This is a genomic window from Paenibacillus durus ATCC 35681, assembly GCF_000993825.1.
GTDB classification, from domain to species: Bacteria; Bacillota; Bacilli; order Paenibacillales; family Paenibacillaceae; genus Paenibacillus_AQ; species Paenibacillus_AQ durus_B.
Genome location: NZ_CP011114.1, coordinates 2709343 through 2940028 on the forward strand (window position 1 = coordinate 2709343; position 230686 = coordinate 2940028).

Annotated in this window: 216 protein-coding genes, 1 tRNA gene, 3 pseudogenes, 1 riboswitch and 1 other annotated feature (1 of these 222 cut by a window edge); of the genes and pseudogenes, 35 read left to right on the top strand and 185 right to left on the bottom strand. The window is 51.4% G+C overall.

The features are described from left to right. Positions 1 to 185: 185 nt before the first annotated feature. From VK70_RS12415 to VK70_RS12440, 7 genes and pseudogenes are all read right to left on the bottom strand, one after another. Positions 186 to 368, bottom strand: a pseudogene (locus tag VK70_RS12415) (DUF255 domain-containing protein); the annotation flags it as partial. Between the two features lie 198 nt (positions 369 to 566). Then, positions 567 to 833 (bottom strand): SDR family NAD(P)-dependent oxidoreductase, encoded by a 267-nt coding sequence (locus VK70_RS26495; RefSeq protein WP_411431703.1) that lies wholly within the window; start codon positions 831 to 833, stop codon positions 567 to 569. Between the two features lie 85 nt (positions 834 to 918). Then, on the bottom strand, positions 919 to 1056 hold the full coding sequence (locus VK70_RS28315; RefSeq protein WP_155986971.1) for a hypothetical protein: 138 nt from the start codon (positions 1054 to 1056) through the stop codon (positions 919 to 921). 88 nt (positions 1057 to 1144) lie between these two features. Beyond that, the gene (locus VK70_RS12425) at positions 1145 to 3439 is read right to left on the bottom strand and encodes a glycoside hydrolase family 3 C-terminal domain-containing protein (RefSeq protein WP_233277816.1); all 2295 of its coding nucleotides are present in this window, start codon (positions 3437 to 3439) and stop codon (positions 1145 to 1147) included. Positions 3440 to 3502: 63 nt separating this feature from the next. Next, complete coding sequence (locus VK70_RS12430; RefSeq protein ID WP_025698924.1) at positions 3503 to 4795, bottom strand: ABC transporter substrate-binding protein; 1293 nt, start codon at positions 4793 to 4795, stop codon at positions 3503 to 3505. 27 nt (positions 4796 to 4822) lie between these two features. Then, positions 4823 to 5650 carry a carbohydrate ABC transporter permease gene (locus VK70_RS12435; RefSeq protein ID WP_025698926.1) on the bottom strand — a complete coding sequence of 276 codons (828 nt, stop codon included), beginning with the start codon at positions 5648 to 5650 and terminating at the stop codon, positions 4823 to 4825. Beyond that, the gene (locus VK70_RS12440) at positions 5647 to 6534 is read right to left on the bottom strand and encodes a carbohydrate ABC transporter permease (RefSeq protein ID WP_025335421.1); all 888 of its coding nucleotides are present in this window, start codon (positions 6532 to 6534) and stop codon (positions 5647 to 5649) included. Before VK70_RS12440 ends, VK70_RS12435 begins: the two co-directional genes overlap by 4 nt. Before the next feature lie 165 nt (positions 6535 to 6699). Here VK70_RS12440 and VK70_RS12445 point away from each other — a divergent pair, with 165 nt between their 5' ends. After that, positions 6700 to 7572, top strand: coding sequence for an AraC family transcriptional regulator (locus VK70_RS12445; RefSeq protein WP_025698930.1), 873 nt, complete (start codon positions 6700 to 6702; stop codon positions 7570 to 7572). 386 nt (positions 7573 to 7958) lie between these two features. Here the strand turns inward: VK70_RS12445 and VK70_RS26500 are convergent, their stop codons facing one another. Next, complete coding sequence (locus tag VK70_RS26500; protein ID WP_025698931.1) at positions 7959 to 8834, bottom strand: alpha/beta fold hydrolase; 876 nt, start codon at positions 8832 to 8834, stop codon at positions 7959 to 7961. Between the two features lie 156 nt (positions 8835 to 8990). Here VK70_RS26500 and VK70_RS12455 point away from each other — a divergent pair, with 156 nt between their 5' ends. Further along, entirely contained in the window at positions 8991 to 9815 is an 825-nt protein-coding gene (locus tag VK70_RS12455) for a lipase family protein (protein ID WP_411431696.1), read from the top strand. 287 nt (positions 9816 to 10102) lie between these two features. Next, positions 10103 to 11371: an alkaline phosphatase gene (locus VK70_RS12460; protein ID WP_025698935.1), complete on the top strand. Its 1269-nt coding sequence runs from the start codon at positions 10103 to 10105 to the stop codon at positions 11369 to 11371. Positions 11372 to 12019: 648 nt separating this feature from the next. Here VK70_RS12460 and VK70_RS12465 read toward each other — a convergent pair. The 10 genes from VK70_RS12465 to VK70_RS12505 all read right to left on the bottom strand — a co-directional run bounded on the left by VK70_RS12465 (position 12020) and on the right by VK70_RS12505 (position 22091). Then, positions 12020 to 13405 (bottom strand): contractile injection system protein, VgrG/Pvc8 family, encoded by a 1386-nt coding sequence (locus VK70_RS12465; RefSeq protein WP_025698937.1) that lies wholly within the window; start codon positions 13403 to 13405, stop codon positions 12020 to 12022. A gap of 42 nt (positions 13406 to 13447) precedes the next feature. After that, entirely contained in the window at positions 13448 to 14149 is a 702-nt protein-coding gene (locus VK70_RS12470) for a hypothetical protein (protein WP_051505189.1), read from the bottom strand. 33 nt (positions 14150 to 14182) lie between these two features. Continuing rightward, positions 14183 to 15547, bottom strand: coding sequence for a hypothetical protein (locus VK70_RS12475; protein ID WP_025698940.1), 1365 nt, complete (start codon positions 15545 to 15547; stop codon positions 14183 to 14185). Between the two features lie 74 nt (positions 15548 to 15621). After that, positions 15622 to 15789 carry a hypothetical protein gene (locus VK70_RS28320; RefSeq protein ID WP_155986972.1) on the bottom strand — a complete coding sequence of 56 codons (168 nt, stop codon included), beginning with the start codon at positions 15787 to 15789 and terminating at the stop codon, positions 15622 to 15624. A 37-nt stretch (positions 15790 to 15826) separates the two neighbouring features. Then, on the bottom strand, positions 15827 to 16879 hold the full coding sequence (locus VK70_RS12480; protein ID WP_144415227.1) for a TolB-like translocation protein: 1053 nt from the start codon (positions 16877 to 16879) through the stop codon (positions 15827 to 15829). Positions 16880 to 16888: 9 nt separating this feature from the next. Then, entirely contained in the window at positions 16889 to 19612 is a 2724-nt protein-coding gene (locus VK70_RS12485; protein WP_025698943.1) for an NlpC/P60 family protein, read from the bottom strand. A gap of 32 nt (positions 19613 to 19644) precedes the next feature. Then, on the bottom strand, positions 19645 to 20022 hold the full coding sequence (locus tag VK70_RS12490) for a DUF4280 domain-containing protein (RefSeq protein ID WP_025698944.1): 378 nt from the start codon (positions 20020 to 20022) through the stop codon (positions 19645 to 19647). Between the two features lie 39 nt (positions 20023 to 20061). Continuing rightward, the gene (locus VK70_RS12495) at positions 20062 to 20580 is read right to left on the bottom strand and encodes a hypothetical protein (protein ID WP_051505192.1); all 519 of its coding nucleotides are present in this window, start codon (positions 20578 to 20580) and stop codon (positions 20062 to 20064) included. 25 nt (positions 20581 to 20605) lie between these two features. After that, on the bottom strand, positions 20606 to 21229 hold the full coding sequence (locus VK70_RS12500) for a hypothetical protein (RefSeq protein ID WP_025698948.1): 624 nt from the start codon (positions 21227 to 21229) through the stop codon (positions 20606 to 20608). Between the two features lie 319 nt (positions 21230 to 21548). After that, the gene (locus VK70_RS12505) at positions 21549 to 22091 is read right to left on the bottom strand and encodes a helix-turn-helix domain-containing protein (RefSeq protein ID WP_201778755.1); all 543 of its coding nucleotides are present in this window, start codon (positions 22089 to 22091) and stop codon (positions 21549 to 21551) included. Positions 22092 to 22260: 169 nt separating this feature from the next. Between VK70_RS12505 and VK70_RS12510 the strand changes: the two genes are divergently transcribed. Then, positions 22261 to 23154: a DMT family transporter gene (locus VK70_RS12510; protein ID WP_025698951.1), complete on the top strand. Its 894-nt coding sequence runs from the start codon at positions 22261 to 22263 to the stop codon at positions 23152 to 23154. On the opposite strand, the gene VK70_RS28325 is transcribed toward VK70_RS12510, so the two are convergent. Continuing rightward, positions 23151 to 23327: a hypothetical protein gene (locus VK70_RS28325; RefSeq protein WP_155986974.1), complete on the bottom strand. Its 177-nt coding sequence runs from the start codon at positions 23325 to 23327 to the stop codon at positions 23151 to 23153. The genes VK70_RS12510 and VK70_RS28325 overlap by 4 nt on opposite strands. 116 nt (positions 23328 to 23443) lie before the next feature. Between VK70_RS28325 and VK70_RS12515 the strand changes: the two genes are divergently transcribed. Further along, positions 23444 to 23665, top strand: a complete 222-nt coding sequence (locus tag VK70_RS12515) for a cysteine-rich CWC family protein (protein ID WP_025698952.1) — start codon at positions 23444 to 23446, stop codon at positions 23663 to 23665. A gap of 200 nt (positions 23666 to 23865) precedes the next feature. Here the strand turns inward: VK70_RS12515 and VK70_RS12520 are convergent, their stop codons facing one another. From VK70_RS12520 to VK70_RS12545, 6 genes are all read right to left on the bottom strand, one after another. After that, a complete protein-coding gene (locus VK70_RS12520; RefSeq protein ID WP_025698953.1) occupies positions 23866 to 24990 on the bottom strand; it encodes a hypothetical protein in 1125 nt (374 codons plus the stop codon). Positions 24991 to 25138: 148 nt separating this feature from the next. Further along, complete coding sequence (locus VK70_RS12525; RefSeq protein ID WP_025698954.1) at positions 25139 to 26107, bottom strand: Gfo/Idh/MocA family protein; 969 nt, start codon at positions 26105 to 26107, stop codon at positions 25139 to 25141. Further along, on the bottom strand, positions 26104 to 27537 hold the full coding sequence (locus VK70_RS12530; protein ID WP_046723337.1) for a PTS fructose transporter subunit IIC: 1434 nt from the start codon (positions 27535 to 27537) through the stop codon (positions 26104 to 26106). The genes VK70_RS12525 and VK70_RS12530 overlap by 4 nt, the downstream gene beginning before the upstream one ends. 365 nt (positions 27538 to 27902) lie before the next feature. Beyond that, on the bottom strand, positions 27903 to 28586 hold the full coding sequence (gene rpiA, locus VK70_RS12535) for a ribose 5-phosphate isomerase A (RefSeq protein WP_025694452.1): 684 nt from the start codon (positions 28584 to 28586) through the stop codon (positions 27903 to 27905). An 11-nt stretch (positions 28587 to 28597) separates the two neighbouring features. After that, a complete protein-coding gene (locus VK70_RS12540) occupies positions 28598 to 29551 on the bottom strand; it encodes a sugar-binding transcriptional regulator (RefSeq protein ID WP_025694453.1) in 954 nt (317 codons plus the stop codon). Positions 29552 to 29630: 79 nt separating this feature from the next. Next, positions 29631 to 30719, bottom strand: coding sequence for a GIY-YIG nuclease family protein (locus tag VK70_RS12545; RefSeq protein ID WP_025694454.1), 1089 nt, complete (start codon positions 30717 to 30719; stop codon positions 29631 to 29633). A 228-nt stretch (positions 30720 to 30947) separates the two neighbouring features. Here VK70_RS12545 and VK70_RS12550 point away from each other — a divergent pair, with 228 nt between their 5' ends. After that, a complete protein-coding gene (locus tag VK70_RS12550; RefSeq protein ID WP_025694455.1) occupies positions 30948 to 31769 on the top strand; it encodes a nitroreductase family protein in 822 nt (273 codons plus the stop codon). A 146-nt stretch (positions 31770 to 31915) separates the two neighbouring features. On the opposite strand, the pseudogene VK70_RS12555 reads toward VK70_RS12550, so the two are convergent. The 3 genes and pseudogenes from VK70_RS12555 to VK70_RS12570 form a co-directional block, all read right to left on the bottom strand. Next, a pseudogene (locus tag VK70_RS12555) lies at positions 31916 to 32494 on the bottom strand (MBL fold metallo-hydrolase); the annotation flags it as partial. A 15-nt stretch (positions 32495 to 32509) separates the two neighbouring features. Further along, positions 32510 to 33273, bottom strand: a protein-coding gene (locus VK70_RS27880; RefSeq protein ID WP_144415228.1) for an IS5 family transposase whose coding sequence is annotated in 2 segments (ribosomal slippage) — positions 32510 to 32937 and positions 32937 to 33273 — 765 coding nt in all. Because the reading frame shifts where the segments join, the coding sequence is not laid out codon by codon here. Positions 33274 to 33294: 21 nt separating this feature from the next. After that, positions 33295 to 33903, bottom strand: coding sequence for a transposase (locus VK70_RS12570; protein ID WP_025694459.1), 609 nt, complete (start codon positions 33901 to 33903; stop codon positions 33295 to 33297). A 571-nt stretch (positions 33904 to 34474) separates the two neighbouring features. On the opposite strand from VK70_RS12570, the gene VK70_RS12575 reads away from it, so the two are divergent. Beyond that, positions 34475 to 35284 carry a hypothetical protein gene (locus VK70_RS12575; protein WP_025694460.1) on the top strand — a complete coding sequence of 270 codons (810 nt, stop codon included), beginning with the start codon at positions 34475 to 34477 and terminating at the stop codon, positions 35282 to 35284. 69 nt (positions 35285 to 35353) lie between these two features. Continuing rightward, entirely contained in the window at positions 35354 to 35863 is a 510-nt protein-coding gene (locus VK70_RS27885; RefSeq protein WP_155986872.1) for a hypothetical protein, read from the top strand. A gap of 483 nt (positions 35864 to 36346) precedes the next feature. On the opposite strand, the gene VK70_RS12580 is transcribed toward VK70_RS27885, so the two are convergent. From VK70_RS12580 to VK70_RS12600, 5 genes are all read right to left on the bottom strand, one after another. Beyond that, a complete protein-coding gene (locus VK70_RS12580) occupies positions 36347 to 37819 on the bottom strand; it encodes an amino acid permease (RefSeq protein ID WP_046723339.1) in 1473 nt (490 codons plus the stop codon). A 225-nt stretch (positions 37820 to 38044) separates the two neighbouring features. Continuing rightward, entirely contained in the window at positions 38045 to 39541 is a 1497-nt protein-coding gene (locus tag VK70_RS12585; protein WP_025695083.1) for a DHA2 family efflux MFS transporter permease subunit, read from the bottom strand. 31 nt (positions 39542 to 39572) lie between these two features. Beyond that, a complete protein-coding gene (locus tag VK70_RS12590) occupies positions 39573 to 40202 on the bottom strand; it encodes a TetR/AcrR family transcriptional regulator (RefSeq protein WP_025695084.1) in 630 nt (209 codons plus the stop codon). A gap of 182 nt (positions 40203 to 40384) precedes the next feature. Beyond that, positions 40385 to 45817 (bottom strand): diguanylate cyclase, encoded by a 5433-nt coding sequence (locus VK70_RS12595; protein WP_025695085.1) that lies wholly within the window; start codon positions 45815 to 45817, stop codon positions 40385 to 40387. A gap of 28 nt (positions 45818 to 45845) precedes the next feature. Continuing rightward, positions 45846 to 46919, bottom strand: a complete 1074-nt coding sequence (locus tag VK70_RS12600; protein WP_025695086.1) for a hypothetical protein — start codon at positions 46917 to 46919, stop codon at positions 45846 to 45848. A gap of 280 nt (positions 46920 to 47199) precedes the next feature. Here VK70_RS12600 and VK70_RS12605 point away from each other — a divergent pair, with 280 nt between their 5' ends. Then, complete coding sequence (locus tag VK70_RS12605; RefSeq protein ID WP_025695087.1) at positions 47200 to 47640, top strand: Lrp/AsnC family transcriptional regulator; 441 nt, start codon at positions 47200 to 47202, stop codon at positions 47638 to 47640. A gap of 13 nt (positions 47641 to 47653) precedes the next feature. After that, positions 47654 to 48286: a LysE family translocator gene (locus VK70_RS12610; protein ID WP_025695088.1), complete on the top strand. Its 633-nt coding sequence runs from the start codon at positions 47654 to 47656 to the stop codon at positions 48284 to 48286. Here VK70_RS12610 and VK70_RS12615 read toward each other — a convergent pair. After that, on the bottom strand, positions 48261 to 48587 hold the full coding sequence (locus tag VK70_RS12615; RefSeq protein ID WP_025695089.1) for a YnfA family protein: 327 nt from the start codon (positions 48585 to 48587) through the stop codon (positions 48261 to 48263). The genes VK70_RS12610 and VK70_RS12615 overlap by 26 nt on opposite strands. A gap of 292 nt (positions 48588 to 48879) precedes the next feature. Between VK70_RS12615 and VK70_RS12620 the strand changes: the two genes are divergently transcribed. Together VK70_RS12620 and VK70_RS12625 are read left to right on the top strand one after the other, a co-directional pair. After that, the gene (locus VK70_RS12620) at positions 48880 to 49149 is read left to right on the top strand and encodes an ACT domain-containing protein (RefSeq protein ID WP_025695090.1); all 270 of its coding nucleotides are present in this window, start codon (positions 48880 to 48882) and stop codon (positions 49147 to 49149) included. A gap of 58 nt (positions 49150 to 49207) precedes the next feature. Further along, a complete protein-coding gene (locus VK70_RS12625; protein WP_046723341.1) occupies positions 49208 to 50566 on the top strand; it encodes a PFL family protein in 1359 nt (452 codons plus the stop codon). 267 nt (positions 50567 to 50833) lie between these two features. Here the strand turns inward: VK70_RS12625 and VK70_RS12630 are convergent, their stop codons facing one another. Beyond that, positions 50834 to 51493 (bottom strand): NifB/NifX family molybdenum-iron cluster-binding protein, encoded by a 660-nt coding sequence (locus VK70_RS12630; protein WP_025694559.1) that lies wholly within the window; start codon positions 51491 to 51493, stop codon positions 50834 to 50836. A gap of 477 nt (positions 51494 to 51970) precedes the next feature. On the opposite strand from VK70_RS12630, the gene VK70_RS12635 reads away from it, so the two are divergent. The 5 genes from VK70_RS12635 (at position 51971) to VK70_RS12655 (ending at position 56934) form a co-directional block, all read left to right on the top strand. Next, positions 51971 to 53050 (top strand): ABC transporter permease, encoded by a 1080-nt coding sequence (locus VK70_RS12635; protein WP_052756004.1) that lies wholly within the window; start codon positions 51971 to 51973, stop codon positions 53048 to 53050. Between the two features lie 39 nt (positions 53051 to 53089). Then, positions 53090 to 53848, top strand: a complete 759-nt coding sequence (locus VK70_RS12640; RefSeq protein WP_025694180.1) for an ABC transporter permease — start codon at positions 53090 to 53092, stop codon at positions 53846 to 53848. Positions 53849 to 54132: 284 nt separating this feature from the next. Further along, positions 54133 to 55218, top strand: coding sequence for an ABC transporter substrate-binding protein (locus VK70_RS12645; protein ID WP_025694181.1), 1086 nt, complete (start codon positions 54133 to 54135; stop codon positions 55216 to 55218). 107 nt (positions 55219 to 55325) lie between these two features. After that, a complete protein-coding gene (locus VK70_RS12650; protein WP_025694182.1) occupies positions 55326 to 56117 on the top strand; it encodes an ABC transporter permease in 792 nt (263 codons plus the stop codon). A gap of 40 nt (positions 56118 to 56157) precedes the next feature. Then, complete coding sequence (locus VK70_RS12655; protein ID WP_025694183.1) at positions 56158 to 56934, top strand: ABC transporter permease; 777 nt, start codon at positions 56158 to 56160, stop codon at positions 56932 to 56934. Between the two features lie 179 nt (positions 56935 to 57113). Here VK70_RS12655 and VK70_RS12660 read toward each other — a convergent pair whose 3' ends face one another. The 7 genes from VK70_RS12660 to VK70_RS12690 all read right to left on the bottom strand — a co-directional run bounded on the left by VK70_RS12660 (position 57114) and on the right by VK70_RS12690 (position 65722). Then, positions 57114 to 58079, bottom strand: a complete 966-nt coding sequence (locus tag VK70_RS12660) for an ABC transporter ATP-binding protein (protein WP_025694184.1) — start codon at positions 58077 to 58079, stop codon at positions 57114 to 57116. Continuing rightward, on the bottom strand, positions 58072 to 59055 hold the full coding sequence (locus tag VK70_RS12665; protein ID WP_025694185.1) for an ABC transporter ATP-binding protein: 984 nt from the start codon (positions 59053 to 59055) through the stop codon (positions 58072 to 58074). Before VK70_RS12665 ends, VK70_RS12660 begins: the two co-directional genes overlap by 8 nt. A 14-nt stretch (positions 59056 to 59069) precedes the next feature. Further along, positions 59070 to 59993: an oligopeptide ABC transporter permease gene (opp4C, locus tag VK70_RS12670; protein ID WP_025694186.1), complete on the bottom strand. Its 924-nt coding sequence runs from the start codon at positions 59991 to 59993 to the stop codon at positions 59070 to 59072. 12 nt (positions 59994 to 60005) lie between these two features. Further along, positions 60006 to 60959, bottom strand: coding sequence for an ABC transporter permease (locus VK70_RS12675; protein ID WP_046723343.1), 954 nt, complete (start codon positions 60957 to 60959; stop codon positions 60006 to 60008). Positions 60960 to 61028: 69 nt separating this feature from the next. Continuing rightward, on the bottom strand, positions 61029 to 62786 hold the full coding sequence (locus VK70_RS12680; protein WP_025694188.1) for an ABC transporter substrate-binding protein: 1758 nt from the start codon (positions 62784 to 62786) through the stop codon (positions 61029 to 61031). A 219-nt stretch (positions 62787 to 63005) separates the two neighbouring features. Further along, positions 63006 to 63908 (bottom strand): ArsR/SmtB family transcription factor, encoded by a 903-nt coding sequence (locus VK70_RS12685; RefSeq protein WP_025694189.1) that lies wholly within the window; start codon positions 63906 to 63908, stop codon positions 63006 to 63008. 350 nt (positions 63909 to 64258) lie between these two features. After that, entirely contained in the window at positions 64259 to 65722 is a 1464-nt protein-coding gene (locus tag VK70_RS12690) for an MFS transporter (protein WP_025694190.1), read from the bottom strand. Positions 65723 to 65902: 180 nt separating this feature from the next. On the opposite strand from VK70_RS12690, the gene VK70_RS12695 reads away from it, so the two are divergent. Continuing rightward, positions 65903 to 66319 (top strand): MarR family winged helix-turn-helix transcriptional regulator, encoded by a 417-nt coding sequence (locus tag VK70_RS12695; protein ID WP_025694191.1) that lies wholly within the window; start codon positions 65903 to 65905, stop codon positions 66317 to 66319. Positions 66320 to 66458: 139 nt separating this feature from the next. After that, the gene (locus tag VK70_RS12700; RefSeq protein ID WP_025694192.1) at positions 66459 to 66932 is read left to right on the top strand and encodes a YbaK/EbsC family protein; all 474 of its coding nucleotides are present in this window, start codon (positions 66459 to 66461) and stop codon (positions 66930 to 66932) included. A 12-nt stretch (positions 66933 to 66944) separates the two neighbouring features. Here VK70_RS12700 and VK70_RS12705 read toward each other — a convergent pair whose 3' ends face one another. The 4 genes from VK70_RS12705 to VK70_RS12720 all read right to left on the bottom strand — a co-directional run bounded on the left by VK70_RS12705 (position 66945) and on the right by VK70_RS12720 (position 70543). Then, positions 66945 to 68480 (bottom strand): MDR family MFS transporter, encoded by a 1536-nt coding sequence (locus VK70_RS12705; protein WP_025694193.1) that lies wholly within the window; start codon positions 68478 to 68480, stop codon positions 66945 to 66947. Between the two features lie 63 nt (positions 68481 to 68543). Further along, positions 68544 to 69215: a hypothetical protein gene (locus VK70_RS12710; RefSeq protein WP_025694194.1), complete on the bottom strand. Its 672-nt coding sequence runs from the start codon at positions 69213 to 69215 to the stop codon at positions 68544 to 68546. Beyond that, positions 69208 to 69909 (bottom strand): hypothetical protein, encoded by a 702-nt coding sequence (locus VK70_RS12715; protein WP_025694195.1) that lies wholly within the window; start codon positions 69907 to 69909, stop codon positions 69208 to 69210. Before VK70_RS12715 ends, VK70_RS12710 begins: the two co-directional genes overlap by 8 nt. A gap of 1 nt (position 69910) precedes the next feature. After that, positions 69911 to 70543 carry a YhbD family protein gene (locus tag VK70_RS12720; RefSeq protein ID WP_025694196.1) on the bottom strand — a complete coding sequence of 211 codons (633 nt, stop codon included), beginning with the start codon at positions 70541 to 70543 and terminating at the stop codon, positions 69911 to 69913. A gap of 161 nt (positions 70544 to 70704) precedes the next feature. Here VK70_RS12720 and VK70_RS12725 point away from each other — a divergent pair, with 161 nt between their 5' ends. Further along, positions 70705 to 71463: a DeoR/GlpR family DNA-binding transcription regulator gene (locus VK70_RS12725; protein WP_025694197.1), complete on the top strand. Its 759-nt coding sequence runs from the start codon at positions 70705 to 70707 to the stop codon at positions 71461 to 71463. Positions 71464 to 71568: 105 nt separating this feature from the next. Here VK70_RS12725 and VK70_RS12730 read toward each other — a convergent pair whose 3' ends face one another. After that, positions 71569 to 72180: a 50S ribosomal protein L25 gene (locus VK70_RS12730; protein WP_025694198.1), complete on the bottom strand. Its 612-nt coding sequence runs from the start codon at positions 72178 to 72180 to the stop codon at positions 71569 to 71571. 258 nt (positions 72181 to 72438) lie between these two features. On the opposite strand from VK70_RS12730, the gene VK70_RS12735 reads away from it, so the two are divergent. Further along, positions 72439 to 72732, top strand: a complete 294-nt coding sequence (locus tag VK70_RS12735) for a GNAT family N-acetyltransferase (RefSeq protein ID WP_025694199.1) — start codon at positions 72439 to 72441, stop codon at positions 72730 to 72732. 70 nt (positions 72733 to 72802) lie between these two features. Continuing rightward, entirely contained in the window at positions 72803 to 73660 is an 858-nt protein-coding gene (locus VK70_RS12740) for a GNAT family N-acetyltransferase (protein WP_025694200.1), read from the top strand. Positions 73661 to 73775: 115 nt separating this feature from the next. Here the strand turns inward: VK70_RS12740 and VK70_RS12745 are convergent, their stop codons facing one another. Together VK70_RS12745 and VK70_RS12750 are read right to left on the bottom strand one after the other, a co-directional pair. Beyond that, complete coding sequence (locus VK70_RS12745; RefSeq protein ID WP_025694201.1) at positions 73776 to 74534, bottom strand: hypothetical protein; 759 nt, start codon at positions 74532 to 74534, stop codon at positions 73776 to 73778. A gap of 1 nt (position 74535) precedes the next feature. Then, entirely contained in the window at positions 74536 to 74988 is a 453-nt protein-coding gene (locus VK70_RS12750; RefSeq protein WP_025694202.1) for a flavodoxin, read from the bottom strand. Positions 74989 to 75310: 322 nt separating this feature from the next. On the opposite strand from VK70_RS12750, the gene VK70_RS12755 reads away from it, so the two are divergent. Together VK70_RS12755 and VK70_RS12760 are read left to right on the top strand one after the other, a co-directional pair. Next, entirely contained in the window at positions 75311 to 76174 is an 864-nt protein-coding gene (locus VK70_RS12755; protein WP_025694203.1) for a class I SAM-dependent methyltransferase, read from the top strand. Between the two features lie 4 nt (positions 76175 to 76178). Continuing rightward, positions 76179 to 76922 (top strand): RluA family pseudouridine synthase, encoded by a 744-nt coding sequence (locus VK70_RS12760; RefSeq protein ID WP_025694204.1) that lies wholly within the window; start codon positions 76179 to 76181, stop codon positions 76920 to 76922. 138 nt (positions 76923 to 77060) lie between these two features. On the opposite strand, the gene VK70_RS12765 is transcribed toward VK70_RS12760, so the two are convergent. The 6 genes from VK70_RS12765 to VK70_RS12795 all read right to left on the bottom strand — a co-directional run bounded on the left by VK70_RS12765 (position 77061) and on the right by VK70_RS12795 (position 85363). After that, entirely contained in the window at positions 77061 to 77501 is a 441-nt protein-coding gene (locus VK70_RS12765) for a MarR family winged helix-turn-helix transcriptional regulator (protein WP_025694205.1), read from the bottom strand. Positions 77502 to 77723: 222 nt separating this feature from the next. Beyond that, positions 77724 to 80165 carry a DNA gyrase subunit A gene (gene gyrA / locus VK70_RS12775; protein WP_025694206.1) on the bottom strand — a complete coding sequence of 814 codons (2442 nt, stop codon included), beginning with the start codon at positions 80163 to 80165 and terminating at the stop codon, positions 77724 to 77726. Between the two features lie 230 nt (positions 80166 to 80395). Beyond that, positions 80396 to 82378, bottom strand: a complete 1983-nt coding sequence (parE, locus tag VK70_RS12780; protein WP_025694207.1) for a DNA topoisomerase IV subunit B — start codon at positions 82376 to 82378, stop codon at positions 80396 to 80398. Positions 82379 to 82443: 65 nt separating this feature from the next. After that, positions 82444 to 83433, bottom strand: coding sequence for a DUF2705 family protein (locus VK70_RS12785; protein ID WP_025694208.1), 990 nt, complete (start codon positions 83431 to 83433; stop codon positions 82444 to 82446). Then, positions 83426 to 84409 carry an ABC transporter ATP-binding protein gene (locus VK70_RS12790; RefSeq protein ID WP_025694209.1) on the bottom strand — a complete coding sequence of 328 codons (984 nt, stop codon included), beginning with the start codon at positions 84407 to 84409 and terminating at the stop codon, positions 83426 to 83428. Before VK70_RS12790 ends, VK70_RS12785 begins: the two co-directional genes overlap by 8 nt. A gap of 18 nt (positions 84410 to 84427) precedes the next feature. Continuing rightward, positions 84428 to 85363, bottom strand: a complete 936-nt coding sequence (locus VK70_RS12795; protein ID WP_025694210.1) for a GDSL-type esterase/lipase family protein — start codon at positions 85361 to 85363, stop codon at positions 84428 to 84430. 188 nt (positions 85364 to 85551) lie between these two features. Here VK70_RS12795 and VK70_RS12800 point away from each other — a divergent pair. Beyond that, a tRNA-Lys gene (locus VK70_RS12800) sits at positions 85552 to 85624 on the top strand. Between the two features lie 119 nt (positions 85625 to 85743). Here the strand turns inward: VK70_RS12800 and VK70_RS27215 are convergent. The 12 genes from VK70_RS27215 to VK70_RS12860 form a co-directional block, all read right to left on the bottom strand. Then, entirely contained in the window at positions 85744 to 86499 is a 756-nt protein-coding gene (locus VK70_RS27215; protein ID WP_025694211.1) for a CAP domain-containing protein, read from the bottom strand. Between the two features lie 199 nt (positions 86500 to 86698). After that, on the bottom strand, positions 86699 to 88651 hold the full coding sequence (locus tag VK70_RS12810; RefSeq protein ID WP_025694212.1) for a WG repeat-containing protein: 1953 nt from the start codon (positions 88649 to 88651) through the stop codon (positions 86699 to 86701). A 185-nt stretch (positions 88652 to 88836) separates the two neighbouring features. Then, entirely contained in the window at positions 88837 to 89844 is a 1008-nt protein-coding gene (mglC, locus tag VK70_RS12815; RefSeq protein ID WP_046723345.1) for a galactose/methyl galactoside ABC transporter permease MglC, read from the bottom strand. A gap of 30 nt (positions 89845 to 89874) precedes the next feature. Beyond that, positions 89875 to 91386, bottom strand: a complete 1512-nt coding sequence (locus VK70_RS12820; protein WP_025694214.1) for a sugar ABC transporter ATP-binding protein — start codon at positions 91384 to 91386, stop codon at positions 89875 to 89877. Positions 91387 to 91527: 141 nt separating this feature from the next. Further along, on the bottom strand, positions 91528 to 92604 hold the full coding sequence (locus VK70_RS12825) for a galactose ABC transporter substrate-binding protein (protein ID WP_025694215.1): 1077 nt from the start codon (positions 92602 to 92604) through the stop codon (positions 91528 to 91530). 295 nt (positions 92605 to 92899) lie between these two features. Next, entirely contained in the window at positions 92900 to 93274 is a 375-nt protein-coding gene (locus VK70_RS12830) for a NifB/NifX family molybdenum-iron cluster-binding protein (protein WP_025694216.1), read from the bottom strand. Positions 93275 to 93403: 129 nt separating this feature from the next. Continuing rightward, positions 93404 to 94426: a substrate-binding domain-containing protein gene (locus VK70_RS12835; protein ID WP_025694217.1), complete on the bottom strand. Its 1023-nt coding sequence runs from the start codon at positions 94424 to 94426 to the stop codon at positions 93404 to 93406. Next, positions 94423 to 96249 carry a sensor histidine kinase gene (locus VK70_RS12840; protein ID WP_025694218.1) on the bottom strand — a complete coding sequence of 609 codons (1827 nt, stop codon included), beginning with the start codon at positions 96247 to 96249 and terminating at the stop codon, positions 94423 to 94425. The genes VK70_RS12835 and VK70_RS12840 overlap by 4 nt, the downstream gene beginning before the upstream one ends. Positions 96250 to 96252: 3 nt before the next feature. Continuing rightward, on the bottom strand, positions 96253 to 97896 hold the full coding sequence (locus VK70_RS12845) for a response regulator transcription factor (RefSeq protein WP_025694219.1): 1644 nt from the start codon (positions 97894 to 97896) through the stop codon (positions 96253 to 96255). Positions 97897 to 98109: 213 nt separating this feature from the next. Next, the gene (locus tag VK70_RS12850; protein WP_025694220.1) at positions 98110 to 98571 is read right to left on the bottom strand and encodes a GNAT family N-acetyltransferase; all 462 of its coding nucleotides are present in this window, start codon (positions 98569 to 98571) and stop codon (positions 98110 to 98112) included. Then, the gene (purT, locus tag VK70_RS12855) at positions 98561 to 99757 is read right to left on the bottom strand and encodes a formate-dependent phosphoribosylglycinamide formyltransferase (RefSeq protein WP_025694221.1); all 1197 of its coding nucleotides are present in this window, start codon (positions 99755 to 99757) and stop codon (positions 98561 to 98563) included. The genes VK70_RS12850 and purT overlap by 11 nt, the downstream gene beginning before the upstream one ends. Positions 99758 to 99904: 147 nt before the next feature. Continuing rightward, positions 99905 to 103582 carry a dynamin family protein gene (locus VK70_RS12860; protein WP_052756005.1) on the bottom strand — a complete coding sequence of 1226 codons (3678 nt, stop codon included), beginning with the start codon at positions 103580 to 103582 and terminating at the stop codon, positions 99905 to 99907. 200 nt (positions 103583 to 103782) lie between these two features. Between VK70_RS12860 and VK70_RS28330 the strand changes: the two genes are divergently transcribed. Further along, complete coding sequence (locus VK70_RS28330) at positions 103783 to 103923, top strand: hypothetical protein (RefSeq protein ID WP_155986947.1); 141 nt, start codon at positions 103783 to 103785, stop codon at positions 103921 to 103923. Here the strand turns inward: VK70_RS28330 and VK70_RS12865 are convergent. From VK70_RS12865 to VK70_RS12910, 10 genes are all read right to left on the bottom strand, one after another. Continuing rightward, positions 103913 to 105913: a methyl-accepting chemotaxis protein gene (locus tag VK70_RS12865; RefSeq protein WP_025697546.1), complete on the bottom strand. Its 2001-nt coding sequence runs from the start codon at positions 105911 to 105913 to the stop codon at positions 103913 to 103915. The two genes, VK70_RS28330 and VK70_RS12865, sit on opposite strands and share 11 nt — an antisense overlap. Positions 105914 to 106301: 388 nt before the next feature. Further along, the gene (locus VK70_RS12870) at positions 106302 to 106568 is read right to left on the bottom strand and encodes a hypothetical protein (RefSeq protein WP_025697548.1); all 267 of its coding nucleotides are present in this window, start codon (positions 106566 to 106568) and stop codon (positions 106302 to 106304) included. A gap of 49 nt (positions 106569 to 106617) precedes the next feature. After that, positions 106618 to 107283 carry an endonuclease III gene (gene nth, locus VK70_RS12875; RefSeq protein ID WP_025697550.1) on the bottom strand — a complete coding sequence of 222 codons (666 nt, stop codon included), beginning with the start codon at positions 107281 to 107283 and terminating at the stop codon, positions 106618 to 106620. A gap of 205 nt (positions 107284 to 107488) precedes the next feature. After that, positions 107489 to 110242 (bottom strand): S-layer homology domain-containing protein, encoded by a 2754-nt coding sequence (locus VK70_RS12880; protein ID WP_046723346.1) that lies wholly within the window; start codon positions 110240 to 110242, stop codon positions 107489 to 107491. 84 nt (positions 110243 to 110326) lie between these two features. Next, positions 110327 to 110992 (bottom strand): GerMN domain-containing protein, encoded by a 666-nt coding sequence (locus VK70_RS12885; RefSeq protein WP_025699816.1) that lies wholly within the window; start codon positions 110990 to 110992, stop codon positions 110327 to 110329. Positions 110993 to 111129: 137 nt separating this feature from the next. Beyond that, the gene (locus VK70_RS12890; protein ID WP_025699818.1) at positions 111130 to 112635 is read right to left on the bottom strand and encodes an N-acetylmuramoyl-L-alanine amidase family protein; all 1506 of its coding nucleotides are present in this window, start codon (positions 112633 to 112635) and stop codon (positions 111130 to 111132) included. 166 nt (positions 112636 to 112801) lie between these two features. Continuing rightward, positions 112802 to 114355 carry an N-acetylmuramoyl-L-alanine amidase gene (locus VK70_RS12895; protein ID WP_036642852.1) on the bottom strand — a complete coding sequence of 518 codons (1554 nt, stop codon included), beginning with the start codon at positions 114353 to 114355 and terminating at the stop codon, positions 112802 to 112804. A 211-nt stretch (positions 114356 to 114566) separates the two neighbouring features. Then, positions 114567 to 115169, bottom strand: coding sequence for a 3-isopropylmalate dehydratase small subunit (gene leuD, locus VK70_RS12900; RefSeq protein ID WP_025699820.1), 603 nt, complete (start codon positions 115167 to 115169; stop codon positions 114567 to 114569). 30 nt (positions 115170 to 115199) lie between these two features. After that, positions 115200 to 116624 (bottom strand): 3-isopropylmalate dehydratase large subunit, encoded by a 1425-nt coding sequence (gene leuC, locus VK70_RS12905; protein WP_025699821.1) that lies wholly within the window; start codon positions 116622 to 116624, stop codon positions 115200 to 115202. Between the two features lie 156 nt (positions 116625 to 116780). After that, complete coding sequence (locus VK70_RS12910) at positions 116781 to 117416, bottom strand: flavodoxin family protein (RefSeq protein ID WP_025699823.1); 636 nt, start codon at positions 117414 to 117416, stop codon at positions 116781 to 116783. A 203-nt stretch (positions 117417 to 117619) separates the two neighbouring features. Here VK70_RS12910 and VK70_RS12915 point away from each other — a divergent pair, with 203 nt between their 5' ends. Further along, the gene (locus VK70_RS12915; protein ID WP_025699825.1) at positions 117620 to 118531 is read left to right on the top strand and encodes a LysR family transcriptional regulator; all 912 of its coding nucleotides are present in this window, start codon (positions 117620 to 117622) and stop codon (positions 118529 to 118531) included. Between the two features lie 97 nt (positions 118532 to 118628). Here VK70_RS12915 and VK70_RS12920 read toward each other — a convergent pair whose 3' ends face one another. Next, positions 118629 to 118826, bottom strand: a complete 198-nt coding sequence (locus VK70_RS12920) for a hypothetical protein (RefSeq protein ID WP_025699826.1) — start codon at positions 118824 to 118826, stop codon at positions 118629 to 118631. 418 nt (positions 118827 to 119244) lie between these two features. On the opposite strand from VK70_RS12920, the gene proB reads away from it, so the two are divergent. From proB to proC, 3 genes are all read left to right on the top strand, one after another. After that, the gene (gene proB / locus VK70_RS12925; RefSeq protein WP_025699828.1) at positions 119245 to 120351 is read left to right on the top strand and encodes a glutamate 5-kinase; all 1107 of its coding nucleotides are present in this window, start codon (positions 119245 to 119247) and stop codon (positions 120349 to 120351) included. A gap of 67 nt (positions 120352 to 120418) precedes the next feature. Continuing rightward, positions 120419 to 121666, top strand: coding sequence for a glutamate-5-semialdehyde dehydrogenase (locus tag VK70_RS12930; RefSeq protein ID WP_046723348.1), 1248 nt, complete (start codon positions 120419 to 120421; stop codon positions 121664 to 121666). A 30-nt stretch (positions 121667 to 121696) separates the two neighbouring features. Further along, positions 121697 to 122581, top strand: a complete 885-nt coding sequence (proC, locus tag VK70_RS12935) for a pyrroline-5-carboxylate reductase (protein WP_025699021.1) — start codon at positions 121697 to 121699, stop codon at positions 122579 to 122581. A 124-nt stretch (positions 122582 to 122705) separates the two neighbouring features. On the opposite strand, the gene VK70_RS12940 is transcribed toward proC, so the two are convergent. From VK70_RS12940 to VK70_RS13065, 26 genes are all read right to left on the bottom strand, one after another. Next, on the bottom strand, positions 122706 to 123422 hold the full coding sequence (locus VK70_RS12940) for a hypothetical protein (protein WP_052756006.1): 717 nt from the start codon (positions 123420 to 123422) through the stop codon (positions 122706 to 122708). Next, on the bottom strand, positions 123419 to 124528 hold the full coding sequence (locus tag VK70_RS12945) for a membrane protein (protein ID WP_025695638.1): 1110 nt from the start codon (positions 124526 to 124528) through the stop codon (positions 123419 to 123421). Before VK70_RS12945 ends, VK70_RS12940 begins: the two co-directional genes overlap by 4 nt. 13 nt (positions 124529 to 124541) lie before the next feature. Continuing rightward, positions 124542 to 125030: a hypothetical protein gene (locus VK70_RS12950; protein WP_046723351.1), complete on the bottom strand. Its 489-nt coding sequence runs from the start codon at positions 125028 to 125030 to the stop codon at positions 124542 to 124544. Then, positions 125027 to 125560, bottom strand: coding sequence for an RNA polymerase sigma factor (locus VK70_RS12955; protein ID WP_233277684.1), 534 nt, complete (start codon positions 125558 to 125560; stop codon positions 125027 to 125029). Before VK70_RS12955 ends, VK70_RS12950 begins: the two co-directional genes overlap by 4 nt. Before the next feature lie 193 nt (positions 125561 to 125753). Further along, a complete protein-coding gene (locus VK70_RS12960) occupies positions 125754 to 126479 on the bottom strand; it encodes a DnaD domain protein (protein WP_046723353.1) in 726 nt (241 codons plus the stop codon). A gap of 16 nt (positions 126480 to 126495) precedes the next feature. After that, positions 126496 to 127791: an asparagine--tRNA ligase gene (gene asnS / locus VK70_RS12965; RefSeq protein WP_046723355.1), complete on the bottom strand. Its 1296-nt coding sequence runs from the start codon at positions 127789 to 127791 to the stop codon at positions 126496 to 126498. Positions 127792 to 127902: 111 nt separating this feature from the next. Then, positions 127903 to 129108 carry an acetate kinase gene (locus tag VK70_RS12970; RefSeq protein WP_025698290.1) on the bottom strand — a complete coding sequence of 402 codons (1206 nt, stop codon included), beginning with the start codon at positions 129106 to 129108 and terminating at the stop codon, positions 127903 to 127905. Further along, the gene (locus VK70_RS12975) at positions 129105 to 129977 is read right to left on the bottom strand and encodes a 3-hydroxyacyl-CoA dehydrogenase family protein (protein WP_025698291.1); all 873 of its coding nucleotides are present in this window, start codon (positions 129975 to 129977) and stop codon (positions 129105 to 129107) included. Before VK70_RS12975 ends, VK70_RS12970 begins: the two co-directional genes overlap by 4 nt. Before the next feature lie 133 nt (positions 129978 to 130110). Continuing rightward, the gene (locus tag VK70_RS12980; protein ID WP_046723357.1) at positions 130111 to 131613 is read right to left on the bottom strand and encodes an AAA family ATPase; all 1503 of its coding nucleotides are present in this window, start codon (positions 131611 to 131613) and stop codon (positions 130111 to 130113) included. Then, on the bottom strand, positions 131606 to 132139 hold the full coding sequence (locus VK70_RS12985) for a hypothetical protein (RefSeq protein ID WP_025695966.1): 534 nt from the start codon (positions 132137 to 132139) through the stop codon (positions 131606 to 131608). Before VK70_RS12985 ends, VK70_RS12980 begins: the two co-directional genes overlap by 8 nt. Positions 132140 to 132390: 251 nt before the next feature. Continuing rightward, positions 132391 to 132909, bottom strand: a complete 519-nt coding sequence (locus VK70_RS12990) for a cell wall elongation regulator TseB-like domain-containing protein (RefSeq protein WP_025695967.1) — start codon at positions 132907 to 132909, stop codon at positions 132391 to 132393. Positions 132910 to 133017: 108 nt separating this feature from the next. Further along, positions 133018 to 134316, bottom strand: coding sequence for an amidohydrolase (locus VK70_RS12995; RefSeq protein ID WP_025695968.1), 1299 nt, complete (start codon positions 134314 to 134316; stop codon positions 133018 to 133020). A gap of 4 nt (positions 134317 to 134320) precedes the next feature. Next, on the bottom strand, positions 134321 to 134956 hold the full coding sequence (locus tag VK70_RS13000; protein WP_036640914.1) for a redox-sensing transcriptional repressor Rex: 636 nt from the start codon (positions 134954 to 134956) through the stop codon (positions 134321 to 134323). A gap of 375 nt (positions 134957 to 135331) precedes the next feature. Next, positions 135332 to 138187, bottom strand: a complete 2856-nt coding sequence (gene dinG, locus VK70_RS13005; protein ID WP_025695969.1) for an ATP-dependent DNA helicase DinG — start codon at positions 138185 to 138187, stop codon at positions 135332 to 135334. Positions 138188 to 138306: 119 nt separating this feature from the next. Further along, positions 138307 to 138951, bottom strand: coding sequence for a tetratricopeptide repeat protein (locus tag VK70_RS13010; RefSeq protein WP_025695970.1), 645 nt, complete (start codon positions 138949 to 138951; stop codon positions 138307 to 138309). Positions 138952 to 139069: 118 nt separating this feature from the next. Further along, positions 139070 to 139453, bottom strand: coding sequence for an aspartate 1-decarboxylase (gene panD / locus VK70_RS13015; protein ID WP_025695971.1), 384 nt, complete (start codon positions 139451 to 139453; stop codon positions 139070 to 139072). Then, positions 139446 to 140336, bottom strand: coding sequence for a pantoate--beta-alanine ligase (gene panC / locus VK70_RS13020; protein WP_025695972.1), 891 nt, complete (start codon positions 140334 to 140336; stop codon positions 139446 to 139448). The genes panD and panC overlap by 8 nt, the downstream gene beginning before the upstream one ends. Continuing rightward, the gene (gene panB, locus VK70_RS13025; protein WP_025695973.1) at positions 140336 to 141205 is read right to left on the bottom strand and encodes a 3-methyl-2-oxobutanoate hydroxymethyltransferase; all 870 of its coding nucleotides are present in this window, start codon (positions 141203 to 141205) and stop codon (positions 140336 to 140338) included. The genes panC and panB overlap by 1 nt, the downstream gene beginning before the upstream one ends. A gap of 311 nt (positions 141206 to 141516) precedes the next feature. Further along, a complete protein-coding gene (locus tag VK70_RS13030; RefSeq protein WP_025695974.1) occupies positions 141517 to 142314 on the bottom strand; it encodes a biotin--[acetyl-CoA-carboxylase] ligase in 798 nt (265 codons plus the stop codon). Then, entirely contained in the window at positions 142304 to 143584 is a 1281-nt protein-coding gene (locus tag VK70_RS13035) for a CCA tRNA nucleotidyltransferase (RefSeq protein WP_046723359.1), read from the bottom strand. The genes VK70_RS13030 and VK70_RS13035 overlap by 11 nt, the downstream gene beginning before the upstream one ends. Before the next feature lie 18 nt (positions 143585 to 143602). After that, positions 143603 to 144754, bottom strand: a complete 1152-nt coding sequence (gene bshA, locus VK70_RS13040) for an N-acetyl-alpha-D-glucosaminyl L-malate synthase BshA (RefSeq protein ID WP_025697823.1) — start codon at positions 144752 to 144754, stop codon at positions 143603 to 143605. 76 nt (positions 144755 to 144830) lie between these two features. Next, positions 144831 to 145526, bottom strand: coding sequence for a bacillithiol biosynthesis deacetylase BshB1 (gene bshB1 / locus VK70_RS13045; RefSeq protein WP_046723361.1), 696 nt, complete (start codon positions 145524 to 145526; stop codon positions 144831 to 144833). Next, entirely contained in the window at positions 145523 to 145942 is a 420-nt protein-coding gene (gene mgsA / locus VK70_RS13050; protein WP_025697819.1) for a methylglyoxal synthase, read from the bottom strand. Before mgsA ends, bshB1 begins: the two co-directional genes overlap by 4 nt. A gap of 15 nt (positions 145943 to 145957) precedes the next feature. Further along, a complete protein-coding gene (dapB, locus tag VK70_RS13055) occupies positions 145958 to 146761 on the bottom strand; it encodes a 4-hydroxy-tetrahydrodipicolinate reductase (RefSeq protein WP_025697817.1) in 804 nt (267 codons plus the stop codon). A gap of 35 nt (positions 146762 to 146796) precedes the next feature. Further along, complete coding sequence (locus tag VK70_RS13060; protein ID WP_025697815.1) at positions 146797 to 147318, bottom strand: tetratricopeptide repeat protein; 522 nt, start codon at positions 147316 to 147318, stop codon at positions 146797 to 146799. 43 nt (positions 147319 to 147361) lie between these two features. Then, positions 147362 to 147691 carry a nucleotide pyrophosphohydrolase gene (locus VK70_RS13065; protein ID WP_025697814.1) on the bottom strand — a complete coding sequence of 110 codons (330 nt, stop codon included), beginning with the start codon at positions 147689 to 147691 and terminating at the stop codon, positions 147362 to 147364. Positions 147692 to 147865: 174 nt separating this feature from the next. Here VK70_RS13065 and VK70_RS13070 point away from each other — a divergent pair, with 174 nt between their 5' ends. Continuing rightward, positions 147866 to 148735, top strand: coding sequence for a YitT family protein (locus VK70_RS13070; protein WP_046723363.1), 870 nt, complete (start codon positions 147866 to 147868; stop codon positions 148733 to 148735). A gap of 87 nt (positions 148736 to 148822) precedes the next feature. Here the strand turns inward: VK70_RS13070 and VK70_RS13075 are convergent, their stop codons facing one another. The 53 genes and pseudogenes from VK70_RS13075 to VK70_RS13335 form a co-directional block, all read right to left on the bottom strand. Further along, a complete protein-coding gene (locus VK70_RS13075) occupies positions 148823 to 149713 on the bottom strand; it encodes a sporulation protein YpjB (protein WP_036641576.1) in 891 nt (296 codons plus the stop codon). A 55-nt stretch (positions 149714 to 149768) separates the two neighbouring features. Then, the gene (locus VK70_RS13080; protein ID WP_046723364.1) at positions 149769 to 150413 is read right to left on the bottom strand and encodes a DUF1405 domain-containing protein; all 645 of its coding nucleotides are present in this window, start codon (positions 150411 to 150413) and stop codon (positions 149769 to 149771) included. Positions 150414 to 150486: 73 nt separating this feature from the next. Beyond that, a complete protein-coding gene (locus tag VK70_RS13085; protein ID WP_025699011.1) occupies positions 150487 to 151362 on the bottom strand; it encodes a menaquinol-cytochrome c reductase cytochrome b/c subunit in 876 nt (291 codons plus the stop codon). Positions 151363 to 151394: 32 nt separating this feature from the next. Continuing rightward, entirely contained in the window at positions 151395 to 152066 is a 672-nt protein-coding gene (qcrB, locus tag VK70_RS13090; protein ID WP_025692687.1) for a menaquinol-cytochrome c reductase cytochrome b subunit, read from the bottom strand. A 6-nt stretch (positions 152067 to 152072) separates the two neighbouring features. Beyond that, positions 152073 to 152624 (bottom strand): QcrA and Rieske domain-containing protein, encoded by a 552-nt coding sequence (locus VK70_RS13095; RefSeq protein ID WP_025699009.1) that lies wholly within the window; start codon positions 152622 to 152624, stop codon positions 152073 to 152075. 157 nt (positions 152625 to 152781) lie between these two features. After that, the gene (locus VK70_RS13100; RefSeq protein ID WP_025699007.1) at positions 152782 to 153222 is read right to left on the bottom strand and encodes a DUF2487 family protein; all 441 of its coding nucleotides are present in this window, start codon (positions 153220 to 153222) and stop codon (positions 152782 to 152784) included. Positions 153223 to 153300: 78 nt separating this feature from the next. Continuing rightward, a complete protein-coding gene (locus VK70_RS13105; protein ID WP_025699005.1) occupies positions 153301 to 153480 on the bottom strand; it encodes an IDEAL domain-containing protein in 180 nt (59 codons plus the stop codon). A 19-nt stretch (positions 153481 to 153499) separates the two neighbouring features. Then, a pseudogene (locus tag VK70_RS13110) lies at positions 153500 to 153748 on the bottom strand (gamma carbonic anhydrase family protein); the annotation flags it as partial. Continuing rightward, positions 153748 to 154836, bottom strand: coding sequence for a hypothetical protein (locus tag VK70_RS13115; RefSeq protein WP_025699001.1), 1089 nt, complete (start codon positions 154834 to 154836; stop codon positions 153748 to 153750). The pseudogene VK70_RS13110 and the gene VK70_RS13115, both read right to left, overlap by 1 nt. A gap of 91 nt (positions 154837 to 154927) precedes the next feature. Continuing rightward, positions 154928 to 155515, bottom strand: coding sequence for a histidine phosphatase family protein (locus tag VK70_RS13120; protein ID WP_046723367.1), 588 nt, complete (start codon positions 155513 to 155515; stop codon positions 154928 to 154930). Positions 155516 to 155638: 123 nt separating this feature from the next. Then, positions 155639 to 156232 (bottom strand): zf-HC2 domain-containing protein, encoded by a 594-nt coding sequence (locus tag VK70_RS13125; RefSeq protein ID WP_046723369.1) that lies wholly within the window; start codon positions 156230 to 156232, stop codon positions 155639 to 155641. Further along, on the bottom strand, positions 156229 to 156825 hold the full coding sequence (locus VK70_RS13130) for an RNA polymerase sigma factor (protein WP_025693623.1): 597 nt from the start codon (positions 156823 to 156825) through the stop codon (positions 156229 to 156231). The genes VK70_RS13125 and VK70_RS13130 overlap by 4 nt, the downstream gene beginning before the upstream one ends. 759 nt (positions 156826 to 157584) lie before the next feature. After that, positions 157585 to 158679 carry a prephenate dehydrogenase gene (locus VK70_RS13135; protein WP_025693622.1) on the bottom strand — a complete coding sequence of 365 codons (1095 nt, stop codon included), beginning with the start codon at positions 158677 to 158679 and terminating at the stop codon, positions 157585 to 157587. Positions 158680 to 158724: 45 nt separating this feature from the next. Next, complete coding sequence (hisC, locus tag VK70_RS13140) at positions 158725 to 159822, bottom strand: histidinol-phosphate transaminase (RefSeq protein WP_025693621.1); 1098 nt, start codon at positions 159820 to 159822, stop codon at positions 158725 to 158727. Between the two features lie 146 nt (positions 159823 to 159968). After that, positions 159969 to 160790 carry a tryptophan synthase subunit alpha gene (trpA, locus tag VK70_RS13145; protein ID WP_025693620.1) on the bottom strand — a complete coding sequence of 274 codons (822 nt, stop codon included), beginning with the start codon at positions 160788 to 160790 and terminating at the stop codon, positions 159969 to 159971. Next, on the bottom strand, positions 160787 to 161986 hold the full coding sequence (gene trpB / locus VK70_RS13150) for a tryptophan synthase subunit beta (RefSeq protein ID WP_025693619.1): 1200 nt from the start codon (positions 161984 to 161986) through the stop codon (positions 160787 to 160789). Before trpB ends, trpA begins: the two co-directional genes overlap by 4 nt. Then, positions 161983 to 162657, bottom strand: a complete 675-nt coding sequence (locus tag VK70_RS13155; protein ID WP_025693618.1) for a phosphoribosylanthranilate isomerase — start codon at positions 162655 to 162657, stop codon at positions 161983 to 161985. Before VK70_RS13155 ends, trpB begins: the two co-directional genes overlap by 4 nt. Next, positions 162650 to 163480, bottom strand: a complete 831-nt coding sequence (trpC, locus tag VK70_RS13160) for an indole-3-glycerol phosphate synthase TrpC (protein ID WP_025693617.1) — start codon at positions 163478 to 163480, stop codon at positions 162650 to 162652. Before trpC ends, VK70_RS13155 begins: the two co-directional genes overlap by 8 nt. Continuing rightward, positions 163467 to 164516: an anthranilate phosphoribosyltransferase gene (gene trpD, locus VK70_RS13165; protein WP_046723371.1), complete on the bottom strand. Its 1050-nt coding sequence runs from the start codon at positions 164514 to 164516 to the stop codon at positions 163467 to 163469. Before trpD ends, trpC begins: the two co-directional genes overlap by 14 nt. A 65-nt stretch (positions 164517 to 164581) precedes the next feature. Further along, positions 164582 to 166135 (bottom strand): anthranilate synthase component I, encoded by a 1554-nt coding sequence (trpE, locus tag VK70_RS13170; RefSeq protein ID WP_046723374.1) that lies wholly within the window; start codon positions 166133 to 166135, stop codon positions 164582 to 164584. A 575-nt stretch (positions 166136 to 166710) separates the two neighbouring features. Beyond that, positions 166711 to 167082 (bottom strand): chorismate mutase, encoded by a 372-nt coding sequence (aroH, locus tag VK70_RS13175; protein ID WP_025693737.1) that lies wholly within the window; start codon positions 167080 to 167082, stop codon positions 166711 to 166713. Further along, positions 167076 to 168179 (bottom strand): 3-dehydroquinate synthase, encoded by a 1104-nt coding sequence (aroB, locus tag VK70_RS13180; protein ID WP_025693736.1) that lies wholly within the window; start codon positions 168177 to 168179, stop codon positions 167076 to 167078. The genes aroH and aroB overlap by 7 nt, the downstream gene beginning before the upstream one ends. A 1-nt stretch (position 168180) precedes the next feature. Beyond that, positions 168181 to 169350, bottom strand: a complete 1170-nt coding sequence (gene aroC, locus VK70_RS13185) for a chorismate synthase (protein WP_025693735.1) — start codon at positions 169348 to 169350, stop codon at positions 168181 to 168183. Positions 169351 to 169665: 315 nt separating this feature from the next. Next, positions 169666 to 169827: a hypothetical protein gene (locus tag VK70_RS28550; protein ID WP_169733325.1), complete on the bottom strand. Its 162-nt coding sequence runs from the start codon at positions 169825 to 169827 to the stop codon at positions 169666 to 169668. 100 nt (positions 169828 to 169927) lie between these two features. Then, complete coding sequence (locus VK70_RS13195) at positions 169928 to 170725, bottom strand: CheR family methyltransferase (protein WP_025693733.1); 798 nt, start codon at positions 170723 to 170725, stop codon at positions 169928 to 169930. Positions 170726 to 170757: 32 nt separating this feature from the next. Next, positions 170758 to 171201 carry a nucleoside-diphosphate kinase gene (gene ndk, locus VK70_RS13200; RefSeq protein ID WP_025693732.1) on the bottom strand — a complete coding sequence of 148 codons (444 nt, stop codon included), beginning with the start codon at positions 171199 to 171201 and terminating at the stop codon, positions 170758 to 170760. A gap of 102 nt (positions 171202 to 171303) precedes the next feature. Beyond that, on the bottom strand, positions 171304 to 172272 hold the full coding sequence (locus VK70_RS13205) for a polyprenyl synthetase family protein (protein ID WP_025693731.1): 969 nt from the start codon (positions 172270 to 172272) through the stop codon (positions 171304 to 171306). Next, positions 172269 to 173126, bottom strand: a complete 858-nt coding sequence (locus tag VK70_RS13210) for a menaquinone biosynthetic enzyme MqnA/MqnD family protein (RefSeq protein WP_025693730.1) — start codon at positions 173124 to 173126, stop codon at positions 172269 to 172271. Before VK70_RS13210 ends, VK70_RS13205 begins: the two co-directional genes overlap by 4 nt. Position 173127: 1 nt before the next feature. Then, complete coding sequence (locus tag VK70_RS13215; protein ID WP_025693729.1) at positions 173128 to 173730, bottom strand: UbiX family flavin prenyltransferase; 603 nt, start codon at positions 173728 to 173730, stop codon at positions 173128 to 173130. After that, positions 173727 to 174602, bottom strand: a complete 876-nt coding sequence (locus tag VK70_RS13220) for a UbiA-like polyprenyltransferase (protein ID WP_025693728.1) — start codon at positions 174600 to 174602, stop codon at positions 173727 to 173729. The genes VK70_RS13215 and VK70_RS13220 overlap by 4 nt, the downstream gene beginning before the upstream one ends. Beyond that, positions 174595 to 175341: a demethylmenaquinone methyltransferase gene (locus tag VK70_RS13225; protein WP_025693727.1), complete on the bottom strand. Its 747-nt coding sequence runs from the start codon at positions 175339 to 175341 to the stop codon at positions 174595 to 174597. Before VK70_RS13225 ends, VK70_RS13220 begins: the two co-directional genes overlap by 8 nt. Positions 175342 to 175349: 8 nt before the next feature. Further along, positions 175350 to 176216: a heptaprenyl diphosphate synthase component 1 gene (locus tag VK70_RS13230; RefSeq protein ID WP_046723376.1), complete on the bottom strand. Its 867-nt coding sequence runs from the start codon at positions 176214 to 176216 to the stop codon at positions 175350 to 175352. 134 nt (positions 176217 to 176350) lie between these two features. Beyond that, entirely contained in the window at positions 176351 to 176905 is a 555-nt protein-coding gene (locus VK70_RS13235) for a hypothetical protein (protein WP_025700617.1), read from the bottom strand. Between the two features lie 111 nt (positions 176906 to 177016). Further along, entirely contained in the window at positions 177017 to 177265 is a 249-nt protein-coding gene (gene mtrB / locus VK70_RS13240) for a trp RNA-binding attenuation protein MtrB (protein ID WP_025700614.1), read from the bottom strand. A 111-nt stretch (positions 177266 to 177376) separates the two neighbouring features. Next, entirely contained in the window at positions 177377 to 177649 is a 273-nt protein-coding gene (locus VK70_RS13245) for an HU family DNA-binding protein (RefSeq protein WP_025691450.1), read from the bottom strand. 272 nt (positions 177650 to 177921) lie between these two features. Beyond that, a complete protein-coding gene (gene spoIVA, locus VK70_RS13250; RefSeq protein ID WP_025700613.1) occupies positions 177922 to 179400 on the bottom strand; it encodes a stage IV sporulation protein A in 1479 nt (492 codons plus the stop codon). Positions 179401 to 179846: 446 nt separating this feature from the next. Beyond that, on the bottom strand, positions 179847 to 180641 hold the full coding sequence (locus VK70_RS13255) for a DUF3939 domain-containing protein (protein ID WP_025700612.1): 795 nt from the start codon (positions 180639 to 180641) through the stop codon (positions 179847 to 179849). Between the two features lie 2 nt (positions 180642 to 180643). Beyond that, complete coding sequence (locus tag VK70_RS13260) at positions 180644 to 181012, bottom strand: 2Fe-2S iron-sulfur cluster-binding protein (protein WP_025700610.1); 369 nt, start codon at positions 181010 to 181012, stop codon at positions 180644 to 180646. 46 nt (positions 181013 to 181058) lie between these two features. After that, the gene (locus tag VK70_RS13265) at positions 181059 to 181676 is read right to left on the bottom strand and encodes a hypothetical protein (RefSeq protein WP_025700608.1); all 618 of its coding nucleotides are present in this window, start codon (positions 181674 to 181676) and stop codon (positions 181059 to 181061) included. Positions 181677 to 181852: 176 nt separating this feature from the next. Then, positions 181853 to 182032 (bottom strand): DUF2768 family protein, encoded by a 180-nt coding sequence (locus VK70_RS13270; RefSeq protein WP_025700606.1) that lies wholly within the window; start codon positions 182030 to 182032, stop codon positions 181853 to 181855. A 108-nt stretch (positions 182033 to 182140) separates the two neighbouring features. Further along, positions 182141 to 182416, bottom strand: coding sequence for a stage VI sporulation protein F (locus VK70_RS13275; protein WP_025700604.1), 276 nt, complete (start codon positions 182414 to 182416; stop codon positions 182141 to 182143). Between the two features lie 78 nt (positions 182417 to 182494). Next, positions 182495 to 183535 (bottom strand): NAD(P)H-dependent glycerol-3-phosphate dehydrogenase, encoded by a 1041-nt coding sequence (locus VK70_RS13280; protein ID WP_046723378.1) that lies wholly within the window; start codon positions 183533 to 183535, stop codon positions 182495 to 182497. Further along, positions 183528 to 184145 carry a glycerol-3-phosphate 1-O-acyltransferase PlsY gene (plsY, locus tag VK70_RS13285; RefSeq protein WP_025700374.1) on the bottom strand — a complete coding sequence of 206 codons (618 nt, stop codon included), beginning with the start codon at positions 184143 to 184145 and terminating at the stop codon, positions 183528 to 183530. Before plsY ends, VK70_RS13280 begins: the two co-directional genes overlap by 8 nt. 12 nt (positions 184146 to 184157) lie before the next feature. Next, on the bottom strand, positions 184158 to 185480 hold the full coding sequence (gene der / locus VK70_RS13290; protein WP_046723379.1) for a ribosome biogenesis GTPase Der: 1323 nt from the start codon (positions 185478 to 185480) through the stop codon (positions 184158 to 184160). A 143-nt stretch (positions 185481 to 185623) separates the two neighbouring features. Further along, positions 185624 to 186904, bottom strand: coding sequence for a 30S ribosomal protein S1 (rpsA, locus tag VK70_RS13295; RefSeq protein WP_025688015.1), 1281 nt, complete (start codon positions 186902 to 186904; stop codon positions 185624 to 185626). Positions 186905 to 187043: 139 nt separating this feature from the next. Further along, positions 187044 to 187631 (bottom strand): lysophospholipid acyltransferase family protein, encoded by a 588-nt coding sequence (locus tag VK70_RS13300; RefSeq protein WP_025699723.1) that lies wholly within the window; start codon positions 187629 to 187631, stop codon positions 187044 to 187046. Next, positions 187631 to 188338 carry a (d)CMP kinase gene (cmk, locus tag VK70_RS13305; RefSeq protein WP_025699721.1) on the bottom strand — a complete coding sequence of 236 codons (708 nt, stop codon included), beginning with the start codon at positions 188336 to 188338 and terminating at the stop codon, positions 187631 to 187633. Before cmk ends, VK70_RS13300 begins: the two co-directional genes overlap by 1 nt. Positions 188339 to 188613: 275 nt before the next feature. After that, on the bottom strand, positions 188614 to 189267 hold the full coding sequence (locus VK70_RS13310; RefSeq protein WP_025699720.1) for a flagellar brake protein: 654 nt from the start codon (positions 189265 to 189267) through the stop codon (positions 188614 to 188616). A gap of 204 nt (positions 189268 to 189471) precedes the next feature. Continuing rightward, entirely contained in the window at positions 189472 to 190827 is a 1356-nt protein-coding gene (gene ypeB / locus VK70_RS13315) for a germination protein YpeB (protein WP_025699718.1), read from the bottom strand. A gap of 129 nt (positions 190828 to 190956) precedes the next feature. After that, on the bottom strand, positions 190957 to 191103 hold the full coding sequence (locus VK70_RS28555) for a hypothetical protein (protein WP_169733348.1): 147 nt from the start codon (positions 191101 to 191103) through the stop codon (positions 190957 to 190959). Positions 191104 to 191174: 71 nt separating this feature from the next. Then, on the bottom strand, positions 191175 to 191870 hold the full coding sequence (prsW, locus tag VK70_RS13325; RefSeq protein WP_025699716.1) for a glutamic-type intramembrane protease PrsW: 696 nt from the start codon (positions 191868 to 191870) through the stop codon (positions 191175 to 191177). 124 nt (positions 191871 to 191994) lie between these two features. Then, positions 191995 to 192606, bottom strand: a complete 612-nt coding sequence (locus tag VK70_RS13330) for a genetic competence negative regulator (RefSeq protein WP_025691205.1) — start codon at positions 192604 to 192606, stop codon at positions 191995 to 191997. Positions 192607 to 192857: 251 nt separating this feature from the next. Then, the gene (locus VK70_RS13335) at positions 192858 to 193208 is read right to left on the bottom strand and encodes a hypothetical protein (RefSeq protein WP_025699714.1); all 351 of its coding nucleotides are present in this window, start codon (positions 193206 to 193208) and stop codon (positions 192858 to 192860) included. A gap of 94 nt (positions 193209 to 193302) precedes the next feature. On the opposite strand from VK70_RS13335, the gene VK70_RS13340 reads away from it, so the two are divergent. Then, complete coding sequence (locus tag VK70_RS13340) at positions 193303 to 194241, top strand: polysaccharide deacetylase family protein (protein ID WP_025699713.1); 939 nt, start codon at positions 193303 to 193305, stop codon at positions 194239 to 194241. A 98-nt stretch (positions 194242 to 194339) separates the two neighbouring features. Here the strand turns inward: VK70_RS13340 and VK70_RS13345 are convergent, their stop codons facing one another. Further along, positions 194340 to 194750: a hypothetical protein gene (locus VK70_RS13345; protein WP_025699711.1), complete on the bottom strand. Its 411-nt coding sequence runs from the start codon at positions 194748 to 194750 to the stop codon at positions 194340 to 194342. Then, complete coding sequence (locus tag VK70_RS13350) at positions 194747 to 195340, bottom strand: CPBP family intramembrane glutamic endopeptidase (RefSeq protein ID WP_025699709.1); 594 nt, start codon at positions 195338 to 195340, stop codon at positions 194747 to 194749. Before VK70_RS13350 ends, VK70_RS13345 begins: the two co-directional genes overlap by 4 nt. Positions 195341 to 195422: 82 nt before the next feature. Between VK70_RS13350 and VK70_RS13355 the strand changes: the two genes are divergently transcribed. Then, entirely contained in the window at positions 195423 to 196325 is a 903-nt protein-coding gene (locus VK70_RS13355; protein ID WP_025699707.1) for a hypothetical protein, read from the top strand. 90 nt (positions 196326 to 196415) lie between these two features. Next, positions 196416 to 196643, top strand: a binding site (T-box leader). 250 nt (positions 196644 to 196893) lie between these two features. Next, positions 196894 to 198486, top strand: coding sequence for a phosphoglycerate dehydrogenase (serA, locus tag VK70_RS13360; RefSeq protein WP_025699705.1), 1593 nt, complete (start codon positions 196894 to 196896; stop codon positions 198484 to 198486). Positions 198487 to 198560: 74 nt separating this feature from the next. On the opposite strand, the gene VK70_RS13365 is transcribed toward serA, so the two are convergent. The 26 genes from VK70_RS13365 to VK70_RS13485 all read right to left on the bottom strand — a co-directional run bounded on the left by VK70_RS13365 (position 198561) and on the right by VK70_RS13485 (position 230145). After that, the gene (locus VK70_RS13365) at positions 198561 to 199001 is read right to left on the bottom strand and encodes an SDR family oxidoreductase (protein WP_025699704.1); all 441 of its coding nucleotides are present in this window, start codon (positions 198999 to 199001) and stop codon (positions 198561 to 198563) included. A 43-nt stretch (positions 199002 to 199044) separates the two neighbouring features. After that, on the bottom strand, positions 199045 to 200544 hold the full coding sequence (glpK, locus tag VK70_RS13370; RefSeq protein ID WP_025699702.1) for a glycerol kinase GlpK: 1500 nt from the start codon (positions 200542 to 200544) through the stop codon (positions 199045 to 199047). Between the two features lie 190 nt (positions 200545 to 200734). After that, a complete protein-coding gene (locus VK70_RS13375; protein ID WP_025699700.1) occupies positions 200735 to 202174 on the bottom strand; it encodes an ATP-binding protein in 1440 nt (479 codons plus the stop codon). Beyond that, positions 202175 to 202891, bottom strand: a complete 717-nt coding sequence (locus tag VK70_RS13380) for a response regulator transcription factor (RefSeq protein ID WP_025689300.1) — start codon at positions 202889 to 202891, stop codon at positions 202175 to 202177. A gap of 73 nt (positions 202892 to 202964) precedes the next feature. Beyond that, positions 202965 to 204227: a cytochrome c biogenesis protein CcsA gene (ccsA, locus tag VK70_RS13385; RefSeq protein ID WP_025699698.1), complete on the bottom strand. Its 1263-nt coding sequence runs from the start codon at positions 204225 to 204227 to the stop codon at positions 202965 to 202967. Continuing rightward, entirely contained in the window at positions 204224 to 205909 is a 1686-nt protein-coding gene (resB, locus tag VK70_RS13390) for a cytochrome c biogenesis protein ResB (RefSeq protein WP_025699697.1), read from the bottom strand. Before resB ends, ccsA begins: the two co-directional genes overlap by 4 nt. Next, positions 205906 to 206430, bottom strand: coding sequence for a redoxin domain-containing protein (locus tag VK70_RS13395; RefSeq protein WP_025699695.1), 525 nt, complete (start codon positions 206428 to 206430; stop codon positions 205906 to 205908). The genes resB and VK70_RS13395 overlap by 4 nt, the downstream gene beginning before the upstream one ends. 119 nt (positions 206431 to 206549) lie before the next feature. Further along, a complete protein-coding gene (locus VK70_RS13400) occupies positions 206550 to 207308 on the bottom strand; it encodes a pseudouridine synthase (protein WP_025699693.1) in 759 nt (252 codons plus the stop codon). Between the two features lie 20 nt (positions 207309 to 207328). Next, positions 207329 to 207673: an N-acetylmuramoyl-L-alanine amidase gene (locus tag VK70_RS13405; protein ID WP_025699691.1), complete on the bottom strand. Its 345-nt coding sequence runs from the start codon at positions 207671 to 207673 to the stop codon at positions 207329 to 207331. A 132-nt stretch (positions 207674 to 207805) separates the two neighbouring features. After that, positions 207806 to 208294 (bottom strand): spore maturation protein, encoded by a 489-nt coding sequence (locus VK70_RS13410; protein ID WP_046724258.1) that lies wholly within the window; start codon positions 208292 to 208294, stop codon positions 207806 to 207808. Between the two features lie 51 nt (positions 208295 to 208345). Continuing rightward, positions 208346 to 209008, bottom strand: a complete 663-nt coding sequence (locus VK70_RS13415) for a nucleoside recognition domain-containing protein (protein WP_046723385.1) — start codon at positions 209006 to 209008, stop codon at positions 208346 to 208348. Beyond that, positions 209001 to 210215 carry a D-alanyl-D-alanine carboxypeptidase family protein gene (locus VK70_RS13420; RefSeq protein WP_025696986.1) on the bottom strand — a complete coding sequence of 405 codons (1215 nt, stop codon included), beginning with the start codon at positions 210213 to 210215 and terminating at the stop codon, positions 209001 to 209003. Before VK70_RS13420 ends, VK70_RS13415 begins: the two co-directional genes overlap by 8 nt. A gap of 196 nt (positions 210216 to 210411) precedes the next feature. Further along, complete coding sequence (gene ytfJ, locus VK70_RS13425) at positions 210412 to 210900, bottom strand: GerW family sporulation protein (protein WP_025696984.1); 489 nt, start codon at positions 210898 to 210900, stop codon at positions 210412 to 210414. 89 nt (positions 210901 to 210989) lie between these two features. After that, positions 210990 to 211703, bottom strand: a complete 714-nt coding sequence (locus VK70_RS13430; RefSeq protein ID WP_025696982.1) for a DUF2953 domain-containing protein — start codon at positions 211701 to 211703, stop codon at positions 210990 to 210992. 118 nt (positions 211704 to 211821) lie between these two features. Further along, positions 211822 to 212427, bottom strand: a complete 606-nt coding sequence (gene scpB, locus VK70_RS13435) for an SMC-Scp complex subunit ScpB (RefSeq protein WP_025696988.1) — start codon at positions 212425 to 212427, stop codon at positions 211822 to 211824. Further along, positions 212396 to 213187 (bottom strand): segregation and condensation protein A, encoded by a 792-nt coding sequence (locus VK70_RS13440; protein ID WP_025696980.1) that lies wholly within the window; start codon positions 213185 to 213187, stop codon positions 212396 to 212398. The genes scpB and VK70_RS13440 overlap by 32 nt, the downstream gene beginning before the upstream one ends. Positions 213188 to 213449: 262 nt before the next feature. Continuing rightward, entirely contained in the window at positions 213450 to 213914 is a 465-nt protein-coding gene (ribH, locus tag VK70_RS13445) for a 6,7-dimethyl-8-ribityllumazine synthase (RefSeq protein ID WP_025696978.1), read from the bottom strand. Positions 213915 to 213988: 74 nt separating this feature from the next. Beyond that, entirely contained in the window at positions 213989 to 215242 is a 1254-nt protein-coding gene (locus VK70_RS13450; RefSeq protein WP_025696976.1) for a bifunctional 3,4-dihydroxy-2-butanone-4-phosphate synthase/GTP cyclohydrolase II, read from the bottom strand. A gap of 38 nt (positions 215243 to 215280) precedes the next feature. Then, positions 215281 to 215958 (bottom strand): riboflavin synthase, encoded by a 678-nt coding sequence (locus VK70_RS13455; RefSeq protein ID WP_025696973.1) that lies wholly within the window; start codon positions 215956 to 215958, stop codon positions 215281 to 215283. Between the two features lie 17 nt (positions 215959 to 215975). Next, on the bottom strand, positions 215976 to 217079 hold the full coding sequence (gene ribD / locus VK70_RS13460) for a bifunctional diaminohydroxyphosphoribosylaminopyrimidine deaminase/5-amino-6-(5-phosphoribosylamino)uracil reductase RibD (RefSeq protein WP_046723387.1): 1104 nt from the start codon (positions 217077 to 217079) through the stop codon (positions 215976 to 215978). 218 nt (positions 217080 to 217297) lie between these two features. Beyond that, positions 217298 to 217465: riboswitch (FMN riboswitch) on the bottom strand. A gap of 170 nt (positions 217466 to 217635) precedes the next feature. Then, on the bottom strand, positions 217636 to 217791 hold the full coding sequence (locus VK70_RS27220; RefSeq protein ID WP_081754875.1) for a helix-turn-helix domain-containing protein: 156 nt from the start codon (positions 217789 to 217791) through the stop codon (positions 217636 to 217638). 462 nt (positions 217792 to 218253) lie between these two features. Continuing rightward, the gene (locus tag VK70_RS13465) at positions 218254 to 218658 is read right to left on the bottom strand and encodes a RidA family protein (RefSeq protein ID WP_025695914.1); all 405 of its coding nucleotides are present in this window, start codon (positions 218656 to 218658) and stop codon (positions 218254 to 218256) included. After that, a complete protein-coding gene (locus VK70_RS13470; protein ID WP_025695913.1) occupies positions 218645 to 219865 on the bottom strand; it encodes an MFS transporter in 1221 nt (406 codons plus the stop codon). The genes VK70_RS13465 and VK70_RS13470 overlap by 14 nt, the downstream gene beginning before the upstream one ends. Beyond that, entirely contained in the window at positions 219862 to 220746 is an 885-nt protein-coding gene (locus VK70_RS13475; protein WP_081754874.1) for an alpha/beta fold hydrolase, read from the bottom strand. The genes VK70_RS13470 and VK70_RS13475 overlap by 4 nt, the downstream gene beginning before the upstream one ends. Before the next feature lie 4 nt (positions 220747 to 220750). After that, positions 220751 to 226960 (bottom strand): non-ribosomal peptide synthetase, encoded by a 6210-nt coding sequence (locus tag VK70_RS13480; protein WP_025695911.1) that lies wholly within the window; start codon positions 226958 to 226960, stop codon positions 220751 to 220753. Further along, a complete protein-coding gene (locus tag VK70_RS13485; RefSeq protein WP_025695910.1) occupies positions 226960 to 230145 on the bottom strand; it encodes a non-ribosomal peptide synthetase in 3186 nt (1061 codons plus the stop codon). The genes VK70_RS13480 and VK70_RS13485 overlap by 1 nt, the downstream gene beginning before the upstream one ends. A gap of 536 nt (positions 230146 to 230681) precedes the next feature. Here VK70_RS13485 and VK70_RS13490 point away from each other — a divergent pair. Continuing rightward, positions 230682 to 230686 carry the start of a tyrosine-type recombinase/integrase gene (locus VK70_RS13490; protein WP_233277686.1) on the top strand. Its footprint extends 322 nt past the window's final position, so 5 of the gene's 327 nt are visible here — the first part of the coding sequence; the start codon lies at positions 230682 to 230684; its stop codon lies beyond the right edge, outside the window.

A 230686-nucleotide genomic window follows, 5' to 3' on the forward strand; every position in this document is an offset into this window, starting at 1 on the left:
TCATGAATTATTTGATTGCATATTTCATCCTTGTTTCCTTCATATTACAAGAAAAATATACTTATTGCAAATAATTATTAAATAGCAGAATATAACGGTTTCTAATTCCATTCTTATTTATAAAAAAATCCTCGAACAATCCTAATATCAGAAACATATTAATTATTATTTTTACGAGCACCTCACCAGTGACAGGTGGAATAGCCGATCGATACGAATACGAGCTTGTTCTCCGTTTTGGCCTTCTCGAAAGCTTCCTTGCCCCAAGGTATCCAATCCACCGGATTGTGCGTGTGCTGGAGCAGATAAGGGCTCTTCTCATGGATTAGCAGGTTGGTGTATTTTGGAGATGCGGTTTCTTCATTCATGGGAACAGCCCCCTTTGATTTTTTTTGATAATTATAATATACAAGCCGGACTTGCCGCCGAAGGAAATGTGGAGATTTGTGTTCAATATGATGAGCTGCGGATAGTAGAAGGATTTCCATTTTCCTAAATAACCCATATATTCCATAAAATTATGGGTGTGTTCGCAAAACCCTCGAATGCGGCATTAACCACTTCGATCAGTTCCATTCGTTAAGACTGTCCGAGCCGGATGTGGCGTGAAAGGAGCTTTGGGTCTCACCGGGACACAGAGCCAGAACCTGTACTCCATTGCCGTGATTTTCCTCCCATAACGCTTCGGTAAAAGACAGCACATAAGCCTTCGCCGCTCTATAGACAGCCATGAAAGGTACCGGTTGAAAGGCGGTCATGGAAGCGACATTGATAATCAGCCCGCTTTTCCGCCGGAGCATAGGACCCATGAACCGATGTATCAGGTCTGTCAGAGCGGTGGCATTAAGCTAGATTTCCTGGGGGATACGCGACACTGTAATCTGATCAAACGTTCCCAACGTTCCCGAGCCGGCATTATTAAATGAGGATAACTACGGTTAAGCCGAGACTTGCCGCCGTTTCCGCCAGTTTTCGGGGAGCCAAGACTTGAGTCAAATCGGCCGGGATGGACACAGCCCTGATGAAATAGGCAATTTGTAATTCAAGCGATTTCACTGTGATTCTCCACTCCTGCGGACAACGCGAATAGCAGGACTCACGAAAGAGCCCTGCTGTCTGGTATGCATCAAACGAATTAGGATTGCTACTGTGCCTTCTCTAAAGCATCATTTATTCTGGTAACTACTTCCTCCATTTTCTCATAAGTAATCGTTCCCCCCGAATTCATATCCATAAATGTCTGAATGCCCCAGAACGACCATTTTAACAATTCATCCAGATTTTCATTTGCCTGCTCTTGATTAATCAAGCCGTTTTCTATCAAAAACTGATAAAAGATTTGTTTGGCCGTCGCATTCTCTAGCAGTTCTGTAAATCCGCTGTCCGTCCTGATCTTTGAGACATATTGCCGGGAATTTTCCACCTGAACCGCCTTCGTAAGGCGGATGTCTCGGCTGGAGGCGCCGATCCGGACGATGAATTCCGCAGTGTCTGCAACCCATTGGCCGAACTCCGGGTTATAGTAAGAGAAGTCACGTTCTTCTAACACAAATTCAACTGTTTTCGTCTCTCCGGAATGGAGCGCCACTTTCGCGAAGCCCTTTAATTCTTGAACCGGACGAGGGAGCTTTGATTTCGGCTGTGAAAGATACAATTGTATAATTTCTTTCCCGTAGACATCACCAGTATTTGTAATATCTACAGTTACTTTTAAAGTTTCGGGCAGCTTAACCGATGATGACGATACGGTAAGCTTGCTATACGTGAATTGCGTATATGAAAGGCCGTGCCCAAACGGAAACCGCGGAGCGATTTCTTTTTTGTCGTAATAGCGGTAACCCACATAGATTCCTTCACTGTAGTACAGATCCTTTTCATTGCCGGGGAAGCTCAGATACGCAGGGGTATTGTTTAATTTCTCCGGAATGGTGGCAGACAGTTTGCCGGAAGGATTCACCAAGCCGAAGAGGATATTGGCAAGTGCCGCTCCCATGCCTTCCCCGCCAAACCAGGTCTCCAGCACAACGCTAGCCTGATCGGTCCAAGGCATCGAAACCGACTCTCCGTTAGCCAGAATCAGAACCGAGTTTCGATTTACGGCACAGACCGTTTCAATCAATTGTTCATGACCCGATTCGATATTCATATCCTTCCGGTTGTAATCATCACTTTCTTCGGGCATAAAGGCTCCGGCGAAAATCAAAACAACATCCGCTTCGCGGGCCAGAAGCCCGGCCTCCTGCAACAAAGCCTGATTTGTAGAGCCGTCGCTGTTATATCCGGGAGCATAAGCAACCTCGATTGTACCTTGGCACAGGCTGCGTATGCTATCCAGCGGTATATCCACCAGCTGCGCATTCACGACGGCGCAACCTGTTCCTTGATATATCGGTTCAACCGCCAATTTGCCGACGACCGCAATTTTCTTGATTTTCTCAGAGGATAGTGGCAGTAATTGCCGCCCGTTTTTCAATAAAACAATGGATTCCTCTGCGGCTCGCTGTGCGATCCGGTGATGCTGAACAAAATCGAACTCGGCCTTTGGTTCCGCTTTTTCCGTCAGACTGAATACAAGCTGTAGAATATGCTTCACCCGGCGGTTAAGCCACTCTTCGGCGATGTCGCCTTTTTGAACGGCCTCTTCCAAAAATCTTGACGAGCTTAAGGAAAGCGGCATTTGCAAATCAAGCCCCGCCAAGGTGGCTTCCACCACATTTTTGACCGCCCCCCAGTCACTGATCACCGCTCCGGCGAACCCCCATTCCTCACGCAAAATCTGATTGAGCAGCAAGGGATCTTCGCTGGCTTGAACCCCGTTAATTTTGTTGTACGCACTCATGACGGTAGTGGGCTTGGCCTGATTAACGACCCGTTCAAAGGCCGCTAAATAGATCTCCCGCAGAGCTCTTTCCTCTACAATAGCATCCACCCGTGTTCGTTTGGTATCCGAATTATGGCAGGCAAAATGCTTGAGAGAAGTGCCGACCCCTTGACTCTGCACACCCATAACCATGGCTGCGGCCATGTCCCCTGTTAAGTAGGGGTCTTCCGAATAGTATTCAAAGTTGCGGGCCGTTAAAGGATGCCGGCGAATGTTCATTCCAGGGCCCAACAGTAGATGGATTCCCAGGCGACGGCACTCCTTGGCAATCGCTTGGCCGATCTCATAGATCAGCTCTTTATTCCATGAGCAGGCAACCGTTGATGCCGAGGGAAAGCAGGTAGCCTTGTGGGTATTACTGATCGCCTCTTCACTATCAAATCGGCTGCTAATGGACTCATAAAAGGGTTGCGATCGGGTGATTTCGGAATCCTTCTGAAATCGGACGCCGCTTGAACCGTCACTCATAAGAATGGAAGGAATGCCCAGGTGTTTAAAAGCTTTGGTCTTCCATGAATTTTCACCGGTACATAACGCCACTTTCTCGTGTAAGGTCATATCACTTATAAGCCTGTCCAAATCTTTGTGCATAGTTAACCCCATTTCCAGCATTTTTGGTCTTTATTCAGTCAGACGATCCCATTCGTTTTGTAATTCCTGTAGGAAACCGTCCTTATCTACTTGACCGGCTACAAATCTCTGTACGGCTTCCCCAAAAGCCTGATCAGCACCATCCGGGTAGTAGGAATTGTACGATCCATATACCTTTCCTTCCTTTAAGTAGCGGGAAAGGTCTGCTCCCAAATCACCAATCGCTTCATTATCCGCTGAAAAGGAAGAGAATCCCGGTATAATCTGCATGTCCTTGGTCATATGGATTTGTCCTTCCGGCGTAGTGACAAGCCAGTTAAAGAAGTCCTTTACTTCTTCTTTCACATCAGAATCCTTATTGATGGCCCAATAACCACTAACGCCCGCATACAGTTTGTCATTCTCTTCCGGATTGTCGTTCACCGGGAGAGGCATTAACCCTGTTTCGAGGCTCGCATTTCCATTATCGATAGTCGGCTGGAGCCAGTTTCCTCCGAGCGTCATAGCTATCTCGCCATTCACCAATTGGGTAGTCTGATTATTAAAGCTGGTGCTCAGCCCGTTCTTTCCGTTGGCAAAATCATATTGAATAAAATCCGCCACTTCCTTAAAAATTTCATTTCCAACAAATGTAGCGGTTCCGTCATATAACCCTTTAATAAAAGCCAGCGGATCCTTCTGACGGGCAATCCCCATATTAACCAGGAAATTACCAGCCTGATACCAATCCATATATGCCCCTACTAAGGGTTGTATTCCGGCTGATTTCAGCGATTCGACATCCTGTTTCAATTCGGTTAATGTTACGGGAACCTTGGATATCCCCGCTTGCTGAAAGAGCTTTTTGTTATAGACATATCCATATCCTTCCACAGACACCGGCAGGCCGTATACTTTTCCATCATCTCCGGTAATGCCTTCCTTCGCCAGGGGAATCATATCTTTAGTCCAGGGCTGATCCGTCAAGTCCTCCAGTTGGGACTGCCAGAGTTTCAAAACCTGATTCCCATTTACTGTAAAGACATCGGGCAGTTCTCCGGAAGCCAACTTGGTCTTGAGACCCGTGCTGAAATTGTCGCTAACAGACTCAATCGAAAATTGAATGTCCGGGTGAAGGGCAGTGTACGCTTCTGCTGTCTTTTTCAATGCCTTGTCAATCTCAATTTTGTTCTGATAAATGTATATCGTCTTGGTTTTAGCGCTTTCCGAAGAACCCGTTTGCGAATTTTGTCCTTCGCCCGCTTGTCCGCCGCATGCCGTCAAAGCCAGCACTCCTGCTAACGACACGCACAACATTGTGACTCTCCCTTTTGTTCTCTTCATCCTATCTCCTCCTAAATTTTTTTTAGCTCAACCTTTTACAGCGCCCGCCATTACGCCTCCGACAATTTTCTTTTGCAGAAGGATAAAAATAACAATTATAGGAAGCATGCTCATGGTTAGAGCAGGCAAAGCTATGTCCCAACGGCTGTTATACATGCCGAACAAGCGGTTAATCGCCAGTTGAACGGTACTAAGTTTCTGATTGTTCAGCAGAATCAGTGGAATGATAAAATCATTCCAAACCCAGAACATATCCATCACAAATACACTGAATACGACCGGTGAAAGTAGAGGAAACACAATTCTTACAAATACCTGAATCACACCGCATCCATCAATCCGGGCAGCCTCCTCCAATTCATAAGGAAGAGTCTTGACTCCACTGCGGATCATAAAAAAAGCGAAAGCGAGTCCAATCCCCCAATAGGCCAGCACTGCTCCCGGAATTGTATTGTTTAAATGCAAGAACTTCATGACTTGGACAAGAGGAATCATAATTGTCGCGAAGGGAATCAACATGGATAGCAGGATGGCACTGCTAAAGATTCGGGAATAGACAGTCGGATACCGCTCCGCCCAGTAAGCCGTCATCGTTGCCAGAATAATGACACCACATACAGCGGAAAAGGACACTATGGCTGTGTTCTTCATAATGTTAGGGATGTTCACTTCTTCCCAAGCCTTTGCATAATTATCGAAGCTCCACTCGTCTGGAAACCGAAGCGGAAAGGCGATAATTTCGTTAAGCGGCTTAAAGGAGTTCATGACCATGATCCATAAAGGGGCCACAAAGATGAGCACCCCCGCGAGCACAACCATAAACGTGATCAACATGGAAACGGGGTTCTTTTTCATAAGATTTGACTCTCCTTCCTTTTGCTCATGTACAATTGAACCGAGGTGATCGCTAAAATAATGACAAAGAACACTAGCGCCTCCGCGGTGGCTAATCCGTACTTATTGTTGGCAAAGGCATCATTATAGATATTTAAGGCCATAGATGTAGTTGAGCCGTAGGGCCCTCCTTTTGTCAGAGAAACATTAGTCTCAAACATCTTGAGCGCACTTGAAATCGTCCAGAACAGGGAGACTGTAATGTACGGAACACACAAGGGCAGTTTGATCCGGAGAAACGTATTTAGGGGTCTGGAACCGTCAACCTTCGCGGATTCAATCAGCTCCGAAGAAATTCCGCTCAAAGCGGCGATCATGATGACCATCACATAACCCGCATTTTGCCAAACATTGACAATGACTAACGCGGCGAATGCCGTCTTCTCTGTTCCGAGCCATTGCTGGGTAAAGAAGCCCAAATTCAGCTTGTCACCGATCGCCGGAAAACCGGCAATAAAAATAAACTGCCAAATAAAACCAAGGATTAATCCTCCCATCGTTTGCGGCAAATAAAAGGCGGCCCGGAATGGGTTCCGAAGAGGCAGCCTGGCTGTCAATGCTACAGCCAAAAGTATGCCGAGCAGATTGATGAGCAGTACACTGACCGCAGTAATACGGAGAGTGAACCAGAAAGCATCCAAAAACTTCGCTTTCCCCGAGAATATATTGTTGAAATTGTTGAGTCCCACAAACTTAATTTCATTGGAAATTCCATTCCAATTGGAGAACGAGTAAATAATACTTATAGCAAATGGAATAACAACGACGGCAAGAAAAACTAACGTGGAAGGTCCCAGAAACAGAAGATTACCCCATAACATGTTATATTTCTTTTTTTTCTTCAAATTCTTGTCCCCCAATTTTCGAATTCCTTATTTATAATGTCAGAATTTATAACACATTCTTTACTTGTTACTTTAAATTATATAAAATTAAAAATAAATTTCTTCGCTTTTTTTGACTGATTTATAGCGAAAAATTGATATTTGTGTCAGGGGGATGATCAATTTATGAATTATAGCCACGAAAGTATTATGGTTCCCGAAGGATTTTTGGCATGGATATACTTGCATTCGGAAAACCAAGTCACCTTGGTGGAAGATCATTGGCACCGCAGTCTGGAGTTAACTTTAATGCTTGAAGGCGAGAGCTTATATAACATAAATGGAAACGAAATCCTTGTTCGCGAGAATGAATTAGTTTTGATTAACAGCGGAGAAATTCACAGTTGTCAAATTGATTGGTCCAAGCCCTATGAGGCTTTAACGATTATTTTTCCTTTTGATCTGCTGAAACAATCCAATCCAAGCGTTGAAAAATTTTTCTTCACCTTGGACAATGATTCGCCCAACTATACACAATTGGTCTCAATATTTAGAGAAACCTACCACCTTTTCAAAAAACGAGCCTCCAATCCGCATTACCAACTAAAATTAAATAGTGCGTTTTATGATATTTTGTATCTTCTCATGACCAGCTTCATTACTGAAAAAAAACTGTCCTTGTCTGTAAAATCCCAAAAGTACTGGAATAGATGCCAAATGATTATCGAATATGTAGACGAACATTATAAAGAGCAGCTTACCTTAACCTCATTGTCCAGGGAGTTTGGGATATCCAAAGAGCATCTGGCAAGAACATTTAAAGAATATATGGGAACAACTTTTAAAAAGCATCTCACCCGTATCCGTCTGTTTTACGCTTATCAGTTACTTATCTATACCGATTACTCCCTCCTGGAAATCGCTATGAAAGAAGGCTTTACCGACAGCCGCTCCTTTATCAATAGTTTCAAAGAAATATATGGGATCACTCCGCAAAAATACAGAAAAACACTGGTAAATCATCACATCATCCGGCATAAAAAATACGATTTGACGTAAGTTGTCCGTGACTGCAAATTCGTTCTCTCGCGTTTTGAAAAACAAATAGAAGCCCCCGCCATAAACAGGAGCTTCAAGTTCGGCCAATCCGGGGAAAGATGAATTTACAGATATAATCATGCTCCTCTTGTGTAGAGGCATTGGCAACCCCAAGGTGCTTGATATATAGCGGCAATACCGGAGCAATCTGACTCATGCCCACACCTGTCACAAACATCCCGAATCAGCATACGATTAAATTTTTTTCCAAACCGGCATAAAAATAAGCCTTCCTTCCGCTAAGCTTAGGCTGCTGTCATGAATGATCAGCAATAATAGCTTAACTTGCAGGATGGCTTTGCACCATGCATGAATTTAAATTCCATGGACATTTTTGCTGTAAAATTCTAGATTTGTTTACTTATAAATCTTTTGGCTACTTCTCCTGCTGTAATCGGAAGTTGCATCCAGACATAGGCATGGATAGAGTTTTCTATACACTCAATTTCGTATACATCTAATAGACTAGTGAATGTATGAAGACTACTTCTAATTTTCTCATCCGCCCACTCTTCTTTGCTGGGAAGAAATAAAACAGGACATTGTATCTTCTTGTAGTATTGCTCAAACTTCACATCCCAGTATTTTTGAACATACTCTGTTCTAACACGGTTTAAATAACAATATGTAAAATTACCATTTTGCATCTGTTGTAGATTGTTTTCAAGGAAGGCTAAGAAATATTCATTCCATAATCCTTGCTCTGTTAATTTTGCTCGTTCTTCCTCGGTATACTCTTCTTTCGTTTTAAATATGCGTTCCTTCCTTTCAGTTAGTTGAACCCTAAGGTCTTCTTTTCTCCGTTCAATTTCTTCCTCAGTACCATTAAATAACCCGTGTTCTCCAAACTCATTATATAAAGCACCCTCACATATAAGGGATAGGACGAGCTCCGGATGTGACGCAGCTAAACTCAGACCAACCTCAGCCCCCATTGAACTACCTACGATGTGGCATTGATCTACGTTTAGTCGCTGCAGCAATAAATAAATATCATTCGCCATATCATCAATGTGATATCCTGTTTCGGGCTTGTCTGATTGGCCATGTCCTCGAAAATCAGGAGCAATGATGCCGTATTCCTTTTCAAATTGCGGTATGATTCCTTCCCACATGTTCAAATTCCCGCCACTAAAGTGAAGAAATAAAACAACTGCCTTATAATCTAGCGAATACCTTACATTAATCCCTATATGATCTAGTTCTATCATTTCTTCTACCATTTTCTTTGCCTCCAGTGATATTGTACATTCCCTATTCATTTTATAACATTTTGCGATAGAGACTAAGAAGATAAATTCCTAAAATTGGATGATTCGTTTCATCTGTAAGCACCGATTTTGTGTTCTTATCATAAATAAGGAGGAAAGAAGGGCGGGATGCAGATGGCTAATAATAACGATTATGAACAGCGGGCGATCTTTCTGTCTGCAATCTGCGGACAGACCTATGCCCAATTTACAAATACGGACGGCTCGTTTGTCATTCCCTTGAATTATTCGGTTAGTCATACCATCCAAGCGAAATCCATTAACAATGTATGGGAGCGCTTTGGGTTTATTATCGAATCTCCGCAAGAGATTATTGTCGCCTTTCGGGGAACGAGCCAGGCGTCCGATTGGCTCTCTGACATCATCGCCTCGCAAAAGAGGTTCAAATATGTTAAGGAGGACTGCCTTACCCATCGTGGTTTCACAGACATCTATTCCTCAGCCCGTGGTGGCATTATTTCCGCACTTACCCGGTTGTCGCCTGACAAAACGTTATACATTACCGGACACAGCCTCGGTGCGGCGCTCGCGACATTATGTGCGATGGATATTGCCGTCAACACGGCTCATTCCTCACCCAACCTGTATACCTTCGGCTCTCCCCGTGTAGGTGATCCGGCATTTGCGAAAGCTTTTACAAAGTATGTAAGGAACAGCTACCGTATTGCCAATCTCTTTGACGTCGTAACCTATGCACCACCATCCGTCTACAAGCTGCCCAAGCAGGAAAAAAAGTACTACTACAGTCATGTCCAGACCTTCCGATCGCTATCTTTCCAGAATGGAGGCATTGGCCTCAATCACATCATCGGCAGCTATTTCGCAGAGCTCTCCCGGCTTCAGCCGCAATTCACCCAATTGTTATGTGTAACGAACCCAGGGTTCTGTCCAGTTGCGGAAGTGAAACCACAAAAACCAACAAAGACTGTTTAGGAAAAAATCGATAAATAGACTATAGGCCCATTCATATGCTTCTCTCATCGTATCGAATTGCATCGTTTCGGTGTACCATTTCATAGCTTGATCGTTCCCATCAAAGGTCTTAGTTTTTAGATAATTATATGCCCGCTCGGGATGCCGCCGAAAAAATATGGAGATTTCCGCTCAATCGTTCATTCCAGGCGATGGAATACATTAACATTTGATAAACACTGCGAAAACATTCTCCTAATTTATCTGCTCTACGATAAGATTGAAAAGTTTATATTAGGAGGAGAATTATGAAATCACGGAAAAAGTACGGATTTAAAACTATCATTGCCGGAACTGCGGCAACCGCCCTATTGCTTTCGGGTGCCTACGCTGTACAAGCTCCTAAACAGGCAGATGCCGCTTCCTCACGAACGAAAAATGTCATTCTGTTTGTTGGTGATGGAATGGGAACAGCCCAACGTGATGCGATCCGGCTTGCGACTGTAGGCGAAAAAGGCAAGCTGGCCATGGATTCCATGCCATACGTAGGATTAATTCATACAAGCTCCACCACCCCGGTAACGGATTCGGCCGCTTCGGCCACGGCATATGCCATCGGAGAAAAGACTTATAATGGCGCAATCGGAATGAATGCCGACAAAAAATCGGTACAAACGATTATGGAATACGCCAAAGGCGCCGGAAAATCCACCGGAGTGGTTACAACCAGCCAAGTTACGGACGCTACTGGCGCTGCCTTCGGCGCACACGTAGAAAACCGTTCCAAACAGAGCGACATCGCCTTGCAGTTTTTGACCCAAAGTAAAGTTGATGTCATTCTCGGCGGCGGCGAGGATTTCTGGTATCCGGCAGGAAATCCCGGCAAATTCAAAGATGAGCCCGCCGAAGATCCTTCGGAGAAAAGCAAAGGGACTCAAGGCAACCTTGTCGATAAAGCCAAACAATTAGGCTACACCTATGTATCGAACAAAGCCGATCTGCAAAAAGCAAAAAGCGGTAAACTTCTCGGACTGTTCGCAAATGAGGAAATGTTCCAGCAAAAGCCTGAAGGCGAAGGGGATATTTATAACCCGGTAGTCTCTCTGCCAGAGATGACTAAAAAAGCGATAGATACACTCGCTGCCAATAAAAAAGGCTTTTTCCTGATGGTGGAAGAAGAAGGTACGGACGAATTTGCCCACGAAAACAATGCGAAAATGACAATTAAAGCAGGCCAGGAGCTGGATAAATCCGTTCAAGTGGCCAAAGATTTTGCCAAGAAAAACCCGGATACGCTTGTCCTTGTGCTTGCCGACCATGAAACGGGCGGGTTCTCCATTGAAGAAGTTGACGCCAAGGACGAGTCGGGCGACGGCATTTCCAAAGAAGATGGTCCTTTCGCCATTGCGAACTCCAAGCTTAACTTCGTAGTTGACTGGACCACCTCAGGTCATACGGCAGTTGACGTTCCCGTAACTGCAATGGGCCGGAACGCTGAACTGTTCACTGGAGTCTATGAAAATACCGAAATATACCACAAGCTCATGCAGTCCTTGGGACTTAAAGAAAAAAAGTAATGCAATTAGGATGAAGCCTATCCCCTTGCGGTGGAGAATGAAACAAATTGCCGCAAGGATGGGCTTAGGCATTGTGTGAGGGGATGCATTACGGGCAGTCAGAATATCTGGCTGCCTTTTTTAATTGAGGTGATTTTTCACTGGTTCACGGGAGTGTCTTATGAGTAATAGGTACGTGAATCATTAAAACGCCAGCTATACCCAATAGATGAGAAAATAGGCTTATTTCTCATCTCGTAGACCAAATGTTTCGTTGCCAGTACCTTGGTTGGCTCGCCCTCCTATTTTCTCCTATATAGATAGGATAAGATAGAATACTATGATATTATGGGTCAAGGTACTAAGAACGATGGGCAATACGAACTGAACTCTTTTTCGAATAGCAAAGGGTGTCCCTAGCCATTAATGGCTTATGGGCAGCCCTCTTCATGTCCTACTCTTTCAAGTTATCCTTCTGAATCCCGACTAGACTCGGACGATTTTAAAATGTTAACAATAATGAATGGATATTCGCCATTACTAATCTTTCTTTTCCACTCCTCTATTATCTCTTCCTTGGTTGGTGGCTTTTCATTTACAATAGCTCCTGTTGTGACCTTAATCGCTCTCACTCTTCTTTCTAAATCATTTATTGTTTGGCGGAAGCTATTAGTGCATATTTATACTGGCACCGCTTAGCTTAATATTTCCATCCATCTCTAGCACACTTGTCTTGCATTTGAGACCTATGGCGTTTTTAGCCGTGATCTGTACCGTATTTCCTGCTCTAAGATCAAGATTTCCGTCTGCTTTAACTCGGATATCTTTTTTGCTTCGCAGCTCAATTCCATGGTCGTCCAGCAATCGAATGACCACTTCATCGTCGTTACCGGTAATAAGGATTTCGTTCTTTTCAAAGATTACAGCTTTACGGTATTTGGTCATGAAGATTTTTACAGAAGGATCTTTAATCAGATCGCCTCCCTTCGATCTTCTCCGAATAGAATGGGTTACGATAGCGTCCTTTTCCTCATGGGTTGGAAAATAGATGTCTACAAAGTCAAATAACTCCGGCATACAGTACCAGCCTGTATTGCCCTCTGAAGTATAGAATGTAGCATATGGAAAGGCACAAGTATCAGGAACAGCAGGCTTAACCTTATCCATTTCATAAAAGAATACCTTCACATGGTCTTGTTCAAGACCGATTACTTTGGACTTTAAGGTCATCCCCCGAATTTGTTCATTTAATATTAAATCCTGTTTCATTCCGTCATCAGTTGCAAGAAGGTATTCATGCCACAAAGAGCCATGACGAATGGCGGCAACACTTTGAAGAACTTTTAGCAAGAGCCCATTGAACTTAACCTCGTCTCCAATATTCAGCGCGGCTTCATTCGTTCCTGTTGTTTGTACTTTATAGAACAAGATGGAAGCGTTAGATCGATTGGTAGTACGGGTCATGGAATAATTAAACTCCTGTAGTTCCCCTCTTTGAGCGCCGTCTGGCAGGCCAAAATAAAATTGAACATGATCCCCAACCGGATTAGGTGCTAATCCCCAACCAAAACGGGATGCCATGCGTTTGAGAAATTCCCAATCTGTCTCTTTATATTGCACCGTAAACGAACCAAGAGTCTGTTCCTTTAATTGACTTATTAAATCTGACTGGGGATACTGCTCCATAATTAGCTTAAGAATAGTTTGGTATTTCATTTTAGTATTTTGAAAGGAACGACTGTGAGGGGTTTGATCCATTTTGCTTGTAAAGGATTTAGCTTCAGCAAACAAATGGGCTACGTTCGCCACATATCTAATTCGGATGTTAGAAACTAAGCCTTTGAACAAAATCACCTTTTGACCATTATCATTTTGAAAAGAAACCGTTAGTTTGGCATTAACATTCATTTGATTGATATACTTCTCATCTGTATCACCAGATAATATACCAGTAATACGTAATTTCGCATGGTCATTCAACTTCTGTATGATTTTGATTTTGGGATTTATAATTTGAAGATTTGTATTATTGTAACTTATTATTGGATAGCCCATATTTCCAATCCTCTCCTGCGCTTTGATTTAGGTAAAATCGAACTATTCTAGCCCATCAGACTCCTCATTCAAATCCGGCTGGTTACGGTATATGATCAAAATATTAAATATCCTGTCTTTTCCATCATCCAACATAATTTTGAGCTTTAATTTATCTTTCGAGTAGATCAGAATATTATCTTTCATACTGTCTGGTTTTCCATATAACTGTAATACTTTTTCAAGGGTATCGCCGACTTTTATACCACGTTGAGTTCTAAACTTGGGTGACTGTAGACTAACCGCCTCTAAGAAACTTGCTCCATCAACCAACTCCTGATCTTCCATCTCAATCTTTGATAAAATAATAAATCGAATTTCTGGATCATCGTAATCCGGGTAACTCAAATTCCATCTCCTAAAATATCCATTTCCGCTGATATATCCTTTATTGCTATCTTCATAACCTTTGCCATATCCTAATTTTGAAATCATATTTTTAACGTCGGTTTCTTGGTTAATGAGCATGGATCTGTACGATATTGAGAAGTCATTCTCCTGAAAGGGTTCTGGCGCTTTTGGCGTATTTATGTTCTCCTTATAATCCCTTTGACTTTTCATAGAAGAATCAGAACTTCCGCCATGGTCTTGGCTGAGTTTACTTAACGTTAGTTTCTGGTTATCAGTATTGCTAGCGTTAAGATTGGTGCAAGCAGTCTGAGTTGATAAAAGTAACAAACTAAAGATTAGTACTAGCCTATACAAAAGCTTCACCTTCTTCATTAAAAATAGGATTATTCACAGATCACCAACAACTGTCCATTTGTCATTTTCATCCCCATTAGAATCTTGTCCATTTTGTGATGCCTTAAATGTCGCAGACTTAAGTTTAATGCCTTCTGATTGTGCAATCTCTATAACCGTACTTTTACTAACCCCCTTTAAGTACTGCTCGTAGCTATCAGAAGATCCATTACTAATCCGATCATAAATATTTTTCACACTAGAATACCAAGTACCATCACCAGCATACACATTACTATCTATTTTTTTTGAATTCATGCGAATAATGGGTGTTTTCCAATTAGTGTATTTATATATGTCTCCTTCTCCACTAATCCCCTCCAGATTGTTATTTTTACTTACAGCAAGTCTGAACTCTTGACCATAATATATATAACCTAATATTTTTCCAAATATTAGATTGTTAGCCTTCATTAAATCTTTGGCATAGTCTGTTTCAACACCATTTTGGCCATCTGCTGCTTTATTTGTACTACTTGTGTTGAAACTCCCAGTACCTTCATGAATGATTACGGCTAGTAGAAACCTTGGATCAATTTGAATACCATAGGCTTTGTCTATTGCTTTCGTCGCTTCCCAAAGCTCATGGACCTTTTTTTGATCCCATTTGACTCTTGTGAATCGACTCAATCTCTTATTTAAATATTTTTCTACCTCAGTATTCCCATTGAGGTTATACTCAGGGGGAATCCACTTACCGCTCTGTGGGTTTACATTTGGTTTAGCCGGCTCAGGAGTTGGAACAGTGAACTTGGGCTTGTCAGATACCTTAGCGGTTTTTTGCTTACTTCTTATCTCCTCCGCTTCCTGACTGTATTTCTTCATCGCAGCTTTTACTGCCTCAGGATTGTTGCGCATGTCCTTACCGTCTACGATTCCATGATCATGAGCAGCATACCATTTTGCCGTTAAATCATTCAGCTTTTCGGCATCAGAAGGAGAGGTCTTGGCTATATTCTGAATTTGAGCCAACTTGTCTCGAATCGCTTTACCTGCTTCCTCAGCTGCCTTTTTTTGTTTGATATTGCCGCTTGCATTGGCCTCCATCCATCGTACCGTTTGTTTTTGCATTTGCTCCTGAGCCCACTTTGGCATGGTTGCCATTTCCCGCAATTTGCTTCGAAGCCCTTCCGCCAGTTTCTGTGCTTGTCGCATTCCAACTTGATCCCCGTTTGCATTGGCAATATACCAGGCTTCCTTATACTTGCGGAACCACTCTTGAGCCCAGGCGGGGTAATTCAATTTTATTTGTTTTTGCTCTTTAACTAAATCAAAGGCACGTGCTTTTCTACGTGCATTTGCTGCAGTCAGAGCCTTCATCATAGGAGTAGCCCCAAATGTGGGTTCTTTCCAGTTCATATTATTGCTCCTTCTTAAAACGCACTCATTTTCCGACTTTCTATTGAAGACTCTCCTTCCCTATCTAAGTTTGGTTACAGAGCCTTCAACTCAGATACACAAGTATTCTGATATTTTGTTCCGGATTCAACCTCAAGTATTTTGATTTTGATAAAAGAGGTTTCAACAGGTTCATCAAAAATCGTCCGGGAATCATTGTATTCCAGCTCCATCGTACTGCCGTCCGAAAATTCCAACTCCATTCCCGGAACTCCAAAGTAGAAGAAGTATTAATATCTTTTACTTTTTACGATTACTATATTTCATGTAATCTAGACCTGTGTCTAACCATTGTAAAGGTGTGATCCAACTGCCCGTACCTTCTAAGGTTCGGGATATATCTCTTTTCTCCCCACTTTTTGTATCAATCATGTAAGTTTTTATTTCATCAGAATCGCCATAGATCAATTTGGTGTGGTCTGGAGATAGCACAGAAGAATATAAGTATGTACCTAACCATTTATTGTCCTCATTAACTATTTTGAGTGAGTACATGTCTCCCTGATATTTTTTACTATTTTTAGCAACTGTATAAATCAATTGATTTTCTTGATCCCATGTATTCACAAATGCTATTTTTGTGTCGGTAAGTAAACGTTTCTTCTCCTGTTTAAAAAGGTCAATCAATATAATTCCTTTCTGATCATCCGTAAAGGTGAACTTTGAGCCATCCGGGGAAAATTGCCCCGAATAGAGGCCTTCAATAGTAATATTATTCTCTTCTATCGTTTGATCATTTGACAAATCGTATAGATAAATATGTTTGTTCAATTCATATAAATACTTATTTAGATCTGGTGAAACCAACGGGTAATAAGCATCCTTTGGCAACTCAAATTCATTTTCTTTTTCACCTGAGTCTAAATTATAAATTTGAATAACCGACTGGTGATCTTCATGACTATCTCTAAGAATCGCTATTCTACTACCATCTTCTGTTATTTTTCTTACATCTATTTGTGAATCCCTATATTTAATCCGCTCTTCCTTAGTTTGCATTGCATCAATCATGTCATCGACTCGGATGAAGGTTTTTCCCGACGGGTCGTCTAAATTAACTAAAAACTGTACATACTCATCTAAACCTTCTTCTCCAGCCAGAAGCCAGCTATGTTGTTTTTGTTCACTAATAGATTTTTCTTCATTTTCCTTTTTTGTTTGAAGTGGGGTTTCTTCTACATGTCTGGTTTGCTGGGGAGAGCGAGCGGTTGACTGCCCAATACTGGAATTACAAGCTGATAAACCTATTATTAAAATAGTTAGTAGTACTGGTTTCAGAAATTTCATCATCATAAGGCTCCTCTATTTATTCTTTATTGAACCGTCATCCTGAATTATTCGTCTAACCGCGCTAACAAAATGATACATAGGCTTACCGTTCACCCATGTTGCAGACAACGGATTAACTCGCACGTTATGCTTCATATCTTTTTTATTTATATTATCAGGATTCTGGTTATTCCCGGATTCATGGATAACCTCTCCATTACCTATATAGATTCCAACGTGATCGGGTAAACCATCATCATTTTTATTGTCTGCTCCCCAGTTGAATAATATTAAGTCACCGGGCTTTAATGTGCTATAATCTCCACCAGATCTCAAACTGTTATATTCAATTCCCTCTCCTCGGTAAATTTGAACTTTCGTAGTTTGCCCTATATTTATGTCAAGCACTGTTAAGTAAACAGAAGAAGTAAAATCAGAACAGTCCATATATTTAGGCGGGTTATTCACATCCAACTTCATCGTTGTAACACGCGTATCCATGCAATACGGTATTCTCCCTTCAAATTTTTTAGCCAATTCCACTATGGCATTTCGTTTCTCCGTAGCAGAGCTGCTGGAAGGAGCAGGCGCCGGTTGTTCTTGAACAGGGCTATTACTCTTGGAAGGACTTGTATCCTGCTTAGGCGGAACTGCTGTCGGTTTTTCTGAATTCTTCGGCCATGGCAAGACGCCATTGGCTACTTGATGAAGATAGACCTCAAGCACATCCCGGCTATAGCCTTTGTTTGTTAATCCGTATTTACTAGAAAAGTCATATAGTGCTTTATTGAGAGCCGCATCCCAATCACCCGATGCAAGAAGCTTGTACGAAAAGCTGTCCGGGTATTTTTTAGCCAGTTTATTCAGGTTTTCTCTAGCCAACTGGTTATTCACACCATATTTACTTCGTATAGCTGCTGCTTCCTCCACCATGGAACTGAGATCGGCCACCGTTAGCTTATGAACTGCATCAGCATATTGCTGAGATAGTTCCTCAAGCCGGTTAGCATCCTGATAAGACGTTGACGAGTACTCTCGAATTAATTCGTTAATCTTCAGGTTATTTCTCAGTTTGTTCGCCAAACCATGAATTTTATCTTGCTGAGCTTTATTATTGGCTGCATGCGCCTCCCACCATGCTGCAGTGTACTCATGCATCTGTGCCCGAGCCCAAGAAGGCATTGCATCAATTTCAGCTAATTGTCCTCGCAGCTGCTTGGATTTAGCCGCAGCTTCTTTACATCCCTGTGTATCTCCTGCTGCCTTTGCCTTATAGTATTGAGTCTTATATTCAAGCAGCAAATTCTGTGCCCATTGCGGATAGTTTTTCCCATTCAATTCCTTTACCAAGGAGTCATACGCTTTGAGTTCAGCATCCGGAACTTGATCCGACATCAGATTTGAGGACTTAATGTGTAACGAACCATTTGCTCTTATGTAGCTTGTCTTGCTAGCAAGATTTAGTTCACTAGCCGCTGAAAGTTGTACTTTATTACCATGCAGCACTAAATCCTCTTCGGCGTGAATGGTCATGTCGTGATGGCTATACACGTGAATCCCGGTCGACGGATTCAAGCGAATTATAAGTTTATCTTCTTGAGTAGATATGGCCGCTTCATGGTCATTAAATCTCGCAATCTTCCCTGACTTAGTGTGAAATAGCTTCCGGTCCGGCTTGCTGATCTCGTCTCCCTTATGGTCTCCCTTTCGAAGGGATTGGATTACATAAGCTTCTTGCTCTTCAAAAGAAGGAAAATACAAATGTACTGTATCGCTCAGTTCAGGCATACAGTGCCATCCGATCTCATGGCCGGTATACAGTGTTGGATATGGGAACCAGCAATTATTCTCTGAGGGGCGAATTTGATCAATCTTTAAATGCAGCCTTACAGATTCACCTTGCACATCGATGATCTTTCCTTCAATGGAGACCCCCGATAGATGATTGTTATAGATTGTTGGACGGGGAATGCCTGTTTCCGCAACAAGGATATAGTCAAACTTTAATATCCCCTCTTTTATCCGAGCCGTAATTTGTTCAATGGACCAATGATTATCTTGAAAGACCACGATATCACCAAGACTAAAACGTTGAGTATCCTCCACTTCGATGTATGTATGCTTCGGTGCAGCACTGGATTTTTGTATAGAGTAGTTAATGCTGTTCAATTCTCCCATAACTTGATCCTTTGAAGTGCCTAACCACAACCTTGGGTACCCGGAATGAACTTCTGCAATTAACCCGCTCTGAAAACGGGAAGCCATCCTAACAAGAAACTCCCAGTCACTCTCTTGGTACTGAAGGGTGAATTCGCCGAGGGTTTTGTCAGCATCAATCAAATTAATAAAATCTCCGCTTGAATAAGCATCAATAACTTCGCGGAACAAATTGTAATACGTCAAGTTCTTATTTGAAAATGAGCGGCTTTTTAGTTTTTGGTCCATCAAACATGTAAGCGAAGACGCTTCTACCTTCATATAGTAGACGCTATTTTTACATTGAATTTTTATGCTGGTAACTATCCCCTTGAAGAGTGCTTGATGTTCGGTTATCTCATATACTTCAATGAGATCATTATCATAAACCAGTCCATTGTATTTATCTTGGGCCTCATCTGGGATGATTGCGGTTAAATAGACCTTACCGTGACTATTTATCCTCTGCTCCATTCTAAAATGCAGAAGCTTTACAATCTCAAATGGAGCATTTATTTTGATATTGCCATATGTTAAAGATGCCGGAGACAATAGCCCCATCAAGTTCCCCTCCTACTCTAGGTATGTTATCTCTATTCTTGTCCATCCGCTGTGAATGATATGTTTCCATGCCACATACAAATATTCGTTGAGCAGATCAAGAGGGCGGGTGACTGATTGACGTAGACATCGTTTTTACCATTCATCCAAGGTAGTGTAATTGACGGCTGACAGGGTTGAGGAATAAGCTGTTGATGGTTTCCTTTGTTCGCCTCAATCACGATCGGATTATATTTACTGCTACACATACCAAAAGAAGAAATATTTATATGTGCCTCAAAATCTCGTATATTCCCTTGCGCCTTCTGATTAATACGGATGTTCCTGCCGGCAGCCGTCTTAAATTCTCCGGGTTGGCTTCCATAACTGCATTGCATTACAGCTCCATCTACAACATAACTATGAGTCATTGTGAAATCTTTCCCTCTCTTTTATCATCATTCAATACCTCATCTGGACTGTTCTGTTTCAACTTGCTGCAGCCTAAACCCGCTCATGTTAAACTTCAACAAGCATTCAGCAACATCCAAATCCACAATCGTCTCTTGAGCCAGAGAACCTCTAACGTTACAAATCTTATAGGTTCGAATAGCTTCTCTATCAATTACCATCTTCTTCAAGATTCCATTCTTGTGCCACTCACTTTGTTGTGACAAACAATCCACTTGGTTAAGTTTTGGAACCCAATATAACTTCTGAGTCAACTGCCGTACATTGGCTAGAACGACCAACTTCCAGTTGATATTTGGTTGATAGATTTCAAAAATGTTCTTCAATTCATCTGAGACCATTGGAATTGGTCGGTCCATCCAATCCTTATATTCACAATCTCCGTCAACATATAAGGAAAATATACTCTCCTTTGGATTTTCAGACGCTTTAGCCCACTTTCTCAACTCATCGTGATTTAAAGTTTGTTTATCAAATGACTTCATTCGCTCATCTTGCGTTAATATGTAATACTCCATGATTTCCTCCAGCTGTTTTCTGGGTTTATATGACCAAATCTTGTATATCTCTATACTGGAGTTTGTCTTTTTTTCCAGGTTGTTCTTGATAAACAAGTTCGCTAATCCCTTTATATTCTCCGACCCTTATTTCAAATTTCTCAGCTCGCTGCAATGTTTTGAATTCCGGAAGTTCAAGTACATTAGGGATAGCATGTTTTGCAAGCTTTACAATATAATCATGAAACACGTCTGTACAACCCATTAGATAGTATTCAACATCCGGTTGAGTTATCAGATTCATATATGGTTTACGCTGTAATTCCAATGCTTGACCCAGCTCAGCCCAATAAGAAAAAGCCCACTCCACATTGTAATGGAACCGGCATGGATGAAGATCAAAAAACCAGTCTCGATCAAAGAGTTCAACAACGTAGTTATAATTTCGATCGAGTAAATATGTACGCCTCATCGAGTACGTTATGTAGCCGATTCTTTCCTTTCTCCGATCTAATGCCTGCTGACATATCTGGCGAAAGGAATCAATAAAAAGAAGTGAAAGTTCGTTCTTATGCTCCTCGTATAGAGCTTTCAGCCTATCACAATATGACCTAACTACGCCTGGAGAACGGGTTTTTAAAAAAAGATCCAAGGCTTCTGTTCTATTCATGAAATCCCTTCATTTCCAGTATATATTAAATGCTCTAAATTCTATTGATTTCATACTCCCATTTTGAAATACCTTATTTTACATAAATAGGAGCAGAAAGTTACTCAAGTCTTATTATTAGTTTTCATCAACACGAATATTTAGAGTCTCGTTTGAATTAAAAAAAGCGTCTAACCGAGACATTTCGGTTTAGACGCTTCATCTTTTTAGTTTCTTTAATCCTTCGGTGTAAAAAAACCTCCCACAGCAACAAAGCCGCAGGAGCTTCTATGAATCATAACTCTCTCCGGGAACCTCCCCTCACCACTGCCCGTCAGCATCATGAATAGTAAATAATATCCGTAAACTCAAGGAGAGTTTCTTGATTATTGGAAAAAGAGTGCGGGGAAGTACAGTCAAAGTAAATCGAATCGCCTTCTTTTAGCACATATTCTTGAGCGTTTACTCTCAGCGTCAATTCTCCCCGCAGCACCAAAATATACTCTTGTGTTTTGGGTGAATGGCCATCCGATTCTTTTGAAGCATGCGGCTCCATCTCCACTTTAAACAATTCAAAATCCCGAATCGGATTATTCGCATAGTAGCAATAGGAACGAAAGGAGTCATTATTCTCAGACTGCATTTTCGTATCGGATTTATGGATTACAACGGCGTGGTCAATGGCTTCATCGATCAATTTGGTATAGGGCACTTTCAATCCGCTGGCTATTTTCCAAATGGTATTGATGGTGGGACTTGACTCGCCTTTTTCTATTTGAGACAGCATCACTTTGCTTACACCGGATAATTCAGACAATTGACCCAGGCTTAGATTGCGTTCGAGTCTCAGATTTTTTAGATTCATGGAAATAACTTCATTCAAATTCATAATAACTCCTTCATGGTTTGACAGTTATAACTAACGATTGTACAATATATTTTACGAAACGGATACTAATTAAAGCAAGGGTTGCCCTATGCATCCAATCTTATACCGGGACGCTTCATTCTACGCAGAAAATATTGATTTTTTTAAGAGAGGATCACTATTTATGAGTCAAGCTAAAATCAGTTTCATCATTTCCATGCTGATATTCGGCAGTATAGGTTTGTTTGTGCGGAATATCCCATTTACCGCCAGTCAAATTGCGCTAGTGAGAGGTTTAGTCGGAAGTCTCTTGTTATTCGCTGCCAGCTTCGTCTTTACACAAAGGCTTTCATGGAAAAGAATCCGCCCTAATCTATGGCTATTAGTTGCATCCGGAATCGCACTCGGAATGAACTGGATTTTCTTATTTCAAGCCTACCATTACACGACGATTTCAAATGCGACGATATGCTATTATTTTGCGCCAATCTTTGTGATGTTCTTATCTCCGCTGATCCTTAAAGAACGCTTAAAGATGATCAATGTCCTGTGCATCCTGTCTGCAATGGCAGGGATGTTGTGTATCGCTGGAATCGGCGGCGGCGCGGCTGGCACAAATAATATTCTGGGAATCGGGTACGGTTTAACGGCAGCGGGTTTTTACGCTATTGTTGTTATGATCAATAAATTTTTAAAAAACATCTCTGGAATCGAGAGCTCCTTTATGCAGCTGTTAATTTCGGCCTTTTCTTTGTTTCCATATGTTCTGCTCAATGATGGATTTCAAATATCCACAGCTTCCGGCTCATCCATAGGACTGCTTATTGTTGTAGGGGTTATACATACGGGCGTTGCATACCTCATTTATTTTTCAGCTTTGCGAAAATTGAGCAGTCAAACCATTGCCGCTTTCAGTTATATCGACCCGATTTCAGCCATCCTAATGTCAAGTATTTTCCTGCATGAGAAAATGACTCTTTTGCAAATATTCGGAGGAATATTGATTTTGGGAGCTGCGTTTCTAAATGAAATGGCTGGGACAAAAAAAGAGCTTGAGCCGGTAAAAGAAAGTGTTTAATATTTCTTGGAGTTCTGCTGCTTATTGGAGTTAATTAGCATGTCAAGACGCGCGATGATCCTCTCGTCATTTTCCAGTCTTTTATTTAGTTTATAGTTGATCCCGCTGAACCCCGCGATTAGGATGATTAGTCCAATTATTGTGGATAGGATGAAAAAATTTTCGTTTGTCATGACAGCACCTCCGTCTTTCTCGTTTGAAGTTACTATATCTACTGTATTACGATTATACTGACGCCGGAAATCTTTTTGATAAATTTTATATCCTTAAAAAGGTGGTGTAATTCCAGATGACGGATCATGCCAAGCAAGCAGCGCAGTCTGCGGGAACCTGTCCTTTGTGCGGAAAAGCCAACGGCTGCGCGGGCGCGGCGGGCCGCTCCCATGAAGAGTGCTGGTGCATGAATGAGATTTTTCCACAGGAGATATTGAAGCGGATTCCAAAAGAGTATCTTGGCAAAGCTTGCATTTGCAAGGAGTGCCTGGAGGCGTTTAAGCGAGACGGCGGATAACGTACATCTGTACGGAGATGCTTGCAGTTGCGCTGAAAAAGAGGCGTGAATCGCCGGTAGCATTTCTGCCTATGATAAGTCCTGCGCCGCTTGTCCGCTTTCTCTCAATACTGACCCCTGGCATACCCGAGAATCGCCGCCGCCGCTCTTTCCCGCCGTTCCGGGTCTTCACTGTGAATATATCAATGTGGCCTCGGATATTATGAAAGAATCAAGCCTTTTGCGCGCAGTATTTCTTGCTTATGCTCCGGAATGCCCTGCAAATGCTCGCCCTGGGCAAAATCAACCTCTTCCCAATCAACAAAAATGACAAAATCATCGGTGACCGGTAAATATTCGGACCAATCCGATTCATTCAAGGAGTAGGCTACCTCTTGCCAGAATTTCATTCTTTCGGTATAACAATCCTCCCGGAGGCTCCAATGGACATAAAGCATATGAAGCTTAGTACGCAATTCTTCATTCTTAATGCCTGTCTGATAGTACATCGGATGTTCTCCGGCACTCCACAGAAAGTATTGGTTTTCGTTCTGTTCAAGTTGCACAACCCTCACCCGTTCAAAACCAGGCTGATAAATCGGATCGAGTGGGTTGTCTAAAGGATCACCATCCAAATAAATTGAAAAAAAACAGACCTGCTCTCCATTGATTTCTTCTGCGGTTGCTTTGAAAATGTTCTCTGTCTCCCTAATGACCTCCGCTTTTAATGTTTCACGAAGCGCTAATGCTGCTTGATTTGTCATATTGTTATAAACAAGCTGCTGTACGCCATTAAAAACTTGATGAAGCTCTCCATTTTCATCGTAATCCAAATATGTATTTTCCAAATGCTTGTATAGTTCTTTCCCAACATATTTAGGGTTATGGACTTGAATCAGTCGGTCGTCCTCATAGATATATTCCTCTACGTCATACCATGATTTCTCCAGCTCCAATCCGTGCCGCACAATGTATTCCACACAACGCTCGAATTTGCCCTGCTGTCCTGTAAATACCTTGATAGAATCTAAAATTCCGTTCACATATAGCCGCGTAATGATATGATCCTCGCCATAAGATGTGTACCCGTACCCATCAATCAGGTCATCACAAGCAGTTACACGCAGTTTATTATCCTGATCAAATCCGTAATAGATCCCTGTGTCCTCGTTAGTGACCTTCCCGCGTTGTTGAGTTTTACGCTCAAACCAGTAAGGAGACAGGTCATAACGTTTTTCTTCGACGAATTCAGTTCTAACCACGTTTTCTTCCGCATCTTTCTTATACCGCTCATAATTTTGCTGTGAATCCACACATAAATCCATGTAGTAATTTGAATCAATCAAGTTCCCAACCCTCTCTTCATATCATTTCTATTAATCAATAAACACAATAAGCAATATTATACTATAATGCGGAGAATTTTGAATAATTAAACAATCATCAAAAGACCGAACCCCGGCGGTATGCCGGAACTCGGTCTTTTGTGTGCGATTACTCGAATGGATATTTAATGCCCCATTGGTTACGGACATTGGTCATAAGAGCCATTACATCGTTGGACAGATGCAGCGTTGCAGTATTCTTTTTGTTTTGAATAAAATTCTGCATATCTTCGACTTCGTATTCCAGTGCTTTGGCCGTCTCCCCGGCTTCAATATGCTCCACTCTGCCGTCCGTATAGGTAATGGTGGCTTTATCCGCTCTTGGGAAGTTGTCCACCGTGATGAACCCAAGCTCTCCCGCGACGACACCGCGCTTCGGCATTTTGGCCCGCATGGTCAGTGAGATGACCGCCATCTCGTCCGCATCATTTTTCAGGATAATTCCAGACTGCTCATCCACCCCGGTTTCGAATGTTTTCACCGTCGTCAGAACTTCATGCGGCTGCTGGGACAGGAAGAAGCGGGTAAAGGACAGCGCATAGGTTCCGATATCGAGGAGCGCGCCCCCGGCCAGATCTTTGCTGAAAAAGCGGTTCTTCACATCGTATTCCTTGCAGCTTCCGAAGGATACCTGAATCATTTTCAGCTTGCCCAGCTGTCCCGAGTCCAGGATCTCCCGCAGTTTTTTGTATAAAGGCATATAATACAGCGTCATTGCTTCGGCAACGACCAGGTTCTTCTCCTCGGCCAATGCGATAATTTCGGTTAATTGCTCGCTGTTCACTGTAATCGCCTTTTCGCTGATCACATGCTTTCCATGCTTTAGGCTCTCCATAATAAACTTGTGGTGCAGATTGTGAGGGGTAGAGATGTAAACCACGTCGATCGCATCGTCTTTTAACATTTCCGAATAATCGCCGAAGGCTTTCTCGACTTGATTCTTATCGGCAAAAGCTTGCGCCTCTTCCTGGGATATTCCTGCTACGGCGTAGACACTTCCATTTACCGTTTTGATCGCTTTTACAAAATCCGATGCTGCCCAGCCCGGGCCGATGATGGCCCAATTCAACTTACTCATAATTTCAATTCCCCCTGAACGTTTTCGTATTGTACTTTTGAACCGCTAGTCTCACTTACATTCTTCTTGACAAAAGAAAGGATGCCCGCCGTAACGACTGTGCCTGCCAAAATGGCAATGATATAGGGCACCAGTTGGGTAACGACATTCGGAATCAACAGCACCCATACGCCGCCGTGCGGAACGGCAAGTCCGGCTCCAAACACCATCGACAGGCCGCCGGCTACTGCGGAACCGGCCATGATCGACGGGATGACCCGGAGAGGATCGGTCGCCGCAAACGGGATGGCGCCCTCGGTAATGAAGGATGCGCCCAAGGCCCAGCAGGCTTTCCCCGCTTCTTTTTCAGCAGCAGTATACTTTCTCTTCGCAAGCACGGTGGACAGCGCAATTCCAAGCGGCGGAACCATACCGGCTGCCATAACAGCCGCCATAATCGGCGAAGCGTGACCCGGTACGAGCGTGGAAGTGGCGAACGCATAGGCCGCCTTGTTGACCGGACCTCCCATGTCGAAGGCTTGCATCAATCCAAGAATAATTCCAAGTATTGCCGCATTTGTACCATTAAGCGAATTCAACCAATCGGCCAGTGCCTTGTTGACGAAGGCGACCGGCTCTCCAACAACGTAAACCATGAGCAGTCCCATAATGCCCGCAGACAGTAAAGGAATGATGAGGATGGGCATCAGGCCCTGCATCGTTTTGGGCAGCTTCAGATACTTCTTGATCGCGAGCACCAGATAACCTGCGGCAAAGCCGGCAAGCAGAGCGCCAAGGAAGCCCGACCCGTTCGTGCTGGCAAAATATCCGCCGATCATCCCGGGTACTAGAGCGGGCCTGTCGGCAATCGAGTAAGCGATATATGCGCCCAAGATCGGAATCATCAAGGCGAATGCCGATTTACCGGTTGTGAACAACGTCTCGCCGAATGAACCCGGATGATCGAAGACATAAATACCGCCGATGGCGAAGCCCAGTGCAATCAGCAGGCCGCCTGCCACCACAAAGGGAATCATGAAGGAAACGCCGGTCATCAGATGCTTGTAGATGCCGCTTCTTGATTCTTTTTCTTCCGCCTTGATTTGATTTACCTGCTCGGTCAGATCCACCTTGGCGGGAGCCTCCTCCGGCTTGGCGCTTAAAGCCCTGTTAATCAGCTCTTTAGGATCTCTAATGGCTTCCTTAACCGGAACTTCGATGATCGCCCTTCCGGCAAAACGGCTCTTATCCACCTTGGTATCGGCGGCAATGATGATTCCGTCCGCTTCCCGGAGATCCTGTTCCGTAATCACGTTCTCGGCGCCAACGGAGCCTTGGGTCTCTACTTTGATGTTATGACCCATTGCTTTGGCCGCCACTTGCAGTGCTTCCGCCGCCATATAGGTATGAGCTATACCGGTCGGACATGACGTAATGGCTACAAGCTTCATTATTGATCGTCCCCTTGCACTTTAATTAAGCGCTTACAAACTGATTATTAAATCATTCTTTTCCTGACTCCCCATCCCCGGCTAACCTACCACCACCTAATGATTCTGCACATTTGTGCATTGTATAATAATTTGTGCTTGCTTTCACAGTTTCAGTATAGCACCCGCTTTGGGTTTGTCAACATAAAATTTCGGCTGCATTTTGGCGGTCTATTCTAACGAAAAACGGCTCCACCATCCCATTCACAGGATAGTGAAGCCGCAGCAAAACTCCAATAAACCGCACCGTCGTATGCTGAAGGCTCCAGCGTCACGCGACCCGATTTATTGGACTTTTTTTAACGGATAAGATGATAAAGCAGGGCTTAATTCTTCGCTGCCGACACCAGACGGACGTCGGATTCACCGGCAATCAGCGCTTTCGTAGCCACATTGACAAATAAGGACGTATCAACCACCCCGCGAATTTGCTGCAGCTCGCTTTCAAGCTTGGCGATATCCCCCACCTGTTCAAAATGCACGTCCAGCAGCAGATTTCCGTTCTCCGTCACGGTAAACCCGTCCTTGGCGGCACTCGTCCGAATGGACGGCTTGCCCCCAAGCTCCGTAACTTTACGCTGCACGTAGGCCAAAGAATCCTCAAGGATCTCCAGAACGACGGGATGCTTAAAGGTCAGGCGATTCACAAACTTCGTATCGTCGACAAGCAGTATGTAGTCCTCCGCCATGGAAGCGATTAGCTTTTCTTTCGTATGGATGCCGCCGCCGCTCTTCAGCGCGTTCAAGCTTTCATCCACCTCGTCGCAGCCGTCAAAAGCTACAGATATTTGCTCCACCGCAGACGTATACAGCACCTCCAGCCCGTTCTGGATGCAGAGCAGTCTCGTCTTGACGGATGGCGTAACCACTTTGACCTCAAGATTGGCATCCTCTTTGATATATTGAATCAAGTAGGATATGGTGCTTCCTCCGCCCAAGCCGATAATCGTACCGCTCTTAATCAATTTGAGGGCTTCCCTAGCGCAGACTTTCTTGATATCGTCAGACATTGTTCTCCTCCTTAGACTGTACGTTCCAAAATAATCCGGGCCGTTTCTTCAGTAGTTACCAGAACGTTAACATATTTTCCGCGCAAAGCGCCAATAATGGCGTCCGCCTTCTCCTCCGACTCCGCGACTCCAATGGAATACTTCGTCTTGTGCAAATGGTCCAGCCCAATCGCAATTCTCCGCTCGGAGATGCTTGTAGATACAAGGTTTCCATCGATATCAAAAAATTGGGAACAAATATCCCCGACAATTTGGCCTCGTTCCAGCTCTTCAAACAGCTCGTTCCCGTAAAAAGAATTCCAAGTCGCGCTGCCCTTTATCTGTATGGAACCGATGCCAAAAATCGCAATGGTAACCTTCTCCCAAAGTTCCGAAATGTTCTGGAAATATTGCGACTCCACGATCTGATCCCGCGTTTCCTTAAGCTCCAGGATGGCAGGAACATCAATCAGGTAAGACGTTCCTTTGAACTTCTGCGCGGCTGCGTACACAAGGGTATTCACATGATATTGACTCTCCAGCTTGCCGGATGGTCCGCCAACCATGGGCACGAACACGGCGCCGGATTCGCGGGGCTCTTCCAGTTCATTAATGACCTCGGCCAGCGAGCTTCCCCAGGCTAATCCGACCACATCTTCATCACCGACAATCCGGCTGACCAGCTGTGCGCAAGCCTGGCCCATGACTTTCAGCTTGGACTTCGTATCGTCGCCTGTCACCGGAACTACGATTGCTTCCTTCAGACCGAAGCGCTCCACTAGCTGCCGCTCGATGCTGAAGGTTTCGCTGAGGCTATAGTTAATCGTGATCTTCACGATGCCTTTCTCGCGGATTTTCTTCAGCATGCGGCTTATGGTCGTCCGGTAAATCCCAAGCTCCTTGGAAATTTCGCTCTGCGTCATGTCGTTGTCATAATACATTTGGGCAACCTTCAGCATTAACCTGATCTCTTCATTATTATCCATGTAAACACCTCGTAGCTTTTGCACATTTGTTCATGTTGATATAAAATGTGCTAATGTGCAATTTGAGTATATGCTTTTTTCAAGTGGGAGTCAATGCGTTATTCAGATAAGTATGCAGTGCTTCGTCAATGTCCGGGTGGTCCCCGAATTCAAGCCATTCCTCCGGAATAAAGAGATATTGGCAGGTGCTGCCCTGGAGATAGCTGTAAATAATCTGGGCTTCATCAATTTCTTCACGGCTAATTTTGCTGGATTGAAGAGCGGAGTCGGTCCTGAAGCTGTTCATAATTAAGGATTTTATCCTGGCGTGCAGCGGCTCCATTCCAGACGGCCCGATTGTAAGCTTCTCCCTGTGAAGAATGACATTCCGCTTGACAAGAAAAAGCTTGATCGTATCCTCGCTTAAATATTCAAAGATGACGATATTCCGGTTCTCTTCGGTGAATCCGATCACTTTTTCCTTATTTAGAATGAAGTCTACGGACTCCATATAGTCCCTGTATTTCGCCGCCGTCTCAAAATCGTACTGCCCCGCCGCCTCCTGCATTCTTTGCTGCATTTCCTCGTACAGCCCCCGGTCACTGCCGCCCAGAAGAGCGATAAAGCGGTCTAAGATCCGGTTATATTCGTTAACAGCTTCCCCGCCCAGACACATGCCCAGACACAGCCCGAGAGAATGATTCAAGCAGGCGGAGCCGCTGAAGCGGGAATGCGTGCAGGCGATTTTATAGCATTCCTGAATCCCTTGTACCGCACGTTCCACCGAATTCCTGTTGGCTGTATAAGGTCCGAATACCACATGATCATCGTTTGCGTCAGGATTGTTGGTGATCTCTATTCGGCGCAGCCCGGCGCTGCTCTTTATAACAATATAGGTGTAGGCGAGCGGATTTTTCATCTTTTTATTGTACATGGGCTTCAATTCCTGAATTAACCTGCACTCCAGCATAAAAGCCTCGAATTCGGTATCTGTCACTCTGTGCTCCAGGTCCTTTATGTGGCCGACCAGCTGCTTTACCTTTTTGGGATGGGACCTCAAGTTATAGAAGTAGGATTGCACTCTTTTTTTGAGATTCTTGGATTTACCGACATAAATGATCCCGCCAAGCGAATCTTTCATCAGATAGACTCCCGGCGATGTGGGAAGGCTTGCAATTTTGTCCTTCATTTATGGAAAAAGCCTCCTTCCGCCGCTAGGTTCCTCGGCCATTCTACAAGACATAGACCCATTATAGCATGGCACAACGTTCCTAAATTCGTCCCAAAGAAAATCGAATCGGTTTTAGTTTAAATAGGGAGGAATCCAGATATTGACAGATCAAGAGGGTGTGATACGATATATTAGACCGATCAGTTTATTTTATAGCAATTATCCAAATATGAAGGAGTGAATCATGTGGGATTAATTACAGTAGATCAAGAAGAGTGCATACAATGTGAGATATGTGTGAAAGAATGTCCAACCCGTGCTTTAACTATGGGAGAGTATGGTCCCGAAGCCACTGCGCCGAAAGACTGTATTGCCTGCGGACATTGTGTCGCCGTATGCCCAAACGAAGCGATTGATCATTCATTAACGCCGCTGGCCGGACAGCTTCCAATCTCAGAGTTCAGCAAGTTTAGTGCAGAAGAAGCTGAGCGCTTCTTACGATCCCGCCGTTCTATACGCAGCTACAAGAAGACGGCCGTTCCACGGGAAAAGCTGCTGCAGCTTGTAGAGATTGCCCGCTTCGCGCCTACCGGCGGTAACACGCAGGGGATCTCCTATGTCATTGTTGAGGATAAAGAGACTTTGCGCAAAGCTTCGGAAATGACGATCCAAAAGCTGGAAAATGACCCCGTATTAGGCACGCGATATTCTTCCATCGTTAACGCATACCGTAACCAAGGAACGGATGTGATTCTGCGCGACGCTCCAAGCCTTATCCTCACAACCGCTGCTAAAGATTTCAAGAACGGCCGGGAAAATTCCATCTTCTCACTGACTTACCTCGAATTATTTGCCCCTTCTCTCGGCTTAGGCTCTTGTTGGGCGGGGGGACTCGAATTTTGCGCGCTTGCGGAAGATTCACCCATGCTAGAGTTGTTCCATATCCCCGAGGATAAAGTCATTACCGGAGCCGTGATGGTCGGGTATCCTATGTATCAATACAAAAGATTAGTGGACCGGAATCCGCTGGATGTTGCTTTTTTTAGTCCCGGGAAGGTAACGGTATAAAAAAATATGAGTGTTCAGGTTTGGTGGTGGAAAGGGATTATTATTCAACAAACGCCCCCGTATGTGTATGTGAATTTGGTGATGGATCGGCGTTTGTAGAAGCTGATTCGTTGTGTTCTTTCCTTGCGATTTCAGTCACAACTCAACTAATCACGGTACCGTAGCACGTATCTTTTATACAACTCGTCATGGTAAAGAAGATCTTGGCCATGAGAGGAACTGATGATTCTCGGTTTGATTTCATCTATAATAGCCCCGCTATCTATGTTCTCGTTCATATTTACAGTGAATTTTCTGATAGGTGGGTGTAACTCATCCGCACTCGTGATAGAGAGGTCTCCTGATAAAAGCACATTGCCTATTTCATGATGGTATACGACATGTCCAGGCGAGTGTCCAGGAGTCAGATAATATTGAATAGGCAGATGATTAAGTGTTTGCTCCGTTAACGGCTGCACAATGTTCTCTACACCTGTTTCTTCAAGAATGTCCTTGTTCGGATAGGGTGCTTCGCCATTAATATAAATGAGTTCTCTGCGATGTGCATAGATAGGAATGTTGAAGTGCTCTAGCCACTTTGCAGCACCTTGAATGTGATCACCATGACCATGGGTGAGCAAAATTGCTTTGGGGGTACCAATGGTTGTTGCGGTCTCCATTTGATTATGAACCAATTTCTCTACACCAGTATCGATGATATAAACGTCATTATTGTGTCTAATTAGGGCCTGTACGCAAACCTATTTGAGCCATAAACGAATAGAAAGCAGCGTCAAAAAAGCCATGAACATATTCGATGTTTTTTCATAGCGAGTGGCCAGGCGTCGATAGTTTTTGACTTTGTTGAAAAAGCATTCGATTAAGTGTCTCTCTTTATACGTTTCAGAATCTAACGAACGCTTTACCCGCCGATTACGTTTACTTGGGATCACCGGAGTGATCGCTCGGCTTTGTAAAAGCCCCAGAATGGCATTGGTATCGTAGGCGCGATCCGCTAACACTTCGCCCGGGCAGACGTCCAGTTCATGAAGAAGGCGATAGCCGGTGACCGAATCATGGTCTTGTCCTGGCGTCAATTCGAAACGCAGCGGATAGCCGAGCGCGTCCACCACTGCATGAATTTTGGTGGTTAATCCTCCGCGCGAACGTCCGATGGCTTGCTGGTCCTGCCCCCTTTTGCGCCCGCTCCATGTTGATGGACGCGGACGATGGTGGCATCTACCATGACTTGCTCCCAATCCGGTTCGATGGCGACATGCTTCAGTATTTCATCCCAAAGGTTTGCTTTTTGTAACCGCCAGAAAAAGCTGTAGGCTGAAGACCAAGGGCCATAGTAACTCGGTAAATCTCGCCATGGCGCTCCCGTTCGAGCCACCCATAGCACAGCATTAAGCATCTGGCGCCGATCCTTCGGCGGACGTCCTCCTTGTTTTTTTCGAGCCGGGGGCAACAAGGGTTCAAGTATATTCCATTCTTCATCTGTTAACTCGTATCTTCGTCTCATGTTCCTTATTTTACTGGATTTTTACGGGATGTACAGTTTGCGTACAGGCCCTAGCCAAATATTAACGGGCGCATTGACCTTGCGATAAAGTGTCATATTACTTTTAGCTCTGCTCACCCAATGAAAGCCAAGGCCTTCTATACCCAGATACAGATCCTTGGCCAAATACCAGCTGTCCATGGCTACCCAGCACTTTGCGGTACCGAGAAGATTGTCCTTCACTTGCTGTAGCAGATTGAGAGCTAAATGTAGTTTGGATGAAGGCTCTGATTCTCCGTTATCCTGTTTCCAAATGGCGTAAAGAAGCGGATACTGAAACCCATTGGCCTTGACCACATGGAGTACGACCCTATTCATGGCGTTTACATACACTTTGCTGCAATGATCCCACAAGCGGTAGATAAACGGCATGTTCTTGGCGTGATTATGTTCGACCAAGGTGTCCAAGGCAATGACATCATCATCCTTCAGCATCGTCTCCTCCTGCTCCTGCAGTTTGGCGACACGTTTAAGGTTAAACGCTTGCCATGCATAAGACGAGACCATAAAACGGCTGAAAACAGACTGTGTGATATTCTGTCCGCCAAACATCCGCTCGAGGAGGGAGTCTTTTTCATAAAACTGAATCATTTGCAAGCAAGCGGTGCAGCGGCTCAAAAGTCCGACGACAAACAGAAAAGCAAGTTTTCAGGTAGGGCATCCTCGAGTTTTCATAATTCCGCATTGTGTAAGAAGTAAAGAAAAGTCAAAACGATTCCACAAGGAAAGTAAGAGTGGTGCGCCTCCAAAAGCGCTGTAGGAAAGCTTCTTGTACTTAGGTTGATGAAGATCTGATATTTCGACCACCCGTTATATGGAAGATAGGTATAAAAGATAATACCTCCTTCGCGATTATTGGGGCATTCCAGAAAAGTCAAGGGATTTTTAGAGTTTTTCGGCACATTTCTGTTACGATTGTTAATTTACAACTTTTTACTCCAAGTGGGTAAGTCCAGTTTGTATATGATATGCGAACATTAGTTCTTTATTCAAGGCGGAGCGACACACATTTATTTCCTTTTTTCACATAATTCTCATCACAATGGCAACATTCGACATTTTTTTCTATATAAATATATAAAGAATGCTTATACAATATTTAGTAGATACTCCATAGCTGGCCAGCAAACGTATCAATTTATTTAAGAATGGGGAACTATAATTGAAAAAGTTTAAAATTCTTCCATTAGTGATATCATTATTGGTTATGCTACCTTCTCTTGCTTTTGCTCAAGAGAGTGCCATAACTGGATCAAACAAACAACTAAACCAACAAGAAATTAATGACTTGAGAAATGATGTTGGGTTTACTCAAGAAGATTTCGACAACGTGCCACCAGAAATAGCTAGAGAACTATTAAAACAAGGTGCTAAGAAACTCACTAATGGTAAAGTTGAAAAACATACTTTTAACGAAGGTGTTACTACTTCTAAGTTAGCTACTACTGAATCACTTAGTCCTTCGGATATTGCCCTTTACGGTAGTGCTTATTCTGTAACTAGTGATAAACCTGGTTACAAAAAAGTCTATTTATATGGTAGTTTTCAATGGGATAATGCTCCTTTTTGGATTCTTGTCGATAAAGTAAGCATTGGTTACCCAAGTACTAACAAATTCTTTTATGCTACAAAAAACGGACAAATTTTAGGTCATTATAACGAATTATGGTATAAAGATGCAAACACGGGGAATACCGTTTTCAATAACTCCACAACTCCGAGTGACGCAGATCCTGCTACAGGTGTAGCAGCTTCGTTCGATCTTGTGAATTCACAGCATCAAGGAGGCCACTTAAGTCAATATGTATATGTTAGTAGTAGCGAAACAGGAACCAGTAATTTATTAATAAGATATGGTCATAAAACTATTAGTGGTTCCCCATCGGTCGACATCTACCCAACATTTGGTTTAAGTGTTAGCCCTACAACAACAACAGAAACCGCTGACTATTGGCTTACTATTAATTGGTAACTTAAAAACTAATAATATGAAGTAAGTGTACACAAACGCACTTACTTCATAATTTATATGGGTGATAATGTGATAAAGAAAAAATACACTTTTATTATTATTTTAATCTTAGTATTATCAGTATCTGTAATTTCATTTAACTACTTTACACCATTAAATAAAACTATTAAGTCTGCAATTGAAAGGGACTCTAAATTCACAATAACTGACTATGTTAGTATCCCGTTGAAAAATAGAAATTTATATATCATTTTCAATACAGGGAATACACTATCTTCAGCAGAAGTTAAAAAGACACATTTTGGATACAAGTTGATAAAATTAAACGAAAGGACTTTAGAAGTTCCCACTACAAATAACCCTGACATAAATAGTAAAAAGTTTTATATTGATGTAACATCGAATATAGTTTATGGTTTGGAAGAGCAAAACGAAACAGTTACAATTAACAACATACCTACTTCTGAGGTACCGATAGAGAATAATTATAAATTTTTTCAATCATCTACTATGAAATTATGGTATATAATACCAATAAATACATTAACATCAATTAATGTGCACTTTAAGAACAATTAGGGATAAAAATTTTTAGTATATGAATCCTATCATCATTTTATTCTATTCTCATAGAATATTTCGCTTTGGTATTGTGTAAAAAATTTAAGTCTAATTTGGGAGAAATTTAATAAGAAAATACACGCCTGGACTAATACCTACGGGTTACTGTCTGCTTTGCAGAACCGAATTAAAAACTTCAAGGGCGACTAAAAATAAAAACATGCATAATGATCCAAGCGATAGTTCTTAAAACACCTTCGGATGTGGAGGCCACTGAGAAACTACCTGATTTAAAAAAAATCCAACAATTTAGGGGTCAACTATGATTCCCTGAACGCGAAACGAGCCTTAGGAGCGATTCTAGAGGCTCGTTTTTTTGAAGCTTTTTATAAAAGAGACCTTTTCAGTGGCCTCCGGATGTAAGGCTGGGGGGCTTGGGTTATTTGCGGCGCTTCCGGCATTGGCGAGGTCACGGCAGCGGTTCTTCCGCCTCTGCTCTTCTCATTTCTTCGTCTTCTGATCGGTCAGTTCTTCAGACATCTCCGCGTTGGCATAACCGGGAGACACAGGTCTGACGGGTGGCAGCTGGCGGGTCGGCTTCCGGAATTGAACCGGAGATGTTCGGCGAAGGCGGCCGACCGCATACAAGCCTGCAAACAACAGCACGAACATCATTCCAGCCGCAAGACCTCCCCCCTGGCCCGGGATCAGCGGCATGCTAACGATAATTGCGATCAGGCCCCCGATGGAGAGCCATGATGTATAGGGAAAGCCTCTCATACCATGCCCCTGTGTAAACGGACTGCCATGCCGCCTGCGGAGCCGGTAATGGCTGGCCATAATGACGACATAGACGAACAGCAGGGAGAAGCCGCCCGAGCTGACCAGAAATAAATAGATGCCATGCGGCAGCATCAATCCGAGACCGAGAGCGCCCAGCATGGCGCCTCCCGATACGAGAATACCGCGATACGGAATGTCCGAGCGGTCCCGCATCCAGATTGGCGTATGTCCTTCCTCGGCCAGTGAACGGAGCATACGGCCCAAGCCGAATACGGATGCAAGCATCGTGGATAAAATCGCCGTCACCAGCACGATGTTCATTACAGTTCCCGTCCACCCCAAACCATGCAGGGTAAGCGCCGATACGAACGGGCTGACCTCTTCGGACACAAGGGAACGGGGAATCAGCAGGAACAGAGCCGTTATGGCGGCTAAATAAAGACCCACCAGCAGGACAATTGTGAGCCGGATAGCCTTCGGTATCGTCACCGCCGGATTGCCCGTTTCGGACGCGGCGAGCCCGAGCACTTCAAATCCCGCATAGGTAAACATAACCATCAGCATGCTCCCTGCAATGCCACCGACCCCTCCCGGCATCCAGGGCTCGCCGTGCAGAACGCTGTATCCCGCTGCCGCTGCGCCGCCCTGCCCGGCTGCCGTACCGAACAGAGCGGTTCCGATTCCGGCAGCCAAGCCTACCGCAATTACGACAAAAGCAGCAATGGCCAGCAGCTTTATCACGGCAAGCCCGCTTTCGAGCTTGCTTAACCGTTCTGCTCCCAGTAAATTAAGCAGCGTAACAATAATAATAATAACCACCCCGAGAACAGGGAGTGAAAGCATGGGGAACCAATTCCGAAGCAATATCGAAGCCGCCGTCGCTTCGCTTGACATAGCCAGCACAAGCCCGGTCCAGTATACCCAGCCTATCGTAAAGCCGGTTCCCCGGCCAAAGGCTTGTTCAGCATAAGTGCGGAATGATCCGGACGCCGGATTCGCAACCGTCATTTCCGACAGCGCCGTTAAAATGAAATAGACCAGAATCCCGCCAATGACATAAGACACCAGCACAGAAGGTCCCGCCGCGCGGATCGCCACCGAGGAGCCCAGGAAAAACGAGCCGCCCACAACGGTTCCAAGCGCAAGCATGGTAAGCTGCCATACGGATAACCCCTTCTCTTCACGCTTCATAAGACGCCCTCCAACGATTGGTTTGACATCAGTATCTGCAAATATCGGAGAAATTACCCATGACAGTGCAGAACCTTCATCACATTTTGAATTTCGTCGGCGCATCGTCCGCTCCCATAAACAAAGCAAAAGAGATGCCCCGCAAGCGATTGTTTCGCTCACGGAGCATCCCTTAAGCAGCCTCACTGTATCCGGCTTCCGCCGGTTATGTCCCCTAGCCTGTTATCAATGGCCGGGCAAGAGCGCGGCATCTTCTTGCTGCACTTCGCCCTCATTGGATGAGCCCGTTTTAGGCTTGCGCAGAATCAGACTGATCACAACTCCAGCAGCGGCGATGCAGGCTGACAGGAAGAAGACATCGTCAAAGCCCATAACTGCCGCAACCAGCGGATTGCCGCCTTTGCCGGCTGCTGCCATATGCTCATTAACCTGAGTAGTCAAATATCCGGTCATTCCGGCAACAGCGAAAGATACGACAACCTGCTGCGCAGCCGTTGTCAATGGTGTAACGCGTCCTACGAGATGACGCGGCGCGGCGTTAAGCACATGCGTATTCACCGGCATCATCGTAAGACCCATACCAAGGCCCATGAGTCCAAGACAGACCATAATGCTCGGCAGACTTGTTTCGATTGTAATCTTCGAAAGCAGGAACAGCGCGGTCGAGATGATCGACAGCCCGACGAACGCCAGCGGTCTTGCGCCGATCTTATCGAACAGCCGACCGCCCAGCGGCATGCCGATTGCGGAGGCCAGCGCCTGCGGCAGAAGAATCAGACCGGTCTCAAGCGGGGTGAACGCACGCACATTCTGCAAATACAGCGGCACAAACAGCATGGAGCCGAACAAAGCCGCCTGGGTTACCCAGGACAGGAAGATGCCGCGGGTAAAGTCGGATGAGCCAAAGACACGCAGCTCAAGCAGCGGATTCTTTTGCCGCAGCTCCACAATAATGAACAAGAGCAGCGCGGCGGCGCCAACGGTAAGGCCGGTAATCGCCGGTGTCGTTGACCAGCCGGTTCCTCCGCCTTCATTGACACCATAAGCCAGCATCGAGAAGCCAATCGGAGCGAGAATGATGCCGAGCAGATCAAGATGCGGCGTCTCATGCCGCTCGGTATTCGGCAAATATTTGGCGCCCAGGATAACGGCAACGATGCCTATCGGCAGGTTGATCAGAAAGATCCAGTGCCAGCTCACATACTCAATGAGCCAACCGGAAAGGATCGGTCCCAGCGCCGGGGCAAGCAGCATCGGAATACCGAGCATGCCCATAATGGAACCTCTGCGCTCCGGAGGAGCCAGGCGGAACACCATAGCCATCCCGATCGGAGCGACCATCCCGCCGCCCAGGCCCTGAATGACCCGATAAATAATAAGCTGTAGGGGCGTCTGGGCTATTGAACACAGCACCGACCCAATAACGAACATGACAACCGTCCATACGAATATCCGCTTGGAGCCGAACCGATCGGTCATCCATCCGGCGAGCGGAATAACGGCAGACAAGGCAAGCGTATATCCCGTAATGGTCCATTGAATGGTCTTGAGATCCGCATTGAAATAGTCGGTAAGGTTCGGAATGGCGACATTGACCACCGTGCTGTCCAAAATAACCATAATCATGCCAACGATAATCGCCAGCAGAGGCGGAAGGATCGCTTTTAGCGAAAAAGAATCCGTTTCCGCTGCGGACGAAGCCGCCTGTTTCGTATGTTCCATGAATCTCCACTCTTTCTATATAAGTTTTCGGTTAAATCTGATACTTGTGAAAATAATGGTCGATCAAATGATCAACCTGAATTTCCACCGAGGGCAGATGCACGCCGGGCAAGCTCTCGTCATGGTCTTCCGGTTCCGCGCATGTGTACGCGACAATCGGCATTAATACTGCTCCGAACAGCTGAACCATCATCATCCTCAGCCGGTCTTCATCCTGCTCGCCTGTTGTCTCCCGCAAAACGGACAGCATTTTTTGCTGCTTCATTGTTTTGCTGTACTGGGAATATTTATGAAGTGAGCCCATGATGCTCGGGGTTTTATTCATCATGTGCTTGGCCAGTCCTGGATATTGCAGAAGATGGCTGGCATACTGCCCAAAGAACAGCTTCAGCCGTTCTTTGGGCGGCAGAGCGTCATCCTCAAGCGCATTGAACGCGGCATCAAAACGGGAAATCAGCGTACGGATCGCCTCAATCAGCAGATTGTCCTTGGACCGGTAATAGTAATTTACAAGCGCCAAATTCACCTCGGCCTTTGCGGCTATTCGGCGCAAGGTTACACATTCTACTCCTCCCTCGCATATCAAATCTACTGTGGCGTCAAGAATTTGCTGCTTCGTATCTTTATCTCCGAAAACCTCAGGATCTTGTTCCAGGGTCATGTAGAGCCATTTCTCCTTCCTGCGCCTATTTTACACAGCGATTTAAACGTTGTTTAATACATGGTTTAATATACCCTACACCAAAAGCGGCTGTCAATAGCGCCGCCCTTTCCGCCCGGGAACGACAAAGAAGCCAAAATCGGCGGCATAATGATGCGCCCCGGCTTCTTTCACTTTGTATCTCATCCGTGTTCTGCCTTATGCTCAAGCATGGTAACCCGGTTTCGGCCGTCGGCCTTGGACTGGTAAAGCGCGTCATCTGCCAGCTTGTAAATATCTTTCTCCGTCAGACCGTCTACCCTTACCGCCGCAACCCCCACCGACACGGTTAAGTAACCGAAGCCCGGGCTCATTTCATGCGGTATGTTTAATTCTTCAACGCTTCTCCTGATTTCTTCAGCATACTCGAAGGACTGCTCGGGAGTCAGTCCGGTAACGATAATCCCGAATTCCTCTCCTCCCAGCCGGAATACGAAATCACTGGCCTTGGCGGCCTGCTCTTTGATCGTTCCTCCAAGCCTGCGCAATACGTTATCGCCTTCATAGTGGCCGTACCTGTCGTTATACTTTTTGTAATAGTCAATATCAAGCATGATATAAGCCAGATACCCTTTTTCAACACCGGCTCTGCCCACTTCTCTATAAAAAATCGTATTGAAGTGCCGCCTATTATACAAGCCGGTCAATTCATCGGTAATGGATATCTTCTCGATCAACAGGATGTTCTTGTTCAATTCCTCGTTGTTCTGCTTCAGCTCTTTGGTTCTCTCGATTACCAGTTCTTCCAGATGCTCCTTATGCTTTCTCAGCTCTTCTTCCGCTTTTTTTCTCTCCGTAATATCCTTAACCGTTCCTTGAACCGCCGGCTTGTTCAAATAGTTAATGAAGATGGCTTTAAGAATCACATCAATCTCTTGTTTACCGTCCTTATGTACCAGTCTGCTTTCATACTCGCCCGGAGTATCTATCCCGTTAATTCTTTTCCCGTGCAAAGCCAATACCTCTTCCCTCTGCGCCGGAGCAATAAATTTATCAAAAGGCTGCTCAATCATCTCATCCATTTCATAACCAATCATTTGCGCCAAAGCCGTGTTAACAAATTTGCACTGCATGTCCTGAATAATGAATATTCCGTCCAGCATGTTGTTGACAAGCTCGCGGTACTTCTCCTCCGAGCGCTCCAGATCCGAATAAAGGCTGGCGTTCTCCAGCGAGAACACCATTTCTCTCGACAGCAGATTGATAATTCTCATTCGTTCTTTCGTGAACACGCCTGTTACCAGATTGTTCTCCAGATAAATGATGGCAATCGTCTTGTTATGATTGATCAGCGGCATGCACACGAGAGATTTAGGCTGGTGCTTAATAATATAGGGATCATTCATAAGCCCGGCTTCGGAAAAAGCATCCTGATAAATCAGCGTCTCCTTGCTTTCCTCCACATCATGGATAATGGAATATGGCAGATTGTAATCCTCTGAATGGTAATGCACCACAACGGTTATTTTGTCGTCTTCGGGCCTGTATTCTCCTTCTACCAGCAGATTCGCATTGGATCTCAATAGGATACAGCCTCTCTGGGCTCCTGCATTTTTAATGACAATTTCCATCAGCGCTTCCAGCAGATTATTCAGTTCGATTTCCTTGGAAATCGCCTGGGATGCAAGAAGAATGGAATTGAGGTCGATGCTCTCTGTGGAATCCGTGACCGATCTTCCCGCCAAGTATTCCCTTTTATATTTCACAATATCCTGATATTGCTCATTTATATGCTTGACCTTGGCTTTGGCTCCCCATACGGAATAGTAATATAAAGATTGTCTGAATAGATACGAGGCAAACTCTGTGAAATGTCTGCTGTTATAGAATTTGGCGGCCAGCTCATAGACAAGCGCTTTATATCTGACAACATTCCCTTTTTCACAGGCTGCTATGGCTAGATCGTAATATTTACCGGCCAGTTCGTTCTTGCCCGAGATTCTTGCCCATTCGGCCTTCATCAATCTCTCATGCAGCAGAAAATTCTCCGGACAATGGGCCGCCCACTTCTTCACCCTGCCGTACTCTTTGCGCATTCTTGCTCTTGCCTTTACCTTTCCGTAAGCGTTTAAGTCTTTATAGCAATAGGCCAGATTCAGGAATGTATACAAGGAGAACTCTTCCATGAAAGCGGAGCCGGCAAGGGTGCCAATAATACCGTACGCCTTGTCAATGTATGTAAGTGAGTCGCCATAGCTCTCAAAGGTGAACAGCAGCTTCATCTTGTAGATATAGTAGATAGCGATTCCGGAATAATACTTGGCTTCTTCAAGCTGCCGCACATAAGCCTCTTCGCTGAAGGTCTCGCTGTCTAACGAAAGAGGATTACTCCCTTCTCCCGCAAGATTAAGAAATTGCTGTCTCGCCAGCTTCGCCGTCGCCAGCGCTTCCTTATATTTCGTGTTCTCAATCATCGCGATATATCTTTTGCTTTCGTGAAGATTGGTGGCGATGTCCATCGTCGGGTTCCAAAGATTCACATAGAAGCATGCATGGGCTAGATACAGCAAATCCCCTGTTTTCAGGCTCGATTCAATCGATTTGCTGAACCAGTCATGCAGCGTATCCCAAGGCTCATTCCATGCGTGGCAAAAAAGCGTGTATAATACATGCGACGCGCCTCTCCACTTCAGATCATTGAACTTGTCATTGATTCTTATGCCCAGTCTGCCGAAATCGAAAGCCCCTTTGAGATCACCAAATCCGGACAGCAATATGGAATACCCGATAAACGCAATGGCCGATTCGGGACAATTTCCATATTTCAAGGTCAGCTCTGCTTTTTTCAGTACAATTAAGGCGAACAAATTGGCCTCTCCCGAGATAAACGCCGGGGGGAAGATATTGATCAATAGTCTCATGATGAGCTTAATCTTGTCATCCTTCATTTCGGGCTTGCCGAAAATCTCTTCGATCGTTAAGCCTCTGAGGCTTGCTTTGAGCTTTAGAAATTCCTTCAGCACCGACGCCAATCCGGGCTTGTCCGGTATTTTGATCCCTAATGCTCTGAGACCGCGCTTCCCGGATGCTATGGATTCCTTCATCATCCCGAGATAAGTGTAATGATTCGCCTGCATTTCATAGACCTGGGCAATGGCAAAGCTGTCGTTCGTCTGTTTCAGAAGAAATGCGCATGCCTTGTCAGCTTCTTCGGTACGATGGGTCAGATAACCGCATTCGGCATATAATCTATAAATTTCCGAGGTCTGCCGCTCATCGTTCTTCCAAGGGCTCTGCTGCAAAAGGGTAAAGGCTGCTTCGAGGAACGAAAATGCGGCGTCATAGCCAAAGGCCGCCTTCGCTTTTTTTGCGGCTTTCCGATTGAGCTGAATAACTTGATTGATTTCATCCTCTTCGCTGATAAATTCAATCCCTCTATTGATATGCGTTACAATATCTACGAGTGTTTCTTCCATTTCTCCTGAAGTAAGCTGCTGGAGCAGCAATCTTCCTATTTTCAGATGCAGCTTCTTGCTTGTTTCAACATCGATCATTTGGTAAAAAGACTGCTGAAGCCGGTCATGCTGAAATCTGAAATAGATGTCAATATCCCGGGCGGCGTCCCCCTTCTCCTCAAGGAGACTGGGCAGCATGGAATAATTCGTATCGGCCGGAATGATGATATCCTCATCCACGGCTGTGATCAGAGCCTTGACAATAACCTGCGCCTCGTCATCTGAGATCAGGGACAGCATTTTATAATCGAACTGATTCCCTATGGATGCGCATAGTCTCAGAACTCTCTGATCTTCCTCCGGCAGGACCTGCAGCTTCTTCATTAAGAACTCGACGACATTGTCGTTAATATTCAAATCGGAGATTTGGGCAAGCACCCACTTCCATACGCCTTCCACATCATCAAAAAAAATGAAGCCGTTCTTATACAGCTCATTTAAAACTTCGTTTAAAAAAAAGGAGTTTCCTTTTGTTCTCAAATAAATAATTTCCGCAAGTTCCTTTACCCTGCCAGGTTCGGTATTAAGCGTATCGGCAATAAAGCTCTCCACATCGCTTTGCGACAAGGAGCCTAAGGCGATTTTCCCCACTTCCCTGCTTTTTTCAATTTCAGCGATAGACGCAAACAGGGGATGGTTCTCCGGCGCCGCATGCGATCGGTACGAGCACACGATGAACAGTTTCCGCAAATGATTACTGAGCACCAGCTTCTCCATAAGCTGCAGGTTCGACAAATCCGCCCATTGAACATCATCCAGAAATAAGACCAAAGGTCTGTCATTATTGGTAATCCCCACGATAAAGTTAATGAAGGTCTGAAAGAACCGGTTGATTTCCTCGGCAGGATTCAAAGGCTCAATTTCCGGCTGAACGCCGATCAGCTTCTCAAGTCCCGGTATGATATTCGTGATCAGAATTCCATTGCCGCCTAGAGCAGTTCCAAGAGACTTCTTCAGGTTCTTCTTATATTCTTCATCAGGGCTGTCAAGCAGTTGATTGATCAATTTCCCAAAAGCCTGGATCATCGCACTGTATGGGATATTTTGGTTGTACTGATCGAACTTTCCTGACACAAACCATCCTTTTTCCTGGCTAATATATTGGTGAAGCTCATTTACCAGAGCGGTCTTGCCTACGCCTGCATCCCCAGTGATCAGCATGATTTGCGGGCTGCCTTTCAGGCTTGTTCTAAAAGCTTCTACCAGGCGACCCAGTTCCTCTTCCCTGCCGTAGATTTTCTGCGAAATCCGGAAGATGTTCCGTTTATCTTCTTGTGCCAGCTCAAAATCACCGGAACCTGCCAGACATTTCTGCAAATCGGCTTTAATGCCATAGGCGCTTCTGTACCTATCTTCCGGCGATTTCTCCAACAGCTTCATGATGACGGCGGATAGCGCCCGGGATACCCTGCCCCCGGTTAGCTGATAGGGCGAGACCGCTTCTTTCGCAATAATGGAGTAAATTTGATCCAATATGTCGGCTGACTCGAAGGGTCTAATGCCTGTAACCAGTTCATACAGCACAACGCCCAGTGAGTAGAAATCCGTCCGGTAATCAATGTTCCGGTTCATCCGGCCAGTCTGTTCCGGAGAGACATACAGCAGGCTTCCTTCCAGCACGCCGCTGTTTTGGAATTCCCGCTTTTCTTTCGGCAGCTTAACCGCCAGATCGAAATCGATGACCTGTACGACGTCTTTTTCCCGGTCCCATATAATATTGGAAGGTTTGATATCTTTGTGAATGACGTTGTGTTCATGGATGGCGCCAATGATGTCGACGATCTTGATAACTAGCCGCACAAGAGTGTCCTGATCCGGCTTGTCATCCTCCAAAATCTGTTTCAGCGAACGTCCCTGTATATCTTCCAGAACCATGATGAAAAAGCCGCTTTGCTCTTCCAGCTTAAGGGGTTTGATTACGCCTTCGACACATCCGCTCAATTCCCGGAGCATCTTGTATTCCTGCTTGAATCGCATGACCTCTTCATGCCCGGTAAATTCGGATTTCAGAACCTTTAAAATAACCGTACCCTGGGAGACAGTATCTCTGCATCTGTACACCGATTTTCTATCATTATCGGAGATCGTTTCTTGTATTAGATAATTCTCTATCACTGTCATGCCCAGTCCACCTTTTAAGCGTTATCCCCTACACTTCGAAATCGGCATCAAAGTCAAAAATATACGCTGCAATAAGCCATATTATCCAGCAGTTTACGCCAAAGAACAAATATCCGAAATACCCCAGGATGGGCATCTCCGAAAAAATATGTATTTTGTCAAGATAGGGAATGGAGTACTTCCAATAATTCGGATTGGTAGGCAAAGAATCATGAAACCATTCGCTTCCAAAATTCCAAAATTCCCAAAAGAAGCCATTAAACAGGGTAGCCAGGGCGATTAGGATGAGCGAAGACCAATTGCCATTTTTTATTGGAGTAAAAGGAGTCCAGTACCCTGTTAAAGCCATAGCCGCGGAAAGAAGAGGAACAAGTGCGACCCAAAGGACCCAGAACAGCACATAAGGATAGTACCCCATGCCAAAAGCCAACCCCAAGCCGAGAATATAGTATACGAGAAGAAATGTCCGGTTCACCGAAAATTTAGGGCCGCTCCGGTACCGGTTTCTGAACCCTTTGATCGTCTTCAGCAGCAAATACCATTCAAAAATGGCGGGCAGAACGGTAGTGTAAGATAAAGAAAACCAAAAGACGTTCCCGAAATTCGTAAAGACTTCATTGTTCGGATAATACCAGTTCTCGATGACAAAGAAATTTAGAAACTCAAAGGCAAACCAGCTGAAACAGGAGACGACGGCAAGCAGTTGCATGGTGTGCGGTTTCTTGGAGATGATGGAATTCCCGTTATTCCGCTTATACACGATGCCGTCCAGAATCAAAATAAAGGCCCACCATAACGGAACGAATGTATAGTATTCAAAGGAAATAAAGTAGTGAACGCGTCCCCACATGAACAACCAGCTTATTCCAAGCACAGGCAGGCTCCACCAGAACCATACGGGAAAAGGCGTCTTCTTATCGGGTCCGGGCCGACCATCCTCAGTCTTCTTGAAGCCGAATAGTCCAGGGAAGATCAGGAACAGAGCGATGAATATCGCTACCAATGAAGCCAAGGTAAAATACAGCAGATTGAAGCCCGGGTCCGCCTCAACTTTCTGAGCGGGAAAATCGCCATACCCTGGCGGAAGCCCCTTCCATTTCACCACACTTCCTATGTACGGCAAGATAAAAATCAAGCTGAAAGTAACTATAAGTATAAGCTTTTTTTGCCACTTTTTCACCAACATCACCTTTCTTATCGTACAGATGGCGAATACCTGTTGTCTTTATTAACGGCTTAACCGGGAGTGCTGTGAAGAGACTTAATAATTTTCATATAAGAATAAGAAATTCTTTATTTTTTATTGTTTTATGTAAAATCATTTACGATATTTAACGTCTCTCTTACAATCATCTTATATTAATGATGAGATGAGGATGACCATGGACGAGATCGACCGCAGTATTCTGGAAGCGCTGAAGGAGAACAGCCGGACGACCGTTTCCGATATCAGCAAAAGAGTGAAGCTCTCGATTCCCGCCGTTACGGAGAGAATCCGCAAAATGGACGAGTCCGGAATGATCGAAGAATACACCGTCAAGATCAACCGGGCCAAGGCAGGCTACAAGCTGCTGGCGTTCGTGCTGGTCGTCATCGACCGGACGGAGCAAATTCCCGCCTTCCGCGCATTTATATCAGACTGTGACGAGGTGCTGGAGTGCCACCATCTTGCAGGCGAATTTGACTACTTGCTGAAGGTGCTTGTGGAGGACACCGGAGAGCTGGAGAAATTTTTATCCGATAGGCTGAAGCGTGTGCCGGGAGTCATTAGAAGCAATACCATGATTTCCTTGTCTTCACTTAAAGAGAAGTGGAACAGATGAACGGGGGGAGCACATGATATTCAAGGGATTAAAATTGGGCCTTCTGCTTCAGCTTGCCGTGGGCCCGATTTGTTTGTTTATTTTTCAAGCCGCCTCGCTGCGCGGCTTCGCCGCCGCCGAAGCGGGAGTCGCCGGCGTAACGCTGGCTGACGCTCTGTTCATTCTCGCCGCGCTGCGGGGGGTTACCCTGCTTGTCGCCAAGCGGAAGCCCGGCAGCATTCTTTATATGCTCGGAGCGGGTACGCTTATGGTGTTCGGCCTTAATATGATCGCGGGAATATTCGGGTACAGCCTGCTCCCAGTCCTCCCAATTGCGGATGGCTCAGGCCAAGACGGCATGTTTGTCCGCGCTTTTCTGCTGACCGCATCCAATCCGCTGACCCTTCTCTTCTGGACCGGAATCTTTTCGGCAAAGATGGCTGAGCTAAAGCTGCGGAGCAGCGAGCTGACTTGGTACGGGCTGGGCTGCCTGCTGGCGACCGTTCTGTTTCTGACGGCGGTTGCGCTGCTGGGGCAACTGGCTCACCCTCTCGTTACGCCTGCGTTCGCTAAATGGCTGAACTTTCTGACCGGCATCCTGTTTCTCTTCTTCGCTCTCCGGCTCATCGTCAAATGGATCTTCAGGTCCGAGGCGCCCACAGCATGATGCTGACACCGGCCATACAGACCGCTGCGCCGATCCAATCGTACAGGTCGGGTGTCTTTTTGTCGACAAGCCATCCCCATAACACAGCCAGCACAATAAAGACACCGCCATAGGCCGCATACACGCGTCCAAAGCCGGGGAAGCGCTGGAAGGTTGGAATGATGCCGTACACGATAAGGATCAGCGCCCCGGCAATACCGAACCAGAGCGGCCTGGATTCCCGCAGCCACAGCCACACCAGGTAACCGCCGCCGATTTCCGCCAGTCCCGCCAAAATAAACAACAGTATAGATATTATCATTTGATCGCCCCTTCTTCCGGAGTTTGGAAATTCCGCAATTCAGTTTCCGCCGATTCCGGAACTCTTTCCTATTTTCTCTTTCTGAAATTTTGGTAATAGTATTCGAGTTATGTTCAGAAAATCCTCCATAATGTCACAATTGACGAGATATTGTCGGTTTTACTTCCCGGTTGCTGCAATCTGACATAAAACATTTGGTTGAAGCTTGCACCGCCTTTTGACATAATGAGTGAAATAAACAATTTACGCTCGTAATAGGGCGGATAGCTATGGAGACAAGGGGGAAGCAGCATTGAAAGGAATCATTACTGTACTCGGAAAAGACAAGGTGGGCATTATTGCCAAGGTATGCACGTATCTGGCGGAGAGAAATGTGAACATTCTGGATATTTCCCAGACGATAGTCCAAGATTACTTCAACATGATGATGATTGTCGATATTTCGCAAGCGGCGAAATCCACCGAGGTTCTGGTAGAAGAGCTGCAGCAGATCGGCGAGGAGATTGGCGTGGAAATCAAGCTGCAGCATGAGGATATTTTCAATATTATGCACCGTATTTAAGGCGCTATAGCCGATTCATACAGACTTTTTAATGATAAACGCAAGCGGGAGGGTTACCATGATTTCATTGGTGGAAGTACAAGAAACGAATAAAATGATCCGCGAAATGAACCTGGACGTGCGGACCATTACCATGGGCATCAGCCTGATGGATTGCGCGCATACGGATTTGAAAGTGTTTAACCAGAAGATCTATGACAAGATCACCAAATCCGCAGAGAAGCTGGTAAAGACCGGTGAAGATCTGGAAAAACAGTTCGGCGTTCCTATTGTCAATAAACGGATTTCGGTTACGCCTATCTCCATTGCGGCGGGCTCTCTGAATACGGACAGCTATGTTCCGGTTGCGGAAGCTTTGGACAAGGCGGCCAAGGAAGTTGGCGTCAACTTCATCGGCGGATTCTCCGCGCTTGTGCAGAAGGGCTGCACGACGGGCGACCGCAAGCTGATCGAGAGCATTCCCGAAGCGCTCGCCGTAACGGAAAGAGTATGCTCCTCCGTCAATGTCGGCTCGTCGCGCAGCGGCATCAACATGGACGCTGTCAAGCTGATGGGTGATATTATCCGTCAGACCGCAGAGCGTACGGCGGACCGCGACTCTATCGGCTGCGCGAAGCTGGTTGTATTCTGCAACGCCGTTGAGGACAACCCTTTCATGGCCGGCGCTTTCCACGGTGTAGGCGAACGGGAATGTGTCATTAACGTAGGCGTCAGCGGCCCCGGAGTTGTCAAACGGGCCTTGGAGGAAGTGAAAGGAAAGGATTTCGAGACGTTGTGCGAGACAATCAAGCGGACCGCTTTCAAGGTGACCCGTGTCGGTCAGCTCGTAGCCCAGGAAGCATCGAAGCGTCTCGGCGTGCCATTCGGCATTATCGACCTGTCGCTGGCGCCGACGCCGCTGATCGGGGATTCCATCGCGGAAATCTTCCAGGTAATGGGCCTTGAAGAGGCGGGAGCGCCCGGAACGACGGCGGCCCTCGCCATCCTCAACGACAATGTTAAGAAAGGCGGCGTCATGGCTTCCTCCTATGTTGGCGGACTTAGCGGCGCATTCATTCCCGTCAGCGAAGACCATGGCATGATTCAAGCCGTTCAGCGCGGAGCGCTGACGCTGGAGAAGCTTGAAGCGATGACCTGCGTCTGCTCGGTGGGACTTGATATGATCGCCATTCCGGGCGACACGTCCAAGGAGACAATCTCCGGCATCATCGCCGACGAAGCCGCGATCGGCATGGTCAACAACAAGACAACAGCCGTTCGTATCATCCCCGTGATTGGCAAGAGTGTCGGCGAAATGGTCGAATTCGGCGGTCTGCTCGGCTATGCTCCGATCATGCCTGTCAACTCCTTTAACTGCGCGGGCTTTATCGACCGGGGCGGCCGGATTCCCGCCCCGATCCACAGCTTCAAGAACTAAAGCCGGACCGCGAACCTGGCCCGGCTCAGGCGCTGCCGGCCGCTTGAGCGCCGCGCCGGAAGGCCACAAAGCCTCCGATCCATCGCTGATTGCTGCGATGGATCAGAGGCTTTTTTCGATTGGAGCGGGCTGACCTGGATGGCCCCCCTCCCTGATGCCAATTACCGGTTCCCGGCCTGACCGGAACGACATGACCAGCGATTGTTCGATGACTGGAACAGCCCGCTGCCGGTTAATCCACGAAGCCCGCTTTATATTCCTGGACCGTCACAGCTGCTGCGCAGCGGACGGGTAAACTCCAGGCGGGGAGCAGGAGATGGAGGTGAAGAAGCGGTGATATTTGGCGCACTGCTCCAGCAGCTTGCCGATCTCTCCCTTTCGCGCCAGCGTTGTCAGACCGGCGCGGGCCAGCCGCTCGGCCGGTCCGGGACCGATCGCGGCGCAGAGAACGATGGAGCAATCCTGCAGCAGCGCCACCGTCTCATCCAGAATCGCCTCCTTGTCAGATTCCCCGCATTCGGCCTTGCCGTTGCAATAAGCCTGAATCCGCCGAACCCCCAGCAGCTTCTGCTCTTGCCCGGACACCTCGTAGACAAGAAACTCGCGTGCATGTCCAAAATGTACATTCACCTGGCCCCCGCCGCGCGTCGCCACGGCGATGCGCATACTACCGCGCCCTACTTGCTCTTCCGCATTGGCTTCTCGCTGCTTGCGCTCCTCTGCCGTCCGGTCCAGCCGGATAAGCAGCTCCTCGCGTGCTGCCAGGTCGTATTCCCGGGCCTGCGTGTTCTCGGTCTTGACGCCAAGATCATCGCCAATCAGCCCTACCGAGTCGATATTGCATTTCGGCGCTACCGCCACATGCATGCGGGCAAAATAATGATGCGCCATCTCGTCGTAACAAGGATGCCGTGATTCGTTCGCCAACACGAAGACCACCTTTCAGTTAATTTGTCCAGCCTCGCCCGGATGACGATGCGGTAATTGCACCAAGCATTATTCTCTTAAAATAGACTTGAAACGAGCGGCAGTGCGTTCACCTCAAGCCTCCGGTAAAACCGGTTGGCTCTGGAATCCGCTAACCCGCTAAAGCGACAAAAGCCGGACAACTGCCGCTGCAGTCATCCGGCTTCCTTACATTCGGTCGGCCGTGTTCTTTATCCTATAATCCACATATGCTTAAGGTATTATAGAACGAGCCCCAGTTTCTGTCAACGGCGAAAGTAACAAATCCATGGAAAAGCAGCGGCGAGCGGCAGTGACTGATGAATGTTCTTGATTCCGTCAAATTCGGATTCTTATCCAGCCAGTAACTCTATTGACAAAAAATCGATGACAAATCTAAACTGTACAAAACTTATGAGAAAAATAGGATTTACTGAACGAACAGGGGGTTATACTTTCATGGCAACCAGGAGTATCCCGGTTTTGCTGCTCGTCTGCTTGCGTTTATCCGGCATCGCCCTGCTCTGTATTCTGTGGGAGGTTTTGCCGAGAAGCGGGCTGGTGAATCCGACTTTCTTCCCGCCGTTGTCCGCGGTGCTGCAGGAGATTGCGGCTCTTCTGCGGGACCAGCATCTCCTGGGCCATACGATAGCCACACTGTGGCGGGTGGTTGCAGGCATTGTGCTGGCAGCACTGGTAGCCGTGCCGGCAGGTGCGATTCTCGGGTACTGGCTACCCGGTCTGGCTGTAGGACTGAACCCGCTGTTCCGCATTCTGGCCCAGGTCAATCCCTTTTCGCTCATGACGGTATTTCTGCTGTTCTTCGGGATCGGGGAAAAGGCGAAGCTGATCATCGTCGCCTGGGTGGCGTTCTGGCCTCTGCTTCACCATGTCATTGGCGGTGTGCAAAATATAGATGCGGACCTGCTGAAAGCGGCGCGCAGTATGGGAACCTCTCCCTCACGACTATTCCTGCGGATCATATTGCCGGGGGCAGCTCCCTCTATTTTGCTGGGGGTCCGTACATCGATTATATTACTGTTGGCTATTCTGGTGGCCGGAGAAATGCTGGGAGGCTTGGCCGGTCTCGGCTGGCTGCTTCATTGGTCCAGCAATTATTACTCGTCTCCGTATGCCACGACGCCAATCTTTGCCGTTGGGCTATGTATTTCCCTGATTGGCGTCGCTCTGAGCGCCGTATTGCGCAAGCTGGAACGCGATCTGTTCTTCTGGAAGCCTCTTGAATCCGCATGGAGTGCAGCGCCCGCCCCCCGGACGCTGCGAAGCAGGCCAAACCGTATTTTTGCGGTTACCGTATTGTCCGCTATGCTGCTGCTTCTCGTGGCTGGCGGCGCGTCAACAAGCCGGCTGAGCAAAACTAACGGCAGCTTCTCGGGAGAGGGTGATGTGCCTCAGCCCTCCGCCAGCGGGCACAGCGGGCACATGTCTCATGAGCATTCGTCGCCTGCCGCCGGACATTCCGGTCATTCAGGCCATACTGCGCCATCCGCTTCACCGGTACAGTCCGGACATCCTTGACAGATCTGGCGATAATAAATTGTGTCGGGAGGAACGTAAGTGAATGTGTTAACCAAGCTTAGCAAGCGTTATACTGCCGTCATCGCCTTCCTCGTCCTGTGGGAAGCCAGTGTAAGGTTCGAATGGGTAGACCCCCAATTCATTCCTCCTCTCACTCAGGTGCTTCAGTTCATCGGCGAACAGGCGGTAACGGGAGCGCTGGCGCACCATTTGCTGATCAGCCTGGGGCGCGCCGCCGGAGGACTGGCCATCGCCCTGATTGCAGGTGTGCCGCTCGGAATAGCCCTGGCCGGCTGGCCCTACATGGTCCGTATAGCTATCGAACCGGTACTGGAGTGGCTCTCTCACATCAATCCGTTTGTTGTGTTTCACATCATCATCGTATTCATGGGAGCCGGAGAGCCCACGAAAGTCTCGATTATCACCTGGGCTTGCATTTGGCCGATTATGTTCAGCACATTGTCCGGGATGATCCATGCCGACGCAGACATTGTCAAAGCAGCGCGTTCATTTGGGCTAAACCGCCTTCGGCTAACGACGAAGGTCCTGCTTCCCTTGGCCTTCCCCTCCATCTTGACCGGGACACGTCTAGCTGCAGGCTATGCGCTGCTGTTTCTGATCGCGGCTGAAATGATGGGATCCACCTCCGGCCTGGGCTTCATGATTTATACGGCGCAAGCCAATTATCAGATTGTGCAGATGTTCGCCGGCGTTTTGATTATTGCGGTCCTGGCTATCGTGCTGGACGGAATCATGTCAGCGGCAGGCAAATGGCTGGGCCATCCCGCTATAAAATGACAATTCATATAAAGTGTTACAAATTTTCGAACTGGACGTTTTATGTAAATTCATGCGTTGACAATCATGAAAGTCATAGAATAAGCTTTAATCCATAAATCTCATATGATTTATCGGATTAAAGAGAGTTGACCAGTTAGCTGGAGACTAACGTTCTTCCCCTCGGGAAGTTCGCTTAGTCTCTTTTTTTATATTATACCAAGGCAGGTGATGAAGGGCTGAATAGTTGCATCTTTACATGTTAAAATTTAACTTAAATTAAAATTTTTAGGAGTGTGAGAAAAATGGCAGCTGGTAAAAAGAAATGGATTATTATATCCGTAGTCGCCGCTTTGGCGGTAGGAGGAATCGGCGTGGGCAGCTACTTGGGACAGACGAAGAAAGGAATCGGCATCCAAGGCGCCGCAGGGTTATCGACCTTAAAGAACACAGGGTTTGACCCGGCCAAATCCGGCAAAAAAGTGTACACCATCAAAACCGACACCAAGGTCAATTGCTCCTCCACACCATGGGTGATTGCCGAGAAAAAAGGCTTTTTCGCCGAGGAAGGGATCAATGTGGAATATACCGGCGAATTGACTCAAGCTCAAGTGCTTCCCTCCATCTTGAACGGAACGAATGATGTCTCCACCGCCCATGTTAACAATGTCGCCACTTATATCGCCGGCGGCGCCAAAATCAAGGGTGTTGCGATCGGCGGGGTCGAACCGACACCGGAGGTGGATGAAAAATACCATCACATGAAATTCTATGTCAGCCCCAAGCAGGGCGTTTCTTCCCTGGAAGAGCTAATCAAGAAGAAAAAAGGGGAGAAAATTACGATCAACGGCACCGTACCGAGCTGCACAACCTTCATCGCCACCAACGCATTCGACCATCTGGGCTTCAAACGTGATCAAATCAAATTTGTCACTTTCGAAAGCGACACGGCGGCCTTGCAGGCCAACCAGCAGGGCAATATTGACATCGTCGGCGTCCATCCACCCTTTTACAAGCTGGCAAAGGACTCCGGTCTGATCGAAATTTTCGACACGGCGGATACCGGACTCGGGGAAGCGGCAGGCACAACCTTCTACTACTTCACGGAACAATTTATCAAGGATAATCCCGAAGCAATCCAAGGCTTTGTCAAAGCGATGAAGAAAGCGCAGGCCTGGATCGTCAACCCGGCGCATGAGGAAGAAGCGATCAAGCTGACCGGCGACTATATCGGCCAACCGGTAAACGCCGTACACTACTACTACACTGGAAAAGGATTCCAGGACAAGCTGATCCAGCCTTGGATTGATGACCTTGTCGTATCCGGAGCCTTGAAGAAGAATCAGCTGCAGATCGACGACCTGATCACCACCCAGTTTGACCCTAGCTGAAATGCCATCAACGCAAAGGAATGAGGGAGAACCCGATTATGACTAAAAAACTGAGACAAAGACGGCTCTGCAGACGCAAGCCCTGAAGTAAGGAGGATGGAAACGCGATGAAATGGATCATTTCGGTTCATCGGAAATTGTTAAGCTTTTATCTTTTTTTCCTGGTGCTGATCGTTTGGGAGCTTGCGCCGAGGCTGGGACTCGTTAGCAACGTGTTTGTCCCGCCCTTCTCGCGGATCGTGGAGACCGGAATCGAACTGGGACTGACGAACATTTTTCTCTATGTTTCCATCAGCCTGAAAAGAGTGTTTGTCGGCTTTGTCCTGGCTACCGTTTTGGCCCTGCCGCTTGGCTTTATTCTGGCCGGAGCCATGCCGAAGCTGGCCGCATTCCTCCACCCTCTGACCAAATTTCTCTCCAGCATCCCGCCGTTTATTCTATTTCCGGTCTTCGTTATCATTATCGGAATCGGCGAGGGAGGCATCTATACGGTCATCTTCTGGTCGTCGTTCTGGCCGATATTGTTCACAACCATAGCCGGTATTCAGAATGTCGATCCGCTGCTGATCCGGTCGGCCAAATCCATGAATGCGGGCAAGCTGGTGATCTTCACAAAGGTGATCCTGCCCGGCGCTTCGCCGACATTGATCACCGGACTCCGTACCGGACTGACCATGAGCTTCTTCATGCTGATCGGTTCGGAGAGCATGGGCGCCGATTCCGGGATGGGCTGGATGATCCACAATGCCCAAAGCATGGGGTTTGTCGAGCGCATTTACCTTGGAGCCATTATGGTTGCAGGCGTCGGTCTGGCGCTCAATTATGTGCTTGAATACCTGGAGAGTGCAGTGCTGCATTGGCGGCAGGCTCCCGATTCAAGCAATAAAGCCGCAGCCTAGCCGGATCTTATCTTAAGCAAAGGAGGACGAGACGGGTTCCATGAATTCCACCGCAGTCAAGCTTAAAAAAATCGGCATCGGCAGCATCCCGATCCTGTTGTTCTTCATCTTCTGGGAGGGTGGCGCCCGAATCATTCCGAAGGGCGTCATCTCGCCTCCCAGCGATGCGATCGTCGCCATCATCCGCTCGGCATTCTCTGACGTGCTTCTGGAGCAGACGCTGATCAGCCTGTACCGAGTGCTGCTCGGGTTCTTGCTCTCGCTGATTATCGGTATTCCGCTCGGATTTTTGCTCGGTACCTTTTTTAGCTCGGCGGAAAAAGCGTTGCTGCCTTTCTTGCGCACCTGCGAGAAGCTGAACCCTTTCGCGATCATTCCGATTTTCATGATTTTCTTCGGAATCGGAACTTCGGAAAAGGTGGTCGTCATCTTCTGGTCGGCGCTCTGGCCCGTACTGTTTAATACGATGGCCGGAGCCAAGGATATCGATTACAACCTGCTGCGGGCGGCACGGTCCATGGGAGCTACGCGCAGAGAGCTGTTTGCCAAGGTCGTCCTGCCGTACACCGCACCCAATATTTTTATCGGTATTGAATTTGCCGCCCAGCTATCGTTCTTCATGATTATCGCATCTGAAGTAATCGGTGCCAGCACGGGACTCGGATGGTATTACATCAACTCTACCGCCCGCTATGATCTGCCGCTCATGTATGGTATCGTCCTATTCATCACCGTGCTGGGGATTATCATCAACCTGTTGTTCGCCAGACTGAAAAAGCGCTTTCTGGTATGGAAAGAAGCGTCACAGCTTCACTAAAGATCGGAGCTTTGTTTGATGAGGCCGCCGAGCATTTGCAAAGAGAAGTTCACAAGCCCGGAGTCCTCGGCTCCACCGGTCCTCATCCGTCAGTTCCCTCTATAAATGAACATAAAAAGAACAGACCGCTCCTTGCAGCAAGGGACGGTCTGTTCTTTTACTGTTAGCCATTATAGAACTCAAACCAAATGGCAAGCCACATAATGTCCCGCACCGGTGTCGCGGAAGAGCGGAATTTCCGCCTTACAGCGCTCCACGGCAAACGGGCAGCGGGTATGAAATTTACAGCCGGAGGGCGGATTGGCCGGGCTCGGAATATCGCCTTTCAGCACGATCCGCTCCCGCTTCAGCTTCGGGATCGGCACCGGCACAGCCGAGAGCAGCGCCTTGGTGTAGGGATGCAGCGGATGCGCAAACAGCTCGTCCCGCGCAGCGGTTTCCACCATCGAGCCCAAATACATCACGCCGATGCTGGAGCACAAATGCTCCACCACACTGAGGTCATGGGAGATGAACAGGTAGGCGAGGCCTTTGCTGCGCTGCAGCTTGCTGAACAGATTGATGATCTGGGCCTGAATGGAGACATCAAGCGCGGAAACCGGCTCGTCGGCGATAATCAGATCGGGATTCAGGATCAAGGCGCGGGCAATGCCGATCCGCTGCCGCTGTCCGCCGGAGAATTCATGCGGAAAGCGGTCGATATGATAAGCGGAGAGGCCGCAGGCTTCCAGCGTCTCCAGCACCCGTTCGCGCGCCTCCGCCTTTGTCGCCAGGCCGTGGTCCAGCAGCGCTTCGCCGATGGCGTCGCCGACCCGGACCCGGGGATTCAGCGCGCTGTACGGGTCCTGAAATATCAACTGCATCTTGGGCCGCAGCCGGCGCAGCTCCGCAAGGCCAAGGCTGTGCAGATCGATCCCCTTGAACTTCACTTCGCCGGCCGTTTTGCCCGTAAGGCTCAGAATCGTCCGGCCGACGGTGCTTTTGCCGCTCCCCGATTCGCCCACAAGACCGAAGGTTTCTCCGGGTTGAAGCGTAAAGCTGATATCATCCACGGCTTTTACCTGCCCCACCGAACGGCCAAACAGACCTTGGTTCACCGGAAAATATTTTTTCAGATGGCTTACTTCCAGCAGCGCTTCAGACATGGACTTCCGCCTCCTCATACAGCCAGCAAGCCGCCTTTTGCCCGCTGTCCACCGTCTTCAGAAGCGGCTCACGGCTGGCGCAGACCGGCATGCAGTGCGCGCAGCGGTCATGGAAGTAACAGGAATCCGTCAGGCCCAGCGGATTCGGCACCTGCCCGGGAATGGAATACAATTCTTCGGTCCGCTGGCCCATGACCGGCTTGGACTTCAGCAGTCCCTGGGTATACGGATGCTTGGGATTCATGAACAGCTCCATCACCTCTCCCTCTTCGACGACCTTCCCGGAATACATGACAATCACATAATCGGCCATTTCGGCCACGACGCCGAGATCATGTGTGATCAGCAGCAGCGACATTCCGGACTTGTCCTTGAACTCGCGCAGCATGTCGAGAATTTGCGCCTGGATGGTCACATCAAGCGCCGTCGTCGGCTCATCGGCAATGAGCAGCTTCGGTCCGCAGGAGATCGCGATGGCGATCATGATGCGCTGCAGCATACCTCCGCTGAGTTCGTGGGGATAGCTGTTAAAAATCTGCTCCGGCCGGGAAATGCCCACCTGCCGGATCAGTTCGATCGCCCGGGCCGCGGCTTCCTTCTTTTTCAATTTCAGATGGAGGGTCAGCGGCTCTACGATCTGCTCGCCGATCTTCAGCACCGGGTTCAGCGAAGACATTGGCTCTTGAAAGATCATGGCGATTTCATTTCCGCGAATGCTCCGTAGGGCATGTTTACTAAGCTGCAGCAAATCTTCGCCCAGAAAATCGATGCTGCCGCCTGCAACCTTTCCGCCGGGCTCCTCCACCAGTCCCATAACGGACATCGCGGTTACGCTTTTGCCGCAGCCGGATTCCCCGACGATACAAACGGTCTCGCCTTCGCGCACCCGGATGCTTACCCCGTCAACGGCTTTGACCGTCCCTTCTTCCGTATGGAACTCGGTACGGAGATTCTTGATATCTAGCAAAGGCTTCATCGGATGATAGCCACCTACCTCTTCTGTTTAGGATCGAGCACGTCCCGCAGGCCGTCGCCGAATATATTGATGGCAATGACCGTGGCAAAAATCGACACTCCCGGCGGGATCCACAACCACGGATGGCTCTGGAAATCAATCATATTGTTCGCCGCGTCGATCATATTCCCCCAGGTCGGCGTAGGCGGCATGACGCCCAGACCGAAAAAGCTGAGCACCGACTCGCTGAGGATCGACCCACCGATATTGAGCGTCGCCATGACGATCAGGAGCGGAACAATGTTCGGCAGCAGATGGCCTGCCAGTTTCCGGCGGTCGCGAAGTCCCAGCACCTCCGCTGCCTGCATGAATTCGCGCTCCCGCAGGCTGAGCATCTGTCCGCGTACCATCCGCGCCATACCCGGCCAGTTCACCGCGCTCAGCATCAGCATGACGAGGTACATCCGGTAATCCGTCGGCACCTTCCACTCCGACAGCAGGGCGCCAAAAATGAACAGGAGCGGAAGACTCGGTACCGTCATCAAGAGATCGGCGAGCCGCATAATGAGCTGGTCCGCAATCCCTCGGTAATAGCCCGAGACCGCCCCGAGCAATGCCCCGAGAACAACGGACAGCAGCATGGAAGCCAGCCCGACGGTCAGCGAGATGCGCCCGGCTTGCATCACGCGTGTCAGAATATCGCGGCCGAGCCCATCCGTACCCAGCCAATGCTTGAGACTCGGCGCTTTGTTCATCAGAGTCATATGGATTTTGTTGTCCGTATACGGCGAGAACATCGGTCCGATAAAGCAGAGTACAAACATAAAGACGACTACGGCAAAACCCGCCACCGCCAGCTTGTTATGCAGCAATCTGCGCAAGGACTGCCCAAGCAGAGAAGATTTACGCTCCCGAACGCGCGGACGTGTGACTTCCGTCAAACGGCTGTTGGCTGTCACAAATCTCCCTCCCTACAACCGGACCCGCGGATCGGCTACCCGGTAGAGCAGGTCCGAGAGCAACGTTCCGATCACGGTCAAAATGGCAAGCAGCATAGTAAAGCCCATCAGCAGCGGGTAATCCCGAAGCCCGAAGGACTTCATGTAGAGCTGGCCGACGCCGGGCCAGTTGAATATTTGCTCGATGATGATCGACCCACCGAACAGGGAAGGCAGCTCAAAGCCGACCAGTGTGATGGCGGGCAGGAGTGCGTTCTTCAAAGCGTGCTTGAACAGCACCCTCCGCTCATTCAGTCCCTTGGCCCGGGCTGTCCGGATATAATCCTGTCTCAGAACGTCGATCATATTGCTGCGGAAATAACGGGTTAACGAGCCCAGCCCCAGGAGAGTCATCACGATAACGGGCAGGGTCATATGTCTCAGCACTTCCTTGAAATAGACGATGCCGGTTGCATTGCTGCCGGTCGTAATCATCCCGCCTGGCGGCAGCCACTTCAAGTCGACGGCCAGAATCTTGATCAGAAACAGGCCGATAAAAAAGGACGGCAGTGACATCGCGGCGAAAATGGCGACCATCACCAGCGTATCAAACCAGGAATACTGCCGGTAGGCGGACACCACGCCGATGATCACGGCGATCAGCCAGGTCAGGAAAGTGGAGACGGCGGCCAGCAAAAAAGAATTCCAGATATAATCGTTAAACAGCTGCAGCACCGGCTTCTGCTGGGCCAGCGAATAGCCCAAATCCCCGTGCAGCGCATTCCCGAGCCAAATGCCGTAACGTTCGAGCACCGGCTTGTTGAGGCCGTATATCTCGCGCAGCTCCGCCTTGCGCTCCGCCGTCAGCTTGATGTTGCCGGTGATGAAATCGCCGGGCGTGTTGGCGTAGAGAATGAAGATCAGCAGCGAAGCGGTGAACAGGATAAGGATCATATACAGCAGTCTTTTGGTCAGATACGTACTCATGATCGGCTCCCTTTATGAATGTCCGTCCCCTGCCCTCCGGCGAACGAAAGACAAGGGACGGATTATGGATTATTTCAGCGTCCATTCGGGCAGACTGCCCGCAAGCCCTATGAAGGGGCTGACCGAAAGATTCTGGATGCGTCCGTTATAGGCGTATACCGTCTTTTTATAGTTGGTGAAGATGATCGGAAGCTCGTCGTTAAACAGTTGATACAGTTCCTTGTATACCGCCTTGCGCTGTTCGATATCGGTTGTGGCTAGGGCCTTATTGTACAGCTCCAGGAATTTCGGATTGTCATAGCCGGTGATTTCTCCGTCAAAGAACTGCATGAACCCGTCGGCAGGATCGGTCAGCATCGATGTGGAGAAGCTTGCCAGATCATAGTCTCCGCCCTCCACTTTCGAAACCAGCGCATTGAAATCGGCGAAAATTTCCGGTTGGAAATCAATGCCTATCGCCACAAAATTCTCTTTGGCCACCGGGATAAAAATGTCTGTGGTCTTGCTCTTGAAGCCTAGATAATGGATGCTGAGCTTCTTGCCGTCCTTTTCGCGGATTCCGTCCGCGCCAACCGTCCAGCCCGCTTCATCGAGCAGCTGCTTCGCTTTGTCCGGATCGAATTTATAAGAATTAATGCCTTCCTCCGTATACGCCCAGGAGATAGGCGAAGCCGGAATGTTGGCGACAGAGCCTGCGCCTTCCGCGGCATCCACATAGATGCTCTGGCGATCCAGCCCGTAGGCAATCGCTTGTCTGACCCGCTTGTCTTGAAGCTGCTCATGCTTCAGGTTCACCTGGATATAGCCGTACGTGCTTGGCGTGTAGGGAATAATGTTGACGAAGCCCAGCGCCTTCAGCTTCTCAATGTTCTCGTTTGTTGCGGGGAAGGAAGTATAGTCTACTTCTCCGGTCTCCAGAAACTGCCACGCGTCGCCTTGGGAGGTTTTGTAAATGAAATGCTCCGTCTTTGGCTTGCCTTTAAAATAGTTCTCGTTCGCGACGAGTCTTACTTCCTGACCCGGAATGAATTTCTCCAGCTTGTAAGGTCCGTCTCCCAGCGGCTTCTCGTGCAGCTTCTTGATGTATTCGAGATGGCCGAAGGTGTAGTCCTTGCCATAATAGGCCTTGGACAGCACATTGGAGCCGAGCGTGACCAGCGCCGTCGCATTCGGCTGCTCCAGCGTTACCGAAATGGTCTGGGGATCGATGACTTTGATGCCTTCGATTGTCTTGGTCTTGCCCTCCTTGTAAGCCTGCCCGCCCTTTACCTTCAGCGAAGGCAGCGGGGAGCCGCCGTCATAGCTCTTGTCATACTGGATCGTCCAGGTAAAGGCCACGTCGCCTGCGGTCAGCGGCGAACCGTCGCTGAATTTCAAGTCCTTCCGCAAGTGGAAGGTGTATGTAAGCTGATCCTGCGATACCTCCCAGCTCTCGGTGAGCTCCGGAACGGGCACCCCTTTGCCGTCTACCGTCACAAGCGACGCATACAGCAAGGAGGAGACATTGCCGTCATAACCGCTCTCCTGAAAATAAGGCGTAAATGCGCCGCTGGGATCGGTAAGTCCCACAATAATCGTATCGGTGCGGCTTTGAGCGGCTGCAGGCAGCTTGGACAGATCGGTTGCCGTATACGGCGCACTGAGCGCTCCCGCCAGAACAGGCACCGCCGAAGCGGTCGTTTCCGTGGCGGATGGAGCATCTGCGGACGCGGTCGCTGCTGTATTATTGCTGCCGGCGGCCGAATTCGTGCTGCCGTTTCCGCAAGCCGAGAGGAGCAATGAACCGACAATCAGTAATGAGGATAATAACAGCGTGCTTTTTCTCAAGAATATCATCTCTTTTCTCCACAAATTATTTTCTACAATTCCTACCCGCTAAGTATGATTAATAGCCGATAGTTCACATTATAGAAAGAGTTTTATGTTCTGTAAATAGAGAACACCAAAAAAATTCTCCATCAACGGAAACACAAATGTTTCCAAACACAAATAAAGCCAAAGCTCACAGAATGAAGTGGCCTTGGCTTTTTCCGCAAAATAACGGTTTCAACTTAAAAATTGCAGCAATTGCGTATTCATTTGACGAACGCCTTCCAGTCTCAGGCTGTATGAAGTGACATTCTCCCCTTCGATATAGGCGTGCAGCAGGCCGGCGCAGCGGAGGCTAAAAATATGGTCATGGACAATGCCTTTGGATATTCCCGCACTTCTGGCAATTTCCGAGAACGTTTTGCGCTCCGGTCCCAGCGACTTCAGTATTTTCAGCCGGCTTTTTTCGCTGAGACTTCGAAGTGCCTTGTACATGGATGGCGAGATGTCTTCGTCGTCAACCGCGATTCTTGCCGCATAGTGGCAAAGGGTCAGCGGACCGAAATTATAAATAATATTGACCGGCTGAAAATGAAACTGCGGAATCAGCACCAGCTTGCGCAGACTCTCACCCGGCATAAACACAAATCCGTTCGTTGTCTCATCCACAAAGTCCTTAATATCGGCTCCCGGGAGCTTCCGAATCCGTTCAGCTGCATGCTCCTTAAGCCTGGGGAGGATTAGCGGATTGCTGGTACTGAAATACTGCCGGTTCCATTCCGTGAGCACAAACAGCATCCTGCCGCGGAAAGTCTCCATCTGCGCTGGAAATACGCTGACATAACCGGAAAGGGTCTCGTACATTTCGCCGACCGATAAGCCTTCGAGCCATTCCAGTATGCCTTCGACGGTTGCTTTGTCCGGACAAAGATAGAGGAGCAGGTTCAACAGCTTCCAGTCATTGTCCAGCTCCACTTGTTCAAGAGCGGACAGCAGCTGAGGATTTAATCCGGCGGTGACTTCCGCGGTCCAGACGCTGCCCAGATCGATTTTCTTATTGGATTTCCTGCAAATAAACGTATGTATGCTGGCAATTAATTCATAGATCGGCTGAAACTCAACCCCAACTTCATAATCCACGGATATTCCTCCTGATGCGGCTTCTATTCATTGCAGCGTTAGTGTCTTAATCTTAGGGCATTTGTCGCATCCTGCGCAAGTTATTCGATATTCCCTCACTTTAAATGTCATTTGAATGTCAGGTGTTTGCAGTTAATCCGTCGCCCTCGCTTATAAAGCCTTATATTTGAACAAACGCCTCCATTCCATTCGCGATCAGCGATGGAACGGAGGCGTTCTTTTTTCCTAAACATACTGTATCTGTGCTCTGTGGATGCCTATTACCTGGGCTCCGTGCTTGACAGCATTAAGCCCATGACCGGATTCCCTCACCTTGGGCCCTTTAGGGTCATCCTCTGCCCTCTCCCGGTCTATGCCGCCTTACCTCTACACGAACCCGCCCTGGTGTGGACGAACCGCCAGCCCGTCAGCAGAGCCGCCGCCAGACTGATTGCCGCCGAAGTGGTAAACACGACATGCATTCCCGCCAGAAAAATATCCGGCCGGTCCGGGATCAAACCGGTGACCCGATAACCGGCTTTGCCGCTCATTACATTGAACAAGGTCGTGGTGGCGATGGTAATGCCGACAACCATACCGATATTGCGCACCAGCGAATTCACGCTGCCGGCCGAACCGAGCTGGGTGCGGGGCACCGTTGACATGACCAGGGAGTTATTCGGGGACTGAAACAGTCCGCTGCCGACCCCGAGCATCGCGATCCATACACCAACGAGCCAGACCGGACTCCCGTCATGAAGCTGAGCCAGTCCGAATTGGGCGATAACCATGACGACCAGTCCGGCAAACGTAAGAAATTCCGAGCCAATCTTGTCCGACAAAGCACCGCTGAGCGGAGCGATGACAACCATGCTTATCGGAAACAGCATCAGCAGAAAGCCCGCCGAAGACGGAGACAGGCCAAGCATGTTCTGCGTGTAGAACGGCGAAATAATGTTAAAGCAGAAGTTCGCGGCGAATACGAGAAACCCGCAAAGAATGCTGAGCGAGAACAGCGGATTCTTGAAAAGATTAAGCTGCAGCAGCGGCTCGGGCCTCCGCAGCTCCACTCGGAGAAAAGCGATAAAGGCAAGCGCTGCGGCAATTAACGTAAATATTATGCCGATACTCCCGTATCCATGCTGCTGTCCGAGCAGAAGGCCCGCAAACAGAGCAATAATGAAGCAGGCGAATAGCAGGCTTCCGGGAATGTCGACTCTGGCCTTTACCCGGATCAGATCTTTCGGGAGCACCTTCCAGCCAAGACCGATTGCAATCAAGCCGATCGGAACATTCACCCAGAAGATATACTCCCAGCCGAGATTGGCAACAATCATGCCGCCAAGGCTCGGACCGGCGATACTTCCGAGAGAAACAAAGGTGCCGATGAGCCCAAGCGCCTTCCCCCGCTCCGTTGCCGGAAAAATATCCGTCACAATGCCCTGGCTATTCGCCATGGTCATTGATGCGCCCATCGCCTGAATAACCCTTGCCGCCACCAGCACCGGCAGCGAGCCGCTCAGCCCGCACAGTAGGGAACCCAGGATGAAGACGACCGTGCCGATCTTGAATAATCTAATCTTGCCGGCGATATCTCCAAGTCTTCCAAAGAACAGAATCGCTGCGCAAATCGCCATCAGATAACCGGTGGTCACCCATTCGATCTGTGCGATCGGCAGATTCAGCTTCTCCGATAACACCGGCAGAGCGATATTCACAATGCTCCCGTCCAGGGTGGACATGAAAACAAACAGATTTAATACAATTAAAATCAGCCAGCGGCGGCCCTGTACGCCGGCATCCTCTTGATAAGTTCCCCGATTCATTGTGCTCATAAGCCACCTCTTTTTCGCATGCGCCGATTTAGTTGCGTACGCAACTATTCACAATTCAAAGTGTACTGCAACTTTGTTGCGCATGCAACTATTTTACGGTAAACTTTTTTATCATGATGAAAGCATACGAATATGAGCCCGCCAGTCCCGAAAGGAGTCCTTATGAAAGAACCCGCCCCCATAAAAAAAGAGCCGATCGGAAAGCTGATCTCCTATATTTACCGAACCCAACTGAAACGCATGTCCCGCTCGCTCGGTGAGTACGGAATCGGCGGCGGCGGGCAGTACAGCTTCCTTAAAGCGATTCTCATGTCTCCGGGAACAACGCAGGATCAGCTGACCGTAGACCTCAAATTCGACAAAGCGACCACCGCCCGCTCGGTCAAACAATTGGAAGCCGCTGGCTATATCGAACGCAAGGCAGACCCGGAGGACCGCCGGTCGCACCGGCTCTACCCTACTCAAAAAGCAGTGGAATTCCTGCCAGTGCTTCAGAGCCTTTTGGATGAATCCAACGCCAAGCTGACGCGCGATTTGACGAATGAAGAAGAGGATCAGCTGATCGCCCTGCTGCAAAAGCTAAATCTGGAAGAATAACAAAACGACGCTTCTTCGCATGAAGAGCGCCGTTTTGCCGATATGTGAAGCAAAAGTCCTTTGTCACCAGCCGAATTAACCGCTAAAATGAGTAAATATCGCAAAATCTTTATTTTTATGAGGAAAGGAACCCTTTATCATGTCTATCGAAAGTGTAAAAGCGCATTTCCGCGCCGTCGGAAGAGAGCAGCATATCATGGAATTTGAATCCTCCAGCGCTACTGTAGAGACAGCCGCAGAGACGATCGGCGTCATCCCCGCCCGTATAGCCAAAACGCTGTCCTTTTACAGCGAAAGCGAAGCCGCAATCCTGGTCGTGGCCGCCGGCGATACTAAGGTCGACAACAAAAAATTCCGGAGCCAGTTCGGATTCAAGCCGAAAATGCTGTCTCCGGAGGAAGTGCTGGAGCAGACCGGACATGCCGTCGGCGGCGTGTGCCCATTCGGACTGGCCAATGACCTCGAGGTCTATCTCGATATCTCCATGAAGCGCTTTGATACCCTCTTCCCCGCCTGCGGCAGCTCAAACTCCGCAATTGAATTAAACTGTACCGAGCTTGAGCAATACTCGGGCGGCAAGGCATGGGTCGATGTCTGCAAGAACTGGGAATAAGGGCTTGCCGGGTTAATGCCCGGCGGCCTTTTGTTCTTCTGCCGTGCCGACCATTTTGCTGCTCCCCATGAACAGCGAGGAGAGCAGAGCCAGCACCGCCGGGATAATAGCCCAGGCAAAGGTATCCGTGATGGAGGACGACAGCCCCGCCGTGATCTTATCCAAAATTTCCGGCGGAATCTTCGCTCGCGTATCCGGGGATAACAGCGTATGGGGGTCCGACATATTAAACGCCCCGCCCCCGCCCTGGGCGGCTCCCGAAGCGCCAAACAAATAGCTAAGCCGGTTCGCCAAATAATGGCTCTGGATGATGCCGAAGGTGGTAATGCCCACCGTCATGCCCAATGACCGGAGGAAATTAAGGGTTGCGCTTGCCGATCCGCGCTGCCGGGCGGACAGGCCGTCTATAGCTGCGTTGCTCAGAACCGAGAAAGACGCGCCGACCCCAAGGCCGATAAGGATCATATACAAAGTGACGATCAGCCGCGTCGAGTCCGGCGAGAGTGTGGAAGCAAGCCAGGTTCCGAGAGCCAGCAGCAGCAGGGTTGGAATCATGAGGCTGCGGTAGCTGAATTTAGTCATCAGGAAGCCTCCTGAGGTCGCCGTGATTACCGAACCCACCATCATCGGCAGAAGCACCAGGCCGGAATTGGTGGCCGAGCCTCCGAGCACGCCTTGGATAAAGATCGGGATATAGACCGACGCGACGATAAACGCCGCTCCGCTGAACAGGGCGGTCAGAATACTGAAGGCATACAACTGCCGGCGGAACAGCTTGAAAGAGATAATCGGCTCCTCCGCCTTCGTCTCCGCATAGAGAAATACTACCGCGAGCACCGCCGCCGCGCCGAACAAGCCGAGAATCAACGTAGAATTCCAGGCATATTCTTTACCGCCAAGCTCCAGCGCGAACATCAGGCAGATTACCGCGCCAAGCAGCGTACCCGCGCCAAGCCAGTCAATCGGCTGCTTGGAGTGCTCATGCGATTCCTTGTAAAAGAACGCAACCAGCACAAAAGCAACGACTCCGAGCGGCAGGTTGATGTAAAATATCCACTGCCAGGCGATATGGTCCGTGATGTATGCGCCGAGCAGCGGACCGAATATGCTGGACAGTCCGAATACAGCGCCAAATGCGCCGCCTAGCTTGCCCCGGGTTTCCAGCGGCACTGCGTCGAACATAATCGTGAAGGCAATCGGCACCAGCGCTCCGCCGCCAATCCCTTGCACTGCCCGGTAAATGGCCAGCTGCGTAATGCTGTCCGCCGTTCCGCACAGCGCGGACCCAGCCATAAACACCAAAAGGCCGAACACGAAAAATTTCTTGCGGCCGTACATATCCGACAATTTGCCGAAGATCGGCATGCCCGCCATCTCGGCGACGAGATAGGCTGAGGTGACCCAGACAAATTTGTCCATCCCGCCCAATTCCCCAACGATGTTCCCCATGGCCGTCGCCACAATCGTACTGTCCATGGATGCCATCAGAATGCCCAGTAAAAGCCCGGCAATGACCAGGCCCAGACGGTTATTTTTATGATCGCTCATTTAAGTCTCCACTTCCGTTTCTCTACTTGGTTATCCAGCTTACAATTTTACAATTTAACAATATTACAATTTAACCTGGCGCTGCACTTTCGCGTTAGGGTGTATCTCCAGAGATTCCCTGTACTCTACCGTTTTAATCTCGCAGCCAGGTCCGATAATGACGCTTCCGCCTCTTACGGTTTCGGCCGCCACATACTCAAGCTCCACGAAGTCCCCTTCAATCGTTCTCCCCTCGAAGCAGGCTTCCTGGTTCGGCTTGACCATCTTCATCAACAAAAAACCCTTGCTGCGCTTGATTCTGATCTTGCCTCCTCCGACATCTCCCGCCCGGCTCTTCCCGATCAGGCCGATATCCAACTGGTCCCCGCTCAGCAATCCGCCGATCTCCACCACGCCGGTAAGCCGGAATTCTCCCGCCTCGCAATCGTCCCTCACGCTGACGTGCCCTTCAAACGCAAACCGCTCCGCTCTGATTCCGGAATCCGCCGTCAGTTCTCCGCGCCCTTTTACGGACATGGCATCGATACGCCCCCGCACACCGCATTCGCCGGTCAGCTTGATTTCTTCCGCCTTCAGGCTGCCGTCAATTTCCGAATTCCCGGTCAAGCCGAACTTAACACAATCGACATCTCCCGAAAACCTGCACTCACCCGTAATACCCACATTTTGGAACGAACCTCCTGCGGATGACGTTGTGCCCATGATTTTGAGATTGCCGCGAGCCGTATCAGTCACCGGTCTTCACTTCCTTTCCAACGTGGGCTCCAGGGTGGACCGTTAATCCGGTTCGGTATTCCACCAGCCCGGCGGAACAGCCCTCGCCGATAATAACATGATTTCCTCTGATCACATCCGCATTTGTATATTCCAAGTCCAGATTATCTCCCTCGATGACCTTAGCGGAAAGCACCGGTTTCAGTTTCGGAATGATTCCGCCGAGCAGCCGGTTCCATAGACTCTGATCCCCCTGACGGACCTTCAGCGTCTCCACTCCGATCTCATGAGCCTGCCCTGCTCCTGCCAGCCGGACATCCATTCGCCCCGCGTTCAGCAGCCCCTCAATTGTGAATCCGCCCACACCTCTGAATTCCTCCAGCTCACAATCCCCTTTTGCGGTCATCAGTCCGTTCAGCACACAGCTCTCTCCTGCGATGCCGCCATCGACATGGAGGATGCCGTCCAATTTCATGGTATTCATCCGCAGAGGACCTTCAAGGTTCATTATACCATTGACTTCTATTTCTATGGTCTCCAGCTCGCCTTTCACCCGAATCTGACCGTTCGCCTTGAATAACCTCGCACTTAGCGAATCCATTACTTTCCCCACTCCGTCTATAAGGACTTTGTCGTAAGCTCCTCCCGCAGCGCTGCCGACTCCATTAAGGATAAGATCAGGCCGCTGTCCTATCCCCTTATCTTCCTCTGTCACCCTACGATAACCTCCCTTTCAACTGTTCAACCAAATCTCCGAGCGCCACTTTCGCAACGAGCCGGACGCCCTCATCGAAGAAGAGTTCCGCCGGCGACGGCGCAAGCAGAAATAAGGCAACGCCCATTTTCCGGACAAAATAAAGCTCGCAAGGCTTACCCGTCAGCGCGCCGGCATGCTTTTCCAGCGTTCGCAGCAGCAGCTTTCCTTCATCCAGACTCATGTCCCCTTTGGCAAGCAAAGTGTCCGCCGCATACAAATGCAGAAGCTGCCCGAAGGAATACAAGCCCTCCTTGCTCTGAACCGCCGCTCCATATGCAGACATCGCAATATCCGTAACAATGTTTCGTTCTATTATAGCCTCTTTGCTCAAGCGGATCTCGCTGTACCCTTCCGTGTCGGACAGTCTGCTGGCCAGTTCGTCAAGCGAAAGATCATCCTTCATATTTAGGATATTTCGAATCCGGGCTTGAATCAGCATTCTTGGAAAAAAGGTCTCCTGTCCAGTAAACGTGGATTTGCGGATAAACCATTCTTCCGGAATGAGCTGCTTACGCTTCCAGCGGTAAAGCTGGCCGTATGAAATTCCGGTAAGGTCCAGGAGCTCTTTTTTTGAGATTAAATCATCCTTCATTTTCTTCACCTCATAAACACACTGTAACATAACAATGTTACGATGTAAACGGACGATGGCTGTGAGCTCGTTATATATGGTTAACTATTGGTGTTTTGTTGGTATAATGTACTTAAAGGTAAAGGGCAGTAACATTAATCGAATACTAAGGATGGATCGACATGTTAAAGACCAAACGCATTAAGCAAATTCAGGATTATATCATTGAACACAACACTGTATCGCTCGACGAACTTGTTACTGTATTCGATGTTTCCAAAAATACAATTAGGCGGGATATCCAGGAACTGGTTGAAGGCGGGGAAGTTAAGAAGGTGTATGGCGGTGTATCCGCGGTAAATCCGCCTCTCATTTCCTTTAACGACAGAAAGTCGCGAAACCACAGCGAAAAACAGAGAATTGCCAAAACCGCAGCCGAGTATGTAACTGACGGGGATATTATCTACATTGATTCCGGAACAACCACTCTTGAGATGATTGAATATATTAAACATTTGAACCTGACCGTTATTACGAGCAATCTTGATGTCATCCTTGGTTCTCTGCCTTACGGCAATTTGAATGTCATTTCGACGGGCGGTGTTCTGGAGCGCAAGACAAAATCATTTGCCAGCATCAAAAATATGGACCTGCTGAAAGCGTACAATATAAATAAAGCCTTTATGGCTTCAACCGGCATCTCGCTTTCGAGCGGCGTAACCAATTCATCCCCGCTCGAAAGCGAAATCAAGCAGATCGTAGTCGAACGCAGCCAGGAAGTGTTCTTGCTTGTAGACCACAACAAATTTGGTAAGTATGCGCTCATGACCTACTGCAAACTGGAAGATATCGATTATTTGATTACCGACAGCCTGCCGGGGAGCGACTACCAGCAGTTTGCCCAGGAGAACAATATCAAGCTTGTTGCAGCTGATGAATAACAGACGGCAAGCCAAATATAAGCGCCTGATCACGCAAGAGCGCGTTCCCTCCAAAGCCGGAGAGGACGCGCTCTAATTGTTTATTTTTCAATTGCAAGCAGGCAATCAAGCTTTCGCTCCTTCGGCAGCCTCTTCCGCCGCCGGTTCCGCAGCCCCTTCTTCGGCCGCAGGCTCTGCCTGGACGGCTGGCGGCGCGATCTTAACGACCAGCGTTTCGGGGTCTGTCAGCACTTCCCATCCCGCATTCTTCGGCAGGTCTGAAACAAGCAGATGATCGCCGATTTCCAGATTGCTGACGTCCACTTCGAATACGGATTCCAGCTTGTCCGGCAGTGTGCGGATTTCCAGCTCATGCAGCTCGACCGTCTGCACTCCTCCGGCCTTAACCCCTTCAGGCGTTCCGGTAAAATGCAGGGCTACCTTGGTGTCCAGCTCGGCTTTCAAATCAATGACATGGAAGTCGATATGCAGCAGCTTTTTGGTCAAAGGCTCGCGCTGCACGCCCTGAATAATCACATCTTTGGTGCCGGATGCCGGCAGCTCCGCCTTCAAAATCGCACGCGGATTTTTGCTCAGAATACTGTCTATCGTTTTTGCATCCGCGCTAAGGGAAAGGGATTCAGAACCCGCACCGTAGATGACAACAGGCACCAGGCCCTGTCTCCGCTGCGCGGCAGGCTTCCCGGTTCTTTCCGTCAAACGTACTGCTTCACTCATTACCAATTCCTCCTAAGTATGGATTTAAAAACATAAGACCGATTAGATCTATACTCTAATCAGTCTCTTATTAACCCTATTGCTGTGTTGTGGAACCAGTATAGCACTCCAGAAAGCGGGAGTCAAAATTGCCTTTTTACCCAAAATAATCCAAATTTCGCGATTTTCTGCCTTTGGTCAATATTATTCGATACTAACTCGCTTTTTGTCCGGAGAGAGAGTAAAATAACGGTAATCCATGTAACAGGAGTGATGAATATGCGGCAAATTTCTTCAGAAGAAGGACGGTTTTACATCGCCGGAGATGGTGAAGACCTTGCTGAAATTACATACAAGCTGGACAATTCCAAGACAATGATCGTCGATCATACGTATGTATCGGAACAACTGCGGGGTCAGGGAGCAGGCGAACAGCTGGTCAAGGCGGTTGTAGAAAAAGCAAGAAATGAGGGACTATCTGTCCTCCCTCAATGCTCCTACGCCGCGCATCAATTCAAGAAGCATCCCGAGTACGGGGACGTGCTGAATGAGAACGGAAGCGGTCTGTCTTAAACAAACTGCCCGTTATTCGCAGCAAAATGTCCGCCCGGGCTGCGATTCCAATGATTAGGAGGAAACGGGTTTGGCGACACAGGAAATTTTACACGAAATAGAGGAATTACAGCGCCGCTGCGAAGAGTATGACGGCATATCGCTGAAGCTCAACTGGGACTCGCTGCGAAGCGAGCCGGGGGCCGGAGGCGCTCAGTGGCTCTACACTTACGAGGAGGGACTGCTGGCGGGATTTATCGGACTGTACAGCTTCGGCAGCGAAGTTGAAGTTTGCGGAATGGTGCGGCCCGGCTACCGCCGGCGCGGCATCTTCACCACCCTGTGGCAGCAGGCTTATAAACAGATCGTCCGCAAGAAGGCGAAGAGCATACTGCTCAACGCGCCTGCAGCTTCCAAATCCGCCGCAGGCTTTCTGAAGACCCTGCCGATCGAGTTCAATCATGCGGAATACCAGATGAAATGGGACTATGACAAGGCAGAGGAACGTTCGGCTTTCGAGAACAAGATTTTGCCTGATGACATGGTGATCCTTCGTCCCGCCCGCGCCGATGAGAAGAGACTGCTCGCCGTTCTCGACAGCATGGGCTTCAACACGACGCTGGAAGAAGCGGTAGAAATGTATGAAGAGCTGGATGGAGAAAGCAGCAATGAGCATATCATTATTGAGCTTGACGGGCAGCCCGTAGGCAAAATGCGGCTGTGGACAGAACATCACGAAACGTGGATCTACGCCTTCACCGTAGATGAGAAAATGCGGGGCCGGGGCATCGGGCGCAGCGCCCTTATTCAGACGATTCAACGGGAAAGACGCCTCGGCAACGGTATTTATCTGGAAGTCGCACTGGACAATCCGAATGCGCTCGGATTGTATGAGAGCTGCGGATTCGTCATAACCAATAAGCAGGATTACTATCGTTATATCGGCTAGACAAGTTAGATGACCACTAAGCGTGAAAGATCCGCCGGGAAACCGGCAGCATGAAGACCCTATGGTCCGGATACGGTCCATAGGGTCCTTGTGTGTCACAGCGCGGCAGCATGGGTCACATCAGGAGATGCCTTGACAAGCTGTTCTCAGCGGCTCTGCTTCGGCTTTCACCCTTTGACGCGCAGTCTGCGCATCCGCTGCTTCGCTCGCCATTCCATACGGCCAGCAGCCTTAAGTAATCGAGCGAGGCTTCCAGTGTATAGGCATTTCCGTCGTAGCGGCGCATCTCCCCCTCCATCAAATAATGGAGCTCCACACTCTCGGGCGGCGCGCCGAAAGTCTTGCGGCAGAACACGTTGGCCATATGTATAAATCCCCGGGCAACCTCCTCATTTCCGCATACCATGAACTTTTGCACATTCAGTCCGCCTCCTCTGCTGCGGGAGTGCCAGACCAATTGAAAGATGATGGACAGGTTCATTTGGAGTTCAGGTACAGGAACATACCACTGTTCATACAGCATGAACGGAACCTCTCCGGCATGGCAGCTGCTCACTAGACGGACCAGCGCATCGGATATCGTATTTTTAACCTCCCAGTAGTGCAACAGTGAAAGGAAGGACCGGGACTGCGGAGGCCATCTCCGCTCCAGAAGAAACTGAATAGGCGTCTGACTGCGAACCTCGGGCGTTAAGCTGTAATAGTCATTTAACGTATGACCGACCGCATACTGCACCTGCTGCCGCCACAAAGGCAGTTCTTTTCCGCCTCCGCTTGCCTCCGCCATATCCAGCAACGCACGCTCTGCGACATAATCGTGTAATTTACGAAGACGGGGGACCGGATTAGCGGCTGCGCCGCATGCCGCGCTCATCTTAAGATACCCCTACGCAGGCCATGGCAAAACGCTGTCCGAATTTGCGGCAATCCTCTTTCTCCATAGCAGTCGGCCCATATTCTATTTTCAGACTCGTCTGTACAACGACGGCGCCTCTTTCCTTCAGCTTTTCTTCAATCAGGTCAACCGCACCGCAATAGACGTCATACCCGGAGTCGCCGCTTCCGAATACGGCGGCCTTTCTGCCTGCTAAGTCTATTTCATCCAGCTCCTCATAGAAATCGAGGAATTCATCCGGCACTTCTCCGTCTCCCCAGGTGTAGGCTCCCAAGACCGCACCATCATAGGATGCGATATCGAAGGCGCTGCAGTCGGTGACCGATTTCATGATCGTCTCCCCTCCCGATTGGCGGATTCCCTCCGCGATCAGTTCCGCTATTTCCTCTGTATTGCCCGTCAGGCTGGCATATACCACTAATATTTTAGTCATGTTCCATATCCTCCCCTAAATGACAGAAAGCCGTTATTGAAAACACTGAAAGTATCCCTTCTCCAGCAGCGGTGCGGGATATAGACCTATTCTATTGATAATGATTATCAATGTCAATAAGGTTTTGCAGCTGAATGCTTGCCTGCGTTTTTCACAGCCCGGCAGAACGGCTTTCTTTATCATGACTTTTATAGAATCGATACAGCCGATGCATCTAAAAAGCAGTGTTTACGCGATTGTCTTCAGCAGCCCGGCCGTTTGTTATAAACCGGCAAAATGATGTACAATATAGGCTAAATGAATTTTTGAAGGATGGATTAACATGTACATGGCTCGGGACTGGAAGGATTATGAGATCATCGATACTGGAGGCGGAGAAAAGCTGGAGCGCTGGGGGGATATCATTCTTCGGCGGCCCGACCCGCAAATTATATGGCCGCTTCCAAAGGAAACGCCGCAGTGGAAGGATGTCCACGGACATTATCATCGCAGTTCATCAGGCGGCGGCCACTGGGAAATGAAGAAGAGCATACCTGACAGCTGGAGCATCAGCTACGGCAAGCTTAGATTCCATCTTCGTCCAACCAACTTCAAGCATACGGGATTATTCCCGGAGCAGGCGGCCAACTGGAGCTGGATGATGGACAAGATTGCGGGCGCGGGACGCAAAATACAAGTGCTTAACCTGTTCGCATACACCGGCGGCGCAACCGTCGCGGCGGCCAGCGCAGGCGCTTCGGTCGTGCATGTCGACGCGGCCAAAGGCATGGTACAGTGGGCAAAAGAAAACCTGCAGCTGTCCGGCCTCGGAGAGCGTCCGGTCCGGTTCATCACCGACGACGTCTTCAAATTTGTCCAGCGTGAACAGCGCCGTGGCAACAAATATGACGCGATTATTATGGACCCTCCCTCCTACGGCAGAGGCCCCGGCGGCGAGATGTGGAAGCTGGAGCAGAACTTGTATCCGTTTCTGGAAAGCTGCATGAGCATAATGAGCGACAACCCGCTCTTCCTGCTCATCAATTCCTATACGACCGGCATCTCCCCTACCGTTCTGGAGAACATGCTGGCCATGACGATGAAAGCTCGTTATGGAGGCATGCTCAGCTCCGGAGAGATCGGGCTGCCGATCACTTCCTCCGGGCTGAATCTGCCTTGCGGCATTCTCGGCCGCTGGGAGTCCTAGAGCCATGGTGCAGAGCGTGAATGGCGGACGGGAAGACGGACTGATGCCGGATTCCTTTCAGATTTTGTATGAAGATAACCATCTTCTTGGGATCGTTAAGCCGGTTAACATTCCCGTACAGGAGGATGCCACGGGAGATGCCGATCTGCTCACCCTGCTGAAAGAGGACGTCAAGCGGCGTTATGATAAGCCCGGCAATGTCTATATGGGCCTCGTTCATCGGTTGGACCGTCCCGTCGGCGGAGCCATGGTGTTCGCCAAGACCTCCAAAGCGGCTTCGCGGTTATCGGAAAGTGTCCGCAGCCGGAACTTCCGTAAAGGCTATTTGACCGTCGTACACGGACGACTGCCTGCTCAGAACGGCAGATTGAGAAATATCCTGCTTAAAAACGCCAAGACGAACACGGTCACCGTTGTCCGGGAAGGCACACCGGGCGGCAAGGAAGCCATTTTGGATTATACCGTGCTGGGCTTCACCGAAGGCTTCAGTCTTGTAAAGGTTGACCTGCTTACCGGACGGTCTCATCAAATTCGCGTTCAGCTCGCCCATGCCGGCTGTCCGCTGTACGGAGACCAAAAATACGGAGCGTCCGTCAATAAGCCCGGGCAGCAAATCGCGCTGTGGTCCTCGCTCGTCGGATTCCCGCATCCCGTTACTAAGCAGGAAGTCGAACTGATCTCACTGCCTCCGCGTCAATATCCTTGGGACCTGTGGAACGCAGAGCTTCAGGAGCGGGCCCTACGGTAGAAGCAGCGTCGCTGGTCATGCTTGCCGGGTGTTCCCACAATAAGTCCATGTCAGCAAATTGCTGACCATTGCAAGAAGCAGGCTATTCCTCTGTGGGATAGGCCTGCTTTTGTTATTTCTGCCCCGCCTAAGTCCCGGTTATCTGGTCATTTCCAGAGGGGTGGGTTCGTTTCCCGGAGCCACGAGTTTCCCCATCAAATACAGTAGAAGCTGCTGGTTATGGGCCGAAATATGGTCCAGCACTTCCGCGAAAAAATCGCTGCGGATCTTAAGGCCGCGCGCGGTTTCCTTCCTGCCGAGATCGGTTATGCTGACCCAGACGATCCGGCGGTCGGAAGCATCCCTGTCTCTGATAATCAGTCCGCCGCGCTCCATCCGGTCGAGCAGCATGGTCACCGCAGCAGGACTGGTAGCCAGATGCGGAGCCAAATCGGAAGGCTTGGCGGCTCCCTTTTCCTGAACTAGTTCAAGCACCGTAAGCTGGGCGTCGGTAAGCGTGGGAGCAAGCTTTGTATCCATATGAACCTTATAATCTTTAAGAATTTTATGCCATATTTTACTGAATTCAAAGGAGTTCACAGTTGTTCCTTCCTTTCTTGGCGAAAGATCCGTTATTAAGATATGTTCGCGGAAGAGTTTCCTTTTCCTGCAAGTGGAAAAAAATAAATAACTCCGTGAACTTTTACCCACAGAATAGACGTATTAATCAGTTTTCTTCCCATAAAAAAGGCATCCGCGCCTCTGTCGAAAAGAAGCGGCGGATACCTTTTGCGGTTTCTGCCGATATCGATAAATTCCGCTTTAATTCACGGAAATTTGCACGCTGATGATCTCGTCTTTCTTCTCCAGCGGAACAAGAAGCTTGCCAGTCGAACGCCGGTCGGCGATTGGCGCGGCTTCCGAAGAGAAAGGGTGCAGCGCCCCTTCGCGTGTAATGGCAGTCAGTTCGAACGGTTCTCTGCAGTAAAATGCACCGATAATGCGGCTGCCGTTCGGACGGACGCGCTTGCCTTCCTTGAATTCAAATGTCGGCAATCCCTTGCCGCCCCGGCTCTGCGGCATATAATCCAGCAGCAGGCTTCGCTTACCGTAGCCCAGCTCAGTCACAACCAGAACCTCTCCCTCGTCATCCGAGACGCGGAAGCAGGACACCACCTCATCGCCTTCGCGAAGCTGAATCCCTTTTACGCCGGCGGCCACGCGGCCCATCGGGTTGACTTCGCTCTCGCGGAAGCGGATGCTCATGCCTTCCTTGGTGACTAGCATTAGATCTTTGTCTCCACTGCTCAGCATAACGGTCAGTACCTCGTCCTCCGCACCCACCTTGCATGCGGCGACGGGGCCGCTGCGGCTGGTGGAGTATTCCTTAAGCTCAGTCCGTTTCACCTGTCCCTTGCGGGTAACAAAGAACAGGCTTTGGCCAGCCTCTTCGAAATTGCTTACAGGTATCATTCCGGCTATGCTGTCTCCCTTGCCCAGACTGATCACGTTTACGATCGCGGTGCCCGGATCCTTCCATTTGAACTCCGGAATCTGATGGACCGGCAGCAGGAAATATTGCCCTTTGCGCGTAAATACCAGCAGACTGTCCCGAGTATTGACGTCGAGCAGGTTAGCGATGTAGTCGCCCTCCTTGACGCCGGAAGCATTCCGTTCGCCGCCGGAGCGGGTGAAGGATAGCATAGTTGTCCGCTTGATATAGCCGTCCCCCGACAGCGCAACAAGCACATCCTCCGCGTTGACCAGCGCCTCAATGCTGACCTTGAGTTCCTCCACTTCCTCCTGAATGGCGGACCGGCGGTCGATCCCGTATTTATCGCGGATCTCCATCAGTTCCTTACGGATGACGCCGATCAGCTTCTTGTCGCTCTCCAGAATGCTGCGCAACGCAGCAATTTTCTTCTGCGTCTCCTCCAGTTCCTTCTCCAGCGTCTTGATCTCCAGATTCGTCAGGCGGTACAGCTGGAGAGTCAGGATCGAATCGGCTTGTCTTTCGCTGAAGCCGAACATCCAGACCAGATTGTTCTGGGCGTCCTGACGATTCTTGGACGCTTTGATGGCGGCGATTACTTCATCCAGAATATTGAGGGCCTTGACCAGTCCTTCCAGTACATGTGCCCGATCCTCCGCCCGCTCCAGATCGAACTGGGTACGATGCGTAACGACTTCACGCTGATGGGCAATGTAAGCTTCAAGGATAGCCTTAAGGCCAAGCTGCTGCGGCGCTTTATTGACAATAGCGACCATGTTGAAATTATAAGTAATTTGCAGGTCGGTCTTCTTGAGCAAGTAGGCCAGAATTCCCTGCGCGTCGGCGTCCTTCTTCAGCTCCACAACGATGCGTAGACCTTCGCGGCCGCTTTCGTCGCGTACTTCCGCGATGCCTTCAACTTTTTTCTCAAGGCGGATATTCTCCATAGCGGTAACGAGACGCGATTTGACGACCTGAAACGGAATTTCGGTAATGACGATTTGCTGCTTGCCGCCGCGCAGATTCTCGATCTCCGTCTTGGAGCGCAGATAGATACGCCCTTTGCCTGTCCGGTAAGCGTCCATAATTCCGTCGCCGCCCATAATAAGCCCGCCTGTCGGAAAATCCGGCCCTTTCATGAAGGTCATGATTTCTTCAAGCTCGATCTCCGGCTTCTGCATAACCGCAATGCTGGCGTCGATCGTCTCGCGCAAATTATGCGGCGGGATCTCCGTGGCGAAGCCGGCAGAGATCCCGCTCGTGCCATTTACGAGCAGATTCGGATAACGCGAAGGAAGGACGACCGGCTCTTTTGCCGTATTGTCGAAGTTATCCTTAAACAGCACGGTACGCTTCTCGATGTCGCGCAGCATTTCCATGGCAATCGGTGACAGCCGGGCCTCCGTATAACGCATGGCTGCCGCAGGATCATCATCCATCGAGCCCCAGTTGCCGTGTCCGTCAACGAGCACATGCCCCATTTTCCAAGGCTGCGCCATCCGTACCATGCCCTCATAGATCGACGAGTCGCCGTGCGGATGATAGTTACCCATTACATCACCGACTGTCTTGGCCGACTTGCGGTACGGCTTGTCCGGTGTATTGCCCGAATCGTACATCGCGTACAGTATTCGGCGCTGGACGGGCTTCAGCCCGTCGCGGACGTCGGGAATGGCCCGGTCCTGAATGATATATTTGGAATACCGGCCGAATCGGTCGCCGACGACCTCTTCCAGAAATGCCGGCAAAAATTGTTCGGATAAACTGCTCATGTATTCACCTTCTGTTCCTCAAACTGTCGCCTGACTAAAAAGTGTGATGATTGATATGTGCCGCTGCGCGACGGTTTGGACTTCCGGTCGCTGTTGTCTCCAAATTCCTGATTTAACTTTCAGAGGTTGGAATTCGGAGACAAAGGCGAACGCTATCGCTCCTTCAGTTCCAAACCTTACGCTTCGCTCTTATCAATCGTCAAGTTTTTAAAACCTCGAAATTCTCGTCACTACTCTACGATCTCGGTAAAATCGACATTCTCGACAATCCAGCGCTTGCGCGGGTCAACCTTGTCGCCCATCAGCGTGGACACGCGGCGCTCCGCCTTGGCGGCATCCTCGATCTGCACCTGAAGCATGTTCCGCGACTCGGGATTCATCGTCGTCTCCCACAGCTGGTCGGGGTTCATTTCGCCGAGCCCTTTGTAGCGCTGGAGCTCGAAGTTTTTGCCGAACTCTTTCAAATAGTTCTGAAGCTGCTCATCCGTCCAGGCATATCTGACCGTTTCCAGCTTGCCCGATTTGCGGGTCAGCTTATACAGCGGAGGCTGAGCGATATATACCTTGCCTGCATCGATCAGCGGCTTCATGTACCGGTAGAAGAACGTCAGCAGCAGCACCTGAATATGCGCGCCGTCCGTATCCGCGTCGGTCATGATGATGATTTTGGAATAATTGCAGTCTTCGACTGTGAAATCCGAGCCGATTCCTGCGCCAATGGCATTAATGATGGCCCGGTATTCGTCGTTCTTCAGTATTTCCGGCAATTTAGCCTTCTCGGGATTCATCGGCTTGCCCTTGAGGGGCAGAATCGCCTGAATCTTGGAATCGCGCCCTTGCTTCGCTGAGCCGCCTGCGGAATCGCCTTCCACAATGAACAGCTCGGTGCGGGAAAAGTCTTTGGATTGCGCAGGCGTCAGCTTGCCGCCCAGATTGGAACCTTCGCTGCGCTTCTTGCCGCTGCGTATTTCATCCCGCGCTTTGCGGGCTGCTTCACGCGCTTTGGCCGCCTGGATGGATTTCCTCAGCAGACTCTGCGCCACCTGCGGATTTTCTTCAAGAAAGCGCTGCATATTCTCGGAGACGATAAAATCAACCGTGCTTCTCGCCGAGGCGCTGCCGAGCTGGTCCTTGGTCTGGCCGACGAATTCGACCTCGGACATTTTGATGCTGATGACCGCCATCATGCCCTCGCGCAGGTCGCTGCCATCCAGGTTCTTATCTTTCTCTTTCAGCAGCCCCGTGCGCCGGGCGTAATCATTCATGACGCGCGTATACGCCGTCTTGAATCCGGTCTCGTGTGTACCGCCGCTGCGGGTCGGAATCGAGTTCACGAACGATGCGATCGTTTCGGTAAAGCCGCCATTGTACTGAATCGCGACCTCTACCTCGATCTCGTCCTTCTCGGCGCTGAAATGGATGACGTCATGCAGCACATCCTTGCCATCGTTCAGATAGCGCACAAATTCGCTGGCTCCGCCCTCATAATAATACTCGTCCTGGCGTCCGCCCCGCTCGTCCGTCAGGGTGATGCGCAGTCCGGAGTTGAGGAATGCGATCTCCTGAAGCCGTTCAGCAAGCGTATCATAGTTCAGGGAGATGCCTCCCTGGAACACGCGAATATCCGGCTTGAATGAGATCTTCGAGCCGGTCTTGTTCGTATTGCCCAATATCTCAAGACCTGTAACGGGTTCTCCGACATGTTCTTTACCGTCTTTACCGACCCAATATTCAAAGCGCTGGCGGTGTATTTTACCTTCCCGGTAAATCTCAACCTCAAGCCATTCCGACAGAGCGTTCGTCACCGAAGCGCCGACGCCGTGCAGACCGCCCGATTTCTTGTATCCCGAGCCTCCGAACTTTCCGCCGGCATGCAGGATGGTGAATACGACCTGCGGCGTCGGAACACCCGTCTTGTGCATACCTGTCGGAATTCCCCGGCCGTTGTCGGTGACAGTCACCGAGCCATCTTTACGCAGCACGATATCGATTTTTGTGCAATACTTCGCCAGATGCTCATCCACTGCATTATCTACGATTTCCCATACCAAATGGTGCAGTCCCGAGGAACTCGTACTGCCGATATACATGCCGGGCCGTTTGCGAACCGCAACCAGACCTTCAAGCACCTGAATGTCGTCAGCATCGTATCCAGTCCGGTCTGCTGCGCCGTTCTTTGAGATTTCAGCGAACATATCGACCTGTTCGGACATTCATGTTCCCCCTTCTCTTCTCTAATCCCAAAATGCAAACAAATGTTTTGGTTACTTTGTACATTCTAATTCAAAATATCCCTTTTCGTAAAGACGGCGAATGAAATGATTACAGACACGATCCCCCAAATGCTTAGAACCGCAATAGAAAAAGGCAGTGACATCCCTTCAATCGGCGCCGGAGAACCGGACAAATAATTGGTTAGGCCCAGGTTAACCATGAACAGGTACTTGGCCGAAGTCCAAGCCGATGCCATGTTGGTAAGGATTGTGCCGGCGATCAGCGCGGCCATCATGACGACGATGCTCGCCGCCGTACTGCGGAACAGCACCGAAACCATAAAGGCCAAGAGGGCGACAACTACGCTGACAAACCAAATGAGACCGGTCTGCATCAGCATATATTCCCACTGCGGCACCGAATGAACCGCGGACATATCGACCGAGTCGCCGCTTAGCTGAAAGCCGGTGAAGACCGGCGCGTTAAAGCCGCTGTACCCGAAGGCCAGTCCAGATATAAGGTAGCTTACCAGAAAGGCTGATACAATAATCAGAGACACAAACATCAGCAGCGCGATCAATTTGCTCATGAGCACCTTCCAGCGCTTAACGGGCCGGGTCAGCAGCATTTTAATAGTTCCCGTCGTGCGTTCTCCGGATACAATATCGGAAGCGACCGCCATGATCATGAGCGGGATGAACAATGAAATCGAGTTGTCCAAAAATTCACGGGTAAAGGTCACGCCGCTGGGCTCGTTCGGATTCACATTATGATCGAGATAATACTGCATTTGCTGGATAAAAACTCGCCGGTACGTCTTCCACTCCTCCGGAATCCGGCTGCTGCTGAGCGAATTTTCGTTATCGGTAATCTGCTGCTGCAATTCCAGCCGCCAATCGGAACTGAACTTCGCCCTGTTTCGTTCCGCGGAACGCATCTGGGCATAGGTGAACATCGGAACAAGCACGGCCAGAATAAGCAAAATGACGTAAAAGCGTTTCTTCTTGATTATTTTCATGCACTCATTGCGGATGAGCGGCAGCAGGCTATTCAATTGTCTCACCCTCCGTCAGTTTCAAGAATAGCTGTTCCAGTGTCGGGTTGATTTTATGCACGGCTCTGACCTCGACTCCCGAGGCGACGAGCGCCGCGACAGTATCCGGGACGGCATCGTCATCCATAATTGTTACTGCGGACCCGGTTCGCATATTCGCCATCAGCGTGTCGTCCAGTTCAAGTTCGGCAGGATCGACAAGCCGGATTCCCGCTCTTAATTCCAGCAGGGCGATGCCCTGTTCGTAAGGCTCCAGTTCCCACAGCACATAAGGCGAATTGCGGGCGACAAGTTCATTCACGCCGCCAACGGCCAGTACGCGCCCTCTGCTGATGATAGCGACGCGGTCGCAGAGCAGTTGAATTTCGCTCAGCAGATGGCTGGATACGAACACCGCCATTCCCTCATCAGCGAGTCTGCGGATGAATTCGCGCATTTCCTTGATGCCCTTGGGATCGAGACCATTCGTCGGCTCGTCCAGAATGAGCAGCCGGGGGCGTCCGAGCAGCGCCTGTGCGATCCCTAGACGCTGGCGCATACCAAGCGAGTATGTTCTCACCTTATCATGTATACGCTGGTCAAGCCGGACGGTTCGGGCAACTTCGGCGATCCGCGCCTCGTCCACTCCCGGCTGCATGCGGGCGAAATGCTGCAAATTCTCCCAGCCGGTCAAATATGAATAGACTTCAGGATTTTCGACGATGGAGCCGACATACTGCAGCGCCTTTTCGGGCTGTTTGTTAACATTATAGCCGCATACGGTAATGGAACCTTCGCTTGGCCGTATCAAATCGACAAGCATGCGGATTGTCGTCGTCTTGCCCGCTCCGTTAGGGCCGAGAAAGCCGAAAATCTCCCCTTCCCGGACGTCAAAGGTAACGTTGTCGATGATCCATTTTCTTCCTATTCTTTTGCGGACGCCGTCAACGGATAAGACGACGGCTCCGGCACTGCTTTCGTTGTCATGCGTGATCATGCATTCCACCTCTTTCCTCTACCTTACCGCCTGAACAATCCGGTCCGCCATCCGCTGATACCCACCGCTATTCGGATGAAAATGGTCGCTGGACAAATATTTACCGAGATGGCCGTTAAACAAATCAAGAGTCGGGACAAGTGTCATGCCGGTATTGCGGTTAATGATATCCATTGCCGCATTATTCCAAGACGTTACCGCCTGATTACCCGGAATAAGCATCTCTCGAAGATCCCCGAAAGGATTATACAGCCCGATATAGTAAATTCGCGCCTGCGGATTAATCTCGGATATCGTGCTTAGAATTTCCTCCAGCCGTTTCGAGGCGCCGGGAAGACTCCTGAGCAGCTGCTCAGGAGTCAAGTCCGTTAACGCAGCGTTCTCCGAGGAACCGCTGCCGGGAACCGCAGCGCTTCCCGCAGCGGCACCCTTGCTCCCGCCGGAACCCGCTTGAACTTCTGCTGACCCTGACGCGGCTTTCCTGCTCGCATCCGTTCTTCCCTCTGTTTCGTTCAGCATGCGCTGCGCTCCCTGAAACAGATCATTGCCGCCAATCGAAACAAAAATAATATTGGCCTGGCGGAGGACATACTGTACGCCTTCTTCCTTCAGCTTGTCCCGCAGCCCGGTTGTTGTCAGGCCGTTAATGCCGAGGTTCCCGATGAGCTCGGTCTTCGTTCCGTCCGCAGACAAGCCTGCCACGGCCCGCCGCACAAAGCCCTCGCCCGTATTATCTCCTGTACCCTTGGCCAGCGAATCACCAACAGCCGCGACCTTAAGGATGCCTGATTCTTCGGCAGGAGCCGCCGTATTCTGAGGAGCTTCAACGGAGTAGCTGGTTCCCCGGGGAGACATAATATCTCTAGCCGCATAAATGAAACCGATGACCAGCAGCAGCGTGGCCGCAATGGACACAAAGCTCAGACCCCGCCAGGTCCATTTGAAATCGTTCAAACCTATCCCTCCCACCCGTTCGATAACATGTGCTGTATTTAAACATAATTCTTCTATCCTTATTTTGCAAATGTACTGAATTTTAGAGAATTATGAGAGAATAAAATTAGTGTAAAAAAAATATTAAAAAAAAAGCTTGCATAACTCTATGATCAGAGTTATAATATTTTTCGTTGATCCATATTCACGGGTTATTAGCTTAGCTGGTAGAGCAGCCGACTCTTAATCGGCAGGTCGCAGGTTCGACCCCTGCATAACCCATATTAAAGAAGCACGGGAATCTCCCGTGCTTCTTTTCATTTTTCAAACAAAGAAAGACCGCCCTTCTTCTTAAGTGGAAGAAAGGCGGTCTCTCGTTGTAATGCGGTAACCCGAATGTATTATTTTCCGATAAACTCCTGAGCCCAATAGTAATTGTCAAAGCCCACTCCGATATAGTTGAAATTTTTGTTCAGAATGTTGGCTTTGTGTCCCGGGCTGTTCATCCAGGCGTTCATGACTTCTTCCGGCGTACGCTGGCCTTTTGCGATATTCTCGCCGGCATAGTTATAAGTAACGCCAAAAGAGGACATCATATCAAACGGCGAGCCGTACGTAGGGGACGTATGATCGAAATAATTGTTGCTGCGCATATCCGTCGCTTTGGCCGCCGCGACCTTGTTCAGGCTGTCAAGAGCTTTCAGCGGCGCAAGACCGGCTTTGGCGCGTTCCTGGTTCACCAAGTCCACTACTTGATTGACAAATGAGGATTTGTCAGTCTGGGCAGCCTCAGGAGCTTTTTGCGCCGGTGGCGCAGGCTTGGGCGCTGGGGCTGGCGGTGCTGCCGGTTTTGTTACGGCCGGCTTTTCCGCCGGGGCTGCTACCGGCTTAGTCTCGACCGGCTTTGCCTCTGGCGCTGGTGCCGGCTTAGCCTCAGCAGAATTGGGACAATTACCGCCTGTTGTACCTGTCAGATCAGACGGGATTGATTTACCATAACTTTGCTGTAAATATTGCATCAGCTGTTCAAAGCTGATTCCATTCTGGTCTGTCACCTGCGCCGAAGCCGCATGTGCTTGCGATGGTATGGATATGCCAAGCGCCATTACCGCCGCTACGCTTCCGCTTAATAGTGCTTTTACGATGTTGCTCTTCATTCCGCCATCTCCTTTTCTTGTTGTGTGTCTATGCCGTATTAAGAGAATAGCGGCAAAGATTACAAAGTTGTAATATGTTCCTTGGACATTGTAACATACTACTTCCCCGTTTTGTGACGTTAATTTCTGCCAACTTCGGTATCTTTGTAATCTTCCTATCGGCGTCGTGAACCTTTATCTTTGTCGTGAACCTTTATCTTTAATGAAAAGACCGCCAGAACGCCCCCTCGGTGTTGATCAGGCCCATAATCTCCGCAAAGGGAATACGGAAGGTTGGGAAGCCTGCGGCGTAAGGAGCAATCTCGTAAGGAGCGAAGTAAAGATAGAGCGCCTCACCATCGACGTAGAACGGCTGATCGGGAGCAATGCCCTTGAAGGCGCCTGGAAATACATACGAATATTGGGGATCATGTTCGATCTGCCGGGCTACAATTTCGCTGAGCCTATCCGTGTAGTTGATCGCTGGCTTGAACAAATCTTTTAGCTCATAGAATTTGCCGGACCGCAAATCGATGGGCGTAAAAATACGGGTAGGCATTCCATGAGCGGCCCCATAGGGGAAGCGGTAACCGTCTAGCTCCAGCTGCAGCAGATTTTTACGAAAAAAGGAGACTGAAAAATCACCGGTGTAGCTGTAATCCCGCTGGTCTTCAGGAATAACCTCATTGACAAGCGAAAGCTCTTTCAGTCTGTCATTGACCCGGGCGGACACGCGGGGATCGGAAAATCCCAGTACATACGGGTAGTAAACGAGATAATTGATGTCCGGTTTAAACTTCCGCTCTTCCACGCCGTAAGGAGGCCTGAGGGGTATGAGCGTATTTTCCTTCCACACCTGTTTTCCGTTCCGGTCATAATAACTAGTGCGCTGGTCCACATCCGCCCTGATCAGTCTTCCGCTGAATGAAAGGGTGCCCGAGCCCGGGACGACCGGCGGCTGTGCTGCCCGGTTTCCGCTTCGGTCGATGAAATAAGTCTCATGTTCATCATATACGGAGGCGAGTCCCTCACTGTAATTGTTCACTCCGCGCAGCGGATGGGTGGCAAGTATCCGGCCGGTTACAGCATCGGCTATGGTATACGAGGAGCCCCGGAACGGTTCAGCCGGCTTCAGAGGTGTCCCGAGCGCGACGCGGTTCTCCCCGAGCTGCTGGATGTACTCGTAACTAGGCTGAATGACAAACGTCCCGTGCTTATCGATCAAGCCATAGGCGTTCTTATAGTTCTCCGCTATGTTAACGACTGCTCTGCCTTCCGAAAAAGGCAGAGCAGTCGTAAACTGCGGCTTAATGACCGGCTTTCCTTCCTCATCGATGTATCCGTACCTGCCGTTCTCCTCCGCCTGATAGGCAAGCAGGCCGTCTCCCGGATTACCTACAAAAGGGTAATGGTACGTGTGCAGGACTTCGCCTTTTTTCCCGATTAATGCAAATTCTCCCGCCTGGACCTTAACCAGCGCCCTTCCATCCTTAAAGTCTGACGCATCCTCGTATTGGGCGGGAATGGCTTCCCGGGCGTCACGGTCCAAATAGCCGTATTTGGATTTGCCTTCCGTCTGGTTGTAAAACAGCGCACGCCCTTCGTGCAGGGAGTTCAGATAGTCGTATCTGCGTCCCGTTAACGGCTTTCCTTTTTCATCAATGAGAAAATAACCCCTGGTGTCGCTCGCAACCGCGCGTCCTTCTTCAAAAGGGCCGATAAACGCGTACACAGGCTTAACCACTTCTTTGCCCGCTGTATTGATTAAGCCGCTGTGACCCTCGGTTTGAATGACGGCAAGCCCGTTCTCCTGAAATTCTTCGGCATAGTCGAAGCGGGGTTCAATCACCGTACGGCCGTTGTCGCCGATATATCCCCAGAGCACCCCTTCTTTAAGCCTGAACGGCGCCGGGTGAAGGGAAATGGCCCGCAATTCGGCTTCGGCTTGAAATTCATCCCCCCCGGTCACATCAGCCTCACCGCTATGGATATCGATCCGGTACCAGCCAGGTTCAGACGGCACAACCGCATAGGCAATCTCCGGGTTCCGGGTATCCTGCGCCGGCTGGGAAATACGCTCATTCCATCCGCTGCCGTCCCATTTCCAAACTTCCGCCGTCCTCCATGTATTCTTCTTTGCTTCTCCCGTACCGCTTAGATCGATTTTCAACATATTCCGCTCCCCCTGACATAAGGCGTTTGCCTATAGAATATGGGATATCCGCCCATTTTGTGAGGACTGACGACGAAAAGCCGCCCCCAGGGCGGCGAAAAAAATTCCGACGGTCCAAGGAAGCGGCTTGGCTAACGTGGTATTGAACGATTTGTTAATCAACTGCCTGTTAATGGACCGCCCGCTTATTTCTTCGCGGAGTATTTCCGCATGTCGAAGGCAACCGCGGCCACGATGATAAGGCCCTTGATAATGAGCTGCCAGTAAGGGCTGACGCCGATAAAGGTCAGGCCGTAGTTGATCAGGGTGAAAATGACGACGCCGACCAACACACCGGGCACCGTGCCGATGCCGCCTGTGGTGGATACGCCGCCGACGACGCAGGCCGCGATGGCGTCAAGTTCGTACATATTGCCGTAGTTGTTCGTCGCGCCGCCCGTTCTGGCGGCTTCCAGCACACCGGCAAGACCGTACAGGGCGCCGGCGATAGCGTAAAGATACATCAGGTTCTTGGCAACATTGATGCCGGATACTTTGGCCGCCTGCATATTGCCGCCGATGGCGTACATGTTCTTGCCGAGCTTCGTTTTGTTGAAGACGACCCAGACAATGACCGCTACGATGAGGGCGATAATGACGATATATGGAATGGAATACTGTCCATTGCCGATAAAGCCGGAGCCTATATTGGTGAAATCGGGACGCAGGCCGCCGATCGGCTGGGATTGGTTCGGTTTCATATCAAAATACAAGGAGTTGATACCGTATACCATAACCATCGTGCCGAGCGTCGCGATAAAAGGCGGAACATTGAGCCTGGAGACGATCAAGCCGTTGATCAGACCGCATAACAGACCGGCCAGAATGGCGACGATAATCGGAACGATGAGCCACATTTGCGGCAGATCCGGGAAGAAACGGCGCGAATAATCCGGGATTTGCAGCATTGAGGCGGAAATAACCGCAGTCAGGCCCACGACACGCCCTGCGGACAAGTCCGTTCCGGCCGTGATCAGAATAAAGGCGACGCCCAGGGCGATAATGACCCGTGTGGACGATTGAATCAGAATATCGCGGAGCGTATTGACCGACATGAAGCTCGGCTCGTACACGGCGATACCGAGAATCAGGACAACGAGTACGAGATAGATGGCATTTTGGGTAATAAAGCTTTGCGCTTTTTTGGCGTTCATTCGATTTTCCTCCTCATAGATGGTCCTGAATCAATGCTGGGCGGCCAGGCGCATCACATCGGTTTCCGTCGCGGAGGCGCCGTCCAGGATGCCGGTCAGTCTGCCCTCCGACATCACCATGACACGGTCCGACATTCCTAGCAGCTCGGGCATTTCGGAGGAAATCATAATGATGCTCTTTCCCTGCTTCGCCAGATCGGCGATGATCGTATATATTTCGAATTTGGCCCCGACGTCGATCCCGCGCGTCGGTTCGTCCAGCAGCAGGATCTCCGGCTCGGTAAGCAGCCATCTGGCCAGCAGCACTTTTTGCTGATTGCCCCCTGACAGATTCATAATCTGCGTTTTTGTGGTCGGTGTCTTCGTGCGGAGCTTTTCGATCATCTTGTCCACTTCCGTTTTCTTCTTCTTCCCGTTCAGCAGAAAGTACAGTTTCTGATAGCGGTCCAAGTTGGCGATAGCGCCGTTCTCATGCACGGACAGCACCGGGAAAATGCCGGTAACGCGCCGTTCCTCCGTCAGCAGGGCTAGACCGTATTTTTTCGCATCCTGGGGAGAATGGATCTTGACCGGTCTGCCTCCAATGGAGATCGTTCCGGACTTCAGCGCCCGCAGGCCGAACAGTGCTTCGATCACCTCCGTCCGCTGCGCTCCCACCAAACCGCCGACGCCGAGAATTTCCCCTCTCTTAAGCTCGAAGGAGACATCCTTGAACGATCTCGGGTCCGTGGAAGTAAGTCCTTCAACCTTCAAAAATACTTCGCCCGGCACATTGAAGCGCCCGGGGAATCGGTTGGACAGATCGCGCCCGACCATGCGGGAGATAATCAGATCGGTCGTCATTTCCGCCGCCGGCCAGGTGCCGATTTTTTTGCCGTCGCGCATGATCGTAACCTCGTCGGAGATTTCCAGAATCTCTTCCATTTTGTGGGATATATAAATAATGGCAACGCCTCTTTTTCGAAGATCCCGGATAATCCGGAACAAATGCTGCACTTCCACACTCGTCAGGGAAGACGTCGGTTCGTCCATGACAATGACGCGGGAGTTGAAAGAGACGGCCTTCGCGATTTCGATCGATTGGATTTTCGATACGGACAGCTTGCCCACAAGGGTTTCCGGATGCAGATCGATGTCCAGGTCCTTGAACAGCTTTTCTGTATCCGCAACCATTTTTTTGTGGTCAATGAATTGAAGCGGGCCCAGCCCTTTGGTCGGGAAGCGTCCCAGCCAAATATTTTCCATAACGCTGCGGTGCGGCACCGGATGCAGCTCCTGATGGATCATCGAAATACCGTTGTTAAGCGCATCATTTGAATTTTGGATAACCGTCTTCTGACCGTCCAGAACAATCTCGCCGCTATCCGGCGAATAAATGCCGAACAGGCATTTCATAAGTGTGGATTTGCCGGCCCCGTTCTCGCCCATCAGGGCATGAACACTGCCGGGTCTGACCTTCAGAGTCACGCCGTCCAGCGCCTTGACGCCCGGAAATTCTTTGGTGATATGGTTCATTTCCAGCAAAAACTCGCTTTGAGCCATCGTGTTACGCCCCCTACGCTTTTTTTCTGTTCCAAGAGAGGCACAGCGGTTCCAACTTTGTCTCCTGCATTAAAAGGAACACCGGAGAGCGGCGGACCGCTCCCCGAGTTGCAATCTGCCTATACCCTGGCCGCAAAAAGCTTATTTCACCTCGGATGCGTTGTCTTTCGTGATCTTTTTGTAGGAGATCCATACATACTGGTTGTCGGAAATGTCGAAGCCCACATTGTCCTTCGTCGGCGCTTCGCCATTAGCCAGCAGAGCGGCCAGCGTAATCGCAGCCTTGCCTTGGCTCTTCGCATCGTTAAGCACGGTTCCGAGCATCGTTCCTTCTTCCAGCGCCTGCACGGCTGGAGCGGTCGCGTCAACACCTACAACCGGCATGAATTTGCCGCCGCTGAAGTAGCCCGCTGCTTTCAATGCTTCGATCGCGCCGAGCGCCATATCGTCGTTGTTCGCCAGTACGGCTTCAATCTTGTCGCCATGCGAGCCGAGGAATGCGGCCATTTTCTCTTGGCCTTTTACACGGTCCCACATAGCGGTATCTTCGGCCAGCTTCTCCACCTTGATACCGGCGTCTTCAATCGCTTGAATTGAATACTTCGTGCGCAGTTCTGCGTCCTGGTGTCCCGGTTCGCCTTTGAGCATCACATACTGCAGTACACCGTCTTTGTTCTTGTCGGCTTCTGGATGAGCCTTCCAGTAATCGACGATAAGCTGGCCTTCCAGTGTGCCGGACTCCTCCGCTTTGGCGCCTACATAGTAGACTTTATCCCACTTCTTCATATCTTCAGGAAGCGGTTCACGGTTCAGGAACACGACCGGAGTGTTGGCCGCTTTTGCTTTATCGATGATAACGCCCGCCGCCGTCCGGTCGACCGGGTTGATCAGCATGCCGTTGTATTTCTTGGTGAGGAACAGATCCACTTTATCGTTCTGTGTAGGCTGGGAGTTCTGGCTGTCCACGATGTCCACCTCGGCGATGCCCTTGGCGGATTCCTCAATCGCGTTGCGGACACCCGTCATAAAGGTATCGTCGAATTTATAAATGGCTACGCCGACTTTAGGGGTTTTGGCCGAATCGCCGCTATTTGCAGAAGTGCCGGAATTCGTTGCCGCCGCGCTGCCGGAGTTTCCCGAATTATTATTGCCGCCGCAGCCTGCCAGAGCAGCACCGAGTAATGCGCTTGCGAGTAATACGGAAGTAATTTTTTTCATGGAAATTTGACCTCCTGGTTTATTTTCTTTTTGTTCTTTGCCCCGCCGCTTCCGGGCACATTCTTATTATGCAGGAAATGTAAGCGCTTGCGAATATAAAATACTCCTCTGTTTTAGCAAAATTCTCATATCAAATTTCTCAGCTTGTCCTCCTTACGCAGACAAAAAACGGCTTTTTACCGGGTAATTGTACGGGTGAAGCGGACTTTACGCAAAAAAAAGGTTTGAGCAGACTCTTCCGTCCGCCCAAACCTTTCTTTGCTCCGCCGCCCTGTACGGCTGCGGCCGCCTAATGTTATTCCGCCTGCTCACGGTCCAGAAACGACCGGTTCTTCCGTTTGTTCTCGAACGCAATCAGCTTGCCGACCGCGTCCTCGACTGTCCCTCTGCTGGAATACACTGTAATTCCGAGCTGCTTCAGCCGCTGCTGCGCTCCCGGCCCGATCTGAAGCACCAGCACCTTGCTACAGTCCTTCAGCATATCGACCGTCCGGCTGAGTTCATCTGTATGATGCTCTCCCTCCGCCCGTGTCGTTACGTTGTCGCGGACTTCCAGCAGCGTCCATGCTCCCTCATCACTGACTTCATAAATATAAAACCGCTCGCTTCTTCCAAAATGCTGATCGACTATCTCCCCGTCGCTGCTTCCTACCGCCAGTTTGTAAGACATTGTGTATTCTCCTTCCTAAATTGCCGTCTGCAAGCCTTCCACCTGAAACTCCGCACGGCATACAGCCGCCTTGACACGGCACTACGTAGCGAAATTCTAGCATGAAAGCTGCAAATCTATCAATGAAATTTACCGCACGAACGGAAACAGCAGCTTCTGATTTTCCGGCCACAGCATATTATTCAGATCAATCAGCTTCGTCCCCGTATCGACCCGCTCCGGCACCTTGACGCCCTGAAGGATTTCCACGGCATTCTTGACCGCCAGATAACCGTTGCTGAACGGGTTCTGGATAACGGCAGCCTGCACAATACCTTCCTGAATCTGCTCCATCATGGCAGGGGAGCTGTCGAAAGCGACCATCTTGATGCTGCGGAGACCGCGCTCCTGAAGCACAGCCGCGGCTCCCTGCGACGCCGTCTCGTTCAATGCCGCGATGCCGCGCAGGTGCGGATGCCTCAGCAGCATCAGCCGTGTAAGCTCTTCGGCTTCCGCCGTGACGGAGGGCGTATAGAAAATGTCCACCACATGCACGGACGGGTAACGAGCGACGTAATCCAGAAATCCCTTTTCCCGTTCATCGGCGTCACGCGCACCGTAATCGATATCGCTCTCCGATCCGCTCTCCTGCTTATCCGAAGTGTTCGTAAAGTTCAAAATGCCGATTTCGCCGGAGCCGTTCAGCAGCTGAACAAGCCGTTCTGCGGATTTCTGCCCCGCTTTATAGCTGCTGGAGCCGATGTAAGTCGTCACTCTGGCCGATCCGACCTCGGCATCGACGGAAATGACCGGAATCCGGTAATAGGCCGCTTTGTCGACAACCTGGGCCAGACCCATATAGCTGCTCGCCGCCAGGATGACCACGTCCGCCTGCTCCTTGATGGAATCTTCGACCATGGCGATCTGCTCCTTCACATCGCTCTCCGAATCGGGGGCCTTGAAGGTCAGCTTCACGTTGAATTCCTTGGCGGCGGCCTCCGCACCCATTTTTACCGTGTTCCAGTAATCACCCCTGTTCATTTTCACGATCATGTGGATGTTGCGGGTCTTGTCTACCGTAAGCCTCTGCGTGGACGATCCCGAGCAGGAGGTCAGCGCCGCCGCCGCAAGGATGCAGAGAAACAGAGTCAGCCATCCCCGTATCCTTTTCATAGGGATTTCGCCCCTTCCTTCACCGTTTCGCCGTCGTCTCCATAATGAGCCGGAAAAGTAACCGTAACCGTGGTGCCTTCTTCAAGCTCGCTCTCAAAAGATAGGCCGTATTCCCGCCCATAGTACAAGCGGATTCGCTCATGCACGTTGCGTACGCCGACGCCGGACCCGCCTCTGCTTTTTACAGCGCCCTTTAAAATATTTTTCAGCGCGTCCCCGCTCATTCCGAGACCGTTGTCGCTGACCGTAATCACGACCAGACCGCTCCGCAGCTCCGCCGCTATATGAATGACCCCCTCATCGGGCATCATTTCGATGCCGTGATACAGCGCATTCTCGACAATCGGCTGAAGAATCAGCTTGACCGTCAGGCAATTCAGCACTTCCGGCTGCGCCTTGATCTCGTAGCGGAATTTATTTTTGAACCGGAAGCTTTGGATGACCAGATAATGGCGGATATGATCAAGCTCCTCCCGGAGCGTAATAATATTCTTGCCCTTGCTCAGACTGATGCGAAAAAACTTGGAGAGCGACTGGATCATCGTCACAACCTCCTCATTCTTGCCGCGTTCGGCCAGCCGGATGACGGAATTGAGCGTATTGTACAAAAAATGCGGATTGATCTGGGATTGCAGCACTTCCAGCTCGCCCTTGCGCTTCGTTTCCTGCTCATAAATAATCTGGTCCATCAATTTACGGATGCGCTGGAGCATCAGATTGAACCGTTTGGACAGCTGCTCCACCTCGTAAGGGCCGCAGACGTAGATCGAGGTATTCAAATCCCCCTCCACCACCTGCTGAACGGTACGCTCCAGCCTGGAGATCGGGCGGGCAATTTTGGCGGACAGCAGCACGGATACCACGATAACGCACAGGATGGACAGCGGGAGGAACAGCCTCATGAATTGATTGAGATCCCGTTTGGTCGTCACAATCTCATCGTAATAGGCGACGCCGACGATTTTCCAGCCGGTCTGATTCAGCGTGCGCACGGTGATAAACCGCTTCTCTCCCATGGATTCGTCCAGATAGCTGCGGTAGGCGTATTCCAGCACCGGCTCTACATTCTCATATTTCAGCCCGGCGTAAATAAGCTGCTGCTGCGGATGGTAGACGATATTCCCAAGCGAGTCCAAAATATAGGCATAGCCTCTTTTTCCCAGCTTGACCTGCTTGCTCAGCTCGTCAATGGTGCGAAAATTGAAGTCGACCAGCAAAATCCCTCTCTTGCTTGTTCCGTGATCCGTATAAGAGATCATTTTGCTCATGGACACGACCCAGACGTAACGTTTCTTGAATAAATTCTGGACATGCGGCTGGGAAAAAGAAATAGCTCTCGTCTTCTTGGGAGCATTGAACCAGCTTTGTTCCTCCATTCGGGTGTTGCGCCTCATCGGCGCGGACGGAACGTCCAGCACAAGGCTGCCGCCCGGCGTGAAGACGGCAAAGGATACCAAATCCTCCCGCGATTCAAGTAAAGTGGACAGGCTCTCATGCAGCACCCGGGAATCAATGGACGCATTCTGCTCAATCTGCTGCTCCGCTTTCTCGTAAATATTACGCATACCGTTCACATACAGCCCCAGGTTGTAATTGACCTGCTCAATAATCTGCTGCATATTCAGGCTCGCATTCTCCTCCGCCGTCTTCGCGAACTTGTTGTACAGCGCAAAGCTGACGATAACCGTTACCAGCACAGCGATCGAAGTCAGGGTTACCGTCAAAATCACTTGAATGCTGGCCAGCTTGGAGGTGAATTTGCCCCTGCGTGCGGCGCGCGTCTGCGGACGAAGCGGAAAGCGATTAGCCGGCTTTTTGGGCATGGGTTAGCCCCCTCTGGCGCCGTTCTTGTATTCTTTGGGCGACTGGCCGAATTTCTTCCGGAAGCAGAAGCTGAAATAGTTCGGATCGGCAAAGCCGATTTTTTCCGCGATTTCAAAAGCCTTTAGCTCCGTCGTGCGCAGCAGCTCCTTGGCCGCTTCAAGCCGGATTTGCAGGAGATAGTTCACGAACGTCATTTTGGTTTCTTTTTTAAAAATGCTGCTGAAATACCCGGTGCTGATATGCAAATGCTGGCACACCTTGCCGATCGAAATATCGGTTTCCTGGTAGTGGCTCTTGATAAAATCTTTCGCCTGCTCGACCAGTTGCTTGTAGCTGGACTGCCGCTCCAGGGCGATATGGTTCATCAGCCGGGTGCAGATATCGATAATCCACTGCTTCGCATCCTCCATATTGTTGAATTTGTTCATATCCGTCAGGGACATGATGCCAGAGCCGAACAACTCGTTCGTCTCGCCTCCAGACTCTTTGGCCATCCGCAAAATGGAGGTGATAATCTCCAGCAGAAAAATGCGGTATTCGTTCGCGGTCACCTGACTTCCGTCAAGCGTTCCGAACAATTCATTGATGATCTCCGCCAGCTCCTGTGCGGTACCCAGCTTGACTGTCCGGATAAGCGACTGCTCGGTCAATTCGTCATAGACGGGCAGGCGGCTGGTCCGTGACTCGACGTCTTCAATCCAGATCACCCGGTTGTTGCCGAGGATAAGCCGGTAATCCAGCGCCTGAAGCGCATCCGCGAACGAGTGGAACAGCAGCTCCGGCGTCCGGCAGACCGTTCCCGCGCCGATGGTGACGGTCAGCTTAAGAAATCGCTGCACGTTCTGGCGGATTTCCTCCAGAATGGCCAGAGTCCTGCCGGTAATCTCGCTTTCATCCGTTCCCGAGCGGGAAGACAGCATGACCAGATCGTCGCGGTGGATAAACACTCTGCCGACGCCGTGCTTTCCGCAAATTTCATCGGCAATGTTAAGTACGGCGAACAGCTGAAGATTGCGGTCGCCGGTATCGCGCAGGGAGACCGGATGATCCGGGCCCAAAGCTTCCGGTTCGCGAATATAGTCCAGACTGATAACAGAGGGCTGAAACCAGTCTCCGGAGAGAGAAATGCCGTACTCTCTGCTCTTCACCGCAATCTCTTCCGGCCGCAGTCTGCGCGACACGAGCGAGGAAAGAAACTGTTCACGCAGTACCGGCAGACTTTTGCGGTAATGTTCCCTGAGCACATGAATGTTTTCCTTTTCGGCGATTTCCGAATCAAGGGCTCCCTTGACCTTCAGCAGCACATCGACCAGTTCCTGAGAAGAGAACGGTTTCAAAATATATTCATCAATTTGCAGCTTGATGGCGCGCTGCGCATACTCGAATTCGTCATAGCCCGTCAAAATAATGATTTTGGTGCCCGGGTAACGGCTGCGGATATATTCAGCGAGCTGCAATCCGTTCATAAACGGCATCTGAATATCGGTAACGACGACGTCGGGCAGCAGCCGGTCAACGAGCTCCGCCGCTTCTTTGCCGTTCTCCGCCTGGTCCACTACCTCAAAGCCGTAGCGTTCCCAGTCGATCTGCCCAATAATCCCCTCTCTGACATCCGCTTCATCTTCAGCCAAAATCAATTTGTACAACACCTGATCCTCCTCACAAACGATAAAGTATGCGCTTTCATTTTTATTGTAAGGCTGACGGGCTCATAATACAAACAAGAAGAAACCGAAAAATGCACCACGGCCGCATTGGACGGAAAATCTTTTAGCCCTTCCTTTCAAAAAAAAACCACCCCTGCTGAATGCGGGATGGGGATGGATGCTTGGTAAAGTATACGTTCTGATACAAACGATTTATAACAGCGATTTGCAAAAGCGGTAACCGTTCTGCTCAAATCCGAGATGGCGGTAAAAAGCGCGTGCCGGCGCGCGTTCGGCGCGATTGCCGCTGCAAAGGAAAATCTGCTTGAGCTGACGGCTGCGCGCCCAATCTTCTCCGGCGGCTATCAGCCGTTTGCCAAGCCCGTTTCTTCTGAGCGATTCCTCGACAATAATAGCTGTAAGCTCGGCGACAGATTCCTGCCCCTTGCAATAGGAGATCACCTGCCGGAGTTCAATCATTCCAACCGTTTGGCCGTCCATTTCAGCGACAAGCGAGCAGCAGGCCGGGTCATTCTGTACGGCCTCCAGTCTCTCTTTCATCACGTTAAGGGTTGTCGGATAGCCGAATCCTCTCAGCAGTGCCGTAATTGTCTCCAGATCGTTCATATCGATGTTGCGAATCTGCAGTACCGGTGCCTGAGTACTACTGTCCATTCTTGCATACCTCCACTTTTAGCAGTGACGCCGCCTCTTTGGCTGTCGCCCGCGCTTTCTCCACATTATCGGCCGCACTTAGCGCGACCGCCATCCGCCGTCCCGGGCGGACCTCCGGTTTGCCGAATACACGGACCTGCGTGCGGGGAAGCCGCAGCGCTTCATTCAGTCCGGTAACAGCATAAGCCTGTCCGACAACATCTTTCCCGGCCTTAAGCGTCGCCGACGCTCCCGGTGACAACAATTCAACCGGCTCAAGCGGGAAACCGAGAACTGCTCTGACGTGCAAAGCAAACTCCGACAAATCCTGAGTAACCATCGTCACCATTCCGGTGTCATGCGGTCTAGGGCTTACTTCACTAAACAGAACGCCTTCCCGCGTCAGGAACAGCTCAACGCCAAAGATGCCGTAACCGCCAAGCTCGTCCGTTACGTTACGCGCGATTCTCTGCGCCTGGGCAAGCTGTTCTTCCGTCATTTCATGCGGCTGCCAGGATTCCACATAGTCCCCATCCTTCTGGATATGCCCGATCGGCGGACAGAACACCGTCCCGGAGGAAGAGCGAACGGTCAACAGCGTAATCTCGCTCTCGAAGACGACGAAAGATTCCACAATGACCCGTGTTCCTTTGGCTCTGGCTCCCTCCAGGGCCGTGTTCCAGCAGCTGTCCGCATCCCCTTGTTTCCGGCAGACACTCTGTCCTTTGCCGGAGGAGCTCATAATCGGCTTGATCACGCACGGCGTTCCCAGCTCCTGCACCGCCTGCCGAAGCTCTTCAAGACTGTCCGCGAACCGGTAATCCGCCGTAGGAAAACCAAGTTTCTCAGCAGCGAGCCGGCGGATGCCTTCCCGGTCCATAGTCAGCTTGGCTGCGCGCGCGGTCGGTACGACATGAAATCCTTCTTCTTCCAATTCCAAAAGAGCGTCCGTGGCAATAGCTTCAATCTCCGGAACGATAACATCGGGCTTCTCGGTGCGGATCAGCTCCTTAAGCGCTTCTCCATCCAGCATATCAAGCACATAGGAACGGTGGGCAACCCCCATTGCGGGAGCGCCGTCGTAACGGTCTACGGCTACCGTCTCTACGCCCAATCGCTGGGCTTCAATGATCACTTCCTTGCCCAATTCTCCGCTGCCCAGCAGCAGCAGCTTGCGGCTGCAAGCAGAATAGGGAGATCCCCACATGCGGTATTCAACCTCTTTCGGCAAAATCCGCTCCTTCCTGCAATTTCCATGCAAAAAGCAGCAGTTTCTCTGCAAATTTTCAGGCTTCTTTATTTTCTTCCAAGACGCGGCAGATTGCAAGTATTCTTCGACATTTTCCTGCAAACTTCACACTTTAATTTTTATGAGGCCGCCAAAAGCGGTTTCATGGTCACGCAGCATGCGGACGAGTTGGTTCCAGCTCCCAGCCGAATCACCCCCTTTCCGCATTGCGGACATCGCCAATTCCCGCTCTTCCAGCATCTCCCTCAGCGCTTCGGATGCTCTAGCGAGCGCCTGTACTGTAAGTGACTCGTAATGATCCAGCAGAAGCTTCTCCCGCTTCGTTCCAGCCGAGACAAGCGCCTCCTTGAGCAGCGATTCCACCGCACTCCTTAACGCGTCGCGCCCGCCGCCTTCAAAGAAGTGCTTCGGCGATTTGAACAGTCCCCGCAATCTTCCCCAATCCGCAGCGGGCAGATCGCCTTCAAGACCTTCCGGCGGCGGCCAGGCGGTATCGTCATCCTCCCTGAAAGCCGGCAGTTCCGGGGGCAGGCCAAGCTCAAGGGCCGCAGCCGCCGCAGCCTCGCGGACCAGCCTGCGGCCTGCAGCCGTGAGCCGCAGCGTCGTCGCCCACAGCTCAGCCTCCAGCTCCCGGCCTGCAGTGCGCCACAATTCACGTCCGCAGGCGGCGAAGATCTCCTTCAGCCCGCCGCCATCGTCCCGCAGCAGCGACGGGTGAAAGGATTCCTGGAACATCCGGCCGAACGAGAACCCGAGCCGCTGATGTACATGGTACAGCAGTTCTCCTCCCTCGCGCCGCAGTTCACGCGCCGGGCGCTCTTCAGCTTCCAGTTGTGCAAGCCTAATATCCGCTGCCCGGCGGCGCTCTTCCATGCGGCGGATCTCATCCTCCCGCTCCGAATCGGCCCTAAGCGCCATACCCAGCCATTCCTCTGCCTGGCGGCGGACGGATGCCAGACTGTCCATGGCCGCCCTCAGCGACAAAGCAGGCAGTTCTTCCCCGGCGAATTGCCACAGCGCCGTCTCAAAGGCGGCAAACCGGGAGGCTTCGTAAACCGGAAGCTCTCCCCCAGTCTTGCCCTGCAGCGCCTGAAGGCTGGAAACCGCGTAAATACGCGGATTTGTCAGCCCCGCAGAGCGCAGGCTGCCGGAGACATGCTCCTTCACTTCCGCCAGCTCAGCCTCATCCGCCGCAAGGTCGGAGGCGTTGACAATGACGAACATTTTGTCCAGCGCGCCGCTCTCCCTGACCCGCCCAAGCTGCGACAGCAGCTGGCGGTCGGCCTTCGAGAAAGCGTGATTGTAGTAGGTAACGAAACAAATCGCGTCCGCTTCCTTCATGTAGGCGAAGGTGACGCCGGTATGCCGGGCGTGCACGGAATCGGCCCCCGGCGTATCAACCAGCACAATTCCGCTGTCTGTCAGCGGGCAGGCGTAGTACAGGTCGATACTCCGCACAAAGCAGGCCCGGCTCTCCTCGGCGACGAGCTTGCGGTACTCGCCAAGCTCTACCGTCCGCACTGTTCCGAGAAGGGGTTCCGCCGCGTTCCAGCCTTTTGCCGCCGCCCGCAGGAATCCGGCATGCGGCAGCGCCGACGGGTGCAAGCCCCGTGCGGGCAGCTCAGACACCGCCTCCGCCCAAGTCCCAGGCGACGGTTCTCCCAGCTCAAGCACGCCAAACGAATAGCGGATATCCTCCCATATCTCTTCCCGGTTCTTCATCGCCACTTCGGCCGTAGCATGCCGGAACGGTCCCTCCGGCGCCAGGATACGGTTCACCGCCGCCGTGGCGGGATGGGGAGACACGGGCAGCACCTCTTCGCCAAGCAGCGCATTGGCGAAGGAGGATTTACCGGCGCTAAATGCTCCGAATAGCGCCAGTGTGAACCGGCCGCCGGTGAGATCCGCCGCGCGCGCCGCCAGGCTGCGCGCCGATGACCCCATCGCCGGCTCGCCGCTCAGCAGCGCAGCCGCGCCCGCCAGCAGCTGCGCGGCTTCGCCCAGCCGCCGGCGTCCCTCCGCCGGCGCGGGTCCGGCCGCGGCGCCCTGCGCGGCCGGTCCTGCGTCCGCCAAGCGAAGCGGCGGACGCTCCTGCGCGGCGGCCCCGGCACGGGCCGCCGGCGGGAGGGCGCTCACCTCCGGCAGCAGGCCGGGGGTGAGCGTAAGTCGCGGCGGCAGCAGCGCCGCGAGTTCGGCCGCGCGGGCTTCGTACGCGCAGGCGCATGCCGCCAGCGCGGCGGCGGCATGCGCCTGCCGGGCGCGGGCGGCCCCCCGGCGCGCTAGCTGCGCGCGCCGCGCTTCGAGGAGCGGCGGCAGCTTCGCCAGCAGCCCGTCGGCTGTGCCGAGGGCGGCGCGGCGGTAACCGCTCCGGATCTCCGCCGCCAGGCCGCGGCAGAATTGAAGCAGCGCCTCGCCCTCCACAGGCGTTTCCGGCTTCACCGCTTCCGCCAGCCACTGCGCTCCCGGCTGCGGAAAGGCGTTCCTCAGCTCCAGCTCATCGGCATCGCTCCACAGCTCCAATTCCATGCCCCATGTGCGCAGAAGCGACAGCACATGGCCCTCAAGCTGCGCCGATACCTGCCGCTCCAGTGCTTCGGCGAGCAGCGTAAGCCGGCTTGCCCGCTCTCTCTCCCGCTTGGCCGCCGTAGTCAGCAGCCCTGTCCGGAAGCCGGGCTTAAGGCTATCGGCGTAGCGGCTTACCGCTTCCCGGATATCGGCGGGCATCAGGTTGGCGTTGCCGAGGAGAGCGTCCAGACTGCCGCGAAGCTTATGCCGTGCGTGTTCAGGCAGCGTCTTCAGCTCCTTCTCCTCTTTTTCCAACTCGGCCAGCTCACGTTCCAGGCTATCGGGTTCTTCACCGTCAAGTTCTTCCAGCAGCGCTTCCCTTTCCTCCCGCTGCCCTTCGCGGAACGCGGACAAATAAGCCTCGGCCGTATGCTCAATCGAGCGGGACAGACTGTATGCCAGAAGCTCCTTCCGCCGTTCCAGCAATTCTGTAATCAGGCGGGGAAGGCTTTCCAGTCGGCTCAGCGGATGTGCTTGCTCTTTCAGCGAAGTGAACAGCAGACCGGTAAACTTGACGCCCCAATCATGGAAAGCGCTTTCTACTTGCTTCCGGTAATCCTCTATGCCTATCTCCTGTTCCCGATGCTTGTCGATCTGGTTGATAATCAAATACAGCGGCTTGCCCCAATCGCTCAAGGTTTTGGCGAACGCGAGATTGTTCTCGGACTGCACATGATTGTAATCCATAATGTAGAATACGATATCCGCCAGATGCAGCGCCGAACGGGTTGCGCTTTGATGGCCTTCCTCCGTGGAATCCACCCCAGGGGTATCCATGAGCACGCCATGCGGCCCCAGGAGCGGCACATCCTCCCACACCTCGATTGCAGTGTAATCTTCTCCAAGGCGGCAGTAATCCTGGAGCTGCTTCGCTGGCGCTTCAATAGGTTCTCCCCAGCCGGTTCCGCCATTCCCTCTATAGATCAGCGTTCGCGGGGTTCCGCGGCGAATCGAGACGACATTTGCGCTCGTAGGGAGCGGTCCCGAAGGAAGAATTTTTTTGCCGCACAGAGCATTGATCAGACTTGATTTCCCTGCCGAAAAATGACCGCAAAAGGCGAAGACAAGCTCCCCGGACTTTTCTTTTTCGAGCAGATCCGCAAAAATACGACCTGTATCCCTGTCACCTTGCAGCTCCGCCCACTCGGAGAGCTTGGCCAGATTCCATTTTGAAGCTCTATTCACATCGCTTTGTGTTCTCTCCCGCTCCGCACCCATATGTTATCCACCTCTGCCGCCATGTAATGGTCATCCGCCAGGCTAGTCGGTATCCGGTAATTATTTTTACAAAAATAGAATAATTCCATTTTATCACCGGATGGGCACAAATCAAATATGCAGGGAGAAGAAAAATAGCCCAAAATGAGCTTCCGATGGCGCATAACTGCACAGCGATGACGCCGAACAGGAAGACCGCCATGACAACGGCCCGAATCACCGGTAGCCGTATTGGCGTCTACCGTTTTCAGGCCGATTTTGCCGAAAATATTAAAGCGAGGCTATTCCCATTTACCGAAAAGCGGCAAAATAGGGACAGCCTCATCGAAATTACAGCTTGAATCGGTCAACCAGCCTGTGCATTTCCTCCGCCATTCTGGATAGATCCGCCGATGACGACGATATTTCTTCCATAGAGGCCAGCTGCTCCTGGGCGGCGGCAGAAATATTCTCCGTTTCGGTCGCATTGGACCGGGCAACGTGCGCGATGGAATCAATGGTTTCGTTCATTTCCGACGCCCCACCCGAAATTTGCTTAACTGCCGATGAGACGCCGCCGATTTGATCATTCACCTCATCCACAAACCGCTCGATCTGCGAGAACAGACTTCCTGCGGTTCCCACCGTAAGCATGCCTCCCTTAACTTCTTGTGTGGAAGCATCCATAGAAGCCTGAACGTTGCCAATCTCTTCTTGGATATTGCGGACCAGCAAGGAGATTTCTTGCGCAGACCGCGCCGACTGGTCGGACAGCTTCTTCACTTCACTGGCCACCACCGCAAACCCCCGTCCATGCTCTCCCGCTCTGGCCGCTTCGATGGAAGCATTCAGCGAGAGCATGCCCGTTTGTCCGGAAAATTGGGTAATGGCCTTCGTCACTTCACCGATCTTTTGCGAAGTATGGGACAATACTTGAATAAGCCGCGCTAAGTTTTCGACTGAACTGTCGATGGAATCCATCTGCTCTGCGGCGCTTCCGATGGCTTGAGTGCCTTCCGCTGACAACGTCGCCGTTTTGTTCGAGGTATCCGTGACCAACTGGGCGGCGGCGGCAATTTCCTGGATGCGGGCAGTTATTTCATAAACGGTCTTAACCCCTTGATCTACCGTTCCAACCTGTTTTTCCGCCCCATCCGACATTTTTTCCGTCGCTCCCGCAATATGCTCGGTCGCCTTGACGGTCTGCTCCGAACTCACCGCGAGCTGCTCCGCCGAAGCGGCCAACTGATCGGACAATTCGCTTACTTCAATAAGTACTCCCCTCAGCGAATCAATCATCAGGTTGAAGGTTGATCCAAGCTGCCCCAGCTCATCCTTCGATTTCACCTCCACGTGAGCCGACAAATCTCCCTCAGCGAGCTTCTCGGAAGCTTCCTTAAGTAAACGCAGCGGAGAAGTGATCGAACGGATAATAAACAAAATCAAGGCCAAACCCGCTGCCATAGCTGCGATTAGAACAATAAGCGTCGTCTGGAAAATCGGGGCAGCCTCTCGCTTCACTTCATCTATGTACCATGTGCCTGCTATTTTCCATCCGGTGAGAGCATTGGTGGCAAATATCAATTTCTTAGTCTTTCCGTCCCTCTCATTTACATAATCCAGTTCGTCCGAACCGGATTTGAACATACGATCGATCACCTCTAATTTAGCCGTATCGCCAACCTTCACACCCGGGGACACCAGATATTTCCTCTGATTATCGATCAAAATGACATAGCCCTGTGAGCCGATTTTCACTCCCGCCACCATTTTACTTAACTCGGCCAGGCTGAAATTCGCCCCCACGATCCCGTGCCCATCCTTCGTCGCCTTCGCTATGGTAACGACCGTACTATTCGTTGAAGCGGATATATATGTATCTGTGATAATGGCCTTGTCTTTATTCTGCATTGCCTTGATATATTGAGGTCTTGTCCTTGGGTCGAAGCCTTTGGGCAGATTCAATTTAGTCGCGCTAAGTATAGCCCCTTGGTCATTTGAAGCAAACACCGTTTCCAAATCCGGATGCAGCGCTTTGAAGCTGACAAGCAGCGCTTTGATTTCAGGATTTTCAGCACCCGATCCGGAAATGATGTTATTGACCTCCACCTGCTGGGATAAGAAATCAATGGCTTTCATTTTTTCATGAATGTTCTTCTCGATCATTTGATTCAGCAGATTTACATTGGAAGATGCCGAATGCCTTAAGTCATCATTGACTTTGTTACGTGCGGTAAAATAAGAAGCGCCGCCGATCGCCAGACTGGGCAAAAGCAAAATGCACAAAAAAGACAATATCAGCTTGCTTTTGACCGAATGAAAATTCCACTTTATGCCATGCTTTGTTTTCAACGAAACCCATCCTCTCTCTTCTGCAAAAAGAAAAAATCCCCTTTTTCGGTTTGATTTTCTACAAACGCTATGGTATTTATCGGCAAAATCATTCATGAAAACAATACTTGGAAAAAACAATTCATATTTCAAAATCCCCAACTTCACAAAACTGAAAAAAAGGCTTGCTGAACTGCTGTTTCAAGCAGTCCAACAAGCCCATTGCCAAAGCATACCTGGCAGCCATTAACGAATATATTTAATAGTCTCCCACGCAAAATAGCCCCACAAAGTGAGGCCTATGCTTCGATGCTTATTCCAAATTCTTTGCGGGGACCCCGAAAACTAATAAATTCTTTAATGGCAAAAAAGCGGAGTCCCCTCATCGGGAACTCCGCCGTTTAGCCGCTTAGGCCGTCTCGAGCACCGGCAGCAGAATTTCAAATACCTTGCCATGCTGAAGGATTGTCAGCCCGCGGGATTTGTCTTTCATCACCACGACCTCAGGCTTCTGCGCCATGCGCTCCAGGTAATGTTCAGGCACGTCGCCGGAATGGCTGATCGTTACGCCCTCTACCTCCTGCTCCTCGTTCTCTTCCATCGAACTGTCCACTACACGGTCGAAAATATCCGAGAACAGCTCAAAATTATCTGTGTATACGGAAATGCATTTCATTCTAATCCCATCCTCTTCTTCATATCTGTCTTAAAGCGGCCGCGCTTCACTATTTCTTAGCTTTGCTTACCTGCAAGGTTTTCATACGTTTCTTCCCTTCGCGGCATACATCCAGAAGCGGGCATACCTGGCATTTCGGATTCTGCGCCTTGCAGTGATATCTTCCGAAAAAAATCAGCCGGTGATGCGTCAGCGTCCATTCATTCTTCGGGACCGCCTTCATCAGCTTCTTCTCAACCTCCAGCACTGAATCCTTCCATCCCGCGAGCCCCAGACGCTTCGATACCCTCTCAACATGCGTATCCACGGCAATCGCAGGCACGCCGAAGGCGTTGGATACGACCACATTGGCTGTCTTTCGTCCCACCCCCGGAAGGGTAACCAACTGATCGTGGGCCTGCGGCACTTTCCCGCCATACTGATCGATCAGAATTGAGCACAAATTCTGAATATGCTTTGCCTTATTACGGTAAAGGCCGATCCGCCGTATGTCTTGCTCCAGTTCCTCCAGCGGGACGGAAACATAATCCAGCGGTGTCTTATACTTTCGGAACAAGTCTGCGGTGACTTTGTTTACGGTTGCGTCCGTGCATTGGGCCGACAGCAGCACGGCAATCGTCAGCTCGAACGCATTGCTGTGGTTAAGCTCACAGTCCGCATCCGGAAACATCTCGCCAATTGTATCCAGAATGTGGCGGACATCTGAAATCTTCATATGGTGTACCTCACATGTCAGGTATATCGCTCTGCTAGTATAAATGGTTGCATCAATATATTCAAGGAAGTTCAATGAAGTATGTATTATAGCCGGGTGGTCCCATACATGACAAGATTGTATCTCCTCTTCCTAGAAAAAAACGTCCCGACGCAGGGAAGCCATGCGTCAGGACGGTATCTCTCGCGGAAAAAGCCGCCATTCCTTACTGCTTCACAATTTCAACCACGACATTGTTATTGAAATATACTGTGATTTTATCATTTTCTTTGAGAGATTGCACGGATAAAGTCGTGTCTCCTTGGTGAATGTATACGTTAGGCGACAGGATAAACCGGTAATTTTCGTCATTTACGTTATCCCGCTTGACAACAATGCGGCTTGCAGCTGCATCATAGCTCGAAAAGTTGCGGGTCTGAACGGGCAGTACGCGCACAATCGTCGTTCCGTCGGCATCCTTGCGGACCTCCGCTCTTTCGGATAACGAAAGGGAACTTAGCGCTGTGGAAGTGCCATTGTCACGGACAATTTTGACGCTTCCTCCCGTTCCGAAGGCTTGGACAGTACCCGCATAGTCTTTAACGCTCAGCGTCCCGGCTGCGGCGTCAATGGCTGTTATCTGACCTGTCGTTGTCTTTACGGATTGAATCGACAATGGGGAGCTTCCAAGCGCGCTGACATTGACATAATCTCCAGCCTTGAGGTCGCTCAGTTTGATCGTCTGTCCAGTCTCGTCGGTCAGCGGAATGGCGAGCGTGTAAATATCGATGTTCCCTCCGGATGTCTTGACACCCAATTTGTTGTTCGCTGCATCGACATACGCGAGCCCCAGCTGCTGAGATGTCTTAACCTTCAATATAGTCAAAACATCCTGGCTTGTCGGAACGTAGCCGATTACGCTGCTGCCAACGGATACATCGGTAATGGAAAGGCCCGTCCGTCCAAATATCTCGACAATCGGCGGATAAGGGAAAGTCATGGAATGGCCGTCGGCCGTCTTCAGCACAATTGACTTTGACGCAGTATTGACCGAAGTAAGGACGCCTTCATACTTGCTGACAATCTCTAGGGAAAGCGTCCGCTGGCCGAGAGCATTGATATTCACCTTCCGGTTCTCTGTCAGCATCGGACCAATAGTGGTCAATGTAGGAATTATTCCGTTATCGTTAATATATTTTGTATTATCATCCAGTTCGTATACATGCGGTTTATTTCCGTTGTCGGTAACCGTCAGCAGCTTGGTCTTGGAATTGTAGCTGGTAACCGACGCTCCAAACTGCTGATCGAGCTTGCGGCTGATTACAGATATTTTAGTAACCTGATCGCTGCCGTTTAGGGTCAATTCCACAGTATCGCCGTAGGTCGCATCGGCAATGAGATCCGCTGCGACCGGTTTGATATAGCCCGGGATGATGATGGCGGGGCTTGCCGCAAGCAGTTGGACGCCGCGTGTGCCATCGGCTTTCTTGTAAACTACGGAGGAACTGTTCAGGTCAGTGAGCATTCCCTGTACTGTCCGTTCTACAGCCTGCGTCACCTCAACGGAAACGATCAGATTATTCACAATCTTATAATTTACCGTTGAGCCAGCCTTCAATTCAGAAGGCAGCAGAATAGCCTTTTGATAGCTGAACAGGGCGCTGTCCGCCCATTTGAATGTTTCGTCCGTTCCGGAAGCATTCGTGAAGGTTATCGTCTTGGCGGTAAGGTCGATGCTTTTGAGCGTTCCGGATGCTGTCTTATTGACAACTCCGGAAGTGACCTGAACTTTAAGAATCTTGTTCTGTCCTGTAAATGTCTCTCGTGTAATTGCCACGATACTATCCTCCGAAATCGAGGAAGCTGCAATGGTGCTGCCCCCCGCATCCACAAAGGAAGTTGCGTTGTCGAACGCATACTCTGGATAACCGTCGGCATTTTTCAGCCAGAGTTTATTGCCGCTCACGGACAATCTCGCGAATGTGCCTTGGATCGTCTCCACCTGCGGTTTCGGATCAGTCAGTTCTACATAGGCAGCCGCCCCGTTCTTGCCAATGACCGTGACTTTAGTATAAGGCTGGATATTGTTCAGCGAGATCGCCGTTTCGGCGGCGCTGCTGAAATAAGCCGTTCCGGAGTTCAAGGAGTATACGGAGTTGGATACACCACTATATAGTGTCATTTTGCCTTCTTTTACTTCGGTTACGATACCGCTTGACGTATTATTGTATGCCGCCGCCGAATAAGCTTCCGCCCGGCTCAAGAAGGTGGCGAGCTGTGCCCGCGTAACTTCTCCCGTTGGATTGAAAATATTCCCGCTCAATCCGTTCGTCAGTCCAAGGTTGATGGCAGCGTTGATATATCCGCGTTTCCCTGCGGAAATCTTCGCGTCATCCGCAAATCCCGAAGGCTCGCTGGCGACTGCCTGCGCATCGGATGTCTTGCCAAGAGCGCGGATCAACAGCTCGGCGATCCACTCGCGGGTAGCCTTGTGGGTACCCCAGGACGTCTTCAGATTGTCGGCGGCCATTTCCGCCGTTTTATCCAGCACATTCCGCTGGAACGCCAGCACGACATAAGGCTTGTAATAATTGGAGACGTCAAAGCCCTCCGGAAGCGCTGTTGCCGTTCCGCCCGAAGCCTGGTCATCCAGCTTCATGAAACGCAAAGCCATCAGAACTGCTTCCTGTTGGGTAACAGGGTCCGCCGGACGAAACTTTCCGTTGTTGCCTATAATGATTTCCTGTGCGGCTAGCTTGTAGATATGCTTCTCGGCCCAAAAGCCGGAGGTTACATCGGAGAAAGCTCCAGTCCCCGCTGCACTCGGCGAAGATACGCCCCCAACTCTGTTCCCGGCGGGTGCACTTTCCGCCAATACCGTTCCCGCTCCGCCAAACGCAACCACCCCGGCGAGCAGGACGGATATAGCTTTCTTAGTATATCCCTTAGAGTAATAGTTGTACTTATTAAGTTCAGACAATTTGAAATGTTCCCCTCTCTGCATATGGATAAACAGTCTCTGTCATTAGCGGAATTAGATATGCCGACGCTCTTCCTGAACGGCTTACTGACTGTTCTCCCTGGTCATCGGATGCAGCAGGTCCGCATGGCCCATCAGGCTCTCAACCTGCTCCCCATCAACCAGCAGTTCAATGCTCTGAACTTCCGAAAATTGGAACAGCGTCTTAGTCAGCGCGCTAAGCGCAAAGGATTCGCCTCCGGATCCTAGCTGAGCCTCTGCCGGTTTGTGAATATCCATCACGATTTGCCCGTTCTCGAACTTCAGAGACTTCAGCTCCATTTTTCCCCATAGAGGGATCAGGTCCGCGTTATCGCTTTTTTGCAGCGCTTTGAAAGCATTGGTGTATTTTTCAGTGTCGTCCTTATAAGCAATGTCCGCCTTTGCCGGCTTCAGATCCATTATTTGAGAATCCGTGTAATAGACATCAATCGTTTGACTCTGTTTCTCCTCGGGCGGCGCAGCGCTCGGTGACGGCTCAGTTGAAGGAGGACTCTCATTTACTGCCGATGGCTGCGCCGTAGTATCTGGCACGGCACTTTCCACAGGCTGCTCCGAAGGCTCGACATTCCCTTCAGCACCGCTAACGACAGCCGGTGAAGCGATGCCTCCCTCATTTGCAGGCGCTGTAGACGGTTTGTCGCCGCATCCTGCCAGCACAAGCAGAAGAACCGACGCTATACCGATGATCCCCATTTTTTTATTCCACAATTTCAACGCCTCCTTAGTAAGATGATGCAGTGTGCAAATCTAGTAATGTATAAGTAGGGCAGACCCTCCCGCAGAGCATCATCTATCCCTTAATGGGCAGAAGCTTGACTCTGCGGCGTCAGTCTGCCGCGAGGCTGTTAGCTGATACCCAGATACTCCTTGATTCCGCTCACAATCGCTGCGGCCACCTTGTTTTGAAAAGCTTCCGTAAATAGGAGAGCTTCGTCTTTTTTATTGCTGAGATAGCCGCTCTCCAATAGAATTGCCGGCATTTTCGTTTCACGAATAACATGAAAATTGCCGTACTGCACGCCCCGGTCACTGAGTCCAGTTGCCTGCACCAAATATTTATGCATAACAGCGGCAAATGCCTTGCTCTCATCCCGCTTATAATACGTCTCGGTGCCGCTGGCAGCTGTAGTGGGGCTGCTGTTGGCATGCACCGAAACGAACAGGTCTGCGTTCAAGTTATTGGCGATAGCCGCTCGTTCTTTGAGCTCAAGGAAAGTATCATCGCTGCGCGTCAGCACAACCTCGATATTCGTCTCCTGCTTCAGCAGCGCCTCTGCTTTGAGGACTACCGCCAAATTAAAGTTCTTCTCATATTTCCCCGTGACCCCGACCGCGCCGGAATCCTTGGCACCGTGCCCGGCATCCAGTACAACGAGCTTCTTGCCGCCTCTGTCAGGAGGACCCGTAGTTGCATCCGTCCCTGTTCCGCCAGCGGCAGCAGCAGCCACCAATCCTCCAGTGCCATTCAGATCAATGATGGCCAGCTTGGACGACGAATCGGTTGCGGATAAGCTGTAACCGAAATCTTTTGACTCATTCAGTTCGATAACGAACCTCACCATATGAGGATTACTGCTGTATAAAGAATAGCGGATTTCCTTGACATCCGGGTAGCCTGTCGCATCAAGCGTATTCATCTGACCGGACGGCAGGTTCTGTCCAGACCCGAACGAATCGGAGAAGGTAGTATTTGGAATATCAACCACGATTCGAGCGGGACCATCCAGAACGGAAAGCTTAGGCGCCGAATCACCGGATAACGCGATAAGAAGCTGGTTATTGCTAAAGCTAACGCCGTTAACCTTCGTTAAATTGCTTGCGGAGCCGGACGGCGGCACTCCCGCGTTAGTCCCATCTCCCGATGAACTGCCTCCTGTGGATGGAGTGTTGTTTGCAGGCGAGCTGCCGTCAGCGGAAGTTGGCGGCGATGTAATCGTTACCGTCTTCTCCTTGTTATCCCATTCCACCTTTAACCCGAACTGCTCGGAAATGAAACGGATGGGCACAAGCGAGGTATCCGTCCTCAAGACGGGGGCCTCATTAAGAGTTACCTCAATGCCGTCGACTGTCGCTTTTTTTTGGCCGACCGCAAGCGAGACCACTTTACCCTGCTGGTTGATCGTCACCGTCTTGGCGTTCTGGTCCCAGTCCACTTTGTATCCCAAGTTTTGGACAATCATCCGCAGCGGCACCATAACGGTACCGTTCACATTCTCGACCGGGACGCTTTGTCCAGCGGTCAATTCCTTGCCGTCGAGGAAAATCTTGTTGTTTCCAGCAGCGGCATGTCCATTTTCCGGCATTACGAGTACGAACAATAGCACGAGCAGCACAAAACTTAATTTCTTCATTCTTCACCTCTAGGAATCTAGTATTCCGCCCCGGAACGGCGTTCTATGGTGGCATCCGCCCGACAACCTTTGACACTAATTAGACGCCGGACTCTATGAAAAGTTGCGAAAGATTTCCAGCCTATCCGGCGTCTAAGTAGATCGCTGCTCCTTACTAGAAATGAGCCTAAATTCCTAAATATTCAATAATGCCTGCCGCAATTTCCCGAGCCAGTGAATCCTGAAGATCATTGGAAAAAAGCTTCGATTCATCTGACGTATTTGTCAGATAGCCTGACTCCAGCAGCACTGCCGGCATTGAGGTTTCCCTGGTCACATGATAGCTCCTCGTCCTAACCCCGTTGTCCTTGAAGCCGGTTGCCTTCACCAGATGCTTATGCATAACACTGGCTAACGGAAGACTGTCACTGCGGGTGTAATAGGTTTCGCTGCCGTTAACCTTGTACCAATTGGGGGCTGTCCTATCTATCGCATTCGCATGCAGCGATACGAAGAGATTCGCTCCAGCCGCTTCCGCGATATCAACACGATCCTGCAGACCAAGCGTAATATCCTCTGTCCGCGTGTACACAACCGTCACGCGCCCATCGCTCTGCAGCAGAGCTCCAGCCTTTTGAATGACCGCCAGATTGAAGTCTTTCTCCTTCCGTCCTGCCGGGCTAACCGCACCTGAAGCCGAACCGCCATGTCCGGCGTCCAGCACAACCATGGGGTTGCCGCTGCCGCCGCTAGTGGCGCCTCCAGTATCACTTGCATTCAAATCAACGGTGATAAGACCTGTGCTGTCATCAACGCTTAGCCGATAAGGCAATTTTTCCGTCGTCTGAATTTCAAACCGGACGGTGGAAGGAGCGGTACCTGACAACGAATATCCGATAGCGGCTATCAGCGGATATCCCGAAACATCAAGCGTACCTTGGGCAGCTCCTGAGACCGGTCCTCCCCCCGCGAAATCGGACGCCAGCGAAGTGCCCGGCAGCTCCACGATAATTCGGCTCGGATTATCCAGCGTCGTAATATTCGGCTTGACTTTACCGCTAACGGCAATAACCAGTTGATTCGCGCTAAAATCCGCCCCTTTTACCTGTACCGGCGCGCCTGCTGCATTTCCGGCAGAAGACTGAGTAGGCCCGGGCGGTGATGAAGCTGCCCCTGCTACCGTGCCGGTAGTCTGCGACGGCACAGGTGTAGGCGCCGGCGAACTGACGGCCGGACTTGCGGGCGGAGAAGGCACAGCAGCCGGAGAGGTTTCAGGCCCAGCCGGGCTAGGATCTGAAGAATTCCCGGACAGATAGACGATTTTCTCCTTATTGTCCCAGCCGACTCCAAGCCCGAACTGTTCGCCAACGAACCGAATCGGGACGAGAACCGTCCCTCCGGTCTGTTTAGGCGCAGCGTTAAGGCTGAGCGGAACACCGTCCGCATCGGCGTTTTTACTGCCGACAAACAGCTTAATCTCTTTAAAATCCTGACGGATCGTCACTTTACGAATCTTTTGATCCCATAATACTTCATATCCCAGATTCTCCGTTACGACACGGATCGGGATCATGACACTTCCGTTGATGTTCTCGAGCTTAATACCTTGCGGCAGCGCCAGCTCCTGGTTATCCAGCACTATTTTCCCTCGACCTGCCGCCTCCGCGTCTTGCCCGGACCAGACAATCAACACCAGCAGGGGCAACAGCAGCGCGAACATTTTCAGACAAGCCTTCGTCATTCTCTTCTCCCCTTACTCCCTAATTGCAGAATCACTGCGATAAACTCCTGACGCGGGTATTTGCCAAAAGTTACACATCAAACAGCAATTCTAGCCGTGATGTTTATACATTCTGCTATTATAACAAAAAAACTTCCATTTCCGGTGCAGGAAATGGAAGTTTTGTGTAAAAATTTATGAAATTCGTGTGTTTGTTACGCCCAAGCCACTATTAAGCAAAAAGCTTAGCTGCATGCTTCTGCTCATAGGCAGTAATTGCGTCCTCATGCTGCAGCGTCAGACCGATGTCGTCAAGACCTTGCAGCAGGAACTGGCGGCGGTGCTCGTCAATATCGAAGTTGATACTCAGACCATGAGCGTCGCTGATATTGTTGTTCTCGAGATCGACAGTCAGCTCATAGCCTTCATGGGCTGCAGTCCGCTGGAACAGATCTTCCACCTGCTCTTCAGAGAGCTTGATCGGAAGAATGCCGTTCTTGAAGCAGTTGTTGTAAAAAATATCGGCATATGACGATGCGATAATTACCTTAAACCCGTAGTCCAAGATCGCCCACGGAGCATGCTCTCTGGAGGAACCGCAGCCGAAGTTGGCTCTGGAGATCAGGATGGACGCGCCTTTGTAGCGGTCCTGGTTCAGCGCAAATGCCGGATTGTCGTTGCCCGCTTCATCAAAACGCCATTCAAAGAACAGAAATTGTCCGAAACCTGTCCGTTCAATCCGTTTGAGGAACTGCTTCGGAATAATGGCATCCGTATCGACATTGACCCGGTCGACAGGTCCGACAATCCCGGTTAATTTCTTAAAAGCTTCCATCTATATTACCCTCCCGATTATCTCGAATTCTTATGAGCTGACGGCTTCCGTCTTGTAGTTCCAATCCCGCACATCCGTGAAGCGGCCTTTGATCGCAGCTGCGGCAGCCATTGCAGGCGAGACAAGATGTGTGCGTCCCCCGCGTCCTTGGCGGCCTTCAAAGTTCCGGTTGGAGGTCGACGCGCAGCGCTCTCCCGGCTGCAGAATGTCAGGGTTCATCGCCAGACACATGCTGCATCCCGCTTCGCGCCATTCAAAACCGGCTTCCGTGAAAATTTTGTCCAGACCTTCCTTCTCGGCCAGAGCTTTTACTCTTCCCGAACCCGGTACGACAATAGCCGTTACGTTCTCCGATACCTTGTGGCCCTTGGCAACCTCAGCCGCCGCGCGCAAATCCTCGATCCGGCCATTGGTACAGGAACCGATGAAGACATAATCGATGGCAATTTCGGAAATTGGTGTTCCAGGCTTCAAATCCATGTATTCCAGCGCCTTTTCAGCCGCTTTGCGTTCATTCTCGGTAGCAAAATCAGCCGGATTCGGCACCGTAGACGTAATGTCGGTACCCATACCCGGGCTTGTGCCCCAAGTTACTTGCGGAATCAGCGAGTCCACTGCAAACTCGACAACCGTGTCGAACTCCGCACCTTCGTCAGTAACCAGCTCTTTCCAAGCAGCAACAGCCTCGTCAAAAGCGGCGCCTTGCGGAACATATTGACGGCCGCGCAGATATTCGAATGTCTTCTCGTCAGGAGCGATCATGCCAGCTCTGGCTCCGGCTTCGATCGACATGTTGCAGACGGTCATCCGCTCTTCCATCGACAGCTCGCTGATGGATTCACCGGTGTATTCAATGACATAACCCGTTGCAAAATCCGTGCCGTATTTGGCAATAAGTCCGAGGATCATGTCTTTCGCCGTTACGCCCGGGTTGCGTTTGCCGACAAAGCGGACTTCCATCGTCTTCGCTTTGGCCTGCTGCAAACACTGGGTCGCCATAACATGCTCCACTTCGCTTGTGCCGATACCGAAAGCAAGGGCTCCGAAAGCGCCGTGGGTCGAAGTATGGCTGTCTCCGCAGACGATCGTTTTGCCGGGATGTGTAAGTCCCAGTTCCGGCCCCATGACGTGCACGACCCCATTGTCAATATCGTCAAGACCGAACAGCTTCACTCCGAAATCGGCGCAGTTCTTCGTGAGTGTATCGATCTGCTGCTTGGAAATCGGGTCCGTAATGTTGAAACGGTCTGTAGTAGGAACGTTGTGGTCCATCGTTGCAAAAGTCAGTTCCGGGCGGCGAATCTTGCGTCCGCTCAGACGAAGCCCTTCAAAAGCCTGGGGCGATGTTACCTCGTGCACCAGTTGCAAGTCGATATATAGAATGCTAGGTTTCCCTTCCTCTTGATAGATAACGTGATTGTCCCAGATTTTCTCGAACATTGTTTTCTTGCCCATGATTTCACCTCGTCATAGATTCGTTCATCTGTAAGGAAAAATAGATTTCCCCTTGGAATGATCTAAATATAACATGAGGTTGTTTATTACGCCAAGATATAATATCTATAATTCTTATAGGTAAATATTATAAGGATTCTTTCCACTCTACTCCCCTTAACGAATAAAATTAGTAAATATTTTTTCTTCTCTTTCAGGCTTCTTTACATTTCCTTCACCGTTTTCTATCAACTTCATAAGCCATGCCATATTTTTACCAAGTATCCTCATGATTTGAATCCCTTCTTGATCCTGCATTACCTCCCCTGGAGCTGTTCCGTTAATAACATTCCAATAATTTGAAGTAGGCATAAGCATTTCCGAATGATTGATGTAGTTGTTTAACTGGTCGAACGTTGGAATTCCGCCTGCACGTCTTACTGCCACAACTGATACACCAACTTTATGTCTTAACATGCTGTCATTGGCTTCTGTAACACGAAAAGCTCTATCCAAAAATGATTTCATTGTTCCAGCAATGGCGGAATAGTGAACGGGTGACCCTAAAATTATTCCATCAGCTTCTTTCATCTTTTCAATCCATTCATTAACTGGATCAGTCGTGATAATACACTTTTCATTTTTATTTTTTATGCATTTTTTACAAGCAATACATCCTCTAACAGGTTTATTCCCAACGTGAACTATTTCTGTTTCTATGCCTTCTTTTTCAAGTTCATCAGTAACTATTTTTATTCCATGATAAGTATTTCCTGCTTTGGTAGGACTTCCGTTAAAAGCTACAACTTTCATTAAAAATTCCTCCCTTAGATAACCTTAATTTTTTCACACCATAATAATTACAATTTTCCACAAACAAATACTGAACGTTTAGTTTACATACTATATAATATACTGAACGTATAGTATTGTAAAGTGTATTTTTTTAATATATATTCGGCCTGTTTTATAGGTTATGCTTATAAGAGGATGAATTTTAGAAGGAGACCGCGAGTATGGAACTCAGACAACTGCTTTATGTGCTGCAAATCGCCAATGAACGGAATTTCTCAAGGGCTGCGGAGAAACTCCATATCGCCCAGCCCTCGCTGAGCCAGCAGCTTTCCAAGCTTGAGAAGGAGCTCGGCGTAATGCTGTTCCAGCGGAACACGAGCACCGTTGAGCTTACCCATGCGGGAAGGAAATTTGTGGATCAGGCGCAAATCATTATCGATGCGGTTGAGCTGCTTCGCCAGGAAATGAATGATATATCGGAGCTTCGCACTGGACGTGTTGTTGTCGGCAGCATGCCGATTACGGGAGCCCACCTGCTGCCTTATGTGCTGCCGGTATTTAAGCGGAAATACCCGGAGATAGATATTACGCTGCTGGAGGATTCCTCGATGAATCTGGAAAAGCTGACCGCAAGCGGCCAGACCGATCTCAGCCTGCTATCTCTGCCGCTGGAGATTCCCGCGCTGGCCTATGAAATTCTTGGCGAGGAGCGCATTGATCTCGCGGTTCCGCCGGAGCATCCTTTGGCGGCGCGCCTGTCCACCGGCAGGAGAACGTCAATGGAGGAACTAAAAGGGGAATCGTTCATTGTTCTGAAAGAAGGCCAAGGCTTTCGTAAAATGACAATGGACCTGTGCCGGGAGGCCGGATTCGATCCATCCATTGTTTTCGAGAGCAATAATATGGAAACCATCCAATCGCTCGTGGCGGCAGGCATGGGCGTGACGCTGGTTCCCCGCTTTATTTCCCGCGCTCCGCGCAGCGAGTTTGTACCCGTCTATTTGCCTTTAGCCGAGCCAGTGCCCAGCCGAACTTTGGTCGTCGCCTACCGCAGGGGGCGCTATCTGTCCAAAGCAGCCGAAGCTTTTATCCACACGTTCCAAACAACCGTAGCCGAGCTTGCGCAGGAATGACATCAGAGAGGCTTCAAAACAGCTTGCTGAGGCTGCGGCAAAAAGCCGCCCATCACTTAGCAAGCGATGAGCGGCTTTGATTATTTTACAGTTGACCTTAGTTCTGGTATTTACGGAAATTCCGCTCGGAAATGAAATGGTTCTGAGTATCAGGCACATGCGAGGTATCTTCGTCAACCGGTCCTCTTGAATGGGGGCTGCCGGTCTCTTCCTCGATAAATTCGCGCATAGTCTGCCGCTGCTCCTCCAGCGTCTCTTTTCTTTCTTCAAGCTTCCGCAGGTTATCTTTATTCAATGGTTCCACCTCCTGATCACGGAATAGATCTATTTTGCCCGCTCGCCGGAAGGTTAAACATTTTCGGGTGCCGGTCTTTTCGAAGGTAATAGCTTGAACTCTCTTGGCAAACTTGGCTCCTCATGGTATTCTAGTTGTCAAATAGGCAAACGTGCAGACGGGACCAGTACGAACGAGTCTACCGCGCCAGAGAGTAAATTCCGATAGGCTGAAAGAATTTACCGCGGCTAACGTTCCGAATCCTACCCCCGAACGGCCTGCTCCGCAGGACGGATTCCTCCCGTTACGAGGCTAAAGTCGGATGATCCCTCATCAATGAAGGTGGTACCGCGGAAGTGAACCCAGCTTTCGTCCTTTGCTCAGTCTAAGGATGGGGGCTTTTTTGTTGTTCAATATGGATAATAGGAAGTGAAAGGCAATGTCTACACGATTAGTGGTCAAAATCGGCAGCAGCTCGCTGACCGCAGCCGAGGGCGGGCTTAACCGCGACGCGGTCGCCTTTTTCGCATCCGAAATCGCGGATTTAAGGCGCAGCGGCTGCGAAGTGCTGCTGGTAACCTCCGGGGCGGTTGCCGCTGGCTTCCGCAGCATCGGTTATCCTGCGCGTCCCAAACTGCTCCATGAGAAGCAGGCCGCCGCAGCCGTGGGCCAGGCGCTATTGATGCAGGCCTACCAGGAAGCATTCTCCGCGCACGGTCTGACCGCTGCTCAAATTCTGCTGACCCGCACGGATTTCCGCAGCCGGCGCGCGATGAACAACGCCTCAATGACCGTCGAAGAGCTGCTGAGGCAGGGCGTCGTTCCGATATTCAATGAGAATGACACGGTATCCGTCGACGAACTGAAATTCGGCGATAACGATATGCTCTCCGCTCTGGTCGCCAACCTACTCAAAGCCTCGCGCCTGCTGATGCTTACGGATATCGACGGTTTGTATAGCAGTGATCCGCGCAGCAATCCGGATGCCGTGCGCTACCGGCTTATCGAGCAGATTACGCCGGAAATCTATTCGATTGCCGGAGGAGCCGGGTCGTCTGTTGGCACAGGCGGCATGCGCTCCAAGATCGACGCCGCCAAAATCGCCACCCGAGGAGGCGTGCCCGTCTTTGTGGGACGCGTCACCGAACCCGGTGATCTGCGGCAGGCGGTCAAGGACGAAGGCAAGGGCACGTACTTTGCCACAACGCTGTCTTCCCTCCCCGTCAAGAAGCAATGGCTCGGCTTCATGTCCACTCCGCTTGGCTCGCTGATTGTCGACGCCGGAGCGGAGGAAGCGCTGGTTCACGGCGGGCACAGCCTGCTGCCGGTAGGTGTTAGGGAGGTTCAGGGCAGCTTTCATGCCGGAGATGTCGTTGAAGTGCTCGGTCCCGATTCCAAGCTGCTCGGCCGCGGTATCGTGAATTACGACGACGCTCAGCTGCGCATCATCCGGGGACTGCCCAGCGGAGAGGTCATTCGCCAGCTTGGAGAAGAAGTTCACCGGCTTGAGGTCATTCACAGGGATGAATGGATCACGTTGAAATAAACAATTTCCGCTGTGAAACCTTTTTGCTTGAAATGTTATGATCCAATTTGTATAAGGGGGAAAGATGATGAGTGAAGTTGCAAGCAAAGCGGCCTTTGCAAAACGTGCGGCAGGGGCGCTCGGCAGACTGACTACCGGGCAGAAGAACGAAGCGCTGCTCGTAATGGCAGACGCGCTGCGGCGGGAAGCTGCCGCAATTATCGAGGCTAACGCCGAGGATCTGGAACGGGGTAGACAAAGCGGCACGCCGCAATCCATGCTGGACCGGCTGTCGCTGGATACCGAGCGGATCGACGCAATCGCCGAGGGACTTCAGCAAATCGCCGTTCTTCCCGATCCGGTCGGGGATACTCTTGAATCGCTGGAGCGCCCGAACGGTCTGATCATTGAGAAAATCCGTGTTCCGCTCGGAGTTATCGGCATTATTTATGAAGCCCGCCCGAACGTTACGGTTGATGCCGCCGGTCTATGCCTGAAGACGGGTAATGCCGTCGTGCTGCGGGGCGGCTCAGCCGCTCTCTCATCCAACCGCAAAATCGTCGAGGTGCTGCATGCCGCTCTGGCTGGGACGAACATCCCTCCTAACGCGCTGCAGCTTATTGAGGACCCGAACCGTTCGTCCGTTGACGAAATGCTCAAGCTGAACGGTCTGCTTGACGTAATTATCCCGCGCGGCGGCAGCTCGCTTATTCAGAATGTTGTCAAGAACGCCACGGTTCCCGTCATTGAGACGGGCGCAGGCATCTGTCATACGTATCTGGATGCCAGCGCCGTGCCCGCAATGGCTGAATCCATCAGCCTGAACGCCAAAGTGCAGCGTCCCTCCGTCTGTAATTCGATGGAGACTCTGCTCGTTCACCGGAGCTTCGCGGCAGAGCATCTGACCGCGCTTGGAGAAGCTTTCCGAAGCGCCAAGGTGGAGCTTCGGGGATGCTCCCGGACACGGACGCTCATTCCATGGGCGCTCCCGGTTACCGAGGAGAATTTTGCAACTGAATATAACGATTATATCCTCAACATTAAAGTAGTAGACGGAATTGATGAAGCGCTGGAACATATCGCCCGGTATGGCACGAAGCATTCCGAGTGCATTGTGACAGAGGATGAAGAGAGCGCCGAAAGGTTCCAAGATGAAGTCGATGCTGCCGCAGTCTACCATAATGCGTCTACCCGCTTCACCGACGGCTTCGAATTCGGATACGGCGCTGAGATTGGGATCAGCACCCAGAAGCTGCATGCCCGCGGACCGATGGGTCTGCCTGCGCTGACTTCTACCAAATACAAAATTTACGGCAACGGACAAATCCGGAGCTAGCCCTTATCCGCCAAGGAGGAACTTAAGACGATGTGTCAACAAACCGCTAAGCCTTTAATTGATCATAAGGTCGTTTTTCACGGAGCCGGCTCCATGGCAGAAGCGATCGTCCGCGGTCTGATCGCCCGCTCCGTCATCTATGCCGATAATATCATTATGCTTAACCGCAGCAGCAGCGAACGTCTGGCTGAACTGCGTTCCCGCTACGGCGTCAACGGGAGCAACAACCCCGAACATAAAAACGAATATTTGCGTACATCCCCGGTGATTGTGCTTGCTATGAAGCCCAAGGATGCGGCGGCGGCGATTCGGGACCTCGCACCGCTGCTCACGGACGGGCAGTTAATCGTTTCCGTCATTGCAGGCCTGTCCATCCGCACGATTCAGGGACTGCTCGGCAAGAAACAGCCTGTTGTCCGCACCATGCCGAACACCTCCAGCTCAATCGGTCTTGGCGCAACAGGCATTGCCTTCTCCAAGGAAGTGTCTGAAGAACAACGGAAGCTTGCACTTAATATCTTCGAGGCGGTCGGGCTTACGACCGTGATCGATGAAGAGCGCATGGAAACGCTGACCGGCATCTCCGGCAGCGGTCCCGCTTACATCTATTACATGATGGAAGCGATGATTGCCGCCGGCATCCGCGGCGGCCTGTCCAAGGAACAGAGCGCCGAATTGACCGTTCAGACGGTGCTCGGCGCGGCCCGCATGGTGCAGCAGACAGGGGAAGAACCCGCAGCCCTCCGTAAGAAGGTCACTTCTCCAGGCGGCTCCACCCAGGCGGCGCTGGAAGTGCTCGACAAGGGTGATTTTTTTGAAACGGTGATTGCGGCGGTCAGTCGCTGCGCAGAACGTTCGCGTGAGATGGGAGCCGCGCTGGAAGCGGAGTTGGCTGCAGAAGGCGAGCGCAACTAGGAGGATATACCAACAGCAGTAACAGAGGACAATAAGAACCGCTATAAGGCCTTCGAAGGAGACCTTATAGCGGTTCTTTCAGCTTTTTGTCATACATTTCCGGGTAGCAAGGCTCAGCTTCACTCTAGCGCTCCAAGATATTTCCTCTGCTGTCTCTTACTATAACCTTAATTCCCGCCGGAGCCGCTATTGTAACGTCTAGCCCGGACCTGGAACGGTCCAGGGCATGGCTCGGTGTGTCTCCTAGCAGAAGGTAAACCGTGTCCCCAGTCCTTTCGCTCCGCACAAGATTCTTCTCAAGCTCTGAATCCAGGCGTTCGCTACCCGACCAGTACGAACCAAATGTAAACCATTCTTTACCAGTTGTCTGATCTACCTTAACTTTGTATGGATTATCGCCCTGCACAATAATTTTGCCGATTCCATTAGCAGAACTTCGCGTCTCCGGCAACGAATACTGGTACTCGTGTGAACTCACAGCGCTGCGGATTTCCCCAGTAAGCCCCAGAGAGCCGAGTCCAGCGAACACCAGGCAGCAGATCGAAAGAATACCGACAAAAAAAATGCTAAGCACATCGTAATGAACTTTTCCTTTTCCCCGAAACCATAAAGTGTAGAGAACGATCTCCAAACCAAGCAAAATGAAAACTATCGGATACCAGGCCAGCGCGGTCTCGAATACGTCCACTCCTTTCCACTGCGAGATCATGATGAGGACGCCAAGAAACAATAAATTGAGCCCCATGGACAGCGATCCGACACGCCAATATCGAACCCTGATTTCCTTCGCCTCGGGGATAATCCCTTTGGCTTCAGTCCGTTCTTCCGCTACACTATTCATGAAGGACCTCCTTTTCTTTTAACCACGCCGCCTTTTCTGCTGCCCGCGAGCAGCTTGAGTCCCCCGCCGATCAACAGAACGGAGACAAGGACTGTCTTAAGGTAAGCATTGACCCGGTACTGTAAATGCCACTCGGGAAACCTTGCATCAAGCGCGGGGATCGCCAAATTGGCCAAGATATAATACATGCCCAGGGCCAGCAGCCCCGCACCAAGCCAGCCTTGATGGTTCAGGAAGCCTTCAATGACAGGCCGGTCCTCTAACGGCTCGCGCCCGTAGCTGCTGACAAGCTGCAGTCCGTCAAAAAGGCTGTAGAACCAGATGATGGGGATCAGGAAGAACAGTAAGGTTAGGCGCAGCAGATCCAGGATATATATGCTCCCCAGGAACAGCAGCATCAGTTGAAGTCCCCTTTTTTGCATTCCAAGATACATTTGTCCGGCTCCGGGGAAAGCAGACAGCAGCGTAGCCAGTACTCTGCTGCGTTTCCCGTCTTCGCGGCCCGCTTCCAAATCTTCAAAGAGTGATCGATCCCGCAGTTCCTCCCCCGCTAGCTTGCGATGGATATGCTGGACCGCGTCGAACATGCAATACAGCCAAATCACCGGGAGAACGCCAAACAGCAGCAGAAAGGCCGAGCTGGAAGTTACACCTGTCAGAAATAGCATGACCGTCATATAGCCGAAAAAGGAGATAAGAAATGACAATCCCCGCTGCATCAGTCCCATATGGAAGTGACCGAGTCCGGGAATAAAGGACAGCAGGATAATCTGAAATCGTTCATTCTCTCCGCGTATCTCCTTTATCTCGTATGGAACTTGAGGGTCAACAAAATCCATTGGATTAGCGGGCCGGGAAGGGTTCTTTAACAGCCCAATGAGCAGATCGAGCATGCTCACAATCCACAGCAGCACAAAAGCGGCTAAGCCGAGACCCATTAATTCATCCTCTCCCATTACGCCCCCTAGAAGAAAGGAAATGAACAACTCTCCGAATGAGATGAGAAAATAAAGGGCGCCCCGAATATAATTTCCGTTATAGAAATGTCCCGCCCCGGGCAAAAAATTCAGAAAAAAAGCCCGCAATTTGTTGCGTTCTCTATGCATAAACTAACTCCTTTCATTGACGTCCGGCAGCCATAAGGCGTTCAAGCCAACCGGTTGTTTTTTGAATTATTTGTTCGCTGTTGAAAGCTGAGCCGTCACCATTCTTCACCACAACGTCCAATTCGCCGGTCATAAGCCGATCAAAGACGCCGGAAGACAAAAATAACAGAGTAAGCGAAGCTGCGACCAGATAATGAATGATCGTCCGGTTATACCAGCGGCTGTGACAGAATTGCAGGCGGTTGCCGTGTTCATGGTCCGGTTCAGATTGATCCGAAAGTGGCGGCAGCCGGTTCATAATGTTCCGGGAGAAAGAAGCCGTATCGTCCAGCGTGGGCAGTTCATCTCCATGCCGATTCAATATGTCCAGATAGGCCGATAAAGCTTCATCTTCCCCTAGCAGTTGCTCCTCCATGGCTTCGCGTTCATCGCGGGTGCCTTGTCCGAATATGTAAGCTAAAGCGGAATGGCGGAGGATTGCCTCTTTTTCGTGTTCACTCATATCCACTCCTCCTTCTTCCAATGGTTCCGGATCCAGTGTCTGGCCCTGTACAATCTTGATTCCACCGACTTAAGCGTGATCCCGAACTCGGCAGCGATTTGCTCGTAATTCTTATGCTCCAGATAATACGCGGTAACCACTTCACGATACCCCTCCGGCAGCCGCTTAATTTCGCTTCGGAGTCGATCATTTCGGTCACGCCGGATCACTGCGGACGGTATATCCTCACTGCCGGAAGGCGCAAATTCAAGCTCAGATTCATCCGCGCATAACCGCTGCTTCATCCGGTCCCGCCTGCGCTTTTCATCTATCGCCTTGTGCAGGGCTATGCGGGTAATCCATGTCTTCAGGCCTTCAAAACGGTAGTTGGGGAGAGATTTGTATATCTGGAGAAAAGCCTCCTGCGCAGTGTCTTCGGCAGCCTTGGCATCCCGCAGCACGGAGTAGGCAACCTTGTATATGTGCTGGCTGTGCGTATCCACAAATTCTCGAAAAGCGCTACCGTCTCCTCGGCAGATTCTCTCAATCAAAAACTCCTCTTCAATGGCTCCCCCCTCCTTCCTCAGCAATTGACGAAGAAACCGGGAACTCCCCCTGCACAATGTACTCAAATTTTTTAGTTGAGCGTATTTCACACGAAAAAGAACCGCAGCGCAAGACTTGTTCAGCCGCGGTTCTTCACTACTCTTGGATCACCAACGAAATGCATACTTTCAGGCCCTACTATCTTCCCCCGCGAAACCGCTGGGAATATGCCTTAACGTCCTGGGCGTTCTTCACCCGGTTCCGGCTCCATTCGAGCAGAATCCTGTCGATATAACGAAAATGTACCTTTCCGGCGAATACGGATTCCTTCAGAGCGAGCAGAATCAGCTCCTCGGGATACCGGTCTTGGTCGAGCCATCCGGAGATCGTCTCGCATTCCATCGGAGAAAGCGGACGGCCAAACTCCTTCTCGAACACAACGAAAAGACTGCGGCTTTCATCTTCTCCAATCGTATCACCGGGTAGAATACTGTCTGTTCCGAGCGGGCCGCCGCTTCGAATTGAACCACGGTTTCCATCAGCTGCTGAAGAATCATTCTGGGACGCGAGATAATAACCCAGCTTATCATACAGTCCTGAGAAGTCATAGCGTTCGTAATGGATACCCTGCCGCTCGTCGCTGCCCGCCACAATCTTTAAGAATCCTTCTTTGATTAGCTTCTGCAGTTCACTGGCAATAACCGAACCGCTGCGTCCGGTAACGGCTTGCAGCTCCTCCAGTGAAGGAAAGTCCTTTCCTTCAATCTGGCGGAAAGAGAGCAGATGTATGAGCAGCAGCGTCTCGCTGCCGGTCAACCCCAGCTTTCGGTAAGCGGTCAGAAGCGTATATGGAATGACAGCCATCCCGCTCTGCAGTCCAAAGGATGCACCACCGCTCCAGCTGTTTCCTTCTTTGCCGTCCATATGCCCCTCCCCTCTCTTAAGGGTAGAGACGGTACAGCATCCGCGGGAACGGAATGGTCTCGCGCACATGATCCAATCCGCAAATCCAGGCTACCGTCCGTTCCAGGCCAAGCCCGAAACCGGAATGAGGAACAGAGCCATACGTCCGAAGATCCATGTACCATTTGTACGTATCCAGTGACAGCTCATGCTCCTTAAAGCGTTCCTCCAGCAGCTTGGGATCGTCGATACGCTGTGATCCGCCGATAATTTCCCCGTAACCTTCCGGAGCAATCATATCCGCGCACAGTACAACATCAGGACGATTCGGATCGGGCTTCATATAGAAAGCCTTAATTCCGGCCGGATAATGTGTAATGAATACCGGCTTATCGTATTCTTCCGCGATTGCCGTTTCATGCGGTGCGCCGAAGTCCTCTCCCCAAGGGATATCGAAGCCTTTATCATTCAGGAATTTGATCGCGTCGTCATATGTGATGCGCGGGAATGGAGCCTTAATATTTTCCAGCTTGGAAATATCGCGGCCCACCGCCTCAAGCTCCTGACGGCAGTTCTTTAGGACAGACTGCACGACATGACTGATGAACTCTTCCTGAATGCGCAGGCTTTCTTCATGCTCCGTAAAAGCCATCTCCGGCTCGATCATCCAGAACTCGATCAAGTGACGGCGGGTTTTCGATTTCTCCGCGCGGAAGGTCGGTCCGAACGAGTATACGCGGCCAAGCGCCATCGCCGCCGCTTCCATATAGAGCTGTCCGCTCTGCGTCAAATAGGCGTCTTCCTCAAAGTACTTGGTGTGGAACAGATTAGTCGTTCCCTCCGCCGATGTCGGGGTCAGGATCGGAGGATCGACAAGGGTAAAGCCGTTAATGTCGAAATACTCCTGAACCGCCCGGATAATTTCCGCCCGGATTACAAGTATCGCTCGCTGCTTCGAGGAGCGGAGCCACAGATGCCGGTGATCCATTAGGAAGTCGACGCCATGCTCCTTCGGTGTAATCGGATAATTCTCGGTCAGGTGCAGAATCTCGATTCCAGTCACCGTCATCTCAAATCCCGACTGGCTGCGGGGTTCTTCGCGGATAGTCCCTGTGACGTACAGGGAGCTTTCCTGGGTCAGACTTTTAGCGGCGGTCCAGACCTCCTCCGGTACCTCTGATTTTACGACGACGCCCTGAATATAACCGGTTCCGTCTCGAAGCTGCAGGAACTGGATTTTGCCGCTGGAACGTTTGTTATTTACCCAGCAGCCAATGACGACGCTTTCTCCAACATGATCCTTCACGCCCCGGATAACAGTTTTGCTAGCCATGCCATCAATCTCTCCTCTATAGAAGTGCAGTAGGGTAAAGGGTCCGACAGCCAAAGACCGCTAATGGGCCTTTGGCTGTGGAATCCTCTTGCTATTTACTATTGTAACTCTTTACGCTTGTTCTTGCACGATGCGAAGCGTATCGCGGGCGATAACGAGCTCTTCGTTGGTCGGAACGACAAGCACTTCCACCTTGGAGCCGCTAGCGGAAATGCGGCGAGGATCGCCGGAGCGGACCTTGTTCGCTTCTTTGTCAAGTTCGATTCCAAGGAAAGTCAGGTTGCTCAGAACCTTCTCGCGAAGCAATGACGCATTCTCGCCTACGCCAGCCGTGAAGACGATGACGTCAACGCCGTCCATCGCAGCCGCATAGGCGCCGATGTATTTGCGCAGACGGTATTCATACATTTCAAAGGCCAATGTGGTATTCGGTTCGCCTTTCTCGTAGCCATCAATGATATCGCGCATGTCGCTGCTTGTTCCGGAAATGGCAAGCAAGCCGCTGTGCTTATTGAGCATGGAGCTGGCTTCGCCGGAAGTAAGCTCTTCCTTGTTCATGACATAAGGAACGATCGCCGGGTCGATATCGCCGCTGCGCGTGCCCATCATGAGACCTTCCAGCGGGGTCATGCCCATCGAAGTATCAACAGAAATCCCGCCTTGAACGGCGGTAACGCTGGCACCGTTGCCGATGTGGCAGGTGATAATTTTGAGGTCTTCCAGCGGACGCCCAAGGTACTCGGCCGCAGCCTTGCTTACAAAATCATGGGACGTACCGTGCGCGCCATAACGGCGAACTTTGTACTTGTTGTACAGCACTCTCGGAATGGCGTACATATAAGCTTTTTCCGGCATAGTCTGATGGAACGCGGTGTCGAATACGACAACCTGAGGAACACCCGGCATATTGACTTCCGAAGCGGTAATCCCCATAACGGCCGCCGGGTTATGTAGCGGCGCAAGGTCGAACAGCCGGCGGATTTCCGATTTGGCCGCCCCGTCTACCAGTGCCGACGCCTTAAAAGTCTCACCGCCGTGAACGACGCGGTGACCGACGGCATTGATCTCTTGGATGGAGTCGATCACGCCATGCTCCTTGTCGGTCAGATTGGCCAATACTTTACGGATTGCCGTCGTATGTTCCAGAATCTCGCTTACTTCGGTAACTTCCTGTTTGCCTGTCGGCTTATGGGTCAGGATCGAGGAATCCATGCCAATGCGCTCAACCAATCCTTTGGCCAGCACGGATTCATCCGTCATGTCATAAAGCTGATATTTCAAAGAAGAAGAACCTGCGTTAATTACTAGTACCTTCATATACGGTCACCATCCTTGTCATACTTGAAGAAGCCTTCGCCCGATTTCATGCCCAGTTGTCCCGCACGCACCATCTTTTTCAGAATAGTCGAAGGGCGGTATTTCAGTTCGCCGTACTCGCGGAACATGCGCTCCAGAGCGGCAAGCACCGAATCAAGGCCAAAGCGGTCAGCCATTTCAAGCGGGCCGTATTGGAACTGGTAGCCGATACGCATAGCATCGTCGATATCTTCCGGGGAAGCGACGCCCTCTTGCAGAACATGCATAGCTTCATTAATGAACAGACAAATGAGGCGTGAAGTTACAAATCCCGGGGATTCGTAGATCATTACGCCTTTCTTCTCAACAACATCGTCAACAAAAGCTTTAGTATTCTCAAATGTCGAATCGGACGTCTTAAGACCGCGTACGATTTCTACGACGTCCACCTTGGCGACCGGGTAAATGAAGTGCATGCCGATGACACGTTCAGGGTACATCGTGGAGCTTGCAAGCTCCGTCAAGCTGAGCGTGGACGTGTTGCTGGCAAGAATAATATTGTTCGGACATACCTGGTCGAGCTGATTAAATACTTTTTTCTTCTCTTCCAGATCCTCAATTATAGTTTCGATGACCATATCGCAGGAGCTGAGTTCCGCGAAATGTGTTACTTTTTGGATACGGCCAAGGATAAGCTTCTTCTCCGCCTGGGTGATTGCCCATTTCTCCAGTTGTTTATCGAGACTCGTCTCAATCATGCTGTAAGAATAGTCCAATTTTTCCGGCGTTTTCTCTACCAGCAGGACATCCAGACCCTTGGCTGCCAACATTTCGGCAATCCCTTGTCCCATCGTGCCTCCGCCGATGACACCGATTTTCTTAAAATTCATAAAAAGCCTCCATCCTTTCAGGTATCTCTACATTTTTGCAGGACCTATTTGTCTGTCGAAAAAACAGCATACTCCGACATTTATAATATCTTAGCATGCATTAAAAGTAAAAAAAAATAACCGGCATCAATAATTATGCCGGTAAAAGGACACTGTCACGAAATTGACAACGAAATTGTTCTCCGGAGAGCACTTCTTCCTTCATCAGGATATCCAGGGAATAATCAAAAAGATTTCGTTTATTTTCCAGATGCGAATGGGTTCGCTCCATCAGTTCGTCCAATATTTTACTATTCTCTTTCATTAATTCTTCCGTTGTGACCATTTCCAGCTTGGCGATTCCAAGGGAGGTCAGGCCGGATTTCATCATCATTTCCACAATACCGAGCGCCTGATCGAAATCGCCGCGGGAGCCTGTGCTCCGTCCGCCGTAATACATTTCTTCGGCTGCCGCTCCGCCGAGCGCAATCATAATCTGCTCCTCAAGATAGTCTTTCGTGTACAGATACTGCTCCTGCTGCGGGTTATGCCGCACATAGCCGAGCGCCTGACCGCGCGGAGTGAGTGTTACCTGACTGACGCTGCCCGGACGCAGAAGCTCGGCCATAATGGCATGGCCCAACTCATGGATCGCTACCCGCTTCTTCTCTTCCTGGTTCGTCTCTCGGTCCGTCTTCTCGCCCATCATGACCTTGTCGATCGCCATTGCTAAATGGCGATCCTCCACTTGGGTCAAACTATCGCGCATCATATAGATCGCGGCTTCGTTCATAACGCTTTCGAGCTGGGCTCCGGAGAAGCCGTAAGCTTCCTCCGCAACTTTTTCCAAATTGACATCGGGATGAAGCGGCTTGTTCTTGGCGTGCAGCTCTAGTATCGACTTGCGGCCCTTTTTGTCGGGCATGTCCACTTGAATATGACGGTCAAAGCGCCCGGGACGCAGCAGCGCCGGATCAAGCATCTCCTTACGGTTCGTAGCGGCGATCAGCAGAATGCGCGGAGTTTCCGAATTATAAATGCCGTCCATCTCGGTTAGCAGCTGGTTAAGCGTCTGATCATACTCCCGCTGCTGCCCGCCTTCCCGCTTGCCGCCGATGACGTCGATCTCGTCGATGAAAATAATGGCGCTCTCCCGATTCTCCTTAACGGCACGGGTGCGGGCATCCTTGAACAGATCGCGGATACGCCCTGCGCCGACGCCGACATACATTTCTACAAACTCACTGCCGGAAGCCGCCACGAATACCGAGTTCGTGTAATGGGCCGCAGCCTTCGCCATCAGCGTCTTGCCCGTCCCGGGAGGCCCGGTAAGAAGAATCCCTTTGAGCGGACGAATCCCGAACTTGCTGATTTCTTCATGCCGGATTAGAAAATCGAGCGCCTCGCGCAGCTCCTGCTTCGCGCTATCCTGGCCGCCGATTTCTTCAAACGTCAGCTTGGCCGGACCGTTCTTCTTACGTTTCTTCTCCGCACCAGCGTTTACGGCAATGCCGCCGCGCATATGGGTGATGACGAGCAGAGCGCCGACCATGGCAGCCGCAACGATAATAGGTACGATATTAATCCCCTGAAAAGCCAGAAAAATCAGCAGTACCGGCACAAATCCGATCAATACTTCTTTGCTCCATTTAGGCATTATTCCATACCCCCATCGTTTCAGGCTCGCGCGGCAAAATAATAAATTTGCTCTCTTTGCCGTCCGATAAACTCACATAGACATTCTTGTCGTCTATTTCTGTTGTAACGGTAACATTCTTATATTGGGCGGACAGCTGTTTCAGCGTCTCCGGAATAACCGTATATTTGCGGCTCTCCATTGCCTCAGCGACGGAGAACAGCGCTTTATCCCAATAATCGTCCAGCACCTGGCTCGAATGCTCCTCCATATCAAGCTTAACCGTCCGGTCTCCGATTATGGACTTGCCTTCGGTATTTATATATTGAACCAGTTCACGAAGCTTCGTGCCCGGCTGTAAATCAAGTTTCAAAGTTACTTCATTGCGGTTAATGGTAATATGGGATTGCTTCACACCCTCATAACTGCTGACCATCTTTTCAAGCGGTTCCTGAACGGCAAATTCACGGTACAAAAACCACCCGCCGAATAGAAGCGCAGCAGACAGGAGTGCAGTCAACAATACTGGCATTAGACGAAGTTTCAAACAACGTCCTCCTCTCTAATGATGTCAAACTTTATTGCTGTACAAGCAGCGCACCTAGCGTCATCCGGGACCGGCATGCATCTTGGCATGCCCCGATACAACTAGTAGTATATCATAGGTGTATATACTAGAACGAATCAAATGTGAATAATATTTAAAATTTTACTTTCTATTTTTTGCCTATCATCCTATAAAAATAAAGAACCAGCCATCCTGTTAAGGTTGTAGCTGGTTCTTCGTATTACGCCCCGTCAACGATTGGGCAGGCTGTAGCCGTCGCCGATCTGCTCGCCGTCCGAGAAGCGGTAGAACCGGTAATAATAGCGGTCCCCGTCTTGATAAAAAAGCTGCCAGGCGTACTCGCCGTTATAAGCGCCGGGAAGTAAACGCTTGATCTTGATCCCGGGAATCTGGGCTGCGATCATCTGCCGCATTTTTTCCTCGGAGACTCCCTGAGACAGCTCCTGCGCATGCACGGCGTTCTCTCCTTGGGCCGGCTTGCCGTCAGCAGTGAAACGCACCCAAACCATCATGCCTGCGCCGGTCTTATTTTTGCCGGTAATCACCCAATAAATGGAGTTCTCATCCCATACCGATTTCTCCGCTTTATCAATCTTAGTTAGGCCCGCCCCGCTAATCGCCGCGGCTTCGGCTGCGCTGCGCTCGCTCCATTGATCCTTCAGCACGTAGGCAAAAAATTGATATAATCCGAACAGAAGGAGCAGGGCCAGAAACACCCCGTAAAAGATCCATTTTCTCCTTTTTCTCAACGTGCAGCTCTCCTTCTAGGAAGAAACAATACCCCCGCCCAAAAAAACAAGGCTCTCGTTTCCTTTGTTCCAGTAGTCGTACAGGCTGTCAGCGGAAGCTCCATGAGTTTACCGATTCAGCAGTCCCTCGAAAGCTTCCTGCGCCTTGCGGCGGATCGCCTCTTCGTCCAATGTTAGACATTCCCCGTGCTTAATGATCTGTTTGCCGTCAACCCATACATGCTCTACGTCCTTGGCGCTCGCCGAGTAGACGGTATGGGATATCAGATCCGTATGCGGCAGCAGATGCGGCTGGTCAATATTGATGGCGATAAAATCGGCTTTCATTCCAGGCGTTAGCCTGCCCACTTGATTAAGGAATACAGATTTTGCGCCATACTCCGTAGCAATACGCAGGGCCTCGGCTGCGGGAACCGCCGTTGGATCGCCGGATACTCCTTTATGAATCAGCGCAGCCAGGCGCATTTCCTCGAACATATCCAGGTTGTTGTTGCTTGCCGCGCCATCCGTTCCGAGCGATACCGTAACACCGGCCTTCAGCAGCTCGGGAACGCGAGCCACGCCGCTTGCCAGCTTCAGATTGCTCCCCGGATTATGCGAGACACCAACCTGATTGCGTGCAAGAATTTCGATTTCCTCATCGTTCAGATGGACGGCGTGCGCCACTAATGACGGCCGGGTGAACACCCCGAGCTTCTCCAGATGGGCAACGGGCCGGAGGCCATAATCCGTTTCATTTTGTTCCACTTCCCGCCGCGTTTCCGACATATGCGTATGAATAGGCAGGTCGAGGTCATGCGCAGCCTGGACAAATTTCTCGATATAATCCGGAGGACAAGTGTACGGCGAATGAGGCGATATCATGGCGGTAATCCGCCCGTTTGCCGCGTTATGCCATTTTTTTGCAAAAGCAACCGCTTCCGCAAGCTTCTGATTCTGCACCTCGTCCGGGCACAGCCCGATAACGCCGCGCATCAGAACGGCGCGTATTCCGGATGCTTCCGCCACCTCAGCCACCCGGTCCATATGATCATACATATCGAGAAACGTCGTTGTTCCGCCCTTGAGCATTTCCAGAACCGAAAGTGCGGTTCCCCAGTAAACGTCGTCTCCGGTGAATTTCCCTTCCATTGGCCACATTTTTTCCTGAAGCCATACTTGAAGGGCCAGATCGTCTCCATAGCCGCGCAGCAGCGACATCGCCGCATGCCCATGCGTATTGACAAGCCCGGGCAGGAACAGCAGGCGGTTGCCTTCAAAGACAGGCACGTCTTCTTCAAGAACCGGCGGTTCTTCCCCTATGTACGTAATCAAATCGTTATCGATTACCATATATCCTTCAAGAACAGGCTTATCCGCGCCAGGCACGGCAAATTTGCCATTTCGGATCATCCATTTAGTACCCATGCTCTTATTCGTCCTTTCCTTCATGCAGATAGTAAGCCAGACTTTGCAGGTCGGTCGTAAAGTCCGCCGCATGCACGCGAATCTCAGGCGGTGTCTTCAGAATAACCGGAGCGAAATTCAGGATCGCTTCAATGCCGGCTCCGATAAGAATATCTGCTACTTTTTGCGCCTCCTGCTCGGGTACGGTAATAATGCCTATGCGAATACCCTGCTCGCGCACGGTACTTGCAAGTTCCTCCATAGATTGAACGGTCAGCGTATTGATCTTGGTCCCGATCTTCGGCGGGTAGGAATCAAAGACGGCCGTGATTTTCATTGTGTCTTTCAGATAAATATTGTAATTGGACAGCGCCTGACCCAGATTTCCGGCTCCTACCAGAACAACATTAATCTGCTGGTCCAGCTTCAGAATATGACGGATTTTTTCGATCAGGTAGGGTACATCATAGCCAATGCCCTTCCTGCCGAAGTCGCCAAAATAGGCCAAATCCTTGCGGATTTGCGCCGGATTTAAATCCAGTCGCTGTCCAAGTTCTTGAGAAGAAACAGTGGCGATTTCGCGATTTTGCAGGTCGTTCAAAAAACGCAGATACACTGGCAATCTGCGGACGACGGCCTCTGATATTTTGTCCGATTTCATGTGTTCTCCTCCTACATTTTAAATAGGACCCTCCCAAACCCTCCCTAAAAGGGAGGGCCCCAAGGGCTGCCGCCCTCTGGACACCCGCTAACGGCAAATTGGCGTCCGGCAAAAGTTGGGCGGGGACCTTGATCAAGTGGATGAAGGATCGCTTTTCGTCCCTGACGGGACACGCTTGACAATTGGCGGTATCTACTTACAGTATGACCCATGTGAAGATTAAAATCGGCAGATTGGCCTATGTTGTACAATGGCCGATCGAAGTGCTGAAAGGCAAAAGCGTGATTGGCCGATGTTAGACAATGGCCAATCGAAGTGCTGAAAGGCAAAAGCGTGATTAGCCGATGTTGTACAATGGCCAATCGAAGCTTCCTTTTAGGATGCGCCGTCTTGCTGTAGCCATTCGGCGATGCGGGGGACCATTTGTTCCGTCGACATATGCTCCATTTTAGGTCCTGGCAAGGAATACAGGAAATACTTTCCGTAATAAGATTCGATGACTCTGGTATCATATACAATAACAATGCCGCGATCCTGCGCGGTCCGTACAAGGCGGCCGAAGCCCTGCTTGAAACGGATAACGGCCTGAGGCACGGACAGCTTCATGAACGGATTCTTCTTCTGCGCCTGCAACAGCTCGGCTTTAGCCTCCGCGAGCGGATGGTTAGGCGGCTGAAAAGGCAGTCTGACGATTGCGAGACAGGTTAGCGCGTCACCGGGAATATCGACGCCTTCCCAGAAGCTGCTCGTTCCCAGCAGGACGGACGCGGAATTCTCCTGGAACCGGCGGAGCAGCTTGCTCCGGCTTCCTCCTTCAACGCCTTGGCCCAGCACGGCGATCTCCTCGGACGCGAGCGCCTCCTTAAGAGGATCATATACCTGCCGAAGCATCTTATATGACGTGAACAGCACAAGCATACGCCCGCGAGTCGTCACTGCGGCTTCAGCGAGGGAACGAACGAGCATATCGACAAACCGGGCGTCGCCGACGGTGCCCTTCACGCTTGGAAAATCCCGCGGAATGACCAGCAGCGCCTGATCCCGGTACTTAAAGGGAGAAGGAAGCTGCACGGTCGATAACTTTCCTTCCTCCTGGGCTTCGTTCAAACCAAGGTTGTCGATCATATACTGGAACGATTTATCGACGGACAAGGTTGCCGAGGTCAGAACGGCGCTTTTTTTCTTATCAAAGAATAGCTCCTTGAGCTGCGAGCTGACATCGACCGGCACGGCATACAGCTGCAGTGATTTGCTGCGGTAATTTCCATTTGCCTCCAGCCAATATACAACATTTTCGTCATTCATGCCCATAAAAAAACGCACCTGCTCGCGGATATCGGCCAAATCCTTGAACAGACCTCCGATATCGGTTACAAGGCTGTCGGCGGACGACTGACTTTCCTGGTCGCGCATTTCGGCAAGCATTTTGTCCCCTTTGCGGATAATATCGCTTAAAGACAAATTTAGTGTGCTCTCCAGTGAAGCAAGCTCTTCCCAGCCTTTCGGCTTCTTGGCAGGCAACAGGCGGTGAACCAGCTGCCCCGCTTCTCCCGCCGAGTCAGCCCGTTCCGGTATCAATGCGTACAGCTTATCGCTGAGCAGATCCCATGCCTCTTTTACGGTAAGAAGGTCGGGGTACAGACGGTCAATGATCCCGCTCCACTCAGCCGCCTGCTCGCTGCCCGAGCTTTGGAGAATCTGCCGGAGTGCAGGCAATTGGCCGGTGCGGCTGTCTTTGTACAAGCGGTTCAGCGTATGGGAGACGGTAAAATGCTTCATATGCATGCCCAGGTGCTTGCCGGCCACTTCCTCCAGTTGATGCGCCTCGTCGATCACAAGGTACTCGTAGGAAGGAAGCAGCTGATGGCCCGCTTTCATGTCGGCAAACAGCTTCGAGTGGTTCGTAATGACCACGTCGGCGTTGCCCGCCTCCTGCTTGGCGCGATGGTAATAGCATTTGCGGAACCACGGGCAAGACCTTCCCAGGCAGGAGTCCGTATCGCTCGCCACCGTTTCCCAGAAATCGCCGCCCCGGCCGCTTAAATTCAGCTCTTCGTCGTCGCCCGATTCGGTCTGGGTGAGCCATACAATCATTTGCGCCGAGGTTAGAGTATCCTCTCTCGGTGAAGCGTAATCCTTCTTATTTATTTTATGTTCAAACTTGCGCAGACACAAATAGTGTCCCCTTCCCTTAAAGACGGCAGCCTTAAACGGAAACGGAACGGCTTCGGTCAAGAGTGGTATATCGCGCTCGCGGAGCTGATCCTGAAGATTGATCGTATGGGTGCTGACCATTACCTTTTGCCCCGTACGGACGCTCTGGTAAATAGCCGGAAGCAAATAGCCGAGCGATTTACCGGTCCCTGTACCCGCCTCGATTAGCAGATGCCTCTCTTCTTCGAGAGCCTTGATCACTTCGCCGAACATAATTTCCTGAGCCTGACGGCTTTCGTACTGGGGCAGAATGCTCCGCAGCCGTTCGGTAACCTCGTTCAAGTAAGCCTCAAACGACATCTGCTCCAATGGATTGTCGCCGTCCTCGCGCGGTGGAGCCAGCTCCGTCCAATCCCCCACTGCTAACGCAAACTGGCGGTAGAACTGAAGATCACCTTCGGGCTGGAACGTTTCCAACTCGCGCTCGCTCAGCAGGCCCTCAAAAAACCAGCTCAGATCGCTGTCCTCACCGGCAAACAGCTCGGTCAGCCGCTGCACCGTAAGCAGAGGCAGGCTGTACAGCTCATCCAGACATCTCAGCAGTACGAGCGCTGTCGCCAGCGCGTCGCTGTCCGCCTGATGCGGACGTTCATGCTGAAGCCCAAAATGGGAGCTGACGTTTCCAAGCTGGTAGGAGGTGAGCGATGGAAAGCAGATTTTTAAAAAATCGATCGTATCGAGAATGCGGCCCTGAAACGGCAAATAACCGCACCGGTCCAGAGCGCTCTGAAGAAAATGAAAATCGAAAGCGACGTTATGACCGACAAGCACGACATCATCCAGGAGAGGCACCAGCTCCATCATCATCTCTTCCAGTTCGGGCGCATCCTGCACATCGCTGTCTGTAATGCCGGTTAAGCCGGTAATAAAAGGGGGGATCGGTCCTTCGGGCTTGACGTAGGAGCCGTACACACGCGAAATGGACCGGTCTTCTTCTATAATGGCAAGTCCGACCTGGATAATTTCACCTACGGACTGGGTTCCCGTCGTTTCAAAATCAAGCACCGCAAATTTCATGATGTATTCTAAACCCTTTCATTTGAGACTCTTAATCAGCATAACAGAAGTTGCGAAAAAAGGCGATGCACACCGCCGGAAAGCAGCAGCTGCATCGCACCAAATTTAACGCCTGATTATTATAATAGCGAAACCAGCTGAGAACCGAACTGAAGCTCGCCGCTGCCGCGCCTGCAGACCTCCAGATTGGCGTCCGGCTCAGGCAGCGCCGGATCGTACTTTAGCGCCAGCCCGAACAGCTCCTTCGCTTCGTCGAACCGACGGCCTGACGCGGCAATGCAGCCCACGGCATTATACAGATGCGCCTTCAGCTTGCGGCTCTTAACTAGGGGCAGCATATGTTCCAAGTGAACCCGCGCCGCGAGGACTTCGCCCTGATGAAGATGGGACATGGCCAGGTACAGGCGTGCCGCCAGATTGTCGGGATAATGGGAAATGACGGCGCTGAACTGCTCAATGCAATTCGGAAACATCAGCAGCTTGTAATACCCTTGACCGCGCGCAAAATTCTCCATCTCAACTCCAGAGGCTTCCCCGCTGAGCGGCGTCCCCGGTTCCGGCTCCTCAGTAAGCTCCATTTTCTGGCGAAACAGACTGAGTGCTTCCGCAAAGGCCAGCCATTCATCCAGCGCCTCGTCGCTAAGCTTGCGGAGCATACGGTATTTGCCTAAAAGCTCATGCCGCTTTACTCCCTGAGCCTCCGGCAGCTGTCTGGCGATATCGGAGAGCATTTCGTTCATTTCGGCAAACATCTGTTGAAACATAGGAGCCATCCCTCCTTGCGAAAATGAGATCAGTGCAGCTTGCCTGACTTCATTGTTCGCCCGGAGCCCACCTTTCATGCGTGGCAGTCATTGCAAGGTCCCGCGCCCGGCAGCCAAATCAAGCAATCGTCGCGTGAAGCTCCTTATTGTCAAGCTTAACGGGACGGTTGTTCTCGTCCACAAACACCACCGTGGGCTTATGCTCTTCAAGCTCTTCCCGGGACAGCATCGCATAGGAAATAATAATGACCGTATCGCCAGGCTGCACAAGCCGCGCCGCCGCGCCGTTCAGACAAATGACGCCGCTGCCGCGCGGACCCGGTATGACGTAGGTTTCCAGACGCGAACCGTTGTTATTATCCACAACCTGCACCTTCTCGTTCACCAGCAGGTCTGCGGCTTCCATCAGATCCTCGTCGATCGTGATGCTGCCGACATAATTCAGGTTGGCTTCGGTAACCGTCGCCCGGTGGATTTTCGATTTCATCATATGTCTATACAAGCGCTGCGACCTCCTTCGGCGTAAAGATAATATTGTCGATCAGGCGCGTACGGCCGAACCGGACGGCCAGCGCCATAATAATCTCCCCTTCGGCTCTATTAAGCGGGAGGTTTCCTTCAAGTGGTTCAAGCGCCGGAAATGTCAGGATTTCCGCGTAATCAATGTCGGCAAGCGGCGAGCTGGAAATGATTGATGTCAGCAGCTCCCGGACTTCATCGGTCGTAGCCGCGCGTCCTTCCTCCACGGCTTTACGGGCCTCCTGAAGCGAGCGGGACAGCACCAGCGCCTGACGGCGCTCTTCAGCCGATAAATAGACGTTGCGGGAGCTGAGCGCCAGCCCGTCTCTTTCACGCACGATGGGGCAAGGGATGATCTCCACATTCATGTTCAGGTCATCCACCATTTGCCGAAGCACCGCCACCTGCTGCGCGTCCTTCAGTCCGAAAAAAGCATATTCAGGCTGCACCATATTAAACAGCTTGGCGACCACGGTCGTCACTCCGTCAAAATGGCCCGGGCGCGAAGCCCCGCATAATCTTGTCGTCAGTGAGGACACCGCAATTTTAGTTCGGATGGGTCGAGGATACATAACCTCAACCGACGGAATAAACACAATATCCGCGCCCTCGCGTTCCGCAAGCTCCAAATCCCGCCGCTCGTCGCGCGGATAAGCTTCATAATCCTCATTCGGTCCGAATTGAATCGGATTGACAAAAATGCTCAGGACAACCGTACCGCACATTTCTCCTGCCCGCCGAAGCAGGCTTGCGTGTCCGTCATGCAAATAACCCATTGTCGGAACCAGCCCGACAGCCCCCTGTCCGGTATGGCGCATAAACGAGATGGCTTCCCGAAGCTGTTCTACCGTTCTAACGACTCTCATTATGATCTCGCTCCTTTTCCGGCCGCGCCGTACAATGATTCCAGCACACTCTCATCCGCGCCGAACGCATGGCCTGCTTCCGGAAAGGCGCGCTGTTTGACTTCCTGCACATATTGGCTGAGCGCGTCGCGGATCATACCGCCCACGTCGGCATATGTCTTCACAAAGCGCTTCTCCCTGTAAGGCGAAGCATACCGCAGCACATCGTGGAACACGAGCACCTGCCCGGCGCAATAGCGTCCCGCGCCGATTCCAATGGTCGGAATGGTAAGCTCCTTCGTGATCGCCTCAGCTACTTCCTCGGTTACCAGTTCCAGCACGATCCCAAAGGCGCCCGCCTTCTCCAGCGCCTTGGCTTCTTCCATGAGCCGCTGCGCATCCTGAGGATCTTTGCCCTGCACCCGGTATCCGCCGATGGTGTTTACCGACTGCGGCGTGAGCCCGATGTGGCCCATTACCGGCACTCCCGCAGAGACGATGGAAGACACGGTAGCGCATATTTCGAGCCCGCCCTCCATCTTAACCGCATGGGCATGTCCCTCCTGCATGAGCCTGCGCACATTCTTCAGAGTTTCGTCGATGCCGCCGTGATACGTCATAAACGGCATATCCGCCACAATGAACGTATGCTCCGCTCCCCTGGCAGCCGCCCGCGTATGATAGACTATATCGTCGATCGTTACAGGCAGTGTCGAATCGTAACCCAGAACAACGTTGCCAAGCGAATCGCCGACGAGGATCACGTCGACACCGGCTTCTTCAGCCAGACGGGCCGAAGGATAGTCATACGCCGTCAGCATGCTTAGCGGCTCGCCTTCCGCCTTCATTTTTTTCATTTTCACAATGTTCAGTGCTTGTTTGTTAGCCATTCCCTTTTCCCCTTTTGCGAGTCCCCGCGCTTACTTTAGCGCAAACAAAAAAACCTTTTAGCGATATCCGCTAAAAAGGTCCGAAGGGCAAAAAAGAGTCACTCGCGATCGTCCCTTCTGTCTCGGTCCTTGCGGCTCAGAGCAGAATCCAACGTAACCGTTCATTACAGTTATGAAGGTTAAACAAAAGCAGCTTGCTATGCTAAGAGTGCAGTTCTTTTCAGCAGATACCGCCTCTTGCGATCAGTATAACAAATCTGCCGGACAATTACACGATATAAATGTGACAAGGTCTGGTATTTTATTTGGTATCATATTAGCGTGATTTCGCCCGAACTTACACTCGTCACCGACCCATTGTCCTCCCGAAGCAGCAGTCCGCCGTCCTCGCCGAGTCCTACAGCCGTCCCTTCCAGCCAGCCCTGGGGCGTCCTCAGCCCAATCCTTCTGCCAAGGGTAACCGACTGCTCCTCCCACAATCTGGCGATCGGTTTCAGGCCTTGCTCTATGTATAGTCTATAATGGTATTCCAGCTCCCGCAGCACCTCTGCAGCCAATTGCTCGCGGTCAACAGGCATGCCGCCCTCAATCAGCAGCGATGTCGCAATATCGTGAAGCTCAACCGGATAGTCTTCCTCCGACAGATTGGCGCTGATGCCGATCCCGGCGATTGCATACTGCAGACCTCCCGGTCCGGCGTTCGATTCTATCAAAATGCCGCACAGCTTTCTGCCCCGGGCCAGAAGATCGTTCGGCCATTTGATGCCTGCTTCGATACCGGTATACTTACGGATGGCGGAGCAGACAGCTACGCCTGCAAGTAGTGTCAGTTGGGGCGTCGATTGCAGGGGTATCTCCGGGCGCAAAACAACGCTCATCCAGACGCCCTTGCCCTTCGGGGAATGCCATCTCCGGCCCCTTGTTCCCCGTCCGCCTGTCTGTTCCTCGGCCATGACGGCAGTCCCTTCCGGAGCGCCTTTCTCCGCAAGCAGCTTGGCCTCCTCCTGGGTAGATACGACGGAATCCAGGCGCCGCAACCTTCCGGCCCATTTCGTATCCCGAAGTAATTCCGCTCCGGCAGCGGCGGCCGTTAGTTTATCATTGCTCATGGCAATTCATCCTTTTCGCTTTGTTAATTAAGGCTGTCCTGTCATTAGGCACGACGCCGGACGCCGCTTCCAGCAGCAGAGCCTGAAGCAGCTCTCCCAGCCAAGGCCCCGGGCGGCGGTCCAGGGCGGACGCTAAATCGCCGCCTGTCACCGCCAGCCCGGCCAGCCCGCGCACGGGCATTTCGTCCAGCCACCGCCGGGCGGACGGTACAAGCCCGGCGCACGGGCCACCGCACGGCATGGCGGCCAGCAGCGCCAGCCACCCTTCGGCGGCTTCCGCGCCGAAGGCCAGCACGGCGGCGATGAACCGCCGCCGGAAGTCTGCGGGGCCGCCTCCTGGCCCCGCCTCCGCCGCCGCTGCGGTCCACGCCTCGCGGACCCGCAGCACCTGGGCGACGCCGCGCCGCGTCGCCCCCGGGAACGTCCATGCCCGCATCAAGCCGTCGGCCATATCGGCCGTCACCCCCAGGGCATGGAGCAGTAGCGCCCACCGCAGGCGGGCGCTCTCCAGTTCCCCGATGCCGGTAAGACCTGCGGCCGCGGCCGCCAGGTCTTCTCCGGTCCAGGGGAACGGGGCCTTGCCGCGCGCGAGCAGCCCGCTGCGCGCCAGCATCGCAAGGCCCGTCAGGGGCCGGGGGCCTTCCACGATGCGCGTCAGCTCCGCATAGACGCGCTCCACGGCGATATGCGCCAGGCCGTCCCGGCGGCGCAGCAAGCCGCGCCACGTGTTCTTCGCGATGCGAAAGGCCAGAGTGGACGCGAAGCGCACGCAGCGGAGCATGCGAAGCGCGTCCTCGTCAAAGCGGTCCTCCGCCTTGCCGACGCAGCGGATCAGCTGGCGGCGCAGGTCCTCCGCACCGCCGAACGGATCGATCAATCTTCCGTCAAGACCAAGACAGATCGCATTGATCGTAAAGTCCCGGCGGCGAAGATCCTCCTTGACATCCATGACAAAAGTAACCGTCTCCGGCCGCCGGTGATCAGCATAGCCGCTCTCGGTCCGGTAGGTTGTCACTTCAAACGGGAAATCGTCCTCCAGCACCGTAACCGTTCCATGCTGCAAGCCTGTAGGCACGCATCTTGGAAAGAGCGACATGACACTCTCTGGCCTCGCGGAGGTGGTGATATCCATATCGTGAACGGGCCGTCCGAGCAGCTCGTCCCGAATACAGCCGCCTACCCAATAGGCTTCATGCCCGGCATCGTTCAGACGAATAATGATTCGTCCGGCGGCTTCGGCCATCACGGGATCGGCCATTTTCCAATTCATAATGACTCGGCTCCATTCTTATCGGACCGCGTTCGTAACCTTGCGGTCCAGCACGCGGTAATAGATACTTTCGTATTGATCGGTAATGGCATCCTTACAGAAATCCTCTCTTGCACGCCCCAGGCAGGCCTTGCGGAACCTGCGCGCAAGTTCCTCGTCCGTCAATAGCTGGACAGCGTATTCCGCCATGGCTGCCGTATCGCCGATCGGGGCCAGAAATCCGGTCTCGCCATGCAGCACCAGTTCGGGTATTCCCCCCGCCTGCGAGCCGATCGTCGGCACGCCGCAGGCCATCGCTTCCAGGGCTACAAGCCCGAAGCTCTCTTTCTCCGAAGGAAGCAGCAGCACATCCGCAAGCGAAATCACCTGGGCGATTTCATCCTGCTTGCCGAGAAACCGCACCTTGTCCTCTATACCCATTTCAGCGACCTTGGCTTGGATCTTTGGAAGCTCCGGCCCCTCTCCGACAAGCAGAAGACGGGCAGGAATTTCCTTGGCGACTCTATCAAAAATATCCACCACATCCCCAACTCGCTTGACCGGCCTGAAATTGGAAATATGCATTAAAATTTTTTCATTTGGAGACGCATAATCTCCTCTCAGGTCGGAAACGTCTCTCGGGTAATAGACCCGCATGTCCACAAAATTGTAGGTCAGATCGATCTCGTTCGTAATATCAAGCGCTCGGCGAGTCTCATTGATAAGGTCCTGGGACACCGCCGTTACCGCGTCGCTTTCATTGATGCCAAGCCGGATTAGATCCTTCAGCGATTCGTCCTGGCCCAGCACCGTTATATCCGTCCCGTGAAGCGTCGTTACCACTTTGACCTGCCCGCCCACCATTTGCTTGGCCAAAAAGGCGCAGACGGCATGCGGAACCGCATAATGGACATGAAGCAGATCCAGCTTCTGCATCTTGGCTACCTGGGCCATTTTTGTCGCCAGGGCCAGATCATAGGGCGGATACCGGAACACGTAGTAGTCGTTAACTTCGACCTCGTGATAGAATATATTTTTCTGAAACGTCCCCAGACGGAACGGAATGCTGTGAGTAATAAAATGAACCTCATGGCCCTTTTCAGCCAGCAGCTTCCCAAGTTCCGTGGCTACCACACCGGAACCGCCGAGAGACGGATAACAGGTAATGCCTATTTTCAACAACCGGTCCATACGTCCGTCTCCTTTATTTATTTGCTGAATGATGCGCGCGCATCCGCTTGTAGCGGACGCCCGCAACAATTCCTTCTTATCCCTTGAACAAATCAATGGCATACGGAACTTTCGAAGCAAAGCCCTCGGCATAAGCAAATCCCCTGCGCTGCCCGACCAGCATATCTCTGGAACGGACCCGCTCGATATAGCCGTCATTCAGCGGTGTCGTTACAATATCTTCGCCCGGCATCTTCTGAAATTGGGAAATATAGCAGGACAAGGCGGATTCCTTAACTCCGTAATGATCCGTCACGTCAATAACAAGATCTGTACGCCCCAAATCGTTGATGAAGTAAAAATAAAGCTGCGGCGCCTTCACCGCCGGAAGCGACGGCATATACCGGCGAAGCTTTGCATTAAAAACCGCCTCCTCCACGAGCCTGCTACAGGCTACATGGTCGGGATGGCGGTCTTCCCAGTAGGGAGCGAACACGATATCCGGCGAGCAGCGGCGAATCTCCGCCGTTACCGCCGCAATTTGATCCTCCGTCAATCGCAGTCCCCGGTCGGGCAGCCCCAAATTGGAGCGCGCCGAAGCGCCGAGCACGCCTGCGGCCCGGGCGGCTTCCTGTTTGCGGCTCTCCGCCGTGCCGTTGGAGGACATTTCCGCTGCAGTTAGATCGCAGAGCCCCACCTTGAGACCGGCTGCCGTATGCTTGGCAATCGTTCCGGCCATGCCGATCTCCGCATCGTCGGCATGGGCTCCAAATATAAGAATATCGAGCTTCATTCTTCAATACCCGGCTTGTACTTCTGCACCAGGTCCCGCCAGGCGAAATCGCCGTGATTAATCGCCTTGACCAAAATTTCCGCAGTCGCGATATTAGTCGCCACCGGAATTCCGTATACGTCACATAACCGCAGCAGAGCCGATATATCCGGTTCATGCGGCTGCGCCATCAGCGGATCGCGCAGAAAAATAATCAGATCGAGCTCGTCCTGCGCCACAAGAGCGCCAATCTGCTGGTCGCCCCCGAGAGGCCCCGACATGAAGCGGTGAATGTTTAAGCTTGTTGCTTCCATAATGCGCAGACCGGTCGTACCGGTCGAGTACATTTCATGCCCCTCAAACACATGCTCATAAGCGGTTACAAAATTAACCATTTCATCTTTCTTGCGGTCATGCGCAATAAATGCAATCTTCATCGGTTTCTCCCCCGTTTATTCGATAAAGTGATCAAACCCGTATATCATTCCGGTATATCCCATGACTTTTTGGATCCCCAGCTTAACTCCAGGCATGTACCCCGAACGCTCATAGGAATCGTGGCGGATCTTCAGCGTCTGTCCGAAGCTGCCGAAGACAACCTCCTGCTGCGCAAATACACCCGGGAGCCGCACGCTGTGAATCCGAAACCCGTTATAGTAGCCGCCACGAGCGCCTTCGATCGTTTCCTCCTCCTGCGGATTGCCCTGACGCAGCTCTTCGCGCGCCTCGGCAATCAGCTCAGCCGTCTTGATGGCTGTGCCAGAGGGCGCATCCAGCTTCTGGTCTCCATGATACTCAATAATCTCAAGATTGGGAAAGTATTTTGCCGCCTGCGCCGCAAACTTCATCATCAGGATCGCTCCAATCGAAAAATTCGGGGCGATCAATCCGCCTATTCCCTGTTCCCGGCACTGCTTGTCCAATTCTTCAATCTGCTCCGGGGTAAAGCCGGTCGTGCCGATAACCGGCCTTACACCATACTTGATGGCCGCAGCCGTATTGGAATAAGCGGACTGCGGAATCGTGAAATCGACCAGCACATCCGCGCCGCCGGCAGACAGCGCGGCTTCAAGATCTGTTGTTACCGTCACTCCCGCTTCCGGAAGGCCCACCAACAGGCCTGCATCAATATCATGCAGCGAATGGTCCACTGCGGCGGCAAGCGTCAGCTCTTCATCCTGCAGAACCAGCTTAACGACTTCCCGGCCCATCCGGCCGCCGGCTCCTGAAACTACGACTCTGATTTTATTTTTCATATTAGATATGGCCCCCGCTTTCATTCATCTGATGATTACTGCACGTACTTCTGCAGTGATTTCTGCAAGTCTTTCATTAATTCCTTCAAGCCTTCATCGTCCGGATGCAGCATAATGACTTCTTTCATGGCCGCAATCGCCGCCAAAGGATCATTCACCCGGCTGTAAGCAATGGCCAGCCATACATAAGCATCCCCGTAAAGCGGGTCAAGCTTCACAGCCTCCTTCAGCAAGGTGATCGGCCGGTAGGGATTGCTCCTGTGGCCGATTGCCTCCTCCAAGAGCCGTTTGGCTTCCTGCACATGCAGCATGGCTTGCAGGTGCTGCAAATGCAGACGGTAATCCGGCTTCGCGCCGTCAAGCTTCACCGCGGCTCTGGCATGTTCGGCCGCCTTTTCCAGCTTCCCGCTGCGTGCGTAAGTGATTGAGCAGCGATACCGGACCTCCGGATCGTTCGGATCGGCCGCAATCGCGGCTTCGAAGCATACGATCGCCTCCTCAAAATCGCTTCGCAGAATACAGCGGTACGCCTCTTTGACATAATCGCCGGGATTCATGCCTACCACCCCCCGTCATATGCTTCATCATATGCGTATGGGCCTAATCGGTGTTTTTTTTCGTCCAGCGGTCCGCGTCCCGGGTATTAAATTTATGCATGACTTTGTTCATGGCTTCCGTTAAATCGATGCCAAGGGAATTGGCAAAGCAAACGGTGATAAACAGAATATCACCCAGTTCCAGTTCGATGGAATTTTCCGGCTCGTCCGCCTTTTTCGGCTTCTCCCCGAAGGAATGATTGACTTCCCGCGCCAGCTCTCCCACTTCCTCGGACATGCGCGCAAGCATAGAGAGCGGACTGAAATAACCCTCTTTGAACTGCCCGATATATGCGTCCACTTCCCGCTGTATTTCGGCGAGACTTTTCTCCATTTCCTGAAGGCGCTCCTTTCGATCTGCCGCATATTGCCTTTTCGTTTGCCCCTATGTTATCGTAAAGACGTTTTGAAGACAAATCTTTTTTGATGATCTCACACTCTGATAATAGGTATACTTTCCCGCAAAGGAAGAAAAACTGCCGTAATAAACGGCATTACGGAGGAATCCATGAACACTTTGAAACTGACTTCAATCATCAAGACGGTGGCTCCGATCATGCTGGGAACCGCCGTTTACGCCTTCGGACTGCTTTATTTCATTATTCCCAATCATCTTATGGAAGGAGGAGTCACCGGGATTACCATTTTGCTGAATTACGGCTTCGATATTCCGGTGTTCCTTACGACCCTGCTGCTTAACCTTCCGCTGTTTCTCCTCGGCTGGAAAGAACTTGGCGCAAAGCAAATCGCCTACACCGGCGTCGGCATCGGCTCGCTGTCCTTCTTTCTGTGGCTCTTTGAGCGGATGATTGCGCTTGGATGGTTCGATCCCTTTCAGACAGAGCATGACTTTATTCTGGCCTCTCTATACGCGGGAGTAACCCTTGGACTTGGACTTGGAATCGTCTTCCGTTTCGGCGGTACGACCGGCGGCGTTGACATTGTGGCCCGCATATGCGGCCGCCGTTTCGGCTGGAGCATGGGACAGGTCATACTGGTCACTGATGTTGTTATAATCGGATTATCCCTTATTTACATCCCGAGAGAGAAAATTTTGTACACGCTGGTCGCTGTATTTATCGCTTCCCGCGTAATCGATTTTATCCAGGAAGGCGCGTACGCCGCCAAAGCCTTTACGATTATTAGCGACTTCGGACAGGAAATCGCTGACCTGATTACGAATGAAATGGATCGGGGCGTTACCCTCATTCCTTCAATCGGCGCTTATTCCAAGCAGGCGAAGCATATGGTATATTGCATTGTTTCCCGCCAGGAAATCCGGCAATTAAGCCGGCTGGTCAAGTCCGTCGATCCGCGGGCATTTGTCATTATAAGCGATGTTCACGACGTTCAGGGAGAGGGCTTCCGGGAGATCTGAACCATGCAGCGGCATCCGTTATAACAAGCGCAAAGAGCGGCCAAATGGCCGCTCTTATATATTATGCATTCTTTTAGAAATCCATTTTCAGAACAGCTGCCACCGGCTCTTCTCGCCTCTATATTTCCTATAGGCGGTATAGAAAAGCGCAGCCAGGATAAATCCGGCACCGAGCCATCCTGCCAAGCCGTATTCCCGGGGAGCAAGCGGAAGAGACAGCGCCGGTTCATCCTTTTCCTTGCCAAACATGACTCTGGCGGCCTCCCTGCCGTGAGAGACGGCATTCATGAGCTCTTCCCGTTCAGGCGGACGGCTCCCTGACACAAGCCCGGCGGCATAGGACAGCCATGCGTCGAACCGGTTCACTTCTTCCGGTTTGCGGGCGATAATGACAGCCGGGCGGATCGTATCATAACGCTCCTGAATACGGGCAACCGCCGTTCTCCAGCCTGTCATATCACTCTTCGCCGCGCTTTGTTCCATATCGTTCAGATCCTCGCGGATCAGCTTGTAATATTGAAGCCACATCGGCTGACGGGGATGAGCCAAACTGTTGGCGGCAAGACGGAGCCTAGCGGCGGACGCCTCCCAACGCTCCTGCTGCATGCTTACTTCCGCCACGACGGCTTTCATATCAATAATCGCCCCCGAGAGCGCATTGACTCCTTCCACGGATGTAAGCCCATCGAAAGAAGACTGCACGAACAATCTGGAAATCGCATCCATCGTTACCCTGGCCTTATTGATGTTCCCTTCCGTGACGAAACCGTACAGCGTCTCCGCCTGCTGCTCCAGCTTTAGAGCGTTCGCTTCGGCGGTAACCGGCGGCTGCGCCCTCTCCGCCGGCGATTGAGCCCGGCTTGAATCCGCCTGACCGATAGCGAACCCGCTGTAACCCGACACGCTTGACGTATCCCATCCAGCCGTGCAGACCAATGCGACCAGCGTTATGATTATCCAATTCCTCCCGCGCAGCATGGGACATCCCTCCCTCCTGCCTTATGTGTATGGCTTAGGGACAAGGATTAGAACATCATAACCTCTTTATTGAGGCACGTCTTGGGTATACCCCCTTTGACGCTAGCCAAGCGGCCGCGGTGCTGACGAGGGTCAGCAGAAAGGTAAAGGTCCCGACCTGCGGAACATCATCCGTAAGGGCGCTGGGAAGCCAAGGATAAACGCCGTAGGAATAATCGACCGTATCGTTAAGAAGAGTCCACAGCAAAGCCAGCGGAATCATCTTCCGGCAAATAAAAAACCGGGCATACAGCAGCGCCTCCACAGCCATTCCTGTGTGCGAAATCATCAGCATCCAATCCTGCCAAACGACCGGTCCTCCCTGATAGCCTCCCGCCGCAATTATGGATACCGCCCATATGCCGTACTTAACGGAAGTTACAACTGCGAGCGCCTCGATCAAGGCTCTGAGCGTAATTCCTGCCGCCGTCTTCGGCGGATAGAGCAGCAAAATAAGCGCCAGCGTGAAGAACAAGCTTGCCGTAGGGCTGTCAGGCACAAAAGGCAAAAGCCAGCTTGGGTAATGGGCGGCCGTATAGGCCAATTGATTGCCGTACCATATGTATCCGTAAATCGTTCCCGGGATATTGACGGCCAGCAGCAGCCAGATGATAGCCCGGTGCTTTAGCAATTTGTCCAGCTTCATTCCAACAATCGACACGTTAGGTCTCCCCCAAAGCATACAAAAACCTGACCGCAGCTATTCGATCAGGTTATGCGATAATACCTTTATTCTACTGTCCGGATTTTTGTTTCGCAAGCCACTCCGCCAAATGGTTGATATCCTGATCGGTTAACCCTGCGTTAATAGCTGTATCATACATGGGCGGCATCTTATTATTGGAACCTTCTTTAATAATGGTCAGTATCGCTTCCTTATCAAGAGTATCGCCGACACCGCGAAGAGACGGTCCGGCCCCGCCCTTCAAATCAGCAGCGTGGCAGGCTACACATCCGGCCTTCTGAAAGGCTGCCATAGCCGGATCATTTTTGTCTACGATGGCAATTTCTTTTGCCTGCGTAACGCTGCCTGTCGGAAGCCCCTTTGCCCGGTTCTCGGCCGCTTTTTCCTCACGCTGCACATCTTCAGGTACCTGCCCGGTAGCCGCCATTTCACGCTTATGCTCCGTCCAGGCGGTGTTCGTCAGGTAGAAAATCGCCGCAAGCGACAGAAACATCAGCGAGGAAGCGATCGGTCTGCGATAGAATCTGCGTTCTCTGCCTGTATCCAAAAAAGGAGCCAGCAGCAGGGAACCGAAAGCCACGCCCGTTACCCCAAGCGTCCCGAGTACGATATAGTCTCCGGAAGCATACGGAAGCTTCAGATATTGGTACAAGAACAGGAAGTACCAGTCGGGAACCGGGATGACCGTCGCGGCGGCGTTGGCGGGAAAGCCAAGCGGCGCAGGCTCCGAGATCGTCAGCACCAGAATGCCTACGAGCACCACGACGCCGACCATCCATTCCTTGAGGAGGAAGTTCGGGATGAACGCCTCCGATTTCCCAGGATAGGCCGTGTAGTCGGTTGGAGGGATAAAACCGTCTCCCCGCCTGACGCGCGAATCGCCGACATAGACTATTTTTTCCTTGGAGTTGTCTTCATGAGCCACCTAAATGCCCTCCTCTCTTCGGATGCTGCCCTTTACAGCGGGCCGGAAATGCCTTGTCTGCGAATCATGATGAAGTGTCCAACGAGCAGTATAAGCAGCAGCGCCGGGAGGAAGAATACATGGAGAGCGAAGAATCTCGTCAGCGTCTCCGCGCCGACAATGTCGCCGCCCTGCATCAGTTCCTTGAGAACCGGACCCAATACGGGCGTGGAATTGGCGATCTCCAGCGTGACTTTTGTGGCGAAGTAGGCCTTGTTATCCCAGGGCAGCAAGTATCCGGTAAGCCCTAGACCCAGCATCACGAAAAAAATAAGCATCCCGACCACCCAGTTCATCTCGCGCGGCGCCTTGTACGAACCGGTGAAAAATACCCGCATCGTATGCAGGAACATCATGACAATAACAAGGCTGGCCCCCCAATGGTGCATACCGCGGACAATTTGCCCGAAAGCGACTTTGGTCTGCAAGTATTCGACGCTGGCGTATGCGTTGATAATGTCGGGAACGTAGTACATCGTCAGGAACATGCCGGACAGAATTTGAATCACGGTTATGAAAAAGGTCAATCCGCCAAAGCAGTACACGAATGCGGAAAAATGATGCGCGGGGTTTACATGCTCAGGAACCTCGTGATCGGCCACATCTCTCCAAATCGGCGTAATATCCAGACGTTCATCAATCCAGTTGTAGATATTTTTAAACATCGGCGGTTACACCTCCTTGGCGGCCTCGGTATTCGGTACGATATCGCCGAGGTATACCCAGCCATTTTCGATTTTCGTCTTGTACTGATCGAGCGGCTTCGGCGCAACGGCTAAATTCTTGCCCGCTTTGGTATAACGCGCGCCGTGGCAGGGACAGTGAAATTCATCTGGGGTAGCCTTGTTGTTATTCCATCCGACCGTACAGCCCAGATGCTTGCAGATCGGTGAAAGCGCATAAATTTCTCCCTGTTCGTTTTTGCGGATCCATGCGGTCAGCGTCGCTGTGCTGGCGTACCATCCGTCCTGCTGCTTCAGCTCAAACGTGAATTCCTGGGGCTGATCCGTTATTTTGGATTCTTCCGCCACCTTGATGAAATCTCCCGCGCCTTTCTTATGTAGTATCGGGTCGACGGCGAAACGGATCATGGGAAGAAGTGCGCCCGCTCCCATAAAAGCAGTGGCTCCTCCGAGCGTATAGGTCAGAAATTGTCTGCGGGACATCTCTTTACGGCTGGACGGTTTCAAGGCCGGTTTTTCCTGCTCGTTATGGCTGCTCATGTTTGCGTTTACCCCCTGTGTCGGATTTGGGAAAGCGCTGGAGGAAGCAATCAAGCGTTTACAATGACTTATATCACATTTATATCCATTCAGCTTAATCATAGCTTAGCATCCAAAACCCGTCAATGGATCTAACTTCATAATAAATTGTCCATTTTCAGTCACATTTTGAGTTCATATCTTTTTGCCACATTCGCTGTATTTCTTGCGTTGCAAGCCCGATCCCCCTAACCCCATTATCGTCGAAAAACCCTTTGATAGCAATGGGTAAATCGCTTTCATAAACATCTTGAGCAATCAGCGTTCCCCCGGCATCCAGCACTATGGCATATCTGAAATTACTGGACTTGACATTATGACATATTTCATTTATTAATTGCTCTTTGTTATCAATATCGTACTGCACCGCCGGGTATACTACGATCCGTCCCCTGAACGGACGCTCAATCCTATCGATATAATCGCGCAGCTTCTCCAATCTCTCTACCGTCTGGGGCGGCGATTCCTGTCCTGTCAATCCTGTGAACGGAATGAGACAAGTATCATAATAATGGCCATTCTCTTCCCAACTGACGCTGTTGAAATCGCTGAATTTCATGCCAGCTCCCCTTCTTTCGGATAATCTGAAAGCGAGAATCTTTTCATAAAAAAAGATGCGCCGCCGGGCGCACCTCATTTATGCTAAACTTTTCAGTTCGTCTGTAAGGTTTCGGAATGCTTCTTCGTCGCCGATTGCCAGCGCCGTGTCAATCTCACGGTACAAGATGTCGCACCGGCGCTTGCGGAGCGCTTCGTCCCACACCATTTCTGCCGCGAGCCCTAACATCACCTCATAGGTTGACTTCATTTTGTCCATTCGAATACACCTCCGCTGTTTATGCTAATCCGTATTCTTTCCCTTTCTCCACATAACTGGCAGACATTCGCGCCATCCGGAGCAGATCCTGGTCCGTCAATTCCCGTACTACCTTGGCCGGAGATCCCAGGGAAAGGGTGTAAGGGGGAATTTTAATGTTTTCGGTTTCAATAGAACCGGCTCCTACTAAAGCATATTCACCAATCTCTGCTCCGTTCAATACAATGGCGCCCATTCCTATTAATGTTCCCTTGCCTATCCTGCAGCCTAAAGGAGAAGGTGCTGCGATTGACTTCTTTCCATACCCCATGTGGTCATTTTGATTACCGGGCCTTCAGCAGCTTCTCCCGCTCTCAGCATTCCCAGATGCAGCATCATACGCAAAATGCGTTTTTCCAAAATCGAATCGGCATCGTCGTAATAAAACGGCTTAATGAGCCAGCCCAGCGCACCCTTTAAAGATTCTACTGTCACCCAGTCGTAAGCGCTGACACTGATCCAATGTACGAGTGATGGAAGATTTGGAATTGCACCTTTATAAAGTCTTAACCAAAAGGAGAAAATCTGCAACAGGGATTCGTATTTTGCTTCCTCCAAAACCGCCGCGCCCATGCTCGTCAGCTTAAGCCTCTGCCCTTCTTCCGCAATCCATCGCCGGTAGCGCGCATAATCGTACAGGAGAGCCAGCCTTGGCGGGTAATGCTCGCAGGCTCTGCCGTAGCCGAACCTCCAGCCCCCTTTGGTCAGCAGCGGTTCGGAAATATGCAGGCTGTTCATCAGCTGCTGCTGGCATCTTCTGTACATAGCGCCTTCCAGATTCAATTCCGGCTCGTTCTCCAAGACAAAACGCAGAAGGGTCAGCAAATCGGCAGCGGCTAGCTCACCTTCCTCCCTGTATACACCCGGTTCCCCGCTTATTTCCAGCCCTTCCTTAATCCTTACCGCCATCCGGTCACGGAAGCGTTCCTTAAGATCTTTGGGAACTTGAAACAAGTATTTGGTGTGCTGAGATGCACCGTTAAAGAGCCACCCCCCGTTTTTGAACCGGGTTACCATCTCACGAAAGCCTCCGTTAGTTCCAGGCTGGGTCTCGAATGACGACGCTCTCGCTGCGGCAAGCAAATCCTCAAGTGTAAGATAGCTTCTTTCATCAAACAGCAGGGTATTCAGAAACCGCAAATCGTCTTGTGTGCATTCCCTCACTTGCGCTTCCATAAAGTCTTTGCTTCCAAGCGTTATGAGCAGGGTCTGAATAAGGTCATGCTTGGAATTTTGCTTACATTCGCACCGGTAACGGCCTGCTATGGCCGTCAACTGACTCATGTCCGCAAAGCTGAGCATATCCGCCAGATTCATCTTCATCGCCTCGCCGTTTTAATACCATTATGGGATGAATGGCTTTTTTTATTCCATTTTTCGTAAAAAAAATAACCCGAAGGCTATCGGGTTAACGCTGGTTTTGCAGGATATGCCGGCTACAGTTATACAGGAGCGGGTTCCATTCCTTGTCTTTCTTCTCCAGAATCGTAAGGGAAAGATTGCCGATCCGCTGGGTGTATTTGTCCTTATAAAGCGCGATATAGAGTTGGGCGAGAAATCCTCCATGCGACACAACGAGCACATTCCGGTCCGAATGCTTCGCCGATAAGTCCTCCATAAAAGCAAGCCCCCGCGCCTGAAGCTGTTCATCCTTCTCTTGGCCGAATTCCTGCTGGTTCCAGTTCTTTCCCCATCTTGCTTCACGCTCAGCGGCTGTAAGCCCCTCTACCTGTCCGTATGCGCGTTCTCTGATACGCTCGTCTGCCTCAAGGAGCGGAAGTCCGAGTCTTCCGGCAATAATTCTCCCCGTTTCTTCCGCACGGGAAAGGTTGCTAGTAATGCAGTAATCCCAGCGGTATGGCTCGCGCAGAAGCCGCTCCGCGAGCAGCTCCGCCTGTCTGCGGCCCTCGCCGTTAAGCGGGATATCGCTTTGCCCTTGAATCCTGCCAACAGCGTTCCAATCCGTCTGGCCATGGCGTATCAAGCCCATCAACATAAGTAAACTCCCATCCTTTTCCGTATATTTTTTCTTACTGTAACATGGATGAGCTTAAATGTCTCCAAGTTTGGGCGTATTAATGCAGCAAAAGAGCCCTCTTGACTGTCTAAGAGAGCTCTTTCAATGCCTGCGGTACCGGTTCAGCCGGGTAAGCGAAAAGATGGACAAGCCTACTCCCAGCATCGACAGCATCATCCAGTATTCCGGATGGGTTGGCCCCATGGTGACGACAAGAGGCTCGATAATCTGGCTGCCGCTGGAAGCGACCGGATAAACGGATTGCCAATCATTGGACGAACCGGCAATCCCGGTTGGCATAATGCCGCTCTGCGCCATGGTGGTGTTACCCGGCGTCTGCACCATTGTATAGTAGATGAAGCTGCACAGAAACACCGCCAGAAAACAGGCGATCCACAGGCTGATCCGCCGCCGGAAGATACCGGTTTTGCCAGCCGACTTGCCGTCCCCCGGCATCAGCCAGGGGCTTTCCAAATAAATCCGTTCCATCACCCGGGCGTTAATGGCCTCGGCGCGTTCCTCGCTCACCTCAGACTTCATGTCTTTGATCAGCCAGCGGCTTTCTTCCCACATCTCCCATTCGGCTGCGCAGTAGGAACAGCCGGAGATGTGCTGCATTAGACTTATTCGCTCCGGTTTATCGGGAGGAGCATCCCAAAGAAGCGGAATCAGATTCTGCGCTTCTCTGCAGTTCATTGGCTTTTCATCCTCTCAAGCTGTTGTTCATAAGCGGGTTCGTAAAAATAGGATTCAAGCTGAAGCTTAACGCTGCTTCTCGCACGGAACAGCAGCGATTTGACCGAGCTGACGCTCTGATCAAGAATATTTGCGATTTCCTGGTAGTCCATTTGGTCGTACTCCCGCAGAATCAGCGCGGACCGCTGTTTTTCCGGGAGATTGTTGATGGCTTTACGCACAAGGTTCATTCGTTCATTGCGCAGCACGGCCTGCTCTGGAGCCACTTCCAGCGGTGCGACCGGCGTATAGCCGCTTTCTTCAAGCGATACATTCCCCCCGCGGTTCTTGCGAAGCTCGCTAAGCACGGTATTGCGCGCGATGGTGTACAGCCATGTGGAAAAGGACGCGTCTACCTCACGAAAGGAATGAAGGCTGCGGAAGGCCTTGTAGAACGTTTCCGAACAGAGATCTTCGGCGATAAGCTCCATTTGGGAATTTTTCAACATATGATAGACAAATGCCAGTATTTTGCGTTGATAGCGTCGCATGAGTTCTGAATAAAGTTCTGTATTTCCTTGCTTGATTTGTTGGATTAACTGGGAATCCGTCATGGTGGGCGTTTCCTCCTCGCCATAGCGCGTTATATCCCGTTCGTATGTACCCATTATTACCGAACAGGACCCAAAAAGTTGCGGTCATTTCTGAAAAAAATCTGATTTTCATACAGTTTCTATGTATATTCATTAAGACCAACGATAAGCTGCGGAATTTCGGACATTTTGGTTACAGCTGGCAACTCTATAAAAATACTTTTCCTATTGTACCACAATTCGGTTTCCAATGACATTAATAGACTTATGACTCTAGTCCTGATTTACCTCACGAGCTTCCTCTTCGACAAGAGGCGAATCATCGGTTATTCTGCTCCCTAGATTTATCGGCTGTATCCAGACAGAAGTGAAGCATTGCGAATATCGAACAAAAACTTTTTTGAAAGCGTTGACAAAATGAAAACGGATACATATAATAAAAGTACAGTATGGTTTCTCTCCACTCCTATCCAAAACTGTACAGTTCCAATATAGTGAACTGTGGCCGCTTATTTAATAAGCGGTCTTTTTTTGCCCTATTTTATAGAGCGCTGGCTTAACAGCTGAGCTTTGCATGAATCTGCGGCATCGGTTCACGCTAGCCGTGGCCAGCAGGGCGACATCTTTTTCAGGCTGATTTAGACAAGAAGAAACGGCTGAGCCGTCCTTTTAGGGACGGTACCGTTTCTCGTAGAAATATAAGACAAATGGATAAACGCTCAGCTTATAAATTCTTATATTTCAAAAAAGCCGGGCGCTTGCCCGGCCTTGCTTTAAGCGTTATACGTATACTGTGTAATCATGCCGCTGCAGCAGCACTTTGGCGCGTTCCATATCGCTCTCCTGGCGGAAAGACAGGCGCATAATGCCCGGAACGTCCTCCCGGCTCTCAATAATCTGCACATTGCTCAGGTTGATGCCCTGATCACCCAGCTCCGTTGCGATTCGTCCGATAATGCCGGGATGATCGGGAACGTCGATATGCAGATCGAACAGCGGGGTAATCATGCCCTTGCGCCGGTCAGGGAGCTTGCTGCGGAATCCGCCCGCTTCCTGGAACGCTTGCTCGATCCCTGCTCCGTCTTCGTTCTCCAGCAACTCCACAAAAGCGGAAATCTCTTCGTTCCAGTCCTTCAGCAGCTCCAGCATAACCGAGCGGTTATTCAGCAAAATATCCCGCCAAATAACGGGTTCGCTCGACGCAATCCGCGTAATATCACGGAATCCTCCCGCAGCCAGCGTGCTGTACAGTGAATCGGAAGAGTCGTACCCGTGAACCTGATTCACGAGCGCTACGGCGATAATATGAGGCAAATGGCTGATCGCTCCGACAATCTCATCATGCCGCTGGGGCTCCAGCCGAACAATCTGCGCTCTCGTATGTACCAGCAGCGTCTTAAGGGCCTCGTACGCCTCTTCCGGGATATCCGGGGGCGGAGTAAGCACATAATAGGCATTCTCGAAGAGCAGCGATGAGGCTGCCTCCACACCGGAGCGCTCCGAGCCAGCCATCGGATGACCGCCGATAAAATAGACGTCAGGCAGGTCAATCGAAGCCGCGCAGGCGGCAATGCTCGCTTTGGTGCTGCCCACATCCGTAATAATGCAGCCCTTCTTAAGCGGCAATTTGCTCAGCCTGAGCAGATAATCTTCCAGCATCCCAACCGGGACGCACAAAAATATAAAATCCGCGTCCAGCGCCGCCACTTCAAATGACAGCGTCGCGCTGTCGACAACGCCTCTGCTTACATATTTGGCAGCCGACTCCGGGCGATGGGCGTGCCCCACCACGTGCAGCCCTTCTCTGCCCTTAAAGCACAGAGCCAGGGAACCGCCGATCAGCCCGACGCCGAATATTGCAATCTTAGTCGTCATGTCTTTAAACAACTCGCCTTCTGTAAATTCCTTATGCAGTCCGTGCTATACCAGAACTCCCTGCTCTTTAAGCGCGGCTTCCAATACCTCGATAAAGACCTGGTTCTGCTCCTGCGAGCCGATGGTAGCCCGGATGTAGGTAGGATAAAGGCGGTGTCCGGCTCTCACGATAACGCCTTTGCGGAGCAGCAGCTCGAAAATGTCAAACGCAGACACACGGACATCAACCATAATGAAGTTCCCGTGCGCCGGGAAGTATTCCAGCCCAAGACGCCCAAATTCACCCTCAAGCTGAACCCGTCCGGCGCTGTTTAAGCGGCGGCATTCATCCACATAATCCTGGTCTCCCAGAGCGGCAATCGCGGCAGCCTGCGCAAGACGGGAAGTGTTGAAAGGTTCGCGCACCTGATTAATGAGCGTAATAATTTCGGGTCTGGCAACCCCGTATCCGATCCGCAGCGCCGCTAGCCCGTATATCTTGGAGAAGGTGCGCAGCACGACAAGGTTGGGATAGCGGTCCAGCAGCTTGATACCGTCGGAGTAGGACGGGTCGGTCACATACTCAAAATAGGCTTCGTCGAGCACAACCATTACATGGTCCGGGACCGCATCCAGGAAGGCCGTCAGCGCCGATCCGGATACGATCGTACCCGTTGGATTATTCGGGTTGCAGACCCAGATCACTTTGGTCTTGCCCGTAATTCGGGCGAGCATTCCATCCAAATCGTGAGTGCCTTGAACCAGCGGCACTTCGATGCTCACCGCGCCTTCGATATCCGCGTTGCTCTTATAGACGGAGAAGGTCTGGTCGGCCATAATCGTCTCGTCGCCAGGCAGGAAGAAGGCGCGGGCGATAAGCGCAATAATCTCGTCCGAGCCGCAGCCGAAAATGATATTGTCGCTGCTTACCCCCAAATGAGCGGCGAGGGAGGCGGTTAATTCGGCGGCGGAGCCGTCGGGATACAGGCTGAGATTGTCCAGTTCCGCCTGAATGGCGGCTTTTGTGCTTGGTGAAGAGCCATACGGATTCTCATTGGAGGCCAGCTTAATAACCTCATCAAGACCGTACTCCTTCTTCACTTCTTCTATAGGCTTGCCGGGCTTGTAGACCGGAAGGCCAACGATATGGGGTTTCGGCTTCATGAACGATCCTCTCTCTCGGTAATAATCTGTCGGTGCAAGAAGAAACGGCTTCACCGTCCTCGCAGGAGGAGGGCATCCGTTTCTCGTAGAAATATAAGACCAAACGATAGGCGCGAAGCTTATAAAGTCTTATATTTTTTAAAAAACTATGGTCTTAATTGTGCCACAAAATCACGGATTTGCAACAGGCCATCAGCGCGCTTCGCCGGATCTTCGAGAAGAATAATCACTTCCTCAATCTTGCGTACGATCGCGCTCCCGACCACTACGCCGTCGCAGATTTTGGCGAATCTGGCAACCTGCTCGGGAGTCGAGATGCCGAATCCGACGGCTACCGGAAGATCGGTCGCCTGACGGACGGATTCAATGAACCGGTCCACGTCTTCATGGAAAGATGAACGTTCCCCTGTCACTCCAAGCGAGGATACGCAGTATACGAATCCGCTCGCGCCGGAAACGATCTTCGCGATGCGCTCGCTGGAGGTCGGCGCGACAAGAGGAACCAGGTTAATGCCCGCATCACGGCTGCGGGAGCGCATTTCCTCCCCCTCCTCGACCGGCAAATCCGGAATGATCAACCCGCTGATCTCATGCCGGTTCAATTCAGCAAAAAACGTATCAAGTCCCATTTGTAGCACGGGATTATAGTAAGTAAAGAGAATAAACGGCAGCTTGCTTCCGGCTTCACGCGCCTTGAGCGCCGCTTCCATGCAGGTCCGCAGGTGTATATTCCCTCGCAGCGCCCGCGATGATGCGCGCTGGATCACCGGGCCGTCCGCCAAAGGATCGGAGTAAGGAACGCCAAGCTCAACAATGTCCGCTCCGGCCGCTTCCAGTTCGGCAATAATGGCCAGGCTCGTCTCCAGATCGGGATCGCCTATGGTCAGAAACGGAATCAGCGCTGCCCGTCCCTGCTCCTTTAGCCGCCGGAAAGTTACATCCATGCGGTTCGTCGTTTCGGTCGTCATTTCAGCCCTTCTCCTTCCGTATAAGCCATAATCGATTCCACATCTTTGTCGCCCCGGCCTGATAGACAGATGACAATGATATCGTCCTTGGAGAGAGTTGGCGCAATCTTCGCAACCTGTGCCACGGCATGAGCCGATTCCAGGGCGGGAATAATGCCTTCGGTCACGCACAGCAGCTTAAGAGCATCGAGCGCTTCCTGATCCGTAATGGGGACATATTTAACGCGCTCGATATCTTTCAGATAGGAATGCTCCGGTCCGACTCCGGGATAATCGAGCCCTGCCGAGATGGAATGGGCCTCAATAACCTGGCCGTATTGATCCTGAAGCAGATAGCTCATCGAGCCCTGGAACACGCCGTGGCTTCCTTTGCTCATCGTTGCCGCATGATAAGGCGTGTCGACCCCTTTGCCTGCGGCTTCAACGCCGACCATATCCACGGTCTCGTCTTCAAGGAAAGGATAGAACATGCCGATGGCATTGCTGCCGCCGCCGACTGCGGCCACCAGCAGATCCGGTAGTCTTCCTTCGGCCTCCAGTATTTGCCGCCGCGTCTCGTCTCCGATCACCCGCTGGAAATTGCGGACCATCATCGGGTACGGATGCGGACCGACCGCAGAGCCGAGAACGTAGAAAGTATCGTTTACGTTGCTGACCCAGTAGCGCAGCGCCTCGTTGCCGGCGTCCTTAAGCGTCCGTGATCCGGATGTAACGGGAATAACCTCGGCGCCCAACAGCTTCATCCGAAATACGTTAAGCTGCTGGCGGCGGGTATCCTCCTCGCCCATGAATACCTTGCATTCCATCCCCAGCAGCGCGGCGACCGTTGCGGTTGCGACGCCGTGCTGGCCTGCCCCCGTCTCGGCAATGACCTTCTTCTTGCCCATCATTTTCGCGAGAATGGCCTGGCCGATCGCGTTATTGATCTTATGGGCTCCGGTATGGTTCAGGTCCTCGCGCTTCAGATATATTTTCGCCCCGCCCAGCTGCGCGCTGAGCCGTTCGGCGTAGTACAGCGGTGTCTCGCGTCCGGAATACTGCTTAAGCAAATAATCGACCTGCTCCTGAAACTTCGGATCGGCCGAGAACTTATTATAAGCCTCCTCCAGCTCGATCAATGCATTCATTAAGGTTTCGGGTACGAAGCGTCCCCCGAAAGCTCCGAAACGTCCATGCCGGTCCGGCACCTGTATCATGATTGCTTCACCCTTTCCACAAAAGCTGTGATTTTGGCTATATCTTTCACTCCGTCACTTTCCACGCCGCTTGATACGTCGACCCCATCCGACTCGTAAGCCGTCAGCAGCTCGCCGACATTGTCCGGTGTAAGTCCCCCTGCCACATACAGCGATACACCAATCGCTCTCGCCCGCTCGCGGTAATCCGGGATTTGTTCCCAGGCGAAGGTCCGTCCTGATCCGCCGCGCTGCGCGGGGTCATACGTATCGAGCAGAACCGCGTCAATCGTTCCGGCGTAGCTTTCAAGCGCAAGTTCATCGTCCACCTCGCTGCCTTGAGCCCCCACAGATAGAGCCTTCCATACCTGAACGCCCGGAAAGGCTTCTTTGACCTCCCGGCAAAATGCCGGACTTTCGGTTCCGTGAAGTTGGATAACGCCGAGCGGCGCGGCGGAAAGAATTTTATATAATTCATCCATACCCGGGTCGACAAAAACCCCGGCGGCAATAGGAGCTTGGCCCGTTCTCCAATCAGCCAGAACGGATATCAGACGCGAAGCCTGCTCCGGCGGCACCTTCCTGCGGCTCGGAGCAAAGACAAGGCCGATATAATCAACCGGCAAGTGTACCATAGATTTTAGCACTTCAACGTCCTGAAGTCCACAGATTTTTACTTTTGCCTCAGCCATTGCGCACATGATCCTTGCCCCGCAGAACAGGGCCGAGCAGCTTGCCGACGGCCTTCTCCACATCCTGCTGTCTCATAAAATATTCTCCAACCAGCACTCCTTCAGCCCCGGTCGTCTGCAGGTAAGCGATATCCTCCGGCCCTGCGATTCCGCTCTCGCTGATCAGGGGAACCCCTTTCGGAGCGAGCGCCGCAAGCTCGGCTGTCGTAGCCAGCGCGGTCTCGAATGTGCGCAGGTTGCGGTTATTGATGCCAAGCAGCACATGGGGAAGCTCAGCTCTGCCCGTATCCAGCACGGCCTCCAATTCGCCGCGGTCATGGACCTCAATCAGTACGTCAAGTCCGAGTCCGGCTGCCGTGTCCGAGAGAGAGGAAAGCGCCGCCGGCGTCAGAATGGCCGCGATCAGCAGCACAGCGTCTGCGCCTAGCAGCCGCGCTTCATAGATTTGCTTCTCGTCGATGATAAAGTCCTTGCGCAGGAGCGGCAGAGCCACCGCTTCACGGACTTGCCGCAAATATTCGCCGCTGCCCTGAAAATACTGGCTGTCGGTCAGAACGGAGAGGCAGTCCGCTCCGCCAGCCTCATAAGCCTTGGCAATCTGCACCGGATCGAAATCCGCGCGGATCAGCCCCTTGGAGGGGGATGCCTTCTTCACCTCGGCGATCAGCCCCATATCACGCTTCCGCCCGAGTGTAAGCGCCTTGCGGAAACCGCGCGTCTCCGGCAGGCTTGAGATTTGCGCTTCCGCTTCAGAGAGGGAAAAGGACCTAGCGAGCAGTTCAACCTCTTTTATCTTCGTGGCTACGATTTTATCTAGATACATGTTTTAGCTCCTCCGTTATGGCGATAAGCTGCTCCAGCTTGCGGGCCGCTGCGCCCGAATCAATCGTTTCCGCCGCCTTCCGTACACCTTCGGCAAGCGTATCGGCGAGACCGGCGACATAGATGCAGGCTCCCGAATTGGCAAGCACGATATCCCGGTACGCCGTCTTCGCGCCGTCCAGCACCTCGTGGATAATGGCCGCATTCTCTGCGGGGCCACCGCCTAGAATGGCTTCTAGTGGGTGGCGGGAAAGCCCCAGCTCTTCCGGGGTAATGTCATAGGTCGTAACCTCGCCATCCCGCAGCTCCGCAACGGCGGTCGGTCCCGAAATACTGATCTCGTCAAGACCTTCGTAACTGCTGACCACAAGTGCGCGCTTCAGACCCAGCTCCTTCAGGACCGTAGCGAGCGTCTCCGTCTTCTCCTTGTCGTATACCCCTAGAAGCTGCCGGTCCGCTCTGGCCGGGTTCGTCAGCGGGCCAAGCACGTTGAACACCGTCCGCACGCCCAGTTCCTTGCGAGGACCTGCCGCATGCTTCATGGACGGATGGTAGAGCTGCGCGAAGAGGAAGCAGATGCCGAGTTCGTCCAGACAACGCTTGGCCTGCTCCGCATCCAGATGAATGTTAACGCCGAGAGCTTCCAGTACATCGGCGCTGCCCGTTCTGCCGGAAGCGGAGCGATTGCCGTGTTTGGCGACGCGCACCGAAGCGGCGGCGGCAATAATGGCGGAAGTGGTGGAGATATTGGTCTTGTGGATACCCGATCCGCCCGTTCCGCAGGTGTCCAACAGCCGCGAGTTTTCCGTCGCAACCGTGGTGCCGTAGCCCTTCATCGCTTCCGCGAAGCCGGTTATTTCCTCCACCGTTTCCCCCTTTATCCGCAGAGCGGTAAGCAGGGAGCCGATTTGGGCTTGCGTTGCCGCTCCTTCCATAATCGCGCCCATGATATCCCGCGCTTGCTCCCGGGTTAAATTGTTGCCTTCGATCAATCCGGCGATTCCGGACTGAATCAAAAGATTGGCATTGCTGTTCATCCTTTTTTCTCCTCCCGCTTATATTGGATTATTGCCCGCTCCAAGCGCTTCCCTCGCTCTTTGCGTCAAGGAGTGTACTCATACATATAATCCTGATTGATGCTGCCGCCGGTTGTCGCTTTTGCCGGGAACATCGCCTCTGCCATCCGAATCGCTTTCAGCATGCCCTTCGCCTTGTTTACGGTCTCCTCATATTCCTTCTCCGGCACCGAATCCCATACAATACCCGCCCCTGCCTGGACATAAGCCCGGCCTTTGCGGAAAATAATCGTCCGAATCGTAATGCAGGAATCCATATTTCCGGAGAAGCCAAGATAACCGATTGCTCCCGCATACGCTCCCCTTGCCTCACGCTCAAGCTCGGCGATAATCTCCATCGCCCGCAGCTTCGGCGCTCCGGATACAGTACCCGCCGGCAGGCAGGAGAGGAATGCGTCGAAAAAGTCTTTATCCTCGCGAAGCGAGCCCGATACATTCGACACCATATGCATAACATGGGAGTATTTCTCGATTTCCATGAAAGAATCGCATTTGACGGTTCCGAACCTCGACACCCGGCCAAGATCGTTGCGGCCAAGATCGACGAGCATCAGGTGCTCGGCTCTCTCTTTTTCATCCTCCAGCAGTTCTGCCGCCAGCGCGCGGTCCCGCGCCTCGTTCTCGCCTCTGGGTCTTGTTCCGGCAATCGGGCGGGTCTCCACATGATCACCGTCCACCTTCACCAGCGCCTCCGGCGATGTTCCGACGATGATCTCCTCATCCATTTTGAGATAATACATGTACGGGGACGGGTTCAATGTGCGCAGCAGCCGGTACACATGGAGCGGAGACACCTCGGTATTGATATGAAACCGCTGGGACAGCACCACCTGAAAAATATCGCCTGCCCGAATGTACTCCTTGGCCTGCTCCACATTATCGATAAACTGTTCCTTCGTCAGGTTGGAGTGAATGTCTCCAAGCTCGATATCCTGCGGGATGCTCCGACGGTTCATGTTTTCCTTCGGGGATTCTTTGTACAGCTCCTCCGCCATTTCTTCCAGCTTGCTGTTCAGCTTCTCGTAGTTCGCCCGGATATCGGAATCCGTATCGCCGTCCTTGACATGCAGGTTGCCGACCAGCAGAATCTGCTGTTTGACATGGTCGAACACGATAATCCGGTCGCAGAACATGAAGCGGATATCATCCATATTCAAATCGTCGTTGGCATGAGCCGGCAGCTTCTCGTAATACTGAAGCAGATCATACCCGAAGAATCCGATCGCCCCGCCGGTAAACGGCGGCATTTCCGCAAGCTTAGGGCTGCGGTACGAACGCAGAAGGGCCTTCAGCTCTTCGATCGGCTTGCCTTTCAGTTGTCTGTTCTCGCCGCCGATTTCCACGTTGATCGCGCCCTTTTTGCCGGAGATAAGCAGAAACGGATCGCTGCCGATGAACGAATACCGGGCCCATTGGATGCCGCCCTCCACGCTTTCCAGCAGAAAGGCATTCTTCCGTCCGGCGAACCGCTGGAATATCCGGATCGGGGTTTCCATATCGGCCAGCAGCCGCTTGACTACGGGAATCAGATTATACTGCCGCGAGAGCGACACCACTTGTTCTACATTGGGACTAGTCATTTGTCGTTCCTCCTTGGACTTAGAAAGGGTTAGCACATCATACGTCACCCGGGTCTTTAGCTTCGAAAACAGGGCCTAAAATGCAGAAAAACCTCCACCGAAGTAGAGGTTATATTAAACAAGCGTATATAAGAGCGGGATTCCGGCTTCCAGGAAATGCAATGGCTCCACGGCGGATCATTCATGAAGAAAACTCCGCACATCAGAACAACGCAAATGCGATTTCGGAAAAAGACGCTACCCACATATAAGGGCGATAAAGTTCGGAATATACATAAGCGGGCGACAATCCATCATCAGATATCCATGCACGTGTAAGCCTGCTAATCCGCAGTCCCTGTACCTGCATATCTCGCGCCTTGTATGTACCCTAAAAATCCCTTACACTCTGCTCTTCTCAGCTCATCTAAACTCAGTCTTGGCTCTGCTTCACTCGTCTGTTTACACTATACATGATACCAACGCTTATTGACAACCCCTGGACAACTTTATGATGTGGGAGACTTGCATCACTGTTTAAAGCGTTCCCTTGGCAAGGACTTGGTAAACTGTCATTTACCTTCCAGATAATCGCGCTATTTGCTTTCGGATAAATCGGGACGAAGCTTCTGCGCCTCGTTCAGGTATACATGGCGGATTTCACGCTGACTCTTGTCCGTGTTGACCTGCACCATCAGGCGAATGCATTTCGGCAGGCTGCCCTTAACCGGAATTTCAGTCGCGCACATAAGGGGCACCAGTTCCCAGCCCTCGATTTCCCGAATAGCGCGAGCCGGAAAAGTCGCATCCAGATCGGTCGTCATCGTGATCCACACACTGCAAATATCTTCGGCAATAATGTCATTGCGCTCAACCATTTCCCGCAGCAGCAGGACGGTTTCCCGCAGTATTTCCGCTTCGTCGTTGCGAGTGACGGTTGTCGCTCCGCGAATGCCACGGTTTACCATGGGCTTCCCTCCTTCTTTAGCTGCCTGATAACCTCGCGTACCGCGGACTCCTCGATACCGTCAACAATGCTGACGGCTCCAATTTCGTCGGGAACGATGAACGTTATCCGGCCTTCCTTGAATTTCTTGTCATGCATCATCGCTTCGATGATGTCTTCCTCGCCGTATTCCGCCGGCAATCTGGTCGGAAGCTCCAGGGCAGCAAGCAAGGAAACCGTCTCTTCGTAAAGAGAACGGGAACGCCCCAGCTTAGCGGCCAGAAGCGCCGAGCCCACCATTCCGATGGAGATGGCTTCGCCGTGCAGGAAGGTTCCATAACCGCCCACCGCTTCTACGGCATGTCCAATCGTATGGCCCAGGTTCAGGATGGCACGCAGCCCATGCTCTCTTTCATCCTCACCCACGACGTCCGCCTTGATCGCGCAGCCGCGCTCCAGCGCATAGCCCAGCGCCTCCGGCTCCAGAGCGAGCAGTTCGGACGCATGGTCCCGGCACCAGTAGGCGAACTCGCGGTCCAAGATAAGACCGTGCTTGACGACTTCAGCCAGACCGGATCGCACCTGGCGCGAAGGAAGCGACGTCAGCGTATTCAGGTCGTACACGACCATTTTCGGCTGATAGAAGGCGCCGATCATATTCTTCGCCAGCGGGTGGTTCACCGCCACCTTGCCGCCGACGCTGCTGTCATGTGCCAGTATCGTCGTCGGAATTTGCATAAAGCCGATGCCGCGCATGTAGGTCGCGGCGACAAAGCCAGCTAAATCGCCGACAACCCCGCCTCCGAGCGCCAGCACGGCGGAACTGCGGTCTAGCCCGGCAGAGATCGCCGTTGTCATCACTTCCTCGTACACAGTCAGGGACTTCGACGCTTCTCCCGACGGAATGACATGGCTGACCACTGTATAGCCCCCGGCCTTTAGCCGCGATTCTAGATCAGCCAGATATAGAGGGGCTACTGCGCTGTCGCTGACGATCAGCAGCGGGCTGCGCACCGGAAATCCGGCTTCCGCGCATAGTCCGGCAATGCCCTCCAATATTCCGCTGCCGATCACGATCGGATAGGAGCGTTGACCCAACTCTACTTGAATCCGCCGCATATCAGTAGCTCTCCAATTGGGCGAGATAGTTATTATAATTGGCTCTGATTTCTTCCAAGGAATCGCCGCCGAATTTATCCAGGAATGCCTTGGCGATTTCCCAGGCAACCACATTCTCCATGACAACGCATGCCGCAGGCACCGCGCAGGCATCGGAGCGCTCCACCTGTGCGGTAAACGGCTCCTTGGTATCGATATCCACGCTCTGCAAAGGCTTGTAAAGCGTCGGAATCGGCTTCATTACACCGCGAACCACCACTTGCATGCCGTTCGTCATTCCGCCTTCAAAGCCGCCAAGCCGGTTGCTTGCCCGGTGGTATCCTCGGGCCGGATCGTACAGAATCTCGTCATGAACCTTCGAGCCGCGCAGCTTGCCCGCTTCAAAGCCAATCCCGATCTCCACGCCTTTGAAGGCGTTGATGGACACAACCGCTCCGGCGATGGCTCCGTCCAGCTTGCGGTCGGCTTGTACATGCGTGCCAAGGCCGACCGGAAGTCCTTCAACGATACATTCCACGATTCCGCCGATGGAGTCGCCTTCTTCCTTGATCTGGTCTATGTAGGCTTCCATCTTCTTCTCGGTTTCTTTATCCACTACTCTGACCGAGGATTCTTCGGTGCGGGTAATCAGTTCGTCAATCGGCAGGTCATTAGCAGGAGCTTCGATTTCACCGATCCGGATGACCTGTCCGGCAATCTTCACTCCGAATGCTTCGAGAAGTTGACGCGCCACCGCGCCGCAGGCTACCCGCGCCGCTGTCTCCCTGGCGCTGGAGCGCTCCAGGACATTGCGCAAATCCGTCAGATTGTATTTAAGCCCCCCGTTCAGGTCCGCATGCCCCGGACGTGGACGGTTCACCCGCCGCTTATCCTCGTCTGCGCCCGGAATCGGCTCAACATTCATGATGTTCTTCCAGTGAGTCCAGTCGTTATTCTCTACAACCAGCGCAATTGGAGCTCCGGTCGTGACTCCGTGGCGCACTCCGCCGACAATCTGGGCGGTATCTTTCTCAATTTGCATGCGGCGGCCGCGGCCGTAACCTTTTTGACGTCGCTGCAGTTGAAAATTAAGCTGTTCAAAATCCAGCGTAAGATTGCTGGGCATACCCTCTATAATCGCAGTAAGCTGGGGACCGTGCGTCTCCCCGGCCGTTAAATAACGTAAACTCATGCTGCGTTCCCCCTTCGCGCTTTCAAACTGTAAACTGCTAAAATCCGTTATGACCTTTGCTCATTATAGTATAGGGAAATCACTTTTGACAAGAATGTTACATAAAGACAGCAGCATAAAGTGAGGTCCTGGTTGAGCGTACAAGAAGAAACGGCTACACCGTCCTGTTAGGGACGGTACCGTTTCTCGTAGAAATATAAGACAAAATGATAAGCGCTCAGCTTATAAATCTTGTATTTTAACAATAAAGCGCCGCCCGGGCTCCATTTTATAGGAGCGGGCGGCGCCTTCGTATGGCTGCACTTGAACGGGACTTTAACCGCCGACGCGCCGGCTCTGCCGCAGGCAGGACGTTTTGCCCGGCTCCTGCCGAAGCAGAAGCTGAAGCTGAACATCCTCCATACCGAGAATTTGTCCGCATTCCCTTATCGTAATGAACCCCCGGCGGTATGCGTCGATTACCTTGCTTTTATCCATTTCTTTACGACCTTTCGCTTGGCATACTGACTCTATTATTCAGTATCTCTGCAAGCACCCGAAAGTATACCTCGAACTGGAAGACAATGGAGAAGCGTCATTATTTTTTGCGGTAAAAGAACGTTTCCGTAGATTCGAACCCGTACTTGGAAGGTGTAAAAATCTGCTCCGTGCTTCCTACGAACAAATAGCCGCCGGGGCGGAGACTGGCCGAAAACTCGCGATACAGCTTATCCTTGGCTTCCTCCGTAAAATAGATCATTACGTTCCGGCAAACGATAAGATCGAACCCGGTATCAAATTTGTCCAGCAGCAGATTCTGCTTGCGGAAGTCGATATTTTTCTTCAATTCATCGCTGACCTTGTACATTAGCCCTTCAGGCGAGAAGTACCGGTCGGCCACGTCCTTTGGCACATCTTTAAGCGAACGCTCGAGATATATTCCCTTGTTGGCCTTGGCTAATGCGCCTTCATCAATATCGGTCGCCAGAATGCTGGTCTCGCGCAGAATTTTTTTATCGGAAAGAATCATGGCAAGTGTGTAAGGCTCTTCCCCGGTGGAACAAGCGGCGCTCCACAGCTTCAGCCCTTTGCCGCTTCCCTGGAGCTCAGGCAAAATAACATCGCGAAGCACTTCCCAGCGATTCGGATTGCGCCAAAATTCGGAAACGTTAATCGTCATCCGGTCCAGGAACTCGTAAAACAGACCCTTGTCAGCCATCATTGCCGCAAAAAAGTCAGTGAAAGTATGGTATCCGTTCTTCGTGCGGAGTGTCGTCAAACGCCGTTTCATCTGGGCTTCCTTGTACTGTGACAGATCGATGCCCGTGCTTTTGTTGACATTTTGAATAAACCCTGTGTAATCGGGATCCGCTGCCGCCGCTTCGCGTTCAGGCATCATTGTCATCTACCCCTGTCCTTTTGCCCGGATCAGATCCAGGCCGCAATATCTTTGTTATACTTGTTCAGTTCCTCGGGAGCAAAAAAGTTGGCGATTTCTCTTGCTGCGCTCTCGGGAGAGTCGGAACCGTGAATCAGATTGAGAGGGGTGTGGCTGGCGAAATCCCCGCGGATAGTTCCAGGAAGCGCTTCGCTCACCTTCGTCTTCCCGATCAGCAGTCTGGACAGAGCGATCACGTCATCGCCCTCCCAGATCATTGCAAAGACGGGACCGGAAGTGATAAACGCGATGAGCTCCGGAAAAAAATCTTTGCCCTCATGCTCCGCATAATGACGCTTGGCCTGCTCCTCCGTTACCGTGATGAGCTTGGCGGCGACCAGCTTAAAACCTTTGTCCTCAAAACGGGCTACTATGCGGCCAATCAGACCGCGCTGCACACCGTCAGGCTTGATCATCAAATACGTTCTCTCCATAGGGTTCACTCTCCATTCTCCCTTATAGATGATGGTCTATTAAGCTATCTTACCAAAATCGCCGCTGTCTGTTAATTTGTTAAATCAGACCGCACAGCATTATTAGTATGCCCTGCCGGTTACAAAATAGGCAATTTCGCGCAAATTGCCTTTTGTGCGGTTGTTCGGCAGCTTATCGAGCGCGGCCAGCGCCTTGTCGATGTAACGCGTGGCCAATTCCTCCGCACGGGAGATGCCATCCCCGGATAGAATCAGATCGATGGCGCGGCCAGCTCCCGTGCGGCCTTCGCGGATCTGCTCCAATTCATCCAGAAGGGCGCCGCGAAGCCGGTCGTCCTCCAGGGTGTAGATGACCGGCAGCGTAATATTCCCCTGCCGCATGTCGCTGCCCGGCGGTTTGCCGAGCTGCTTCTCCGTTCCGGACAGATCAAGCAGATCGTCGCGGATTTGGAAGGCCATCCCTACATTGTAGCCATACTTGTAGAGCAGCCCGGCTTTCTCTGGCTCGGCATCGGCGGCGAGCGCCCCGAGCTGGCAGCTGATGGCAATGAGCAGCGCGGTTTTACGCCGGATGCGCCGCAAATAATGGCGCACGCTCTGTCCGCTGTTGAAGAAATCGCGGATCTGCTCCATCTCGCCAATCGTCATCTCCACCATCGCCTTGGATAGAATCTGATGGATGCGCGGGTTCGGCAGCTCCGCCGTTATGGCCAAAGCCTTAGCATAGATAAAATCGCCCGTGTACATTGCGATTTTATCGCCCCATTTGGCCTTGACGGTCGGCTCCCCGCGCCGCGTATCGGCATCGTCAATGACATCGTCGTGGACAAGGGAAGCGCTGTGAATCAGCTCCAGAGGAACGGCAACCCGCTTCAGCTTATCCAGATCGTATGTGCCGAATTTACCGCCCATGAGCACAAATACCGGGCGCAGCCGCTTGCCGCCGGCCTTCAGCAGATGGAGTGACGTTTCCGTAAGCAGAGGATCATCCCCCTGGACGCTGCGGTACAGTTCCTTCTCAAGAGTATCCATATCTTTAGTTAGCAGGCCGAACATTTGCAGTCGTTTCATTCTTTCACCCGTGTCAGCAGATTATCGCTCCAAAACTCCATCTTCACCTTCTGCGGCAGCAGCCCCATTTCATTGGCATAGCGGAAATAGAGATTTAATCCTTTCTGCTGCCTTTCTCCAAAATCATAACACAAATTCTGGAAATAACCAGACCAGTATCCGGGGTCCCCGCCAATTCGATCACAGGCCTCCGAGACAATCGGCGCCAGATTCCGCAGTCCCCGCCGCTTGCTCTCGATTAAGGCTTGGCAGATCTCAGCGACAGCCTCCGGTTTATCCAGCGCCGATTTCCGGCTTACGGCCCAGACCGCAAAGGTCATCCCAAGTCCCGTCCACCGTTTCCACATCTCGCCCAGGTCGGTAACTCTATACTTCTTATTTTGCCACATTGCCCGGATCGCATGATCGCCAATCAGCAGACAGGCATCCGCCTGTTCCATCATCTTTTCCAGATTCGGCTCAGCGCTTATGTATTCCGGATTTCCGCCCACAGCCTTCTCCAGCAAAATTTTCAGCAGGTTCACCGACGTAGCCGACGTGTTCGTCACGGCGATCGTTCCATTCGCCGCTTCTTCCACCGTTCCCTTCGAGAACAACAGAATCGACCTCACAGGACCGTCCGAGCTGACGGAAAGCCCAGGAAGCACCAGCAGCCTGTCGCTCGCTTCGGCAAATGCAAAAGAAGACAGCGCTCCAACATCAATATCGCCGAGGGCCATGCCGCGATTCAGTACGGAAGGCACCTCGCTAACCACCCGGGCCGGAAAAGATAGAGCAGAAGGATCAAAGTTAAAAAAAACGGGCCATGAATTGGTATAGCTGATTTTGCCGATTACGGCAGGACCGTTCTTCATCTTAATCCCCCCATCTGCGAAATAAAGCGTGATCAATTCCGAAGCTGTCCAGCACCTTCCCGACCATAAAGTTGACCAAATCATCCAGGCTTTGCGGCCCGAAATAAAAAGCCGGCATGGCCGGAATCATTCGAACGCCGAGCCGGGACAGCTTCAGCATATTTTCCAAATGTATCGCATGCAGCGGGGTCTCCCTGGGAACGAGCACCAGCGGACGTCCCTCCTTCAGCATCACATCTGCGGCGCGGGTCATCAGATTGTCGGAGGAGCCGTTCGCCACGGCCGACAGCGTTCCCATGGAACAGGGCATGATGATCATCCCCTCTGTCCGGAAGGAGCCGCTCGCGATGGAAGCTCCGATATCCGCGACGGGGTGATAGAGCAGAGAACCGGGACGGCCGCTGAAATGTTCATTCAGAACGCCCTCCCGGTCCGAGACGTTCCAGCCCAGCTCTTCTTTCAGAACCCGCCAGCCCGCATTGCTAATAACAAGATGTACCGCAAGTCCCAGGGACAGTAGCGTTTCCGTTAAGCGAACACCGTATATCGCGCCGCTGGCTCCCGTAATGCCGACTATAAAGCCCTTCGATCTTGAGTTACTCATTTGTTGGTCTGCACCACCAGGTCAATCAAGGTAAAAGAGAATACGACGATGCTGAGCACCCCGTTCATCGTGAAAAACGCCGTTTGCAGACGGCTCAGATCGTTCGGGGAAACGATATGATGCTCATAGAACAAAATAGCGTAAGCAATCAGCATGCCTGCGATGTACCACCAGCTCAGATGGGCCATGAACAGCAAGGAAATGAAGCCTATGCCGGTCAATACATGAAATACCTTGGCAATCTTAAGCGCTCCCGCAACACCAAAGCGGACCGGAATGGAGTGCAGCCCTTCCTTCTTGTCGAACTCCACATCCTGGCAGGAATAAATAACGTCAAACCCGGCCGTCCAGAACATGATGGTAAAATAAAACACCATGGCGGTCCAGTCCACCTTGCCGGTAACCGCGACCCATCCCCCAAGCGGAGCTAGCGCGATCGTGAGGCCCAGAATCAGGTGGCAGGCCCAAGTAAAACGCTTCGTAAAGGAATAAAACACAAGCAGGAACACCGCAATCGGCAGCAGCTTCGCGGACAGCGGGTTCAGCTTGAACGCGGCCCAGAACAACAGGAAGAAGGAAAAGGCGACAAAGACAATCACTTCTCCCGCCTTCAACAATCCCGCTGGAATCGCTCTACCTGCCGTCCGCGGATTCTTGGCGTCGCTTACGCGGTCAATTAAGCGGTTCAGTCCCATCGCGGCGCTGCGGGCGCCGAACATGGCAATAACAATCCATCCGATATCCCGCCAGGAAGGCAGTGAACCGGACATCACCATCGAACCGAGCAAGGCGCCCATAAATGCGAACGGAAGGGCGAATAGCGTGTGTTCAAACTTAATCATTTGCATAAAAATACCAATTTTCTTAAACATCCACATTCTCCTTGAGCCCAATGTGTAATGCCGCGATGCCTCCAGTCAAGGGGAAGGATTTCACGCGTTCCAGACCGGTTTCACGGAAGATCTGCTCCAGCTGCCTTCGGTCCGGAAACATGGCAAGCGATTCGGGAAGCCATCTGTACTGCTCGTAGCTCTTCGCGAACAGCTTGCCGAGCAGCGGCAGCATCCGTGTGAGGTAGAAATAATAAATGCCTTTGAAAGGCTGGACCGTAGGTTTGGACAATTCCAGGCAGACAACCATTCCGCCGGGTTTCACCACGCGCTTCATTTCACTAAGCACTTGGATTGGATCAGGCACATTGCGCAGACCGAAGCCGATCGTAGCATAATCGAAGGAGCAGTCGCCGAACGGAAGGTTCATCGCGTTGCCCTGTACCAGCGAGATCCGGTCGGCAAGCCCCCGCTCTTCCACCTTGCGGCGGCCGACGGCGAGCATACCCTCGCTGAAATCGAGTCCCATGACGCATCCGGTCTCGCTGCTCTCAGCCATCGCGATGCTCCAGTCGCAGGTGCCGCAGCACAGATCGACGGCGGTATCCCCGCGGCGCATCGCCATCTTGTCCATGGCAAACCGCCTCCAGGCCTTATGACGCCGGAAGCTGAGTATATCGTTCATTGTATCGTACTTTCCGGCGATTTTCTCGAATACGGAATGGACAAACTGTTCCTTCGGCTTGATCCCGTTATCGCCGGCCGCTGTTGACTTATTCATGTAAGATCCTATGCCTCCCCCGATGCTTGTCCCGACATTTTCAACTGCAGATGGAAACGGTCAAGCGTTCCCCGCAGCTCACGGGCGAGGCTTTCGTCTCTGAGATCCTGAAAGATCTTCTGAATGGAATCCATCGCCTGATGCAGCTTGTCCGTCAGCAGGGATTCGCATTTATACTTCATTTTCAGCTTCTTCCAATCCTTAGGCCCGAGCTTCCGTTCCCGGAGTTGCCGTCTCTCTTCATCATTCGCCGACTCCAGCAGATGCCAGAAGCAGTAGCCATTCAGCGCTTCGGCAGTCGAAGCTCCCCGCTTCAACTCCAGCGCTATCGTCTCGCAACGGCTGAATTCATACAGCAGATTTGGCCACGCCTCGGCAAGAGAACGGTCGATCAACGGGGTAAAAGACAGGAACAGCCGCATGTTCAGCTGCACTGCGGCCTGCAAGTAAGCTTCGGCCGAAAGAATCATCTCTTTCGCCTTGATATAGAGCTGCGCCTTTAGCACATTAAAATCGGCGATTGCCGCGCTTAAAGAACCGACGATCCCTATTTCCCCGCTCTTAGCCAATATATGATAAAACCAGCTGCTGAAATAATCTCCCGCCAGGACCTTCAACTGCCGTGAACGCATAGCATCCTCCCCGGCAGGGTCTGCCGGAATATCGATCGACTCATGGGTATCCAGTCCAAGCTGCACGAGCGCAGTAACGAGCGAGCACAGCTCCGCATCGGGTCTCCTCGCGGCGCCATGATTCAAAAATGCATATAACAATGATACCCGGGCATCCGGAAATGGCGGCAGATCCGTATGCCGCTGAATCATGTCGTAATCCGTATAAGTTTTAGCCATTTGCGGTATGCGGTACGGTTTCATTTCAGCCTCCGAGCCAATAAAAATTATGACCGATCGTTTGTTCACAATCTTGTCTCAATCTTGTCTATTATATCACATGTTTTTGGGTCGCGCACAACCGGGCTGCCAGCTGTTCCTCGTCTTCTTAGTTAATTTTACCCGGATGAGGCAGGAATGAATTGATTTTTCCAGAGGCTCGTTTCACTGATTCGAAAAGCAGCCTTAAGACGGCCAGGAAGCGGCAGATTGCCGGCCGTTTGCAGCTCCCTCAGCAGTTCGCCGGACAGCTCCTGGCGCCTGGCGTCCGCTGCCAGCAGCAGACGGGCTGTACCCAGCCATTTGTCCTCCGCAATGATTCTTAGCATAACCTGATCGATATTTTCCGTATCCCGAAAAGCGAAGAGGAAAGCCTTGGCCATATCGGCGTATACCTCACTAGGCTGAAGCCTGCTGTCCGTAATCTTCAAATCCAGCGACAGCACTCCATCCTCTAAGCCGACGCTGCCGATGGACATGGAGAAAGGGAGGCTGCCGACCGAATCCACCAAATTGGCGTCCCCTAGAATAATTCCGTCCTTTGCTGACGAAAGGGTCTCCACCGTCCTATGTTCGCCCAGCATGGAAGAATGAAGGCTCTCCATCCTTGGAAGCAAAGCGGCGGAAACCGCCGTAACCAGCAGCGCCGCTCCAATCCACCATGTCCGGTTCATCGTTCATCCCCCTTTACGCCTAAGCAGCAATGTACGCGCACAGATGACCTGGAACAAGCGTGAAACCCATACTTTTTTATATGCAAAAAAAAGCAGGCTATGCCTGCTGCTTTAGATGCCGCTCTCCAATTGTCCGTGCTTGGTCATGATCTCCGCCTTGCCGCGAATTTTCATCGCCGAGGTATGATCGGTAAACTGCGCAATCAGCACCTCTCCCTTGTCGAGCTTCTCGGTATGATGAAAGCGGGTATCCAGACCTCTCGTCAGCCCGATCACCTGCACGCCGTTCTCTTTGGCCTTGACGACGATATAGTCGCTCTCCGCCGCATCCGGGGCGCCTTCGTTCTTGCTCTCGCTCATCGCTAGTCCTCCCTTCGGAAATATCGCTTTGCCGCACTTAAAAATAAATGCCGCCTGAAAGGGCGGCATGGTTGATGCGAATCTTAGTCATAATCGGCTATGTAGAAATCATTATTTAATTCCGTCTTTAAGCGCCTTGCCCGGTTTGAATGCCGGAACTTTGCTCGAAGGAATTTCGATTTCTTCACCGGTTTGCGGATTGCGGCCTTTGCGTGCGGAACGTTCGCGGACTTCAAAGTTTCCAAATCCGACCAGCTGCACTTTGTCACCGCCCTGCAAAGCTTCTGTAATCGCCTCGAATACAGCGTCTACTGCTTTGGTAACATCTTTCTTGGGAAGTTCGGTTGCTTCCGTCACTTGGTTGATCAAATCAGATTTATTCATTTCTTCTCACCTCCCTGGCAAGTTCTCCGTTATTGTTCACTGTTTCCGTTTCAACGTAAAATATACATGATTATTTCGTAAAGTGAAACATTGCCGGCATCTTTCCCCGGATGCGCAACAAATTTATAGTAATACAGGCCATCCATAATTTCAAGGCGTTCCGAAAAAAACAAGCTGAAATGATTTCCTGCATCTCCAAAACGGCATAAAAAGAGCGGAACCTTAGCGTCCCGCTCTTATTTCTTCGCTATTTTTTTTACCTTTAGAGAGGCTTACAGAATAATAGCAATCAATCCGCCGGACCCTTCGTTGATAATGCGGCCCAGCGTTTCCTGCAGCTTGTAGCGGGCGTTGTCCGGCATCATGGCGATTTTGCCCTGAATGCCTTCCCGGACGATGCTGTGCAGCGACCGGCCGAATATATCCGACTCCCAGATCTTGATCGGGTCTTTCTCAAAATCCTGCATCAGATAGCGTACAAGCTCTTCGCTCTGCTTCTCCGTACCGATAATTGGCGAGAATTCTGATTCGACATCAACACGGATCATATGGATAGACGGAGCCGTCGCTTTCAGCCGCACCCCAAAACGAGTACCCTGGCGGATCAGCTCCGGCTCGTCGAGCGCCATTTCGGCCAGTGAAGGCGCGGCGATGCCGTAGCCTGTCGTCTTGACCATTTCGAGCGCTTCCGCGAACCGGTCGTATTCCCGCTTGGCATGGGAGAATTCCTGCATGAGCTGCAGCAGATGATCCTTGCCGCGGATTTCGACGCCGACGACTTCCATCAGCACCTGGTCGTACAGCTCTTCAGGCGCGTACAGGTCGATCTCGGCGACGCCCTGGCCCATATTCATGCCGCTAAGTCCGGCTCTGTCGATAAAGTCATACTCCGTGAACTGGGAGACCAGCCGGTCTACATCGCGCAGGCGGCGGATATCCTTAACCGTGTCGCGCACGGAATTCTCGTAATTGCTGCGCAGCCAGTGATTCTCGGGCAGCACCATCACCCAGCTCGGCAGATTGACATTCACTTCATGCACGGGGAATTCATATAATACTTCACGCAGCACGCCGGTGACGTCATCCTCGGACATCGTAGCGGCGCTAAGCGACATGACCGGAATATCGTATTTAGCGGCCAGCTCGCTGCGGAGCTGCTGGGTTTCCTCGCTTCTCGGCCGGGTGGAGTTAATGACAACTACGAACGGCTTGCCGACCTCCTTAAGTTCCGCAATAACGCGTTCTTCCGAATCTACGTACGAGCTGCGCGGAATTTCCGCTACGGTGCCGTCCGTGGTGACGACGACGCCAAGCGTCGAATGCTCTTGGATTACTTTCCGGGTGCCGATTTCCGCCGCCTCCTGAAACGGAATCGGCTCTTCGAACCAGGGTGTGGAGATCATCCGAGGGCCGTTCTCGTCCTCGTAGCCTTTGGCCCCGTCGACCGCATAGCCGACACAATCCACGAGTCTGACGTTAACCTCAAGCCCCTCGGTAACCTTGATTTGTACCGCGTTGTTCGGAACGAACTTGGGTTCGGTCGTCATAATCGTCTTGCCTGCGGCGCTCTGCGGCAGCTCATCCACAGCACGCGCGCGGTCCGCCTCGCTCGTTATGTTAGGCAGTACGATCGTTTCCATAAAGCGCTTAATAAATGTTGACTTCCCCGTGCGGACCGCGCCGACGACTCCCAGATAGATGTCCCCGCCGGTGCGTTCGGCAATGTCCTTGAAAATATCCACTTTTTCCAAAAGAGATCCCCTCCTCATATACTTCCGAAGAAAAAATGCCTGAAGAGCATCGACTTCGCGCTTGCCGCCGGTGTTCATCGCCTTCACGGCATGAACCGGACTCTGAACTCACAGCCCGGCTGAAGCTTGGTCCGTAAGATCCGTAAGCTTTGCCCCGCGGTAAACCCCGAACGCTCGGACATGCATTTGGACTAGTATCATCATATGTATCCGCTGCGGATTTATGACCTGCTTCCACGCAATTTAAAGGTTGTTTCTTAGATTTAAGAGTACGACAGGCGTTACTGCAGCCCGGAAGCTTTCTCATCATGCATATGAACATCCCGCCGGAAATAGAACACCCTTCAGAAACATAGACCGGACAAAACTACTAATCTTTCATCGCACGCAAAAAGACAGTCATCCCACGGACAACTGCCCTTTCATAGCAGATACATGTATTTTTGTTACTCCGCTCCTTGCCCATTGGATGGTGTGCGGGGAACAGGCTGGCCTCCCGCCCAGTAATAGGGGAGCGATTTGACAGGGACAAACCAGGAACTTCCCAGCAGCAGCGGGCGCAGATCCTCGCCTGCGGCCGGCTGCACTCCCGTCTTGTCTATCACAGCCATAATGTCGAATGCGTAATCGGCGTATACACCACCGGACTTATCCATAATAAAATCCATCTCCTGGCCGGAGTACACGCTTGCTAGCTTTATCCATTCCGTTCCTGCCTTCTTGCCGTCGATCTTGTACAGACCTGGATACATTTCTCCGGCGGCGGGCAGCTCTCCGTTATGGGCCGAGCGGTACAGATTCACCTTCCGCTGGACATCGTTCACTGCCTGAACCGTAACCAGATCCATCACCTTAACCGTCGGATCTCTCTCCTCATCCAGCAGCAAAAAATAGGCGCTGCCTCCCTTTTCGAAGGCCGCTGCCGGAATATCGTCCAAATAACCCTTTTTGTTCAGCTTGTCCAGATCTATCCGAAATTTCTCGAACCTTGGGGTGGCCCCGTCCGCGTTCAAGATTGGAAGCACGCCCTCCTCCTTGTAGAAATCGTCGACAGCCGACTGAACCCGGCTCACACTTTCACGGTAGCTGACGGCGGTCTTTCCTTCCTCCCTGCCGGTATACAGGCAGCCGGACAGGAAGAGAGTAAGGACTATCGTTCCCAGCACGCCCGCAGAACGTAATGGCGGCAGAATGACTCCTCGAATGACTCCTGCCCGGCTTGACGGCCTCTCCTTCGGCATACTTACCACAATTCATCCTCGCGGCCGCGCCGCGCCTCTTCCAGCCTGCGCCTCACGGCAGCTTTCAAAGGGTCTTCGGGAATGGTCACACGAATGTCTCCCTGCACAATCGCCTGACAGGCGAGACGGACGCCATCGCTAAGCTGGCTGCCCAGTTTGCGCCGTTCGATATCTCCAGGAGGCTTAACCCCGCCCGCAGTCTCATCCTCAACCTTGACCTTGCACATGAGGCAGCCGGCTTTCCCGTCGCAGCGGGAAGCTATTTTAACGCCCGCCTTGCGCGCTGCTGTGAGCAGCGATGCGCCCCCGGCAATTTCGGTCTGCCGCCCCTCCGGCAAGAAAACAACCTTATATCCTCTATGCGTCTTCATCGATGTCAGTATCCTCCTCTTAGCGCTCCAAGTACGAACAGCAATATTATGAACAGAGCGCGGTTACCCCCAGCAGCTCCCCAAGCAGCCCAATATGGGTAAGCTCCAGCGAATTGCGCCGGATCAGCGTTTGAACCAGCGGCAGGTGAGCAGGTAAATTTCTCCTCATGACAGAGGCGATCGCCTCATAACGGTCTCTCCGTCCGCGTAGCACATTGAATACAAATTCATGGGCCAAAGGCATAAGCCGCAGCCTTCCGATGCCGGGATAATCCTTGGCGGGCGCTCCCGCCTGCAGAAGGCAGGTCTCCACATTGTACTTCGATGGACCGCTGCATACTTTAAACCCGCATACGAGTTCCAAATGATAATCATCCAGCCGGTAATGACCAATTAGCGAAAAGCATCCGCAGCTCGAGTCTTCGGCCGGTTTCCCGCAAGCATATCGTCCAAGAGCGGAATGGAGCCTGTCCACAGCCTCCAGGTCCGCGTACAGATCGATATCGCGAGGAGGCGCCGCAAGCGGCACATCGTGCAGAAGCAGCCCGCAGCTTCCTCCCAGGAGACATAACGGCGGGTCTTTCTCTTCCCGAAAGCATAATGCATCAGCAACCTGTACAAGAGCCTTGCGCAGCCCCTGAGGCATAGTATCACCGGCTAACATTCCTTCACGCCCCATTCCTTCAAAAATCGTGCTACGATTCAATCAGAAATATGTTCAGTTCGACGTTGAGAGGTTACCTGTTACTTCCAGTATGGCCTGGCAGACCAGCGCTGCAGCCTTTGTTCAATTATGCGGACCGTTCCTTCCGTCTTACCGCAGCAGTTATATGTAACGGCTTACATAATTGAGGCCATGCCGCCAAGCAATCCGATTAGCATGATGACAAAAGCGATGACGGACAACACTCCGCGGAGCATGCCTTTCGTCCTGCTACGGGCAAACGTAATCAGAAATACGGACAGACCCATTATCAAAATGGAAATCAGGGACATCCACATTTTGGTCATCGGGTCCATTCGCAGGCCTCCTTTCAACTGGATATTATAGGCATATTATAACACGATTACAAAAAAAAGAGCATCGGAACCGCGTTGGTTCTTTTGCTCTTTTCGGGAAGAATACTCCTATTTTTTTAGCATCATTTTCATTAAGGTTTCAATGCTGCTCGGATTCGCTCCGGTCTTCTTCACAGCACTGATAATTTCCTTAATCGTAGCTTCGCTGACCGGCACATTGGCCATCGCTGATACCTGCTTGATCAATTGGCGGAGCTGGGCTTCACTTTGCAGCGTCCCCGGCTTTACCGTACCGGCCAGCCTTTTAACGGCGCCTTCCGAGATGTTTTTGCCCGCCTTTTTATTGATGGCGTTCAAGGCGTCCTTGGAAAAATTTCGGCTCATTTGTCATCCCTCCTCCGTCAATCCCCGATACAGCATATGAGGAAATCCGGTAAAAGGTGAGGGCTCTCCAAGGTTACTTCATGTATGCCATTGCTCCCATGTTTCCTGGGAGATGGACTCGAGTTCGGCTTTCGGATCGCGTCCCATAAGCGCTTCGACCGCTTCCCGCGGACTCCGGCCAAGGAACAGCACATGATAAATCTGGTCCGTAATCGGCATTTGTACGCCCAATTTGGCGGAGATTGCGTAGGCTGCCTGGGTTGTGCGTATGCCTTCTACCACCATGCCCATCGAACCCAGCACCTCATCCAGCGGCTTGCCCTGTCCGAGCAGCGAGCCTGCCCGCCAGTTGCGGCTGTGCTTGCTTGTCGCCGTTACGACCAGGTCGCCGATTCCGGCGAGACCGGCGAATGTCAGAGGGTTCGCCCCAAGCTCTACACCTACGCGGGAGATTTCCGCGATGCCCCGGGTAATCAGCGCCGCCTTGGCGTTATCGCCGTAACCGAGGCCGTCGGACATTCCCGCGCCGAGTGCAATGATGTTCTTGAGCGCTCCAGCCAACTCCACGCCAAGCATATCGCGATTTGTGTATACACGGAAGTCATTGTTCATGAACAAATCCTGAGCCCGTATCGCGGCTTTCTCATCCAGCGATGCGACGACGACCGTTGTCGGACAATGGCGGACGACCTCCTCCGCATGGCTCGGGCCGGAGAGGACAACGATACGGTCTTCATTACAGCCAAGCTCCTCGGATATAACCGTGGACATCCGTTTCATGCTCTCTGTCTCAAAGCCTTTGGTCGCATGGACGCAGAGCATCTCTTCCTTCCAGTGAGTCTTCAAACTGCGGGCGACCTGACGCATGCCCGATGAAGGAGCCACGATGACGACCGCTTTGGCGTCCGTCACAGCCTCTGCCATATCGGTTGTCGCGGTAATGTTCTCGGGAAGAACCGCTCCCGGCAAATAACGCTCGTTCGTATGCCTGGCGTTGATCTCCTCCGACTGGGATGCGTTCCGCGTCCATAGATAGACCTTTGGATGGTTCGCCGCCAGAACGCTTGCCAGCGCTGTTCCCCAACTGCCCGCGACGAGTACGGCGACTTTGTCAGACAACGCGCTTCCCTCCTTTGGACTTGGAGCCGATTTTATTCTCGCGCCGCTGCGCAATTTTAATTATATTCGTCCGGTGCCGCCAGAATGCAAAGACAGCGATGATCAGGCTGGTCCACAGAACCGGATATGTAAACCCGGTGAACAGCAGGAACACCGGCGTCAATGCAACGAACAGAAGGGACCCGAGCGAGACGTAACGGGTGACAACGATGGACAGAATAGCGATAATTCCTGCGTAAAGCGCGGGAAAAAAGGCTACTGTCGCCATGACACCAATCGTCGTCGCGATGCCTTTCCCGCCTTTGAAATGAAAGTAAAGCGGCCAGTTGTGCCCGATAATCGCCGCAATACCGCATGCGACGGAGACCCAGCCTCCCCATCCGCCTGCCCATACCCCGAGCCAAACGGCGGCAATGCCTTTAAGCACGTCCAGAGCAAGCACCAGTATGGCAGGTCCTGTTCCAAGAACCCGCAGTGTGTTGGTTGCTCCCGCGTTACCGCTGCCGTAATGGCGGATATCAATGCCCTTAATCAGCCTTGCCAGCAGCACGCTAAAGCTGACGGAGCCAAGCAGATAACTAACAACAATTACTACGATTTCAAACGCCACGCTTCTTCTCCCCTATTCATCGTCGGATTTGCGCCGTGTAAAGATTCGGATCGGCGTCCCCTCAAAATCAAACGCACCGCGGATTTTATTCTCCAGGTAACGTTCATAGGAGAAGTGCATCAGCGAAGGATCGTTGACGAACACCACAATCGTCGGCGGCTTCACGGCCACCTGAGTCACATAATTGATACGCAGACGGCGTCCCTTATCGGTCGGCGGCGGATTGATCGCGACGGCATCCGAGACAACATCGTTGAGAAGATGTGTCGCGATGCGCAGGGAATGCTGCTGCGCGACATGCTGCACAATAGGCAACAGCTTATGCAGGCGCTGTTTCGTCAGCGCGGACAGGAAGACAACCGGCGCATAAGTCATGAACAAGAAATGGTCGCGGATCTTGTTCTCGAATTGCTGCATCGTCTTATCGTCCTTCTCGACAACATCCCACTTATTGACCACGAACATCGATGCCTTGCCGGCGTCATGCGCGTAACCGGCGATATGCTTATCCTGATCGATGATGCCCTCTTCACCGTTAATAACGACGAGCACGACATCCGCTCGTTCAATGGCCCGCATGGCGCGCATAACGCTGTATTTCTCCGTCGTTTCATACACTTTGCCGCGCTTGCGCATCCCGGCGGTATCGATCAGCACATAGCGTTGTCCGTCACGTTCAAACGGCGTATCGATTGCATCGCGGGTCGTTCCCGCAACATCGCTGACAATAACGCGTTCCTCGCCGAGAATCGCATTAACCAAGGACGATTTGCCCACATTTGGGCGGCCGATCAACGCAACGCGGATCACATCCTCGTCGTATTCCTCGTCCTGCGGCTCCGGAAGCCGCTCCGTAACCTCATCCAGCAAATCGCCGATTCCCGTGCCGTGGCTGCCGGAGATGCCGATCGGATCTCCGAAACCTAGGCTGTAGAATTCATAGATATCCTCAGCCCGCTTCATATTGTCCACTTTGTTGATTGCGAGTACGACCGGCTTGCCTGACCGGAACAGCAGCTGAGCCACTTCTTCATCCGCATTGGTCAGTCCGCTCTTCGCTTCACACATAAATACGATAAGATCCGCTTCTTCGATCGCCAGCTCCGCCTGAATACGGATGGATTTCAGAATCATATCCTCACCATCGATCTCGATGCCACCCGTATCAATTACGCTGAACGCCTTGCCGTTCCATTCCGATACCCCATATATCCGGTCGCGGGTGATTCCGGGTTTATCCTCTACAATAGCCAGCCGGTCACCGATTAGCCGGTTAAAAATCGTTGATTTCCCTACATTGGGCCTTCCTACGATGGCCACAACGGGTCTTGCCATATTTCATTCCTCCTGTCTGCCTTACGTTTCCCATCATAGCAAAAAAGCCTTCACTTGGCTAACGCCTAAAAACACAATCGGCGAACCCTCTTATAAAAGGGTTCGCCGATTAGTATACCCATTATGTCAGACAAAAAAAGGAATTATTTCCCCTTGAATTTGTCCAGCTTGTCGCCGAAACGTTCGGCCAGCGTAAAGCTGAGTCCTTGGTTGCTAAGCGAAACATTGGGGTTGTCGAGCACTTCTTTAGGAGCACGGTCTCTGCTTCTTTCCGGCTTGGCAGCAGGCGCCGGAGCTTCTTCCGTTTCCTTAATGCTTAAGGAGACGCGCTTCTCGGACGGATTGAAATCCAGTACCTTCACTTGAACTTCCTGTCCTTCCTTAAGCACTTCATGCGGTGTGCCGATATGCTTATGGGAAATTTGCGAGATATGCACAAGACCCTCTACGCCAGGGAAGAGTTCAACGAACGCGCCGAAGTTGACAAGACGTTTTACTTCGCCGGTTACCACATCGCCGATATGGATTTTGTCGGAAGCCGTGTCCCAAGGACCAGGCGTTGCCGCTTTGATACTCAGGCTGATTTTGCCTTTTTCCGGATCGACTTTCAGCACTTTTACACGAACCTTGTCGCCTTCGGAAATCACATCGGAAGGTTTGTCGACATGGCTCCAAGCGATTTCGGAGACGTGAACGAGTCCATCAACGCCGCCCACATCGACAAACGCGCCGAATTGAGTCAGACGCTGTACCGTACCTTCGATGATTTCGCCTTCGGTGAGCTCAGCCATAATTCTTTGCTTGTTAGCTTCGAATTCCTCTTCGAGCACTTCCTTCGCGGAGAGAATAACCTTTCCGTTCTCACGGTCAAGCTCTTTCACTTTTACGCGAAGCGTACGTCCTTTGTAATCGCTGAAATCTTCAACGAAATGACGCTCAACCATGGAAGCAGGGATAAATCCGCGGGCGCCCACGTCGGCAACCAGACCGCCTTTGACAACGTCGGCCACGGTGACTTCGAAAGACTCTTGAGAATTGTAGTATTTCTCCAGGTCGTCCCAGGATTTCTCGCTGTCCACTGCGCGTTTGGAAAGAACAAGGCTTTCCTTGTTGTCGTTGATGCTGACAACCTTGCACTCCACTTCTTGTCCGACTTCAACAGCCGAAGCGGCATTGTCGAGTTGAACGGAAGACAATTCGCGAATCGGAATGACGCCGTCATATTTATATCCAATGCTCACATAAGCTTGGTTATCTTCGATTTTGACGATCGTTCCTTTCACGGTGTCGCCTTTTTTCAAGGAAATGATTTGCTCCAGCGCATCCTGGCTTGCGATTTCCTCTTGATTGCTAGCAGCGGAATCTACCGCCTCTACGGATTCGTTGTTCTCCGCAGCTTCCTGATTTCTTATTTCTTCAGACATGTGATTACCCTCCTCGATTCAAAACCCCATTTATTTAAACCCGCACTAGAGCAGGGTTCAAAACATACATCTTTAACAAATGCCCCGCTATAGATGTTACTTATCCTATTATGTTCCAAATAATAACGGCTATGCCGCTTTATTTCCCGCTTGGCTTGCCGGTTTCCAGCATCTCGCGAATCCGGGCCATGATAAGATCGGTAACCGCTTCAGCCGAATCGCTGCCGCCTGCGGCATATTCGCTCAGATCAATCGGAGCGCCGTAAACGACGACCATCCGGCGAAATGGCTTGTAATGGCCGGTTATCGCCGCTGGAACAACTGCCGCGCCGCTGCGGAGGGCAAAGGTTGCCGCTCCCTTTTTGGCAATTCCAGCATCGCTGTTCCGCGTCCCTTCCGGGAAAATACCCATTACCTGACCACTGCGGAGTAAATTAAGCGCCGTTTTAATGGATTCCTTGCTTACGCCGCCGCGTTTAACCGGAAAAGCGCCAAGCTGTCTGACCAGCCAGCCGAGAACCGGAACGTTGAACAGCTCCGCCTTGGCCATGTAGTTCACTTTGCGCTCCAGCTTAATACCCATTGTCATGGGATCAAGGTTGCTGATGTGGTTGCCGCAGAGCAGCACTCCGCCCTCTTTCGGAATATTCTCCATTCCCACCGTCTTTAGCGGAAACAGAACGGAATAAATCAAGCGAAGCAATCCTCGGCAAATGACATAAATCATTAATGATTTCTCTCCCCGCGGGCATAAGATCTGCAGTGGGACACGATTGTCTCCACAACCTGTTCGATATCCATCGACGTCGTATCGAGCAAAATGCTGTCATCCGCGCGCCGAAGCGGCGAAATTTCCCGATTCTGATCAAGAAGGTCGCGCTGCGCAATATCGTTCTCAAGCTGCTCCAGAGTCACCTGTTCCGCATCCTTCAGCTCCTTGTAGCGGCGGAGCGCCCGCTCCTCCACGCTTGCCGTCATGAAAACTTTCACTTCGGCATCCGGCAGTACGGTTGTGCCGATATCGCGGCCGTCCATTACGACCCCTTTGCCAATCGCCATCTCGCGCTGCAGCTGGCTCAGCCTTGTTCGGATGGACTCAATCTTGGCATACTGCGATACCATGCCGCTGACCTGCAGACTGCGGATATGGGGAGTCGCGTCTTCCCCGTTGATTATCACTTTCTGCACATCTTCTCCGGGTATTAATTCAATCACCATATTTCGTACTGTTTGAAGCACGTTATCATGATCATCCGGCATAATGTCTTTGCGGATCATATACCAGGTCACCGCCCGGTACATGGCTCCCGTATCGACATAAATGTAAGAAAGCTTCTGTGCTACCATTCGGGCTACTGTACTCTTGCCCGCCCCGGCAGGTCCGTCGATAGCGACGTTAATTTTGTCAGCGATATGTGTCCCCTGCCTAACCAAAGGGGCATTCCTCCTCAGGCATAATGCCAAGACCGCGCTTGGCGGTTGATCCACTTGACACACCGGAAAGCACGAACATAAATTCATACTTTCTGATATCTTCAAGAAAAAAGCAGGCATTGCCTGCGACTTATAAAATTATACCACAGTTTGTACAGCAGTGCAAAATCGCATAGACTCAAAATACAGCGCACAAATCGGGGAATGGCAGCAAAATTCAGTGTATTTTAGAGCTCTTTGCACGAATCCCGCGTGAAACTAATGGCAGACTCGCTTTAACGGTTGCGGAAATCAAACTGCCGCTCGAAGCAGAAGCGGATAATTTTCTGACGTTCGCCATCCAAGATGTTAACGAACTTGAGCATGGCCACACTCCGACCGTTATCGAGCTCTTTCATCCGCACCACCTCGGCTTCGAAGTAAGCATGTTCGTTCGATCCGTTACGGTAAGGGATAAGAAGCCAGCACTCCAGCCGATCCCCCACTTCAAGCGGAACGCTTACATCCGTCCAAAATGAAGTTCCGCCGCCGCCGATATCTTCGGTCCGAACGAGAAAGCGAATGCCCGCCGCTGTTCTGACAGCCAGCTCCAGCTCTGCGCTGACACGCAGGAAGCTTCGTCTTTGTATTTTCAGAACCTCATCCTTCGCCGGCTTGTGCACCCGCACCATTCGGATGACGTCTTCCTTGAAACCGAGCACATGCGTATAAAAATAATTCTTGATTCCGCCCTCGCTCATAAAATAAACCGACAGCTCATCCCCGATATACAGTTTCTTAAGGCGTCCGCTGCTTTCCTGCATCGGAATTTCTATCAGAAATGCTTCATCCTCCAGTTCAGTTATTCTGGACCGGTATTCGATTTCCGATTCGAAGGCGTCGCTGGATGCTACCTGGATGAACAGTTGGTCGTTAATTTTGGGATACAAACATGTCACCGCCATTGAAATTAGTAAGATATTCTACTGGCGATTATACCATGTGATGCGGCGGCTGGGTGAGAAAATATTACGGGGACGCTTCAGTGTCAATCCATTCAGGGATACCGGGGTCCATATCCATTATCACATGAAAAAGGCCATCCGCAAGCGGACAGCCTTCATTTTGCATCTAATTAAAACTCTTCAAAGTTGTTATTTCTTCTGGGCGCCGGAAGGGGTCCGGATCTCTTCAACCGATTCTTCGATACCGGTGTCTGCATTCAGATATAGGCGATACTTGGAACCGTTAATCCGGCCGCCAAATTCGTAAGTGAGCACTTCCTGACCCTCGTCATTCTCAATCAAGGCGAGGCGGTTATAGGTCTCCCGGAGATCCGGGTTAAGCTTTTTCCGCACTTCGGCAAGACTCATTCGGGGCTTCGTAATTTTGCGGTTCTTCTCCTGATGCTCATTGACATAATCGCTGGACTGAAAACCGGTGGCATGGCCGTTGTCGAGTCCGACGCGCACCGTTATTTTTTCAGGATAGATCAGCACGCCGTTCTGCTTCGTCACAAAAGTGAAATTGCCCATATTTCCGTAACGGTCGGCGCTGACGGGCGTCATGTTCGAGTACCCTTTGCGTTTCAGGAATTCTCCGGCTTTCACAACGGCATCATCCATGGATACCTTCGGGGCGCCAACCTCGCGGTCATTGTGATAAGAAATCAGCAGCCCGCCTTTTTTTGTGAAATCCATGCTCACTATTTCATTTGCTCCGCTTACCGTCGCCGTATACGATTCCCATTCCGTGCCTTTTCCGTTCTCGGTAACGTGTACTTTGGCTCCGCTGCCGAGATCCGCATACTTCAGCGCCTTGCGGCGGATATCTTCAGGGGAGACGGGAGGACCGTTCAGCTTTTTGACGGCACGTTTATTGTAAACGCTGGCCACGGATGGCCCCCAATTCAGCTCCGGATAGGCGCTCACCCTTTTATCCACTGTTTTGAAACCGTCGATGATCGTGTTGTCCTCGGCTTTTTTCTCCGTTGCCAGCGCCGACTCAACATCCATCCACCGCAGGTGATTCGTAATGACCTTGTGTTGTACCTCCTGAAGATTCTTCGAAATTTCGCCGGAGTTTTTATACAAAGCCTTCAGATTTTTCATTTCCCCATCGGATATAGGCTTAGTTTTGTAGTCGCGCACTGCCGCCTTGTACGAGAAGTTGGAGATCTTGGAGAGGAATTCCTCCGTCTTGCTGAAAGGCAGCAGGGTCAGCGGGAGCTGGTTGATCTCGCTCTGCGCCTGGCTGGTTATCCGCCACACATTCGTTAGAGACTTGCGGTGCATTCCATCGGAGGTCGAGCTGACGGCAAGCACGTTGCCCAATTCGCCATGCAGCCGCTCCATATGATAAGACAGATCATGGAAGGACCGCTGGTATTGATTTTCCGCTTTCAGCAAAACCGCGTTCTTCTCTTGATTCTCCTGATAGCCCCACACAAGCGCCCCGATGAGCAGAATCAAAGTTAACGGAAACAATACGGCACTCATTCTTTTGTACATATGCCTTGAAGACTCCCTTCTGGTAGCTTATTGCCGTTAGTTTGACTAAAGTAAAGAAGTCTTATGCACCAGCCGCAAAGAGAATCGGTATGGGAAGTGTACATGAGAGCAAAAAAGAGCAGCGCCTTATTAGACCTGCTCTTCAATCAGAAATCCTTCGGTGCAGTTGCATAGACATTGCTTGAAGCCCGTCTGGATAATCCCATGATATTTTATGCCGCGCAGAATATAGCTTTCCCCGCACTGCTTGCACACGATTCGCACCTTTACACGCAAAAAAAGACACCTCGCTTTACAGTCTAATCTTCCCTGTGGAAGATCTGCCCGTAACAGTGTCTCCATCTGCACTATAGATTAACCTCTTCCTCCCGTTTCAGCAGGCGAAAAGGCGAAAGGCTGTTGGCGCGCGCCACTTTAATCATGCCTCCATACCATAAGAAGGCCATTAACGGCACGATATACCAAATCCAATAGTTTGCCATCGTGTTCAAAATAAAATCGTAAATTCCGTGCCAAATCCAAGGAAGAAGCAGCGATACGATAAGGATGCCGCGCCTTCTGCCCCCCTTCGAGAATTTGGCTCTGCCAAGGTGATACCCCATCACAACACCGAACATGGCATGCCCCGATACCGGAAGAAGCGCTCGAAGAAACATGGAGCCAAGCGAAGCATGGCTGTACCAGGCGTACATCACATTCTCAATCGTCGCAAAACCAAGCGAAATCGCCACGGCATAGAGTATGCCGTCATACGGTTCGTCGAACTCGGTATGATTGTAGATGATGTGATACATCACAAACCATTTCAAGCACTCTTCCACTCCGGCGGAGATTAGAAATGATTCCGTGTAAGGACCCGTATCCAGCCCCAGCGTCAGTCCTCTCTGAATAATCATGACCGGAAAGACGATCAGCAGGCCCAGCAAAAAAACTTTAAGCACCATATGGAGCGGCTCCTGGTCATACTTGTCCTTCAGGTAAAAATAAATCAGCAGAGCAAGCCCCGGTGCCACTGCCGACGAAACCACCGATAACAAAAGCACCGAACGTACCTCCCCGCTTGTCAAAATAAAAGAATAGCCGGCCTATCCCCTATGAAAAAGGCAGGACCAGCCGGCGTCGTCGTAACAACAGGTAAAGGGTCTCCAAAGTTCCACCCCTTCCTTATTATTCCTGGCGTTTGAAAAAGGCGCAAAGCTGCTGAACGGCGTTCTCCGCCATAACCGTCTTGCCATATTCGTTCAGTACCGCCTCGGTCACCGGAGATGAATCGCCGAATTCCGCGAGTACGGCGACAAGCGCTGACAGTGCGGGTTCCTCAAATTCTTTCGGATCGAAATAGAGGTACCATTTATCCTGATAAGAGTACAGCTTGCCTGCGGAAGTAATATTGCCGATGAGCACATGAGCCGCTTCAACCACAACTTCAAAATCGCGGAAAGCGTAGACAATGGAGTCCGCCTGTTCAAGGGTGACTTCCATTTCGTAAATCTCATCCGGCAATTCTTCTTCACCTGACGAACCGTACTGATGATCGTATTTGCCCCGGGTGACGATGACGACCATGCCTTGTGCAGGCAGAGCGAACACTTCCACGGCAAGAGGACCGGTTGCGTCAAATCCGAGTTCATTATATGCCTGGTCCATCATTTCCGTAAAAAGGTCATGAACTTTGGGGACTTCCTGCCACATATCTTCCTTCTGGATTCCCCGCTCGCTCAGATCGTCAAAAGTGAGGAAAATCCGTATCTTATCTTGACTTAAACGCTCTATTCTCATGACAGGATCCTCCTTTTGAAAGCTCACATTTATTATAGTGTATGATGAGTCCCGAGTAATGAGCCAAAAATGGTTATTATGGTGATTGATATGTATGTATGTTACCATTTTGGCGGGATAAATGCACGTAAATATATTATAAGCGGGAAAAGCAACATTTTCAAAAGTAGGGGAGCGCTTCTTCCTAACTAAAAAAGAATCATCCTGGAGAAAAGGGAGCTCCAAAATGATTCTTTTGGCCTTTGCTGCGGTTACAAGCCCGGTACGGCTGTATGGGTTTCTTTGAGGATTTTTTCCACGTCGTGTTTGACATCGGGATTGCTGCGGATAAAATCCTTAAGCATGCTCAGGCTGGCTTCTTTGGAACGGATAGGCGAAGCGGTCTTATTTCCATCCGATCCGGAGCTTTCCGTTTTGGCCGGCTGCTGATTTGCGGAAGTACTCCCGAAGCCTGTTGTCGCCATGTTAATAATTTTATTTTTGGCTTTTTCGGCGGCCCCGGATTGACCGAGCATCGGCATCAACATGTTCCGGTTCTTGGACATAAGCATACTGGCGGCGGCGCCCAGCATTACCCCGAAAAAAAATGACGAAGTCTTCACATTTATTACCTCCTTGTATGATAAAATCATCTCTAGTGTTCGCAGAAGATTTCCGCCTCATACAGCTTAATCACACGAAAGCGAGTTGAAATAAGTGGGTAAACAGACAGCTGCGCTGCTGCTTGCCGCCTTTCTGCTGACATCGTGCAGCAGTACGGAGAACACGGCTCCGGATGGCGGAAAGACGGCTGCGCCAAGCTCAAATGCTTCATCTTCAGCGGCCCTGCCCGGAACGTCTACAGCAAGTCCCTCCATACAGCCTTCTGCTGCCGTCGGCAGTAAGGGTCCTGCTGCATCGCCGGAAGCTTCCGCCTCGCAGGCTGCCGGATCGGTTAACGGCGGCGCAAATCAGGAGGAACAGGCCGGAAGCGGAACGGAAGCTCAAGTACCGCTGCTGTACCACATGAACAAGAATTACGATATTAAGCCCAATGAAGAGAGCACGAACAAAAAGGTCGTACTGCTGACGTTCGACGACGGACCTAAGGAAGCAAAGCTGATCAATTTAATCTTCGACACGCTGGATAAACATAAAGCCAAAGCGATCTTCTTCGTCAACGGGTACCGCATCAAGGAGCACCCGGAGCTGCTGAAGCTGATTCAGGAACGCGGCGGAATCATCGGCAATCATAGCTGGGATCATATCGTTCTCAAAGATAAGCCGTACACCGCCGTCAAGAAACAAATTGAAGATGTGCAAAGAATTGTAAAGGAAGTCACTGGAGAAACGCCGGTATTCTTCCGGCCTCCCCATGGGGCGGGCGGAGATGTCGGCAGAAAGATCGCTGCGGAGAACGGAATGCTGTACATGACCTGGTCGAACGGCTCCCTTGATTGGACGATGAAGGAAAAGGACACAGGCAAGACGGAAAAGCTGATCAAGAACGTTACCGATCAGCTCCATCCCGGCAGCAATATCCTGATGCACGAACTGCCGTGGACGGCCGAGGCGCTGGATAAACTGCTGACGACGCTTACGAGCAAGGGCTACGGCTTCGCCGATCCGCGCAGTATCGAGCTGAAAATGCGGTAAGCCGGAATTAACGGAATAAAGGCCCCGACCCATCCCGCGAGGGATGAGCGGGGCCTTTTACCTGATTATCGTATGCTGAAGCAGACCGGCCAAGCCCGCTACCACAGCGTCCTAAGCGGCGGTGCTCCCTTTATCCCCCACCAGACCAGAAAGATCAGCAGCAGCATAAACAGAACATTCAGTGAATTCACGAACAGCTTGCTGAGCCTGATCCGTTCCGAACGATAGGTCGCGGAACGGGATGGAGGGGATTGCTCCTCTTCTTCTCCTGGTTTGGGCCGATCCGCTCTTCTCCCGCCCCGTGCGGTTCCGGCCTTCTGCCTTACCGCTGGGGACTTTCCGCCCTCCGTATTGTTTTTTCGCGACCGGGACAGGGCTTGTGAGGGTGATTCTTTTTTCCTTGGAGAAGAAGCTTCCGCTTTGCGCGGCTTGCTTGTTTTGACACCGGACATGTCCCCGCGGTTTCTCTTGTTCTGGCGGGACTTCACCCGGCTGAGCTCCTCACTCATGACTCCCTCCTGTAGCGGATCACCAGTCCTGAGAACAGGTCGATGATGAAATGACATAAAATAGGCGCCCAGATCGTACCGGAATAGATGTAGATAAGCCCGAGGCCGTAACTGCTGGCAAATACCCAGCCTGTTGGAATCCAGTGCCTTAAGTAACGCACATGGATTATTGCAAACAGTATGCTTGTCCAATACGGCCCAAAAGCAAACTGTATGGCGCCCCGGAACAGCAGCTCTTCGCAAATGGACACGATGGCGGCGATCAGCACGATATGCCAAAGCGGCCGTTTGCGGAACAACAGCTCGTTGATCCCTCCATCATTCATGGTTTGTTCAGGGACAATATAGGTTAACACAAAGTCCACGATCAGCATAATGACCGCGAGACCTAGTCCCCAGGCGGCAAAATTGATGCTTTCGGGAAAATTTAGCACGTGAAAAGGATTTCTTTTCTGAAATAATACCCAGATCAAACCGATAATAAGAGTAAGGCCCTGTGTAACATAAAGATTAATTAAAAGCAGCCGGTCGGTTAACTGCTCCGGTGATGCTTTTTGTACTTTTATGTCGCTGAATTTAAATTTTTTCATTCATTACCTACCTGTTCTTAAAATATTTCAAATCCTAGCATTCATATCCAATTCAATCCTCATAGAAAAAGGAGCCGTTTTTATGAATCACCGTTCATCCAGCAAGCCGATGCTGTACACCCTTGGATTCTTGTTCTGCCTGATCTCTGCCTTTGCTGTCTTTTTCACCGGAGTGAAGGTTGGCGCCGACAAGGTTGAGGCCAAATATGAGAAACTGAACGCCGATGGACAATCCTCGGAATCCTTCGCTTATTACCGCCAAACGGATCTCGTTACGTTCTATCATAACGTATTTTCGCCATATCGGGAATTCAAGCGCAATTGGAACGAGCAGGTTGACCTTTTGGTACGCGGAAGCGGCGCTGATCGTACGGAAATACTCAAAAATCTCCGCAATTCCGCAAATAGCGCTTACTCGCAAGTGACACAGGACTCCATCTTCGACGAATCTCCGCTGCTGAAGCAGGGCCAGCTTAATATCCTGAAAAGCCTTCGTCTCTTCTCCGAAGCTGCGGGCAAGGCATCCTCGTCCTCCGGGAAAGAACAGGCGGTTAAGGCGCTGAAAAACGGGGAGTTGGCGGCTGGCGCAGTCAGATACGGACTTTTGGCCCAGAGCAATTATTATGCCTCAATGCTTAAATGGGGTTCCCAGAAGAATTCTGCCATTCCTTCCGAGACGGGCGATCTGAAAATTATCCCGCTGGCAAAATGGAACAAAATGCCGCTGCTGCTCAAAAATGCCGCTATCGCGGAAATCATGCGGAACCGAGGCATTTTTGAGAACTATGAACCGCAGGATGTAACGGCCAAGATCGACAATTTGATCCGTTCCGGCAAGGCCGCATCCTTGAAACTTAAGGATATCCAAAGCATAACTTCCCTGCTTGTATCCACCGGAGCCCTTAGGGAAAATGATTTCTCCAGATGGCGCCAGCAGTATTATAGCAAGGAAACGCTGCCGCAGCTTTCTTTCTTTTACGACTGATATCGGCAAATGCATCATACCACATTAATCCGGCAAAATACTATTGACACATGTAGCACAGCCATGTTACATTATGAAAAAATTGATCAAACAAAACCGATGATGGAACAAAGTTACTGAAGGTCTTCAGAGAGCCGGCGGATGGTGCAAGCCGGTGGCGGACAGTGTACTTTAGCGCTCCTGAGATATTGTGTTGAACTAATAGTAGGCACAATCGGATCACCTCCGTTACCAGTGTTCCTGTTTTCAGGAAATGAGGCTGTGTCTGTAAAGGATGCGGTGAATTAGGGTGGTACCACGACAACTCTCGTCCCTTACTGCGGAAGCGGTATGGATTCGGGAGTTTTTTTGTTGACCGCCTGCTTCTTTGTGCCCACCCGAATGAATCTCTCATTCGGTAGGCCCTGCTTTAGACCTATTCTCTGCTGCGACACCGCGTTGACGCTTGCCTGAAAATGCGGTATGATCACCTTCTTCTGTGGAAAAGCTGTTTCAGGTAATTCGGAGAGCCTTAAAGGGCCTCCTCAAAAATAATAATGTTCACACATTTAAGGAGGAAAAAGAAATCATGTTTAAAATTTTGGTATCGGACCCGATCAGCGATCTGGGCATTCAGCAGCTGACGGAAGCAAGCGACGTAACGGTAGATAAAAAAACAGGACTCAGCGAGGATGAACTCATTGCGATTATCGGCGAATACGACGGCCTGCTCGTACGCTCCCAAACGACTGTCACCGAGAAAATTATCGAAGCGGGGTCCAACCTGAAAGTAATCGGACGTGCTGGCGTCGGCGTTGACAATATCAATCTGGAAGCCGCCACGAAGCGCGGGGTTGTCGTGATTAACGCGCCGGACGGCAATACCATTACGACCTGTGAGCATGCCTTTGCGATGATGATGGCTCTGGCCCGCCATATTCCCCAAGCCTATGCGAAGACCATTAACGGCGTCTGGGACAAAAAATCGTTCCTCGGCGTTGAGCTCCGCGGCAAAACGCTTGGCGTTCTCGGCATGGGCCGGATCGGCAGCGAAGTAGCCAAACGCGCCAAAGCATTCGGCATGAACATCCTGGCCTTTGACCCGTTTCTAACGGCTGACCGGGCGGAGAAGCTGGAAGTTACACTGGCGTCCGTCGATGACATCGTAAAAGGCGCGGACTTCATTACGGTTCACACTCCGCTGACTCCGCAAACGCGCCATATGATTTCCCGCCCTCAGTTCGAGGTAATGAAAAAAGGTATGCGCATCGTCAACTGCGCACGCGGCGGCGTTATTGACGAAATGGCTCTGGTGGAAGCTATTGATGCAGGGATCGTGGCCGGAGCGGCTTTCGACGTATTCGAGAAAGAACCGCCGCAAGCGGATCATCCTTTCCTGTCGCATCCGAAGATTATCGTTACTCCGCACCTTGGCGCATCGACAGTGGAAGCGCAGGAGAATGTGGCGATCGACGTATCCGAGCAGGTGCTGCATATTTTGCGGAACGAGCCGTTCATCAACGCGGTTAACATTCCTCCGGTGGCTCCAAGCGTTATGAACAAGCTGCAGCCTTACTTCACTCTCGGTGAGAAGCTTGGCAGCTTCGCTTCGCAGATTACGAACGGCGCCATCAACGAAATTCATGTAGAGTTTGCCGGTGATCTCTCGGACGTCGACACCCAGCCGCTGAACCGGTACATTGTCAAAGGCGTACTGTCCCGCCACTTCGGCGGCGACGTCAACATCGTCAACTCCATGCATCTCGCCAAGACTCGTGAAGTGAATGTAGTCGTGACGAAAGCTTCGAAGACCAAAGGCTTCACCAACCTGATTACAGTGAAGATTATTGCCGAGGGAGGCGAAGAGCGCCTCGTGGCTGGTACACTTCTGCAAGGATACGGAGAGCGGATCGTACAGCTCGGTAAATTCCCGGTTGATATCGCTCCGGAAGGCAACCAAATCTTGATCTCCCATAACGATAAACCCGGCATTATCGGCAACGTGGGTACGCTGCTCGGCCAGAACGACGTCAACATCGCGTCGATGCAGGTGGGACGTACCGTTATCGGCGGTGAAGCCATCATGCTGCTGACCGTCGATAAAGAAGTTCCGGATGATGTGCTGGTGAAGCTCGCCGCCCTGGCCGAGATCAATACAGCCAAAGAAGTCGTGCTGCAGTAAACTTTAATATTCCTTAAATTGCACGGCATAAATAAAGCGCCGGCTGCCATTGAAATGGGCAGTCGGCGTTTTATTTATTCAGATATTAGGAATGGCGGCATTACCCGACCGTCAATATCGGTAAAACCGTATTGTTCCGCCAAGCGCCCCACCTGCTGGGGCACACCCGACCTTTCCATAATCTTCGGATCGGCGGCCAAGGCGCATACAGCCCGCCCGATATAACGTGTCGATTCGGTTGCTTTCAGTTCCTCCACTTCCTGCCAATGTGCCTCATCGGTATGAAAGGCGTCCAGAACAAGCTCTGTCCGCATCCAGCCCGGAGACAGCGGAATAACGGCGATTCCGTCAGCCGCAAGTTCCTTGGATAATCCGCAGGCCATACGCACCAGTGCGTTCTTGGACAGGTCATAGTAGAAGTTGTTGATATGCCTATACCGGTCCCTCCCTCTAACGGACACCGGAAAGCGGACCGCAACTTCCTTAAAGGATCGCGATCCGCCTCTTCTTGTCATCACCCTATTCTATTTTAAGGGCCAACGGGGGCCAATGTTACTCTCACGGGCGCTCATGCTTATCCCACCCCATCGTCCGTGAGACGGCATCCTGCCAAATATGGTAACGGCCCTCCCGTTCCTCCTGCGGCATGGCGGGCGTAAATGTCTTCTCCGCCTTGTTGAAATTCCGCAGCTCTTCACGGTTCCAGAAGCCCGCGATAAGACCCGCCAATAGAGCCGCACCCAGCGCCGTTGTCTCCGCGTATGTCGTACGCGTTACTTCTCTGCCCAGAATATCTGCCTGGAACTGCATCAGCAGATCATTGCGCACCGCTCCCCCGTCCACCCGCAGGTCGGAAAGCGGCATACCGGCGTCCTTCTCCATTGCCCCGATCACATCCCTTGATTGGAATGCAAGTGATTCCAGTGTGGCGCGTACGAGGTGGGCGGAGGTCGTTCCCCGCGTTAAGCCGAATACCGCTCCACGGGCATACATATCCCAATACGGCGCGCCCAGTCCGGTAAAAGCAGGCACGACGACAACACCCCCGCTGTCTTCAACCTCCCGTGCCTTTTCCTCAGATTGCCCCGGATTTTCAATCAGGCCGAGACCTTCCTCCAGCCACTGCACCGCCGCGCCCGCGACGAATACACTGCCCTCAAGCGCATAATACAGCTCACCCTCTATTCCCCAAGCCACTGTCGTTAGGAGTCCGTGCCGCGAGGCAACCGCTTCACTGCCCGTATTCATCAGAATAAAGCAGCCGGTGCCGTACGTATTCTTGGCGCTCCCGGCTTCCAGACAGGTATGCCCAAAGAGCGCCGCCTGCTGGTCCCCCAGCACGGAAGCAATAGGGATTTCCGCTCCGAACCACTGCTTAAGCGCCGTTCCGAAGGACCCGCCAGACATCCGCACCTCGGGCAGCATGCTCGCCGGGATGTTCAGCTCGGCCATCAGCTTATCGTCCCAGACTCTCCGGTGCAGATCGAACAGCATCGTCCGCGACGCATTGGTGACGTCCGTGGCGTGTACAGCGCCGCCGGTGAGCTTCCAGATCAGCCAGGTGTCCACCGTCCCGGCGAGCAGTTCGCCACGCTCCGCCCTTTCCCGAGCGCCTTCCACATGATCCAGTATCCAGGCGATCTTCGTCGCCGAGAAATAGGCGTCGGCGACGAGGCCGGTCTTCTCCCCGATCTCCCGCTCCAGTCCCCTGCGCTTAAGTTCCTCGCACATCTCAGCGGTTCGCCGGTCCTGCCATACGATGGCCGGGTATACCGGTCTGCCGGTCGCCTTCTCCCAGATCAGCGCTGTCTCACGCTGGTTCGTAATGCCGATCACGGCGATTTGCGAGGGATCGATCTCGCTCTTTACGACAGCCTCTCTTGCCGACCTGAGCTGTATATTCCAGATCTGCTCCGGATCATGCTCTACCCAGCCTGGACGGGGGAAATACTGGGTTAGCTCATACTGAGCCTGGCTGACCATTTTGGCTTCTTCATCGAACAGAATCGCCCGCGAACTGGTCGTGCCCTGGTCCAGAGACAAAATATAGCGGCTCATCGTGCGGCTCCGTCCAGAAGCATGTCTGGAAACAGGATAATTGCCGAAAAATCAATAAAGCGCTTAACAAATGTTATTTTTCTCATTGAAAATCCTCCTGTTAGCTTGTTCCACGGAGAACAAGATTTATCGGCTCCATTCAACAAAAAGCACCTCTGAGACAAGAGGTGCGATCAAAAATGTTTAAAATTTATTGTTTTTCGACAGGCAGACGAAGCGTAAAGCAGGTTCCTTCGCCTAATTTGCTGGCAGCCGAGATATGTCCGCCGTGGGATTCGACGATATTCTTGACGATAGCCAGGCCGAGACCGGTTCCTCCGGATTCCCCGCGAACCCGGGCTTTATCCGCTTTGTAGAATCGTTCAAAAATAAAGGGAAGATCCTCGGATGGAATGCCCACCCCTTCATCCCGAACCTCGACCTCGATTTCCGACCGATTCGCATAAATAATCCAGTCCGCCACGATATCGATCTTTTTCCCTGCGGGGGTATGCCGGAACGCATTATCCAGCAGATTCGTCAGCACCTGCTCCAGCTTATCTTCGTCCGCGTCATGGAGCCATAGCTCATTGCTCTTTTTAATGCAGCGCAATTCAATGTCCCGCTCCTTCGCGCGCACGGAGAATTTGCGGTATATCCGTTCCAGCAGCTCGGTCATGTTGACCGGAGCCTTATGCAGATCAGTGTGTCCGGCATCCATCCGGGCCAAATCAAGCAGATCCTTCACCAGCCGGCCCATCCGCAGCGCCTCATCATGAATCACCTGAACAAGCTCGCTGCTCTCCTCCGGCGAAGAAGCCATGCCGTCCAGCAGCGCCTCGCTGTAGCCCTGCATCATCGACAGCGGAGTGCGGATTTCATGGGATACATTGGCTAGAAAGTCGCGGCGCATTTTCTCAAGCCGGACTTCTTCGGTCACATCCCGCAGCACGGCTACAGTGCCCTGAATTTGATTGTCCGAATAGAGCGGCGCCATATGCACCGACCATACATCCTGGCGCACATGCACATTGGAGTTGTGGTCGCCGCCATCCTGAAGCGTACGCCGAAACAGCAGGCGCAGCGGACGCGGTACACCCAGAGCCTCTCCGCTTACATACTCGAAATCGTCTTCGCCTTCCTGCTCCCATTTCAAATCATTCCAGCTTTCCAGCAGGGACTGACCGTGCGGATTGGTGAGCACGATCTTGCCTTCGTTATCAAAAGTGATCACGGGATCGCTCATGCTGCGCAGCACGCTGGACAGAAGCCCTTTTTCATGATTCAGACTTCTTATGGTACCCTCCAGTTCGGCGGCCATATGATTAAAGGATGTCGCCAGCTCGCCGATTTCATCGCTTGTGACAAGCTTTAGCCTCTTGCCGTACTCCCCCCGGCGGATTGCATCCGCCGCTGCGATAACCTGATGCATCGGTTGCGTAATCTTGGTGAACAGAAACAATGCGAAGAAGGTCGTCATGGAAAACCCGATCAAGGCCGTATACATGAATAGCCGTTTGATTGCGCCGGAATTAGCGAAGTTGCTGTCAATGTATGGCAGCAGGAACAGCCCCAGTGTCATAAGCACGACCGCAACGAGACAGATGATCGTCACCCACAGCTTGCCGACAAGGCTTCTCCAGAAGTTCACTTATTTCGGGACCTCAAGCTTGTAGCCTACGCCCCACACCGTCGTGATCATCGCTGCAGATTCCGGCGACACCTTATTCAGCTTCTCGCGGAGGCGCTTCACATGGGTATCCACTGTACGCAAATCGCCGAAAAACTCGTAATTCCACACATCCTTCAGCAGTTCCTCACGTGAAAACACTTTGTCCGGCGACACCGCCAAATAATGCAGCAGTTCGTACTCCTTCGGCGTCAAGCTGACCTCTTGCCCCCCGGCCGTAACGCGGTGCGCGTCATGCTCGATCACCAGATGCGTAAATACGATATTATTGCTGGAATTCGTCTCCTTCGACAGAAAGGCGGTCGCCGAGGAACGGCGCATAATCGCCTTCACCCGGTAGATGACCTCACGTGGGCTGAACGGTTTCACAACATAATCGTCGGCTCCCATTTCAAAGCCCTGCACACGGTTGATCTCCTCGCCCTTGGCGGTCAGCATGAGTACCGGAGTGGACTTTACGTCTCTGAGCCGGGTCAGCACCTCAATACCGTCAATCCCAGGCAGCATGACATCCAGCAGAATCAATCCGTAATCAGCGGCGGTTGCTTTGCGAAGCGCAATTTCCCCGTCCTCTGCTTCGTCGATTTCATAGCCTTCCTTCTCAAGATACATTTTCAGAAGACGGCGGATACGTTCCTCATCGTCTACCACCAAAATTCTATTCAGATGCTCTGCCATTTCACAACAACCCCTTCATCGATACAGTAGAAGATACCCAGAGATTGACGCTCCCTGTATCCCGGTAGACAACTTAGTCTGTTCCGGCATACGAATGGAGTCCGGCGATCACCAGATTGACGCCAACCAGAGTAAACATGACAACCAGAAAACCAAGTACGGCCAGCCATGCGGATTTGCGGCCCTGCCATCCGCGCGCCAGCCGAAGATGGAGATAGGCGCTGTAAAACAGCCAAGTCACAAGAGCCCATACTTCCTTCGGATCCCAGCCCCAAAATCTTCCCCATGCCACCTGGGCCCATATCATGGCAAAAATCAAAGCCCCCAGTGTAAAAATAGGGAAACCGATGGCGATTGCCCGGTATGTAATCTCATCGAGATCGCCCTCGTCGATTCCATCCAATACGGGTTGAAGCGCTCTGCCAAGCGGCTTGCGGACAATGAGGCGCAATGCGCCGTAAATCACGGCTCCGGTCAACAGCGACCAGATCACCGTATTGAATTTCCTTCCGGCATTGACACCCTTCATCCAGGACGGCGCTTCGGTTAGCGGTTTTTTGATGCCAAGAATCGACTGGAAGCTCTCAATTTCGCTATGGTAAGGTGCCACAATGGGCGGCATTCTATAACTGACTTTCTCTATTTTACTATCATTCTGCCCGGGATTGTCAACGGTAACGTTGCTTCTGGTAAAAACCGTCTCGTACCCTGCCGCCCGAAATCCGAATACCGATACCAGAAATCCGATAATAACGATGATGGTGAACAGCGTAAACTCGACTCCTCGCTGCTGGCGTTTGTCGTCTTTTGACGAGCTATTAAAGTTGACCGTCCGCAGCAGATACATCAGGCCCGCAGCAAATCCCACCGCAAAGAAGGATTCGCCAAGAGCAGCCAGCGTCACATGGATATTCAAATAGACCGATCTTAAAGACGGAATCAGCGGCTGGACTTCCTGCGGGAACACGGCGGCATACGCCATAACGATGATAGATACCGGAACGGAGAAAAGACCGAGCAGGATTTTGCGGTAAATGGAGAAGATGACGGTAAACGCGACCATCACCATCATGGATAAGAAGGTCATGAACTCATACATGTTGCTGACGGGAATATGCCCCCCGCCCGCCCAGCGGGTGAAGAAATACGCAAGATGGCACAAGAGCCCGAGGGATGAGGCGATAAAGGCGATTTGGCCCCAGCGCGCAGTATGCTCCTTCGGACTCCGGCCGGACCACCTGCGCCCCATGATGGCGATGGTAAACAATATGAACGCTCCGCTGTACAGGAAAAAGGCTGCGATAAAGGCATCATTGCTGAAATCGAGCAGACTCATGCTTGACCTCCCCCATTTTCCAATGATTTTTCATCCACGGAAATATTCATTTTCTCCAGGAAAGCTTTCACTTCCCGCCGAAGCCCGAACCAGTTCTTGTTCGTATGCGCCCCAAGCGTAAGTTCGCCTCCGTCCACAGTCAGCCAGATCCGTCTATGCTGCCAGTAAAAGCCAAGCACCAGGCCGAGCATGACAATTCCGGCGCCGGTCCAGACAAACGGCATCGCACGGTCCACGCGGAGGTTGAGATAACTGGTTGATTCCGAGAAATCGACGCCGCTCATATCGCCCACCTCAAGCTCCAGAAAGCGGCCCGCTCCCCCGAGCTTGTCATTAATCGCGTCCTGCTGGAATTCGGCCTTGTCATTCTGCTTCGGAAAATAGAAGTACTGCTCGCCGCCTGGCGGCAAATTCGGGCCCTTGATCAGAAAAAGAAAGGCGGGCGCATTCGGATACGGTGATTTGGAGATCGGCTGCCCTTCCTCGTTCAGTCCGAATTCCATATACTTCTCCTTCAGCTCCAGCGTGTAGGGACCGGCGGCAAAGCGGCGCTGCGAATTCTTCATCTCCAGCTTGAACGAACCGTACGATTCTCCTGTCGCAGAATTGACCAGCTTCGGCGTTACCGAACGCAGCACAGGAGTCAGGTCGTAGTCGAACTGATACGCTTTCATTCCTTTGTAGCTCAAAGGATCGTTAACCTGGATCGCATGTAAAGCCACTTTCGTTAGCTTCGGCTCTTTGGATGGGTCGCCGCAGTCCGCCGTACATTCGTACAGCACCGCCTTCGTTTCGTACAGCTTAGGCAGCACTTTTTTGCCGCGGAATTCTTCAGGCATTTCTTCGTCCTTGTAGAACTCTACGGTGAATTTCTCATTCTCCAAATAATAGGAGGTATCCGGAATATGGATGATGTCTCCCTGCGGAAAAGCAAGATGCTGATCCATATTAAGCCCTGGCAGCCCTCTGGCCAGCACGGCAAGCAGAAAGATAATGAGGCCGATATGGATAATGTAAGGCCCCCAGCGGCTGAACCGGTGCTTTTCCGCGAGCAGTGCGCTGCCGTCCGTCATAACCCGGTAACCCTGTTTCTTCAAAGGCTGAACGGCTCCTGCAACCCAGGCATCCGAATCCTCCGCGATCTTTCTTACCAGAACGACCTTCTGCCTTGTCAGAAACCGGCGGTGCTTGCGGATGTTTTGCCGCTTAAGGGCTTTGTACAGAGGGAGCACACGGTCAAGGCTGCAGATGACGAGTGAGGCTCCGATCATGACCAGGAGAGTGATGAACCACCAGGATTCATACGTATGGGATAGACCGAGTCTGTAATAGATTTCGCCGGCTGTGCCGTAACGCTGCTTGTAATAGGTGGAAGGATCGATATTGAGAAAGGTGCTTTCCTGCGGAAAGATCGTTCCCAGCGTGGAGCCGAGAAGCATCAGCACGATCAGGTAGATCGCGATTTTGACCGAGGAAAAAAAGTTCCATACCCGGTCGACGACGCCCGGATTGGCCTTTTGGGAACGGCGGGCCATGCCGTCATAGCGCATTTCAAGGGGATCACCCGAGTCCGTGTTATCAAGCAGCGGCTTGCCGCATGCTTCACACAGCACCGTAGCGGCGGGATTCTGGTGTCCGCATTCGCATTTCGTATTGACGAAAAGAGGGGTGCGGCCGCTCATCGGTTCACCAGCTTTCCGATTTGCGCATCGAGCGTGCTCAGATCAAGCTGCCCGATATGGATTGTATCGATTTTTCCTTTGGCGTTGATAAAAAAGGTCGTCGGCAGAGGAGAGATCCCGTAGCTGCGCACCGCCTCCCTCTCCGGGTCCATCAGAATCAGGAAGTTGACGCCGGTACCGTTTACAAAATTCTGGACCGTCATTTGATCCTCGCCGACATTGATGCCGACGACAACGACTCCCTGGGCCTTCCACTTCTCCCACTGTGCCTCCAGCGCAGGCATTTCCTTCACGCATGGGGCGCACCAGGAGCCCCAGAAATTCAGGACAATCGGCTTACCTTTATATTCGTCCAGCTTATGGGTCTTGCCGTCCAGCCCAAGCAGCTCAAAGGACGGAGCACGGCTGCCCTCTTCCGGCTTGCCGTCTCCTCCAAACGCCGAGGTTCCGATCGCATACCCTCCAAGCAGAACGATCAGAACCAAAATGATGATTTGTACTGGTTTTCTCGCATTGCCCACACAGATTGCCCCCTTCAATGATACCGTTCATATCGTTAACAAGAAGTGTGAACATCCTATGAACATTATAACGAATACGGTTCCATTTTTCCGGAGAGTCTTGGGGGCACTTGTGAACATTATGTGTCTTTGCGGGTGTTATTTCCTTTGGCCAGTCCGGCCATGGCGAGCTGCTTCAGCCCGTTGATCTCGTCCTTGGTCAGATGGCGGTACGAACCGCGCTTCAGATTCTGCAGCAAAATATCGCCGAACGAAATCCGCTTCAGCCGGATAACGGGATGGGAGATCGCCTCGAACATGCGGCGCACCTGGCGGTTGCGGCCCTCGTGGATCGTGATGCTGATAACCGACTCCTTGCTGTCCTCGTCAATATCCTTGTACTCCACTTCGGCAGGAGCGGTCATGCCGTCCTCCAGCTTGATGCCCTCCTTCAGCTTGTCCAGCGCCGTGCCGTGCGGAATACCTTTGACCGTAGCCAGATAAGTCTTGGGCACATGATGCTTCGGATGGGTAAGCAGATTGGCAAATTCTCCGTCGTTGGTCAGCAGAAGCAGACCTTCCGTATCGTAATCGAGCCTTCCGATCGGATACACCCGTTCCTTGATGCCCTTCATGTAATCTGTCACGATTTTGCGGCCCTTCGGATCGGAAGCGCTTGTAATAACGCCTTTCGGCTTGTTGAACATAATATAGATTTTATTCTCGCCTGAAATCCTTTTGCCCGACACCTTGATGATATCCGTATCCGGATCGGCTTTCGTTCCGAGTGTCGTCACGACCTCTCCGTTCACTTCCACTTTGCCGGCCAGAATCAGCTCTTCGCATTTTCGTCTGGACGCCACTCCGGCCTGTGCCAGTATTTTCTGTAATCTTTCCATTGTCGATTGGTCACCTCAGACTAATGATAACCATCGCCGGGATAAAGCACAAGTTCATTCCAGGGAAAATAGGGACCGGGGCACGAATCGTTGTGGGGCTTGACAATCGCCGGAGATATGCTGTACAGCGCGGCCAAATCCAGAATGAGCCGGCATGCGGCAAAAATCTGCTCCTTGGTCTCGGCTTGCGGCGCAGCGGTCAAAGGCTTCCCGAAATCGCCCTCCAGACAGAGGTGGATATATTCGGGGTCGGTCAGAAGCGGCGCCGCATAGGTTGTGCCCGAAGCATCGATCCAGAAATCAAAACCTTTGCCGTTGATAGACGGACAGACAGAAGTGTGAATGATGAACCCTTGGTACGGCATCCGCGTTTCCTCCCTTTTCCATTGCTTCAATAGCATATGAAAAAGAGGAGGCCGGCGTTACGCCTTGCCGAAAAGCCGCCTTGGCGGCGGCGTCAGAGGCGGGCGAGCCATGCAGGCAAGCAGGGAATGGCGTCAGCCGAACACCAGCAGGCAGACCGCGATAGCGGCGACAAAGCCTACAAGGTCCGAGAAGAGTCCCACCTTGAGCGCATAGCGTCCGTTGCGGATGCCGACGGCGCCGAAGTAGACGGTCAGCACATACAAGGTAGTGTCCGTGCTGCCTTGGATCGTGGAGGCGATCCGGCCGATCAGCGAATCGGGGCCGTGAACACGAATCAGTTCGGTAGCGTAGGCCAGCGAGCCCGTGCCGGTAAGAGGGCGCAGCAATCCGAGGGGCATCACCTCCGGCGGAACTCCAAGGCTTCTTAGCAGCGGAGAAATATATCCCATAAGAAAATCAAGCGCTCCGGATGCGCGAAACACGCTGATCGCCACCATCATGCCGACCAGATGGGGAATGATCCCGATTGCCGTTCCGAAGCCCTCCTTGGCTCCGTCGACAAACGATTCATAGACGGGAACCTTCCGGGCATAGGCGTATAATGGAATGAAAGCGATCATGACGGGTATGGCCCAGGTTGAAATCAGGCTGATGATCTGGTACAAGGGCGGTCACCCTTTCACTTGATAATGTGGTGGAGCCGATCCGCCCCTGGCGGGGGATCGGTTCTCCGCAGGCGGCCCTGGCGGCCTGCGCAGCAGCAGCATCCGGCGGCACAGCCGGTCTGCGAAGATGGCGGCGAGCGTTGCGACGAAGGTCGCCGCGAGCGTCGTCCCGACGATGTCCGCCGGATCGGCGGAGCCGTAGTTCAGGCGGATCGCGATCAGCGTCGCCGGAATGAGCGTGATGCTGGCGGTGTTGAGCGCAAGCAAGGTGCACATCGCGGGGGTAGCCGTATCTTTCTCAGGATTCAAAGTCTGCAATTCCTGCATCGCCTTGATGCCCATCGGCGTCGCCGCATTGCCCAGGCCAAGCAAATTCGCGCTCATATTGGATAATATATAGCCAATCGCCGGATGCCCTTTCGGCACATCCGGGAACAGGAAGCGGACAACCGGACCTAGCAGTTTGGCGATGACGCGCAGCAGTCCGGCATCTTCCGCAACCTTCATGACGCCAAGCCAGAAAACGAGGACGCTTATGAGTCCGAAGCTGACTGTGACGCCATTCTTTGCGCCGTCGAATACGGCTGCCGTAAAAGCGTCCATCCGGCCGTTCACGGCGGCGAACACAAAGCCAATGACGATCATGCCCAGCCATATGACGTTAATCATGAGAGACGCCCCCTTCCGCCCCGAAACGGAACAGGGCGCGAAGCGCGCTAGAGGCCGCCTGAAGCCATGTGTCCGCCGGATAGGCCGAGGTGGAAGCGTATTTTTCCATATATGGAGATGTTTCCGGCGGCAGGCGTCCAGGCTCATAGACAGGCACCTTGCCGATAGGCGCATTGCCCAGCTTCAGCACGAGCGTTCCCCGCAGCCCGAAGTTCTTGTCTGCACGTTTTTTGGCCCCCCGCTTCGAATTCAGAACCAGCTCCGTGACGATCCGCTCCTGTTCTCCCTGCTTGAGCGGATAGGAGAAATTCAGGCCCGCCGCGAGCTCATAGCCCTTCAGCTTCTCCCCGCGTTCGATAATCGTTTTTAGGGGGAACCGGTTAAAGCCGAAGTTGAGCAGCGTGGCATGGTCGTTCCAATCATTGCCGTCATTAAGCGTTACCGCGACCAGTTGCTGTCCTCCCCGGCTCGCGGAGCTGACGAGACAGCGGAGCGCTTTTTTCGTATAGCCCGTCTTCACGCCGTCCGCTCCATCATAGAGCCGCAGCATCTTATTTTTGTTGCTCCATTTGTAGTCCCATTTATCGTACGGATTATCCGCCGTCTTCATCTGCGTCTTCACAATATCCTTGAATACGGGATTATGCAGCGCATAGGCTGTCAGCTCGGCAAGATCATTGGCGGTGGAGTAATGTTCTTTGGCGTCAAGACCGTGGGGATTGGCAAAATGGGTATGGCCGAGTCCCAGCGCCTCCGCCTTGGCATTCATAAGATAGACAAAACCTTCCTCAGAGCCGCCGACATGCTCCGCGATGGCCGTCGCCGCATCATTGCCCGAACGCAGCATCAGACCGTACAGCATGTTCTCGAGCGTCATCTCTTCGCCCTGTCTAAGGAACAGGGACGATCCTTCCTTGGCAAAAGCGTTCTTGCCGACCTTGACCTTGCTGCTTAAATCACCGTTCTCAATGGCGACGATAGCGGTCATGATCTTGGTCAGGCTGGCGATCAGCATCGGCTCATCGGCGTGGCTGCTGTAGAGTATCCGCCCGGACTCCACATCAATCAGCGCGGCCGCCTTGGCATGGGTAGATACGCTCTCTTGCTCCGTTTCCGTTTCAGCAGCCGCAATCGGAGTGAAGAGCAGGAGCAGGCTGATGCAGACCAGAGCTAGAGAAGTTCCGAAATTTACTCTCTTCATATTCATCCTCCGGGTTCCTATCGGCATTTTGTACAAGTGTATGCTTGTTTCGGGAACGGTATGTCCGTTCCTTTCACGATGCGCAAAAAAGGATACCGCAGCTAGCGATATCCTTATGTTTGCGGCAGGCCGCTGCGGTCTTAACGGCATACCCCTGCATGAAGCGAGTTCGCGGAGACGAGTCTGCCTAACTTCCTTTCGGTTACTGCGTTACGGTTACCGGTTGTGCGGGCTGCTGTGTATTTTGCTGTGCAGTCGCGTTTCCGCCTTGGCCGCCTTGGCCGCCTTGTCCCCCTTGAGCGGGGAACATCGACTGGATTTTGTCGATCAGCCCTGGGGTGGCATCGATAATTTTCTCAAAAATATGAGTTTGGTTGTCCAGCGGCACGATATGCACGCCTTGCTGGCTGACGACAAGAAAAGCGATTGGCCGGATGGAAACTCCGCCCCCGCTGCCGCCTCCGAACGGAAGCAGCTTCACGCCGTTCTGTCCAGCCGCCTGCTTGTTATCATCTTCCACACTGAAGTCACTGCCCCCTGCGGCAAATCCGAATGCAACTTTACTAATGGGCAAAATAGTGCTGCCGTCCGACGTCTGAACCGGCTCGCCGACGATGGTGTTGACGTCGACCATGCCTTTAATGTTTTCCATCGCGGTCTGCATCAGACCTTGAATGGGGTGGTCACTCATATTGGTATCCTCCTTCGGCTTCTAGGGAATAGAATTCCTTCACAACGTATATTCCCCCGAAAGAAGCATTACTATGTAACCCGTCAGGGTCATGCGGCTCTTTTTTCCCGTTTCTGTGACTGGATCTCGCGGATAAGCTCCTTCCACTGTCTGATGCCTTCATCCGCCTGCATGGCCCGAATCAGCAGCCTGAATCCCGCATACAGCGCGTAGCCCGCAGATATTCTTCCGGCGCAATCGACCTCTGTGGAGAATTTCACGTCATCATCGAACACCGGAACCACGAACAGGCGCGGACGGCGCATCAGCTTCACCCACTGCGAGACCCAGCCGACCAAGCTCCACTTCAGCCCCCAGAGCGCTCCGGCCGCCGTGGCCGTTCCCGCCGCGTCACCGAGTGAAAAATTCGTGGACCAATCCAGCTTCGTAATCTGCAGATGGGACAGCGTATCGGCGGTCCAGCGTTTCAGCCCTTGCGTGGCGCGCAGCGCTTTTTTTCCATATTCCATCCATTCGATGACGTCATCCTTGCTGATATCCTCCTCTTCCTTATTCGACGATTTCACCGGCGCGATCCCGCTCTCTTCGAGCTTGACATACAGCCCGCGCTTAAATCCTTCAAATGCGAGCACCGGAAGCGAGTAATGACGCTTAACCAGTCCGAAAAGGGCGGTGATATCAATCACGATCCGGTCATTCTGGCCTGTTCGGTTCAGACTGAAATGAATATGAATACGGGAAGAGAGCAGCAAGATCAAGGCAGCCAGCAGCAGCAGGACGCCAATTAACAGCCATAGCTTCACGTGTCAACCTCCAAGCAACCTTTGATAGGAATCCTTGGATTAGTATGGCATTTTTAGACTGGAAAAATTCACATAAAAAAATCATAGACCAATTTGCGTCTATGACTCTAACTCCATTTTAGGACTGCTCCACTTCATCAATGGTCAGCTGGCGGGTATCGAGCTTGTCGAACAATAGCTGCGTTTCTTCCTCCAGATTATCTCCGCTTTCGAGTGCGGCGGGCTCCGGCAGTTCCTTCAGGCTGGCGAGCCCAAAGGTCTCCAGGAAAGACTTTGTCGTTCCGTACAGGATTGGACGCCCCACAGCTTCCGCCCTGCCAACCTCTTGAATAAGGTCCTTATTGGTCAGCGTATGAATCGCCCGCTCGGATTTCACCCCGCGGATCTCCTCAATCTCCACCCGCGTAATCGGCTGCCTGTATGCGACGATAGACAACGTCTCCAGCGCCGCCTGCGACAAAGACGCCCTTGAAGGCGAGTACGCCAGCCGCTCAAAATACGGCGCATGCTCCGGCAGCGTCGCAAGCCGGTAGTTGCCGGCAATCTGCACGACCTGAAGGCCGCGTCCCTGCGAGGCCAACTCCTCGCGCAGCTCCTCCATTGCCCCTCCGACCAGTTCCGTCCGCTGCTCCGTTATCTCGGCAATTTGCCGCGCGGACAGCCCGTCCTCTCCGGCCAGAAACAGTAATCCCTCAATAATCGATTTCAGACTCTTGTAATCCATTGAAGTCTTCTGCTCCTCTCCATTCCATCACAATGTCGTCGAACAAGTTCTCCTGATAGCAAAAGATTGCCTTCATCTTCATCAGCTCCAGAATAGCCAGAAAGGTCACAACGATTTCATGCCTCTCCATACTTTCATGCAGCAGCGACGAGAAGCGCAGCCGTCCTCCCTTGCCGGTCCGGCGGAGCGCCTCCGATACATCGCGGATGCGGTCTTTGACCGAAATTTCATCTCTCGTAATCCGCGCATAGGAGGACCGTCTGGCCGCCTTGCCGAGCGCCTTGCGAAAGGCGGCGATCAAATCGGCCGTATGAAGACCTTTCAGGGTGTTGTCGACCTGGGATGGCACAAAGGGAGCCAAATCCTCCGGCTCCTTCGTAAATATAAGGCTGCGTTCGCTCTCCATGTCCATCAGTTGGGTGGCTATGCTCTTGATTTTGCGGTATTCAATGAGACGCTGAACCAGTTCCGCCCGCGGATCGAAATCATCCTCCTCGTAATATTCGAATTCATCGATCTCGATTACTGGCGGCTTGGGCAGCAGTATCTTGCTCTTAATCGATAGCAAAGTCGCGGCCATCACCAGGAACTCGCTTGTAATTTCCAGCTCAAGCTCCTGCATATTCCGCAAATATTCCATGTACTGCTCGGTGATCTCGCTGACCGGAATGTCCTGGATGTCGATTTCCGCTTTGTCGATCAAATGCAGCAATAAATCAAGCGGGCCCTCAAACGTCTCCAGCTTGTACAATACAGTCACGAGCCAACCTCCCGCAAAAAAGTAAAGTGCAGCGCCCGGGGTAAGGGCGCTACACAAGTCGAAAACTCTAAAATTTAGATTAGATCGCTTTCTTCCTTATACATATAAATAAGCACGTTTTGGACGGATTCGTCAATAGCGGCCTAGCGGAATTTCCATTTCCTCAAGAAGAAACGCCTTCTCCATCCGTTTAGGACGGCACCGTTTCTCGTAGAAATATAAGGCAAATTGATAAGCCCTCAGCTTATAAATTCTTATATTTTTAAATAAGCTTGGAAAGATTCGCCATCTCAATGGCGGACACCGCCGCGTCCCAGCCCTTGTTGCCCGCTTTCGTGCCGGCGCGCTCGACGGCCTGCTCAATGTTCTCGGTCGTCAGCACGCCGAAGATTGTCGGAACGCCCGTCTTGAGATTAATGGCGGCCACTCCTTTGGATACCTCGTTGCACACGTAATCGTAATGGGTCGTGGAACCGCGGATTACAGTGCCCAGCGTAACGACTGCGTCGTATTTGCCGCTTTCGGCCATTTTTTGCGCAATCAGCGGAATTTCGAACACTCCCGGCACCCAGGCTACGGAGATTTCATCATCCTTAACACCGTGACGCTTGAATGCGTCGAGCGCCCCGGACAGCAGCTTACTCGTAATAAACTCATTGAAACGTCCCACTACAATCCCGTACTTTAAACCTTCGGAAACTAAATGTCCTTCAAAAATCTGCGGCATACTCATCAACAACCCTTCCATATATTAGTCAGCTTATGTTAAAAATTTTGCTTGCCTGAATTTGAATATCGGCTTTACGCCTTGGAGCTTTCGTTCTGCTCAATATCGTCGAAATTCAACAGGTGGCCGAGCTTCGACTGCTTCGTGTGCAAATAATTCGTATTGTCTTCGTTCTCCGGCATCTGGATCGGCACGCGCTCCACAACTTCAAGGCCGTAACCTTCCAGACCTTTGATTTTGCGCGGGTTATTCGTCATCAGCTTGATCCGGCGAACGCCCAAATCCTTTAGGATCTGCGCGCCGATTCCGTAATCACGCAAATCCGCCGGGAAACCAAGCTCCAGATTCGCATCAACCGTGTCGAGACCCTGTTCCTGAAGCTTATACGCCCGCAGCTTGTTGATCAAGCCGATGCCCCGGCCTTCCTGGCGCATGTAGAGCAGAACGCCTTTGCCTGCGGCTTCGATCTGGCGCAGCGCCGCTTCGAACTGCGGACCGCAATCGCAGCGGTGGGAATGGAAGACATCGCCGGTAAGGCATTCCGAATGCACGCGGACCAGCACCGGCTCGTCTCCGGAAATATCCCCTTTAACGAGAGCGACATGCTCTTTATCATCCACCTCGTTCGTATAGGCAATGGTCTGGAATTCACCGAAATCGGTGGGCAGACGTATCGACACTTCACGGGTGACCAGCTTCTCCTTCTCATTGCGGTAATGGATCAGGTCCGCGATGCTGATAAGCTTCAGATCATGCTTCCTGGCAATTTCATGCAGATCGGGGAGACGGGCCATCGTGCCGTCTTCCTTGACGACCTCGCAAATCACCGCTGCGGGATAGGCGCCGCACATACGGGCCAGATCCACGGCGGCCTCGGTATGGCCGCTTCGGCGCAGCACGCCGCCCTTTTTGGCGATCAGCGGGAACATATGCCCAGGTCTGCGGAAATCCGCCGGACCGGCTTTCGGGTCCATAATCGCCTTGGCGGTCAGCGACCGCTCATAGGCCGAGATGCCGGTCGTCGTATCCTTATGGTCGATCGATACGGTGAAGGCCGTCCCGTGAAAATCGGTATTTTGGCTGACCATCGGCTTCAGATCCAGTTCCGCCGCCCGCTCCGCCGTAATCGGCAGGCAGACAAGCCCGCGTCCTTCGGTAATCATGAAGTTGATCACTTCCGGCGTCGCCCGTTCCGCCAATGCGATAAAGTCACCTTCATTCTCGCGGTCTTCGTCATCGACAACGATAACAACCTTGCCGCGCATCAAATCGTAGATGGCTTCTTCAATCGGGTCCAGGCGAATATATTCATTATTATATTGGCTCATTTCCTTGACCTCCTGGTTCGCTGTATACTTTCGGAATCTTATAAAAAACCGTTCGCCGCCAAAAATTCGCTGCTGATACGGGAGCTCTGTGCCTCTTCCTCATCCTCTTCATTCTGCGGGGAGGAGCCGTAGCGGAGCAGATGATCCACATACTTACCCAGCACGTCGCATTCGATGTTGACATGATCTCCGGCCCTCTTGTCGGCAAGCACGGTTTCGCCGAGTGTATGCGGGATAATGGACACGGTGAACGATGAAGCCGCCGTACCCGCCACCGTCAGGCTGATGCCGTCAATCGTGATTGAGCCTTTTGGAATAATGAATTTGAACAGCGACGCGCGGCCCGGCGCAATCTCGAATACAACGGCGTTCTGATCGCGCTTTACGCCTCGGATCGTTCCCGTTCCGTCGACATGGCCCTGCACGATATGCCCGCCGAAGCGCCCGCCGGCCGACATCGCCCGCTCGAGATTGATCCGGCTGCCGGTCCGCAGTTCCTTAAGCGTGCTGTTGCGGTAGGTCTGGGGCATGACATCGGCGGAAAAGCCGTGATCGCTTATCGAGGTCGCCGTCAGACAGACCCCGTTGACCGACACGCTGTCGCCGATTTTGAGATCGTCCATGATGACGGAAGCATTAATATGCAGCACCATCACCTCGCCGCCTGAGGAAACACCGCGCAGCACGCCGACTTCTTCGATCAATCCTGTAAACATCCTGCTTCCCCCTCCTTCTATGCTGGCTCGGGTGTGCCGCTGATGCACACATTATCTCCGAGAACCTCGACTTCCACTCCCCGCAGCGTAATGGCATTTCTCATCAGCTCCACCCCGTCAAAAGAAAACGCGGCCGGCGCCTTGGAGCCGCCTCCGACAATCTTCGGAGCGAAAAAGAGCACCACACGGTCTACAAGCCCCTGCTCCAGCATCGCCCCGTTCAACTGACCTCCGCCTTCCAGCAGGATGGAACCGATCTCCAGTTCGCCGAGCCTGGACATGGCGGCATTCAGGTCCACTTGCGGTCCTGCGCCGCAGCGCAGCACCTGCACCCCGGCCGCCGTCAGCGCTTCTTCCCTCCCGGCATCGGCGGTTTCCGCCGCAACAATAATCGTCTGCGCCTGCTTGTCAGTCACAACCGACGATTCAAGCGGCGTGCGGAGATTCGAATCGATAATGATCCGCACTGGATTGATGCCCGGAACCTCGGTCCGGGTTGTGAGCGAGGGGTTGTCGGCAATGACCGTACCTACGCCAACCATGATGCCCTGATGACGATGCCTCATCGTATGTACGATGCCCCGCGCCGCCTCGTTCGAAATCCACTTGCTGTCGCCGGTCCGCGTGGCAATTTTGCCGTCCAGCGTACTGGCGCTTTTCAATGTGACAAAAGGCCGCTTCGTCAAAATATATTTGATGAACTTCTCATTGAGCCGCAGGGCGCGTTCGCGCAGCAGCCCGACCTCCACTTCGATCCCCGCCTCCCGGAGCATCGCAATTCCGCGTCCGGCGACCTGCGGATTCGGGTCCTCGCAAGCAATGACGACCCTTGCCACGCCTTCGGCAATCAGCCGCTCGCTGCACGGGGGCGTCTTGCCGTAATGACTGCAGGGCTCCAGCGTTACATAAGCGGTGCTTCCCGCCGCCTGTCCGGCCGCCATATTCAGCGCATGCACCTCCGCATGGCCCGTTCCCCGCTTGAGATGGGTTCCCAGGCCGATTACCGCCCCGTCTTTAACGACGACGCAGCCGACAACCGGATTAATTCCCGTCTGCCCCTGAGCCCGTTCAGCCATGTCGAGCGCAAGCGACATATAGAACTCGTCATTCATTACATTCATGTCTAACCTCCGATCCCCTGCACATCGTCAATTGTCATAAATCTAAAAAACCCATCCAATACTCCTTCGAGGAGCCTTGAATGGGCAGTTTGAGAGTGTGAAAGCATCCACAATAATATACGAACAAGTCCCCGAACATCAAGTTCTTGTGAATTATCGCACATAATAGCGGAAACCATTTCATTGGGCCTGCCTTGTTAGACAAGAGCAAGCGGCGTTCTCTCCTTCTTCCATCCAGACTATACTGTCGGTCCCGGAATCTCACCGGGTCCACCGTCCGCGCAGCAAGCGCGTTCCGGGTAGCGGACTTGTCTTTCGCATGCCGCTTACGCGTCATCCGAATCATCACCGCCGGTAGGGAATTTCACCCTGCCCTGAAGGATATACAACTATTTTATTAGATTCCTATGGTGACCTGTCAACCCCTATGAATGCTTAAAGTCTTGCTGCACTTGACCATTTAAATAAGGGTCCAACTTAACGGTAATATTACCACCACTGTTTTAAAAACACAAGTGCTACATCTGTTATTACTGTACTAAGAATTGTCATACTATTATTCACCCTCAAGCCATCGAAAAAAAGCATCCCTCGATACTTTAATTACTTTCCTCCCTCCCAGACGCTGAACTGGGAAAGGCGGGTCCTTCAGAAGCTCATAGGTCTGTCTTCTTCCAATACCCAAAATTTCTTGAACGTCAGTTGATTCCAGTACAAGAGGTGTCTTGTGTTCATTTTAAAAATTCGTACCAGATTAATCGCTCCAAAGTTGAATCTTCACCTTCGTTCCACCCTGGAGAGCTGCCTGGGCGACTTTTAATCCATCGTTCTTTCGCCGTTCTTATCGTTATAACATCATCCCGTGTTATTGCCACTTGCCCTGGTATGTCATTTATATCAATACTGGACATTCAAAGGTTCTCCAGTTTTAATAAAAGCATTAAAAACCACCCATATTAGACGTTTATTAATGCTTTTATTTTTTTGCTATTTAATCACCTCAAGATCGTACGAACCGAACGAAAATACTCCGTCCATCATCCCGCAATTCTTTTAGCGAGATGATGGTTCTTGAACATGAATACTTACCGTTTTTCTTGGTGATCGTACAAGTCTTAATCTTCTCTTTAAAGCAGCCAATGCTCCTAAGTTCGCTTTCAGTTAATCGTATCTGCTAGTTCCCAACCGCAATTGCTTCAATCTCAATCAATATGTCCTCTTGGATGAGCTTTCTAACTTCAACTACAGAACTCGCTGGCGGATTCACTGTATTAATGTACTGATCTCGAATTACCCGTACCGTCTGCATCTGAACTATATCGGTCAAGAAAAAGGTCAATTTCACCACATCATCAAAGCTGACCTCAGCAGCGTTCAATGCGGATTTGATATTTTCGAAGACCTGTCGAGTTTGTGCGTTCAGATCCCCCGCCCCTACCAATAGGCCTTCCTTATTCAGAGGCACCTGTCCAGATATATAGATGGTCCGAGCGTTTCTAGCTTCCACTACGTGGGTGTAGCCAAACGTCGGGGGCATGGTCTCAGGGTTTTTAAATTTGATTCGTTCATTGGTCGACATGAGCTTTGCTCCTTTCGAATTTTCTTAATCGCAGACGTCTCTGTTGAAGCTCATACAAGCCGGATGCTACCACAAGAGGGACGAGCAACATTCCGGTCAAGAGATAGCTGCGAGAAATACCGACTGCCGTGGTCAGCGGCTCTGTGATCACCGGGGAGAAAAACTGTCCCATGAAAGAAAAGAGCATCATCGTCCCGATCGCACGCCCTTTGAGCGCAGCTGGCACAAAGGATAGCAACCAAGCATTCAAATTCGGTAGAATTGTGCCAAGTCCCACTCCGATCATCATGAGCGCCACGATCATGACATAGTAACCAGTCGCAATCGACAACAGCACATAAGCGGCGACAACCAGCGAGAGTGCGAGCATAGTGATTCGCTGAAACGTGAGTCTATTTTTAAGACGATGATATTGAGAGGACACGATCCCCCAACTCAACCCCACAACAGCCAACAGCCCTCCAGCTTTCATGCTGTTACCATCAGAAAACGACTGCACGTAGAACGGAAGGTACACTGGAACCATGAAGTAAACGACCATATTGACGAACGTGATGATACAGACAAACGCTGTCCGAGCTTTTGGCATCTGCACATTCGTCTCAACTTGCGAAGTTCCCCCATCCCCAGATCGAGTCGTGCGCGTCTCGGTGATGAGCCAGATCGCGGTCGGCAGGATCAGGAATGAAACGGCGTAGATTAAGAATGGCCACCGCCAGTTGAAGTCTGCAAGCACTCCGCTCAGAGAGACAAAGAGCACGTTGCCAAAAGCCATGAACAGCGACTGCCGACCCATGGAGGTAGCCAACTTGGAATCATGTGCGTAGTCGCCGATGAGCGCGGTCGCACTCGTAGTGAGAGCCACTACCGAGATTCCCAAGATAAAGCGGGTGATCAGGATCAACGAGAGGGACGTCAGGAAAAATCCTGAAATCCCTGAGATCCCATACAAAACCAACGCTGCGACAAAGACCCTCTTTCGGCCCCAACGGTCTACCACGAATCCCGTCAACGGGCCAAACATTCCCGCCGAAAGCGCAGGAATCGACAGCGTAATCCGGACCAGAAAGTCGCCATTCGGGTTATCCCCGAAATAGTCGGCCATCTGCGGAAGGCTCGGTGCGATCGCCGTTGTACCAATGATCGTGATCATGCTGGCCAGCATGAGCGTCAGATCACGCAGTGCAATCCGAAAACTCGCCGTCATCGCCGGACACTCGTAACGAAGCTCGTGACGATCTCTGCCAGCTTCTCAGGCTCGTCGAACTGCACCGCGTGACCTGTCTCCAACGTTTCCATCTGGATGACCGGCGATTTCACACGCTCTTGCACCATTTGCTTCACACAGTCGTTATCTACCAAGCGCTCTTTGCTCCCAAAGACCGCAAGCACCGGCAGTTTGCTGATCTCAGACAACGCGAGAAGCGACCAGTCTGCCAGTTCGGACCAGACCTTATACGTACTCTCCGTGACCTTCCACAGACGAAGGTCGTCTTTCACGACAAAGTCATGCCAATCTACTTGGTCCGTAAAGTCAGTCGGCTGAAGCGGGACCGGCATGAACGCATGAGTCGGTACCGGGTTCAAATCAAATTCTTTGAGAACCTCGGTCATCGCATACTTCGTCAATCTCAAAACGTCACTGTAGCGCTCTTGGAATGCAAAGCCCGGAGCGATCATCAGGAAGGACGATAAGATGCCTTCCGCCTCCAGAACCGATGCGACGATTGTAGCTACTTGAGCGCCGAAACACCAGCCTGCCAAGTGGATGCGGGTATAGGAACCCTGAAGCGAGCGAATAAACGAAACCATATCCTCAATCTCTCGCTCTTTGGACGGCAGGTGACCGCGGTTCACCAAGTTAAGGCCGGAACCACGGCGATCGACCGCGATGAAAGAGATCTCCGATTTCGAGACTATCCCCTCGCCGAGGGGTGCCTGCCACGCAGAGTGACTGATACCGCCGTGCAAAAGAACAATCACGTCGCCTCCTTTCGATTGACCCCAAAGCCGGTAATGAGTCTGATAGCCGTCCGACTGTATATGCGTCTGGATCACGGCTTCTTGAAATTTAATCATTTTTATCATCTCCTTATATCATCATTGAGTATAAGACCCGACCAATCTCTTGCATATTCAGTTCAACACGAGCCTCCGCATCTTCGATCATCCTGGTATAGACCGCTTCATACATCTGTCCAATGATTTCCACTTGCTGCTTCGACAGCACACGGCCATCAGCATTCAGCGTTAGGACGAGCCTGTTTTGCAGATCGTGGCCCATGTTGGTCAGCAGATTGAAGTCAGTGTGTTCAAACCATTGGATGCCCTTCAATGTGAGATCCGAGTAATGCTTGAAATGCGTATAGTTAAATACTGTCTCAAATAGTCGCTCTTGCCCAAAGTCGCTTTGGATGCTGGCAAGCGGATACCGTCTATACCGAAGGCACCGACGTTCCGTTTCGAACGTCTCCTGAATAAGGTCTCCCCACGTCTGTCCGCTGATCTCTTGCCGGAACGGCAAAAAGTTCAGGAACATTCCTAGGACGTTTTCCCCTTCCTCTTCTTCCAGTCTCCCATTTGTGAACACGCCCGTCAGCACATCCTTCTCTCTGCACAACTGGCTTATGACCGCCAGATGCCCAGCTAGCAGTACGTCCTTCATCGGAACACCGAGACGTTTCGACAGACTACCAAGGTTTTCATGCATCTTGGAATCAAAGCAGACCTGAGTCTCGCTCCATCTTGCCCCTTGTTCGTCTCGTTGCGGCCGAAGCAACGAATTGTACCGGAAACTGAGCAACTCCTTCGACCAGAAAGCGCGCAATTCCTCCGAAGTCTGGCTCTCTTGCTCAATCTTCACATAGTCCCGATATTTTAGCTTCGGGATCTGAGGCAGTTTTACTTCGCCGGATGAGATCGCCTCACTGTACATCTGAACCAGTTGCTGCATGAAGATGGACAGGCTCCAACCATCGATAACGGCATGATGGAAGCTCAACGTCAACTTGAAATCTTCCGGACCGCAACGGTGCGCAAAAAATTTGACCAATTCCGCTTTGGAGAGGTCAAATCCGCTCCCCTTCTCCATGTCGAACCATATGCGGAAGGACTTTGCTTGTTCTTCTTCAGACAAGAAACTGATGTCGGTGACATCGAGATGCAGCTGAACCGAACGGTAGACCAGTTGCATCGGGATCGAGTACCCCTCGAACGCAAAGGCCGTACGGAATATCTCGTGTTCCTGCAAGAGCTGCTCCAAGCAATCGCGAAGCAAGGCTTCATGAAGAGGCAATCCGAGATGATATGCAAACACATCTTGATAGACAGACTGTTCAAGGTCGATCTGGTTTTTGTTAATCATGTACAGTTGCATAGCAGTGGCCGGATACGCATCCACCATATCAGGCAGGAACACCCTCTCCTGCTCAGGCACCAGTTCAAACGGTGTCATTTGAGTGCTCTTCGTCCCAGACCCATACATGGATTCGCCAAGTTCAGCTAGTTGTTGGATGGTCGTTTTTTCAAATACGTCCTGAATACTTAAATTAATGCCTAACCGTTTGAACTTGGCGACCACACGAATGGCGATGATCGAATCCATTCCGAGCCTCATGAAGTCGTCATAAATCGAGATGTCATTCATACCCAGCGCCGTTGAGACGATTTCAGCGACCTGTCCTTCGAGGACGGTTCGCGGTGCGACGCGGGCCTGACGCCCTTGCATTATCTCAGTACCCCCGTCTTGCTCGTGGTGTGCTCCCGCTCTACGGCGGCTCACTTCGGCCAGCCCGGAGACTTCCTTGTCAGACATCGCATGGGCTGCGATATCTAGGAAAAGTTTCAAGTATTGACGCACGAGGTCTTGATCCACACGAGAGACATCATAGTTCACCGTCAAGCGAAGTTGATCGGAGAAATGATCTCGATGCGCGTGCACAACGACCGGAAGATTGGTCTGCTCAAAGTAGCGGACATTCAAGATTTTAACAGAGCTGTGTTCTTTCTCCCCATACACGTGAAAATCCGTATAGTTGAAGGCGACGTCGAACAACTCTTTTTGGCCGCTCCGCTTGAGGATCTCAGCCAGCGGGTATCGGCGGTATTGCATCGCCTCTTGCTCCAGTTCAAAGACGCTCTGAAAGACCGATGGCCAAGCGTCAGACGATAACTCCGTCATCAGCGGGATCGTATTGAGGAAGAGACCCGCTACATCTTCTGCGCCCTGCATTTCGGGACGGCCGTTCACCACGAGGCCGGTTATGACATCGCGAGTCCCCGCCAAGCGACTCAGGACATGGAGATGCATGGCAAGGAGCACGCTCTTGATCGGCAAGTTGAGTTCATGGGCGGCAGTCTGAAACTCCGCCCTCAGTTTTTCCGGGATCACCTGCTCAAGCGATGCTACAACCCCAGGTTTCCGTTTCACGTGGTTTTCTGCTTCTATAAATAGCAGCGTCGGCGAAACACCGGAGACCTTCTTCATCCAGAAGTTACAATGCGCCGGATCACGCAGCGACTGTTGCTCAAGGGCAACGTAGTTGCTGTACAGCAACTGCTCCTGCTTCAGCATAAGGTTCGCTCCCTTCACTTCGCTCAAGAGGTATGCGTAAGCTATTAGGAAATCGCTGAGGACTAAGGCCACACTCCATCCGTCCAGAATCGCATGATGGAAGGAGAAGCCGAGATTGAAGATGCGCTCCGACCGGATGTGGATCTGAACCCGGAAAAGCGGTGCTTGCGCAAAAATAAACTCACGTCTCTTCTCGCCTTCGATCCAACGGTCGATGGCTTCATCTTGCTCAGACACAGCCAGATGACGAATGTCAGCCATTTCCACCGGTGGTTCCAACTCGGAGTAGATGAGTTGAAGCGGCTCGCTGAATGCTTCGAGATCAAAGGCCGATCGCAACTGCGGACGGTTGGCCACGACTGCTCGGAGAGCCTTGATCATCAGCTCAACATGCATTGGCGCTTCGATATCATAGGCAAAAATGTCATGATAGACAGGAGACTCCTCATGGAGCATCGAGTGATAGATCATCCCTGACTGAAGCGTTGCGAGAGGCCATGCATCTTCGATCTCAGTACCGACCTGTTTCCGGTCGGCTTCGTCGACGAGTTGGAAAGGCGCAATGACTTCTTCCGCCATCTGCTCCGCCAATGTCAACTTTTTCGCAAGCTGACGAATGGTAGGATTCGCAAAGATCTCATGGACCTCAACCTGATAGCCCATTTCCCGCAACTTCGCAGCTACTCGTATGCTCAGAATCGAATCGCCACCCAGACGGAAGAAGTTCGTTTCGACACCGATCTGCTGGTGCCTCAGCACGTCTTGCCAGATCTGAAGCAACAAACGTTCCTGCTCTGTGGAAGGCTGGACGACCGCCTCGGTCAGATCGAGGCCTGCAAACGGATCTGGTAAACACTTCCGATCCAGTTTCCCGTTCGCCGTCGTCACCAGTTGCGGGACATGGACGAAGACCCGTGGCACCATAAATTCCGGTAGCTGATCGGCGACCCACTCCTTGGACTTTTGCGAATCGAATTCATCGGCAACCACATACGCGCACAGCATCTTTGTCCCTTTTGCTTCATGTACTACGACAGCCGCGTCCCTCACCCCCGGCATGCAGCGTACGACAGCCTCAATCTCGCCGAGTTCGATGCGGAACCCTCTCAGCTTAACTTGGTTGTCGATGCGGGTCAGGTACTGTATCTGACCGTCCGGGAGATAGCAAGCGAGATCACCCGTCTTGTAGAGCCTAGCTCCAAGTTCTGTCGAGAATGGGTCAGGAACGAACGCTTTCTCTGTCAGGTCATCCCGATTGTGGTAGCCTCTCGCTAAGGCAACTCCGCCGATGTACAGTTCTCCCGGAGCTTTGATCGGCTGAATCTGCATGTGCGAGTCCAACACATAAAGCTGAACGTTGTCGATCGGCTTCCCGATCGGCACCACATTACCCGGATAATCGAGGGTGCAGGCCCAATAGGAGACATCGATGGCAGCCTCGGTCGGACCATAAAGGTTGTGTAGTTCGCAAGTCAGGGTCTCGTAGAACTTCTCGACCGCCGTGTACGACAAGGCCTCCCCGCTGCAGAAGACGAGACGAAGCGAGACGCAGTAGTCTGCTAGGTTGTCTTCTTCAAGGAAGACATTCAGCATCGACGGGACGAAGTGCATGACGCTGACCTGCTTCTCTTGGATGACTCGTTTCAGATAATCCGGATCACGATGCCCACCAGGTTCTGCCATCACGATGCGCGCGCCGAACATCAGCGGCCAGAAGAACTCCCAAACAGATACGTCGAAACTGAATGGCGTCTTCTGCAAAATGTGATCTTTGCCGGTCAACCGATACGCACTCTGCATCCAATACAGCCGGTTAAACAGCGCCTCGTGCCGGTTGACGACCCCCTTCGGACGGCCTGTCGATCCCGATGTGTAGATCATGTAGCAGGACGAATCCGGTCCCAAATTGCGCTCCACATTAGACTCATCGAAAGCGAACAACTCCAAATCGGCGAGCACAACGGCCTCCGTATTGAATTCCGCCAGCGCCTCTAGGTGCCATTCCTGCGTGAGAATGAGCGGAACATCAGAGTCTTCGATCATATAGCGGATGCGATCGGCCGGATACTCTGAATCGATCGGGACATACGCGAGACCCGCCTTCATGATAGAGACCAGGGCGACGACCATCTCGATGGATCGATCCATGTACACGCCAACAAACTCCCCCTTTGTCCCCCGCTTGCTCAGAAGGAATCGAGCCACCCGATTAGTTAGGCTGTTCAACTCGCTGTATGTCAACGAGCGATCCTTGAACTCGACAGCAACCGCCTCAGGCGTCTGTACCACTTGCGCCTCGATCATCTCGATAACGTTAGTCTTCGGGTACTCAACCTGAGTGTCGTTCCACACATCAAGGATCAGACGCTTCTCGTCATTGGGTACGACCGATACGCGAGAGATTTTCACATCAAGGTCCAAAGCCAATTGATCCAGCAAGTGTGAGTAATGATTCATCATACGTTCAATTGAGTTGGCATCGAAGAGGTAGGTATTATATTCAACCTCAAACTCGAAGTATTCCCCCACATCACTGACATAGAGAAGCAGGTCGAATTTAGCACCCGTGCGCTTGAATGACACAGGTTGGCAGAGGATCTCGGTACCGAGTTTCAACTGCGGCTTCTTCCCAAGCAACGTCATCATCGTCTGGAACACCGGGTTGTAGCTCGGGTCCCGCTCGATGTTGAGGCTTTCCAGTACCTTAGGATACGGCGCATCTTGGTGTTGCAACATCTCGAGCGCCCGTTCGGACGCTTGCATAACCAACTCCCGGAACGTCATTTCCCCGTCCAACATCAAAGTGAGAGCCGCCGTGTTGACGAAACAGCCGACCGTGCCAAAGTGGTCGTAGTCATCGCGATTGAGAACGGTCGTGCCGATGGTGATCGCATTCTGGCTGCTGTAGCGATTCAATAGAATGGCGTATGCGGACAACATTGCGCCAAACTCTGTCGTGCCAGCTGCTTGGAAGGACTTGTCCATCAAGCCCGAGACTTTGCTTTTGGGAAGGTTGACCGTGTACGTAGAGCCCCTAAACGTCTGCTGGGCAGGACGAATCCGGTCGACCGGGAGATTCAGCAAGTCTGTTCTGCCTTGCAGCGTACTCTTCCAGTACTCGATCTTCTCATGGAACGCCCCCTCATCATACTCCTGACGCAAACGTGATACATAGTCGTGGTACGAGGCTACGGGCTGCTGAGCGGCTAGCTGTCCGGACTGGCACTGGGCGATGTAGTTCCGACCAATTTCGTCTAAAATGACTCCCATGCTCCACCCGTCTGTCACGATATGGTGGACCGTGATTCCGAGGACGTATTCTTCCTCCGTTATCCGTATAATGACCCAACGAATCAACGGACCGGAGGCGAGATCGAACGGCCGGCTATACGCATCGGCGATCCTCTCATCGGCCTGCTCCCGGGCTTCCTCAGCGCTCAGGTGGTGCAGATCGACGACTTTTACAAACTCGGGCACGCTGTCGTGAACGATGGCTCTCAATCCATCCACCGTTTCCACGAACGTCGTGCGCAGTGACTCATGACGTTCGACCAAGCGATGTAAAGATCGAACTAACCACTCCACTTCGAGATAACCTTTCATCTGGAAAACAAGCGGCTCATTATATGCAGGGCCGCTTTCCCTGCACATGCGTTCAAGCAACCAAAGGGTCTCTTGCGTGTAGGACACCTTCAAGCCGTATTCTTTGACGTCACGCGAAACAACCATCAATTCGATCCTCCAATCGGTAGTCTGCAGCTTTTCTGTTGATCTCTAGCGTTAGTCCGCTCCTCAATGGCCACTGCGATCTCCTCGATCCGCCGCAGCTTGAACATATCCTGCGGTGTCAAAAAAATCCCCTCACGTTTACAGAGTGCTACGATCTTCAGGGCAGCAAGGGAATCGCCGCCCAGTTCAAAGAAGTCATTTTGGACGCCCACTTCAGAGCGGTCCAGGATCTCGGACCAGATGCCTGCGATCAATTCCTCCATCAAGTTGCGCGGTGCGACGTAGTCAGTCCCGTATCCTTTGGCATAGAGATCCGGCTGTGGGTATTGCCTGCGGTCCACTTTTCCGTTTGGCATCAACGGCAACGCGTTAAGGTAGACATAGAAGGACGGAATCATGTACTCCGGCAGCTGTCCGTTCAGGAACAAGCGCAGATCTTGGACCTGAGGATGCTCTCCCTTGCAGACGATGTAGGCGACAAGTAACTGATGACCTGGCTTGTCTTCGCGCAGGAGGACAACCGCTTGTTGCACGGATTCATGACGCTGTAGTACCGCCTCAATCTCTCCCAATTCAATGCGTAACCCGCGAAGTTTGACTTGATCGTCGATGCGGCCCAAGAATTCAAGTACACCACCTGGCAGAGTGCGTACGAGGTCACCCGTTTTGTAGAGCCGCTCCCCTTCTGCAAACGGATGAACGACAAATCGTTCCGCCGTCAGCTGCGGACGATGAAGATAACCGATCGCAATACCTGCACCCCCGATATACAATTCACCAGCAACCCCTTGCGGCACGGGTAGCTGATACTCATCCAACACGTAGACTTGCGCATTGGCAATCGGACGGCCGATCGGTACCATATTTCCGCTACCGCCGCGCTCGGCCACCCAATAAGTAGAGTTGATGCAGCACTCTGTCGGGCCATAGAGATTGATCAGATCTACGTTCGGCAACATTCCGAATAGTCGTTCTTGCAACTTGCGCGTCAGCTGCTCGCCCCCGGCAAACACGCGCGTTAGTGACGTACAATTGGCAAAGTCTTCTTGCTCCAAAAGCATGCTCAAAATTGTTGGCACCACTTGCAAAGTCGTCACACGATATTCTTGAATCTCCTGCAGCAGAGTCGCCGGGTCCAACTGAGTTTCGGGTTTGGCAAACACTAGTTGAGCACCTGTGAGCAGCGGGGCGTAAAACTCCCAAACCGAGGCATCGAAGGAAAAGGCTGTTTTTTGCAGGACACGGTCTGAAGCACTAAGGGGAAATTCCGCTTGCATCCACTGCATGTGATTACAAATAGCCCCATGCCCCACCACAATGCCCTTTGGCTGACCTGTCGAACCGGACGTGTAGATGACGTAAGCAGGGTGTTCGTCGGTCATATGCAAATCGAGGTTATCCCACTTTTGCGTTGCAGAGTTTGCCCTTGCCAGATCGTCGAGCAAGATTACTTTCACCGATTGATCCTCAAAACGCTCCGCTAAATCTTGCTGTGTCAACAACATCTCCGTTCGTGAATCCTGCAACATATACGCAATACGTTCCATCGGGTAGTCGATATCGAGCGGCAGGTAAGCCCCTCCTGCTTTGAGTACGGCGAGCATCCCAATGATCATGTCCAAGGAACGTTGGCAAGCTATCGCTACGATTTTTCCCGCCACCACACCATTGGTTTGCAGATCACGCGCCAAACGGTTGGCCCTGTTGTTCAACTCCTCGTAGGACAGCGTCCGTTCTCCAAACAGGACGGCGATTTGATCCGGAGTCTTTGCGACTTGATCTTCAAACAGTCGGTGCAGAGCCTGATGATGCGAAAATTGCACACCAGTCTGATTCCAAGTGACCAGCAACTGCTCCTGCTCCTCCTCACTGATAATCTGAGTACGGCCAATCGGAGACTCAGGTTCGTTCATCACTTGTGTGATCAATCGTTCGAAGTACCTGCACAAGCGCTCCAGATCCGCACCACACAACACATTCTCATTGTAATGGTAGTCTATCACCAATCTACCATCTGCTTGCTTTACCCCCGACAAGCGCAAGTCGAAGAGATCAAAGCAAACCGATTGCCGTAAAACGGTGAACGTCAAATCACCGGCCGTATGACGTGCCTGCAGGTCTGTAAAGTCATACCCAAACGGGAGATACGGCACACCCGAATCTGCTTGTATCGCTTCCCAAGAGAAACTTTCTTGCCACTTCCGGCTCTCTTCGGCAGACAGTTTCACAAGACCAAGCACCGAACGGAAGGAATCCCCTCGATCAAATCCGCCTGCCAACGGCACATACCGTGCCAACGGCCCGATTACAGCCAGCAATTCCTCATCGCCACGCCCGTCATAAGCGACGCCGACCATCGTCGGTCCTCTCGTCAAAAGAACCAATAATGCTTGCCATGCAGCCAAAAGAACAATAGAAACTTCTGTCCCTTCCGCCACTGCCAATTTGGCCATGCTATCCGCTGTTTCCGTCGGTACCTCCCAAGTCAACATGCGTGGTGAAAAAGTAATACCCTTTTGTGTCGATTTTGCGAATGGCAAATGAATATCAAGAGCCGATGTAAACTCTTGAGTAGCCCAGTAATCGCGTCTTTCTTTGCCATCCTCTGCTTCGAGCAATTCGTTATATCTATCGCTCAGCACCGCATACGAAATGCCCTCTTCTTCACCACCATCGGTAGTATAGCCTGCAAGCTTCCCATACGACCGGGTCAACTCGTTGACGAACGGCTGGATGGCATTGTCGATCAACATCGTCGGCAGAGCGATCAGCAACAAATGCTTGTCCGGTGCGAACGTGACCATTTCAACTTGAAACAAAGGTCCTTTTTCCAAGTTGAAGAAATGTCCGGGGAATTTGGCGAACAGATGATCTAAGTACACTTGCTGTTCATTCGGAGACTGAAACTGCGAATCAAACTCCCACTCGTCCCACTGCACTTGAAACTCTTCCCCCAACACCTGCACCGGGAGCATCGTGCCCGGCAACACATGGAACGTCGTGCGTAGGACTTCATGCCGTGCTGCCATCTTCTGCAACGAAGCTTTAAGCAACGTCCGATCCACATTTCCTTCGAGTAACATCATCGCGCGTGCGAGAAACGCTTCGTGCTGGCCGTCCTGTCCCAACTCCCAGATCCGTCTTTGTTGCGGAGAAAGCCGATACTCTTCAATCTTTCTCAACATCCGTTCTACCTCCATTTCTGCGTCGAGTTTCGAAACCCGTTGAGTCTCCTTATTCTAACCTCTGCATCATCTCCAAAAATTCATTCGGACCCTAATTTAGTTACTAGAAATTTATTAAAATTTGTATTTTTAAATCTAAATTAACTAATGAAATAATAGATGAACTATTTTCTAATCATATACATTTGTGTTCTTTATTTACTGTATCATAGCCACTATGTCGAAGTAAGTGGATTTCTGTCACTAAAACTGTATAAAATAATCTTTTTTTAAAATTTCTGCATCGATTCCATGTGCAGCAGTCTGCTCATACTCTTCTGGTGTGATGTAGTAATATAAGGCTTAACAAGTTACTCCTCCCTTTTACGTATTGTTCCTCGAAGTATTGTTTTACGATGTAGCAAAGCTCCAGCCGAATTGACTGGAGCCTGTTACAATATGATGATGTCTTATATCAATGGGTTTTGATAGTGCTTTAGCAAATCTCTATCACATTTTCAAATTATGTGAAAGAAGAACTGATGCGGCATAAAACCATGAT

What these genes read in the sequence shown, in the direction of transcription:
- trpD (WP_046723371.1), bottom strand. Translation starts at nt 164,516, where the DNA reads ATGAACAGCAATGCCAATCTTTTGATTCAGTCCGGAATCGCCGGATTG.
- VK70_RS13060 (WP_025697815.1), bottom strand. Translation starts at nt 147,318, where the DNA reads ATGAATCCCGGCGATTATGTCAAAGAGGCGTACCGCTGTATTCTGCGA.
- proC (WP_025699021.1), top strand. Translation starts at nt 121,697, where the DNA reads ATGTGTCAACAAACCGCTAAGCCTTTAATTGATCATAAGGTCGTTTTT.
- VK70_RS12585 (WP_025695083.1), bottom strand. Translation starts at nt 39,541, where the DNA reads ATGGAACATACGAAACAGGCGGCTTCGTCCGCAGCGGAAACGGATTCT.
- VK70_RS13475 (WP_081754874.1), bottom strand. Translation starts at nt 220,746, where the DNA reads ATGATAAAAATGATTAAATTTCAAGAAGCCGTGATCCAGACGCATATA.
- VK70_RS13455 (WP_025696973.1), bottom strand. Translation starts at nt 215,958, where the DNA reads ATGTTTACAGGATTGATCGAAGAAGTCGGCGTGCTGCGCGGTGTTTCC.
- rpsA (WP_025688015.1), bottom strand. Translation starts at nt 186,904, where the DNA reads ATGTCTGAAGAAATAAGAAATCAGGAAGCTGCGGAGAACAACGAATCC.
- VK70_RS13070 (WP_046723363.1), top strand. Translation starts at nt 147,866, where the DNA reads ATGAACACTTTGAAACTGACTTCAATCATCAAGACGGTGGCTCCGATC.
- VK70_RS28325 (WP_155986974.1), bottom strand. Translation starts at nt 23,327, where the DNA reads ATGACAAACGAAAATTTTTTCATCCTATCCACAATAATTGGACTAATC.
- panC (WP_025695972.1), bottom strand. Translation starts at nt 140,336, where the DNA reads ATGAGAGTCGTTAGAACGGTAGAACAGCTTCGGGAAGCCATCTCGTTT.
- VK70_RS12425 (WP_233277816.1), bottom strand. Translation starts at nt 3,439, where the DNA reads ATGACCTTACACGAGAAAGTGGCGTTATGTACCGGTGAAAATTCATGG.
- dapB (WP_025697817.1), bottom strand. Translation starts at nt 146,761, where the DNA reads ATGAAAAATAAAATCAGAGTCGTAGTTTCAGGAGCCGGCGGCCGGATG.
- VK70_RS12525 (WP_025698954.1), bottom strand. Translation starts at nt 26,107, where the DNA reads ATGAGTAAGTTGAATTGGGCCATCATCGGCCCGGGCTGGGCAGCATCG.
- VK70_RS12605 (WP_025695087.1), top strand. Translation starts at nt 47,200, where the DNA reads ATGGACGAGATCGACCGCAGTATTCTGGAAGCGCTGAAGGAGAACAGC.
- VK70_RS12635 (WP_052756004.1), top strand. Translation starts at nt 51,971, where the DNA reads ATGGCAACCAGGAGTATCCCGGTTTTGCTGCTCGTCTGCTTGCGTTTA.
- VK70_RS12755 (WP_025694203.1), top strand. Translation starts at nt 75,311, where the DNA reads ATGTACATGGCTCGGGACTGGAAGGATTATGAGATCATCGATACTGGA.
- trpB (WP_025693619.1), bottom strand. Translation starts at nt 161,986, where the DNA reads ATGATACAGGTGCCGGACCGGCATGGACGTTTCGGAGCTTTCGGGGGA.
- VK70_RS12730 (WP_025694198.1), bottom strand. Translation starts at nt 72,180, where the DNA reads ATGAGTGAAGCAGTACGTTTGACGGAAAGAACCGGGAAGCCTGCCGCG.
- VK70_RS12475 (WP_025698940.1), bottom strand. Translation starts at nt 15,547, where the DNA reads ATGAACTGGAAAGAACCCACATTTGGGGCTACTCCTATGATGAAGGCT.
- VK70_RS12545 (WP_025694454.1), bottom strand. Translation starts at nt 30,719, where the DNA reads ATGAAGGACAAAATTGCAAGCCTTCCCACATCGCCGGGAGTCTATCTG.
- VK70_RS12870 (WP_025697548.1), bottom strand. Translation starts at nt 106,568, where the DNA reads ATGAAATGCATTTCCGTATACACAGATAATTTTGAGCTGTTCTCGGAT.
- VK70_RS13155 (WP_025693618.1), bottom strand. Translation starts at nt 162,657, where the DNA reads ATGGCTGAGGCAAAAGTAAAAATCTGTGGACTTCAGGACGTTGAAGTG.
- VK70_RS12895 (WP_036642852.1), bottom strand. Translation starts at nt 114,355, where the DNA reads ATGACGAAGGCTTGTCTGAAAATGTTCGCGCTGCTGTTGCCCCTGCTG.
- VK70_RS12725 (WP_025694197.1), top strand. Translation starts at nt 70,705, where the DNA reads ATGTTAAAGACCAAACGCATTAAGCAAATTCAGGATTATATCATTGAA.
- VK70_RS12760 (WP_025694204.1), top strand. Translation starts at nt 76,179, where the DNA reads ATGGTGCAGAGCGTGAATGGCGGACGGGAAGACGGACTGATGCCGGAT.
- VK70_RS13355 (WP_025699707.1), top strand. Translation starts at nt 195,423, where the DNA reads ATGAATCACCGTTCATCCAGCAAGCCGATGCTGTACACCCTTGGATTC.
- VK70_RS12430 (WP_025698924.1), bottom strand. Translation starts at nt 4,795, where the DNA reads ATGAAGAGAACAAAAGGGAGAGTCACAATGTTGTGCGTGTCGTTAGCA.
- VK70_RS12750 (WP_025694202.1), bottom strand. Translation starts at nt 74,988, where the DNA reads ATGACTAAAATATTAGTGGTATATGCCAGCCTGACGGGCAATACAGAG.
- VK70_RS12940 (WP_052756006.1), bottom strand. Translation starts at nt 123,422, where the DNA reads ATGAATAGTGTAGCGGAAGAACGGACTGAAGCCAAAGGGATTATCCCC.
- asnS (WP_046723355.1), bottom strand. Translation starts at nt 127,791, where the DNA reads ATGGCTAGCAAAACTGTTATCCGGGGCGTGAAGGATCATGTTGGAGAA.
- trpC (WP_025693617.1), bottom strand. Translation starts at nt 163,480, where the DNA reads ATGTATCTAGATAAAATCGTAGCCACGAAGATAAAAGAGGTTGAACTG.
- VK70_RS12570 (WP_025694459.1), bottom strand. Translation starts at nt 33,903, where the DNA reads ATGATTCAGTTTTATGAAAAAGACTCCCTCCTCGAGCGGATGTTTGGC.
- VK70_RS12975 (WP_025698291.1), bottom strand. Translation starts at nt 129,977, where the DNA reads ATGAATTTTAAGAAAATCGGTGTCATCGGCGGAGGCACGATGGGACAA.
- ccsA (WP_025699698.1), bottom strand. Translation starts at nt 204,227, where the DNA reads ATGAGTCTGCTCGATTTCAGCAATGATGCCTTTATCGCAGCCTTTTTC.
- VK70_RS13230 (WP_046723376.1), bottom strand. Translation starts at nt 176,216, where the DNA reads ATGAAACCGTACCGCATACCGCAAATGGCTAAAACTTATACGGATTAC.
- VK70_RS13420 (WP_025696986.1), bottom strand. Translation starts at nt 210,215, where the DNA reads ATGAATATGAAGAGAGTAAATTTCGGAACTTCTCTAGCTCTGGTCTGC.
- ribH (WP_025696978.1), bottom strand. Translation starts at nt 213,914, where the DNA reads ATGCCGCAGATTTTTGAAGGACATTTAGTTTCCGAAGGTTTAAAGTAC.
- VK70_RS12500 (WP_025698948.1), bottom strand. Translation starts at nt 21,229, where the DNA reads ATGAATAGAACAGAAGCCTTGGATCTTTTTTTAAAAACCCGTTCTCCA.
- VK70_RS13380 (WP_025689300.1), bottom strand. Translation starts at nt 202,891, where the DNA reads ATGGCAGAGCATCTGAATAGAATTTTGGTGGTAGACGATGAGGAACGT.
- VK70_RS12890 (WP_025699818.1), bottom strand. Translation starts at nt 112,635, where the DNA reads ATGAAGAAATTAAGTTTTGTGCTGCTCGTGCTATTGTTCGTACTCGTA.
- scpB (WP_025696988.1), bottom strand. Translation starts at nt 212,427, where the DNA reads ATGGATTACAAGAGTCTGAAATCGATTATTGAGGGATTACTGTTTCTG.
- VK70_RS12690 (WP_025694190.1), bottom strand. Translation starts at nt 65,722, where the DNA reads ATGAGCACAATGAATCGGGGAACTTATCAAGAGGATGCCGGCGTACAG.
- VK70_RS12615 (WP_025695089.1), bottom strand. Translation starts at nt 48,587, where the DNA reads ATGATAATATCTATACTGTTGTTTATTTTGGCGGGACTGGCGGAAATC.
- VK70_RS13470 (WP_025695913.1), bottom strand. Translation starts at nt 219,865, where the DNA reads ATGACGGCGAGTTTTCGGATTGCACTGCGTGATCTGACGCTCATGCTG.
- VK70_RS26500 (WP_025698931.1), bottom strand. Translation starts at nt 8,834, where the DNA reads ATGGTAGAAGAAATGATAGAACTAGATCATATAGGGATTAATGTAAGG.
- VK70_RS28330 (WP_155986947.1), top strand. Translation starts at nt 103,783, where the DNA reads ATGACAACGGCCCGAATCACCGGTAGCCGTATTGGCGTCTACCGTTTT.
- VK70_RS13135 (WP_025693622.1), bottom strand. Translation starts at nt 158,679, where the DNA reads ATGACGACTAAGATTGCAATATTCGGCGTCGGGCTGATCGGCGGTTCC.
- VK70_RS13275 (WP_025700604.1), bottom strand. Translation starts at nt 182,416, where the DNA reads ATGAGCCGAAATTTTTCCAAGGACGCCTTGAACGCCATCAATAAAAAG.
- VK70_RS28550 (WP_169733325.1), bottom strand. Translation starts at nt 169,827, where the DNA reads ATGGATAAAAGCAAGGTAATCGACGCATACCGCCGGGGGTTCATTACG.
- leuC (WP_025699821.1), bottom strand. Translation starts at nt 116,624, where the DNA reads ATGGGCAAGAAAACAATGTTCGAGAAAATCTGGGACAATCACGTTATC.
- VK70_RS12530 (WP_046723337.1), bottom strand. Translation starts at nt 27,537, where the DNA reads ATGAAGCTTGTAGCCATTACGTCATGTCCGACCGGTATAGCTCATACC.
- purT (WP_025694221.1), bottom strand. Translation starts at nt 99,757, where the DNA reads ATGTGGGGATCTCCCTATTCTGCTTGCAGCCGCAAGCTGCTGCTGCTG.
- VK70_RS12995 (WP_025695968.1), bottom strand. Translation starts at nt 134,316, where the DNA reads ATGGGTACTAAATGGATGATCCGAAATGGCAAATTTGCCGTGCCTGGC.
- VK70_RS12645 (WP_025694181.1), top strand. Translation starts at nt 54,133, where the DNA reads ATGGCAGCTGGTAAAAAGAAATGGATTATTATATCCGTAGTCGCCGCT.
- VK70_RS13415 (WP_046723385.1), bottom strand. Translation starts at nt 209,008, where the DNA reads ATGATTAACGTCATATGGCTGGGCATGATCGTCATTGGCTTTGTGTTC.
- VK70_RS12705 (WP_025694193.1), bottom strand. Translation starts at nt 68,480, where the DNA reads ATGAGCGATCATAAAAATAACCGTCTGGGCCTGGTCATTGCCGGGCTT.
- VK70_RS13215 (WP_025693729.1), bottom strand. Translation starts at nt 173,730, where the DNA reads ATGAGTAACTCAAGATCGAAGGGCTTTATAGTCGGCATTACGGGAGCC.
- VK70_RS12735 (WP_025694199.1), top strand. Translation starts at nt 72,439, where the DNA reads ATGCGGCAAATTTCTTCAGAAGAAGGACGGTTTTACATCGCCGGAGAT.
- VK70_RS12490 (WP_025698944.1), bottom strand. Translation starts at nt 20,022, where the DNA reads ATGACTCATAGTTATGTTGTAGATGGAGCTGTAATGCAATGCAGTTAT.
- VK70_RS12860 (WP_052756005.1), bottom strand. Translation starts at nt 103,582, where the DNA reads ATGGGTGCGGAGCGGGAGAGAACACAAAGCGATGTGAATAGAGCTTCA.
- VK70_RS12820 (WP_025694214.1), bottom strand. Translation starts at nt 91,386, where the DNA reads ATGGCTCAAAGCGAGTTTTTGCTGGAAATGAACCATATCACCAAAGAA.
- VK70_RS13010 (WP_025695970.1), bottom strand. Translation starts at nt 138,951, where the DNA reads ATGTTTCAACAGATGTTTGCCGAAATGAACGAAATGCTCTCCGATATC.
- VK70_RS13115 (WP_025699001.1), bottom strand. Translation starts at nt 154,836, where the DNA reads ATGAATCTGGCGGATATGCTCAGCTTTGCGGACATGAGTCAGTTGACG.
- VK70_RS12590 (WP_025695084.1), bottom strand. Translation starts at nt 40,202, where the DNA reads ATGACCCTGGAACAAGATCCTGAGGTTTTCGGAGATAAAGATACGAAG.
- VK70_RS12540 (WP_025694453.1), bottom strand. Translation starts at nt 29,551, where the DNA reads ATGGATAATAATGAAGAGATCAGGTTAATGCTGAAGGTTGCCCAAATG.
- VK70_RS13245 (WP_025691450.1), bottom strand. Translation starts at nt 177,649, where the DNA reads ATGAATAAATCTGATTTGATCAACCAAGTGACGGAAGCAACCGAACTT.
- gyrA (WP_025694206.1), bottom strand. Translation starts at nt 80,165, where the DNA reads ATGAGCAGTTTATCCGAACAATTTTTGCCGGCATTTCTGGAAGAGGTC.
- dinG (WP_025695969.1), bottom strand. Translation starts at nt 138,187, where the DNA reads ATGAAATTTGCGGTGCTTGATTTTGAAACGACGGGAACCCAGTCCGTA.
- VK70_RS13410 (WP_046724258.1), bottom strand. Translation starts at nt 208,294, where the DNA reads ATGATCGCTTTCATTCCATTATACGCCTATGCCCGGAAGGTTCCCGTC.
- der (WP_046723379.1), bottom strand. Translation starts at nt 185,480, where the DNA reads ATGGCAAGACCCGTTGTGGCCATCGTAGGAAGGCCCAATGTAGGGAAA.
- VK70_RS12835 (WP_025694217.1), bottom strand. Translation starts at nt 94,426, where the DNA reads ATGAAAAGGATACGGGGATGGCTGACTCTGTTTCTCTGCATCCTTGCG.
- bshA (WP_025697823.1), bottom strand. Translation starts at nt 144,754, where the DNA reads ATGGACCGGTTGTTGAAAATAGGCATTACCTGTTATCCGTCTCTCGGC.
- resB (WP_025699697.1), bottom strand. Translation starts at nt 205,909, where the DNA reads ATGAGCGGCCGCACCCCTCTTTTCGTCAATACGAAATGCGAATGCGGA.
- VK70_RS13125 (WP_046723369.1), bottom strand. Translation starts at nt 156,232, where the DNA reads ATGAACTGCAGAGAAGCGCAGAATCTGATTCCGCTTCTTTGGGATGCT.
- VK70_RS13130 (WP_025693623.1), bottom strand. Translation starts at nt 156,825, where the DNA reads ATGACGGATTCCCAGTTAATCCAACAAATCAAGCAAGGAAATACAGAA.
- VK70_RS12945 (WP_025695638.1), bottom strand. Translation starts at nt 124,528, where the DNA reads ATGCATAGAGAACGCAACAAATTGCGGGCTTTTTTTCTGAATTTTTTG.
- parE (WP_025694207.1), bottom strand. Translation starts at nt 82,378, where the DNA reads ATGTCCGAACAGGTCGATATGTTCGCTGAAATCTCAAAGAACGGCGCA.
- VK70_RS13235 (WP_025700617.1), bottom strand. Translation starts at nt 176,905, where the DNA reads ATGAACCGGACATGGTGGATTGGAGCGGCGCTGCTGGTTACGGCGGTT.
- serA (WP_025699705.1), top strand. Translation starts at nt 196,894, where the DNA reads ATGTTTAAAATTTTGGTATCGGACCCGATCAGCGATCTGGGCATTCAG.
- VK70_RS28320 (WP_155986972.1), bottom strand. Translation starts at nt 15,789, where the DNA reads ATGGAGTTGGAATTTTCGGACGGCAGTACGATGGAGCTGGAATACAAT.
- mgsA (WP_025697819.1), bottom strand. Translation starts at nt 145,942, where the DNA reads ATGAAGATTGCATTTATTGCGCATGACCGCAAGAAAGATGAAATGGTT.
- VK70_RS13330 (WP_025691205.1), bottom strand. Translation starts at nt 192,606, where the DNA reads ATGAGAATAGAGCGTTTAAGTCAAGATAAGATACGGATTTTCCTCACT.
- VK70_RS13000 (WP_036640914.1), bottom strand. Translation starts at nt 134,956, where the DNA reads ATGAAATCGGACAAAATATCAGAGGCCGTCGTCCGCAGATTGCCAGTG.
- VK70_RS13210 (WP_025693730.1), bottom strand. Translation starts at nt 173,126, where the DNA reads ATGAAGAACGGTCCTGCCGTAATCGGCAAAATCAGCTATACCAATTCA.
- VK70_RS13030 (WP_025695974.1), bottom strand. Translation starts at nt 142,314, where the DNA reads ATGAGCAATGATAAACTAACGGCCGCCGCTGCCGGAGCGGAATTACTT.
- rpiA (WP_025694452.1), bottom strand. Translation starts at nt 28,586, where the DNA reads ATGTCTGACGATATCAAGAAAGTCTGCGCTAGGGAAGCCCTCAAATTG.
- VK70_RS13035 (WP_046723359.1), bottom strand. Translation starts at nt 143,584, where the DNA reads ATGAATTGGAAAATGGCCGATCCCGTGATGGCCGAAGCCGCCGGACGA.
- VK70_RS12595 (WP_025695085.1), bottom strand. Translation starts at nt 45,817, where the DNA reads ATGACAGTGATAGAGAATTATCTAATACAAGAAACGATCTCCGATAAT.
- VK70_RS12480 (WP_144415227.1), bottom strand. Translation starts at nt 16,879, where the DNA reads ATGATGATGAAATTTCTGAAACCAGTACTACTAACTATTTTAATAATA.
- VK70_RS12485 (WP_025698943.1), bottom strand. Translation starts at nt 19,612, where the DNA reads ATGGGGCTATTGTCTCCGGCATCTTTAACATATGGCAATATCAAAATA.
- VK70_RS12665 (WP_025694185.1), bottom strand. Translation starts at nt 59,055, where the DNA reads ATGAAGCCTTTGCTAGATATCAAGAATCTCCGTACCGAGTTCCATACG.
- VK70_RS13260 (WP_025700610.1), bottom strand. Translation starts at nt 181,012, where the DNA reads ATGAAGACGCATAGAGGATATAAGGTTGTTTTCTTGCCGGAGGGGCGG.
- VK70_RS13300 (WP_025699723.1), bottom strand. Translation starts at nt 187,631, where the DNA reads ATGATTTATGTCATTTGCCGAGGATTGCTTCGCTTGATTTATTCCGTT.
- VK70_RS12930 (WP_046723348.1), top strand. Translation starts at nt 120,419, where the DNA reads ATGAGTGAAGTTGCAAGCAAAGCGGCCTTTGCAAAACGTGCGGCAGGG.
- VK70_RS13345 (WP_025699711.1), bottom strand. Translation starts at nt 194,750, where the DNA reads ATGAGTGAGGAGCTCAGCCGGGTGAAGTCCCGCCAGAACAAGAGAAAC.
- VK70_RS13225 (WP_025693727.1), bottom strand. Translation starts at nt 175,341, where the DNA reads ATGAATAAGTCAACAGCGGCCGGCGATAACGGGATCAAGCCGAAGGAA.
- ypeB (WP_025699718.1), bottom strand. Translation starts at nt 190,827, where the DNA reads ATGTACAAAAGAATGAGTGCCGTATTGTTTCCGTTAACTTTGATTCTG.
- VK70_RS12790 (WP_025694209.1), bottom strand. Translation starts at nt 84,409, where the DNA reads ATGATCACGCATGACAACGAAAGCAGTGCCGGAGCCGTCGTCTTATCC.
- VK70_RS13255 (WP_025700612.1), bottom strand. Translation starts at nt 180,641, where the DNA reads ATGCCGAAGGAGAGGCCGTCAAGCCGGGCAGGAGTCATTCGAGGAGTC.
- mtrB (WP_025700614.1), bottom strand. Translation starts at nt 177,265, where the DNA reads ATGAGCGAGAGCAAGAACGAAGGCGCCCCGGATGCGGCGGAGAGCGAC.
- VK70_RS12610 (WP_025695088.1), top strand. Translation starts at nt 47,654, where the DNA reads ATGATATTCAAGGGATTAAAATTGGGCCTTCTGCTTCAGCTTGCCGTG.
- panB (WP_025695973.1), bottom strand. Translation starts at nt 141,205, where the DNA reads ATGGCTAACAAACAAGCACTGAACATTGTGAAAATGAAAAAAATGAAG.
- VK70_RS13350 (WP_025699709.1), bottom strand. Translation starts at nt 195,340, where the DNA reads ATGAAAAAATTTAAATTCAGCGACATAAAAGTACAAAAAGCATCACCG.
- VK70_RS12745 (WP_025694201.1), bottom strand. Translation starts at nt 74,534, where the DNA reads ATGAGCGCGGCATGCGGCGCAGCCGCTAATCCGGTCCCCCGTCTTCGT.
- VK70_RS13270 (WP_025700606.1), bottom strand. Translation starts at nt 182,032, where the DNA reads ATGGACCCGATGACCAAAATGTGGATGTCCCTGATTTCCATTTTGATA.
- trpA (WP_025693620.1), bottom strand. Translation starts at nt 160,790, where the DNA reads ATGACGACCGAAACGACGAACCGCATGGATGTAACTTTCCGGCGGCTA.
- VK70_RS12915 (WP_025699825.1), top strand. Translation starts at nt 117,620, where the DNA reads ATGGAACTCAGACAACTGCTTTATGTGCTGCAAATCGCCAATGAACGG.
- leuD (WP_025699820.1), bottom strand. Translation starts at nt 115,169, where the DNA reads ATGGAAGCTTTTAAGAAATTAACCGGGATTGTCGGACCTGTCGACCGG.
- VK70_RS13465 (WP_025695914.1), bottom strand. Translation starts at nt 218,658, where the DNA reads ATGTCGACCAATGAACGAATCAAATTTAAAAACCCTGAGACCATGCCC.
- VK70_RS13400 (WP_025699693.1), bottom strand. Translation starts at nt 207,308, where the DNA reads ATGGAAAGATTACAGAAAATACTGGCACAGGCCGGAGTGGCGTCCAGA.
- VK70_RS12625 (WP_046723341.1), top strand. Translation starts at nt 49,208, where the DNA reads ATGATTTCATTGGTGGAAGTACAAGAAACGAATAAAATGATCCGCGAA.
- aroC (WP_025693735.1), bottom strand. Translation starts at nt 169,350, where the DNA reads ATGAGTTTACGTTATTTAACGGCCGGGGAGACGCACGGTCCCCAGCTT.
- VK70_RS12435 (WP_025698926.1), bottom strand. Translation starts at nt 5,650, where the DNA reads ATGAAAAAGAACCCCGTTTCCATGTTGATCACGTTTATGGTTGTGCTC.
- VK70_RS12850 (WP_025694220.1), bottom strand. Translation starts at nt 98,571, where the DNA reads ATGGACAGTAGTACTCAGGCACCGGTACTGCAGATTCGCAACATCGAT.
- VK70_RS13195 (WP_025693733.1), bottom strand. Translation starts at nt 170,725, where the DNA reads ATGCCTGAACGCGAAGCGGCGGCAGCGGATCCCGATTACACAGGGTTT.
- VK70_RS13365 (WP_025699704.1), bottom strand. Translation starts at nt 199,001, where the DNA reads ATGACAAGAAGAGGCGGATCGCGATCCTTTAAGGAAGTTGCGGTCCGC.
- VK70_RS12950 (WP_046723351.1), bottom strand. Translation starts at nt 125,030, where the DNA reads ATGAGTGAACACGAAAAAGAGGCAATCCTCCGCCATTCCGCTTTAGCT.
- VK70_RS12455 (WP_411431696.1), top strand. Translation starts at nt 8,991, where the DNA reads ATGCAGATGGCTAATAATAACGATTATGAACAGCGGGCGATCTTTCTG.
- VK70_RS13450 (WP_025696976.1), bottom strand. Translation starts at nt 215,242, where the DNA reads ATGAGCCAATATAATAATGAATATATTCGCCTGGACCCGATTGAAGAA.
- VK70_RS12910 (WP_025699823.1), bottom strand. Translation starts at nt 117,416, where the DNA reads ATGAAAGTTGTAGCTTTTAACGGAAGTCCTACCAAAGCAGGAAATACT.
- VK70_RS12840 (WP_025694218.1), bottom strand. Translation starts at nt 96,249, where the DNA reads ATGCCCAAAAAGCCGGCTAATCGCTTTCCGCTTCGTCCGCAGACGCGC.
- nth (WP_025697550.1), bottom strand. Translation starts at nt 107,283, where the DNA reads ATGAAGATTTCAGATGTCCGCCACATTCTGGATACAATTGGCGAGATG.
- VK70_RS13480 (WP_025695911.1), bottom strand. Translation starts at nt 226,960, where the DNA reads ATGGTTGTTTCGCGTGACGTCAAAGAATACGGCTTGAAGGTGTCCTAC.
- VK70_RS12660 (WP_025694184.1), bottom strand. Translation starts at nt 58,079, where the DNA reads ATGTCTGAAGCGCTGCTGGAAGTAAGCCATCTGAAAAAATATTTTCCG.
- VK70_RS13265 (WP_025700608.1), bottom strand. Translation starts at nt 181,676, where the DNA reads ATGTTAGCCGGTGATACTATGCCTCAGGGGCTGCGCAAGGCTCTTGTA.
- aroB (WP_025693736.1), bottom strand. Translation starts at nt 168,179, where the DNA reads ATGCGGCGGATTCAAGTAGAGTTGGGTCAACGCTCCTATCCGATCGTG.
- VK70_RS12465 (WP_025698937.1), bottom strand. Translation starts at nt 13,405, where the DNA reads ATGGGCTATCCAATAATAAGTTACAATAATACAAATCTTCAAATTATA.
- VK70_RS27215 (WP_025694211.1), bottom strand. Translation starts at nt 86,499, where the DNA reads ATGAAGAGCAACATCGTAAAAGCACTATTAAGCGGAAGCGTAGCGGCG.
- VK70_RS12495 (WP_051505192.1), bottom strand. Translation starts at nt 20,580, where the DNA reads ATGGAGTATTACATATTAACGCAAGATGAGCGAATGAAGTCATTTGAT.
- qcrB (WP_025692687.1), bottom strand. Translation starts at nt 152,066, where the DNA reads ATGTTTAAAAATATCTACAACTGGATTGATGAACGTCTGGATATTACG.
- VK70_RS13220 (WP_025693728.1), bottom strand. Translation starts at nt 174,602, where the DNA reads ATGTTTAAGAAAATTGGTATTTTTATGCAAATGATTAAGTTTGAACAC.
- VK70_RS12675 (WP_046723343.1), bottom strand. Translation starts at nt 60,959, where the DNA reads ATGAGTACGTATCTGACCAAAAGACTGCTGTATATGATCCTTATCCTG.
- ndk (WP_025693732.1), bottom strand. Translation starts at nt 171,201, where the DNA reads ATGGAGAGAACGTATTTGATGATCAAGCCTGACGGTGTGCAGCGCGGT.
- VK70_RS12830 (WP_025694216.1), bottom strand. Translation starts at nt 93,274, where the DNA reads ATGTCTTACAAACTGGCGGTAGGAAGCAGCGACGGGGAGATAGTCGAT.
- glpK (WP_025699702.1), bottom strand. Translation starts at nt 200,544, where the DNA reads ATGAGCCGCTATATTTTGTCTCTGGACCAGGGCACGACCAGTTCGCGG.
- VK70_RS12445 (WP_025698930.1), top strand. Translation starts at nt 6,700, where the DNA reads ATGAATTATAGCCACGAAAGTATTATGGTTCCCGAAGGATTTTTGGCA.
- ribD (WP_046723387.1), bottom strand. Translation starts at nt 217,079, where the DNA reads ATGAATGTAATGAATGACGAGTTCTATATGTCGCTTGCGCTCGACATG.
- VK70_RS12650 (WP_025694182.1), top strand. Translation starts at nt 55,326, where the DNA reads ATGAAATGGATCATTTCGGTTCATCGGAAATTGTTAAGCTTTTATCTT.
- VK70_RS12515 (WP_025698952.1), top strand. Translation starts at nt 23,444, where the DNA reads ATGACGGATCATGCCAAGCAAGCAGCGCAGTCTGCGGGAACCTGTCCT.
- VK70_RS12655 (WP_025694183.1), top strand. Translation starts at nt 56,158, where the DNA reads ATGAATTCCACCGCAGTCAAGCTTAAAAAAATCGGCATCGGCAGCATC.
- VK70_RS13205 (WP_025693731.1), bottom strand. Translation starts at nt 172,272, where the DNA reads ATGAAACGACTGCAAATGTTCGGCCTGCTAACTAAAGATATGGATACT.
- VK70_RS13120 (WP_046723367.1), bottom strand. Translation starts at nt 155,515, where the DNA reads ATGTTGATGGGCTTGATACGCCATGGCCAGACGGATTGGAACGCTGTT.
- VK70_RS12580 (WP_046723339.1), bottom strand. Translation starts at nt 37,819, where the DNA reads ATGAAGCGTGAAGAGAAGGGGTTATCCGTATGGCAGCTTACCATGCTT.
- VK70_RS13095 (WP_025699009.1), bottom strand. Translation starts at nt 152,624, where the DNA reads ATGAGCAGCCATAACGAGCAGGAAAAACCGGCCTTGAAACCGTCCAGC.
- VK70_RS13065 (WP_025697814.1), bottom strand. Translation starts at nt 147,691, where the DNA reads ATGGAGAAAAGTCTCGCCGAAATACAGCGGGAAGTGGACGCATATATC.
- VK70_RS13100 (WP_025699007.1), bottom strand. Translation starts at nt 153,222, where the DNA reads ATGAAATTCAGCGATTTCAACAGCGTCAGTTGGGAAGAGAATGGCCAT.
- VK70_RS12960 (WP_046723353.1), bottom strand. Translation starts at nt 126,479, where the DNA reads ATGGACGGCAAAGAAGGAAACAGCTGGAGCGGTGGTGCATCCTTTGGA.
- aroH (WP_025693737.1), bottom strand. Translation starts at nt 167,082, where the DNA reads ATGGTAAACCGTGGCATTCGCGGAGCGACAACCGTCACTCGCAACGAC.
- VK70_RS12720 (WP_025694196.1), bottom strand. Translation starts at nt 70,543, where the DNA reads ATGAAGGATGATTTAATCTCAAAAAAAGAGCTCCTGGACCTTACCGGA.
- VK70_RS12980 (WP_046723357.1), bottom strand. Translation starts at nt 131,613, where the DNA reads ATGCCTAAATGGAGCAAAGAAGTATTGATCGGATTTGTGCCGGTACTG.
- VK70_RS12700 (WP_025694192.1), top strand. Translation starts at nt 66,459, where the DNA reads ATGTCTATCGAAAGTGTAAAAGCGCATTTCCGCGCCGTCGGAAGAGAG.
- VK70_RS12460 (WP_025698935.1), top strand. Translation starts at nt 10,103, where the DNA reads ATGAAATCACGGAAAAAGTACGGATTTAAAACTATCATTGCCGGAACT.
- VK70_RS12510 (WP_025698951.1), top strand. Translation starts at nt 22,261, where the DNA reads ATGAGTCAAGCTAAAATCAGTTTCATCATTTCCATGCTGATATTCGGC.
- ytfJ (WP_025696984.1), bottom strand. Translation starts at nt 210,900, where the DNA reads ATGAGTGACCACCCCATTCAAGGTCTGATGCAGACCGCGATGGAAAAC.
- mglC (WP_046723345.1), bottom strand. Translation starts at nt 89,844, where the DNA reads ATGAACGCCAAAAAAGCGCAAAGCTTTATTACCCAAAATGCCATCTAT.
- bshB1 (WP_046723361.1), bottom strand. Translation starts at nt 145,526, where the DNA reads ATGAAGCTCGATATTCTTATATTTGGAGCCCATGCCGACGATGCGGAG.
- VK70_RS12970 (WP_025698290.1), bottom strand. Translation starts at nt 129,108, where the DNA reads ATGAAGGTACTAGTAATTAACGCAGGTTCTTCTTCTTTGAAATATCAG.
- VK70_RS12810 (WP_025694212.1), bottom strand. Translation starts at nt 88,651, where the DNA reads ATGTTGAAAATCGATCTAAGCGGTACGGGAGAAGCAAAGAAGAATACA.
- VK70_RS13105 (WP_025699005.1), bottom strand. Translation starts at nt 153,480, where the DNA reads ATGGACAAAATGAAGTCAACCTATGAGGTGATGTTAGGGCTCGCGGCA.
- proB (WP_025699828.1), top strand. Translation starts at nt 119,245, where the DNA reads ATGTCTACACGATTAGTGGTCAAAATCGGCAGCAGCTCGCTGACCGCA.
- trpE (WP_046723374.1), bottom strand. Translation starts at nt 166,135, where the DNA reads ATGACTAGTCCCAATGTAGAACAAGTGGTGTCGCTCTCGCGGCAGTAT.
- VK70_RS12825 (WP_025694215.1), bottom strand. Translation starts at nt 92,604, where the DNA reads ATGAAAAAAATTACTTCCGTATTACTCGCAAGCGCATTACTCGGTGCT.
- VK70_RS13485 (WP_025695910.1), bottom strand. Translation starts at nt 230,145, where the DNA reads ATGTTGAGAAAGATTGAAGAGTATCGGCTTTCTCCGCAACAAAGACGG.
- hisC (WP_025693621.1), bottom strand. Translation starts at nt 159,822, where the DNA reads ATGAAGCCGAAACCCCATATCGTTGGCCTTCCGGTCTACAAGCCCGGC.
- VK70_RS13405 (WP_025699691.1), bottom strand. Translation starts at nt 207,673, where the DNA reads ATGCCGTACCAAGGGTTCATCATTCACACTTCTGTCTGTCCGTCTATC.
- VK70_RS13075 (WP_036641576.1), bottom strand. Translation starts at nt 149,713, where the DNA reads ATGCTGCGCGGGAGGAATTGGATAATCATAACGCTGGTCGCATTGGTC.